Annotated in this window: 175 protein-coding genes, 5 tRNA genes, 2 other RNA genes and 2 pseudogenes; 122 read left to right on the plus strand and 62 right to left on the minus strand. The window is 53.9% G+C overall.

The genetic code is table 11. The annotated features are described in order from the left end of the window. Positions 1–267, plus strand: a 267-nt coding sequence (locus tag B1757_RS11560) for a BrnA antitoxin family protein (protein ID WP_216360874.1), incomplete at its 5' end; no start/stop codon positions are given. Positions 268–299: 32 nt separating this feature from the next. Here the strand turns inward: B1757_RS11560 and B1757_RS11565 are convergent. The 7 genes from B1757_RS11565 to B1757_RS11595 form a co-directional block, all read right to left on the minus strand. After that, the gene (locus B1757_RS11565) at positions 300–578 is read right to left on the minus strand and encodes a DUF4351 domain-containing protein (protein ID WP_101538453.1); all 279 of its coding nucleotides are present in this window, start codon (positions 576–578) and stop codon (positions 300–302) included. 91 nt (positions 579–669) lie between these two features. Then, on the minus strand, positions 670–4,140 hold the full coding sequence (locus B1757_RS11570) for a pilus assembly protein (protein WP_253253831.1): 3,471 nt from the start codon (positions 4,138–4,140) through the stop codon (positions 670–672). A 75-nt stretch (positions 4,141–4,215) separates the two neighbouring features. Next, complete coding sequence (locus B1757_RS11575) at positions 4,216–4,863, minus strand: pilus assembly PilX family protein (RefSeq protein ID WP_101538455.1); 648 nt, start codon at positions 4,861–4,863, stop codon at positions 4,216–4,218. After that, positions 4,860–6,065 carry a PilW family protein gene (locus tag B1757_RS11580; RefSeq protein ID WP_101538456.1) on the minus strand — a complete coding sequence of 402 codons (1,206 nt, stop codon included), beginning with the start codon at positions 6,063–6,065 and terminating at the stop codon, positions 4,860–4,862. The genes B1757_RS11575 and B1757_RS11580 overlap by 4 nt, the downstream gene beginning before the upstream one ends. Before the next feature lies 1 nt (position 6,066). Continuing rightward, on the minus strand, positions 6,067–6,498 hold the full coding sequence (locus B1757_RS11585; RefSeq protein WP_101538457.1) for a type IV pilus modification PilV family protein: 432 nt from the start codon (positions 6,496–6,498) through the stop codon (positions 6,067–6,069). Between the two features lie 2 nt (positions 6,499–6,500). Next, positions 6,501–7,031, minus strand: a complete 531-nt coding sequence (locus B1757_RS11590; RefSeq protein WP_253253832.1) for a pilus assembly FimT family protein — start codon at positions 7,029–7,031, stop codon at positions 6,501–6,503. A gap of 106 nt (positions 7,032–7,137) precedes the next feature. Beyond that, a complete protein-coding gene (locus B1757_RS11595; protein WP_101538458.1) occupies positions 7,138–8,391 on the minus strand; it encodes a type II secretion system F family protein in 1,254 nt (417 codons plus the stop codon). 178 nt (positions 8,392–8,569) lie between these two features. Here B1757_RS11595 and B1757_RS11600 point away from each other — a divergent pair, with 178 nt between their 5' ends. The 3 genes from B1757_RS11600 to B1757_RS11610 all read left to right on the plus strand — a co-directional run bounded on the left by B1757_RS11600 (position 8,570) and on the right by B1757_RS11610 (position 10,132). Further along, positions 8,570–8,842, plus strand: coding sequence for a CopG family ribbon-helix-helix protein (locus B1757_RS11600; protein ID WP_101538459.1), 273 nt, complete (start codon positions 8,570–8,572; stop codon positions 8,840–8,842). Next, positions 8,830–9,129 carry a type II toxin-antitoxin system RelE/ParE family toxin gene (locus B1757_RS11605; protein WP_101538460.1) on the plus strand — a complete coding sequence of 100 codons (300 nt, stop codon included), beginning with the start codon at positions 8,830–8,832 and terminating at the stop codon, positions 9,127–9,129. The genes B1757_RS11600 and B1757_RS11605 overlap by 13 nt, the downstream gene beginning before the upstream one ends. Before the next feature lie 127 nt (positions 9,130–9,256). Then, the gene (locus B1757_RS11610) at positions 9,257–10,132 is read left to right on the plus strand and encodes a crotonase/enoyl-CoA hydratase family protein (protein WP_101538461.1); all 876 of its coding nucleotides are present in this window, start codon (positions 9,257–9,259) and stop codon (positions 10,130–10,132) included. Positions 10,133–10,146: 14 nt separating this feature from the next. Here B1757_RS11610 and B1757_RS11615 read toward each other — a convergent pair whose 3' ends face one another. From B1757_RS11615 to B1757_RS15940, 6 genes are all read right to left on the minus strand, one after another. Further along, the gene (locus B1757_RS11615) at positions 10,147–12,663 is read right to left on the minus strand and encodes an ATP-binding protein (protein WP_101538462.1); all 2,517 of its coding nucleotides are present in this window, start codon (positions 12,661–12,663) and stop codon (positions 10,147–10,149) included. Continuing rightward, positions 12,639–13,730 (minus strand): response regulator, encoded by a 1,092-nt coding sequence (locus B1757_RS11620; RefSeq protein ID WP_101538463.1) that lies wholly within the window; start codon positions 13,728–13,730, stop codon positions 12,639–12,641. Before B1757_RS11620 ends, B1757_RS11615 begins: the two co-directional genes overlap by 25 nt. Beyond that, positions 13,720–15,315 carry a sensor domain-containing diguanylate cyclase gene (locus B1757_RS11625; RefSeq protein ID WP_101538464.1) on the minus strand — a complete coding sequence of 532 codons (1,596 nt, stop codon included), beginning with the start codon at positions 15,313–15,315 and terminating at the stop codon, positions 13,720–13,722. The genes B1757_RS11620 and B1757_RS11625 overlap by 11 nt, the downstream gene beginning before the upstream one ends. Positions 15,316–15,393: 78 nt before the next feature. After that, positions 15,394–15,606: a hypothetical protein gene (locus B1757_RS11630; protein ID WP_101538465.1), complete on the minus strand. Its 213-nt coding sequence runs from the start codon at positions 15,604–15,606 to the stop codon at positions 15,394–15,396. 19 nt (positions 15,607–15,625) lie between these two features. Further along, a complete protein-coding gene (locus B1757_RS11635) occupies positions 15,626–16,141 on the minus strand; it encodes a prepilin-type N-terminal cleavage/methylation domain-containing protein (RefSeq protein WP_101538466.1) in 516 nt (171 codons plus the stop codon). Positions 16,142–16,248: 107 nt separating this feature from the next. Continuing rightward, complete coding sequence (locus B1757_RS15940) at positions 16,249–16,719, minus strand: prepilin-type N-terminal cleavage/methylation domain-containing protein (protein WP_101538467.1); 471 nt, start codon at positions 16,717–16,719, stop codon at positions 16,249–16,251. A 452-nt stretch (positions 16,720–17,171) separates the two neighbouring features. On the opposite strand from B1757_RS15940, the gene vapB reads away from it, so the two are divergent. Further along, positions 17,172–17,402 carry a type II toxin-antitoxin system VapB family antitoxin gene (gene vapB, locus B1757_RS11645; protein WP_101538468.1) on the plus strand — a complete coding sequence of 77 codons (231 nt, stop codon included), beginning with the start codon at positions 17,172–17,174 and terminating at the stop codon, positions 17,400–17,402. A 139-nt stretch (positions 17,403–17,541) separates the two neighbouring features. Here the strand turns inward: vapB and B1757_RS11650 are convergent, their stop codons facing one another. Together B1757_RS11650 and B1757_RS11655 are read right to left on the minus strand one after the other, a co-directional pair. Continuing rightward, the gene (locus B1757_RS11650; protein ID WP_172437695.1) at positions 17,542–17,946 is read right to left on the minus strand and encodes a type II toxin-antitoxin system MqsA family antitoxin; all 405 of its coding nucleotides are present in this window, start codon (positions 17,944–17,946) and stop codon (positions 17,542–17,544) included. Positions 17,947–17,948: 2 nt separating this feature from the next. Continuing rightward, positions 17,949–18,257, minus strand: a complete 309-nt coding sequence (locus B1757_RS11655) for a type II toxin-antitoxin system MqsR family toxin (RefSeq protein ID WP_101538470.1) — start codon at positions 18,255–18,257, stop codon at positions 17,949–17,951. A 488-nt stretch (positions 18,258–18,745) separates the two neighbouring features. Here B1757_RS11655 and B1757_RS11660 point away from each other — a divergent pair, with 488 nt between their 5' ends. From B1757_RS11660 to B1757_RS15195, 3 genes are read left to right on the plus strand one after another with little or no spacing between them, the layout of a single operon-like run. Beyond that, complete coding sequence (locus tag B1757_RS11660) at positions 18,746–19,117, plus strand: helix-turn-helix domain-containing protein (protein WP_101538471.1); 372 nt, start codon at positions 18,746–18,748, stop codon at positions 19,115–19,117. Beyond that, positions 19,114–19,527, plus strand: a complete 414-nt coding sequence (gene vapC, locus B1757_RS11665; RefSeq protein WP_101538472.1) for a type II toxin-antitoxin system tRNA(fMet)-specific endonuclease VapC — start codon at positions 19,114–19,116, stop codon at positions 19,525–19,527. The genes B1757_RS11660 and vapC overlap by 4 nt, the downstream gene beginning before the upstream one ends. Positions 19,528–19,585: 58 nt before the next feature. Further along, entirely contained in the window at positions 19,586–19,744 is a 159-nt protein-coding gene (locus B1757_RS15195; protein WP_143484257.1) for a RagB/SusD family nutrient uptake outer membrane protein, read from the plus strand. Positions 19,745–19,860: 116 nt separating this feature from the next. Here the strand turns inward: B1757_RS15195 and B1757_RS11670 are convergent, their stop codons facing one another. Genes B1757_RS11670 through B1757_RS11680 form a run of 3 tightly spaced genes read right to left on the minus strand, consistent with a single transcriptional unit; the run spans position 19,861 to position 20,884 of the window. After that, a complete protein-coding gene (locus B1757_RS11670; RefSeq protein ID WP_216360876.1) occupies positions 19,861–20,229 on the minus strand; it encodes a Fic family protein in 369 nt (122 codons plus the stop codon). Further along, the gene (locus B1757_RS11675) at positions 20,226–20,645 is read right to left on the minus strand and encodes a putative toxin-antitoxin system toxin component, PIN family (RefSeq protein WP_101538473.1); all 420 of its coding nucleotides are present in this window, start codon (positions 20,643–20,645) and stop codon (positions 20,226–20,228) included. Before B1757_RS11675 ends, B1757_RS11670 begins: the two co-directional genes overlap by 4 nt. Further along, a complete protein-coding gene (locus B1757_RS11680; RefSeq protein WP_101538474.1) occupies positions 20,645–20,884 on the minus strand; it encodes a ribbon-helix-helix domain-containing protein in 240 nt (79 codons plus the stop codon). The genes B1757_RS11675 and B1757_RS11680 overlap by 1 nt, the downstream gene beginning before the upstream one ends. Before the next feature lie 138 nt (positions 20,885–21,022). Between B1757_RS11680 and B1757_RS11685 the strand changes: the two genes are divergently transcribed. The 4 genes from B1757_RS11685 (at position 21,023) to pepN (ending at position 25,967) form a co-directional block, all read left to right on the plus strand. Then, complete coding sequence (locus B1757_RS11685) at positions 21,023–21,616, plus strand: tetratricopeptide repeat protein (RefSeq protein ID WP_253253833.1); 594 nt, start codon at positions 21,023–21,025, stop codon at positions 21,614–21,616. A gap of 55 nt (positions 21,617–21,671) precedes the next feature. Next, a complete protein-coding gene (gene lexA, locus B1757_RS11690) occupies positions 21,672–22,307 on the plus strand; it encodes a transcriptional repressor LexA (protein WP_101538475.1) in 636 nt (211 codons plus the stop codon). A 175-nt stretch (positions 22,308–22,482) separates the two neighbouring features. Continuing rightward, a complete protein-coding gene (gene dsbG, locus B1757_RS11695; RefSeq protein ID WP_101538476.1) occupies positions 22,483–23,337 on the plus strand; it encodes a thiol:disulfide interchange protein DsbG in 855 nt (284 codons plus the stop codon). Then, positions 23,334–25,967: an aminopeptidase N gene (gene pepN / locus B1757_RS11700; RefSeq protein ID WP_253253834.1), complete on the plus strand. Its 2,634-nt coding sequence runs from the start codon at positions 23,334–23,336 to the stop codon at positions 25,965–25,967. The genes dsbG and pepN overlap by 4 nt, the downstream gene beginning before the upstream one ends. Before the next feature lie 14 nt (positions 25,968–25,981). Here the strand turns inward: pepN and B1757_RS11705 are convergent, their stop codons facing one another. From B1757_RS11705 to B1757_RS11735, 7 genes are all read right to left on the minus strand, one after another. Further along, positions 25,982–27,457, minus strand: a complete 1,476-nt coding sequence (locus B1757_RS11705) for a CYTH and CHAD domain-containing protein (RefSeq protein WP_172437696.1) — start codon at positions 27,455–27,457, stop codon at positions 25,982–25,984. Next, entirely contained in the window at positions 27,435–28,073 is a 639-nt protein-coding gene (locus B1757_RS11710) for a nucleotide-binding protein (RefSeq protein WP_101538477.1), read from the minus strand. The genes B1757_RS11705 and B1757_RS11710 overlap by 23 nt, the downstream gene beginning before the upstream one ends. A gap of 15 nt (positions 28,074–28,088) precedes the next feature. Further along, on the minus strand, positions 28,089–30,194 hold the full coding sequence (gene ppk1, locus B1757_RS11715) for a polyphosphate kinase 1 (RefSeq protein WP_101538478.1): 2,106 nt from the start codon (positions 30,192–30,194) through the stop codon (positions 28,089–28,091). Next, positions 30,187–31,047, minus strand: a complete 861-nt coding sequence (folD, locus tag B1757_RS11720) for a bifunctional methylenetetrahydrofolate dehydrogenase/methenyltetrahydrofolate cyclohydrolase FolD (protein WP_101538479.1) — start codon at positions 31,045–31,047, stop codon at positions 30,187–30,189. Before folD ends, ppk1 begins: the two co-directional genes overlap by 8 nt. 191 nt (positions 31,048–31,238) lie before the next feature. Then, positions 31,239–34,325, minus strand: coding sequence for an efflux RND transporter permease subunit (locus tag B1757_RS11725; protein WP_101538480.1), 3,087 nt, complete (start codon positions 34,323–34,325; stop codon positions 31,239–31,241). Between the two features lie 9 nt (positions 34,326–34,334). Then, positions 34,335–35,420, minus strand: a complete 1,086-nt coding sequence (locus B1757_RS11730; protein WP_101538481.1) for an efflux RND transporter periplasmic adaptor subunit — start codon at positions 35,418–35,420, stop codon at positions 34,335–34,337. 42 nt (positions 35,421–35,462) lie between these two features. Further along, positions 35,463–36,968: an efflux transporter outer membrane subunit gene (locus B1757_RS11735; protein WP_101538609.1), complete on the minus strand. Its 1,506-nt coding sequence runs from the start codon at positions 36,966–36,968 to the stop codon at positions 35,463–35,465. A gap of 208 nt (positions 36,969–37,176) precedes the next feature. On the opposite strand from B1757_RS11735, the gene B1757_RS11740 reads away from it, so the two are divergent. Beyond that, complete coding sequence (locus B1757_RS11740) at positions 37,177–37,989, plus strand: tetratricopeptide repeat protein (RefSeq protein ID WP_101538482.1); 813 nt, start codon at positions 37,177–37,179, stop codon at positions 37,987–37,989. Between the two features lie 81 nt (positions 37,990–38,070). On the opposite strand, the gene B1757_RS11745 is transcribed toward B1757_RS11740, so the two are convergent. Next, positions 38,071–38,649 (minus strand): Maf family protein, encoded by a 579-nt coding sequence (locus B1757_RS11745; RefSeq protein WP_101538483.1) that lies wholly within the window; start codon positions 38,647–38,649, stop codon positions 38,071–38,073. Positions 38,650–38,657: 8 nt separating this feature from the next. Continuing rightward, positions 38,658–41,447, minus strand: coding sequence for a phosphoenolpyruvate carboxylase (ppc, locus tag B1757_RS11750; RefSeq protein ID WP_101538484.1), 2,790 nt, complete (start codon positions 41,445–41,447; stop codon positions 38,658–38,660). A gap of 382 nt (positions 41,448–41,829) precedes the next feature. On the opposite strand from ppc, the gene hfq reads away from it, so the two are divergent. Genes hfq through B1757_RS11780 form a run of 6 tightly spaced genes read left to right on the plus strand, consistent with a single transcriptional unit; the run spans position 41,830 to position 48,045 of the window. Continuing rightward, a complete protein-coding gene (gene hfq / locus B1757_RS11755) occupies positions 41,830–42,102 on the plus strand; it encodes an RNA chaperone Hfq (RefSeq protein WP_101538485.1) in 273 nt (90 codons plus the stop codon). A gap of 29 nt (positions 42,103–42,131) precedes the next feature. After that, positions 42,132–43,451 carry a ribosome rescue GTPase HflX gene (gene hflX, locus B1757_RS11760; RefSeq protein ID WP_253253835.1) on the plus strand — a complete coding sequence of 440 codons (1,320 nt, stop codon included), beginning with the start codon at positions 42,132–42,134 and terminating at the stop codon, positions 43,449–43,451. Then, positions 43,438–44,646 carry an FtsH protease activity modulator HflK gene (gene hflK, locus B1757_RS11765; RefSeq protein ID WP_101538487.1) on the plus strand — a complete coding sequence of 403 codons (1,209 nt, stop codon included), beginning with the start codon at positions 43,438–43,440 and terminating at the stop codon, positions 44,644–44,646. The genes hflX and hflK overlap by 14 nt, the downstream gene beginning before the upstream one ends. Beyond that, complete coding sequence (gene hflC, locus B1757_RS11770; RefSeq protein WP_101538488.1) at positions 44,643–45,515, plus strand: protease modulator HflC; 873 nt, start codon at positions 44,643–44,645, stop codon at positions 45,513–45,515. Before hflK ends, hflC begins: the two co-directional genes overlap by 4 nt. Next, positions 45,515–46,717: an ATP phosphoribosyltransferase regulatory subunit gene (locus tag B1757_RS11775; RefSeq protein WP_172437697.1), complete on the plus strand. Its 1,203-nt coding sequence runs from the start codon at positions 45,515–45,517 to the stop codon at positions 46,715–46,717. The genes hflC and B1757_RS11775 overlap by 1 nt, the downstream gene beginning before the upstream one ends. Before the next feature lie 32 nt (positions 46,718–46,749). Beyond that, positions 46,750–48,045: an adenylosuccinate synthase gene (locus tag B1757_RS11780; protein ID WP_101538490.1), complete on the plus strand. Its 1,296-nt coding sequence runs from the start codon at positions 46,750–46,752 to the stop codon at positions 48,043–48,045. Between the two features lie 47 nt (positions 48,046–48,092). On the opposite strand, the gene B1757_RS11785 is transcribed toward B1757_RS11780, so the two are convergent. Beyond that, positions 48,093–48,179: transfer RNA gene (locus B1757_RS11785), tRNA-Leu, on the minus strand. Between the two features lie 37 nt (positions 48,180–48,216). On the opposite strand from B1757_RS11785, the gene rnr reads away from it, so the two are divergent. Beyond that, a complete protein-coding gene (gene rnr, locus B1757_RS11790; protein WP_101538491.1) occupies positions 48,217–50,460 on the plus strand; it encodes a ribonuclease R in 2,244 nt (747 codons plus the stop codon). Between the two features lie 76 nt (positions 50,461–50,536). Here the strand turns inward: rnr and B1757_RS11795 are convergent, their stop codons facing one another. The 7 genes from B1757_RS11795 to sohB all read right to left on the minus strand — a co-directional run bounded on the left by B1757_RS11795 (position 50,537) and on the right by sohB (position 62,661). After that, positions 50,537–52,081 carry an MFS transporter gene (locus tag B1757_RS11795; protein ID WP_101538492.1) on the minus strand — a complete coding sequence of 515 codons (1,545 nt, stop codon included), beginning with the start codon at positions 52,079–52,081 and terminating at the stop codon, positions 50,537–50,539. Further along, the gene (locus B1757_RS11800) at positions 52,078–52,659 is read right to left on the minus strand and encodes a PqiC family protein (RefSeq protein WP_253253836.1); all 582 of its coding nucleotides are present in this window, start codon (positions 52,657–52,659) and stop codon (positions 52,078–52,080) included. The genes B1757_RS11795 and B1757_RS11800 overlap by 4 nt, the downstream gene beginning before the upstream one ends. Continuing rightward, positions 52,656–54,317 carry a PqiB family protein gene (locus B1757_RS11805; protein ID WP_101538493.1) on the minus strand — a complete coding sequence of 554 codons (1,662 nt, stop codon included), beginning with the start codon at positions 54,315–54,317 and terminating at the stop codon, positions 52,656–52,658. The genes B1757_RS11800 and B1757_RS11805 overlap by 4 nt, the downstream gene beginning before the upstream one ends. Next, entirely contained in the window at positions 54,310–55,578 is a 1,269-nt protein-coding gene (locus tag B1757_RS11810; protein ID WP_101538494.1) for a paraquat-inducible protein A, read from the minus strand. The genes B1757_RS11805 and B1757_RS11810 overlap by 8 nt, the downstream gene beginning before the upstream one ends. 159 nt (positions 55,579–55,737) lie before the next feature. After that, on the minus strand, positions 55,738–59,466 hold the full coding sequence (locus B1757_RS11815; RefSeq protein WP_101538495.1) for a bifunctional diguanylate cyclase/phosphodiesterase: 3,729 nt from the start codon (positions 59,464–59,466) through the stop codon (positions 55,738–55,740). Next, positions 59,463–61,574, minus strand: coding sequence for a putative bifunctional diguanylate cyclase/phosphodiesterase (locus B1757_RS11820; RefSeq protein ID WP_143484258.1), 2,112 nt, complete (start codon positions 61,572–61,574; stop codon positions 59,463–59,465). The genes B1757_RS11815 and B1757_RS11820 overlap by 4 nt, the downstream gene beginning before the upstream one ends. 109 nt (positions 61,575–61,683) lie before the next feature. Continuing rightward, positions 61,684–62,661 (minus strand): protease SohB, encoded by a 978-nt coding sequence (gene sohB, locus B1757_RS11825; protein WP_253253837.1) that lies wholly within the window; start codon positions 62,659–62,661, stop codon positions 61,684–61,686. Positions 62,662–62,826: 165 nt separating this feature from the next. On the opposite strand from sohB, the gene B1757_RS11830 reads away from it, so the two are divergent. The 10 genes from B1757_RS11830 to B1757_RS11875 are packed head-to-tail and all read left to right on the plus strand — an operon-like array spanning position 62,827 to position 72,469. Beyond that, positions 62,827–63,069 (plus strand): MoaD/ThiS family protein, encoded by a 243-nt coding sequence (locus B1757_RS11830; protein ID WP_101538497.1) that lies wholly within the window; start codon positions 62,827–62,829, stop codon positions 63,067–63,069. A gap of 2 nt (positions 63,070–63,071) precedes the next feature. After that, positions 63,072–63,560 carry a molybdenum cofactor biosynthesis protein MoaE gene (locus B1757_RS11835; RefSeq protein WP_101538498.1) on the plus strand — a complete coding sequence of 163 codons (489 nt, stop codon included), beginning with the start codon at positions 63,072–63,074 and terminating at the stop codon, positions 63,558–63,560. A gap of 36 nt (positions 63,561–63,596) precedes the next feature. Next, positions 63,597–64,082: a YajQ family cyclic di-GMP-binding protein gene (locus B1757_RS11840; protein ID WP_101538499.1), complete on the plus strand. Its 486-nt coding sequence runs from the start codon at positions 63,597–63,599 to the stop codon at positions 64,080–64,082. A gap of 12 nt (positions 64,083–64,094) precedes the next feature. Beyond that, positions 64,095–65,204 carry a glycine cleavage system aminomethyltransferase GcvT gene (gene gcvT / locus B1757_RS11845; RefSeq protein ID WP_101538500.1) on the plus strand — a complete coding sequence of 370 codons (1,110 nt, stop codon included), beginning with the start codon at positions 64,095–64,097 and terminating at the stop codon, positions 65,202–65,204. A gap of 4 nt (positions 65,205–65,208) precedes the next feature. Next, complete coding sequence (gcvH, locus tag B1757_RS11850) at positions 65,209–65,592, plus strand: glycine cleavage system protein GcvH (RefSeq protein ID WP_101538501.1); 384 nt, start codon at positions 65,209–65,211, stop codon at positions 65,590–65,592. Positions 65,593–65,597: 5 nt separating this feature from the next. Beyond that, positions 65,598–66,941, plus strand: coding sequence for an aminomethyl-transferring glycine dehydrogenase subunit GcvPA (gene gcvPA / locus B1757_RS11855; RefSeq protein ID WP_101538502.1), 1,344 nt, complete (start codon positions 65,598–65,600; stop codon positions 66,939–66,941). Beyond that, a complete protein-coding gene (gcvPB, locus tag B1757_RS11860) occupies positions 66,938–68,407 on the plus strand; it encodes an aminomethyl-transferring glycine dehydrogenase subunit GcvPB (RefSeq protein WP_253253838.1) in 1,470 nt (489 codons plus the stop codon). The genes gcvPA and gcvPB overlap by 4 nt, the downstream gene beginning before the upstream one ends. Next, positions 68,404–69,378 carry an AAA family ATPase gene (locus B1757_RS11865; RefSeq protein WP_253253839.1) on the plus strand — a complete coding sequence of 325 codons (975 nt, stop codon included), beginning with the start codon at positions 68,404–68,406 and terminating at the stop codon, positions 69,376–69,378. Before gcvPB ends, B1757_RS11865 begins: the two co-directional genes overlap by 4 nt. A gap of 35 nt (positions 69,379–69,413) precedes the next feature. Beyond that, positions 69,414–70,418: a hypothetical protein gene (locus tag B1757_RS11870; RefSeq protein WP_216360877.1), complete on the plus strand. Its 1,005-nt coding sequence runs from the start codon at positions 69,414–69,416 to the stop codon at positions 70,416–70,418. Continuing rightward, a complete protein-coding gene (locus tag B1757_RS11875; RefSeq protein ID WP_101538503.1) occupies positions 70,418–72,469 on the plus strand; it encodes a transglutaminase TgpA family protein in 2,052 nt (683 codons plus the stop codon). Before B1757_RS11870 ends, B1757_RS11875 begins: the two co-directional genes overlap by 1 nt. Positions 72,470–72,497: 28 nt before the next feature. Here the strand turns inward: B1757_RS11875 and B1757_RS11880 are convergent, their stop codons facing one another. Then, a complete protein-coding gene (locus B1757_RS11880; protein ID WP_101538504.1) occupies positions 72,498–74,165 on the minus strand; it encodes an ABC transporter ATP-binding protein in 1,668 nt (555 codons plus the stop codon). Then, positions 74,162–74,485, minus strand: coding sequence for a ferredoxin FdxA (gene fdxA / locus B1757_RS11885; protein WP_101538505.1), 324 nt, complete (start codon positions 74,483–74,485; stop codon positions 74,162–74,164). Before fdxA ends, B1757_RS11880 begins: the two co-directional genes overlap by 4 nt. A 252-nt stretch (positions 74,486–74,737) precedes the next feature. Between fdxA and B1757_RS11890 the strand changes: the two genes are divergently transcribed. Then, a complete protein-coding gene (locus B1757_RS11890) occupies positions 74,738–75,340 on the plus strand; it encodes a peroxiredoxin (protein WP_101538506.1) in 603 nt (200 codons plus the stop codon). A 66-nt stretch (positions 75,341–75,406) separates the two neighbouring features. Here B1757_RS11890 and B1757_RS11895 read toward each other — a convergent pair whose 3' ends face one another. Continuing rightward, a complete protein-coding gene (locus tag B1757_RS11895; RefSeq protein WP_101538507.1) occupies positions 75,407–76,132 on the minus strand; it encodes a hypothetical protein in 726 nt (241 codons plus the stop codon). Positions 76,133–76,235: 103 nt separating this feature from the next. On the opposite strand from B1757_RS11895, the gene B1757_RS11900 reads away from it, so the two are divergent. The 11 genes from B1757_RS11900 (at position 76,236) to cydC (ending at position 86,377) form a co-directional block, all read left to right on the plus strand. Continuing rightward, positions 76,236–77,093, plus strand: a complete 858-nt coding sequence (locus B1757_RS11900) for a PHP domain-containing protein (protein ID WP_253253840.1) — start codon at positions 76,236–76,238, stop codon at positions 77,091–77,093. A 36-nt stretch (positions 77,094–77,129) separates the two neighbouring features. Next, positions 77,130–78,167: an AI-2E family transporter gene (locus tag B1757_RS11905; RefSeq protein WP_101538509.1), complete on the plus strand. Its 1,038-nt coding sequence runs from the start codon at positions 77,130–77,132 to the stop codon at positions 78,165–78,167. Positions 78,168–78,257: 90 nt separating this feature from the next. Then, on the plus strand, positions 78,258–78,677 hold the full coding sequence (locus tag B1757_RS11910) for a hypothetical protein (RefSeq protein ID WP_172437698.1): 420 nt from the start codon (positions 78,258–78,260) through the stop codon (positions 78,675–78,677). A gap of 7 nt (positions 78,678–78,684) precedes the next feature. After that, entirely contained in the window at positions 78,685–79,155 is a 471-nt protein-coding gene (locus B1757_RS11915) for a hypothetical protein (protein WP_253253841.1), read from the plus strand. Next, positions 79,148–79,936 (plus strand): 23S rRNA (guanosine(2251)-2'-O)-methyltransferase RlmB, encoded by a 789-nt coding sequence (gene rlmB, locus B1757_RS11920; RefSeq protein WP_101538511.1) that lies wholly within the window; start codon positions 79,148–79,150, stop codon positions 79,934–79,936. Before B1757_RS11915 ends, rlmB begins: the two co-directional genes overlap by 8 nt. Further along, positions 79,936–80,709 carry a TatD family hydrolase gene (locus B1757_RS11925; RefSeq protein WP_101538512.1) on the plus strand — a complete coding sequence of 258 codons (774 nt, stop codon included), beginning with the start codon at positions 79,936–79,938 and terminating at the stop codon, positions 80,707–80,709. The genes rlmB and B1757_RS11925 overlap by 1 nt, the downstream gene beginning before the upstream one ends. Continuing rightward, positions 80,706–81,464: an MBL fold metallo-hydrolase gene (locus B1757_RS11930; RefSeq protein WP_101538513.1), complete on the plus strand. Its 759-nt coding sequence runs from the start codon at positions 80,706–80,708 to the stop codon at positions 81,462–81,464. Before B1757_RS11925 ends, B1757_RS11930 begins: the two co-directional genes overlap by 4 nt. 46 nt (positions 81,465–81,510) lie before the next feature. Next, positions 81,511–81,586 (plus strand) — tRNA-Ala (locus B1757_RS11935). A gap of 76 nt (positions 81,587–81,662) precedes the next feature. Next, positions 81,663–82,790: an FIST signal transduction protein gene (locus B1757_RS11940; protein WP_253253842.1), complete on the plus strand. Its 1,128-nt coding sequence runs from the start codon at positions 81,663–81,665 to the stop codon at positions 82,788–82,790. 76 nt (positions 82,791–82,866) lie between these two features. Beyond that, on the plus strand, positions 82,867–84,621 hold the full coding sequence (cydD, locus tag B1757_RS11945) for a thiol reductant ABC exporter subunit CydD (protein ID WP_101538514.1): 1,755 nt from the start codon (positions 82,867–82,869) through the stop codon (positions 84,619–84,621). Next, the gene (cydC, locus tag B1757_RS11950; RefSeq protein WP_101538515.1) at positions 84,614–86,377 is read left to right on the plus strand and encodes a thiol reductant ABC exporter subunit CydC; all 1,764 of its coding nucleotides are present in this window, start codon (positions 84,614–84,616) and stop codon (positions 86,375–86,377) included. Before cydD ends, cydC begins: the two co-directional genes overlap by 8 nt. A gap of 110 nt (positions 86,378–86,487) precedes the next feature. Here cydC and B1757_RS11955 read toward each other — a convergent pair whose 3' ends face one another. From B1757_RS11955 to nadB, 4 genes are all read right to left on the minus strand, one after another. Then, complete coding sequence (locus tag B1757_RS11955; RefSeq protein WP_101538516.1) at positions 86,488–86,838, minus strand: hypothetical protein; 351 nt, start codon at positions 86,836–86,838, stop codon at positions 86,488–86,490. 2 nt (positions 86,839–86,840) lie between these two features. Then, on the minus strand, positions 86,841–87,809 hold the full coding sequence (gene ygfZ / locus B1757_RS11960) for a CAF17-like 4Fe-4S cluster assembly/insertion protein YgfZ (protein WP_101538517.1): 969 nt from the start codon (positions 87,807–87,809) through the stop codon (positions 86,841–86,843). Positions 87,810–88,042: 233 nt separating this feature from the next. After that, entirely contained in the window at positions 88,043–88,201 is a 159-nt protein-coding gene (locus tag B1757_RS15470) for a hypothetical protein (protein ID WP_172437699.1), read from the minus strand. Between the two features lie 34 nt (positions 88,202–88,235). Further along, positions 88,236–89,867, minus strand: coding sequence for an L-aspartate oxidase (nadB, locus tag B1757_RS11970; RefSeq protein WP_101538519.1), 1,632 nt, complete (start codon positions 89,865–89,867; stop codon positions 88,236–88,238). Between the two features lie 113 nt (positions 89,868–89,980). Between nadB and rpoE the strand changes: the two genes are divergently transcribed. From rpoE to B1757_RS12060, 18 genes are all read left to right on the plus strand, one after another. Next, complete coding sequence (gene rpoE, locus B1757_RS11975) at positions 89,981–90,607, plus strand: RNA polymerase sigma factor RpoE (RefSeq protein ID WP_101538520.1); 627 nt, start codon at positions 89,981–89,983, stop codon at positions 90,605–90,607. Then, the gene (locus B1757_RS11980; protein WP_101538521.1) at positions 90,604–91,269 is read left to right on the plus strand and encodes a sigma-E factor negative regulatory protein; all 666 of its coding nucleotides are present in this window, start codon (positions 90,604–90,606) and stop codon (positions 91,267–91,269) included. Before rpoE ends, B1757_RS11980 begins: the two co-directional genes overlap by 4 nt. Positions 91,270–91,432: 163 nt before the next feature. Next, positions 91,433–92,845 (plus strand): DegQ family serine endoprotease, encoded by a 1,413-nt coding sequence (locus tag B1757_RS11985; RefSeq protein ID WP_253253852.1) that lies wholly within the window; start codon positions 91,433–91,435, stop codon positions 92,843–92,845. Positions 92,846–92,948: 103 nt separating this feature from the next. Continuing rightward, complete coding sequence (gene lepA / locus B1757_RS11990) at positions 92,949–94,751, plus strand: translation elongation factor 4 (RefSeq protein WP_101538523.1); 1,803 nt, start codon at positions 92,949–92,951, stop codon at positions 94,749–94,751. Positions 94,752–94,770: 19 nt separating this feature from the next. Beyond that, entirely contained in the window at positions 94,771–95,562 is a 792-nt protein-coding gene (lepB, locus tag B1757_RS11995) for a signal peptidase I (protein ID WP_101538524.1), read from the plus strand. Positions 95,563–95,646: 84 nt separating this feature from the next. Then, complete coding sequence (locus B1757_RS12000; RefSeq protein ID WP_253253843.1) at positions 95,647–96,063, plus strand: DUF4845 domain-containing protein; 417 nt, start codon at positions 95,647–95,649, stop codon at positions 96,061–96,063. A 158-nt stretch (positions 96,064–96,221) separates the two neighbouring features. Beyond that, a complete protein-coding gene (gene rnc / locus B1757_RS12005) occupies positions 96,222–96,902 on the plus strand; it encodes a ribonuclease III (RefSeq protein WP_101538525.1) in 681 nt (226 codons plus the stop codon). Next, on the plus strand, positions 96,895–97,809 hold the full coding sequence (gene era, locus B1757_RS12010) for a GTPase Era (protein WP_101538526.1): 915 nt from the start codon (positions 96,895–96,897) through the stop codon (positions 97,807–97,809). The genes rnc and era overlap by 8 nt, the downstream gene beginning before the upstream one ends. After that, positions 97,799–98,530: a DNA repair protein RecO gene (recO, locus tag B1757_RS12015; RefSeq protein ID WP_101538527.1), complete on the plus strand. Its 732-nt coding sequence runs from the start codon at positions 97,799–97,801 to the stop codon at positions 98,528–98,530. Before era ends, recO begins: the two co-directional genes overlap by 11 nt. A gap of 29 nt (positions 98,531–98,559) precedes the next feature. Further along, positions 98,560–99,285, plus strand: coding sequence for a pyridoxine 5'-phosphate synthase (gene pdxJ / locus B1757_RS12020; protein WP_101538528.1), 726 nt, complete (start codon positions 98,560–98,562; stop codon positions 99,283–99,285). After that, on the plus strand, positions 99,282–99,671 hold the full coding sequence (gene acpS / locus B1757_RS12025; RefSeq protein ID WP_101538529.1) for a holo-ACP synthase: 390 nt from the start codon (positions 99,282–99,284) through the stop codon (positions 99,669–99,671). The genes pdxJ and acpS overlap by 4 nt, the downstream gene beginning before the upstream one ends. 3 nt (positions 99,672–99,674) lie before the next feature. Further along, the gene (locus B1757_RS12030) at positions 99,675–100,997 is read left to right on the plus strand and encodes a UDP-glucose dehydrogenase family protein (protein ID WP_101538530.1); all 1,323 of its coding nucleotides are present in this window, start codon (positions 99,675–99,677) and stop codon (positions 100,995–100,997) included. 12 nt (positions 100,998–101,009) lie between these two features. Continuing rightward, positions 101,010–101,939, plus strand: coding sequence for a D-glycero-beta-D-manno-heptose-7-phosphate kinase (gene rfaE1, locus B1757_RS12035; RefSeq protein ID WP_253253844.1), 930 nt, complete (start codon positions 101,010–101,012; stop codon positions 101,937–101,939). Continuing rightward, on the plus strand, positions 101,936–102,721 hold the full coding sequence (locus tag B1757_RS12040) for a PP-loop family protein (RefSeq protein WP_101538532.1): 786 nt from the start codon (positions 101,936–101,938) through the stop codon (positions 102,719–102,721). Before rfaE1 ends, B1757_RS12040 begins: the two co-directional genes overlap by 4 nt. Next, the gene (gene hslO, locus B1757_RS12045) at positions 102,714–103,556 is read left to right on the plus strand and encodes an Hsp33 family molecular chaperone HslO (protein ID WP_101538533.1); all 843 of its coding nucleotides are present in this window, start codon (positions 102,714–102,716) and stop codon (positions 103,554–103,556) included. The genes B1757_RS12040 and hslO overlap by 8 nt, the downstream gene beginning before the upstream one ends. Before the next feature lie 124 nt (positions 103,557–103,680). After that, positions 103,681–104,044: a transfer-messenger RNA gene (ssrA, locus tag B1757_RS12050) on the plus strand. A gap of 306 nt (positions 104,045–104,350) precedes the next feature. Continuing rightward, the gene (locus B1757_RS12055) at positions 104,351–104,644 is read left to right on the plus strand and encodes a type II toxin-antitoxin system TacA family antitoxin (RefSeq protein WP_101538534.1); all 294 of its coding nucleotides are present in this window, start codon (positions 104,351–104,353) and stop codon (positions 104,642–104,644) included. Further along, positions 104,641–105,141, plus strand: coding sequence for a GNAT family N-acetyltransferase (locus B1757_RS12060; RefSeq protein WP_101538535.1), 501 nt, complete (start codon positions 104,641–104,643; stop codon positions 105,139–105,141). Before B1757_RS12055 ends, B1757_RS12060 begins: the two co-directional genes overlap by 4 nt. Positions 105,142–105,288: 147 nt before the next feature. On the opposite strand, the pseudogene B1757_RS12065 reads toward B1757_RS12060, so the two are convergent. Both B1757_RS12065 and B1757_RS12070 read right to left on the minus strand, forming a co-directional pair. Further along, positions 105,289–105,429: pseudogene (locus B1757_RS12065) on the minus strand (sigma factor-like helix-turn-helix DNA-binding protein); the annotation flags it as partial. Between the two features lie 286 nt (positions 105,430–105,715). Continuing rightward, complete coding sequence (locus tag B1757_RS12070; protein WP_101538537.1) at positions 105,716–106,564, minus strand: mechanosensitive ion channel family protein; 849 nt, start codon at positions 106,562–106,564, stop codon at positions 105,716–105,718. A 261-nt stretch (positions 106,565–106,825) separates the two neighbouring features. On the opposite strand from B1757_RS12070, the gene B1757_RS12075 reads away from it, so the two are divergent. The 16 genes from B1757_RS12075 to B1757_RS12150 all read left to right on the plus strand — a co-directional run bounded on the left by B1757_RS12075 (position 106,826) and on the right by B1757_RS12150 (position 119,782). Beyond that, positions 106,826–107,287, plus strand: coding sequence for a YceD family protein (locus B1757_RS12075; RefSeq protein ID WP_101538538.1), 462 nt, complete (start codon positions 106,826–106,828; stop codon positions 107,285–107,287). Positions 107,288–107,303: 16 nt separating this feature from the next. Beyond that, a complete protein-coding gene (rpmF, locus tag B1757_RS12080; protein ID WP_101538539.1) occupies positions 107,304–107,489 on the plus strand; it encodes a 50S ribosomal protein L32 in 186 nt (61 codons plus the stop codon). Between the two features lie 37 nt (positions 107,490–107,526). Further along, the gene (gene plsX, locus B1757_RS12085; protein WP_101538540.1) at positions 107,527–108,552 is read left to right on the plus strand and encodes a phosphate acyltransferase PlsX; all 1,026 of its coding nucleotides are present in this window, start codon (positions 107,527–107,529) and stop codon (positions 108,550–108,552) included. Beyond that, positions 108,549–109,493, plus strand: a complete 945-nt coding sequence (locus tag B1757_RS12090; RefSeq protein ID WP_101538541.1) for a beta-ketoacyl-ACP synthase III — start codon at positions 108,549–108,551, stop codon at positions 109,491–109,493. Before plsX ends, B1757_RS12090 begins: the two co-directional genes overlap by 4 nt. A gap of 54 nt (positions 109,494–109,547) precedes the next feature. Continuing rightward, entirely contained in the window at positions 109,548–110,483 is a 936-nt protein-coding gene (fabD, locus tag B1757_RS12095; RefSeq protein WP_101538542.1) for an ACP S-malonyltransferase, read from the plus strand. After that, entirely contained in the window at positions 110,483–111,232 is a 750-nt protein-coding gene (fabG, locus tag B1757_RS12100; protein WP_101538543.1) for a 3-oxoacyl-ACP reductase FabG, read from the plus strand. Before fabD ends, fabG begins: the two co-directional genes overlap by 1 nt. A gap of 84 nt (positions 111,233–111,316) precedes the next feature. Next, positions 111,317–111,565: an acyl carrier protein gene (gene acpP, locus B1757_RS12105; protein WP_101538544.1), complete on the plus strand. Its 249-nt coding sequence runs from the start codon at positions 111,317–111,319 to the stop codon at positions 111,563–111,565. Between the two features lie 38 nt (positions 111,566–111,603). Continuing rightward, the gene (fabF, locus tag B1757_RS12110) at positions 111,604–112,845 is read left to right on the plus strand and encodes a beta-ketoacyl-ACP synthase II (RefSeq protein ID WP_101538545.1); all 1,242 of its coding nucleotides are present in this window, start codon (positions 111,604–111,606) and stop codon (positions 112,843–112,845) included. 8 nt (positions 112,846–112,853) lie between these two features. Then, complete coding sequence (gene pabC / locus B1757_RS12115) at positions 112,854–113,705, plus strand: aminodeoxychorismate lyase (RefSeq protein ID WP_253253845.1); 852 nt, start codon at positions 112,854–112,856, stop codon at positions 113,703–113,705. Further along, a complete protein-coding gene (mltG, locus tag B1757_RS12120) occupies positions 113,705–114,712 on the plus strand; it encodes an endolytic transglycosylase MltG (RefSeq protein WP_101538546.1) in 1,008 nt (335 codons plus the stop codon). The genes pabC and mltG overlap by 1 nt, the downstream gene beginning before the upstream one ends. Further along, the gene (tmk, locus tag B1757_RS12125) at positions 114,709–115,359 is read left to right on the plus strand and encodes a dTMP kinase (RefSeq protein WP_101538547.1); all 651 of its coding nucleotides are present in this window, start codon (positions 114,709–114,711) and stop codon (positions 115,357–115,359) included. The genes mltG and tmk overlap by 4 nt, the downstream gene beginning before the upstream one ends. Beyond that, the gene (locus B1757_RS12130) at positions 115,356–116,357 is read left to right on the plus strand and encodes a DNA polymerase III delta subunit-related protein (protein ID WP_101538548.1); all 1,002 of its coding nucleotides are present in this window, start codon (positions 115,356–115,358) and stop codon (positions 116,355–116,357) included. The genes tmk and B1757_RS12130 overlap by 4 nt, the downstream gene beginning before the upstream one ends. Continuing rightward, a complete protein-coding gene (locus B1757_RS12135) occupies positions 116,341–116,703 on the plus strand; it encodes a PilZ domain-containing protein (RefSeq protein WP_101538549.1) in 363 nt (120 codons plus the stop codon). Before B1757_RS12130 ends, B1757_RS12135 begins: the two co-directional genes overlap by 17 nt. Before the next feature lie 124 nt (positions 116,704–116,827). Continuing rightward, positions 116,828–116,918, plus strand: a tRNA-Ser gene (locus B1757_RS12140). Positions 116,919–117,209: 291 nt separating this feature from the next. Then, positions 117,210–118,433 (plus strand): Fic family protein, encoded by a 1,224-nt coding sequence (locus B1757_RS12145; RefSeq protein WP_253253846.1) that lies wholly within the window; start codon positions 117,210–117,212, stop codon positions 118,431–118,433. Positions 118,434–119,035: 602 nt separating this feature from the next. Then, on the plus strand, positions 119,036–119,782 hold the full coding sequence (locus B1757_RS12150) for an HD-GYP domain-containing protein (protein ID WP_368233486.1): 747 nt from the start codon (positions 119,036–119,038) through the stop codon (positions 119,780–119,782). Positions 119,783–120,070: 288 nt separating this feature from the next. Here the strand turns inward: B1757_RS12150 and B1757_RS15200 are convergent, their stop codons facing one another. Further along, on the minus strand, positions 120,071–120,643 hold the full coding sequence (locus B1757_RS15200; RefSeq protein ID WP_143484259.1) for a hypothetical protein: 573 nt from the start codon (positions 120,641–120,643) through the stop codon (positions 120,071–120,073). 722 nt (positions 120,644–121,365) lie between these two features. Between B1757_RS15200 and B1757_RS12160 the strand changes: the two genes are divergently transcribed. From B1757_RS12160 to pstA, 27 genes are all read left to right on the plus strand, one after another. After that, complete coding sequence (locus B1757_RS12160) at positions 121,366–122,376, plus strand: tellurite resistance/C4-dicarboxylate transporter family protein (RefSeq protein ID WP_253253847.1); 1,011 nt, start codon at positions 121,366–121,368, stop codon at positions 122,374–122,376. A gap of 182 nt (positions 122,377–122,558) precedes the next feature. Further along, an RNA gene (ffs, locus tag B1757_RS12165) (signal recognition particle sRNA small type) lies at positions 122,559–122,655 on the plus strand. A 26-nt stretch (positions 122,656–122,681) separates the two neighbouring features. Beyond that, positions 122,682–124,361 (plus strand): DNA polymerase III subunit gamma/tau, encoded by a 1,680-nt coding sequence (gene dnaX / locus B1757_RS12170; RefSeq protein ID WP_101538620.1) that lies wholly within the window; start codon positions 122,682–122,684, stop codon positions 124,359–124,361. 26 nt (positions 124,362–124,387) lie between these two features. Beyond that, positions 124,388–124,711, plus strand: a complete 324-nt coding sequence (locus B1757_RS12175; protein ID WP_101538552.1) for a YbaB/EbfC family nucleoid-associated protein — start codon at positions 124,388–124,390, stop codon at positions 124,709–124,711. Position 124,712: 1 nt separating this feature from the next. Further along, complete coding sequence (recR, locus tag B1757_RS12180; protein WP_101538553.1) at positions 124,713–125,312, plus strand: recombination mediator RecR; 600 nt, start codon at positions 124,713–124,715, stop codon at positions 125,310–125,312. A gap of 33 nt (positions 125,313–125,345) precedes the next feature. After that, complete coding sequence (locus B1757_RS12185) at positions 125,346–126,563, plus strand: ammonium transporter (protein WP_101538554.1); 1,218 nt, start codon at positions 125,346–125,348, stop codon at positions 126,561–126,563. Positions 126,564–126,565: 2 nt separating this feature from the next. After that, positions 126,566–127,414, plus strand: coding sequence for an NAD(P)H-hydrate dehydratase (locus tag B1757_RS12190; RefSeq protein ID WP_101538555.1), 849 nt, complete (start codon positions 126,566–126,568; stop codon positions 127,412–127,414). After that, positions 127,407–128,759 (plus strand): adenosylmethionine--8-amino-7-oxononanoate transaminase, encoded by a 1,353-nt coding sequence (gene bioA, locus B1757_RS12195; RefSeq protein WP_101538556.1) that lies wholly within the window; start codon positions 127,407–127,409, stop codon positions 128,757–128,759. Before B1757_RS12190 ends, bioA begins: the two co-directional genes overlap by 8 nt. Continuing rightward, positions 128,756–129,211, plus strand: a complete 456-nt coding sequence (locus B1757_RS12200; RefSeq protein WP_101538557.1) for a CBS domain-containing protein — start codon at positions 128,756–128,758, stop codon at positions 129,209–129,211. The genes bioA and B1757_RS12200 overlap by 4 nt, the downstream gene beginning before the upstream one ends. A 15-nt stretch (positions 129,212–129,226) precedes the next feature. Continuing rightward, entirely contained in the window at positions 129,227–129,700 is a 474-nt protein-coding gene (tsaE, locus tag B1757_RS12205) for a tRNA (adenosine(37)-N6)-threonylcarbamoyltransferase complex ATPase subunit type 1 TsaE (RefSeq protein WP_101538558.1), read from the plus strand. Then, complete coding sequence (gene mutL / locus B1757_RS12210; RefSeq protein ID WP_101538559.1) at positions 129,697–131,541, plus strand: DNA mismatch repair endonuclease MutL; 1,845 nt, start codon at positions 129,697–129,699, stop codon at positions 131,539–131,541. Before tsaE ends, mutL begins: the two co-directional genes overlap by 4 nt. 17 nt (positions 131,542–131,558) lie before the next feature. Beyond that, a complete protein-coding gene (gene miaA, locus B1757_RS12215; protein ID WP_253253854.1) occupies positions 131,559–132,476 on the plus strand; it encodes a tRNA (adenosine(37)-N6)-dimethylallyltransferase MiaA in 918 nt (305 codons plus the stop codon). 126 nt (positions 132,477–132,602) lie between these two features. After that, positions 132,603–133,028, plus strand: a complete 426-nt coding sequence (gene ndk, locus B1757_RS12220) for a nucleoside-diphosphate kinase (RefSeq protein WP_101538561.1) — start codon at positions 132,603–132,605, stop codon at positions 133,026–133,028. Next, positions 133,029–134,120: a dual-specificity RNA methyltransferase RlmN gene (rlmN, locus tag B1757_RS12225; RefSeq protein ID WP_101538562.1), complete on the plus strand. Its 1,092-nt coding sequence runs from the start codon at positions 133,029–133,031 to the stop codon at positions 134,118–134,120. Then, positions 134,117–134,986: a type IV pilus biogenesis/stability protein PilW gene (gene pilW / locus B1757_RS12230; RefSeq protein ID WP_101538563.1), complete on the plus strand. Its 870-nt coding sequence runs from the start codon at positions 134,117–134,119 to the stop codon at positions 134,984–134,986. Before rlmN ends, pilW begins: the two co-directional genes overlap by 4 nt. Before the next feature lie 7 nt (positions 134,987–134,993). After that, a complete protein-coding gene (locus tag B1757_RS12235) occupies positions 134,994–136,013 on the plus strand; it encodes a helix-turn-helix domain-containing protein (protein WP_253253848.1) in 1,020 nt (339 codons plus the stop codon). Next, the gene (ispG, locus tag B1757_RS12240) at positions 136,003–137,103 is read left to right on the plus strand and encodes a flavodoxin-dependent (E)-4-hydroxy-3-methylbut-2-enyl-diphosphate synthase (RefSeq protein WP_101538564.1); all 1,101 of its coding nucleotides are present in this window, start codon (positions 136,003–136,005) and stop codon (positions 137,101–137,103) included. Before B1757_RS12235 ends, ispG begins: the two co-directional genes overlap by 11 nt. 41 nt (positions 137,104–137,144) lie before the next feature. Continuing rightward, positions 137,145–138,464, plus strand: a complete 1,320-nt coding sequence (gene hisS, locus B1757_RS12245) for a histidine--tRNA ligase (RefSeq protein ID WP_101538565.1) — start codon at positions 137,145–137,147, stop codon at positions 138,462–138,464. Further along, positions 138,461–139,072: a YfgM family protein gene (locus tag B1757_RS12250; protein ID WP_101538566.1), complete on the plus strand. Its 612-nt coding sequence runs from the start codon at positions 138,461–138,463 to the stop codon at positions 139,070–139,072. The genes hisS and B1757_RS12250 overlap by 4 nt, the downstream gene beginning before the upstream one ends. Further along, a complete protein-coding gene (gene bamB, locus B1757_RS12255) occupies positions 139,072–140,256 on the plus strand; it encodes an outer membrane protein assembly factor BamB (RefSeq protein WP_101538567.1) in 1,185 nt (394 codons plus the stop codon). Before B1757_RS12250 ends, bamB begins: the two co-directional genes overlap by 1 nt. A gap of 9 nt (positions 140,257–140,265) precedes the next feature. Beyond that, positions 140,266–141,609 carry a ribosome biogenesis GTPase Der gene (gene der, locus B1757_RS12260; protein WP_101538568.1) on the plus strand — a complete coding sequence of 448 codons (1,344 nt, stop codon included), beginning with the start codon at positions 140,266–140,268 and terminating at the stop codon, positions 141,607–141,609. After that, on the plus strand, positions 141,610–142,026 hold the full coding sequence (locus B1757_RS12265) for a hypothetical protein (protein ID WP_101538569.1): 417 nt from the start codon (positions 141,610–141,612) through the stop codon (positions 142,024–142,026). After that, positions 141,998–142,489 (plus strand): SixA phosphatase family protein, encoded by a 492-nt coding sequence (locus tag B1757_RS12270; RefSeq protein WP_101538570.1) that lies wholly within the window; start codon positions 141,998–142,000, stop codon positions 142,487–142,489. Before B1757_RS12265 ends, B1757_RS12270 begins: the two co-directional genes overlap by 29 nt. Positions 142,490–142,567: 78 nt before the next feature. After that, positions 142,568–142,939, plus strand: a complete 372-nt coding sequence (locus B1757_RS12275; RefSeq protein ID WP_010640087.1) for a DsrE family protein — start codon at positions 142,568–142,570, stop codon at positions 142,937–142,939. Positions 142,940–143,146: 207 nt separating this feature from the next. Beyond that, the gene (gene pstS / locus B1757_RS12280) at positions 143,147–144,232 is read left to right on the plus strand and encodes a phosphate ABC transporter substrate-binding protein PstS (RefSeq protein WP_101538571.1); all 1,086 of its coding nucleotides are present in this window, start codon (positions 143,147–143,149) and stop codon (positions 144,230–144,232) included. 103 nt (positions 144,233–144,335) lie between these two features. Beyond that, positions 144,336–145,292, plus strand: coding sequence for a phosphate ABC transporter permease subunit PstC (pstC, locus tag B1757_RS12285; RefSeq protein ID WP_101538572.1), 957 nt, complete (start codon positions 144,336–144,338; stop codon positions 145,290–145,292). Continuing rightward, positions 145,292–146,206, plus strand: coding sequence for a phosphate ABC transporter permease PstA (gene pstA, locus B1757_RS12290; protein ID WP_172437700.1), 915 nt, complete (start codon positions 145,292–145,294; stop codon positions 146,204–146,206). Before pstC ends, pstA begins: the two co-directional genes overlap by 1 nt. A gap of 1 nt (position 146,207) precedes the next feature. Here the strand turns inward: pstA and B1757_RS12295 are convergent, their stop codons facing one another. Continuing rightward, entirely contained in the window at positions 146,208–146,960 is a 753-nt protein-coding gene (locus tag B1757_RS12295) for a hemerythrin domain-containing protein (protein WP_101538573.1), read from the minus strand. Between the two features lie 21 nt (positions 146,961–146,981). Next, positions 146,982–147,066: transfer RNA gene (locus B1757_RS12300), tRNA-Leu, on the minus strand. Positions 147,067–147,369: 303 nt separating this feature from the next. Here B1757_RS12300 and B1757_RS12305 point away from each other — a divergent pair. After that, complete coding sequence (locus B1757_RS12305) at positions 147,370–148,440, plus strand: alkene reductase (RefSeq protein WP_101538574.1); 1,071 nt, start codon at positions 147,370–147,372, stop codon at positions 148,438–148,440. Positions 148,441–148,532: 92 nt separating this feature from the next. On the opposite strand, the gene B1757_RS12310 is transcribed toward B1757_RS12305, so the two are convergent. From B1757_RS12310 to B1757_RS12345, 8 genes are all read right to left on the minus strand, one after another. Next, positions 148,533–148,754 (minus strand): hypothetical protein, encoded by a 222-nt coding sequence (locus B1757_RS12310; protein WP_101538575.1) that lies wholly within the window; start codon positions 148,752–148,754, stop codon positions 148,533–148,535. Continuing rightward, positions 148,744–148,956 (minus strand): hypothetical protein, encoded by a 213-nt coding sequence (locus tag B1757_RS12315; RefSeq protein ID WP_101538576.1) that lies wholly within the window; start codon positions 148,954–148,956, stop codon positions 148,744–148,746. Before B1757_RS12315 ends, B1757_RS12310 begins: the two co-directional genes overlap by 11 nt. Before the next feature lie 206 nt (positions 148,957–149,162). Continuing rightward, complete coding sequence (gene mctP, locus B1757_RS12320; protein ID WP_101538577.1) at positions 149,163–150,701, minus strand: monocarboxylate uptake permease MctP; 1,539 nt, start codon at positions 150,699–150,701, stop codon at positions 149,163–149,165. After that, on the minus strand, positions 150,698–150,931 hold the full coding sequence (locus tag B1757_RS12325; protein ID WP_101538578.1) for a DUF3311 domain-containing protein: 234 nt from the start codon (positions 150,929–150,931) through the stop codon (positions 150,698–150,700). The genes mctP and B1757_RS12325 overlap by 4 nt, the downstream gene beginning before the upstream one ends. Before the next feature lie 171 nt (positions 150,932–151,102). Next, positions 151,103–153,289: a catalase/peroxidase HPI gene (katG, locus tag B1757_RS12330; protein WP_101538579.1), complete on the minus strand. Its 2,187-nt coding sequence runs from the start codon at positions 153,287–153,289 to the stop codon at positions 151,103–151,105. A gap of 300 nt (positions 153,290–153,589) precedes the next feature. After that, a complete protein-coding gene (locus tag B1757_RS12335; RefSeq protein ID WP_172437701.1) occupies positions 153,590–154,477 on the minus strand; it encodes a phospholipase D-like domain-containing protein in 888 nt (295 codons plus the stop codon). Further along, positions 154,474–155,766 carry a DUF2130 domain-containing protein gene (locus B1757_RS12340; RefSeq protein ID WP_101538581.1) on the minus strand — a complete coding sequence of 431 codons (1,293 nt, stop codon included), beginning with the start codon at positions 155,764–155,766 and terminating at the stop codon, positions 154,474–154,476. Before B1757_RS12340 ends, B1757_RS12335 begins: the two co-directional genes overlap by 4 nt. A 56-nt stretch (positions 155,767–155,822) precedes the next feature. After that, a complete protein-coding gene (locus B1757_RS12345) occupies positions 155,823–156,074 on the minus strand; it encodes a hypothetical protein (RefSeq protein WP_101538582.1) in 252 nt (83 codons plus the stop codon). Between the two features lie 604 nt (positions 156,075–156,678). Here B1757_RS12345 and B1757_RS12350 point away from each other — a divergent pair. The 11 genes from B1757_RS12350 to B1757_RS12400 all read left to right on the plus strand — a co-directional run bounded on the left by B1757_RS12350 (position 156,679) and on the right by B1757_RS12400 (position 164,561). Next, positions 156,679–157,890 (plus strand): tyrosine-type recombinase/integrase, encoded by a 1,212-nt coding sequence (locus B1757_RS12350; RefSeq protein ID WP_101538583.1) that lies wholly within the window; start codon positions 156,679–156,681, stop codon positions 157,888–157,890. A 57-nt stretch (positions 157,891–157,947) separates the two neighbouring features. Next, positions 157,948–158,202 carry a DUF2442 domain-containing protein gene (locus B1757_RS12355; protein ID WP_101538584.1) on the plus strand — a complete coding sequence of 85 codons (255 nt, stop codon included), beginning with the start codon at positions 157,948–157,950 and terminating at the stop codon, positions 158,200–158,202. Continuing rightward, the gene (locus B1757_RS12360; RefSeq protein WP_101538585.1) at positions 158,199–158,387 is read left to right on the plus strand and encodes a DUF2283 domain-containing protein; all 189 of its coding nucleotides are present in this window, start codon (positions 158,199–158,201) and stop codon (positions 158,385–158,387) included. The genes B1757_RS12355 and B1757_RS12360 overlap by 4 nt, the downstream gene beginning before the upstream one ends. Positions 158,388–158,485: 98 nt before the next feature. Then, positions 158,486–159,526, plus strand: coding sequence for a hypothetical protein (locus B1757_RS12365; RefSeq protein WP_143484260.1), 1,041 nt, complete (start codon positions 158,486–158,488; stop codon positions 159,524–159,526). Positions 159,527–159,632: 106 nt separating this feature from the next. Then, positions 159,633–159,896 carry a helix-turn-helix domain-containing protein gene (locus tag B1757_RS12370; protein WP_101538587.1) on the plus strand — a complete coding sequence of 88 codons (264 nt, stop codon included), beginning with the start codon at positions 159,633–159,635 and terminating at the stop codon, positions 159,894–159,896. A gap of 3 nt (positions 159,897–159,899) precedes the next feature. Then, a complete protein-coding gene (locus B1757_RS12375) occupies positions 159,900–160,871 on the plus strand; it encodes a hypothetical protein (protein ID WP_101538588.1) in 972 nt (323 codons plus the stop codon). Continuing rightward, positions 160,868–162,589 (plus strand): YfjI family protein, encoded by a 1,722-nt coding sequence (locus tag B1757_RS12380; protein WP_101538589.1) that lies wholly within the window; start codon positions 160,868–160,870, stop codon positions 162,587–162,589. The genes B1757_RS12375 and B1757_RS12380 overlap by 4 nt, the downstream gene beginning before the upstream one ends. After that, on the plus strand, positions 162,586–163,047 hold the full coding sequence (locus B1757_RS12385; RefSeq protein ID WP_101538590.1) for a hypothetical protein: 462 nt from the start codon (positions 162,586–162,588) through the stop codon (positions 163,045–163,047). The genes B1757_RS12380 and B1757_RS12385 overlap by 4 nt, the downstream gene beginning before the upstream one ends. 181 nt (positions 163,048–163,228) lie before the next feature. Next, positions 163,229–163,507: a hypothetical protein gene (locus B1757_RS15475; protein ID WP_101538591.1), complete on the plus strand. Its 279-nt coding sequence runs from the start codon at positions 163,229–163,231 to the stop codon at positions 163,505–163,507. Next, positions 163,504–163,905, plus strand: a complete 402-nt coding sequence (locus B1757_RS15480; protein ID WP_101538592.1) for a single stranded DNA-binding domain-containing protein — start codon at positions 163,504–163,506, stop codon at positions 163,903–163,905. The genes B1757_RS15475 and B1757_RS15480 overlap by 4 nt, the downstream gene beginning before the upstream one ends. A 221-nt stretch (positions 163,906–164,126) precedes the next feature. Next, positions 164,127–164,561, plus strand: a complete 435-nt coding sequence (locus B1757_RS12400) for a hypothetical protein (RefSeq protein ID WP_253253850.1) — start codon at positions 164,127–164,129, stop codon at positions 164,559–164,561. A 435-nt stretch (positions 164,562–164,996) separates the two neighbouring features. Here the strand turns inward: B1757_RS12400 and B1757_RS12405 are convergent. From B1757_RS12405 to B1757_RS12435, 7 genes are all read right to left on the minus strand, one after another. Continuing rightward, positions 164,997–165,072, minus strand: a tRNA-Lys gene (locus B1757_RS12405). Positions 165,073–165,166: 94 nt separating this feature from the next. Next, positions 165,167–165,592 carry a Fur family transcriptional regulator gene (locus tag B1757_RS12410; RefSeq protein ID WP_101538594.1) on the minus strand — a complete coding sequence of 142 codons (426 nt, stop codon included), beginning with the start codon at positions 165,590–165,592 and terminating at the stop codon, positions 165,167–165,169. A 46-nt stretch (positions 165,593–165,638) separates the two neighbouring features. Continuing rightward, the gene (locus B1757_RS12415) at positions 165,639–166,751 is read right to left on the minus strand and encodes an NAD(P)/FAD-dependent oxidoreductase (protein WP_101538595.1); all 1,113 of its coding nucleotides are present in this window, start codon (positions 166,749–166,751) and stop codon (positions 165,639–165,641) included. A gap of 18 nt (positions 166,752–166,769) precedes the next feature. Then, complete coding sequence (locus B1757_RS12420) at positions 166,770–170,324, minus strand: translocation/assembly module TamB domain-containing protein (RefSeq protein WP_101538596.1); 3,555 nt, start codon at positions 170,322–170,324, stop codon at positions 166,770–166,772. Next, complete coding sequence (locus tag B1757_RS12425; RefSeq protein ID WP_368233482.1) at positions 170,321–172,027, minus strand: autotransporter assembly complex protein TamA; 1,707 nt, start codon at positions 172,025–172,027, stop codon at positions 170,321–170,323. Before B1757_RS12425 ends, B1757_RS12420 begins: the two co-directional genes overlap by 4 nt. A 209-nt stretch (positions 172,028–172,236) precedes the next feature. Beyond that, on the minus strand, positions 172,237–172,503 hold the full coding sequence (locus tag B1757_RS12430) for a hypothetical protein (protein WP_101538597.1): 267 nt from the start codon (positions 172,501–172,503) through the stop codon (positions 172,237–172,239). Positions 172,504–172,561: 58 nt separating this feature from the next. Continuing rightward, a complete protein-coding gene (locus B1757_RS12435; RefSeq protein ID WP_101538598.1) occupies positions 172,562–172,936 on the minus strand; it encodes a helix-turn-helix transcriptional regulator in 375 nt (124 codons plus the stop codon). 178 nt (positions 172,937–173,114) lie between these two features. Here B1757_RS12435 and B1757_RS12440 point away from each other — a divergent pair, with 178 nt between their 5' ends. The 7 genes and pseudogenes from B1757_RS12440 to B1757_RS12465 all read left to right on the plus strand — a co-directional run. Next, entirely contained in the window at positions 173,115–173,438 is a 324-nt protein-coding gene (locus B1757_RS12440; RefSeq protein ID WP_101538599.1) for a hypothetical protein, read from the plus strand. Between the two features lie 132 nt (positions 173,439–173,570). Next, positions 173,571–173,750 (plus strand): hypothetical protein, encoded by a 180-nt coding sequence (locus B1757_RS15210; RefSeq protein WP_143484262.1) that lies wholly within the window; start codon positions 173,571–173,573, stop codon positions 173,748–173,750. Further along, positions 173,743–175,014: a phage/plasmid replication protein, II/X family gene (locus B1757_RS12445; RefSeq protein ID WP_101538600.1), complete on the plus strand. Its 1,272-nt coding sequence runs from the start codon at positions 173,743–173,745 to the stop codon at positions 175,012–175,014. The genes B1757_RS15210 and B1757_RS12445 overlap by 8 nt, the downstream gene beginning before the upstream one ends. A 156-nt stretch (positions 175,015–175,170) precedes the next feature. Next, positions 175,171–175,752 (plus strand): hypothetical protein, encoded by a 582-nt coding sequence (locus B1757_RS12450; RefSeq protein ID WP_101538601.1) that lies wholly within the window; start codon positions 175,171–175,173, stop codon positions 175,750–175,752. Positions 175,753–175,756: 4 nt separating this feature from the next. After that, entirely contained in the window at positions 175,757–176,686 is a 930-nt protein-coding gene (locus B1757_RS12455) for a hypothetical protein (protein WP_101538602.1), read from the plus strand. A gap of 289 nt (positions 176,687–176,975) precedes the next feature. Continuing rightward, a complete protein-coding gene (locus tag B1757_RS12460; RefSeq protein ID WP_101538603.1) occupies positions 176,976–177,257 on the plus strand; it encodes a major capsid protein in 282 nt (93 codons plus the stop codon). Between the two features lie 308 nt (positions 177,258–177,565). After that, positions 177,566–177,772, plus strand: a pseudogene (locus B1757_RS12465) (ISL3 family transposase); the annotation flags it as partial.

Genomic DNA, 177,772 nt, shown 5'->3' on the forward strand with positions numbered 1-177,772 from the left:
GAGGAACCGTTTCAACTGCCTACGGCAACGGAAGACGCTGCCATACAAGATGGGATTTCTCGGGATATTGATACCTACGAGTTGCCGCTAGCCGAATTTGAAACGCTCAAGCGCATGGGACGACCGCCAGCTGCCGTGACCAAAGAGCGCGTCTCCATACGGCTTTCCCGTGAGGTGGTAAGCCGTTTCCGCGCATCTGGCCCTGGTTGGCAAACCCGACTTGACGCGGCACTCAAGGAATGGCTGGAAGCCCATCCTCAGCTATGAATGCGTCGATGATGATGTTCTGAAAGCAGCAATCAGGCGTCAGGAAACATCTGCTCCAGATTCAGCCCATCCAGTATCTGCTCGGCCCAGGCTTCCAGTTCTGGGATGCTGGCAGCCTCCAGGCGGGCCTGAATCCGGGGCGGCAGGGGGCCGTAACGCTTTTGCAGCAGGCGGAACAGTATTTGCTGCTTGCCGCGCGCTCCATTTTCCACGATCTCGGCCTGCTCCACCTCCAGACCCAGGAGAATGCGGGCAATATCCAGGGTGATACGCTTGAACAAGTCCTTGGATACGACATCCTTTTCCTGCATCGTCTGCTCCCCTTAATTTTTCGGCTAAGTGCAGAATAAGCCGTCCCCCGGCCTGCGGCCAGGGGATACCGATGCCAAGGGCGCGCAACCGTTACTGCGTTAGATCCAGACGCCAAGCCACCGGGCCACCCAGCGGGAGGCCAGCACCTATAGCCGCTGGAAAGTTGGAGGTACCACCCGTAGTATTCTTGTTGGCTGCACCTTGCAATAACTGGCGGCCATTGAACATGGTTACCGTGGGCGTGAATGCAGTTCCCTTACCAATTATATATCCTTGGGTTATTGTACCGTCTGATGGTGAAGTATAGGCCCCGGATGGGAATATTCCGTTCCCCAATGCGTAGATGTAATATGCTGCCGTATTGGTGCCACAAGTATTAGAGCCGGGAGGAATGGTAACCGGTACGATGACATTGCCCGCATCGATGAGCGCCTGGTCAGATATGGCAGAGCCACCAGGTAACGGGGTGATGCTGGTACTGGTGGAGCTGTTACCAGAGCTGCTTGACGATGTATAAGCTGTTCCACCACTCCATGTACCCGCACCACCCGCATAGGTCGTCCATACGGGTGACCAGGTACCGTTCATCTGGCTGAAAATGGTAATGCCACTGGGCCCCTGCACACGCAGATAGTTTTTCCCTTGGTAAAAGGTTCCGCCGATGAACTGCACATTTTTTGCCAGACTCGTGCTGGACCAGGCAGAAGAAAAGTTATTAGGGATCTTATCAAAATCAGTAAGACTAATAGTGCTAGCACTGGAATTATTACCTTTTGGATTCAACAAGGAGTCAAGATTCGTTGCGCTCATCTCATACACATTACCGCTACCATCCCCCAAAAAGAGATTACCGTTACTGTCTATATAGGGCGTGGCTGTGTTAGTGAATGGTAAGGTATCCAGAAACTCAACTCCACTGGTTACATTGAGAATTCCCAGATAGGAAGTGGAGTTCGAGTTGATAGCAGAGATTGCCCAGGTTTCCCCAAAATTATTCGCACCGGGTGTGTTCACCTGATAAAACACCGGCGCACTGGGTTGGGGTTGGGAGTCTCCAGTTAACTGATACTGCGCAATGACCGATTTAAGTGTTGGACCGCTACTGCCAGTGCTGGTGAGTTGCAAATCGTAATAGATGCTGCCGCCTCCAGCCACACCTACCACATAGGTATGCCAAGTGCTGCCACCGTCCGGGCTAGCATCTATACTTGCAAAGTTACCCATATTACTCCCTTGCCAGAAGAACGAATAATTCTGCAGTGAAGGCAGCAACGCGCCGGGCATCCAGCCCCAAAGTAAGGTGGGGCTACCAGTGTTATTGTATCCAAGCGCGTAGAGAAAGCCATCATTGTCAGAAAAGAGCACCGCATTCTGCCGATTGGCGTGGCTTGAAGCAAAGCTCAGATATCCAGAATTACTGAGCAGATTGGCGTTATTGGGTGGAGTGAGCACCTCGGCCGGCGCGGAGCTGGGCAGCCCCACATACCACCCAGAGGCTCTTCCGCCGAGGTAAGCACCATTATCATAGGACGGATCAATGGTGTAGTTGGCAATATCGCTTGCCGTCAAACCAGTCGGTAGAGTACCAAAAGCTGCGGAATCGGTGGAGGCAACTTTCGAAAAAGTCTGCGGCGAACCTCCCCCATTGGTTGCGCTCGTGGGGGTTGTATACAAGGCAGTAGATCGTGTGGCGGCAGTCATGATCCCATTGGCAGTCCAACTGGCTGTGCTGCTGACACTGCCATTGCTGGTGACAGGGTATGCGTATAAATCACCCTGGCCATTTATTGGATTGACATTCTTGAGGAGAAATTCCAAGGATCCCGTTGTGACTGTCGGTGGTGCCGCATAGGAAGACACTACGCTTTTTCCCAGGATATTAGCAACAATATTATTTAAGGCAGCGCGCACATCGCTTTGAGTCAGTGCAGAGTAATAACTGGTTGTACCACCCGCCTGTGCCATTGCTGTAAGTACTGCCTGACCTTGCTTTGCTACCGCTTGCTGCGCACTTGTTGTTCCAGCAGTGGCGGGTGCAACAGCAGAACCTACGCCAAGGACATAAGTTTTGATACCATTATTCGCAAGCAGCTGGATTTTCTGAATGGCTTCAACTACCGCTTCGTTATTAGTTGAACTCCAGGTACTGGCCGTGATGGACGTAACCCCTAGCGTTTGTGCAGACAAGCTCCCGAGTGGAGGATAAACATGTCCACCAGTACCCATGGTTGGTTGACCGTCTGTAATGAAAATGACATATTTCTGTCCGCAGGTCTTTGGCGTAGAGCTGGCTGTGAGGTAGGAGAGTGCTTTGGTAAAAGCGCCAGCAACTGGCGAATACCCGGCAGATGCGGTAATCGTATTTCCGGCGGGAAAGGTTTCTGGCCCGATATCTTTTAAGATACTATTTACACTGTTTTGATTATTATAAGACGAAGACAATGGAACAAGTATTTTTCCGCTATTACTTGTAACTGAAGCGTTATAACCATATCCTCTCAAAGAATACCAGACTTCAGGGCTACTTGGTGTGAAACCAGCACTTGTCGGTCCAGCTCCTGCGGCTATATTATTTGAATGCTTGCTATAGTATATAACTATTGATTTATTCTCATAATCGGATAGAGAAAAATCCGATAATTTTTCTTCTGGCCCAGATCCAACTGCATTTGCTGTATCACTTGTATCATATAGTACATCGTTGATAATTGGGTCATCGCTCGTATCATTTATATACAGAGTTGGACTATTAAAAAGTGAATTTGTACCTATTGGTTGGGGGTTATTTGTTGAATAGAATTCATTGTTAATGGCCTTGCATGAATTGCTTTGATTGTTGTAGCAAGGATTGGCAACTGGAATAGTTGCACCATTACTGCTACTTGAGTTGAATGAGAATCCTCCCTTACCGCTCATGTAATAAACCCAGGTACGGTAAAGACTCGGGGTCCCGGTTTTGTAGGTTTCCAATGCAAACTGAAGATTATTTTCATAAGTCGGGTTGCTTAAAACACTGGCTAATGACACCTCAATCCCATTTAACATGGATGGGGAATTATCAACATATCCGTTGTTATGTATACTGCTACAGGCAGATTGTGCTGCCGCAGTAAGCCCTGAAGCCCCACATGACAGGGTATAGGGAACTACTGTGCTTGCTGAACCATATGCAGGTGGAATAAAGTTGTTTGTTTGATAATAAGGAGGTGAACTAGAGGTGTTGTTTTGCGCAGCTATCCCAGAACCGGTCATAATTGCTCCGGAAAGCTGGGTAGACAGAACAGGTGCTGTAGCTGTTTGAGTGCTATAACTGTTTGTAGACTGAAGTACTCCGGCCATGCCTTGGGAGTTGTCCAGGAGAATCAATACTTGAGGTTGATCCTGTGGGGGAGTGTTCAGGCCACCATTGCTGGCTTCTGCCGAGGGAATGAAGCCTTGCAGCGGCAGGAGGTTGATTCCCAGGACAAGTAGAAGGGACAGCCCTTTCCGGAGTCGGTGTTTTTTTCGGGAAACCATATTACCTCCTTTGCTGATGCCGACCTTCGCCGCATCCTTTTTCACAGAAATTTTCCGCCAGCATTATGTTCAGCTTCGCTCCACGAAACTCCGTTCTGCAGAAATTCACTACGTTACTTTTCATGGTGCCATCACCTTGCGTAACACGGCCTGTACTGTCACCCCCAGTCCTCCGCCATTACTGCGCTGGGCGTGAACAAAAACCACATAATAACGCGACTGGATAGCGCCATTGCCGTTACCCGCCTGGCTCTGCTCGTTGCCTCCCAGTTGGGTGGACATGCCCCCGGATGGGAAAATGACGTACTCGATCTGAAAACTTTGGGAGGCAAAAGTGACCGAACTTGCGATCTCATGACAGGTGTTTACTGTCGTTGTGGCGCAACTATTCCAAAAAGTGGGGTCCGAAGGCACCTGAATGGGTGTACTGCTTGTCACTGCTGCAGTTGCGTAACCAGTAGTGGGCATACTCATGAGAAAGTAGGGCGCCAGTGCGGTGCTATTGCCTGCTGCCATCACTTCTGGCCAGTTAGGTTGATCATTCAGCCACGCTGCGGCATGATGCAAGCCAAAATCCGTCGCTTCCTGGGCGGCATTCTGCACCGCCAGATTACTTGCAATGAGGGTGTTGTTCTTGTTGAGGTAGAGGTAGGCCAAGACTGCCAGGGTCACGGCAAAAATCAGCACCAGCACGACCAGCAGAATGGCACCGCGCTCCGCCTGCTCGGGGGCGGAACCGTCTCGGTCATGGGTAGGACAGGTATTCATTTACTCCCCCAAATCCCGTTGCGCACGGGGATAACCGTCTGGAACAAGTGGTATTCATAGTGTCGGCAGTTGCCCTGCAGACATCCCGGCCCGCCGCTGGTTGGTACAGTGTATGTCTGCCCGAGTATGGAGAAACTCGCCGGACTGAGGCTGTTGGGCAGATAGCGAGTACTGCGGATGAGCATGGCAAGTTGCACGGCGACGATGCTTTGGGTGGCGCTTGGGGTATAGGCTTCTGGGGGCACCCAGCTCTGGACACTGCCGTTGCTGCCAATGCCATACTGCATCTGGATATCCACCACACCAGTGGCCAGCGCCTGGGGTGTCGGCGGCGAGGCCTGCAAACCCGTGTATTGGGTCATGTAGAGCGTAGGCGTACTACCCGCTGGAGTTTCCTGAATGGCGAATTGTTCAAAGAGAAAGCTTTGCGAACCCAAATCATAGAGATTGGCGCCGCTGAGGGATGGGGTGCCTGCTGTGCCGGTCAAGAGGGAAAATATCTGTGTTGGGTTTGCCTGAAAACAGCTTCCATGTTTTCCGGAATTGAATTCAATATGACCAGCTGTCTTAAGAGCACCATTCCCTGTATAACCATTATTGCAATCGGAATTCACAGTCCCTTTTCCTACGACATTGGTAATTTGCCCTAATAGGCAGGTTCCGCCTCCTTGGGGTGCGATCAGCGCCAAATCACCGGGGTCTAAGGGGGCTGTATTGCTCACAAACAGTCCTGCGCTATTTCCTGGATGATTTTGCACCGTCGTTGCGGGAGCGCCGCCAAAACTGCCGCCACCAACGACCGTCTGAAACTGGTAGGTGGAGATCCCGCCCGGAGCGCTATAACCACTTCCAGTGCTTTGTGCTGAGGCCGTGATGGCCACCAGTGCCCCGCCTTGTGCGCTGGCATTGTTGATGCCAACAACTCCATTGGGACACTGGCTGTAATTGGGCAACCCATACCCCGCCGACTCAATGGCCTGGCGCATGATGGCCAGGGCATTGCGGCCCCGCTGCCACATTTCGCCGTTGGCGGACTGCTGGCTCACGCTCTGGCTGGTATTGAGGAAAAAGCTGAATACTGCTATTGACAGCAGGCCGACCACCACCAGGGAAACCAGCAACTCCACCAGAGTGAGGCCCAGTTCTGGATTGGTGCTCTGATCTCTGTGGGTAGCATGGGCGGAGGGGGAGATGTGTTGCATGTCAGTAGCCCACGATGGTTTGCGTAGTGTAGGTTTGAGCGCCATTGCCCCAGGAAACGGAAACCGTCGCCGTGCAGGGGCACTGACCATTGTTATTGTGCGAGGTAACGGCAAGGCTGACCTGGCTTTGGGCTGGCATTCCGTAGGCGCTCATGACCTGCGAAACAGGACTCAGCAGGGAATTGCTGGCCTGTTTGGCGCTCACTTTTGCCCCATTCAGGCTCAAGGCATTGGCCCCATTGGCCCGCAGCACGCCGACGGCGCTCTGGGCGATTTCATAGCCCGAGGTCAGGTTCTGGTTTTGGGCGGACATGGAAAAACTGCCCAGAAACAGGCTCAGGATACCCAGGGAGCCGATGGCGAAAATAGCCAGGGCGGCCATCGCCTCGATCAGTGTCAGTCCGTCCTCGCGAGGATTTATCGGTTTACGCATCGTCATTGCAGGTTACACACGCTGCTGGTGGAGCCACTGGTGGCGCAGTTGCGGACGTTGCCCGCACCGCTGAGCAGGGTCAGCCAGTAGCCATAGGTGGCGGCATTGGGGCCGGCATTGCCAAAGGTAACCGCCGCGCCACCAACGGTATTGCCCAAATGATAGACCATGCCGGTTGGCGTGATGCTGACGGTGGAGCCCGTAACCACATTGCAGACCGTATTGGGATAACGGCTGGTAAATTCGCTGGCTGTCATCTGCGGCACCTGTTGCTGAACATTGGCTGCCTGGGGGCTGATGGTCCATGAGCAGGGATTGCCCCCGGTGATGGAAACCTGCACCGGATACCCGCTGCGGATGGCATAACCCTCGGCCCAGGCCATGTCCTGCTGCAAGCGCCCGGAAGCGCTCTGAATGTTGGCGCGAATCATCCAGATGTTGAACTGGGGAATGGCTACAGCGGCAATGATAGCCATGACGGCGATGATCACCATCAATTCGATCAGAGTGAAACCCGTTCCGCCCTGTTGCACCAGTCCAACCCGGGCAGCATTTGGATCAGCCTCAGTGAACCGGATGCATCCAGGATCATAGCGCTTTGTCTTCCATTGAAGGAAAGAGCAGGGCGGCAGCAAGCCCTCACCCCCCATGCGTCACCACCGCGCCCATCTTGAAGATGGGCATGTACATGGCGACCACCAGGGTGCCGACGATGACGCCTAGCACTACCATGATCATGGGTTCCATGAGGGTGCTGAGGCGGTTGACGGATTCTTCCACGTCGCTCTCGTAAAAGTCGGCGACCTTGCCGGACATGGTTTCGATGGCGCCGGTTTCTTCGCCGATGGCGAGCATCTGGGTGGCCATGATGGGAAAAACGCCATCAGTCTTGAGACGGGTACTGATGCGCCCACCAGCGGCGACATCATCCCGGGAGCGCAACACGCTTTGTTCAATGATGACATTGCCGGACACCTTGGATAGGGTTTCCAGCGCCTCCAAAATGGGTACGCCCGCCGCCTGCATGGTGGACAGGGTGCGCATGAAGCGGGCGACGGCGCCCTTAAGGAGAATATCACCCAGCACCGGAATCTTCAGGGCAAAGCGGTCAATGACGGTCTTGAAAGGCAGGCTGCGCTTGTAGGCAAACACAAACAGCCAGACCGCCGCAATGGGCAGGAGTACCACAATATACCAGTGACTTTTCATCCAGTTGGAAATGTTGATGACAATCTGGGTGAGCAGGGGCAGGGTGGCCCCAAAGCTGCTGAACAGTTGCGAAAACACCGGAATCACGAAAATCATCAGAATGACCACCACCACAATCATCACCGTGATGATAGCCGCCGGGTAGAACATGGCGGACTTGACCTTTTTGTTGAGGGCCAGGGTTTTTTCGCGGTACTCCGCCAGACGCAGGAGGATGGTATCGAGAATACCGCCCTGTTCACCGGCGGCAATCAAGGACACAAACAGGCGATCAAAATATTTGGGGAAATGCGCCATGGACTGAGACAGAGATTCCCCTTCTTTAAGGTTTTTGAGAATACCCTTGAGAAGTTTTTTCATGGGTGCGCCCTGGGTAGCGGTAATCAGCAGTTCAAAAGCCTGCACCAAAGGCACCCCGGCATTGATCATGGTGGACAGCTGGCGGACCATGACCACCAGCTGCGCTTCCTTGACCTTTTTTTCGCCAAAAAGGGGCTGCGGCACCTTGCGGATGGTGACGGGCACCAATCCTTGTTTGCGCAAAGCAACCCGCACGACATTGGGGCTGGCAGCGTTCATCTCGCCTTTTTTCTTACCCTTGCTGCCGGGCATGGTGGCTTCCCAGACAAAGTCATAGGTTTTCGCCTCTTTTACCGCGCCCTTTTTGCCTAGTGCTGTTGCCATTATAAAAAGTCCTCCAGATATGCCGTGGTAAATAGGCTGTATGTCCAGAATTGCAAGGTCAACGACAATGCCCGATAAAATGGGCTGCGCAGAGCGCTCGACTATCGTGCAGGCTGGACTTCAGCATGGCAAAGAACCATATTATGCTTAAGTATCACCAGGTGATAAGAGGTTTGCCATGGCCACATCGCTCAAAATTGATGACAACCTGAAAGGGCGCGTTCAGCACCTTGCCAGCCAGCGCCGCCGCTCACCACACTGGATTATGCTCGAAGCCATCCAGCAATATGTTGAGCGTGAGGAAGCCCGCGAGCGTTTCACGCAGGAAGCCTTGGCATCCTGGGCAGCCTATCAGCAAACCGGACGTCACCTGACCGGTCAAGAAGTTCGGACCTGGTTGAACACTTGGGGCTCCAGTGACGAAAGGGCTGTGCCGGAGTGCCACGATTAATCATCACCGAAGGCGCGGCGGAAGGATTGGAGCGTTGTCGTCAGTTTCTGTCTGGCAAGGCTCCGGATGCCGCCAGACGAGCTGGCCAAGTCATCGAGCGGCATTTTCAGTTACTGGAAACGGCTCCGGACATAGGCAGACCCTTCACTGAAATGCTGTCATTGCGTGAACTGCTCATTGTCTTCGGAAATTTGGGCTATGTGGCTCTTTACCGCCATGATCCTGCGGATAACGTCGTATATGTGCTGGCCTTCCGCCATCAGAAAGAAGCGGGCTATGTACTGTAACTCACGGTCTGCATAACATCCCCACCATTTTGCAAGGACTCCGGCTGAAAAACATTGCTAAGCGCTGAAAAATTCGCCACATTGAGAGCGTCGTCCAGCCCATAAACTTGCTTAATTGGAGCCGAGAATGAACAGCATACCCCAGCCCTTGCCAAACTGGATTGCTCAAGGCGATCCGCAATATCAACAGTTGCGCACGTATTACGATGGTACTTATCAGACCATGTGGTATTACCTGAAAGGCCACCCACGGCCCTGTTTTACACCGACTCTTCTGGAAGAAATCCAGGATTTCTATACGCAAATTCGTGTGGAAACGACAATGACTGAAGCGCGTGAGATCCGTTTTTTGGTGGCTTCTTCTGATGTTCCCGGGGTTTTCAATCTGGGTGGTGATCTGCATTTGTTTCGGCAACTCATCGCTCGGCAGGATAGGGCAGGCTTGCTCAGCTATGGCGTAGCCTGTATTGACGCACTACACACCAATATCACCCATTTGCATGAAGAATTGACCACGATTTCCCTGGTGCAGGGCGACGCTCTGGGTGGGGGCTTTGAAAGCGCACTTTCCAGTAATGTGTTGATTGCCGAGCGCAGTGCCAAAATGGGTATGCCCGAAATATTGTTTAATCTTTTTCCCGGGATGGGAGCCTATAGTCTTTTGCATCGTAAGATCGGCATGGCCGCTACTGAAAAATTGATTTTGAGCGGGCGAATTTACACGGCTCAAGAACTTTATGAAATGGGGATTGTAGATATTCTGGCTGAAGACGGAGCAGGGGAGCGTGCTGTTTATGCTTATATCAAAAAACATTTGCAGGCGGCTAATGGTTATGCAGCGATCCGACGCGTGCGTGACCTCTGTGCACCGATCAGTTATGAGGAACTGTATGCGACGGTAGAAATCTGGGTAGATGCCGCCTTGCGACTTTCCAGTAAGGACTTGCGAATGATGGAAAGACTGGTGTCCAGGCAATCTGCACGTCATGCAGAGATGGCCTGAATGCACATCGCGTTTCATCGTATCTGTCGCTGACCTTCGAGATAAGTGGTCAGCGCCTGGCAGGTTTTGTGAAAATGGCGGCGCAGCGCAGCGCCGCTTGACTGTATTTCGGGACCGGTCATGGCATAGGGTTTGAGGGCCTCGGCTTGCAGGCAGTTTTCCAGCAGCTGCTGGGCACCCATTTGCAGGCTGCTGCCTTTCAGGGCGTGGACAGCATCCTGATAAGCAGGGTAGTCCTCCTGCTGCATGGCCGTTTGCATCGCCTCCAGTAACTGCGCCCCATCGTGGGCAAAATCCTGTATGATTTCCGCCAGAAAATCAGTGCCTCCCAAATTCACAATGCCCTGTAACACCTGCGGATCTATCAGCGCAGCAGATGCCGGGGTGGCCGCTTCGTCACGGCCTTTTTCTGACGCGCCATGCAGGACATTTTGCGTGCGGCAAAGACTGGCAATGCTATCCAGCAGCTGCCGCGCATTGATGGGTTTGGTCAGGTAAGCACTGGCCCCCGCTTCCAGACAGGCCTGCATAGATTCCGGGGTGGCGTCAGCGGTCAGCATGATGACAGGTACCGGCTGGGCGGTTTCCATCATGCGATAGCATTTCAATACTTCCAGCCCGCCCTTGCCGGGCATGTTGCGGTCGAGAATCAGCAGGTCCAGATGAAAACTGCTTTCGGCCAGAATATCGAGGGTTTCTTCGCTATCGCTGGACACGCGCACCTCATGACCCGCCTGGCGCAGCAGTCCCTGTACCACTTTCTGATTGATGCGGTTATCTTCCGCCACCAATATGGAGAGCCCTTTTTGTCCCTGACTTTGCTGATAATGGTCATGCAGGGACACGATATTGCTACTGCCCTTTGTGTCGGCAACATCCAAAGAATGCACCAGATGAAACAGCACTTTTTTATCGATGGGTATCTTTAGTGACGCGCTAAAACCCATATCCTGAAAATAGCGGTCAAAAATAAGGCTCTGGTCATGAATCAGAATCCAGGGAGTTTGGCCTATTAATTGCTGATCACGGGCCAGTCGGGCAAAATGATCGGGAGCCATATCCATCAGGTGCTGATCCACAAATACCTGGCTGAAAGGCTGCCCCTGATTTTTGGCGCTGCGCAGCAATTCCAGCGCCCGATAGGCACTTTCGGCATGAACGCCGGGGATATTCCAGGTTTTCAAGATATCCTGGAGATCACGCCCCGACGCTGACGGTGCAATGATTAAAGCCGCTCTGGGAGTATCTGATCCGGCGAGCGGACTCTGCAACTTTTCCGGATGCTCTGCGGCTTGCAGGGGCAGCTCAAACCAGAAGCGACTGCCTTTGTGGAGGATGCTTTCCACGCCCATCTGCCCACCCATTTTTTCCACCAGCTCCTTGGCGATGGTGGTGCCTAATCCCGTGCCTTCCTGCTGGGCATGGTGGGTATCTGCAGACTGGGTAAACGCCTCGAAAATATGCTCCTGGGCTTCTTCGCTGAGCCCGCAACCCGTGTCGATCACCTCAAAACGCAGCCGAACCTCGCGATGGGTCACGGGTAGTCTGCGCACCCGGATCTCTACCCCGCCTTTTTCCGTGAATTTGATGGCGTTTCCGATGAGATTATAGAGCACCTGCCGCACGCGGCGGGTATCGCTTCGCAGCAAATCAGGAACGGATTCAGAAACCTCCCAAACCAGATAAAGGCCTTTTTTTTGGGCCAGTATCAATAGTGCCGAACAGGATTGATCCAGCAACTGGCGCAGGCTGAAATCCACCGGCTGCAAGAGCATTTTTCCCGCTTCGATTTTAGAGATATCCAGTATATTCTCAATGAGTTCCAGCAAGGTCTGGGAAGAGTTCTGAATTAAATGGGTAATTTCGACTTGTTCCGCAGACAGCGAAGTTTCCTGCAGTAACTCACTCATACCCATAACCCCATTCAAGGGCGTGCGTAATTCATGGCTCATTTTCGCCAGAAACTGGGACTTGATGAGACTGGCTTTGCGGGCATCTTCAATCGCCTGATTCAGACGGGAAATGAGCTTGCTCATATACAAAAACAACACCCCGAAAATAATCAGGGTGGCGACCAGTGCATGACTATTACCAGTCCAGAGATGCCGGGGATCGAGAATGACCAGAATACCCCCCATGCTGATAACCGTGGCGGCGACAGCATAACGGGTCCCGAAGCGGAAACCATTGCCGATGATGACCCAGGGATAAATCCCCAGCAGGGGCAATCCGGCAATGCCTGCGCTGGCCTGAATCAAATAGGTCACAATGCCTACATCTATACACATGCCGATAGTACGGCGAAGCGGAGATTTTTGTGGCCAGATCCAGATGGTGACGAGGAGTAGACTCGCTGCCGCAAAAAAGACCAGAGCCGCCTGATTCAGAATTTGCCAGCCACCCGCCTGATTAAACCAGGTCCCATAGGGGTAGGTGTAAATATAGAGATATAATACCCCTCCCATCAGCAGACGGATACTGGCCTGCTCCTGCTCGTTGCCGGGATTCAGTCCGGGTCGTGGTGAGCGCATAGCATCCTCTGAAAGTGCAGAATCTGATCATACTGCGCAAAAAAAGCCTGCATACAGCGGGGGTCAAAATGCTGGCCTGTTTGCTCCTGAAAATAGCTGCGAATGGCCTCCTGACTCCAAGCCTTTTTGTACGGGCGTTCTGAAGCTAGCGCATCAAATACATCGGCAATGGCCACTATCCGCGCCACTAATGGAATATCCTCGCCCTGTAGCCCGAGGGGATAACCGCTACCATCATATTTTTCATGATGTCCACCGGCAATTTGCGCCCCTAATTGGGTATAGGGGGAATGACTGCCGGTCAGAATATTCTGGCCGATCTGGGCATGGGTTTTCATGATGTCAAATTCAGCCGGGGTCAGCTTGCCGGGTTTCAACAGAATGGCATCGGGAATAGCGATTTTGCCGATGTCATGCAGGGGTGCCGCCAGCTCGATGCGGGCGCATTCATCGGCGGGAAGCTCTAATCCTTCGGCAATCATCCGCGCGTACCTACCCATGCGCATGATATGACAGCTGGTTTCGTTGTCACGGTATTCGGCAACCCGGGCCAGCAGGGAAAGGGTTTCCTGCTCGCGCTGACGAATTTCGGTAGTGGCCATGGCTACCTGGTTTTCCAGCCAGTAGGAACGGTCCCTCAGCAATTTTTGCTGGGTCCGCAAATGCAGCAGGTTGCGACAGCGGGCCTGACATTCCACCGCATCCAGAGGTCGGGTCAAAAAATCTGTCGCGCCCGCCTCCAGTGCCTGATAACGCACGACCGTATCTTGTATGACCGTGACAATCACCAAAGGCACATCCTGGCAACCTGCTGTGCGACGCACCTTTCGGGTAAACTCCAAGCCATCCATGCCGGGCATTTTATAATCCACCAGAATCAGGTCGGGAATGTACTGCTGGATGCTGTCCAGGGCTTCCCGGGGGTCTGCAAAGCAGTCCACGCATAAATGGGGAGAGACATCCTGAATGATTTTTTCAAGAATCTTGCGCCCGGTGGACTGATCATCCACGATCAGAATGCGGGTTTGCAGAGTCGAATTCTGCTCATGATTCCGCTCAATTTTCATCTGCATCACTCCCTGATAGCGATGTTCGGATTGTTCTGGGCCTGTCTGCGTTTCCCGCCTCAGCAGGACGATCTTCCACGGTAAACAGTTCCCAGTAGCGACTGCGCTGGCGTTTGTTGGCCTTGGCGCGGTACAGCGCCTGGTCCGCATAACGCAGCAGGGTGTCAAAATCACCGGAAAAATCGGGTGAGTACAAACAGATCCCCATACTCAGTCGCACCCCTACCACCTTGCCGCTTTGCAGATGGATGGGTTCATTGACGGCCAACTCGATTTTGATCAGGAGCATTTCCAGGTCTTCCAGACTGTGGAAACCCTCGATGAGCAGCACAAATTCATCACCACCCAGGCGCGCCACGTAATCACTGCGGCGCAAGGTACTGTGCAGGCGGCGACCAATGACCCGCAGCACATGATCTCCGGCCTCATGGCCATAGAGATCATTGATGGGTTTGAAATAATCCAGATCAATCATGCAAACCGCCAGTGACCCGGTATGGCGCTGCACCCGGGGCAGGGTGATGGCTACCTGGTCCATGAGCGCGCGGCGGTTGCCGAGTCCGGTCAGGCGGTCGTGGCTGGCTTCGTATTCCAGTTGTTCCCGGGCCAGCCATTCATGGGTCACATCGCGCTGTATGCCCACATAATGACTGATTTCGCCGTCGCGCTGATAAATGGGGATGATGCTCAAGTGATTCCAGAAAGTCTGCCCGTCCCGGCGGTAATTGAGCAGACGGCCATTGAAAAAGCCCTGCCCGCAGAGCGCCCCGTCAATTTCCGCCAGAGTGCGCGGATCAGTGCGCGGCCCTTGCAGATGATGCAATCCATACTGGCTGATTTCCGCCAGGGTATAGCCGGTCATGCGGGTAAAGCTCGCATTCACATACAAAATCCGCCGTTCGGCATCGGTCAGGACTACCCCGTCCTCGGCGGATTGCAGGGCGGCCCCCAGCAGCAACTGGTGTTCCCGCTCCACCCGTTCGCGAAGAATGTCCACCCAGTCTTCCAGGGCCTCGCTGACCTGGCGGACCACGCTTTCCAGCACCAGCTGGCAGTCCCGGGGAAAAGCCTGACGATCGCGATCATAGAGCACCAGCAAGGCCCAGGGTTGATGATCGCGATGGATGGGTAATACCGCCATGGAACGCAGTTGAAAAGGCCGGAGATTATGCCGCCATGCTTCACGCAAGGGGCCGTCCTGAAAAGGCTCGTTGTACAGCGCCACCTGTTCCTGCCAGGCTTTGATCAACGGGCCGTGATCAACCGGAAGCCCTGTTCGTCTTTCTACAAAGCTGTCGAGATAGGCGGTATCACCCGCATCGGCCAGAGTATGTAGGCTTTGGTCTGGCTCTATCCGGCAGACCCAGGCTAACTTGACCGGGCTGCATTCGACAGCCAGGCTGCAGAGGGACTCCAGCAGGATGTGTTCCTCTCGGGTATGGGCCATGATTTCGGTAACGGCCTTGCGAAAGGCCAGATACTGCCCGAGCCGGGAGTGGGGATCGGCTTTGTCTTTTTCCAGGCGTGACCATATTCGCCGCCAGGGGGAGCGGGGTGGACGCGGACTTTTCGGGTCTCGAGACATGATTCAGCGCGGGCGGGGTACTGGTGGGCAGGGTCGCCAACCCGCACGACGCTGTCCCGCTGCCCAAGCGCAGCGCCTTCAGGCGTGCCGAACCGCGTGATGCGGGCTGTTGGCTGCGGGCTGGGCCTGACTGCGGCGCAGGGCATAAATGGCCTGTAACTCGCTGCGCACCACGTTCAGTTCCATATCGATGCTGGCCACCGGCGCGCCCCGTTCTTCGCGACGATGGAGCAGGTGATGGCGGAGCTTCTGGAGGGACTGGATGCGTTCTTGCCGTTCGGTTTCGTTCATGGTCGTTCTCCTTGTGTATCTAGGGAGTCACTTTCCCGTTTTGGGTGATGAGGACACCGCTGCCTGTGGCGGCGGATGGAAAACCTGCGGCGCTGCAGGCTCTGGCGATGACCGTGCCGAGATTGCCACTGCAACCCGTGGTCTTGACCATCACCGATACTTGCTGGGGGGCTGACTGGCTGATGGTGCTGGCACTGATGGCCACTTGTCCGCAGGCTGAAGCTGTGCCGCCGGTCACAAAAGCCGGAGTACCGGTGCCATACACCGGATCCGCCACATCATGGGCCGATTGGCCATTGAGGGTGCTGTATATATCGGTTTTGTCGCCGTTGTTACTTGCGGCAAAAGCATTGGTCACCGCATCCACCGCCATTTTGAGATTGCCTGCCACCGTTTGCGCCTTGGCGGTTTCGATGTAGGCAAAATATTGCGGGATGGCAATGGCCGCCAGAATACCGATGATGGCAATGACGATCATGAGCTCGATCAGGGTGAATCCGCTGTTTCTCTGAATGATTATTGTTGAGTTGGGCATGGTTTGACCTTTTCGAGAGAGTTCTGAAATTGTTGTTGATATGTGCATTAGAGCGCTGTCAGAAAGGTGCAGCCCCAAGGGGCTGCTTTGTTTGTAAGTTACTAACTTCAGTTGGCTTTGTAAGAGATGCCACCGTTGGCAGTGACGGTTGCCGTTGAGCCGCTTGAACTGGCACTAATATTAGCGGCAGTAAGAGCGTTTGATACCGCTGTGGCTGTCGTCGTTGATGTGGTGCCAGGATCAAGGTCAATAGTAACATCTCCAGTACCTGAACTAATTCCAGTACTAGTAACCGAAGTTGGTGCGTAGGTAATTTGTGCGCCGTTAGGCATATTAGGGAAAGTTGGGGCGGACGTTACTTGTCCAGCCGCAGCCGCTGCTTGGGCCGCTGCAACTTGTGTTACTGCTTGGTGAAAGTCTTGGGTAATTGTGGTTGCTTTTGCAGTCTCCACATACTTCTCATACTTCGGAATAGCGATGGCCGCCAAGATGCCGATGATGGCAATGACGATCATCAGTTCGATGAGGGTAAAACCGGCTTCTGCCGCGCGCTTGGCTTGCTGTACTTTCATGCTCATGAGTAGGCTCCTTGTGAGTTAAACTGTTCGGACAGCGCTGTGGGCGCCGTACGTTTTCTATTAAGCATGATTCGTGCCTGATTTTGGATCTCCGGGTTTATTATTCGATAACTTATTGTTAATATGATGATTCCATAAGATAGACACGACGTTTCCAAAGCTTTCCCATTCCCTGACAGCGAGGGTTCACCCATTGTTTCAGAAGCTTTGCGCGTGTTTCACAGCGCCAAAACCGATTTGAGCTAAAAATGTCGCGTCATTTACAACGCCATGCCCTTTTCGCCCGGAAAATGTCGCCGTTTTTACCGCGCCATTGCGGAATGAAGGGGTGTCGCCATGCCATGATGGACACCCGGTCTCAGGGCCTGCGCTGCCTCAGCCGCAAAATTTCCTGATTGACAGCAGGAGCTTGTATGGATATCCTGCCGCCATATACCATTTGAGGAGCTTCGATGGAGCAAGCCACCGTTTTTCAGATCAACCGCAGCCAAGCGGTACGCCTACCCAAGTCAATAGCCTTCCCGGCAGACGTGAAGCGCGTGGATGTGGTCGCCCTGGGCCGTGTGCGGATTCTCATTCCTGCCGGAGAGTCCTGGGAGAGCTGGTTTGACAGAGAAGGGGTCAGCGCCGACTTCATGGAAAGTCGAGAGCAACCCGCCCACCAGATCCGGGAACCGTTGTGATCAAATACCTGCTGGATACCAACATCTGCCGATAAACTGATCGAGCGCATCGAGCGCTGATTGGAATTATCCTGAGTGCTTCTTTTGCAGGTCCTTGTTCGATAATATCTGTACTAATACCATTCAGTTGACCCCACCTTCACCCACGTTCGATCTCCTGCAACAACTCGGGATGCCTGTCCAGCAGATGCAAAAGATGCAGGACCGCAGGCATGGGTGACACCTCACCGCGTTCATACCGCGAAAACGCATTGCGACCCCCCCCCGTAAGTTTCGCCGCTTCGGATTGTGTGAGCCGCAACTTCTTGCGGATGCGCCGAATCTCTTCCCTTTGCCGGGCACGAGCACGATGTATCAGGTCATCCTGAACCGTAGCAAATCGGACGCTACTTTCCGGATCCAGTTCGCCATCACCGCAAACCGGACAAAACCAACCCGTAAGGCCAGTCAGAACCACCGACTCACCGTTAAAGCGCAAATGCTCCTGATGATCTTCATCGCGCACCATTCCATGATGCCCACAACTCATGCATTGCCGTGTCATGGTCATTTCTCCTTGAACTGAATGACAGGCGGACGCCCATCAATAAAGGCCGTTACCTTGATGTAGGCCACCTTGCCGCCTGGAACCGTGGCGTGATACACATCTTGCCACAGTCGGGGATCTGCATGGGTGGTCATGCTTTTGAAAAAACACCCCTGAGTAAGCGCACCAACCACATCCACCATCTCTGAAGTAGTCAGACCCATGGCTAACCCGTTCTTTCTCGCCGTTATGGTAAAGGCCGCAACACCCACCGTGCGCACATGGCTTTGTATCTCGACAAGGCAGTAGTGGGGTTTCCTTTTCTCCATGACTGAAAGATTACCCTTTAAGGGTAATTTCAGCAACAGAAAACCATGGCACCTTCTGGCGGTTGGATTCGATCATGGCCCTGACTACCGCAGCACCCCGCCCAGTCTGAGCCAGATGATGGGCAATGGCGGGACAGGTTTGTTGGATGCGCTCCGTTCTCCGTTCACCTGTTCCAGCGTCTGCCCCATCACAACATCATCAGTTTGATACTCAGCCACTTCGTAGTGAAGTTGGAAATATGGATTTGTGTCGCGTATAAAGTCTGATACACTGATGTTAATGATGGTTAAGGGCGGTATGCGCGAGAAACCCATTGACTAGCGAGGATCTGCTCTGCGAGACATAAAGGATGACGGCATCTTCACCCTTCAGGCGCGCAAGGAAGCGGGACACCAGTTGAGTCGGGTTCAGGCAGGGCTGGAACCGGATGACTGGAAATCCTTTGATGTGGTTGGTGCAGGTTGGTTATCCAGGAAAGGAGTAAGCCATGACTATCGAGACCCAATCCATGCATATTACCCCCGTAGGTGGCAACGTGTTCGCGGACCTGGGGTTTGCGCCGGAAGAAGCGGCCACCCTGAAGGCCGAATCGCAACGGATTATCTCTGAAAAGTTGAGTATCAAATATTCCCTGATGACTGATCTGGCAGAATGGATTGCAGAGAAGAATCTGAAGCAAGCCGATGCAGCGGAAATTCTGGGTGTGACACGCCCGCGTGTTTCTGACGTGATCCACAAGAAGGCGATTAAGTTCACCATTGACGCATTGGTGGACATGTTGGCCAGAACCGGTAAACACGTCCAGTTGACTGTTCGGTGTCGAGAGCAACCCGCCCACCAGATCCGGGAACCGTTGTGATCAAATACCTGCTGGATACCAACATCTGCATCTATACCATCAAAAACAAAGCACCGGAGATCCGCGAACAGTTCCGTCGCCACCACGGGCAAATGGCCATCAGCACCGTCACCTTGATGGAGTTGGTCTATGGCGCGGAGAAGTCACAGGCACCGGAACGCAACCTGACCGAAATCGAAGGTTTCTCCGCCCGCCTCGAAGTACTCGAATACGGGAGCGAAGCCGCTAGGCATACCGGACAGCTCCGCGCTGAATTGGCCAGGATCGGCAAGTCCATCGGGCCTTATGACCAGATGATCGCAGGCCACGCCAGAAGCCTGGGATTGATCATCGTGACCAACAACCTGCGGGAGTTCGAGCGCGTTCCGGGATTGCGTGTCGTGGATTGGGTGGAACAGCACTTATCATAAACCGGACGTTTTTCCTGAATGGCAGAATCAATCTACGAGAAGAGGAGGGCGCAGGACGATGAGCGATGAAATCGATAGTTTGGTGCTGGAACAATCCATGAACCTAGTGAAACGTGAGATCAACCTGAGCGAAGAAACCGATGCCAGGCAACAGATCACCCTCGATAAACTGATCGAGCGCATCCAGCGCATCGAGCGCCGACTGGAACTATCCTGAGCACTTCTTTTGCCGATCCTTGTTCGATAATGGCTGTACTAATACCATTCAGTTGACCGTGAGATTTCCGTGATTGAAACGAGTTCATAGCTCCCCGTTCTCGATCCAGTCCATGATTACGTCTCCATTCCGCTGTCGTGGCTTCGCTCTTCCTCGGGGGGCGGGAGAATGGCTTCTGCATCCGGGTGGCAGCCGGCGAGGAAATCCATCATCTCCGTGGCGTTCTTCGAGAGATAGAAGCGCAGCATTTTTTCGTTGAACTCCTGCGCCTTGGCAGCGGGCACGCTGATGGCGTCGATGCCGTGAGACATGAGGACGCCGTTCATCATGAAGCGAGAGCTGCGCTTGTTGCCGTCGAAGAAGAATTGCTGCAACGCACCGAACAGAAAGAAAGCCGTTGCACGTTCAAAGGAAAATCTGGATAAGCATGACCAAGGCCGTTGAGTAACGTGGTGGGCAAGCAGCGGACCGACGCAGGGCGTCAAAGCGCCTCGGCGCAGAAGGTGGCCGGTGTGACGATGCGTGTGCGGCCGATGCTGCCACGTTGCAGTAGTCCGGCGCGACGGTCGCCAGTCACCAGATAATCGGCTTCGCCGGCCAGTGACATTGCCAACAGGAAGGTATCGTTCGGATCGTCGGCAGCGACGCCGTCCGGTAACGGGGGAAGCGTGTTCAGCACGATGGCGCGCTGAATGTGGTTGATCATTGTGCCGACGCGATGTGCGGGCAAAATGGCCTTGAGTTTCGGGTAACGGCTCACGCGGCGCAGTTCGTCGAGCTGCGCCACCCCTGTCACCAGGTCAAAACGCGCCGCAAGCCAGGCGCGATAGAGTATGTCGGGGGGACTGTGTGATGCAATCAGCGCGGCGAGCAGCACATTAGTGTCGAGAACGACCCGCATCAATGCTCACGCGCCCACTGCACAGCCTCGTCGATGAGATCGTTCAGTTCGGCCTCGCTCATACCGGCCGTTGCGGCCTTGGCTTGCTCGACAGCCTGCTCAAACAGGTAGACGCGCACCGCCTCTTCGATGAAGCGCGACAGGTCGCCCTTGCGCCCGCCACCTTGTGCGGCGATGAACATGCGTACGGACTGATCCACCTCCGGCGATACGGCGATATTCCAGCGCACGGTATTCATGATGCCCTCCAAAACCTGTGTTTGTGTGCATGGGTGTTTATACGCCTTATCATTTGCGCTTGCAAACGGCCAGCTCAAGAGTAATCGTAAACAACTTTCTTGCGAAACATTACTTATCCGGGTGCGGTAACGGTCAATATGGTCATAGTGCTATGCTACTTACCGACGCTGAAACGCAGGAAGGATGGCGCTTCCGGGCAGTTTGGTTATACTGTGGAAACCATTGGACCCAACAATAATGGACAAGACATTATGCGGCACCTGATCAGCACCCAGACAGCGGCCCTGTTGACGGGCAAGGCCATGCGCACTGTGCAGCACTGGGTGGCCGACGGGGGCGTGAAAAATGTGACGGTGGAGCGGCGCCGGGCCGGTATCGAGCGCGACCGTTCCCTGGTGTCGCTGGAAGATCTGGCTACCCGTATTCCGATTACGCTGAATCCTGAACGCATAGAGGCCATCATGCAGGCTAACGCTGGGGACGTGGACGCCATGCTCCAGGTGGGGCTGGAGTTTTTTGCCGAAGAGGAGCAGAAAATTGCGGCGGAGTGGTTGCATCTGGCGGCCAAAAAGGGCCAGGTGGATGCCATGGAATGGTTGTCCATCTGCTACCTGAACGGCTTGGGTTTTACCCGGGACCCGGCCGAAGGGCTACAGTGGTTGAGCAAGGCTGCTTCCTTGGGACATCCGGTGGCCCGGGTCAAGCTCCAGGCGATGGGGTTTGCGTTGTAAAACACTTTCTGTATAAAATTACAGGAATGAAATGCCACCATCCCGGAGATATGCTGTGGAAGCACTGACCCCGCGACAGGCTGAAATTCTCGCCTGGATTCGTCACCGGGTAGCGGAAGATAACCTGCCCCCAACCCGGGCGGAACTGATGAAAGCTTTTGCCTTTCGTTCTCCCAACGCCGCCGAGACCCATTTGCGCATGCTCGCCCGCAAGGGCTATCTGGAGTTGCAACAGGGGACAGCGCGGGGAATTCGCCTGTCTGACTATGGCACGGAAAGTGGCGACTTACCTCAAGTCGGATTGCCCTTGGTGGGGCGCGTGGCGGCGGGTTATCCCATGCTTGCCGAGGAGTTTCGTGAGGGACAATTGCCGGTGGACCCCGTTCTGTTTGCGCCGGGAGCGGACTATCTGTTGCGGGTGCAGGGCATGAGCATGCGCGATGCCGCTATTCTCGATGGCGATATTCTTGCAGTACGCCAGGAGCCTGGCTTTACTCCCCAGAATGGTCAGATGGTGGTGGTTCGGGTGAATGGCGAAGTCACGGTCAAGCGCTGGCAGCGCGAGGGTACCCAAGTGCGGCTCCTGCCCGAAAATCCGGATTATTCTCCCATTGAGGTCGATCTGTCCCGCGATGATTTGCACATTGAGGGTAAAGTGGTGGGACTGCTGCGCCTGGGTCAGAATCTGTAAGTCCAGGTAACTCCCCCATCTTCGGTACCAGACTCTGAATGAAAACAAGCCGGCTAAGGCAGCTGATCAGCGTCTGACTGCTGCGTGGCTTGGCCTGGTCACGCTGGCCTTGGTGATTACAGCGGTTTACAATCACTGGCTATTACTCACGGAACACACAGGATCCCTTTCATTCATGGATAAATCTTCGATTGCGCTGGCGGTGGGACTGTTGATTATTGGTGGTTTGACAGGGGCGGTCATTGAGCGTTTTGCTACCGGCCCCGACACTGCCATGGGTCAGACTCTGAGCCTGCAGGGGGCCAAACAGCTGCTCAATGAAGTGACCCACGGTCAGGCCAACGCTGAAAAGGTGTTTCCCGGTCCCGGCGGTTTGACGGGTATCGAAGTTTCCATGCAAGGGCACCCCACCATTGCCTATGCCACCGGTGATGGTCAGTATCTGGTGGCGGGTCCGGTGCTGAACCGGCAGGGTCAGGATGCTGCCCATGCGGATATGATCAAGCTGGGGCTCATCTCCAAGCCGGCTACGGCCGCCACTCTCGCAGAAAAGGCTGCCCATGCCGACAGTTTTGTGCTGGGCAGTAAAGGTCCGGAGCTCACCGCCTTTGTGGATCCGAACTGTATTTATTGCCACAAATTTTATGAGCAAGCCCAACCCCTCATCGCGGCGGGCAAACTGCGGGTCCGCTATGTGGTGGTGGCTTTCCTGAAACCCAGCAGTGCCGGTAAAGCCGCCGCAATTCTGGGGGCCAGTAACCCGGCAGCGGCCATGGCGGCTAATGAAAAGGGCTTTGACGAGGCGACGGAAGAGGGCGGTATTACCCCGGCGCAGCATCCCGACCAGGCTACTTTGGCGGCGGTAGAAAACAATACCAAGCTGCTCAGCGACAGTGGCGAGGTCGCTACGCCTACCCTGATTTATTGTAATGCCCAGCATCAGACTGTTCTGGCACACGGCCTGGATAGTTCAAGTCTGGCGGATTTTGTTCAACATATTGGTAGTTTGGAAAATGGAGCCTGTCAATGATGATCACCTCAGAAAATACCCCGCTGATTCATCGGAGCGATTATCAGCCATTGGCGTATCTCATTACGGACATCGTCCTGGATGTTCATCTGGATCCTGATAATACCGAAGTGTCAGCCCGCTTGCATTTTCAGCGTCAGAGTCCGGAGCCGGTAGAGGAGCTTCACCTGGATGGTGAAGGGCTCGAGTTGCTGGAGATTCGGCAGGATGGTCAGACATTGCCGGAAAGTGCCTATCGGGTGGATGATTCGGGGCTGACTTTGTTCCAACCAGCAGTGGAATTTATTCTGGAAACCCGGGTGCGCATTCATCCTGCTGCCAATTCGGCGCTGTCGGGTTTATACCATGCCGGAGGGCAGTTTCTGACGCAATGTGAGGCGGAGGGGTTTCGGCGCATTACTTATTATCTGGACCGTCCGGATTGTCTGGCGAAATTTACGGTTACCCTGCATGGGCCCCAGCAAACCTGTCCGGTCTTGTTGGCCAATGGTAATTGTGTGGCCCAAGGAGAAGAGGCCGGGGGGTTGCATTGGGCACGTTGGGAAGATCCTTATCCCAAGCCGGCTTATTTGTTTGCCATGGTGGGCGGAGATCTCGCCGCCATGCGGGATACGTTCACCACCCAGTCCGGACGGCAGGTGGCCCTGGAAATTTATGTGGCCGAACGGGATCTGAATGCCTGCGGCCAGGCCATGGAAAGCCTGAAGCGGGCCATGCGCTGGGATGAAGAAGTGTATGGACGCGAATATGATCTGGACCGCTACATGATTGTGGCGACTGACAGCTTCAATATGGGGGCCATGGAAAACAAGGGGCTTAACATATTCAATTCCAAATATGTACTTGCCAGCCCCGAAACCGCAACCGATACCGATTACCTGGGCATTGAGTCGGTGATTGCCCATGAGTATTTTCACAACTGGACCGGCAACCGGGTGACTCTGCGCGACTGGTTTCAACTCAGCCTCAAGGAAGGCCTGACGGTCTTTCGCGATCAGGAATTCAGCGCGGACATGAATTCCCGGGGAGTACAGCGGATTGGCGATGTGCGCCGCCTGCGTGCCGCCCAGTTTCCCGAAGATGCCGGGCCTCTGGCCCATCCGGTGCGTCCCGATGCCTACTCCGAAATCAATAACTTCTACACCGCCACCGTCTATGAAAAAGGGGCGGAACTGGTGCGGATGCTCCATACCTTGCTGGGTAAGGAAGGTTTTCGGCGCGGTACCGATCTGTATTTTGAACGCCACGACGGGCATGCGGTGACCATTGAGGATTTTGTAGAAGCCCTGGAAGACGCCAACCACGCGGACCTGTCGCGCTTTCGGACTTGGTATGCCCAGGCGGGCACGCCGCTGGTCAAGGCCCAGGGTATTTATGATCCCAAAGCACAGACCTATACGCTGACCTTGTCACAAAGCACACCGCCCACTCCCGGACAATCCCGGAAAGAGCCGGTACCCATTCCTGTACGCATGGCCCTGATCAATACCCAAGGCGCAAAGACCGCGCTGGATGGCTGTGGTGACCATGAGAAGGTGCTGGTACTGGAGGAAGCCACCCAAACCTGGACGTTTACCGAGCAATCCGATCCGGTGATACCGTCATTGTTACGGGGTTTTTCCGCACCGGTGCGGCTGGAAAATGCGCTGGATGACCAATCCCGCAGTTTTCTGGCCTGTGTGGATGATGACCCTTTCAATCGCTGGGAAAGCACCCAGGAGTTGGCCCTGCAAGCTCTCCTGGCCGGAGTGCAGAACCCCGGCACCGTACAGCAGCTGCCCGACGCGCTGGAACGGGCTTTGGCGGCCACCTTGCAGGACGGCACCATGGACCCGGCTTTTCGGGCCGAATTGCTGTCTTTACCCAGCGAAGACTACATCGGCGAACAAATGCCGGTGATTGCGGTAGATGCCATTCATCAGGCGCGGGATGCCCTGCTCAGCCATATTGGCCATCATTTCCACGACGCATGGTTGCATCTGTATCATGATCTGGTAGGAGCATATGCGCGGGATGGACTGTCCATTGGACGCCGCCGCCTGCGTAATGTGGCCTTGAGTTATTTGGTGTTCAGTGATCGCCATCGCGAAGACGATATGACCCTGCATGCCCGTCAGCAATATGTGCAGGCCGATAACATGACTGATCGTCTGGCGGCATTCCAGTTGCTGGTCCAGCATCCTCTTCATGATGCCGAAGATATCCTGATGGATTTCTACCAGAAATGGCAGGATTATCCGCTGGTGATCGATAAGTGGTTTGCGATTCAGGCCATGGCTCCCCGCGCCGATACCCTGCGTCAGGTGCAACACCTGTTGGTGCATCCGGCCTTTGACTGGAAGGTACCTAATCGGGTACGTGCCGTGCTCGGGGCTTTTACGGTGAATCCTACGGTTTTTCATGCCGCCGATGGCTCAGGCTATGCTTTTTTTGCAGAGCAGATTCGCCGTCTGGATGACATCAATCCCCAGACCGCTGCACGCCTGGCTACGCCTCTCAGTCGCTGGCAGCGTTATGATGACGTCCGCCAGAAAGCCATGATTCAGGCACTGCAACTGCTGGCCGCCAAGCCGCATCTATCCCGGGATTTGGCCGAAGTCATCCAGCGTGCGTATCCGGGTGCTGCTTGAAGCAGCACGCAACGTCAAATATCCCAGGGTCTGGGTGTGGATTCGAGACGTAACCAGAACTTGAGAAACTTTTTGCGTTGCCGGGCTTCCCGCCCCATCAGGAAGCCTAATAGTGCCCCGGCCTGAAAGGCGACGCCCGATTTACGCTGGCTGGTTAACGGTTTGAGGTATTGGCCAGCCATGTCGGCATCGTGGATTTCACCGGCAATGCCTTGCAGGGTGGTCAGTAATTTCAGCAGCGCCTTACTGTCCTTGCCTGGCCATAAGGGGGCCAGGGTCATCAGTACGTAACGGAAATTCTTGATGCGGATGCGCAGGGGATGGAGAGCCTCCGGGTGCTCGGCTAATAGCTTGCCCGCCGCCATGAGTTTGCGGTATTCCCGCTGGAGTTGCGCTTCGCTGAAATCCTGGAGGCTTTGCTCCCGGTGTAACGGTTGACGTAACAAAAGCGCCCATATTTTCAGTAAGATGGACACAAGTTGTGACAATGATCCGGATGTCTGGGGGATCTGGGCCTGCAAGACCTCCTGGAGATGCTTCGGCTCCAGGTCGAGGATGGTAGCGATTTCCGTCCAATAGCCCAGTAAGGCTTCATAATCGCGCTGGGAGTTTTGCTGATGAAACCACTCCTGAAGCGGTATGCGAAAAAGCTGCAGGGGGTCGGCGGGATCGAGAGACCGACAGAAACGCAGGCTGGCCCGAAAACTGCGCACGCTTTTGCGCAATTCGTGAAAGCTCTCGGCATCGGGTTTGGCCCAATGCTTGCGAACGTCATGAATGATCTGCTGGAGCTGCCAGATGAACATTTGGCTGAAAGCGTCTCCGGCATTTTCCCGACGCCGCAGGGGGAGGGCATTATCGCGAGGTTTTTCTTCGGGCAGCAGTCCGGCGAGCCGTAATCCACGAAAAAGTTTGCTTTCCTGGTCGGGAATCAGGGGCAGGTCCTGGCAGAGCGCTGCGCCCATTTCGAGTACCGCCGCCGCATCACCGTGGGCGAGTTCGAGTTCCACTTCGCGGATAGCTTCGCGCTGGCCCCGGGCCAGAATTTCTCCATGATCCAGCGCCACAATGATTTCACTGCCATCACGGTGGGTAACCCGGCTTTCATGACGTTCAAAGCGTGTTTCCAGAATCACCTGCAGGGATAGTTCCCGATAAGGTGCCAGTAGGGTCGCTGCCTCGCTGTCCTGAAAAACATTCAGGTCAGGGGTATTACTGTCCACCGGCACATTCCATTCCGGCCGCTGATGCAGCCCTCCCGCTGACTGACCACTGGCCTTGAGGGTAGCTACCCAGGCATCGTCTTCGCGGCGGATTCGATAGGCCAGACGCGCGCGCTGCAGGGCATTATCCCGACTATCATAATAAAAGGCATGGAGTTGCAGAGGAGGGGCTTGGGTGATGGCCAGCAGAGGGTGGGCGACGATGTTTTTCCAGACCTGGGGGGTATCGTCCATGATTTGTAATTTAAGTTCCTCTTCCACCACCATCCTCCCTCACAAACTGTAATATCCGTGCCCATTGCGGCAATTCAAGGCGATTTTCTGTTGAGCGCAGGTCGGCAATCCCTACTCCGGATTGGGCCGCGCGGACATACATCTGACTGTCCCGCAGAGTGGCCACCACCGGTAGATTCCATTCGGCCAGTACTGACTGTAGATGCTGAGCGCCGCGCGTCCGGGCATTGACCCGGTTGGCGATGACCCCCATCCGTACTTTGCCCTTGCGATAGCGTTTGATTTCTTGCAGTTTTTTGAGAAACAACTGACTGGCGTCCAGATCGAATACTGAAGGCCCAATGGGCACCAGCAGGACTTCCACTTCGCCCAGCATGTCTTCAAGGCGCTTTTTTTTGAGTCCGGCGGGAGCATCCATCACCACATAATCACTGGGCGGGTAATCGCGGAAGTCGCGTTCGGCATCTTCCAGAACCTGCAGTTTCGGCAACTGAGCGGAGCGACGCCGGGCCCAGTGGACAGAAGATTGTTGCGGATCCAGATCGGCGATGAGTACTGAACCATGCAGGGCCAGAAGACTGGCCAGATTGGTGGCCACGGTGGTTTTTCCCGCACCGCCCTTGCTGTTCAATACCAGGGTCCGGATCATGGCCTGGGTTTCCCTTCAGGCATGATGGCTACTGCGATCATAATGCTTGAGGAGGATTTCCTGGGCAGCGTGACAGTCTTCGCTGGGGTTTTGCCGCAGGCTGGTGTAGCTGCCGTCGCTGTTCATCTGCCAGGCATTGCAATCATCCTGCAGATAAAGCTGCAAGGTTTCTTCCAGGACCCTGGCACGAAGTTCCGGCTCATTGATGGGGGCAGCCACTTCCAAACGGCGAAACAAATTACGCCCCATCCAGTCGGCGCTGGAAATCCATAACTTGGGATGGCGACCATTGCCGAAATAATACACCCGGCTGTGCTCAAGAAAACGGCCGACAATGGAGCGCACCCGGATATTTTCGGAAACACCGGGGATGCCGGGGCGCAGCGCACAGGCTCCGCGCACAATCAGATCAATTTTGACACCTGCCTGAGAGGCCCGATACAGGGCGCGAATGAGTTCCGGCTCCACCAGGGCGTTCACCCTGGCCAGAATATGCCCATCACTGCCCCTGCGCGCTTCTGCTGCAATGGCCTGTATGAGTCCGTCGAAAAGGGTAAACGGACTTTGCAGAAGACGGCGCAATTGCGGCACCTTACCCATGCCGGTGATGTGCATGAACAAGTCATTCATATCGGCAGTAATGTCCGGATCGGCGGTCAGCAGACTCAAGTCGGTATAAATCCGGGCGTTGCGGGGATGGTAATTGCCGGTTCCCAAATGGGCATAGAGGCGAATGCCTTCTTCTTCGCGGCGCAACACCAGAATCATTTTGGCGTGGACCTTGTGGTTGACCACTCCGTACACCACTTGCACGCCGACTTCTTCCAGGCGCTCTGCCAGGCGGATGTTATTGGCTTCATCAAAGCGCGCCTTGAGCTCGACCACCGCCGTGACCTGCTTGCCCGCCAGGGCCGCCTCGATCAAGGCATCAATCAGGGGGGAGTCGGGGGTAGTGCGGTACAGAGTCTGCTTGATACCGATGACCTGAGGATCAGCCGCTGCCTGACGCACAAAGTCCAGGACCGGGGTAAAACTTTGATAGGGATGATGCAGCAAAATGGGGGCTTCACTCAGATGCGCGAAGATGTTTTCCGGGCGTGAGCAGGTACTGGGGAGGCCAGGTACAAAAGGCGGAAAAAGCAGGTCCTGGCGCGGCACCATGTCAATAATGGCCGCCAGGCGTGACAGGTTCACTGGGCCTGGGAGTGAATAGAGGTTGTCGTCTGCCAGTTCGAAATGCTTGAGCAGATAATCCACCACTTCCCGGGGACAGTTGCTGGCGACTTCCAGGCGCACAGCCTCACCGAAAGGGCGCATGGGTAATTCGTCCACCAGGGCATCGAGGAGGTTGTCCACTTCTTCCTCATCTACAAACAACTCGCTGTTGCGGGTGACCCGAAACTGATAAAAGCCCTGGATTTTCAGGCCTGGAAACAGCGCGGTCACATGCTCGTGGATGACTGAGGAGAGAAAGACGAAATCACTGGGTCCAGCCAACTGCTCCGGAATCTGGATGATGCGTGGCAAAATCCGGGGAGCCTGGACGATGGCGATGGGGCTACGCCGACCATAGGCATCCTGTCCTTCCAGAACAATGGCAAAATTCAGTCCCTTGTTCTGCACTTTGGGAAAGGGGTGAGCGGGATCCAGGCTGAGGGGAGTCAGCAGCGGCATGACTTCGGTCTGAAAATAATTACTGATCCAGCGTTTTTGTGCGGCCCGCCATTCTTTCCGGCGCAGCAGGCGGATGCCTTCCTTGGTCAGCGCCGGCAGCAGACGCTGATTCAGGCAAAGATATTGCTCGTGGATGATCTCATGGGCCATTTGCGCCACAGCGGTAATTTCTCGATGCGGTCCCAGCATGTCTGGACCCAGTGGACCTGCACCAAACTTCCGCCTTTGCAGAAGTCCGGCCATACGGACTTCAAAAAATTCATCCAGATTGCTGGAAACAATGGTCAGAAAACGCAGACGTTCGAGAAGAGGAACACGGGGATCATCGGCCAGAGCCAGAACCCGCTGATTGAAGGCAAGGATGCTTAGGTCCCGATTGAAATACAGGTCGGGATTATCGAGGGAGAGGGGATTTTCCTCGGTGTTGCTTTGAAGGGTTTCAGTCATGGGCTTGACGTTGCTCTGCAGCCAGCAGCGTGTTCTGCAGGAGAGTTGCCACGGTCATGGGACCCACTCCGCCGGGGACCGGGGTAATCCAGGATGCGCGCTTTTCGGCTTCGGCAAATTCCACATCGCCGGTCAGGCGGCCATTGGCGAGGCGGTTGATGCCGACGTCAATGACCACCGCGCCCTCGCGTACCCAGTGCCCCGGAATCAGCCCGGGTTTGCCGGCTGCAGCAATCAGGATTTCCGCGCGCTCGACATGAGCCTGCAAATCACGGGTAAAACGATGACAAACGGTGACCGTAGCCCCGGCCAGTAACAACTCCAGAGCCATGGGGCGGCCGACAATATTGGAGGCACCCACAATGACGGTTTCTTTCCCCCGAATATCCGTGCCGATGTCTTCCAGCAGGGTCATGATGCCGGCTGGTGTACAGGAGCGCAGCAGCGGCGCCCGCAGGGCTAGCCTGCCGATGTTGTAGGGATGAAAGCCATCCACATCTTTCTCGACGGCAATCGCCTCGATGATGACTTCCGGATCAAACTGGGGGGGTAGGGGTAACTGCACGAGAATACCATCAATACTCTCTTCGGCATTCAACTCGGCAATTTTATGGAGCAATGCGTCGGGGCTGGTATCGTTGGATAAATTAATAGCCAAGGAATGGATACCCACGCTTTTACAGGTATCGCGTTTTTTCTGGACATAGACTTCCGAGGCAGGATTATTCCCTACCAGCACAACGGCGAGTCCAGGTGGACGTCCGTGGATCTGGAGAAAATTCTGACATTTCAGGGCGATTTCAGCCTGCATTTTTTTGGCTATCGCTTTACCGTCAATGCGTCGGGCAGTCATTGCTTCCCCTGCGTCAGATGAGCACTGCGGGGGGAACACTTCTTCACCATGAAAATAACCTTATGAATGATCTGTGCCGTTTCAAATGCACTAATATCCCAACATTCTTCTGTTCGCCCGTTTTTTTGTCAAGTAAAAAAGGCTGGATGCTTTTATGGAGCATCCAGCCTTGGATCATCTGCCTAACTGCTTCAGGAGGCTTCGGGAGTCGTTTCCGTCTTATCCCGGACATCCTTGGCGAGCACCATATACATGGCGGGCACCACAAACAGCGAGAACAACGCACCAATGGACAGCCCGGTAAAAATCACCAGTCCCATCTGGAAACGGCTGACGGCGCCGGGACCATGCATCAGGAGCAGGGGAGTGACCCCAAGTACCATAGCCCCGGTGGTCATCAGAATCGGCCGCAAGCGGATGCTGGAGGCTTTTTCCACGGCTTCGCGTTTGGCGAGCCCCTCATGGCGCTGAATCTCATTGGCAAACTGCACAATCAGAATACCCTGCTTGGCAATCAGACCGATCAGGGTGATCAGTCCTACCTCCGTATATATATTGATGGAGGCGAGCCCCAGGCTGACAAATATCAGTGCGCCACTGATGGACATGGGGACGGTAATCAACACGATCAGTGGATCCCGGAAGCTTTCAAACTGCGCTGCCAGCAGCAGATAAATCAGGATGATGGCGAGGACGAAGGTCGTCAGCAGACCGCCACTTTCCTGCATATACTGACGGGACTGACTGGCGTAGTTGACCGAAAAGTCCTTGGGCATGATTTTTTCAGCAGTGGTCCGGAAGAAGGTGAGCGCCTGGCCCATGGTGACTCCCGGCTTGGGCACAGCCTGGATAGTGGCCGAGTTGAGCTGCTGAAACTGAGGCAAAAACTGAGGTTCAACCCTGGTTTCAATGGATACCACTGTCGACAATGGCACCATTTGTCCGGTGGCCGTGGCAATATAGTAGTTTTTGAGAGCTTCCGGGTCGCTGCGGAACTTGTCCGGAACTTGCGGGATCACTTTGTAACTCCGCCCTTCCATGGCAAAGCGGTTGACGTAATTGCCCCCCAGAAGAGGCTGCAGATCCTGGGCGATTTCCGCCATGGTCAGCCCCAGGTTGGCGGCTATGTTGCGATGGATTTTCAGGACCAGCTCCGGATTGTCGATGCGCAAATCCTTGGTCACGTAAAAGAACATACCGCTTTGGTAGGCCTTGGCGATGACCGCGTCTGCCACCTGATTGATTTTTTCATAGCTGCCCGGACTTTGCAGCACGAATTGAATGGGCAGGCCTCCCGAGGAACCGGGTAAAGGCGGAGGCAGAAAAGAAGCTACCTGCAAACCCGGAACACTCTGTAATTGCTGCTGCAATTTCGGCTGGATCTGCATGGCGGTGACTGATCGATCAGACCAGTTGGTTAAACGTATGCCAGCAAAAAGACTGTTGGTACCGGCACCACCTCCGACGGAAATGCCGGTCACCATGAACGTCGCCTTTTTTTGCGGATACTGATCAAAGACCTTGACGATTTGCTTGCCGTAATGGGCCAGTCGATCTGGAGTGATGGTCGGTCCACCGGTTCCTGCATTGAAAATAATCCCCTGGTCTTCCTGGGGAGCAAGCTCCGATTGGGAAGTGGAGAACAGAAAGTAAATGCTCGCAAATACTACGACGGCAAAGAGCATGACCACCGGCACATAATTCAGAACACCGTGCAGCAGGCGATCGTAAAAGCGCTGTAACCCCACAAAACGTCGGTCAATGAAATGTTCAAAGCCATGTTCGCTGGTGGGCCTTAACACCTTACTGGAGAGCATAGGTGAGAGCGTCAGTGCCACAACCATGGAAATGAGGACGGCAGCCACCAAGGTAAAAGCAAATTCACCAAACAGACTGCCGGTAAGTCCGCCCATGAACCCGATCGGCGCAAATACCGCAATCAGGGTGGTGGACATGACGACAATGGGGCCGCCCAGTTCGCGCCCAGTAAGCAGCGCGGCGTCAAAGGGACTTTTGCCTTCATCAATATGGCGATGGACGTTTTCCACAACAATGATGGCATCGTCCACCACCAGCCCGATGGCGAGTACTACCGCCAGCAGGGTCAGCAGATTGACGGTAAAGCCCAAAGACCACATGAGCAGACCCGCACCGACAATGGATAAGGGAATGGCCACAGCTGGGATGATCACGGCCCGGAAGGATCCGAGGAAGAGGAATATCACCAGCACCACCACGGCCAGGGTGATGCCGATGGTCATCATCACCTCATCAATGGAGGCCTGAATGAAGGCGCTGGCATCATAAGGAATTGCTACATGCATGCCCGGAGGAAGCGCTTTTTCCAGTTGTGCCAGAGATTTTTTAACCCCTGCGGCCACATCCAGGGAGTTGGCAGACGGAGACTCCTGAATGCCTATAAAAGCTGCGGACTTACCGTCAAAAAAAGCCTGTGAATTGTAGGACTGTGCGCCGAGCTCTACATGAGCCACATCTTTCAAACGAATCAGGGTGTTACCGGATTGCTTGATGACCATGTTGCGGAATTCACTGACATTGTGCAGATTGGTAGTAGCGACAATGGTATTTTGAACGGTTTTACCCCGGGTCTGGCCGACGGCAGAAATGAAATCGTTGGCGGTCAATGCCTGGGAAACCTGGGCTGCAGTAATATTCAGCGCCGCCATTTTCTGGGGATTCAACCAGATGCGCATGGCATAGGTATTCCCATTGCCGGCGCCGGGAGGCAGAATTTGGGCTTGTCCCACGCCGTGTATCGATGCCAGACGCGGCTGAGCCACCCGCAGCAAATAGTCGGTAATCTGCTGCTGGGATAACTGATCACCATAAAAGGCGATATACATCAAGTCGGTCGTGTCACCAACAGTGACATTGATTACCGGTAGTTGGCTGCCCTTAGGCAACTGGTCAGTCACCTGCTGCACCTTGGACTGGATATTGGCCACCGCTGCACTGGGGCTGTAATTCAGCTTCATGTACACCGTGATGGTCGAGGTGCCCTCCGCGCTGTTGGAGGTCATATAGTTGATGTCGGGCGCGCTGGCGATGACCTTTTCCAGACGCGCGGTAATGAAGCCCTGCACGGTGCTGGGGTTGGCGCCGGGATAGGCGGTAGTGACTGTCACCACGGTATTGACCAGGGCGGGATATTCCCGCACGGTCATCATGGTGTAGGCATGCAGGCCCAGCAGAAAAATGACCAGACTCAGTGCGGTGGCAAGTACCGGACGGCGAACAAAAATATCAGTAAATTTCATGAGCTAGCCTTACTTGTCGGTACTGATGGTAACCAGACTGCCATTCACCAGCTTGACCTGTCCGGCCGTGACTACCTGATCGCCTTGCTTCAGTCCGGAAAGGATTTCGACCATACCGTCACGCTGTTTGCCGGGCTTGACCACCTGTTGAACAGCAACCTCATGACTTTTGCCATCCTTTTTTTCTTTTTTGATGAGATAGACATAATCTCCAGAGGTGTTGTAGGACATGGCCGATACGGGTATGACGAGGACCTTTTCTTCCTGCTTGCGGACTACCGTCAGTTCTCCAAAGAGGCCGGGACGCAGCTGGGATTTGGGATTGTCGATGGTCGCCTGTACGTCAATTTGCCGGGTGCTGCTGTTGACAGAAGAACCCAGTGCGGTGATCTTGCCTGAAAATGTATGGCCTGGGAGCGCATCCGTAGTGACCTGCACCGGAGTCCCTACCTGAATATTCTGCAGATCACTCTGGGGCAGGGTGAAATTGGCATACAGAGGACTCCAGGATTGCAGGTCGACAATTTTGGTACCTGGTGTCAGATATTGGCCGATATTTACTTGACGGATGCCCAGATAGCCACTGAAAGGGGCGCGGATGGCCAGTTTGTTCAGGGTGGCCTGAATGTTTTTGATAGCAGCCTGATCGGTCTGATAACTGGCCTGGTCGGAATCCAGCTGAGATTGACTGGCAGCCTTGATGGCCATCAACTGCTTGGTGCGATGCAGATTGCTGGCGGCGAGCCGCAGTTGGGCCTGATCACTGGCCAACTCCGCCAACTGATTGGAGTCATCAATTTGAACCAGGAGCGTTCCTGCTTTCACATATTGACCGGAATGGAAGTGTATGGCGGTCACGTTGCCGGCAATTTGCGGTGTCACATCCACCCCTTGTATGGCTGTCAACGAGGCGACAGCGCTGAGCTGTGGATGCCAGTGGGCTATTTCAGCCCGGGCCGCACTGACAGTGACCACTGGCGGCGGCATGTGCGCCATGGCCGCAGCAATTTTACTGTTGACGAAAGCCTTGAATCCAAAAATTCCGCCAAAAACAATCAGCAGGCCAATGATGACAATCACAAATGCTTTTTTCATATTCCGTCTCCGCAGAGGATGGCTGCGCTCAGTCAAAAATGGTTAAGAATGTTTGGGGTCTGGCTTGCTTGCTGTCTTGACATCCGGATGATTCCACCAGCCACCGCCCAGGGCTACCAGCAACGCTGCTGTATCCTGATAGCGTTGTGATTGCGCTTTGATCTCGGCGATTTTGGCGGTGTTGTATTGCACTTCGGCGGTCAACAGACTCAGATAATCCGTGGCACCCACGCGGTAGCTGGCTTGTGCCAGTTTGAGAGCCTCTTGGGAGGCCTGCAGCGCTTCACGTTCAGCAGCAAGGGTTTGGGCATCATGATCAACTGCCCGTAACCCGTTGGCGACTTGATCAAACGCATTAAGGACCGTGCTTCGATAGTTGGCGTAGGTCACGTCATAAGCGGCACGAGCCTCTGCTTCCTGAGCCTCGAGCTTGCCGCCCTGGAAAATTGGTTGGGACAGAGCGCCTACCAGACTCCAGATGCTGCTCACAGGATCAAAAAATATCCCGGGGTGGCTGGCAGCATCACCGAATGAGGCGCTGAGTTGGACAGTCGGATAAAACTGGGCGCGGGCTTCACCGATCTGGGCGTTTGCCGCTTTCATCTGGGCCATGACCGCACGAATATCCGGTCTTTGCTGCAAGAGTTTTGAAGGCAGGCTGACCGGAATTTTTTCCGGCAGTTTTAATGCGCTCAGGGTAAAATTCTGGTGTTTGACATTGGCCGGAAATGCCCCGACCAGAATGGCCAGTTCATGACGGTACACAGTCAGTTGTTGTTCCAGCGGTGGGAGGGTCGCCAACTCACTGGCCATTTGGCCTTTTTGAGTCATCACGGTGCTGTAGTCGATGGCACCCACCCGATACTGGTTTTCCGTCAGTTTCAGCAGTTGTTTTTCTTTGGCAATAATGGCTTTGGTAGCCTGGATTTGCTCTTCGGTGGCGGCTTCGTCCACAGCCGTGGTGACGATGTTGCCGGTCAGAGTCAGTTTGGCAGCTTCCAACTCCCATCGTTGATATTTGACCAGTTCTTCGCTGTTGCGATAGACCAGACGATTGACGCCGAAAATATCCGGGTAATAAGAGACGCCGATGGATCCGTTGATCAAGGAGTAATGAATACCCCCACTACCACCAAAAGTAGCCCCTGTGACCTTGCTGCGGTTGGCCTGTAGATTGCCGGTAATTTGCGGGTAAAAAATACTGGCATTGGCGCGGGCAGTGGCCTGGGCCTCCCGCATTTGTGCCTGGGCAGCAGCGATGGTCGGGCTATTTTTGAGTCCGGTCGTAATGAGCGTATCCAGGGCTTTGGAGTGGAAGAGTTTCCACCATTCTTCATGGAGTTCCGCGCCATACTGAAAGGACTGAGCTTTGCCTGCAGTTCCTCCAGGAGCCACGGTTTTTTGCGGCGATTTGCCGGCCGTGTATGGTGTCTTGTCAGACGGTGCCGGAGGTACCCGAAGCTTTGGTTCAAAGCTGCAGGCAGCCAGACTACTACCAAGTATCAAGGCCACAATGGTGGCTATGGTTTTGGGAAGTGGTTTGTGCACGTAAAATAACCCTCTCAGAGGTCTGAACCGACCGGTCAGTATAATGGCGACAAATGTACTAGCTGTCAAATAGGGCATGCAGGTGGGTGGGCCCGAGTTTTATGGAAGCATCCGGAGGCCTGATTTTGTGACGCCTGGGTAACGCTTGATTCTCGCAAAATTTAAACCCATATTATGTTGCGTAACATTTTATCTTGTGGGGGAGCGAATGCCTAACAAATTGATGGGGTTAGTAATGGTGCTGTTTGGCTTGATCGTGGCACCGGTAGCCTGGGCTGAGCCTTCGGTCACCCAGGTGACCCAGGCTATACAAAGTGGTCGCCTGGATCAGGCGCAAAATATGATGCAGGAAGTATTGAAAGCCCATCCTCATTCTGCCGAAGCGCAATATCTGGAAGCTCAGGTTTTGGCGCGTCAAGGCCAATGGTCAGGAGCGGCGGCAGCCTTGCAAAAGGCCGAACAACTGGCGCCAGGTATGCCTTTTGTCAAGCCTCAGATTTTACAGAAGTTTCAGAAAGAGGTGAAAAGTCACCAGAGCGGGGCGCAGCAGACTGCTGCCGCGAAAAAAGGAACCTGGGGCTCTGCCTTGGTGTTCTTCATCGGGCTGATTTTGCTGATTGCGGTCATCGCCATGTTTCTGCGGCGGCGGCGTCAGAATGCCCAGCTGATGTATCGGGGTGGTCCAGTGCAGGGGCCTTTTGCCGGTATGAATGGTGGCTACGGGCCTGGGGGGCCAGGTTCAGGCTATCCGCACGGACCCATGGGTGGAATGCCCCAACAGGGCGGTGGATTGGGTTCCAGTCTCGCTTCAGGAATAGCCACTGGAGTAGGGGTGGGTGCTGGGCTGGCTGCTGGACAAGCGCTTGCCGGTAGTCTTTTCGGTGATCATGGTGCGGCTGGAAGTCAAGGTAATACCGGTGATAACGACAGCCTGGGCTTGACCAATAATTCCTGGGACGATGACCAGCTGGCCAGCAATGATGATTTTGGTATGGATGATGGAGGCGATGGCTGGGGCTAGCCCATCAGTCAATTGCTGAAATCAAAACATAACAACCCGGCTTCGGCCGGGTTGTTTTTTTCTGTGCCGTAAATCGGCGGCTTAAGGCAGGTGATAACCCCGTCGCCGCAAGGCCTCGGCAATGGCGATCAAGGGCATGCCCATCAGGGCATGGGGGTCTGCCCCTTCCATGCTTTCCACTAGGGCTATTCCCAGCCCCTCGGAGCGGAAACTGCCTGCACAATCCAGGGGCTGATCTTTTTCCACGTAACGGTGGATGGCCTCGGGGCTCAAGCTGCGCAGCCGCACATAATAAGGAATACAAAATTGTTCTACAGTGTGGGCATCCACCAGGGCAATACCGTTCAGATATTCCACCTGACGACCTTGCATCCATTGCAGTTGGGCTTCTGCGCGGGTGCTGGATCCGGGTTTTCCCAGAATTCTTCCAGCACAACAAGCCATTTGATCAGCACCAATCACCAAGGCCTGGGGATAGCGCGCTAAAACGGCCCGGGCCTTGGCCAGGGCCAGACGCTCGACCAGTTCTTGTGGCGATTCCCCCGCACCGGGGCTTTCATCCACATCCGGGGCCACAGAGCGAAAGGGGATCTGCAAGCGTTGCAGCAAGTCCCGGCGGTAAGGGCTGGTTGAGGCCAGAATCAGTTCTGGTAGGGCCATGCGTTTACTCAGCCGGTATTGCGTTGCCCGGCGGCAATGGCGTTGATGGTGCGCAGCAAGGGATCCAGCCAGATTTCGCGAAACTCGGGAGGCGCATCTTCATTGCGATAACGCCGAAGCAGGGCCAACTGAATGTGATTGAGGGGTTCCATGTACACATTGCGGCGCTGTAAGGAAAAAGCCAGGCCGGGATTGTCGGACAGCAATTGCTCGGTGCCAGCCATGGCCAGCATTTCTGCAAGACTGAGTTCGAATTCCCGGCGGATTTTCTCGAAAACGGAGCTGGCAAGCTTCTGATCGAGAGGTAAGCCCGCATATTCTCCGGCCAGAGCCATATCGGTTTTAGCCATGGCCATGCTGATATTGCCCATCAACGCCCGGAAGAAGGGCCATCGTTGGTACATATCCTGCAGAATTTCCAGACGCTCGGGTTTGTCCGCCCGCCACTGGGCAACAGCGGATCCCAGGCCAAACCAGGCGGGGAGAATATGGCGAGACTGGGCCCAGGCAAATATCCAGGGAATGGCGCGAATGGAAGCCATGGAACGGTCGCTGCGCTGGCGGTGGGAGGGGCGCGAGCCAATGTTCATGTGGGCAATTTCATTGAGCGGGGTGGCTTCGTAAAAATAATCCAGAAAACCGGGGGTATTTTCGGTCAGATCCCGATAGGTTTGCTCACCCAGATGGGTGAGTTCGGCCATCACTTTAAGATAGGCCGGATTATCTGCCGCTACGGGTCGCACCAGACCAATGCTGGCCTTGATGAGGCCGGCAGTGCCGACCGTCAGTTCATAGACGGCCGTTTCCAGATTGGCATACTTGAATGACAGCACTTCGCCTTGTTCGGTGATTTTGATTTGCCCGCGCACGGTGTCCGGGGGCTGGGCGAGAATGGCCTCGTAAGTAGGACCGCCGCCGCGCCCGACGCTGCCGCCGCGCCCATGAAATACGCGAATTTGAATGTGGCGTTTGTCGGCGATGGCGGCCAGGCGCAGCTGCGCCTGATACAGGGACCAGCTGGACGATAAAATACCGCCATCCTTGCAGGAATCAGAGTATCCTAGCATGATTTCCTGGGTATCTTCCTGACTTTTGATGATTTCCATGTACACCGGATTATCCAGGAGGGTGCTGATGACGGCATCCATCCGTTCCAGATCGTGGATGGTTTCAAACAGGGGCGTTACCGCAATTTCACTGTAGAGCCCCTGCCTTGACCAGCCCGCCAGCCCGAACTCTTTGGCCAGTACCAGTACTTCGAGAATGTGGCTGGCTTCGTGCGTCATGGAAATCACGTAGTTGCCGAATCCTGAAGCACTGACTTCGCGACGCAGCTGGGCAATGCAGCGAAACATGGCACAGGTTTCCGCTGCCAGCGGCGATAATTCCGGATGTTTCTCGACCAGAGGACCGGGACGGCGCAGCGCATCGGTCAGGGCCAGCAGTCGCGCTTCTTCGGAAAGTTCAGAATAGTCGGCGAAACCGGGCACTTCGGCATAGAGCTCGGCCAAGGTCTGGGAATGTACGGTGGATTCCTGGCGGATATCGAGGTTGGCCAGATGAAAACCAAAGGTCTGGACCAGCCAAACAATATCCTGAATGTCATGGTCGGCGATGAAATCATCATTGTGCCCACGCAGGGAATCGCGAACGAGGAGCAGATCATCCAGAAAGTCCTCGGCCGAAGCATAAGCAGGGCCCGCAGATTCATTCATGATCTGACCGTTTTCCAGTTGGCGCAGGCGCAGGTCCAGGCGGGTCATCATGTAACGGAGTTTGCGGCGATAGGGTTCACTGGGAAAACGCTGATCTACCCATTCCGCCAGCTCCGGAAAATCATCGGCGTCGCGTTCCAGTGAGGCCAGCAGGACGGGGGAAATTCCACAAAAGCGACTGGAATGTCCCAGCAGTTGATACAACCCGCTCAGGCGCTGCTGGTATTCCTTGAGAACCTCGACGCTTTGCGTGCGTAGCGCCCAGCTGGTAATGGCGGCGGTAACATTGGGATTGCCGTCGCGATCGCCGCCAATCCAGGAGCCGAAACGAATGAAGGCAGGGATATCGATGTCATCATTGGCAAATACCCGCCGCGCAGCGCGGCGAGCAGCCCGATAAGTCATGGGTACGGCCTTGAACAGGCTGTCCCTGAAGAAAAACAAGCCGTTTTCCACCTCATCCTGAACCTGTGGCTTATTGGTGCGGACTTCTTCGGTTTCCCAGAGAATCTGGATTTGTGCCCGTAAATTATCGGTGACTTCTTTTACTTCTTCGTCGCTCAGCGTGGGATCATCGAGTTTTTTGCTGACGACGAAAATCCGCCGCAGGCCATGCAGGACTGTACGCCTTTTGGATTCCGTGGGGTGCGCCGTAAATACGGGCAAATAGCGCGTCTGATCAAGCAGATACTGAATCTGACCGGAAGTGACGCCTTGTTGCTGTAATGCCCGGAAAGTTTCTTCAAAAGAACCCGTCCAGAGTCCGTCACGTTTTTGCAGCTGGCGACGGCGCTGAATATGCTGGGATTCCTCTTCAGCAATATTGGCCAGACTGAAATAGGTATTGAAGGCGCGGATAACCAGTACCAGATCGTCCTGGGGAAGGGCATCAATGAAGCGTGCCAGACGTTCCCGCAAACGAGCGTCTTCTTTTTTATGCAGGCGGATGTAACCCTGACGAAGTTGCTCGACAGCGTTGAATACGCGGGTGCCGGCCTGTTCACGCAATACCTCGCCGAGCAGATTGCCGAGTAGTTTCACACGGCTACGCAGCGCCTTGTCATTGATGGCCGTTTTTTCCACTCATCCGTCTCCTTGAGTTTATGACTTCCCCTCTGTCGAAGATCACCAGGACGACAGGGAGAGATAGGGTTGTTTCGGGAAATCTGGTTACTTTTGTTTTCTAAGCTAATGGCAAGCGGGCTGCAGGTCAATCATCCTGATAGTCATTTCTCCGCGTCACTCCCTGCAACCGAGTTGGGCGCTTTTTGCAGAAGCTTTGTGAGACGCCGTGCCGGGGAGCTTTGGCAAAGGCTGGCTTTGGAATAAATATGTCGTTGTTGGCTTGTCAAGCATGGCTTTCCCGGCTTTTTTGAGCTAGTCTAAGTTGCATGTAGTGGAAAGCATCACTACCAGCTTTTCACTTCCTTAGAAGCGCCATGAAGCATAGTCAAGGAGATAAAAAATGGCCGGTCAACAAAAAGGACAGATCCTTCAGGATCCTTTTCTCAATTTGCTGCGCAAGGAACACGTTCCCGTGGCCATCTATCTGGTCAACGGCATTAAACTGCAAGGATTCGTCGAATCCTTTGATCAATTTGTGGTCTTGCTGCGCAATAATGTCAGCCAGATGATTTACAAACATGCTATTTCTACCGTGGTTCCGGGTCGCGATGTCCGTCTGCCTTTGCCCGAAGGAGAAGGCGAAACAGCTAGCGTGACCGAAGAAGAGGCCTGATTCTGTCCCATAATGCCGTTGTGGTGGATGTGCCCCGTGAGAGGGTTCTGCTGGTTCATGTCACATTGCATGGCGAGGTGGATCTTGATGACGGGGCTGAATTTTATGATCTGGCCACCGACAGTGATGCGGATGTGCTGGAGCTCATACCCGTAACCCGCAGTCGCCCTGATCCTGCAACCTTCATCGGCAGTGGCAAGGTTCAGGAACTGGCAGAAAAAGTTAGAGAAACAACGGCGGATCTGGTGCTGTTCGATCGGACTCTGAGTCCGATTCAGGAGCGTAACCTGGAACGGGCTCTGCAGTGCCGGGTCATTGATCGGGTGGGCCTGATTCTCGATATTTTCGCCCGTCGTGCCCGCACCCATGAAGGCCAATTGCAGGTGGAGCTCGCCCAACTGACCCGCTTGCGCACCCGACTGATCCGGGGCTGGACCCATCTGGAACGGCAGCGGGGGGGAATTGGCTTACGGGGCCCCGGCGAAACTCAACTGGAAACCGACCGTCGCCTCATTGGTGACCGGATTCAGTCGCTGCGCCATAAGCTGCAAAAGGTGGCCGCGCACCGGCGGACCCAGCGTCGCGCTCGGCAACGTGCGCCATTACCGACGGTGGCTTTGGTTGGTTACACCAACGCGGGAAAATCCACGCTTTTCAATGCCCTGACTCAACGCGATAATTATGCGGCGGATCGCCTCTTCGCCACTCTCGATCCGGCCATTGGCCGTTTGCAAATTGCCGGGCAGGATGCGGTATTACTGGCCGACACCGTGGGTTTTATGCGAGATTTGCCCACGGATTTGATTGCTGCTTTTCGGGCGACCCTCGAAGAAGTCAATCAGGCACAATTGCTTTTGCATGTGGTAGATGGCAGTGCCCTCGACCGGGATACGCAAATGGCTGCGGTGGAATCGGTTCTCCGGGAAATCGGCGCTGATCACTTGCCGGTATTGCTGGTCTTTAATAAGACAGATCAGACGGATGAACCCAGCGGCTGCATTTTTGATGCTTTAGGAGCGTTGCAGGCGATCAATATCAGTGCCCGGAGCGGAGCGGGTCTGGATGTATTACTGCAGACTATTCTGGAAAGAGTGGGCAGGGCCATATTGCGAATTGAATTGACGCTGAATCCTGAAGAGGGTGCCTGGCGGGCATCTCTGCATCGAGTGGCTACAGTCCTTGCAGAGGATTTTGATGAAGAAGGAAAAATCCGCATGGTGTTTGACATAGACGACCTGGCCTGGCGTCGCCTGCGCGCCCAAATGCATGCGCATGGTTGTCAGGCGCCAGAAGCCACCTCTACAATACCCGAATTCATCAAGGAAGGAGATTGGTATGCCGTGGAGTGATCCGGGCGGAAACGGAAACAACAACAATAACCCCTGGGGACGGCGTCCCAATGAACAAAAGCCAGCCTTTGATATTCAGAAAATCACCCAGGAGTTAAAAAAACTGGGTGGTAGTCTGTTGGGCTCCGGGAAAGGTCGCGGTTCGGGTGGGCCGAAGTTTGACCCGCGCTGGTTGCATCGCCTGCCCATCATCATCATCGCCATTTTGGTGTTATTCTGGTTGGGATCAGGTATCTATGTAGTCGGTCCCAATGAAGAGGGCGTGCTATTGCGCTTCGGTAGGGAGGTGGATATCACCCAGCCGGGTATTCATTACCATTGGCCGTTTCCTTTTGAAACCGTGATGTTGACCAAAACTGCCGAAAATCATCGCCTGGTTCTGGGTTACAGCGGTGCGGTGGATACCCTGAACCCGGGTATGATGCTGACCGCCAATGGGGATGTGATCGATGTGCACTTCGCTGTGAATTACAAGATTAACAACCCCAGCCACTATCTGTTCAGCTCCAGTAATCCGGAACAATTGATTCGTCACAGCGCCTTGTCGGCTATGCGTGATCTGGTAGGTAACAGTACGATGAAGCATTTGCTCCATGGTGTTCAGGACAATATGGGCCAGCAAATTCAGCAGAATACTCAGAATCTACTCAATACATTTCATGCGGGCGTGACCATTCGTTCAGTTCAGATCATAAGTATTCACATTCCTAAAGCCGTCGAGTCGGCCAACACCAAAGTGATGACGGCCCAGGAGGATATGGCCCGTATCCGACGTGAAGCAGAAGCCTATGCCAGTAGCATTATTCCCAAGGCCAAGGGAGAGGCAGCAACCATGCTGACGGCCGCACAAGCTTACAAAATGCAGGTGATAGACCATGCTAAGGGCGATGCCGCGCGTTTTAACGAATTGCTGCAGGCCTATCAGAAAAATCCCGAGGTGGTGAGTGAACGGATGTATTTACATACGATGCAGGAGATTCTTGGCAATGCGCCCAAAGTAATCATGGATAGTCATGGGAAAGCCGTGATTAATTTACACATGCCTGATTCATCGATCGTTCAGCCCAGCGCGACAACGAAGTCTGGCGCAGCAGTCAGCGCTACCACTGCAGCCACCCGCAGCACAGCGCCAGTGGCTACCACCGATAGCGCCTCCAGTCAGCCGATACTGCCCGTTTCAGGAGATCAGTCATGAAAAACTGGATATGGGCAGTGATCATTGTTTTACTGGGCGTGATCCTGTTGCTTTCTGCAAGTTTTTACATTGTAGATCAGTCTCAGAACGCCTTGTTGATGCAATTTGGCAAGGAGCTGCGGGTGGAAAAGTCGCCAGGTCTTTATTTGAAATGGCCAGTTTTCCAGCATGTGATATACATAGACAAGCGTTTGCAAAGCTATAGTCCTCAGCCGGAAACTTTTTTGACGGAAGACAAGAAACCGGTATTGGTGGATTTTTTTGCGGAATGGCAGGTGACTGATCCTGGGGTCTATGTTGCTCATCTTCATGATCAGGCGAATGCCCAGGCCCAGATTGGTGAAGCCCTGCGTACTGCGCTGAAAAACCGTGTTGGAAGCCTGTCTATGCAGTCGCTTATTACCGCCAGTCAGCAGACTGTATCTGCGCCGGTTTTGACTGCAGTGAATCAGCATTTACGCAGCCTGGGTATTGACGTGCTGGATTTGCGCATTATGCAGGTGGGTTTGCCTCCTCAAGTACTTCAGGCCACCTACAAGCGCATGGAGGCAGAGCAAATCCAAAAAGCCGATGCTTATCGCGCCCAGGGGAAAAGTGCTGCAGATGCTATTCGTGCCAATGCCGAAAAGGAAAAAACCACTATTTTGGCCGATGCCTATCGACAACAGCAAGAAATTGAGGGTCAGGGTGACGCCCAAGCCGCTTCCATTTATGGAAATGCCTATGGCAAGGATCCGCAATTTTATGCTTTTTACCGGAGCCTGAAGGCCTATCGTCACGCTTTGAGTCATAAAACCGTGCTGGTACTTAATCCCGATTCGCCGTTTTTCAAATATTTTCGGCATTCCTTGAATGAGGCAGGAAAATAATGCGCACCGAAAATCATCCCGCCTGGCTGTTGCCCAGCGGTTTCGAGGATATGCTGCCTGCTCGTACCGAAGCCCTGGAGCATTGCCGCCGCAGCCTGCTGGATCGTTATGCGCTTTGGGGCTATCGCCAGGTTACTCCACCGTTGGTGGAGCATCTGGAAAGCCTGCTGACCGGCAGTGCTGCAGACCTGGACCTGCAGACCTGGAAGCTTCTCGATCAGGACAGTGGTCGGCTGGTGGGGCTGCGTTCGGATATGACTCCGCAGATGGCCCGTATTGATGCCCAGACCTCTGCTTCTGGTGAAGTCCGTCGTCTCTCCTATGCGGGAACCGTATTGCGGGCACGTCCTGATTTGCTAGGGGGGAGCCGGGCTCCTTTTCAGGTGGGGGCCGAATTGTTTGGAGTAGGCGGTCCCGAAGGGGACCTGGAAGTGCTCTCTCTGATGGTGGAAAGCCTGCGTGCCTGTGGGGTTCCTCATTTGTTGCTGGACATCGGTCATGTCAGCATTCCCCAAGCGTTGGCGGATTCTGCCGGACTATCCGCCGCACAACGGAGTGACTTGCTGCGTCTGGTGGAACGCAAGGCCTGGCCGGATGTACGAACCTGGCTGAAAGCGCATGGTTGTGGTCAGGCGGTGACTGCGGATTTTACTGCCCTGTCACATTTGCAGGGAGAACATACTGTCCTGGATCGGGCGCGCCAGCAATTGGGCCAACACCCAGCCATTGTTGAAGCTCTGGATGACCTGGGTTTTGTCTGGGAATCCTTGCGCACGCGTTACCCGGACCTGGCCATTCAATGTGATCTTGCGGAAATTCGGGGCCATCAGTATCACACTGGCCTGCTGTTTTCGGTGTATGGACCACAACGGGGCGAGGCCTTGGCGCGGGGCGGACGCTATGATGAGATTGGTGCGGCCTTTGGTCGGCGGCGTCCAGCCACCGGTTTCAGCCTCGATTTGAAACCCTTGCTCCGCGACTTGCCGGAATATGGTAAAAGCCAAAGGATATGGGCACCTGCCGGTAGTGATCCAGACTTATGGAAGAGCATTACTGCAGAACGCCATAAAGGGCATATCGTCATACAGGATTTTCAGTCAGAATCTGTACCCGACGCTGCGCAGTTGCAAGTTCGGGGTTTTGATGCGCGCCTGGAACAGACTCTCGGTGGTTGGGTATCCAAGCCTGTGCCAGCGCGCTGAATCCATTTTTCATACTATTGGCGGAGTGCTCCGTGTCAGATAAGTCAAATGTGGTAATCATCGGAACCCAGTGGGGTGATGAGGGTAAAGGCAAGATTGTGGATTGGCTGACGGAACGCTGTCAGGCTGTGGTGCGTTTTCAGGGAGGGCACAATGCCGGACATACCCTGGTCATCGGTGCCCGCAAGACTGTGCTGCATCTCATTCCCTCCGGTATTTTGCGGGACGGCGTCTTTTGTTTTATCGGTAACGGGGTGGTGCTGGACCCGCTGGCACTTTTTGCCGAGCTGGATGAGCTGCAGACGGCGGTCCCTGATGCCCATGAACGGCTGTTTGTATCGGACGCCTGCCCGCTGATCATGCCCTATCACAAGAGCCTCGACCTGGCCCGCGAACATGCCAAGGGTGCCGCCAAAATCGGCACGACCGGACGCGGAATTGGTCCCGCCTATGAAGACAAGGTAGCGCGTCGCGCCTTGCGGGTGGGGGATCTTTTTCATCGCGAGCGTTTTGCCGCGAAGCTGGGCGAAGCTCTGGATTACCATAATTTTGTGTTGCAGCATTACTTCAAGCAAAAAGCCGAAGATTTTGATGCTATTCTCGATCAATATCTGGATTTGGCCGAGCGCCTGGCGCCCATGGTAGTGGATGTTTCCGTGCGTCTTGCCCGTCTCCAGGCAGAGGGTGCCCGTATTCTCTTTGAAGGGGCACAGGGCACACTTCTGGATGTGGATCACGGGACTTACCCTTATGTGACTTCCTCCAATACTGTAGCTGGCGGGGCATCCGCCGGGAGTGGGGTGGGTCCGGCTGAGCTGGGTTATGTGCTGGGTATCACCAAAGCCTATACCACCCGGGTCGGCGCGGGTCCCTTTCCTACGGAACTATTTGATGAAACAGGGGTGTTTCTGGCAGAAAGGGGTGCGGAAGTAGGCGCAACCACTGGTCGGGCAAGGCGTTGCGGCTGGTTCGATGCAGTCGCCTTGCGGGCCGCCTGCCGGGTAAACGGCGTGACAGGTTTATGCATGACCAAGCTGGATGTACTGGATGGTCTCGCGGAAATTCGCGTAGCCGTAGGTTATCGGGTGCAGGGAGTCATCCAGGATGAGCTGCCTTCCGGAGCCGAGGCGCTGGCGGCCTGCGAGCCTGTGTATGAGACTTTTTCGGGCTGGGAGGAATCCACCGCCGGTGTCCGCCGTTGGGAGGATCTGCCTCAGGCAGCCCGTCATTATCTGGAAGCCATTGCCGAACGTGCTGGCCGGCCTCTGGCCATCATTTCCACGGGTCCAGACCGGGAAGATACCATTCTTCTCGCTGAACAGCTGTGAACAATGCATATAAAAAAGGGCAGACCCTAAAGTCTGCCCTTTGCTTTTGGTACCGGGGACTGGATTCGAACCAGCACAAGCTTTCGCTCACTAGGACCTGAACCTAGCGCGTCTACCAATTCCGCCACCTCGGCGTGAACGGAATGATCTTTGATTAAGGAGTAGTTGTCAATGCCTGAAAACCAGGAGCCCGCCGCACTGAGTGAACGTGATCCCATGTTTGAGCGGGAGAAAGAAAAATACGAACGTCCCATCGTCAGTCGGGAATATATTCTCCAGTATCTGGAAGAAGCCGGCCAACCCCTGACCCTGGAAGACTTTTTTGCCGAACTGGAAATTGCCGAAGAAGACCAGGAAGCTCTGCGCAGACGTCTGCGGGCGATGGAAAGAGATGGTCAGCTGGTGCGTAATCGGCGTGGTGCCTATGGCATTATCGAGGCCATGGAGCTGATTCGGGGAAGTGTTAGTGCCCACCCCGACGGTTTCGGTTTTTTGATTCCCGAAGCGGGGGGCAAAGACCTGTTTTTATCACCCCGGGAAATGCGCAAGGTTTTTCATGGCGATATCATCCTGGGGCGGGCAGTGGGCGAAGATCGGCGCGGGCGCATCGAGGGTACCGTCGTGCGCATCCTGGAGCGCGCCCTGAAACAGATTGTAGGACGCTATTTCGCGGATGGCGGCAGTCATTATGTGGTACCCGAAGACCGCCGCATTTCCCATGAATTTGGCGTCGTGGAGGGGGCTGAGCTGGCCCCGGTCCATGGTCAGATAGTGACCCTGGAAATTACTCAGTACCCCGATGGGCGGAACATGCCCCAGGGCACTGTCGTCGAGATTCTCGGCGAGCATATGGCGCCGGGTATGGAAGTCGAAATTGCCGTTCGTAATTATGGTCTTCCCTACCAATGGCCCGAAGCCGTGCTTGCAGAAGCCGCGAATTTTTCCGAAGTCGTGCCCGAAGAGATGAAAGTCGATCGCCGGGATTTGCGCGACCTGCCCCTGGTCACCATCGACGGCGCCGATGCCAAGGATTTTGACGATGCGGTGTTTGCCGAGGATATTCCCGGCGGCTTTCGTCTGATTGTCGCCATTGCCGATGTGGCCAGTTATGTGCAGTCAGGCTCAGCCCTGGACAAAGAAGCAGTTGCCCGGGGAAATTCGGTGTATTTCCCGCGACGGGTTATCCCCATGTTGCCGGAAGTGCTTTCCAATGGCCTCTGTTCCCTGAATCCCCATGTGGACCGTCTGTGTATGCTCTGCGAAATGGAGATGAACAGCGCCGGTGAAGTCCAGCGTTTTCGTTTTGCCCGGGGAGTCATGCGTTCCCAGCGTCGCTTTACCTATGATGAGGTGGCTGCCATTCTCGATGGGGATGAGGCCCTGCGTGCTCAGGATGCAGCCATGGTGCCGCATCTGGAAGCATTGCATCGCCTCTACCAGAGTTTTGCCGGTGCCCGGGAAAGACGGGGTACCATCGAATTTGATTCCCAGGAAAGCCGCATCATTTACAATGACCAGTTGCGCATTGAAAAAATTGTCGCGGTGACCCGTAACGTCGCTCACCGCATCATTGAGGAGTGCATGCTGGCGGCCAATGTGTGTGCTGCCCAATATTTCCGGATTCACGAACTGCCCATGTTGTATCGGGTGCATCCGGAGCCCAATGCGGATAAACTGGAAGACTTGCGACGTTTTCTGGGAGAACTGGGCGTTCCCTTGCGACTACCGGAGCATCCGCGTAGTGCCGATCTTGCCAAGGTTATTGAAGAAACCCGCGAGCGCAGTGATGCCAGTCTGATTCAGACCGTGATTTTGCGCAGTCTGTCCCAGGCTTTTTATACCGTCGATACGGGTATGCATTTTGGTCTGGCTTTTCCCGCCTATACTCATTTCACCTCGCCCATCCGCCGTTATCCGGATCTGGTGGTGCATCGCGGTATTCAGGCGCTACTGGATGCCGGTAACCGTGAGCCACGCTGGCTGACCAAAAAAGAGCTGCAGGATTTGGGACAACATTGTTCCATGACCGAGCGGCGAGCTGATGAGGCCAGCCGTGAAGCGGTCAACTGGCTCAAATGTGAATTCATGATGGATAAAATCGGTGAATGTTATACGGGTATCATCACCGGCGTAACGGGGTTTGGTCTGTTTGTGGCCTTGCGGGATGTTTATGTGGAGGGCCTCATTCATATCAGTACCTTGGGAGAAGATTATTTCCATTTTGATGCCCAGCACTATCGCATTATCGGTGACCGTAGCAAGGAAACCTTCCAGTTGGGGGATGCCATTGAGGTTCGGGTGATGAATGTCAATCTCGATGATCGCAAAATCGACTTTGAAAGGGTGCAGCCTGAGGGCCAGGCGTCTGGGGGTAAATCCCGGCGTTCGCGCCGACCCAGAAAAGAGACTTCCTGATGCATGGGTCATTCTGAATAGGCACTTGATGGCGGGGCGTGTTTACGCGCGCAACGGCGCCAGGCAGATTGCGCTCTCAGCCATCGCTTTGCAAGTCATTTGGTGACTTCTGGACTTGCTGTGAAAACAGGGCTGTCGCTACATCACGGGGGTAGGTGAAAATGGCGGATAGCATGAGCAGGGTGGCCACGAAAAGAACAACTGTAAAAATTTCAAAGCTGACCTTAAGACCATAGCCGTCACTGCAATGCTGGAGATGACAATAGCTTTGTGAAAAGTGGGTGGAAACCCAGCCAAAGGCAAAGGGTGCTGCTGCTTCGAGGATGTAACGCAGGGAAATACGGATGCCTTCCGCCCGTCCCCACAGACGGGAGTGCATGATATCCAGGCGGGCCGCGTCGAGGGTAGGATTGGTGGCGCCCAATGCCGCTGATCCCATAAACAGCCAGATGAATTCCAGCACTTGTTGATTGGTGTGTAAGGCCAACAGGAAAAAGGGAATGGTGAGCAGGAAGGCAATTCCTGTGACCCATATTCTTGCGGTAATCAGTCCCTTGCGTAACAGAAAGTCAGCTATCCAGCCGCTGGCGACTACGCCACCGATGCCCCCTAATCCCGCGCCGACAAAAAGTGTGCTGGCGGCCATAGTGTTGATATGAAACCTTTGCGTCAGATATAAAATGCCAAAGGCCAACAGCCCGGTAAAATAAAAATAGCCTGCTGATGAGGCGGTAATCAATATCAGATTACTGGGAATGCCAAGAATGGTCCGGGCCGCTCGAAACCAGTGCCATCGGGTCGGATCTTCTGGCAGAATGCGTTTTTGCACAGGTTTGATAGATTTTTTTCTTATATCATCAACAAGATAGCGTTTTGTTTTGGGGTTGGGTCCGGAAGTGGCTGAAGCGTTTTTTGTGGATTTCCGGGTGAGTTCGGCGGCAAGCTTATTCATGTTGTCGCGTTCTGGTTCACGCATGCCTTTCCATAAAAAATAAGCCAGCAGAATGGCCATGGCGGCCAGAACCACAAAAACCATTCGCCAATTAGCCAAGGTATTGACGGTGCCAGCCAGGATCATTCCGATGCCAGCCCCCAGTAATTCCCCTCCGACAATCAGGCCGAAAGCTCGTCCACGCCAGGAAGGAGGAAATAAATCCCCGGAAATCGAAGCGATGATCGGGCCTACGGAGACGCCGGCTGCTCCCGCCAGCATTTGGGTAATCAGGAACCAGTCAAATCCGGGACTGATGCCACTGAAGAGCATGGCCAACGCCCATAACAAGATCAGTTTCGTCAGTAGCGGTACACGCTGGTGGCGGTCTCCGAGAATGCCTACAGGAAGGGCTGCGGCTGCCCCGGTGAGTATGGATGCTGTCGAAAGCAGACCATAGGCAATGTTACCAATGTGCAAGCTGCTTTCGAGCGATGGCGCTACAGTGCCCAGGGCGGCGAGATTCAAACTGGCCAGACCTTGAGTGAGCGCCAACAAAATGATGGCACGGGGTCTGGGGATGGTATTGAGCCAGTGTTTTTCCTGGTGGAGCAGAGTATGGATGAGTCGTAGAGGATTCAAATGCACATGATGGTGCGGCGAGCCGTCACTCCTAGGCACATCTTTCATGACAAATGCTGGGCCACGACATGGCTGAGTCGCGTCAGTAGCCGACTCATCGCCGCCGCTTGGGCCTCGGGACTTTTGGCAATATGATGTTGTTCAAACTGATTGCGTCCCTGCTTTTGAATATGGCCATCGGGCATGTGTTGAATGAACCAGTCAGCACGCAGGAGCACCTGGCCATCATTGCTGGGCAGGAAAGACTGGATATTGACGGTGACCAGCAGGTAAGGACCATGGGGCAGAGGATCCCCGGGCATAAGGACGTTTTTTTCCGGCAATTCACTCGCGAGATCCTGGGCCAATACTTTTTGTGCCATACCGCCCAAAGGGGCTGCCCAGCGAACATGATTCGCCACATCCAGGCGATGTTGGCCCTGTAGAGTGGTAAAATACATTCGATCAAGATCGGCAGGCATTTGCACATGCGCCACTAATATCGGTAATCCCTGCGCTTGCAATGTTTGTGGGACTGGTGCCGATGTTTGTGCGGACAGGGTCAAGTACTGGGTTGGGGTGGATGCGCAACCCGCTAAGGCAAGAATGCATCCCAGCAAGAGGATTTTTTTCTGCAAGTTCATCATGGTCTTTTCCCGAAAATCAGGGCATTGGGGTGACTGTTCAGATAATCGGTCAATTCCCGCAATGATTGGGCGGTACGTGATAATTCATAGAGAGCGCGGGGCAGGGTAGTGGACTCCGGATTATTGGCGGCGGCTCCGCGGTTTTGTAAGAGAGCGTTGCCAGATTTTAGAGCAGCATCAGCCTCCTTGCTGGCACTTTGCAGGGATTTCAGAATAGCGGGCAGATCATTATTGGCCGTCTTGCTCAACTGGTCCAGATGCGCCATGGTCTGCTGCACATGCTGCAAGGTTTTGCGGGTTTCCGGAGAACTACTCAAGGCCGACAAATTGTGGGTAAGCATATCCAGGTTGCCCGCAATCTGTTGGAGAGGCAGCGCATTGATTTTCTTTAAAATACCATTTATCTGATGGATGGTATCCTGAATTCCTGCGGATTCGACCATGGGAATCTGCGGAGGATGTCCCGGCATTAAATGCGCAGCTTTAGCCTGGGGAACCATATTGAGATCAATGACCTTGGCACCGAGCAATGGCACATTACTGCCCAGTTGGGCACGGAGACCCTGCGCAATCAGGTGGCTTAATAGGCCATTCATCTGCGCTTCGGGGTGAGCCATGTTCCAGTGTTGACCATGACTGAGAGGGATAGCCTCTGGATTGATTTGAATCTGGATGTTGGTCAATAGTGCCTGTCTATCCGCATCAAAGAACATATGAACGGCGCTGACGCTACCGATTCGAGCGCCTTCCAGCATGACTGCAGCGCCGGTTTTGAGCCCCTGTGGGCCGCCAGGCATCTGCATCTGATAGGTGACGGCATTCTCCAGAGGCGCATTTTTTGCGTCGCTGGCACTGGGATACAAGGGAAAAGTTTCATTATCCTGCAACTTGGCGCCATTTTTAGGCGTGGAAAAGCTGATCGCGCCACTCAGCAAGGCCGGAATGGCAGGGACATGCACCCCGGGATGGGCCCCGAAAAGACTGATAGCAATATTACCCGAGCTCCAGAAGCGGCTATGGGAGTTGGCCAGATGCAGAGACTGCTCGGGGAGAAAGGCATAAATATCGAAACCTTCCCCATTTTTTTGCAGGGTTTCGCCACGGACTTCACCCACCTGTTCGCCTTTGTAGAGAATGGGTGCTCCACGAGAAATGTTCCCTTTTTCCGGGGCATGCAAAATGAGCGTAACGCCTTTGGATTCACTTTTCAGTACGGGTTCCTGATGCAAGCCCATGACATGATGCACCGTGCGGCCAGGATGAGGATCAATGCCAATATAGGGACCTGCGATGAGGGATTTCAGGGAGCTCAAATTGGTGAAGCTGACTTTTTCACCGGCAATCCAGTACCGAGTGCCTTTACCCAAATGGTGGGCCATATAGTTATCAAAACGAATGGTCACCGAAATTTGACCTAAGGACTGGGAGAGCTTGACCGCAGTCACATGCCCGACTGTGACCCCACGATATTTCACGACGGTATGATCGGCCTTGATACCCCCCATAGTGGGAAACTGCACGGTCACCGAAGGACCTTGGTTCACGTAGGTTTTTAATGCCAACCAGGCGACAATGGCGAGAGCGGCAACCGGTACTGCCCAGATCAGTCCGGGCCAGCGAGAGCGACGTATTTGCGCTGTCGGCAAAGGATTATTCATGGGACTCCTGAAGAGATGCGGCCCAAAGTGCGCGTGGATCAAATATTTCTGTCGCAATCATGGTCAGAACGACCACCGCCAGAAAGGCCGGAAGGGCGTCTCCGACATAGACGGCAAGCAGTCCGGATAAATGCATCAAAGGTAAAAATACGGTTACCGTGAATACGTCCACATGGGACCAGCGCCCGATGGTTTTGATGAGACGATAGATTTGCGTTTTCAGGCGCAGACGTTTCACAGAATGAATGTGCACAGAAATGAAAAACCAGCTCAGAGAAAAAAGTTTCAGGAATGGTATCACAATGCTGGCCATGAAAATGATGCCGGCAAAGAGGAGAAAATGCGCATCAACGAGTTTCATGACGCCCGTCATGATGGTATATCCTTCCATTTTGCCAATCTGATAGTTGTATTCCATGGGAAAAAGATAAGCAAAGGGATAACAAAAAAAGCCGGCGAGTGCAAAAGCGAGAGTCCGCATCGTGGCCTGGGGCTTATAGCGCCAGATTTTAGCCGCACATCGAGGACAGCTTTGGCCTTCCCGGTGCGCATGAACGGGCATTCCGCAATGGCCGCAACCAATGTACTTCTGGTCGGGATCCAGCGATTCCATGTTGGGGCCAATCCGGCGCCATATTTCCCGTCTCTCCAAAGTGGCTCTGGTCAACATGCTGAGAAAAGCCAGTCCGACCACGCACCAGCCCCCGATACCTACCTCAATAGGCAAGAAGGGGGCAACCCGCTCGTAGCCGATACCAAAACCGATCAGAAATACATCCAGCATGGCCCATTGATCAAGCCACTCTGACCAGCGAAACATTCTGCCCAGCCAGTGCGGATGATGCCCGGTATCCAGCTCAAGCAATACCACAGCCAGGGTGGTGAAACGAAAAAAGGGAAGAATCAGTAACTCCAATGCCAGAATGATGGCCACCAGAGGCCAGCCTTGGGCCGCAACCCCCCAGATGCCGGAAGCGAGTATGCTTTGATGGTGGACACCAAAAATATCCACCGACAGTAAGGGCAGAAAATTGGCGGGTATCAGCAAAAAAAGCGCCGATAAAGTCATGGCCAGAGCCGCATTGATGCTGCGTCCGGAGGTGCGTTCTAGGACATGACCACAGCGCGGACAGGCAAGCTTGCCATGATGGTGTAACGACGGTAACTGCTGGATAAGACCACAATCCGGACAGACCTCAACCCCGTGAGGAGGGTCTTTCGCGGCATCAGGGACCCCAATCAGCGTGGTATCCAGTGACATGTATAATAGATCTCTCTTTCATCCGGGAAAGCCGGGTAGATTGGCTTCCGTATTTCAAGCTGTTTTTATGAGTCTAGCAGAAAAATGGCCCAGTGGGACTGCTGACGCGGTATCGTTCTGGTGAATACTGACAGCCTATCGGGTTATCGCAACAACTTTTCAGCTGTCCGGATAACGGCGCATGGCAGAGCTAATTGCCTGCAGAACGATCTCGCCTTGACATTGTAATGGATACAGATCTATCAATGGCTTGCTGCTCAGCAACTGTGTCAGTTCTTCAAGCATTTCATGATAATGGTGATGGGCTGCCGCAAACTCGCTGAGATCCATGTGCTTCAAGTGATGGAGGCTTTGCTGAATGGGGCAATGCGCATTATCCCAGGGGGCGAGCTGCACAAACCAATGTGGATTGTTTATCAATAAGGTGCTGATGGTTTTTTGATGATCAATGACTTGGGCATATAATTGCAGCAGATCAAATCTTCTCGCTATGGGTTCTGGCACAAAAAGTGGGCAACGGGCCATCCAGTCCGGTAAATCGCTGGCCCACATGGGGAGGGCTACGGCATAGCCTTGCAGCATGGGCGCTTGCATCAGTCGCAATACATTGAGAATACTCTGATTTTCGACGCCTTCGACAATGATTTCTACTCCCTGCGAATTGCCGATATCAAGCATCGCCCGAAGAAAATGGAGATCATTGGGGTTTTTACCCAGATTACGCACAAATGCCTGATCAATTTTGATTTCGTCGACAGGTAATTCTTTGAGATACAATAAAGAAGCGTAGCCAGCGCCGACATCATCCAGACCAATACGATAACCCTGCTTTTGTAAGCTACGGATAGATTCTGCGCTGAACTCCAGTGACCGGAGTTCTTCACTCTCGAGAATTTCCAGAATCAGACTTTGCGGTGGTACAGCACAGGCTGCCAATAGTTTCTGCAGGCGTTCCAGTGCCAGTGAATGCGTTAGAAAACTGGGCAGAATATTCAGGGATACCCAAAGATCAATGCCATTTTTCTTCCAGGATTGCCAGTCTTCGGCAATCTGGGTGAGTACCAGTTGGGTCAGTCGCCATTGATCCTCAGGCTCAAGAAATGGCAAAAACTCTCCCGGAGAAATCGCTTCAGCTTTGCTGTTAAGTCTTGCCAGCGCTTCAACACCGACAATGCGCTCCTGTCGCAAATCATGGACGGGCTGGTATTGAAGGACCATTTTCCCTTCATGCAGCAGGGTTTGAATGCGTAGATGTTCAGCTTTTTGCGATTCTGCAAAAGCACACCAAAACTGGTCGCGACGGGATTTGTTTTGTTTGCTCTGGTAAAGCGCGTGATCCGCTTTTCGCAGCAGCAGGTCGGCATCGCTATCATCGTATTCGGAAAGGGGATAAAAGGTTATACCAGCACTGATCCCGACATGAATACCGGGTAAGTCACCGAGAAAATAAGGCGCTGCGAGTTTTTCCCGGATTTTTTCCATAATCGGAGATATTTGCTCTGGCTTTTGCAGGTTGTCCCAAACCAAGACAAATTCATCCCCGCCCAGACGGGCCAGATAGTCACTCTGCCGCAGTCCTTGTTGCAAGCGCTTGGCCACGGCTTGTAAAAGGAGATCTCCGCTGGCATGACCAAACTGATCGTTGATGGGCTTGAAATCATCCAGATCCAGCATGGCTACTGCCAGCATCCGGTCATTTCGCCGTGCTCTGGTCATGGCAGGATGTAAAAACTCCGTAAAGCCCCTTCGGTTGGCGAGTCCTGTCAGTGCGTCATGACGGGCGAGATGGCTTTGTCGCAGCCTTTCATCCATCAGTTCTCCTTTCAGGTGAATTTCATCAAGACCATGACCTACAAGCAGAGCGATCTGTTGCAGTACCTCGATGATTTCGCTATTGAACAGATCGGGGCGAGGGCCGATGACGTTGAGCATGGCCCAGCAGTTTTGCTGATGGTAGATAGGAAAAGTGGCTGCAGAGCGCCACTGATGCTCCTCGGCTTCCTGGTACCAGTCGGCATGAGGGCCAAGCACTTTGAGGTAATCCTGAATAACCCGATGCTCCCGCATGCGCCAGGCCTGGGATGTCAGAGACTGACCGTCGGGGATGTCTTCCGGATGAATGGTCCAGCGTCTTTTCAATATCCAGTCGACATGGTGCCCCGCAAGTGCCAAGGCCTGGAATACCCCCTCTGTATTGGGACGTATGATAAAAGCGGCATTGAAAAGACCACTTTGGATGAGTGCATCACAAATTTGTTGCAACATTTGTGATGCATCCCGCGCCTGCAGGGCAATATCTCCGCTGACCAGCATGGTTTTCTGCAATATCCGGGCGTCTTCCAGTTGGCGGACGACCTGACGCTGGCGCAGAAATGCCGCTAAATCTTCACTCAAGCGTTCCAGAAGTTCGATAATGGCGGTGGGGAAAACCATATCATCATAACGGTACAAAGCGATGACTCCGCGTCGCCCATCAGCCCATGAAAAGGGGGTGTAAATGCTTCCGCCCATCCGATGCTTTTTGATGAGCTCCTGCCAGGGAGTAAAAAGGGGGTCATTCGCGCCAAAAAGTAGGGTGCGGTTTTCCATGATGGCGCGACCCGAAGGCGATTGAGGTATCTCATCGCTGGGCCAACAATACAGCTGCAGTTGGCTGAGTGGCCCGGCCAGTTCTCCAGCCTTTGCCGCCAATTCAATACGTCCGCTTTGTTCGTCTACAACGCCAATCCAGGCGGCGGCCAGGCGCATTCTTTCTACCAGTATGTTACAGAAGCGGTCCAGCACCCTGGGAAGTTCTTGTGTTTCTATGGCTGCGAAAAGACGGTTCACTTCGGTGACCGACTGCAGAAAAGCGTCTCTGACTTGTAATTCGCGATTACGTGTCTGGAGGTCCTGGGAGCGACTGAACACTCTTTGTTCTAGATTACGATTGGCTATTTCCAGTGCTTGAGTGGCATGACTGCGTTCATACATCATGGCAGCAGCAATCAGGCCGATGCTTTCCAGCAGGAGGCCAACTATTTGCGCCATGGTTTCGGGATAAAGCATCCGACTATGCTCATAAGGTCCATAACCCATACTGGTACCCAGCAGGGCCAGCAGGTAGGCTAAACTAGCCAAGGGATATACCAGTTTTGCCGGATAATTGGCCAGTAACCACAGGAAAGGCAGGATCAGCAGGAAAACGGCGCCCATCGCCAGGTTTCCTGTTGAATAGTTCATAAAAAACAGCAGTACAATGGCAGTGAGCGCTGCCGATGCCAGTAGCAGAAAACGGTAGTCCAAGGTGCTTCTTTGCAGGCGATTCCCGTGCAGCAATATCAAGAGTAAAGCGGTTACGTTAAGAATGGCTCCCGCGTTGGCCATGGCCCAGAATAGAATGAGATGAGGTATGCTGGCGCTGACCACGCTGGCCGCGTTGGTCAATAACCAGCCGCCTGCTCCGGTCAGGACAGCAGTCAGCAGGGAGGGTATTGCCACAAAAAGGAGAAGATAAGCGATAGTCTGTCGAATACTTTGTAAGCCGGCCCAGTCCGGGCTGAAACGCCGGAGCAGCACACGGCCCAGCCAGGCGCCGAGAACCTCGCTGCAGGCAAACCAGGTGGCTACATCTGCATGAAGATGGGTAAATAAATAGCCGCCCAGCCATGCCGCAATCCAAAGACCCGGTATGACCCGTGGTCCCCAGACCAGCAATCCGTAGGCGGTGACACCGGCAGCCGGCCAGATCGGCCAGAAAGGTCCTGCCAGGGAATGCCTGAAAAGCAGGTCCGCGAAAATCGTGAACAGGACATGCCCGAGTAAAAGCCCAATATTGAGGCCAATAATTTGTCGAAGGCTTAAACTGATGCCTCGGGGAGGGAGCTGAATGGCTGCAAAATATTTCACATCGTTGCCGTGATGTGGCTGGCCATTAGGCTGAGGATATCGGCGGTCAGATGGTCGTAGAATTCCAGATTGTATTCGTGGGAGAGTTGTCTTTCACTGATGTCGGTAATGACTTGTTGTAATTGTTCGCGCTTGCCACGCAGGCTAGGTATGGTATCCAGTAATGGATAAAGGGGACAAGACAGGTTATCACAAGTCATCTGTACATTAATGCTTTGTGGCATGCTTTGCAGAACAGCACGCAATCCTTTGGCGAGCACAAGAAAGCGCGCAAAGGCCACCAGCAGGCTGCTTTCATTAGACTGAATAGGTAATTTCTGACTCAGGAATCGTTGGCTGATATCGTGGGCGGTAATGGGACGACTGAGGACGTAGCCCTGGACATAACGAATCCCCAAGGCCGATACCGCAGCCAGAACTTCGTTGTTTTCGATACCTTCTACTATTAGCTCTACACCCAGGCCATTGGCCATTTCCAGCATACTGGCCAGAAAATGCAGATCTCGAGGACGGCTTTCCAGGTGGCGACTGAAGGCCTGGTCCAACTTGACAGCATCAAAAGGATAGTCCTTGAGGCGTAGAAGGCTAGCGTAGGCCGTGCCCAGGTCATCCAGAGAAATCCTCACGCCCAAGGCCTTGAGGCGACCCAGTTGCACTTTGGCAGAGGCATAATCCAGAAATTCATCCCCTTCCAGTACTTCGATAAATAGTTGTTCTGGAGCCATCTGGTAGCGATTTAATATGTTTTCAATAAACAGGATGACTTCTTCGAGCAACAGGTCCTGAGGCTCAAAATTGACGGCAATAGCTACGGTCTGACCACTATCCTGCCATAGACGCCATTGTAGGGCTGCCTGTTCCAGCACCTGACAACTGAGGGCGCGGCGGTCTTCCGCGTTGAGCCATGGAAGAAATTCTCCAGTTTCAAGAATTTTGCCATTTTCTACCAGACGGGCCAGCGCCTCCACTTTAAAGATGCGGCCGCTGGGGATATGGATGATCGGCTGATAAAAGGTAATGACATGCTGGTCGAGTAGTGCATGATAATGCTGGCGTCGGGCGATGAGTTGCGGTGTATTGGGGTCATAAATGGAAGAAGGATCATATAAGGTGTAAAACTGCGCTTTTTGGTCTTTTTGGCGCTTGGCCTGATGCAGGGCCAGGTCGGCATGATGAATGATTTCCCGGGGCTTGACATCGTCCAGAGGATAAACGGTCACGCCGATACTGACCTGAATCGTTAAATTTTGTTGATTGATGCTGAAGCTCTGGTCTAAGGACTGACGAATGCGTTCCATGATCACTTCCAGATCGGCCCAACGCTCCATGTCTTCAAAAAGCAAGACAAACTCATCACTACTCATGCGCAGCAGCATGTCTTCCTTGCGCAAGTTTTTTTGGAGACGTTGGCTGAATTCCACCAGGACCTGATCACCACCCAGCCTGCCAAGCTGACCATTAATGTCCTTGAAATTGTCGATATCCAGCATGGCGACGCCCAATAGTCGCTGATGATGATCGGCATGATCCAGGGCACGCTCCAGGCGCTCATCCAACTCCATGCGGTTATACAATCCGGTCAGAGGATCGCGTCGTGACTGGCGCTGCAGGCTCATGATCATATCGCCCATATAGGCGAATGCCGAAAAAAAATCGGTGCCAACGCGCGCAAAATAACCGGGCTCACTGCTGCCGACTACACCCAGGGCCTTTTGTTCTTCAATCCCAAAAGGCACGATAATGATTTCTGCCAGTTGCGGGCGCAAAGCTTGAAGCCACTCGGGACAATCTGGATTATCCAGAGCATAGGTGAGCGTTGTATTATTGTTCAGTGCCTGATAACAAGGGTCTTGAGGCTCTTCGGTGATGTAGGGACGTTGTTGAATCCCGAATTCCTGATAAGGGAGTAGAGGTCGTCCGTTGATCGGGAAGGCATACCAGGCCCATTGCAGATTGAGGTTGTGATCGAGAAGGCTCTGGCAGAGGGCATTGAGAAAGCCGTAAGCGCCGGCATCAGCAGGTACGGCACTCAAAGCCTGCAGCATAGAAGAGAATAGTGTGGCTCTGTCACGCTCTATGACGGAATTATTTTCTTTTTGATGAGACACGATTGGCTTCTGCCGTGATGAATTAATATAATTTATATAGGATAACTTGCCAGGAAGGCAAGGTCTTCACGTCGTATTATTACATAAGTAAAGTCTTAATTTAAGCTGTTCATCTGAACCAGAGGCTATCCCAGCCACGCTGGGCAGCAAGGCCTATTTTTTGTGTGAGATTTTTGGGTCGTTGATAGCTGATCTGCAGCAGTTTCCCATCTTGCGCTGCATCCACAATGATCTCGTCGCTGGTGGCCAATTGATCTACCAAACCTAATTGCAAGGCCTTGCTACCCAGCCAGGCTTCGCCGGTAGCAACCTTCTCCAGATCCAGCTGTGGCCGATATTGTTCCACAAATTCACGGAACAGGGCATGAGTTTCTTCCAGTTCCTCACGCAACTTGGCGCGGCCGCTGTCGGTGTTTTCGCCAAACAGTGTTACCGTACGCTTGAATTTACCTGCAGTGAACTGCTCAAAATCAATATTGCGCTCCTGCAGCCAGCGATGAAAATTAGGAATCTGCGCCACCACGCCTATAGAGCCCAGCAGGGCAAAAGGGCTGGCCACAATCCGGTCTGCGGTGACGGCCATCATGTACCCACCACTGGCAGCGACAGCATCCACCAGCACCGTACAATGTATTTTGGCGGCACGCAGGCGCAGCAGTTGGGCTGCCGCCAGGCCGTAGGTGTTGACCATGCCCCCGCCACTTTCAAGGCGGATCAGCACCGCATCACCAGGTTGGGCGGCTTGAAGGATGGCGGTGATTTCCTCACGCAGAGTACTCACCGCCGAGGCCCGGATATCTCCCTTGAAGTCCAACAGATAGGTGCATTTTTCAGTTTCTTTATTCTGGGCTTTGTGCGCTTTTTTGAGCGCCTTTTGCTGCGCTTTGCGGGCTTTTTTATCGAGGCGCAGGGCTTCAATGTGTGCGCCTGACTGTTCGATCTGGCGGCGCAGATCAGTCACCTGTACCTGGCCTGCTGGCGTAGGTTTGCGCTTGCTGAGGGCAATGGCGGCAATGCCTCCGGCGACGATCAGGATAGCGACCACAATGGTGGCGGTTTCGGCGAGAAAGGTCAGGTAGTGACTCAAGAAATTTTCCATGGGCAGACTATATACCAGATGGATGCAGGTCCAAAAGGCGGCGAGATGTCCCCCATGAAATAATTTGTCGGGTACTGGCATGCGGATGCTTTCGGTTGAAGCCCAGGGCCTGCGGGCGTTATCATTTGCAATCTACGCTAATGGAATTCTCGAATGATTCATGTGAAATTTTTTGCCAGCGTCCGCGAGCGCGTCGGGATGGCGGAAATGCAGTTGCCCTGTCCGCCCGGGGATTTTTCGGTGGAAGAGGTGTTGACTATGGTGGAGGGGCAGGCTGGAACGGAGTTGCGTGACGTGCACTTACTGGCTTCTCTCAATCAGCAGCATGTGCCTTTTACCGCTCCCGTTCAGGATGATGACGAAGTGGCATTTTTCCCTCCAGTAACAGGAGGTTGAGAGTGATTGTTAAAGTTCAGGAAGAAGATTTTGATGTTTCGGCCGAGTGCGCCGGAATGACTGAATCGAAGGGGGCCGGAGCGCTGGTGACTTTTATCGGTACAGTGCGGGATTACAGTGATGCCAGCGACATTCTCTCTCTGGATATTGAGCACTATCCGGGGATGACGGAAAAAGAACTGGAGCGGGTCAGCCGCGAAGCTGCGCAACAGTATGACATTCTCGATAGTTTGATTATTCATCGTTACGGCGTATTGCAGCCGGAGGATAAGATTGTGCTGGTGGCAGTCTGGTCCCGGCATCGTGCTACCGCCTTTGATGCCTGTCGTTTTTTGATTGATGTGCTCAAAAGCAGTGCGCCGTTCTGGAAAAAGGAAATTACGCCCCAGGGATCGCGCTGGGTGACGGATTGTCCGGGTTGCCGGGCGGGAAGTCGCGAGGGGCACAGCCATGCGCCTCATGCCGCTCCGCACCTACTCCATTCGCGTTGAATTTATCCAGAAGCAGATCAGTAAAGGAACTCTTTTATGCCAAGTTTTGATGTGGTTTCTGAAGTGGATATGCAGGAAGTGGACAATGCCTTGCATACTACCCAGAAAGAAATTACCACCCGCTATGATTTCAAGGGCAGCAAGGCGTCTATTGAACGAAAAGACAAAGAAATCATTCTGATCGCCGAAGATGAATATAAACTGGGGCAGATGATTGATCTGTTTTCAGCCCGGCTGGTCAAACGTGGTGTGGATCTGAAAGCCCTGGATGTCGGTAAATGTGCTGCCGCAGCAGGGGGCATGGAACGTCAGGTGCTCACCCTGAAAGTGGGGCTGGAAACGGAAGTTTCCAAACGCATGATCAAGCATCTCAAGGATGGCAAATTCAAGGCCCAGGGTAGTATCCAGGGTGACCAGCTCCGAGTTTCCGGAAAAAGTCGCGACGAATTGCAGGCGGCTATTGCCGCTTTGCGCGCCAAGGATTTTGGTCTACCCCTGCAATTCAATAATTTTCGCGACTGAAGGCAGATACCCATGAGCAAACAGACTGCGCTCTACCTGTGGCATCTGGCCCACGGTGCCCGTATGGTGGATTTCGCCGGATGGCAAATGCCGTTGCAATACGCGTCCCAACTGGCGGAACATAAAGCTGTTCGTGAGACTGCCGGTTTTTTTGATGTTTCCCACATGCGGCCATTGGATATCGAAGGTGAAGATGCCCGCCGCCTGCTGCGTTATGCCCTGGCCAACGATGTGGCCAAACTCGACGCGCATCCGGGGAAAGCCCTGTACAGCACCTTGTTACAGGCGGACGGCGGCATCCTCGATGATTTGATTATTTATCATTGGGCTGCGAATGCCTACCGGATTGTCCTCAATGCGGCGGGAGCCGAAGCCGATACAGCACATTTTCAGCGACTGATAGACCAGCATGCCTGGCAGGTGACGCTGCAAAAACGCCCTGATCTGGGTATTCTCGCCGTGCAGGGCCCCAAAGCGCGGTCAATAGTGGCTGACCTGCTGCAACTCCCAGACCTGCAGAGCATGAAAACCTTCACGGCGCTGGAAGCAAATGATTATTTCATTGGTCGTACCGGTTATACCGGTGAAGACGGGGTAGAGATCATCACCGCCAATACCCTGATGCCTGCCTTGGCGGAGCGTCTGCTCGCGGCCGGAATAATCCCGGCGGGCCTCGCCGCCAGAGACAGCCTGCGCCTGGAAGCGGGCCTGGATTTATATGGTCAGGATATGGATACCCAGGTCTCCCCCTACGCCAGCAATCTTGCCTGGACGGTGGATTTGCGGGATCCGGAACGGAATTTTCTCGGCCGCAGCGCACTGGAAGCTGAAACCGCACGCGGCGATGGTCCACGGCTGATCGGCATAGCCTTGCCCGCTGGTATTCCCCGCCATGGCTACGGGCTGGAAGATGGGGCCGGAGAGCCTTGCGGGGAAGTCACCAGTGGCATCTTTTCGCCGAGTTTGCAGTGCGGTATTGCCCTGGCGCGGGTCAATGCGCCGATAGAACCGGGAAGTATCCTGCAGTTAGTCATTCGTGGCGCTCGCAAGCCAGCCTTGGTGGTCAAGCCGCCTTTCTGGCGTCAGGGCGCCGCTACTTTTTCCTTTGCTGAGGAGTGTTGAGGGCATGAGTAAAATTCCGGAATCATTACGTTATAGCGACACCCACGAGTGGGTCGAAGATTTGGGCGGGGGACGTTACCGGATGGGCATTACCGATCATGCCCAGGAGTTGCTGGGTGATCTGGTCTATGCCGAGGTGCCCGAAATCGGTAAAACCGTCAAGGCCGGGACGGTTTGCGGCGTGCTGGAATCAGTCAAGGCCGCAGCCGACTTGTATTCACCCATTGACGGCAAGGTGCTGGAACGCAATGAAGGGCTCAGTGACAATCCTCAGTGGCTCAATGAGGATCCCTATGGGCAAGGCTGGATCATGGTGGTCAGTGCCGATGCGGCTGCTTTTGACAAATTATTGGATGCGGCGGCTTACAGCGCTATCGAGGGAGCTTAAGCTAAATGCCCTATATACCTCATGATGCGGAGGAGACGGCGGCCATGCTCGCGGCCGTCGGCCTAAGCAGTCTGGATGCGCTATTTGATGAAATTCCCTCCAGTCTGCAAGTGCATGACATGGCATTACCCGAAGGGCTGTCCGAGCGGGTACTGCGTCGGGAGCTGGAAGGCCGGGCACTGAGTAATTCCCCTTTGCTGTGTTTTGCCGGTGGTGGTGCCTATGCCCACCACATTCCCGCTATCGTTTGGGAAATTGCCGCCCGGGGAGAATTTTATTCTGCTTACACCCCCTATCAGCCCGAAGCCAGTCAGGGTACTTTGCAGGTACTGTATGAGTATCAGAGCTTCATCACGCGTCTGACAGGGCTGGAAGTTAGTAATGCCTCACTCTACGATGGCGCCTCGGGGCTGGCGGAAGCCTGTCTGATGGCCTTGCGCATTCAGGGCAGCGAAAAAAGCATTCTCGTCCCCGAAAATCTCCTGCCCAGCTGGCGGAAGGTACTGGATACGGTATTGGGTATGCAGCAGATTCGTCTCATACCGGTGCCTTATGATGCCCGAACCGGCTTGTTACAGTTGCCCACAGAAGCCGGCGACGCAGCGGCCATGATTATCCCTCAGATCAATGCCTTCGGCCTGCTGGAAGCGGTAGACAGTCTCACCGACTGGGCCCATGCCCATGGCTTGTTGAGCATTGCGGTAGTGAACCCCCTGGCCTTGGCCATGCTCAAGGCTCCCGGTGACTGGGGCGAACAGGGCGCCGATATCGCCGTGGGGGAGGGCCAGCCTATGGGGATCCCCCTGACCGGCGGTGGCCCCTATTTTGGTTTTCTCGCCTGTCGCAAGGCCTATGTTCGGCAACTGCCCGGAAGACTGGTAGCCAAAACGGTTGATGCCCGGGGCCGGGAAGCTTACTGCCTGACCCTGCAGGCCCGGGAACAGCATATCCGGCGCGGCAAGGCGACCAGTAATATCTGCACCAATCAGGGCTTGATGGTGACTGCTGCCACCATTCACATGGCGACCCTCGGCAGTCATGGCCTCCAGGAAACCGCCCAAATCTGTCATACCCGCGCTCAGCAATTGCGGGAATGGCTGAAAGAGCTGCCGGGAGTCAGCTTTCCCCATGCTGGTCCATTTTTCCATGAATGGGTGCTGCGTCTGCCCGTTTCTGCGGTCAAAGTGCGCGATGCCTTGCTGGGGCACGGCCTGCTGGCCGGCATTCCCCTGCAGGAGTGGCATATGGGAGAAGCCGGAGACCTGCTGGTCTGTACGACGGAACTGCTGGAAGAATCCGACCTGCTGACCTATCGCGACGCCCTGCACAGCGTTTTGGAGGCCCAATGAACTATCCCCAGGAAAACAGCAGGCAAAATGCCGTGACGGATAGTATTTTCGATCATGATCATGCTTTACCAGCGCCGGAAAGTCCCGGAGATATTCCCGCTGAATTGCTGCGCAAGACCCCGTTAAATCTCCCCAATGCCTCTGAACTGGATGTATTGCGGCATTATACGCGCTTGTCACAAAAGAATTTTTCCATTGATACCCAGTTTTATCCACTGGGATCCTGCACCATGAAATATAACCCGCGCATTGCCCATGCCATGGCATCCTTGCCGGGTTTTGCCCGACTGCATCCGGATACCCCGGCGCCGGCCATGCAAGGCCTGCTGCAGGTGCTCTGGGAGCTCCAGGAATGGCTGGCTGCGGCGACGGGCATGGCTGCCGTCAGCCTGACCCCGGCAGCGGGGGCACAGGGCGAGCTGGCCGGGGTAGCGATGATCCGCGCCTATCATCACGCCCGGGGAGATACGGCCCGCAACAAAATGCTGATCCCCACGGCGGCCCACGGTACCAATCCGGCCAGCGCGCAAATGGCCGGATTTGAGGTCATCGAAATTCCCAATCTGCCCGATGGCGATCTGGATATGGAAGCTTTGGATGCCCATCTGGGTCCGGATGTGGCTGGCATCATGCTCACCAATCCCTCGACCCTGGGAGTTTTTGAAAGACGTATCGCGGAAATCGCCCGGCACGTTCATGCGGCCGGGGGGCTGCTCTACTATGATGGAGCCAATCTCAATGCCATCCTCGGGCGCGTTCAGCCCGGGCAAATGGGTTTTGATGTGATGCACCTGAATTTGCATAAGACCTTTGCAACACCCCATGGCGGTGGCGGACCCGGTGCCGGTGCCGTGGCCGTTCAGGAGCGTCTCAAGCCCTTTTTACCTCTGCCCACCGTCACCAAAGCAGAGAGTGGCGCCCTGCGCTGGATGACGGCAGAAGATGCACCCCAGAGTATCGGTCAACTCAGCGCCCACGGCGGTAATATCGGTGTGTTGTTGCGCGCCCATGCCTATATCCGCCGTCTGGGTCGGATGGGTGTCGGTCGGGTTTCGGCTTACGCCGCGCTCAATGCCAATTATCTGCTCAAGGAATTGCAGAAACTGGGTTACCAGGTCGCTTTTCCGGAACGCCGGGCCAGTCATGAATTCATTCTTTCGGTCAGTGATCTGCAGCAGGCCAGTGGGATTCGCGCCCTGGATGTGGCTAAACGCCTGCTCGATTTCGGTATTCATGCGCCGACCATTTACTTTCCGCAACTGGTGCCCGAGTGCCTTTTGATTGAGCCGACGGAAACCGAAAGCAAGGCGACCCTGGATCGTTTTGTGGCGGTCATGGCGCAAATTCGTGAAGAGGCCCTGGCGCATCCGGAACTATTGCGGGAAGCTCCACACCATCTGCCCGTAGGCCGACTGGATGAAGCCCTGGCCGCGCGCAAGCTGGACGTGGCGGCCGCTCTTTCATGATGTCAGGTGCGCCGGAAACCCATGCCGCATCTTTAACCCCGGACGTTCCGGCGCAGTCTGATCCCCGTCCCGAGCAGTTACTGGTAGCCCTGGCGGAAGTCCTGCTCGGCAAGGAAAGAGCTATCCGTCTGGCCCTGACCGGTTTTCTCGCGGGCGGCCATATCCTCGTGGAAGATGTTCCCGGAGTGGGTAAAACTACCTTGGCCCTGGGCTTGGCCCGTTTGTTGGGACTGGATTTTGCCCGTGTGCAGATGACTGCCGACCTCCTGCCGGGAGATATTCTTGGCAGCAGTGTTTTTGATCCGCGTAGTCAACGCTTTGTATTTCATCCCGGTCCGGTGTTTCACGGAGTGGTCCTCATGGATGAAATCAACCGGGCCTCGCCCCGCAGTCAGTCAGCTCTGCTGGAAGCCATGGCCGAAGGTCAGGTTTCTGCAGATGGGCAGAGCATGCCCCTGCCGGATCCTTTTTTTGTGATTGCCACCCAGAATCCCCAGGAACATGCCGGGGTTTTTCCGCTGCCCGAAAGCCAGCTGGACCGTTTTATCCTGCGTTTTTCCCTCGGCTATCCCGGTCGCGAAGCAGAACGCCTGCTGATCCAGGGTAAAAACCAGCATCCTGCCGATTTGTCTGCCCTGGCGCATCAGGACTTGTTGCAAAAATGGCGGCAGCAGGTCACGGCGGTATTTCTGGGCACGGAAATGGAAGACATGCTTCTGCAGATAGTGCAGCGGTCCCGAATGGATGCCCGTATCCGTATGGGCTTATCCCCTCGCGCTTTGCTGGCCCTGAAATCTGCCGCCCAGGCCTGGGCGTTTCTGGCGGGCCGGGATTTTGTCATCCCTGATGATTTGTGTGCGGTGGCGGTTCCGGTACTGGCGCATCGCCTGCTGTCCACAGCCAGTTTGTCCGGCGAAAATCTGACGCTGCTGCTGGGTCAGGAGGCCTGGGGCCTGGATATTCATCCCTGAGCCGTGCGGATGTTCTGCCAGCAGGAGCATCCATCATGAAACGTCAAAAACGTGAGGTGAGACTTTCCCGTCCCGGCAAGGTCTTTGTCGGGTTAACCCTGGCGCTGGGCTTTGCCGCCGTCAATACGGGTAATAATGTGCTTTTTCTGCTGGTATCCATGATGTTGTCTCTGATGGTGCTATCGGGTTTTGTGGCCCTGGCCAATATCTGGCGGGTAGAAGTTCGCCTGCAGCCGGGTCAGATTTTGAGTGCGGAAGAAACTGGTGATCTGTTGCTGCGAATCCATAATAACAAGCCCTGGCCCTTATGGTTAATGGAGCTGCAACTCGGCGCATCCCGCCAGGCCGTGACGCGCATCGCCGCGCGCCAGGAAGCCGTGCTTACCCTGCGCTGGTGTCCACCCCGACGCGGGCAACCCCCTCTGCCGGCATTAAAGATGGGTTCGGCGTTCCCCTTTTCTTTCGTCTGGAGAGGGCAGCAGATTCCTGTGAGCGTGGCCGATATGCCCTGGGTTGCTCCGGCTGTGGGATTGGCGGTGCCTGCTCTCCGTGATCCGGGCGAGCAGCATGAGGCTACGGACAAAGCGGGCGGGCAGGGTGATTTCCTCTGGATTCGTGACTGGCGTCCCGGAGAAAGCTTGCATCAGATTGTCTGGCGACGGGTGGATTGGTCGCAAAATTTTTCAGGGAACATGACCTTTCCCGGTCGGGAGCAGGAAAAATCCGGACAAGCAGCGTTGTTGCTGGATTGGGAGGCCCCGCAATGGCAGGATTATGGAAGGGAACAACGCTTGCAGATTTTTCGGGCAGCACTGGAAAAGGCCTGGTCCCAGGGCTGGTTCTGGCAGTTGCAAATGCCCACGGGTACTTTGAATGGGCAGGGGCGGGTGCATTCCGATCAGGCTTTGCTGTTGCTCGCACAACTGCCGCCCTTTCCACCGGAATCTGATTCTGACATGGAAGCCGCAGCCCTGAGTATTACCCAGAAGTTCCGGCAATGGGGCCAGCGCTTCGCCGGGTTACCCCGGAAGGTGCTTTGATGGCCCGAAGCAGCTCCCACATTCCCGTACACATGATCGGACCATTACTGGCAGCGATGATGGGCGCGCTGGTTGTGCTGGCATTGGGCAGGGAAGTGGCATTCTGGGCGTTGGGACTCTGGCTGCTGGCCACCCTGCTGGGCTTGTACGGAGCCTGGCGGCGGCAGCCTGTGTGGTTTACGGCACCCTTGCGCTTGTCCGGGGGGCTGCTGTTTCTGCTGCTGGCTTTTGTCCTTTCAGGCTGGGGTAACTGGCTGGCCATTGCCAGCCAGTCGGTATTAATTCTGCTGGCCGTCAAAGCCCTGGAAATGCGCTCCCAGCGGGATTTTTATCAGGTGGCTGCCCTGGTACTGCTGGGTATGGGGCTGGCTGCCTGGTTGCGGGTTGATCTCCTGCTCGGCATTTATCTGCTGGTGACTTTATATCTGGCGCTGCTGGGTTTGCTCTGGCAGCCCCTGGCAGATGCCGCCCGGGAACGGGGGAGTAATGTCCTGCAGGGACGTGATTTTCGCTATATGCTGTTTTTCAGCGTACTGTTCATGTGCCTGCTGCTGCCCATGACGGGTGTGTTTTTTCTGCTCCTGCCACGCACTCCGACCCCACTCTGGGCCTGGGGGCCACCCCAAGCTTCCGCGCGCTCAGGATTCAGCGCCGACTTGTCGCCTGATCAGATCACCCGTCTGGCTCTGGACCCGGCCGTTGCGTTTCGCGCCCAGATCCAGCCGCAGCCCCGCAATCCGCAACAGCTCTACTGGGTGGGCGCCATTTTGTGGCGGGACCAAGGCAACACCTGGGTACCGGGCCCGCCCTCTCCACAAAGCTCTCCAGCCGCGCCACAAAAATCAGTACCTGGAATCCCGCGGAATGCCGCACTCACCCATCAGGAAATTGTCCTCAGTCCCGCTGACAGCCGCTATCTATTTGCCTTGTCTTACCCCCGACGCTGGCAAATTCCCGAGACATTTCAGGTACAGTTGGATGGCGTCCTGCAACTGCAAAAAGCGCCGTCCCTGCCGTTGCGCTACGCAGTCTGGTCGGGGAGTCCGCCCTCTTTGTTCCTGAGTCAGGCAGAACGCCATGCCGCCCTGCAGGTGCCGGAGAACACCTCGCCTGCGGTTCGGGTGCTGGCCAAAAGTCTGGCCGGGGATTCCCCCGCGCAAACCGTCAGCCGCCTGACGCGCTGGTTTCATGGCCCGTCCTTTCACTACAGCCTGAAAGCACCGGCGGCCTATCCCCACGGCCAGAGCATGGCGGATTTTCTCCTGCATTCCCATACCGGATTTTGCGAATATTATGCTGGCGGACTGGCACTCCTGCTGCGCCTGGACGGGGTACCGGCGCGGGTAGTGACCGGTTATCACGGCGGAGAATACAATCCCGTCGGTAATTACTGGTTGATTCGTCAACGTATGGCCCATGCCTGGGTGCAGGCCTGGTTACCGGGAGCGGGTTGGGTGCGTCTGGATGCCACCCCGGCAAGCCTTGGCCCTGAGGGACAAAATGCCGGGAATAATGGCGCCATGACCCAGGATCAGGTGCCCGTCTCGCAGCGCTTCTGGGATTGGTTGCAGTGGGAATGGGTGAATACGGTCATTGATCTGACACCCGCCAAACAAAGGGCTCTGTGGACGGCGGCAGGCTTGCAGTTCCTGCATTTCTTCCAGCATGGGGCAGCGGCACAAAAACCGCTACAGGGGCCGCTTCACCACACCCGTTTCCAGTTCGCCCAACCGGCCTGGAAAGTGCTACTGGGTATATCGGCCTTGCTGCTGTTGCTGCTTGGTATCCGCTTGCGGCAGCGGCGCGGGGACAACAGCAGTGATCCGGCGCTTTATTGGCGGGAACGGGCCATTCAGGCACTGCGGCAACTGGGTCTGAAAGATTCCCGACCCGGGCAGGAAAAGGCTTTTTGTGCGGCATTGGCCGGTCCGCCCGAGATCCGTCAGCAGCTCCTGCAGCAGTATCAGATCCAGCGTTATGGTTCCCATCCCGATGCCCGGGGTGATGCGCTATTGCGCGAACTGATGGGACAATTGCGCAATGAGCAATAGCACATGCTCCATGCCGGGCCTTTTTCGGTCAGCCCTGAAGGCGTTTTCCCCGCTCCAGACGGATGACCTGATCGGCAAGGCGGGTGGTGCGGGGGCGATGGGCGACGATCAGGATGGTTTTCAGACCATGTAATTCCGCTAGGGTTTCGGCAATGCGTTCTTCGCTTTCGCTGTCGAGATTGCTGGTGGCCTCGTCAAGGACCAGCACCGGGCGATCCAGATACAGGGCCCGGGCAATGGCGAGGCGCTGGCGTTGCCCGCCTGAAAAGTTTGCACCATTGCCCTGGATCATGCTGTCCAGCCCACCACTGCGCGCCAGAAAGTCCCAGGCATGGGCTTGTCGCGCCGCTATTTCGGCGCGCTGGCGATCCGGCTGGCTTTCGCCATAGGCAATATTGCTGAGGACGCTTCCCGTAAACAACACCGGTTCCTGGGCCACAAAACTGAAATAGCGGCGATAATCGCCATCGGGTATCCGCGATTTATCGGTACCGGCGACGCTGATGCTGCCTGCACTGGCCGGGAGCAAACCCAGAATGACCCGCACCAGGCTGGTTTTTCCGCTGCCGCTGGGACCAACGATGGCCGTGGTGCTCAGGGGCGGGATGGAGATATCCAATCCCTGGAGAATTTGCTCCACACCCAGTTGCAGGCGCAGACCATGACATTGCCAGGTTCCCCAGGGCTGGGGGCTGGGTGAAGTATCGCTATGTTCTGCAGGTTGATCCAGCCAGGCAAACAAACGATCAGCTGCCGAAAGTCCCTGCTGTAATTGATTGTTTGCGGAGGACAGCTGTCGTAAGGGTTCATAAATTAAGCCCAGTGCTGTAAAAAAACTGAAAAAAGCGCCGGTACTCATGTTACCACTGACTACCTGGCTACCACCGAGGTAAATAATGGCGGCGATACCCAGTGCCGCGATCATTTCCATGACCGGCACGGTGGCTTTCTGAATCCGGGCAATTTGCATCATCAAGTTAAAGTAATGCTGGGCCTGGCGGGCAAAGCGGTTCGCTTCGAAGGGTTCCCCGCCCTGGCTTTTGATGACTTCCACGCCGCGCAGACTCTGGGAGAACTGATCCATGATTTCCCCCATTTGCTCCTGTTGTGTATTCCCTCTGTGGCGGAGTTTCTGACCAAAACGAATCAGAGGATAAAAAGCAATGGGCAGGGTGATGAGGCTGATCAGCGCCAGTTGCCAGCTCATGTAAAACACCACGAAAAGCAGGCCAAATATCTGAAAACTGGATAAAAAAAAGCGTGCCATCACCGACAGTCCCTGTTGCAGCAAGGTCAGGTCCAGGCTCATGCGTGACAGGGTACTGCCATGACTATGATCAATCAGTACTTGCAGGGGCAGGCGCAGGGTATGAGCAAAGAGTTTTTCGCGTAAACCGCGCAGGACTTCTTCCTCCACTCTGGCGAGGTTGATGGCCTGGAGGTAATCGGCAGAACCTTTGACCGCATAAATGAGAATGACGCCCAAGGGTAACCAAACCAGCATGTTAGCCTGATGGTCGATGAATATTTTATCCAGAACGGGCTTGATGATGTAAGCCATGGCCGCCATGGCCGCAGCGGAAATCACCATGAACAACATCGCTACGGCAATGCGCCCCCGATAGGGACGCACCAGAGCCAGGAGGCGCTGAAAACTCCGGGAGCTTAGCGCGGCGGGGGCGCCAGGGGTGCTCACTCTTCGAGCAGGCCGCGTTTATCCTTGACTTCCAGCCAGGCGTCCGCGTCTTCCGGCGCGGCTTTTTTCTGGATGATGGCTGGCCAGACCTTGGCCAGACGGGCATTGATTTCCTCGAATGCTTCCTGTCCCTCAGGCATGTCATCGTCCCGGAAAATGGCCCCGGCAGGACATTCTGGCTCGCAAAGGGTGCAGTCAATGCATTCGTCGGGGTCAATCACCAGAAAATTGGGACCTTCGCGAAAACAGTCCACCGGACAGACATCCACACAGTCCGTATATTTGCATTTGATACATGATTCAGTCACCACGTAGGTCATGGGGGCCGGCTCCTTGGCTTTTTCTCTATTCGGTTGAAGGGTGGCCGGGCTGTCCCGGCAATCTGGGCGCCTATTCTAGCCCAAGGCCGCACGCCTGCCCACTATTTCGGTGCGATGGTCAATGACGACTGATGAACGATGCAATGACCAGCGAGCGCACTGGCCAAACAGGCCCGAATAGCAAGGCTTCAGAGAATTCGCTATAGTTCAAATCTGGACTTTATCCCAGCAACGGACAAGGAGGAAATTCCCATGGCAGTATTGGTAGGTAAAAACGCCCCTGACTTTGTGGCTCCGGCAGTCATGCCGGACAACAGCATCAATGAGAAATTCCAGTTTTCCCAGCATATCAAAGGCAAGTATGCGGTACTTTTCTTTTACCCCCTGGACTTCACCTTTGTGTGTCCTTCGGAAATCCTGGCCTTCAATCATCGCTTGCAAGAATTCAAAAGTCGCAACACCGAAGTGATCGCCTGCAGCGTCGATTCTCATTTCACCCATCTGGCCTGGAAGAATACCCCCGAAGAAAAAGGCGGTATCGGCCAGATCCAGTTGCCCATGGTCGCCGACTTATCCAAAAGTATTGCCCGCAATTATGACGTGCTGCTCAATGATGAGGTGGCGCTGCGTGGCTCCTTCCTGATCGACCGTCAGGGTGTGGTTCGCCATGAGGTCGTCAATGACCTTCCCCTGGGCCGCAATATTGATGAAATGATTCGCATGGTTGATGCCTTGCAGTTTTCCGAAGAGCATGGCGAAGTCTGTCCGGCTCAGTGGGAAAAAGGTAAAGCCGGGATGACCCCCACCGGCGCTGGTGTGGCAGATTTTCTGGCCAAGCACGGCAAAGATCTGTAACGCCTTTACACTGCGTTGAAAAAGGCCCGGAGCACCCTGCTACCGGGCCTTTTGCGTGAATCTGGATCAATGCAAGCTATGTCCTGCCTTGCTAGCTGCTTCGGCCATCACCGTTTTGACCTCATCGGGGAAATCGCCTCGACTGACCTGCTGCATGCCTTCCTGAAAAAACGTGTTGGCGTCGACGGGGAGATGGTGGGTAAGGGCGGCAAAAGCTTTGCGCATTTCGCCAGTGTCCTGGGCGCGGGTGGCCGTAATCCCCCAGTTCAGCAACAAGATGCGCCAGGGACGTTGGGGGTCGGCGCTGTCCAGGTCTGCAGCATAGTCCGCTGAGGCGGCGCTCACTACTTCACCCATCAAATGCGCCAGTGGTTTTAGCGCATCCGGCTCGTTGTTACTATTTGCCAGTACCGCAAGACCATTGACCACCGGTTCGAGGGTGTGCAAAGCGCCGTGCTGGGAGCAGAGCCAGGCTGCAATGCTGACGGTGATCATTTCCAGGGCGATTTTGGCCTGTTTTTCACCTAGACGATCTGCCCAGGTGGCCAGATCCATGAGCAAGCCAATGGTCAGATCAGCAATGCGTTCGGGCTCATCTTCGGGCAGGCTGGGATCCCATTCAGCCACATCATTCTTTAACACGGTAAACAACTGCCGCAAGGCATCCACAATCATAGGCGGCGTGATTTGTTCGCCTGTGGCGATGCCACTGCTGGCAAAAGCAGCCAGAACGGACTGGGTATATTGTTCAAAGCGCTTTTGCGCTTCGGCGATGTCAAGTATCAGCGCCACGGTTATCTCCTGATATGCCCAAAGAAGTACTGCGTGATATGCTAGCATGGAATCGTCAGGATGCAGCAGCAAAGGGTATCCGCCAAGCTCAGGAATGAATTTTATGCAAGCGAAAATGTTTTCCCCCATTGACTTACACATGCACTCCCTCGCCTCTGATGGCACCATGACCCCCCATGATCTGGTCCAGCGGGTCCATGATTCGGGGGTGCAGGTCATGGCCCTGACGGATCATGACAATACGGCCGGTCTCGCGGAAGCGGGCGAAAAGGCCGCCGAACTGGGCGTACAGTTGATACCCGGAGTTGAAGTATCCAGTGAATGGGAAACCCAGGGCATTCATATTGTTGGCCTTTTTGTGGATCCAGAGAATGCCGTTTTGCAAGAGGGGTTGGCAAAAATCATGGCATTCCGTGACTGGCGCGCCACCGAAATCAGCCGTCTGCTGGAAGTTGCCGGTGTTTCCGGGGCCGAAGCGGGTGCCCGCGCTATGGCGGGAAGCCGTATGGTCGGGCGCAGTCATTTTGGTCGCTGGCTGGTTCGTGCGGGCCATTGCGCGGATGCCAGTGAGGCTTTTGGCAAATATCTTGGGAGGGGCTGTCCGGCCTATGTGCCCAGTGACTGGATTCCCATGACCGAAGCTGTGCACTGGATTAACAGCGCCGGCGGTTCTGCCATCCTCGCCCACCCCGGACGTTACAAGCTCAGTGCCAGCCGCTTGCGTACCTTGTTGACGTCTTTCCGTGAGGCGGGTGGTGTGGGCCTGGAAGTCTGTTCCGGCAGTCAGGCCGCCGGTGATCGGGAGCACCTTGGACGTTTGGCCAGGGAGCTGGGTTTATTAGGCTCGGTTGGCTCCGATTTTCACGGCCCAGATATAGGCCATGCAGCTATCGGTCAATTGCTGCCTTTACCTGATGGGGTCGAGCCGGTCTGGGCCCGGGCTGGTATCCAGCTTCACTGATCACCTGATATCAGGTAATTGCCCCGAGGGAAACCGGTGCCCAAAGAACAGGAAAATTCACGCTATGGCCTATGGGGCTTGGGTTTGCTACTGCTTATTTACGCGGGAGCAGCCTACACTCTGAGTCCATTTACCGGCCCTTTGCTGATGGGGGCGGTGCTGACTACCGTCGGTTGGCCCTGGCAACTGCGCCTGGAAAAAGCTTTTCACCTGCCGCGTTGGTTGGGTTCATTGATCCATGCCATCGCCTGGATAGCCATTATCATCATTCCGGCAGTGATTATTGTCGATACCATTCTGCCCAAGGTGGCCCTGCTGATTGCCCGCTGGCAGTCGGGAAACTCTTTGCTGATGGTGCCTCCCGAGGTGATGCAGATCCCTTATATTGGGCATTGGTTACGCTACCATTTGAGTACCCTGAATGGCGCGTATATGTCCTCCTTCATCAGTAGCCATGCCAGCATCATTACCGACTCACTGAGCCAGCTCTGGATTTTTACCCTGCATACTTTTTTTGCGGCCCTCACGGTATTTGCTTTAGCGCTGCATGGCGAGCGCATTACCGAGGCTCTGCGTCTGGGCACCACGCAACTCTGGGGGCGGGATCGGGGAGATCGCTTTTTGACCGCCTGTCGGGATGCCGCCCGCTCAGTATTGATTGGCCTGATTGGTGTGGGTGTCATCGAAGGCATGTTTATAGGTATTGCCTATGCTCTGGCTGGCCTGGCTCTTTGGCCACTCTGGCTGGTGGCTACGGCCCTTATTTCGCCCCTACCTTTTGGTGCGACGGCGGTGGTGGGAGCGGCCACCATCTGGCTGGCCTTCACCGGGCATTGGATAGCCGGCCTGGCGGTATTGGGCTGGGGCTTTTTTGTGATCATCGTGGCCGATCTGGTGGTCCGTCCGCTACTCACCGGATCACAAACCCAAGCGCCGTTTTTTCTAGTGTTTTTCAGTATCCTCGGAGGTGCGGAAGCTTTTGGCTTGATCGGACTGATTATCGGCCCTATTCTGGTTCTGCTGGCGCGGGGCGTCTGGCGGGCCTGGGAACGCCGTATTCGTTTACAGGAATGATTTTTGAGATTATGTCCTGGTACATATCAGGAACGTAAGTCGCTTTTAATGATCTAATGACCAGGTTTTTTCGTGAAGCAGGAGCGTATCATGGACTACACAATGTTGGATCAGCAGTACAACCAATTACAGCAACAGACCCAGAATAATCTGCAGGCTCTGCAACAGGTGGCCGGGCGGGTGAACAGCCTGGCTCCGGATAACATGACCGCCCGTGAAATCAATATGGAGTTGCGCGGTCTGGCCATGAATCTACAGCAACAGCAGCAGAATATCGGGATGATGATGCAGCAGATGGCCCAACGCATTCAGCAACTGGAAATGCAGATGCAGGGCATGAACCAGCAGGGTATGAACCCTAACATGCAGCAGCGTCCCTGGAATGCTCCCATGCAGGGCCAGCCAGGTATGGGCAGTGGTTTTTTGGGTAATGTGATGACAGGGCTGGGTCTCGGTGCCGGATTTGCAGTCGCCGATAACATTGTCGATGATATTTTCGACAGTTTCTAGGTAAAGCGTGTCAGAGCAAGCACGCCAGGACGGGTTGGCATTTGAAAAAGCCGTACTGCTATGGGCGGAAGGTATGGGCTGGCGTCTCGAACGCACCGGCCCCCTGCGGCGGGGTATCTGGCCAGTTGCTCGCCTGGAATTTTTGCGCGAAGGCGTTTTGACGCCAGAAAACTGGGATCATTTTTTAAGTTCCTGCTCGCTGTTTGAATCCTTTGTGCCTGGTCGCCGTGAGGCCAGCAGTCACAAAGGCATAGCGGTGAAGTTTTATCAGGTGGAAAAACCAGCCTGGGGATTTGCTCAAATAGCCCATACCGGTCCTCATGAATGGGTGGCGTATTGCCGGAGCAGGGCTGGTTGGGATCAGCTTCCCGCAGAAAGTGAGCAGGCAGCCTTTGCCCGTATCGGTTTGGAATTTCTTCCGCCCGAAGAACGATGTATGCATGACATGAACAAACCAGACGGTGGGTCACATGCCTGAAGAGCAGCTGTATGGTGTCCATGCCATTGAGGCTGCCTTGGATGCGGGTGAATTGTGCGCCATGTGGGTGGCTACGGAACGCAGAAGCGATGCGCGTTTGAAGCCGTTACTGGAGAAAGCGCAAGCCCAGAATCTGGTGATACATGAATTGCGGCATACTGCACTGGCACGCAAGTTCAATACAGAAAAGCATCAAGGCATAGCGGGCATTTTGCTGCAGCAAGCGGCGCCTGAGTTTTCGGATATTTTGGCTGAGCTGCAAGGACAGGGATTTATTCTGGTGCTTGACGGGGTACTGGATCCCCATAATCTCGGCGCCTGCTTGCGCAGTGCCGAGGCAGCAGGCGTCGACGCTATTATATTGCCCAAGGATAATGCCTGTCCGGTAAATGCCACAGCGCGTAAGGCTGCGGCCGGTGCTGCGTCACGCCTGCCAGTCTGTACGGTGACTAATCTTGCCAGAGCTTTAAGTGCTTTACAGGAAAATGGTTTCTGGCTGGTCGGGATGGCTGGTGATGGATCCCAAAGTCTCTATACGCTGGATTTGAAAATACCCCTGGTGATGATCATGGGCGGAGAAGGTAAAGGATTGCGGCGCCTGACGCGCGAACATTGTGATTATCTGGCCCACATTCCCATGGCAGGAGCCATGGAGAGCCTCAATGTGTCGGTGGCTACCGGCATCTGCCTTTTTGAAGCTGCTCGCCAACGTCAGGTGCTTGGGTTACAGTCTGAAACAGTCGAGAATATGTCCGGTCTTTCACTCCCACAGGTTACCTAATGCTGGTAGATTCCCATTGTCATCTGGATTTTGAAGATTTTGCCGAAGATCGGGAAGCCATTCTGGAGCGCGCCCGTGCTGCAGGAGTCGATGAAATCCTCATTGCTGCCGTGGTTCAGCAGCACTGGGCACGGGTTCAGACCCTTGCCGCAGAAAATGATGGCATCTGGGCAGCTGCCGGGGTACATCCCAACGAGCCGGAAGATGAAACGCCGAGTATGGAGAGTCTGCTTGCAGCGCTTTCTGCCGAAAAAGTGGTGGCAGTCGGGGAAACCGGGCTGGATTATTTTCGCAGTGAAGGCGATTTACGCTGGCAACAGGAGCGCTTTGCCCGTCATATTGCCGCATCCAAGGCCACTGGCAAACCGGTGATTGTGCACACCCGTGCCGCTGCTGCCGATACTCTGGCCCTGATGCGCAGCGAAGATGCCCGGGCTGGCGGGGGGGTTATCCATTGTTTCACAGAAGATTGGGATTTTGCCCGCGCTGCCCTGGATATGGGGTTTTATATTTCCCTTTCGGGGATCGTGACTTTCAAGAAGTCGCTGGATCTGCAAGCTGTAGCCCGCAAGTTGCCGATGGATCGCCTGCTGGTGGAAACTGATGCGCCTTATCTGGCTCCCACACCCATGCGCGGCAAGCGTAATGAACCGGCTTATGTACTTCATGTCGCAGAATTTCTGGCTGATTTGCGCGGCGAATCTTTGGTCGAGCTGGCCCAGCAAACAACCGCCAACTTTCATCGACTATTCATCCCGACGGTGCCTGCATGAAAATCACTTTTCTGGGAACCGGATCCAGCGCCGGCACACCAGTCATTGCCTGTCCTTGTCCTGTTTGTCATAGTCCTGATCCACGCAACCGCCGGCGCCGCGCCAGCATTCTGATAGAACAGGATGATACAGTCTTGCTGATAGATACCGGTCCCGACCTGCGTCAGCAAATGCTGGATGCTCAGGTACAGCAACTGAGTGCCGTCCTCTATACCCATTTTCATGCAGATCACATCAACGGCATTGACGACCTGCGCGCCTTCAACTTTGCCCAGAAAGTCGTCATTCCCTGTTATGCCGATGAAAAAACGGCCACAGAACTGGAAACCCGCTTTCGCTATTGTTTTCTGCCCCCCGATGCCGCCTGGGCAAAACCCTCCCTCTCCATGCAGCGTTTCGAGGGTCCTAGGGCTTTTGGCAAGTTACTGGTTACGCCTATTCCTATTATGCATGGCAAACTCGCTATTCTTGGTTTCCGTTTTGGGGATGTGGCCTATTTGACGGATCTCAAAAGTATTCCCGATGAAAGCTTGCTGTTACTGCAAAATTTGGACTTGCTGATCCTCGACTGCCTGCGCTATGAAGCCCATCCCACCCATCTGAATGTGGAAGAAGCTCTGTATTGGACCCGCCGCATTGCCGCCAGGCAGACTATTTTTACGCACATGACCCACGATCTTGATTATGCGCAGTTTGCCGCAGAACTTCCGGCCAACATTTTCCCCGCTTATGACGGATTGGTGCTTGAGCAGTAAATAGTGTTTGACAGTTCAGGGGTAAATCCCTATATTACGCGACATCGGGGCCATAGCTCAGCTGGGAGAGCGCTTGAATGGCATTCAAGAGGTCAGCGGTTCGATCCCGCTTGGCTCCACCAGATACGCGAAAAGAGTCAGAGTTCAGCTCTGGCTCTTTTCGCGTTTTAGCCCTTCACCATTTCAGGAGGAAGAATAGTGCACGCCTTCAAGCCACCGTTTGCTTATGGACACGCTTCTGATCCTGATTGGCGCGTAGCCTTGGCGGACGCCCTGGCGATGGCTGGCAGCCAGGCGCTTACCGGCACCTTGGGATTTCTATACCTATCGGATGAATTTGAGAATGATCTCCCGGATTTGCTGGCGGAGTTGAAACTCAGGGTGGATGTTCAACACTGGACGGGTTGCGTGGGCATTGGCATATGTGCCACCGCACAGGAATATCTTGATCAACCCGCTCTGGCGTTGATGGTTACGGATTTTCCGGAATCGGATTTTACAGTTTTTTCAGGAATGACGACGGTGCTCAGTACCCAGCCCCCCCTGCTCAACGGAGTTCCCCCTTATTTTGCGATAGTTCACGGTGACCCGGCCACCAGTGCCTTGCCTGAATTGGTGCAGCATTGTGCTGGCATGACGCAAAGCGGCTTTATCACCGGCGGTCTCAGCAGTAGCCGGGGTAAAGGTGCACAAATTGCTGACAAAACCCTGCATGGCGGAGTGAGCGGAGTGTTTTTTACCGACCAGGTGGCTATTGCCACCCGTCTTTCCCAGGGCTGCAGTCCTATTGGACCGGTACACATCATTGGCGAAGCACACAGTAATGTGGTGGGAACCCTTGACGATCGACCTGCCCTGGATGTCTTGTACGAAGAAATTGGTGAAGTGCTTGCGCGTGATCTGCAAAGAGCGGCAGGTTACATATTCGCTGCCTTGCCGGTCCAGAATGATGACCGGGGCGATTACACCGTGCGCAATCTGATTGGTGTGGGCACAGATCAAAAAGTGGTGGCCATAGGTGAATATATTGAGCCTGGACAGGCATTGATGTTCTGCAAGCGTGACGGTGGTTCTGCCCGGGAAGATATGTTGAGAATGCTGGACGAACTGGAAAAACTGGTTGCCGGAAGATCTATTCGCGGAGGCCTGTATTTTTCCTGTCTGGGAAGAGGTGAGGGATTGTTTGGCCCGGATTCTGCGGAACTGCGTTTGATTGAATCCCGGCTGGGCCATTTTCCCCTCGTCGGATTTTTCGCTAATGGGGAAATATCCCACGACAAAATATATGGTTATACCGGAGTGCTGACCCTTTTTCTGGGTGATTGAGCAGGGGATCTTAGCTTATAGGGTGAGTTAAACGCGGGCCTGTGCTATATTTGTATCAGTATATTAGAGGTTGATAATGTCTAAACCGGTACGCATAGATCAACGCTTGATGCAGGAAGGGCGACGGACCCGGGGTACCTTGTACTTCGGGATTGGCTTGGGTCTGGCCGCCGGACTGCTGATTATTCTCCAGGCTTTTATTCTCGCCCATATTGTCAACGGCGTCTCTTTTGAAGGACTGGGCCTGGCTGCCGTTATGCCTTTGCTCTGGGCCATGCTGGCATTGTTCGTTGTGCGGGCCGGTCTGTCCTGGGCCGGGGAGCTGGTGGCGTTTCGGGCCAGCGCCAGTATCAAAAGCTATCTGCGGGAACAACTGTTGAAGCATTTGCTGCAACTGGGGCCTGTCGCGATTGCCGGGGAGCGTAGTGCGGATATTGCCAGCACCATGATTGAGGGTGTCGAGGCACTGGAGCCTTATTTTTCCCGCTATTTGCCGCAAATGGCCCTGGTCAGCCTGATTCCTCTGGCCATTCTGGTGGTGGTCTTTCCCGAAGACTGGATCAGTGGTCTGATCTTGTTGATTACCGGGCCTCTGGTGCCTTTTTTCATGGTGCTGGTCGGTTATGCGGCCGAAGCGGTCAATCAGCGCCAGTGGCGCAAAATGCTGTTGATGAGCGCACACTTTCTGGACGTGGTGCAGGGCCTGACGACCCTCAAGATTTTCGGCCGTGCCAAGGATGAAATTGAAATTGTGGCCCGCATATCCGATGATTACCGGCGCAGCACCATGGCAGGTTTACGGGTAGCTTTTTTGACCTCAGCCGTACTGGAGTTTTTTGCCAGCCTGTCCATCGCCCTGGTGGCTGTTTCACTGGGTGCCCGCTTGCTGCAGGTGCACGCCGCCGTTACTTTTTACACCGCATTTTTCGTCTTGCTATTGGCCCCCGAGTATTTTAATCCGCTGCGCGGCCTTTCCACCCATTATCATGCCCGCATGAGCGCCATTGCTGCCGCCAAGCGCATTTTCGAAATACTGGATATGCCTCTGCCGGAAAAACCTCAGCCTGCCGAAGATTATGTGCATTCCCAAGAAATCAGTCTGGTCATTCGCGATCTGTGTTTTGCTTATGAACCCGGTCGTATGGCGCTGGATGGGGTTACGGCTGAATTCCCTGCGGGCAAGGTAACGGCCCTGGTAGGTTCCAGCGGTGCCGGCAAAAGTACTCTGGCCAATGCCATTCTCGGGTTTGTCCATGCCGATAAGGGTGAGATTCTCGTCAATGGGCAGATGCCCTTGAATGCCATCGACCCGCAACTGTGGTGGCGGCAACTCGCCTGGGTCCCACAAAATCCCCGTCTATTTCATGGCAGCATTGCCGACAATATCCGTATGGGTCAAGCCGATGCTGATCTCGCAGCACTCCGCGAAGCAGCCAAAAATGCCCATGCCCTGGAATTTATTGAAGCGCTGCCGCAAGGTTTTGACAGCATGATCGGGGATCTCGGTCAGGGGCTTTCCGGTGGACAAATTCAGCGCATTGCCCTGGCCCGGGCATTTCTCAAAAATCCGCCACTGTTTATTCTCGATGAGGCAACCGCCAACCTCGACATGGAAAACGAGGCCTTGGTGCTGGATGCCATGCAGCGTTTAATTCAGGGTCGTACAGCCATAGTCATCGCTCACCGACTGGCTACCGCAGAACGCGCCGATCATATTGTTGTGCTGGAGGCAGGCCGGGTCGCTGAAAGCGGAAGCCACCAGGAATTGTTGGCGGCTGGTGGTGTTTATGCCCGCATGGTGGCGGCTTATCGGGGAGAAATCCATGTCTGATTACTGGCGCCTTTTAAAACTGTTTTTTCCCTATAAATTCTGGATGTTGGGCGGTGCCCTCCTGGCGCTGCTGACCATATTGTCCAATTTTGGTCTGCTGGCACTATCCGGCTGGTTTCTGGCCAGTGCTGCACTGGCGGGCCTGGGCGGGTATGCCACCCTCAATTTATATAATTTTTTCTTGCCGGCCGCCGGAGTCAGAGCCTTTGCCACGACCCGGGTGATTTCCCGCTGGCTGGAACGGGTGATCACGCACGAGGCCACTTTTCGTTTGCTCGCCCAGCTACGCAGCTGGTTTTACAGTCGGCTGGAGCCACTGGCTCCGGCAGGACTGCAGGGGTATCGCTCGGGCGATATTTTATCCCGCCTGGTAGCGGATATAGACACCCTCAATAATTTTTATCTGCGCGTATTCACCCCTTTCCTGGTCGCGGGTCTGGCCACGCTGCTGATGTCCGGGTTTTTTGCATTTTTTGCCTGGCGCCTGGCCATTGCCTTGTTTTTGTTTCTGGCTGCTTCCGGACTGGCCTTGCCCCTGCTCGCAGAGCGTCTGGGCGCGCGCAGCGGCGCCGAAATGACCAACTTGCAGTCCGAATATCGGGTGCAGTTGGTGGATGGAATGCAAGGCATGGGAGAATTGCTCACTTATGGAGCTGGGCCGGAAATACTGCACCGGAGTAACCGTCTTAATGATGCCATCTTGCAGCGGCAGGCCAAAATGGCCCAGATCAGCGGTCTCAGTACCGCCGGGATGAGCTTCATGGGCAATCTGGCTGTCTGGGTGATTTTGATACTGGCTATTCCCCTGATTCATGGCGGGCATCTCGGACCTTCGGATTTGCCCATGTTTGCCTTGGGGGTGATGGGATCTTTTGAAGCCATTGTCGCCTTACCGCTGGCTTTTCAGTTTCTCGGCCAGACCCGCCAGGCGGCCCGGCGTATATTCTCCGTGGCAGACAGCGCCTTGCCTTTTCCCGATGCCAGTGGCCCGGCCCCGGATGTGCAGAAACCGGATCTCTTGCTGGAGAATGTGCATTTACGTTATCCCGGAAGCCAGCAGGATGCCCTGGCTGGGGTGAATCTTCAGATCAAGGCAGGGAGTAAAGTGGCGGTACTGGGCGCAACAGGTGCCGGTAAAAGCAGTCTGGCCAATTTGTTGTTGCGCTTTTATGACTATCAGTCCGGCACTGCGCAATTTGGCGGGCATGAACTCAAAAGTTTTCCGGCTGATCAATTGCGGGAATTTTTTGCCGTCGTTTCCCAGCGTTCTTACCTGTTTCATACCACCATCCGTGACAATTTGCTGGTGGCCAAAGGCGATGCGGAAGAAGAGGAACTCTGGAAAGCGCTGGCAGCAGCACAACTGGAAAGCTTTGTGCGCAGTCAACCCGACGGACTGGATACCATTGTTGGTGAGGGTGGCGTAAAGCTATCGGGTGGTCAGAGTCGGCGGGTGGCTATTGCCAGAGCCATCCTCAAAAATGCGCCCTGGCTGGTTCTGGACGAACCATCGGAAGGCCTGGATCCCATTACGGAAATGGAATTTCTCCGGGATTTGCAGCCCCTCATGGCTGGGCGCACAGTGTTGTATATTACTCACCGCCTGCTGGGCCTGGAGCAGATGGATCAGGTGTTTATTCTGGATGAAGGCCGCGTGGTTGAATCAGGAACCTATGCCGAGCTGCTGAAAAAAGGCGGGCATCTCAGCCATTTTGCGACCTTCCGGAACGGTGTTGTCGGAGAAAAAATTTCCTGAAAAACCCGGTACCGGGTCGGGGTGCTTTGTAAGCATGTAGATCAGAACCATGTGATCCATGACGATATGACATCTGGCAGATTTACGTTGGGAATGTGTGTGAGATAACGCTATTGTTGGCCGCTGCCCGCACCAAGACTCCCCAGCAACTTGTTTTCCAGCGCCTTGCTCTGCTCGGCGGCCGACTGGCAGGCCGGACTGGACGGGTTCTGCAGACAGTGAAGTTCCTTGCCAAGAATGACCGTACTCTTTTTTTCCAGGGCGGCCTGGGTACTTTGGGTATGGGCCGGGGTGGTCAGCCAGGATACGCCATAGCCCAATGCCGACGAGAGTATGGTGGCTACCAGGAATACCAGGAGCATCCGGGTGAATCCCGATTCCAGCCCCTGATCATCCAGAAAACGCTTGCTGTACCAGGAAAATACCGGATAACTGACCAGTCCTGCGACAATCCCCCACATTTTCAGGCCTCTTTGGGCATATCCAGGGGCAGGGTATAAGGTAATGGCTGTATTTGTATTTCTGCACCGTCCACCGCCCCTACCCGGAGAGGCTCGCCGACATTGGCAGCACGTAGAACCGCCAAGGCCGCATACTGCCCAGGGCTGGATTCGGCACTATTGATGATCAGGCCGATACTTTGCTCACCCATACTTTCGGCAAAAACTTCAGCGCCCACCGCCAGCGGATGCCCGGCGCTGACCGCATACATCTGATTTTTAAGCTTGCCCAGGTAGTGGGAGCGTGCAACGATTTCCTGACCGGGATAGCAGCCTTTTTTGAAATTGATGCCGCCCAATACCTCCAGATTGAGTTCCTGAGGGATGACTTTCTCGCTGGTAGTCTGACTGATGTAAGCCACTCCCGCATGGATGGCTGCCAAGCGCCATTGTTCCACGGAGGCTTCTTCTACACCCGATGACCTCAGTGCATTACTCAGCGTAGCCAGTTTATCCGACGGTGCGATCAGTTGGTAGATTTCCTGTCCAGTCCATGGCAGGCGGGTCACCATCCAGTCATCCTGAACGACACCGCTGTTTTCAAGCGCGGGCATGGTGCAGCCTAACACCTGCGCCAGATTTTTTCCGGCACCTGTTCCGTAAACAGCCAGTAGTCCATGCGCGGGTTCCGCATTTTCAATGTCCAGTTTGGCCATCATCCGGAATTTGCGCAGACGTTCTGCAACCAGCTCTACCAAACTGGAGGAAAGACTCAACCAGAAGTGATCTTCCGTACGTTGTACATAAAAATTGGTAATCATCCGCCCTTTGGCGGTGCTGTAGCTGCTCCATTGTCCCTGGCCGCCACTGGTCAAGCTGCGCAAATCATTGGAGAATTGACCCTGTAGAAATTTTTCGGCGTCTGCGCCATGGGCGTGGATGAGTCCCAGTTCGCTGCTGAGGAGGGAAAACTGGATGGCGGCTGATGTCATGAATATACTCCCGGTCGAGCTGATGCACAGTTCTTTATCATAGCGCGATGAATGACGGTGACAAAGCACTGCCGCCACTTTTCTGCGGTTCGCTCCGGCACCAGGCACTGCTGCACAGTCTACCCTGTATGCTGGCGGGGCTCTCGGCACTCCTGGCTATGTTTGACCATTTTCGCTGTGGCCTGCTGCTGTTTATGGGTGTGGCTGTCTGGGTGGTCTGGCGCTGCCCCTGGTCAGTCCGGCGCTAGTTGCGGCTGCCCGTTGCCCTGCTGACAGGACCCGAAAATCAGCTGCTGTTGCAGCTCGGCAGTGGGGAACAAGTAGCGGTTCAGTTGCCGGCGCAACCATTCCTCCATCCGCGACTGGGCGTTATACAGCTGCGCAGTGGACACCGGAGAAAATATACCCTGATTGGCATTTTCCCACTCAGGGGCGGGACCTGGCGTCTCTGGCGCCTGTATCTGCGCCAGCTATGGGACGCGCGTAAGGATGTTCCTGATCGCGTTGGGTAATGACATCGAAAGCTTCTTCAGCACAATCCGGATGATCTATATTGAAATGACAGCCCCGGGATTCACGGCGAAACAGGGCCGAACGCAGCAGGATTTCGGCGTTCTGACGCAAGTTGCGCAATTCCTGATAGCTCCGTGATACGCCGGAACTATCCCCGATTCGTTCAGCCATGGCTGCAAGTTGCTGCACAGCCTTGCTCATGTCCTGATCATTGCGAATAATGCCTCCTGACTGCCACATCACGTGCTGTATCGTGTGGTGCATCTCCATCATGCTATGTGGATCCGGGAGCACACCCTGCTGTTTTGATGCCGCCAGGGCAGGAACGGTAGCATGATAGATTGGCGGCTCCGGAAGCCGGGCTTTGCCTTCCAGGGCTTCAACAATACTAGCTGCTCCGACCACACATTCGAGCAGGGAATTGCTGGCCAGGCGATTGGCCCCATGCAGGCCGGTCGCACTGACTTCTCCGACGGCATAGAGACCGGGCAATGAGCTGTGTCCATGAGCATCTACCACCACACCGCCGCAGGTATAATGGGCGGCGGGCACTACCGGAATCGCTTCCCGGGTAAGATCGTAGCCGCGTTCCAGACAATGGCGGTATATAGCAGGGAAATGCTGGCGAACGGCATCTGCTGATTCTGCACTGATATCCAAAGTGACGTGGGAAAGTTGATGCTTTTTCATTTCTGTATCGATAGCGCGTGCGACAATATCCCGAGGTGCAAGCTCCGCACGCGGATCATAATGGTCCAGAAAGTGGCGACCATCGGGAAGGCGCAGTACTGCACCTTCACCGCGCAGTGCTTCCGTAAGTAAAAAAGGGGCATGACCCGGATCATAGAGAGTAGTGGGATGGAATTGGATAAACTCCATATTGGCAATTTCGGCACCGGCCCGATAGGCCAGAGCGATGCCATCCCCGGTAGCCACCATGGGATTGCTGCTGTGTAAATACATTTGACCGGCTCCACCACTCGCCAGAATAATGGCTCTGGCAGTCCATAATTCCGGGGTATCATGTTTGGCATCCATGACCCAGACACCCTGACAGCGTCCCTCCTGCGTCCATAATTCACAGGCCAAATGGTTTTCGAAGAGACTGATCCGGGTTTGCTGGCGTACGCGCTCAAGTAAGGTATGTTCGATGGCGTTTCCAGTGGTATCGGCACGATGCAGAACCCGGCGGACCCGATGCCCACCTTCCCGAGTCAAGTGCCAAGCACCATCACTTTGGCGATCAAAAGGTACTCCCCAGTCGATCAGTTGCCGGGCTGCGTCAGGACCTGCCTGAATAATCCGGGTAACAGCGTCGGGATGGCAAAGTCCCGCACCGGCCCCCAGGGTATCCTCAATGTGCATGGCGATACTGTCCTCGGTGAAATCCATGACCGCAGCCATGCCTCCCTGAGCCCAGTTGCTGGCCGTGAGTTCGGCCTGATCCTTGCTCAGAATACCCACAGTTCCCAGGCGGGCGAGTCCCAGGGCAGTGCTGAGACCGGCAACACCGGAACCAATAATTATGAAGTCAAAAACGGGCATTCAGTGTCCTGGAAATAGTCGTAGGAATGTTGTTGCAAGAAAACCTGCGGGTCATGATACGATGATGGGCTAACAAGGTGAAGAACGGCACCAGAACCATAAAGGAAGGCCGAATGAGTAAAACAAGTGGACGCGGCAGCAGTGGCGCGCCGGAAAGCGGCGCGACCACTGACTTGTTACTCGTTCAGCGGGTACAAAAAGGAGAAAAAAAGGCTTTTGATCTGCTGGTACGCAAATATCAGCACAAGGTAGTGGCTCTGGTTGGTCGCTTTGTGCGCACGCCGGAAGAAGCCGAAGATGTCGCCCAGGAAGCTTTTGTCAAAGCCTATCGAGCCCTGAAAAATTTTCGCGGGGATAGCGCCTTTTATACCTGGCTGTATCGCATTGCCGTCAATACGGCCAAAAACCACCTGGTCGCCCAGGGGCGGCAGGTAGCCATTGTCGATGCCGAAACCGAAGATGCGGAACAATTTGCCGGTGCTGATGGACTAAGAGAATATGATACGCCTGAGGGCGTGTTGCTCAGCAAGGAATTGGCAGAGCATATTGATGGGGCCTTGTCAGCGTTGCCGGAAGATTTGCGAACAGCGGTAACACTTAGGGAGTTTGAGGGACTCAGTTATGACGAGATTGCGCAAGTGATGGAATGTCCAGTGGGAACAGTGAGATCGCGGATTTTCAGAGCGCGCGAAGCCATTGCCAAAGTGTTGGCACCATTGTTAAATCAGGAACAGCCATGAATAATCAAAACAGAGAAGATCTGATGGCCTTCATGGAAGGCGAATTAGGACCCTTGCAAGCCAATCGTATGGCTGCTCGCTTACAAAGCGAACGAAGTCTGCGGGATGCCTGGGAAAATCAGTACCGGATTTCTTTTTTGTTGCAAAACGACCGCAGGGGTGCCCAGTGGGCATCGTCGGGGTTTGCTGATCGCATAGCTGCGCAAATTGCCGATGAACCTGCTATTCTGGCACCTCGTTTGTCTGGGACTCGCCGTGTTTCCCCTTCGTTCTGGATGAAGGCCGGGTCAGTAGCTGCAGTACTGGCAGTGTCAGTCACCTTGGTGGGTTTGCTTCCTCGGCATACTCTTTCCGATGGACAAACGGTTTCTGTTCAAGGAAATCACCTCACTCAGACAGCACTTTCGAATAGTGCACAAGGGACACGGGAGGTATTTCATCTTCGCCCGGTTGACGATTTCAATGTCCAGCCTGCTGGCCCTGACCTGATGATACAGCAGGACATCAAGCGGCTCTGGATTCCCGGTCAGAGTAATTATCTTCCCGTTTCCGCGTCTGCCGTTTACGGTCATGTTGGCGGAGGCCTACAGAACACGGTATATAGTTCCACAGCGGGAATCAGTAATATCTCCATTGATCGTTCTGCCGGCGGCTATCCTTAAAACGCCTTATTGCCAATAAGCCCGGATACCGAGATGATAAGCAGGGCCATTTGATAAAGTAACTATCGTAGTCGGGAGGGAGTGTACTTTGAATAAAGATCTGCGGCGTAAACAGCGCCCATTTGTGGCGCTTTGTGTCAGTTTTTCCTTGGGTTTTGCTGGGATGCTCCCAGCCTTGGCGGATGCTGGATCTGCTCCCGCGACCATGGTCGCGCTTCCGGATTTCACTCCCATTGTTAAACAATATGGGCCTGCCGTGGTCAACATCAGTACTACGGAAACCAAAACGGCGCGTGGGGTTGGATCACCTTTTCCCCCGGATTCCCCTCTGAACCAGTTTTTTGCGCCTTTTTTTGGCGCCCCAGGACAACCGAGAGCCGGTCAGGGCGGAGCGACTCCTCCAGGCCATAAATATGAAGTCCAGTCTTTGGGCTCAGGCTTTATTGTGAGTTCTGACGGTTATATTGTCACGGCCGCGCATGTAGTCAAGGGTGCTCAGAAAATCATTGTTAGCTTGACCAATCATCATCAATATACGGCCCATTTGGTAGGCTTATCCACACGTATTGATGTGGCATTGCTCAAAATAGATGCCAAAAATCTGCCCACAGTGCAAATCGGAGACTCAGGCAAGCTGGAAGTAGGGCAGTGGGTGCTGGCTGTAGGTTCTCCCTTCGGATTTGAAAACAGCGTTACCCAGGGAGTGGTCAGCGCCACCTCCCGCCCTCTGCCCGATGATCCCTATATTCCCTTTATTCAGACCGATGTGCCCATTAATCCCGGCAACTCCGGGGGGCCACTGTTTAATATGCGGGGTCAGGTAGTCGGTATCAATGACCAGATATACACCAACAGTGGCGGCTATATGGGATTGTCTTTTTCCATCCCCATTAATGTGGCCATGGATGCGGTCAAACAGCTGAAATTACATCAGAAAGTGCATTTTGGCTGGCTGGGCGTCATGATTCAGGATGTCAGCATGGATCTGGCCAAATCCTTCCACATGAAAGAACCTATCGGCGCCCTGGTATCCCAGGTGGTTCCCGATGGTCCCGCAGCCAAGGCGGGTTTGCGTCCTGGGGATGTGATTGTGTCCTTTGACGGACATGCCATTTATAACTCTGGACAGCTACCGCCCATGGTCGGAGCTCTGCCAGCCGGATACAAGGCCAAGCTGGGTATTATTCGGGATGGCAAACCCATGACCTTGACTATCGTCGTGGAGAGCTTGCCGGGTGATATGGATAAAACGGCGGATACTGCCGGGGCTTCAGGTGGACAAACGCTGAAAGGTGAAATCAAGCGGTTGCATATCGAAGTTGGTCCACTTACTGCCGAAGCCCGGAAGCAGCTCAACGTGAATACCGGAGTGTTGGTTTTGGGGGTGGCTCCGGGTATTGCCTCTGAAGCCGGCATTCGTCCCGGTGATGTTATTCTCCAGGTGGCCCAGCAGCCCATCAATAACGTGACTGCGCTGCAGAAACTAGTCGCGTCACTGCCCGCCGGCCAGCCTGTTCCGGTGCTGGTCCGTCGCGGAGATGGTAGCTTCTATCTGGTACTCTCACTGCCTCGCTGAAATCCAAGATAGAGGGCAGGGGCTGGGTGTAACTCCCGGCCCTTTTTGTTAAGGTGTCGAGCAAGACAGGAAAACTGTCCAGCTCTTTGGGATTTAAGGATATATGACTGAGCAGCAACATATTCGCAATTTTTCCATCATTGCCCATGTGGATCACGGCAAATCCACCCTTGCTGACCAGTTCATCCGTTTGTGTGGGGCTCTCACCGAACGGGAAATGTCCAGTCAGGTACTCGATACCATGGATATTGAAAAAGAGCGGGGAATCACCATCAAGGCGCAAAGTGTGCGCCTGCAATTCAAGGCCAAAGATGGCCAGGAATACCAGTTCAATCTGATAGACACGCCTGGTCATGTCGATTTTTCCTATGAAGTCAGCCGCTCTCTGGCGGCCTGTGAGGGTGCCTTGCTGGTGGTGGATGCTTCCCAGGGCGTGGAAGCCCAAAGTGTTGCCAACTGCTACACGGCCCTGGAACATGATCTGGAAATCGTCCCGGTTCTCAATAAAATTGATCTACCAGCAGCGGATCCCGCCCGGGTGCGCACGGAAATTGAAGAAATTGTCGGCCTTCCTGCCGATGACGCCATCGAAGCCAGCGCCAAGGAAGGCATTGGCATCCGGGAGATTCTCGAAAGAGTGGTCGAACGGATTCCCGCCCCCAAAGGGGACAGTAATGCTCCTCTGCAAGCCCTCATCATTGACTCCTGGTTTGACAATTACCTGGGCACGGTGGTGCTGGTCCGCGTCATGAATGGATCTATCCGACCTGGTCAGCGGGTAGTGACCATGGTCGGTCAGAAAAATTATGTGGTTGAGAAGGTAGGCGTTTTTACTCCCAAGTCGTTGACGGTGCCGGCGCTGGAAACAGGCGCTGTGGGTTTTGTTATTGCTGGAGTCAAAAGTATTGAAGGGGCACGGGTCGGTGACACCCTGACTGAACAGGATCGCCCTGCCAGTCAGGCCTTGCCGGGTTTCCGGGAGGTACAGCCGCAAGTATTCACCGGTTTGTATCCGGTGGATTCCTCCGATTATGAAGATTTTCGTGAAGCGCTACAGAAGCTGCGCCTGAATGATGCGGCTTTGCAATTTGAACCGGAAACCTCCCAGGCCCTGGGCTTCGGGTTCCGTTGTGGTTTTCTGGGCTTATTGCACATGGAAATTGTGCAGGAACGATTAGAGCGAGAATATCGGCTGGAACTCATCAGCACCGCACCGACGGTGGTGTATCAGGTGATTACCTCCGATGGTCAAACCTTGAAAATTTCCAACCCGGCTGAACTGCCACCCGTTCAAAAGATCGCCGATTTTCAGGAACCGGTCATCAGCGCCAATATTCTGGTGCCGGAAACCTATCTGGGTCCGGTCATTGCCTTGTGTGAAGAACGCCGGGGCCGGCAGAAAAATATGCAGTTTACCGGTGGGCAGGTCATGCTCCGCTATGAATTACCCCATAACGAAGTCGTTCTGGACTTTTTTGACCGCCTGAAATCTGTCAGTCGGGGCTATGCCTCTATGGACTATGAATTTGCCCGCTTTGAGAGTGGCCCACTGGTAAAGATGGATATTCTGATCAATGGGGAAAAACTCGATGCCTTGTCCTGGATTGTGCATCGGGACGTTTCCGAACGGCGTGGTCGTGAACTGGTGACACGTTTACGTGAACTTATACCCCGGCAAATGTTCGAAGTGGCCATACAAGCAGCCATCGGGGCGCGCATCATTGCCCGTGAATCCGTCAAGGCCATGCGCAAGAATGTGCTGGCCAAATGTTATGGCGGTGATGTTTCCCGTAAACGTAAATTGCTGGAAAAACAGAAAGAGGGGAAAAAACGCATGAAACAGGTGGGGCATGTGGAAATTCCCCAGGAAGCATTTTTGGCGGTACTGAAGAGCGATAAACGCTAAACAGGAAGGAAATATATCAATGGATTTTACTTTGGGGTTGTTTCTCGCGGTGCTTGTATCTGGCCTGATCTGGCTGGTGGATGTCATATTTCTCCGGCGCAGACGGAATCAGGAAACCCGTGAATCCATTATTGTCGAATATGCCCGCAGTTTTTTTCCGGTTTTGCTGGTGGTTTTTTTGATTCGATCCTTTCTTTTTGAGCCCTTTCAGATTCCTTCCGGTTCCATGATTCCGACCCTGCGGGTCGGGGATTTTGTCCTCGTCAATAAATTCCAGTGGGGATTGCGACTGCCTCTGATCCATACTCCGATTACCCAGGGCAGCCCGGTGGAAGCAGGGGACATCATGGTATTTCGTTATCCGAAAAATCCCCGCATTGATTATATCAAGCGGGTCATTGGGTTGCCCGGCGATACCATCGAGGTCAAAGGCAATGATCTTTATATCAATGGCAAACTGATTCCCCAGAAATATATCGGCAATTTCAACTATCGCCCGGAAGGTCAGGGTGCTGAGGGTATGGTTATTCCCACGAAAGAATATGCTCAAGAACTGGGCGGTCATCATTTTCATATTATTGAGTTTGACACTCCAGAAGCGCAAATGGATTTTGGACCTTACAAGGTTCCTCCCCACACTTACTTCATGATGGGTGACGATCGGGACAACAGTAATGACAGCCGTTTCTGGGGAGTGGTTCCAGAACGCAACATTGTGGGTAAGGCCATGTTTGTCTGGTTTTCCTGGGATGCAGAAGATTGGTCCATTCGCTGGAATCAGGTTGGCCGTTCTCTCGATGGTCGGCAATAAAATCAGCGTGATATTCCTTGCATGAATGCTCATTGCCAACTAAATAGAAACTGATTTCATTTGCCGTGTACGGAGTATTGCTTCATGCCAGGTCCAGTTCAGTGGTTACGCAACAGAGAGAGACTGCCCATCAATCCTTCTGCCAATCCCTCGCCAGAAGCTGGAGTTGGTCTGATCGGGGTGATTTTCTGGATTTTCATACTGGTGCTGGTGGTTGCTTTTGTGGTCAAGGTCATGCCCAGTTATTACGATTACTGGTCCCTGCAAAATATTGTCAAACAACAGGCGCAGCAGGCTGGCCCGGAGGAGTCGGCGGGACAAATCCTCTATAACCTGAACGGGCGCCTGGGCGTGGCCATGATTCATATCCCGCAAAAAGACATCGTGATTGAAAAGGCCGGTAATGGTCCCGTGCTGATTACGGTGACTTACGACAAAATTGTTCCCCTAGCCGGAAATATGAGCCTGCTCCTGCATTTTCAGGCCAAAGGCGGGCACTGAGGAAGATGCGCTGCAGCGCATAAGGCAAAGCCCATTCCAGGATTCAACTCAAGGCCCTATTCAAGGACCGGCTCGCTCAAGGAGAGTATCCGCAAGCAGCTATTTCCGTGTATGCTTAAAGCCATTTTTGGTGTTTGAAAAAGATAGAGACTGAGGTTATGGCTTCGCTGGATATGCTGCAAAAAGCAGTCGGGTATCATTTTAGCGGGATGCACCTGCTCACGCAGGCACTCACGCACCGCAGTGCGGGAGCAGCGCACAATGAGCGTCTGGAGTTTTTGGGTGATGCGGCCTTGAACTTTGTGGTGGCAGCGCGCTTGTTTGCGCGTTTTCCCAAGGTGAGTGAAGGTGATTTATCGCGGATGCGGGCCCGGTTGGTGCGCGAAGAAACTCTGGCAGAAATTGCCGGTGAAATTGCCCTGGCTGATTACCTTATCCTGGGGCCGGGCGAAGTGCGTAGCGGTGGCTCCAGAAGGGACTCCATTCGCGCCGATGCCTTGGAAGCTGTTATTGGCGCCGCCTTTCTGGATGGTGGTTTTGCAGCTGCCGAGGGGATAGTCCTGAAGCTGATGGAACCACGCATTACCGATCAGTTGGGGGATGCAGAATTACGCGATCCGAAAACCCGGCTGCAGGAATTTTTGCAGGGCAAAGGGCGGCCCTTGCCGGTTTATACGCTGGTCGAAGAAAAGGGTCAGGCCCATGAAAGACGCTTTGTGGCGCGTTGCAGCGTGCCCGAAGTAGCTTCCACGGAAGCAGAAGACGGCAGTCGTCGTAAAGCGGAACAACAAGCGGCAGCCCTGATGCTTGCGCAACTACAGAATTTGTCGCGTGGCTGAAAACGAGGCTTTAGAAACCGCCCATCCTTACCGGAGTGGCTATGTGGCCCTGCTGGGGCGTCCCAATGTAGGTAAATCTACCCTGTTGAATCATCTGGTGGGGCAGAAAATCAGTATTACTGCCCCCCGTCCACAAACCACCCGCGACCAGATTCTCGGTATTTTAACCCGCCCGGATGGTCAGGCCCTGTTTCTGGATACTCCCGGTGTGCATGGTGGTTATCGCAGTCTTAACCGCCACCTGCTGAGAGCTACCCGGGGCGCTATGGAGTCTGCGGATCTGGGTGTGTTGGTAGTAGAGGCCATGCTCTGGATGGAAGATGATGCCGAAGCCTTGCGCTGGCTGCAACGCAGTGGCCTGCCGCTCCTAGCCGTGGTGAACAAAATTGATAAAATCAAGGCCAAGGAACGTCTGTTTCCTTATTTGCAGAATTTGACCGAGCGTGCCAATTTTGTGGCAGTGGTGCCCGTATCTGCGCGCAAAACCAGCGATATGGAAAAGTTGGCAGATATACTCATTCCGCTGTTGCCGACTGCGCCCGCCATTTTCCCCGAAGATCAGGTCACGGATCGAAATCTGCGCTTCATGGCCGCCGAGATTATTCGCGAGCAGATTTTCCGGCAACTGGGGGCAGAGTTGCCCTATGATACTGCCGTAGCCATTGAAAGTTATCAGGTGGAAAACGGGCAGCAGCGTATTGAAGCCACTATCTACTGTCGCAGGCCAGGGCAGAAAGCCATTATTCTCGGCGAAGGAGGCAGTCGTTTGCGGGTGATTGGCAGCCGGGCCCGTGAAGCGCTGCAACAGTTAACCGAAGAGCGGGTCTGGCTCGGCCTCTGGGTAAAGCAAAAAGAACAGTGGACCGAGGATACGCATATTCTGCGCGAGCTGGGGTATGACGACTGACGCGGGTGATCGCGCCTGGGTACTGCATCGCCATGCTTACGGGGATTCCAGTCTGATTGTGGAGTTTTTCACTCAGCAGTATGGCCGTCTGGGGGTGCTGGCCAAAGGCGCGCGCCGCCCGCGCTCAGCTTTTGCCAGCATTGAGGCGGGGCGACCTCTGTGGATTCGCTGGCTGGGAAAAGGCGAGCTTCCCCTGCTCGTGCAGGCCGAGGAGCAGGGTACCCTCCCGCCTTTGAGCACCCTGCAAAATCTGAGCTTGTTTTACATAAATGAGTTGTTGTTGCGGCTCACCCAGCGTGGGGATCCCTTTCCTGAGTTTTTTGAGGAATATGAAAACACGATCAAGGCGTTGAGCGATGTAGCCAATATCGCCTGGAATCTTCGCCGCTATGAGCGCCATTTGCTGGAAGCCTTGGGCTGGGCAGCAGATCTGGGACAATGTGGGCACTGTGGAATTCCCTTGGCCCCGGGTGCTACCTGGTTTTATGCGATCCAGACAGGAATTTTCTGTCCACGACATGCTCCTGGAGAGGCATCTGTGGCCATACCCGCAGAAGTGCTGGAATGGCTCAGCGGTCCGATGAATTCTCCCCCGGCTTCCGGTTATAATACGCACATGCGGCAGTATCTGGAGCGCGAATTGCAAGTGCATCTCGGCAGTCGGGCACTGGAGAGCCGCCGCCTGCTTGCCGCATACTTGCAGCGCAGCAAACGGGGATAACATCAACCTGATGATAAGGAGCAACTGGCATGATTGCCTTGGGCGTGAATATTGATCATGTGGCCACTTTGCGTCAGGCCCGTGGTACTCGTTATCCGGATCCTATCGAAGCTGCCTTTGTGGCTGAACGTGCCGGAGCTGACGCCATTACCGCGCATCTTCGCGAGGATCGTCGGCATATCCAGGATCGGGACATTGAAATCCTCATCCAAACCTTGCAAACCCGACTCAATCTGGAAATGGCGGTGGAGGAGGGAGTGCTGCGCATTGCCGAACGTCTGGCGCCCAGCGATTGCTGCCTGGTCCCCGAGCGTCGCGCTGAACTGACTACGGAAGGTGGGCTGGATGTCGCCGGACAAATGCCGCGCATCAGGGAAGCCTGCCAGCGTCTGGCTACTGCGGGTGTGCGTGTTTCCCTGTTTGTCGATCCTGATCCCTTTCAACTAGAGGCCGCTGCTGAAGCCGGTGCACCTGTCATCGAGCTGCATACCGGCCGCTACGCGAATGCTCGTTATGCAGCCAAACGCCAGGAAGAACTGGAGCTGATCATCAGCGCTGTCAGTTTTGCCGGGAGTCTGGGCTTGCAGGTGAATGCCGGTCATGGACTGGATTACCACAATGTCCAGGCCATTGCTGCTATCCCCGGCATTCTGGAGTTGAATATTGGCCATGCTATTGTGTCCTACGCCGTATTTTCCGGATTGGCTGCGGCCGTGACAGAAATGAAGCGCCTGATGCTTGAGGCGCGGGGATGATTGTGGGGGTAGGCACGGATATTGTGGCTATAGAGCGGATGGCCCGTTTGTATGCTCGCTATGGTCGCCGTTTCGCGGAGCGAGTGCTCGGTTCTCTGGAGTGCGCCGATTTGCCAGCAGACAGTACGGCTGTTGCAGCCTTTCTGGCCCGGCGCTTTGCTGCCAAGGAAGCCACCTACAAGGCGCTGGGCAGTGGCCTGGGTGCAGGCATGCGCTGGTCGGATGTGCAGGTGACCCACGATGCTGCCGGTCGTCCCCAGCTGCTGATGGAGGGTAAATCTGCCGAGTTGCTGAGACAACGGGGCAGGGAAATGCGTACCTGGGTTTCCATCAGTGACGAGCGCCGCTATGCCACTGCTGTGGTTATTCTGGAGTCAGGAGTGTAAATCATGAAAATAACGGTGGTGGGAACCGGCTATGTGGGATTGGTCACCGGTGCTTGTCTCGCCCAGGTCGGCAATCAGGTGCTTTGCGTCGATATTGATGCCGAAAAAGTTGCGCGCCTGCGCGAGGCGGAAGTGCCCATCTATGAACCGGACCTGCCGGGGATTGTTCAGGAGGGCGTCAAAAGCGGGAGGCTGCAGTTTACGACGGAAATTGCTGCTGGAGTGGCCCACGGGGATTTTATTTTCATTGCCGTAGGCACACCTCCTGAAGAGGATGGATCGGCCGACTTGCGCCATGTGCTGGCGGTTGCCGATGAAATCGGCGCGCATCTCCAAAATCCAGTCATCGTCATCAACAAATCGACGGTTCCCGTAGGTACGGCCCGCAAGGTCCAGGACCATATCGCGGCTGCTCTGCTCAAGCGTAAGGTAGAGATTCCCTTTGTCGTCGTTTCCAATCCCGAGTTTCTCAAGGAAGGTGCTGCCGTAGCCGACTTCATGAAACCCGACCGGATTGTGATCGGAACCAACGATGCAGCGGCGGCAGAGAAAATGCGCGCCCTTTATGCGCCTTTCAATCGCAATCATGATCGTCTTATCGTCATGGACCCGCCCTCAGCCGAACTGACCAAATACGCCGCCAATGTCATGCTGGCCACCAAGATTTCCCTGATGAATGAACTGGCCGGACTGGCGGAGTGCGTGGGAGCGGATATTGAACAGGTGCGGCGCGGTATAGGGGCGGATCCGCGCATTGGTTATTCCTTCATTTATCCCGGTTGTGGTTATGGCGGGTCCTGTTTTCCCAAGGATGTTCGTGCCCTCGAATATAGTGCCCGGCAGCATGATTTTGCGGCGCCGCTGCTGTCCGCTGTGGAAGCCGTCAATAATCGTCAGAAACAGATTCTCGAACAAAAACTGGTGGCAGTTCTGGGCGAAAATCTGGCCGGAAAAAATATTGCTGTTTGGGGATTAGCCTTCAAGCCCAATACCGATGACTTGCGTGAAGCACCCAGCCGGACATTGATGGCGGGTATCTGGAGACGCGGCGGCACTGTGCAGGCTTATGATCCGGTAGCGATGAATGAGGCCAGACGTCTGTATGGAGATCAACAGCACTTGACCTTTTGCGAAGACCCTTATGCGGCCTGCGATGGAGCGGATGCCTTGATTATTTGTACAGAATGGCAGGAATTTCGCAGCCCGGACTTCCGTAAAATGCGGCGCTTGTTACGCCAGAGCATTATTGTCGATGGCCGCAATATTTACGAACCCGCGATCATGCGTTCGGAAGGTTTCTTGTATTCTGCCATTGGACGTCCTTGAATGTGCCCGTCTTTGAATAGTCTCGATCAGGCCGAGGTAGCTATCATCGGTGACGTGATGCTGGACCGTTACTGGTTCGGCAAAGTAGAGCGGATTTCTCCGGAAGCGCCTGTACCTGTCGTCCAGGTCCGGCGGGAAGAAGAACGGCCGGGTGGAGCGGCCAATGTGGCACTCAATGTGGTGTCTTTAGGGGCGAAAGCTCATTTGCTGGCTCCAGTGGGTCAGGATGCGGCTGGCACCCAACTTTCTGTCCTACTGGAAAAGGCCGGCGTGCAGACCCGGTTGATTGCGGATGCCGCTTATCCAACCACCGTCAAACTGCGGGTCATCGGCCATCAGCAACAGTTGTTGCGCATGGATTTCGAATCTCAGCCCAGTCCCGAGCATGCTGCCATGATGCGCGCCGAGGCCCAGACCATATTGACGAATGCCGGAGCCTTGCTGCTCTCTGATTACGGGAAGGGTGCCTTGCGTGATGTGGAAATCCTCATTGCCGCAGGGCGGGCAGCAGATCTGCCGGTGTTGATTGATCCCAAGGGGCGGGATTATGGACCCTATACCGGAGCCACCATCATCACTCCCAATTTGAGCGAATTTCAGGCGGTGGCAGGGACCTGGAGCAATGAGACGGCATTTTTGTCCTTGGGAAAGGAATGGCGGCAAAAATTGCAGTTGGAAGCCCTATTGGTGACCCGGGGAGAAGAAGGGATGACCCTTTTTACTGAAAATGCCATCCACCATCACCCCGCCCAGGCGCGTGAGGTGTTTGATGTGACCGGCGCCGGTGATACGGTCATTGCTACCCTGGCGACGGCTCTGGCAGCGGGTTGGCCCATGGACCAAGCTGTAGAGCTGGCTAATCGCGCAGCGGGCATCGTGGTGGGTAAACTGGGCGCTGCGGTGGTCAGTCCTGAGGAACTCAGCACAGCGAGTGCGGGATGAACCCGGCTTTGCAACCTGTGGTGGCACCGCGCCTGCCCGTACCCAAACTCCTGCAGCGGCGGATTGGCCGGGCCGTAGCGGATTTTCGCATGATCCAGCCCGGCGACCGTATTTTGCTGGCTTTGTCCGGAGGCAAGGATTCCCTGACTTTGCTGCATATGTTGCGGGCCATGCAGCGCCAATTTTCGGTGCCCTTCGAATTGGGAGTAGCGACGGTGGATCCCATGAGTCCGGATTATGATCCCCAAGTGCTGGTTCCCTATATGGCGTCTTTGGAAATCCCCTATTTTCTTGAACGTCAGGATATTTATGAACGGGCCAAAAAACATCTGCTACGTCCGTCCTATTGCAGTTTTTGTGCGCGGATGCGACGGGGGGTGCTGTATCGCTGCGCCCGCCGCGAGGGCTACAATGTGCTGGCGCTGGGGCAACACCTCGATGATTTTGCCGAGAGTTTCTTCATGTCCATGTTTTACAATGGAGAAATGCGGACCATGAAAGCCCATTATCGGGTACGTGAAGGGGATTTACGGGTGATTCGCCCCTTGGTGTATTGCCGCGAACGGCAGATGCGCCAGCACGCCGAAGAACAGCAGCTTCCGGTGATTTATGAAAACTGCCCTGCCTGTTTTGGTAAACCCACGGAGCGCCAGCATATGAAAGAATTGCTGGCCCAACAGGAAATCCGTGATCCGCGTTTGTTCAAGCAGTTGCAGCGGGCCATGTTGCCGTTAATGCGCAAGGGCTTGGAAGATTTGAATTTTGAGGATGACCATGACTGATTTTTCGCAGAGCTTTTATTGGGAAACCCTGCCTTTGCGGGGCGCGCGCTGCCGTCTGGATGCCATCTATGCGCGGGTATTGCGGGATTTTCAGGGCCAGGCCGAAGTCGCCCAGTTGCTGGGTGAAGTCCTGGTTGGGCTGGCCTTACTGGCCACTACCCAGAAAAATTATGAACGCTTGATTATTCAGGCGCAGAGCAAGGGCCCATTGAAACTGCTGGTGGCGGAAATGACCGCTGCGGGCGGGATGCGCGCTTATGGAAGCTGGGAAGAGGGCGTATCGGTCGATTTATCGCAATTACCCGATGCCCTGTTGGCCATTACGATCGATATGGGCATGGATCGGGACCGCTATCAGGGTTTAGTCGAGCTCCGCGACAGTCTGACCCTGTCTCTGAATGCCTATTTTGCCGAATCGGTACAGTCACCTGCCTACTTCCGGCTCGTAGCAGACCCTTCGCTACAGCAGGCCGGGGGATACTTTCTGCAACGCCTGCCCGGCGTACTGGCGGAGGAAGATTGGGAATTGGCCACGCAATTTATCGCTGTTGGTTCAGATCAGTCTTTGCTGAAAGCGCATCCTCAGCAGTTCCTGCCGGAAATTTTTCCTGATTCCGCTGTGCGTTTGCATGAGCCCCAGGCGCTGAGTTTTGCCTGTTCCTGTTCCCGGGAAAAGGTAGAACGCATGCTGATTTCCCTGGGATCCGCAGAAGCCGAAGACACCCTGCGCAGTGAGGGGGCCATTGTGGTCACCTGCGAATATTGTCAGGAAGTCTATCGCTTTGATGAAGCGGATGTGGCGCTGCTCTTTGCCCCGGAACATGCTTTGCATTGATTTTGCAGTGGATCAAAAGCGCTGTGGCGTGGATACGGCTTCTAGGCTATTATACCGACTTGGGTCGACGATTGCTCAGGTTCAGCAACTTTTTTGGGACTGAATAGTCTAACCGTCAGTAAAAGGGGGCGACCGGCTTCGACGCAGGTCGCGAAGCCTTCGGTGCATGCAGAGCTGCGGTTTGCTCTTAAAACTGGTCGCAGATTCATAATTGCCAACGACAGCAATTACGCCCTCGCTGCTTAATCAGTGAGCCCTCTGCCCGGATTTGTCCGTGGATCCGGAGCCGAAAGGCGCGCGGAGGGTCATGAAACACGGGATCGGGTCTGTTCTAGTCTGTGGAGCTGATCCTAAATAAAAGCAGAATCGCCGTAGCATCATCCTGTTTGTCGGAGGGTGGCGCGGTTAAAGCCAATAGACAAACTACGCATGTAGATCCGGTGGTCTAGGTCTTGCGGACGCGGGTTCAATTCCCGCCGCCTCCACCATATACAAGGGTTCGGATAGTCTCCGGGCCCTTTTTCTTGCCTGAAATCCCCGCGCCGTGCGGGGGTGCGGCTACCTGAGCTGTGGGTGGTCATCAGCCGAAACGCCCGAAATTGATCACTTTCTCGGCCAGAGCCGTCTCTATCCTCTGTTTGGCCTGCGGGCAGGCGCAGATGAGTCTATATAAATCAACAAGTTACGTGTTCCTGTTCACCGTCAACCAAGGCCGGCAGTCACCAATACAACTAGACGATGTGCGTCACTTGTACTAACATGACAACAGTTGATCTAACAAAAGAGGTGCTGCCATGACTGCTGTTGCATCGTCGCCTTCCGCCCGCTCTGCCCGACTTGGGTTGCGTGCCACCTCCGAACAGGAGGCAGTGCTGCGTCGTGCCGCTGAGGTAGCCCACAAGTCGTTGACCGACTTTATCCTCGACAGCGCGTGCCTGGCCGCCGAGCAGACGCTGTTGGACCAACGATTGTTCATGGTCTCGGGCAGCCAGTATCAGGCCCTGATGGATCTGCTGGATCGCCCCGAACAGGCCAACGAGGGGTTGCGTGACCTGTTCGCTCGTAAGGCGCCTTGGTACGCGAAGTGACGTTGCGCGCCCTGGAGCCTCTGGCCGCGCCGCATCTGCTAGAGGGTTTTGATTGCGGCAAGCCCGCGCTGAATGACTGGCTGTTGCGCCACGCCCGCCAGGCGCAGGGTAGTGGCTCGGCCAAGACCTTTGTCGTTGCCGAGGAGGATGGCCGCGTGGCGGGCTACTTCAGCCTGACCGTGGGGCAGGTCGACACGCTGGAAGCGCCGGAGCGCATTCGCAAAGGGGTGGGGCAATACCCGTTGCCGGTGGTGATTCTGGCGAGGCTCGCTGTCTCGGTGGTGGACCAGGGGCGAGGGATAGGCTTTGGCCTGCTGCAGGACGCGATTCGTCGCACGATGCTAATTGCCGAGCAGGCCGGAATCCGTGCCATGCTGACCCATCCCATCGATGAAGAAGCGGCGAGGTTCTACACCAGATTCGGGTTCATTGCATCGCCGCTGCGCGAACAGCAACTTCTTTTGCTGCTCAAGGATGCAAGGAAGGTCGTCCAATGACGCAATCGACTGAGTTGACCAGCACGAGATGGCGGCTCCTGCGCGTGAGTCCATAGAGCGGGCGTTTGTCGACTGGTCGGGACGCCGGGAGCGGCCGACTGCGCGGGTTCAGCCGCTGCTCTACCTCCATGACCGTCAGCCCTCCGCCAGAGGCCCGCCGATCTGAGCTTCCGTCGCCCGTTGCAGATACTTGCCCACGGACCCCTTGGACAGCCCGCAGGCCCGGGCTATTTGCCGCTGGCTACAGCCGGCGGCATGTAATCGCAGGATCTTGATAATCGTTTTCATGGTCATCCTCGGTGTGGGCATGCTGGATCTCCTCTAAAAAAGACCCAGAATGCCGCTCAAGCCAATGAATGACCAATATGTTTTTTACTCTACAGACGAATTTCCGTAAGCCATTCTGGCATCGTGGGCACCGATTCTGGAAAATCGCGCAAACTGGCCCACGATCCGCCAGAATCACTGCCCACCATCGCCCAGAATCACCGCCCACGATGGGCCAGAATACGCAGTCTGATCACGCCGGTTCCCGCGATTGCCATTTCGGGAAATTGTCAGGACACCTCAGATCTCAGCCAGCGTGAGGGTGTTGATCTATCGAGGAGATGGCCAACGATTGTCGGGAAGCCAGGCGGATTTCCTGTTCGTCCAGAGCAATACGAATATTTTCCAGAAGCGTGCAGCGCGTTGCCCAGAAATCGCTGGCCTGCACCCAGGGCCGGGCAAATATTTGCACACCCGTATCCGTCAGCTCCAAGACTCCGACACTGAGAGCTGGATCGGTCAGGACGCGCTCTTCCTTTTGCAGAAGCGCGGTGACGAGCTCCAGGGTTCGCCGCAGATCGGCATCCAGGGCAATGCTGAAAACCAGATCAATTCGACGCTGCTCCAGTACCGAATAGTTGGTGATCACTCCACTAATAACCTTGCCATTGGGAACGGCAAGCAGACGGTTATCAGCACTGCGCAATCGGGTCTGAAAGAGATGCACCCGCTCAACCGTCCCGCTGACGCCAGCCACCTCCACGAAATCGTCCACCTTGTATGGACGAATGATCAACAAGAGTACCCCTGCGGCAAAATCCGCCAGCGATTTTTGCAGAGCCAGACCAACCGCCAGACCAGCCGCGCCCAACATGGCCAGCAAGGAGGTAGTTTGCACCCCCAGCTGGCCCAGTGCGGCAATGAGCACGACCAGATAAAGCCCTATCTTGATGATGGACTCCAAAAAACGTGCCACGGTCAGATCATGATGCACCCGTTCCAGCGCCCGTGCGGCAAAGCGGCCAATGCGCCGCGCCACCCAGAAACCCACGATCAGAATCAGCAGAGCTGCCAGCACGTGCAGTCCCCATGACCACAACTGTTTTTGTACAACAGCCAGGGAAGCAGCCGAAAAATGAGATTGTAGATCTGACATCAAATAGCTCCCGGTAAATGAAATATCTGTAGCCTATGGCCCAGAGCCCCGCCTGGCAAGACGGATTGAATGGTTGCAGAATGAACTTAAAGTATGTTGCGAATCCACAGCGCCGGGCGCTTTGCTATCGAGAATACTGAGCGCATGAGCACCTGCACGATCGATGCCTTGACGGCATTCCTGACAATGTTTCTTTTTTGCGCGAATATTCGTCATGAAATACTTTACTTAACCCCCAGTCATCGCTAACATGCCGCGCTTATGTTTTCCGCAAAAGCTCATAGCCTGCATATTGCCAAGGTGGCTGAAGTGGGGGATACCCTCGCTGGTGCTGTGGACCTTGTGCTTTGGACGCGCTTGGCGGCGGCCCTGAACCGGCTGGATGCCGTCCATGCGCATTTGGAGCTGCGCCGGACTGGCTCGGTGGTACAGGCAGAGGGCGTGCTGGAAGTGGAGGGCGAAATTCGCTGTGAGCGATGTCTGGGAAGTATGCCCCTGGCTTTGCAAGTCCCTGTACGTAGCGGTCTGGCAGAGTCTGAAGCGGCGGTTGTTGCCCTGAATCCGGATCTGGATGTGGTTTTGACCGAGAAGGGAGCAGTGGCACTACAGACCTGGTTGGAAGATGAAGTGTTGCTGGCCTTGCCGATGGTTCCGCGCTGTACGGAATGGCAATCCGGTATTTGTCCGGTATCCGGACTGGAAGCATTTGTTACTGTTCATTAATTGGAGAAAGTGAGACATGGCCGTTCCACAAAGTAAAACATCCCACTCGCGTCGCAATATGCGTCGCGCCCATGATTTTCTGGTGACCGTCAATCGTTCGGTGTGTGCCAATTGCGGCGCTGCCAAATTGCCCCATCACGTCTGCCCTGAGTGCGGATTCTACAAAGGCCGGGAAATGGTCAAGAAGTCTGGGGAAGCCTGAAAAACTTGCTGAGCGGGTTTGAATCGAGGTTGCCCCCATGCCGCATATAGCGGTAGATGCCATGAGTGGAGATAGTGGTCCATCGACGGTGATTCCTGCCATCAAGGATCTGGTGGCGCATCATCCTGAGGTCACTTTCCATCTGGTCGGCGACAGCAGCACACTCCAGGCTGAATTGCAGCGTCTGCATCTTCAGGATCATGAACGCATTCAGTTGCATCATGCCAGTCAAGTGGTCGGGATGGACGAGGCGCCTTCTCAGGCCCTGCGTGGCAAGCGGGATTCCTCCATGCATGTGGCCATTGCTCTGCTCCGGGACGGTCATGCCGATGCCGTGGTCAGCGCCGGAAACACAGGCGCCCTGATGGCCATGGGCAAGGTTTTTCTGCGCACCATCCCCGGCATTGACCGACCGGCTATTGCTGCTTTTCTGCCGACCACTACCGGACGTTTTCTGGCACTGGACCTGGGGGCCAATGTGGATTGTCATCCGGAGCATCTGCTGCAATTTGCCGTGATGGGTTCCATTCTGGCCGAGCGGGTGATGGGTGTTCCCAAGCCCCGGGTTGGGCTGCTCAATATTGGTTCCGAAGAAATCAAAGGCAATGAACAGGTCAAAGAGGCATCCCTACTGCTGCGGGCGGCGCGACTCAACTTTATAGGCAATGTGGAAGGGTCCGACATTTATCGCGGCGTAGCAGATGTGGTGGTCTGTGACGGTTTTGTCGGTAATGTGGCGTTAAAAACCTCCGAGGGCTTAGCCACCATGATCAGCCATGAAATGCGGGCCAGCTATACCCAGGGGCTGTACGGAAAACTGGCTTATCTGGTGAATCGCCCCATCTTGCAACGTTTGAGAAAGCGTCTAGACTCTCGGCAATATAACGGAGCAACCCTCCTGGGTCTCAATGGTATTGTCATCAAAAGTCATGGTAATGCCGATCGCTATGCGTTTGCCCGGGCAGTAGAAGTGGCCATTGCCGAGGCCAAGCATCGCCTGACCCTGCACATTGCCGAAGTCATTCAGGATAACCTTGATCCCGTGGTGCGAAACAGCGCGTGAATTCCATCTATAGTCGTATTGTCGCCACCGGCGGCTATCTGCCCGAGCGGGTCATGCATAATGCGGAGCTGGAGCAGATGGTCGATACCAGTGATGCCTGGATTTTTGAACGCACCGGCATCCGTTCCCGCCATATCGCCGCAGAAAATGAAAAAACCGTGGACATGGCGGAACAGGCCGCGCGGCAGGCCTTGCAGGATGCTGGAATGCAGCCCGAAGAACTGGATCTTATCATTGTCGCGACCACCACCCCGGATCAGATTTTTCCCAGTACCGCCTGTCTCTTGCAAGCCCGTTTGGGCAATCGCGGCGCTCCGGCTTTTGACGTGCAGGCGGTGTGTACAGGTTTTATTTACGCCCTGGCAACGGCCGACCAGTTCATGCGCAGCGGTACCGTCAAAAACGCGCTGGTAGTGGGGGTGGAAAGCATGTCCCGGATTGTGGACTGGTCTGATCGCTCCACCTGCATTTTGTTCGGGGATGGCGCGGGTGCGGTCGTGTTACGGGCGGACGCGCAGCCGGGCATCATCTCTACCCACCTGCATGCCGATGGTGCCTACGCCGAGTTATTGCAGGTTCCTGAAGGTCGGGAGCAACTGACCATGCAGGGGAATGCCGTGTTTCGCATGGCGGTGCGGACCCTGGGTGACATCGTCCAGGAAACCCTGACAAAAAATAACCTGAAACCTGAAGATATTGATTGGCTGGTACCCCATCAGGCAAACATCCGCATCATCCAGGCGACCGCCGACAAATTGCAGCTCCCCATGGATCGGGTAGTGACGACTGTGGAACATCATGGTAATACTTCTGCAGCATCGGTGCCTTTGGCGCTGGATGACGCTGCCAGGAGAGGATGTTTCAAAGCGGGACAGAATATTCTGCTGGAAGCTTTCGGCGGCGGTTTTACTTGGGGTTCAGCTTTATTGCGTTGGTCTTGAAGTTTTCGGTGGCAGCTCGCGTCGGCTGACAGTTTGCTTTTGGAGGAGGTTCGTTTGCACGGCTCTATCGCCTTTGTGTTTCCCGGACAAGGTTCCCAGTCCATTCAAATGCTCGCCGATCTGGCGTCTACTCATCCTTTGGTGCAGGAAGTGTTTGCCGAGGCTTCCGAAGTACTGGGAGAAGATCTCTGGGCACTCAGTCAGCAGGGCCCTGTGGAAAAGCTCAACCAGACCCGCTGGACCCAGCCGCTGATGCTGGCGGCCGGGTACGCCGTATATCGGGTTTGGGAAGAGGAGGGCGGCGCTTATCCGGATTTTGTCGCCGGTCATTCCCTCGGCGAATATACCGCCCTGGTGGTTGCTGAAGCCCTGGATTACAAGGATGCCGTGCGCCTGGTCGCAGAACGTGGTCGCTTGATGCAGGAAGCCGTGCCCGAAGGTGTCGGCGCCATGGCGGCGGTCATTGGTCTGGCGGATGATGATCTCAAACGCTTATGTACCCAGGAGGCCCAGGGCAACGTCCTGGCTGCTGCCAACTTTAATGCCCCGGGGCAGGTGGTGGTGGCGGGTGAGGCGGTAGCTGTGGAAAGGTTGGTGGAAGCCGCTCGCAATGCCGGTGCCAAGCGGGTCGTCATGCTTCCGGTCAGTGTCCCCAGCCATTGCAGTTTGATGACGGAAGCAGCCGGGCAATTTGCTGAGATCCTGGAGTCCGTGTCCTTTCGCGCTCCCAAAGCCATGCTGATCCATAATGCCGATGTGCAGACGCATACCACCCCCGAAAGCATCCGGGCGGCACTCGCCAAGCAGTTGTACAGCCCGGTGCGCTGGACGGATAGTATTCGCCATCTGGCGCGTCAGGGCGCCCTGACTTTTGTGGAGATGGGGCCCGGGCGGGTTTTGTCCGGTCTGGGTAAACGCATCGAGCCCTCCCTGACCATGCTGCATGTGGAAGATGGCAAAAGCCTCAAGGCCACGTTGGAGCTGGTCTGATGGAAGCGCGTACTGATAAAACCGTGGCGCTGGTGACCGGCGGCAGTCGTGGTATTGGCCAGGAAGTCGCCCGGGTGCTCGGCCGGGATGGAAATTTTGTGATTGCCACCGCAACGAGCAGCAAGGGTGCCGAAGCGATTACGGCAGATTTTGCGGCGATAGGCATTCAAGGGCTGGGAGTGGTTCTGGATGTGACCGATGATGTGGCGATGGATGACTGTCTGAAGCAGATCCAGAGTCAGTACGGGGCTCCCGCCATTCTCGTCAATAATGCCGGCATTACCCGTGACCAGCTGCTCCTGCGCATGAAGGATGAAGACTGGGACGCGGTCATGGCCACCAATTTGCGCGCCGTCTATCGCCTCAGCAAAATCTGTGTGCGCGATATGCTTAAGGCGCGTTTTGGACGTATAATCAATATCACCTCGGTAGTGGGTAGTATGGGCAATGCCGGACAGAGTAATTATGCCGCTGCCAAGGCCGGAGTGGCGGGATTCACCCGAGCCATGGCGCGGGAAGTGGCCGCTCGCCAGGTGACGGTCAACTGTGTGGCTCCCGGTTTTATTACCACCGATATGACAGAAGGTCTGTCCGAGGCGCACAAGGAAGCATTGCTGCAGCAGATTCCGGCAGGCCGCCTGGGTGCTGTGGCCGACGTAGCGGGGGCCGTGGCGTATCTGGCCAGTCCCCAGGCAGGCTACGTCACTGGACAGATTCTGCATGTCAATGGTGGTATGTGGATGGGATAGGACGGTGTTGGCTTTACAGGACTGCACCCCTGTGGTCCAATCTCGCCGACAATAATTTTTAACCAGCAAAGGAGTTTCTCCCAAATGGAAAATGTGGCTGAACGCGTAAAGAAAGTGGTAGTCGAGCAGTTGGGTGTGAATGAAGATGAAGTGACCAATGAAGCTTCCTTTGTGGATGATCTGGGCGCTGATTCTCTGGATACCGTAGAACTGGTCATGGCCCTCGAAGAAGAATTTGACTGCGAAATTCCCGATGAAGAAGCCGAAAAAATTGCTACGGTACAGCAGGCTATTGATTATGTGACTGCCCACATGCCCGCCAAGGATGCCTGAACAGCGATTCGTTTAAGGTTCATGAGGAGAACTGAGCTTTGAAGAAGCGCGTAGTCATTACGGGACTGGGTATTGTCTCGCCGGTTGGCATCGGCATTCCGGCTGCATGGGATGCCATTGTCCAGGGACGCAGTGGTATCGGCCGCGTTACGCGTATTGATCCCGGTCCCTACAGCTCGCAAATTGCCGGAGAAGTACGTGATTTTGATATCACCCAGTACATTTCCGGCAAGGATGCCAAAAAAATGGATTTATTTATCCATTACGGTATCGTCGCGGCGATGGAAGCCATTGAAGATGCGGGTCTGAAAATCAGTCCGGACATTGCCGAACGGGTGGGCGTATCCATCGGCAGCGGTATTGGTGGTTTGCCCGGCATCGAATCGGAGCATCAGATTGTGACCGAAAGCGGTCCTCGCCGTATTTCTCCGTTTTTCATTCCGCGTTGTATTGTGAACATGGTCGCCGGGCATATTTCCATCATGTATGGCGCCAAGGGTCCCAATATTGCCATGGCGACGGCCTGCTCCACAGGCACCCATTCCATTGGTGATGCGGCGCGCCTCATTGAGTACGGAGATGCCGATGTCATGATTGCCGGCGGTGCCGAAGCCGCCATCAGTCCCCTGGGACTGGGTGGTTTCTCGGCGGCGCGGGCGCTCTCCACCCGCAATGATGCCCCGGAAAAGGCCAGTCGCCCTTGGGACAAGGACCGTGATGGTTTTGTGCTGGGAGAAGGTGCCGGTGTTTTGGTGCTGGAAGAATATGAATTCGCCAGACGCCGTGGCGCCCGGATTTACGGTGAACTGGCGGGTTACGGTATGAGTTCTGACGCCTATCATATGACCCAACCCGCTGCCGGAGGGGAGGGTGCCGCCCGCTGTATGCGGGTAGCGCTGCACAATGCCGGTATTGCCCCCGAACAGGTGAGCTATATCAATGCCCACGGTACTTCCACTCCCTTGGGTGACCGGGCGGAGACGGAAGCCGTTCATGCGGTATTTGGTGACCATGCCCGCTCTCTGGCCATGAGCTCCACCAAGTCCATGACCGGTCATCTGCTGGGCGCGGCGGGTGGCGTGGAAGCGGTGTTTACCACCCTGGCCCTGCATCACGGAATATTGCCGCCGACTATCAACCTCGAAGCGGCAGATGAAGGCTGCGATCTGGATTATGTGCCATTACAGGCGCGCAAGCAGACGGTTGATGTGGCTCTGAGTAATTCCTTCGGTTTTGGTGGGACCAACAGCACCCTCGTATTTCGCCGCCATAGCGACTGATTCCTGCCGTGAGCGTGCAGGCCGTTTTGATGGATGGGCACCCGCCAGTAAAGGGGGCTTGTCCGGCGGCACTGGATCGTGCTTTTCATTACGGGGATGGTCTTTTTGAGACTATCCCGGTCATTCATGGCAATCCCCTGTTCTGGGACGCACATCTCCAGCGACTCCAGTCCGGTGCTGACATATTGCACATGACTGCGCCGCACCCGGAGCAGTGGCAGGATGATCTACAGCAATTGCAAAAGAAGATGGTCGGTTGCGAGCGTTATGTGCTCAAGCTGGTTTTGAGTCGGGGGCCGGGTTGGGGATATGGTATTCCTCAGCACAGTTCGCCTTCACGGACATTGTTTGCGTCTGATTGGCCTCTGCGCAGCGCGGATCATTGGCAACCGGGTATTCACACCGATATATGCAGCGTTCCCCTACTCACTGGAGCACCCTATCTGCAAGCCAAAACCCTCAATCGTTTGAATCAGATCATGGCGAGGGCGGCACTGCCGCCGGTCTACGCAGAGGGTATTCTTCTCGATCAGCAGGGGTTTCTGCGCGAGGGTATCATGTCCAATATTTTCTGGGTTTCTGCAGGCAGGGTACATACCCCCTCTCTGGATAATGGTGGTATTGCCGGGATTCAGCGTCAGGCCATCCTGAACTGTTTGCAGGAATGGGGGACTCCCGCAGTGATGGGGGATTATTCTGCGGAATTTCTCGATGATGCCGACGAGATTTTTTTCAGCAACAGCCTGATCGGTATCTGGCCGGTCAAATTGTTTCAGGGACGTGATTTGCCTGGTAATCGGGGAGCCATCAGTGCGCGCATACTGGCCTGGCAAGTTGAACAGGGTCTGAGGTATTGCTGATGCGGCGGATTCTGTTGTCGTTTTTGCTGGTCATTATCCTGGTCCCCTCGGGATATTTTGGTTATACCATGTACTGGCCCCAGACCTTACTCAAAGCAGGAAAGCAGGTGCCCATCCGTCTGGGCAGCGGGGCGCTGGAAAGCATCCAGACTCTGCACCGGGCCGGAATACTCCCTTATCCACAAATGTTCCGACTGGCCTGGATGCTGATGGGGCGCCCCATTCTGCAGGCAGGTTTGTATGATTTTCAGGGCCGGGTTTCGCAGGAGCAAGTCCTGCGCCGTTTGAGGAATGGGCAATCCACGCCTTTGAATCTGGTGATTATTCCAGGATGGAGTCTGGCGATGGTGCTTCATGAGTTGCACAGCAAGTCTCCTTATCTGAACCTTCACGCACTGCCACTGGGTGAACAGGCAGGCCAGCAACTGGCGGATATGGGGGTGGGCGCCAATGGTAGCGCCGAGGGTTGGCTGTTCCCCGATAGTTATCGCTATGTGCCTGGCACTACGGCCCTGAGTCTCCTTCAACGGGCCTATCAGCGGATGGAGGGTAACCTCAGACATTTGTGGTCGCAACGTGCCTCCGGACTCCCATTGCATAATCCTTATCAGGCCCTCATTCTGGCCTCCATTGTTCAGAAGGAGGGCGCTCCTCCGGCGCAGCAGGCGCATATTGCCGCTGTTTTCCTGAACCGCTTGCGCAAGGGGATGCCCCTGCAGTCGGACCCCACGGTGATTTATGCCCTGGGCAAGCAGTATCACGGTCATTTGACATCCCAGGATATGCAGGTCTCCAGCCCCTTTAATACCTATCTGCATGCGGGCTTACCGCCAACACCCATCTCCATGCCCGGAATGAGCAGCTTGCAGGCAGTATTGCATCCCAGTGACAGTCAGGATCTCTATTTTATCGCCCAAGGGAATGCCTATCATTATTCCAGCACGTATGCGCAACATATCCAGCAGATAAAGCAGTATCTGCAAACTACGGCAAGGACGGCTTCATGACAGTACAGGAATCCACCATCCGGCGGGGGATGTTTATTACTCTGGAAGGTATTGAAGGTGCGGGTAAAAGCTCTGCAATACCTATTCTCGCAGCCTTTTGCGAGGCCAGGGGCTTTGCGGTTATCCGTACCAGGGAACCGGGAGGCGGGCTTCTGGGGGAAGCGTTGCGCAGCATTTTTTTGAATCCGGAACTGACCCTGGATGCGCAAGCCGAACTGCTCCTCCTCTATGCCGGGCGGCGCGATCACTGGTTAAACCGGATTCAACCCGCCCTCGCGGAAGGGAAAATTGTGCTCTGTGACCGCTATGAGGATTCCACGTATGCCTATCAGAGCGGCGGCCGGGGCTTTCCCCGCGAACGCATTGCCGAACTGGCCCGCTGGGCTGGAATTACACAGGCTCCGGATCTGACTTTCTGGTTTGATCTAAGTCCCGAATTGGGTGCTGCCCGGATTCGTGCCCGTAAAGCCGATCGTCTGGAGCAGGAGCATACGGCATTTTTCACCCGGGCCCGCACGGTTTTTGCCGAGCGTCAGGCTGCCGAGCCTGAGCGTATTTTGCGGATTGATGCGGCAGTGCCCATCGATGAGGTGCATGTGGCACTTTTGGAAGCCTTGGCGCCCCGACTCCAGCGGCATTATGCATGAAAATATTCCGCCCCGACCCAAAGGCCTGGCAACCCATCCGGACGCTGCTGCAATCCGGTTTACCTCAGGCCATGCTGGCTACTGGCGAGTCGGGCTCGCTGCTGGGCGGGTATCTGGATCTCCTGCAGGCAGCACAGTTGTGTTTTGCACCGACCGAAGCGGGCTTTGCCTGTGGCGATTGCCGCTCTTGCAAACTGCTCGCCGAAGCGGCTCATCCGGACCTCTGGGTGGTCAGTGCTGAACCGGGCAAGGCTATCGCTATTGATACCCTGCGTCAGGGCATGGAGTGGATTCAATACACTCCCCAGGTCAGTAGCACCCGCTGGCTTCGTATCGACCATGCGGAAGACATGACGCTGGCCGCCGCCAATGCCATTCTGAAAACCCTGGAAGAACCACCTGCCCGTGCTCATGTGCTCCTGTACAGTGAACAGGCGTCGCGCTTGTTGCCCACCATTCGTTCCCGCCTGCAGCGTATTCCTCTGCCCGTCATGGAGATGGCTGAATCCCGGCAATGGCTGCAACAGCAGGGGATAGATGCTGACCATAGTGCGGCTTTATTGCGTCAGTTGGGTAATCGTCCGGCACGGGCCTTGGAGCTTTGGGAAGCAGGCTGGGTCGAACAACGCCGGGAATGGCTGCGCAGCCTGCTGGATTTGCCGGGGCAGGGGGTGGTGGCAGCGCTCAAGCTGGCGGAACAATGGAGCAAAACTAAGGATCTGCTCCTGATTCGGGAGCTGGTTCTGGGGCTTATCGCCGATTGTATGCGTTTGCAACAGGGCTTGCTGGACAGAATCACCGACCTGGACTATCTAAATGAACTGCAACGCATGGCCCCGGATGTTTCTGCCGAAGCCTTGCAGGCGGCCCTGGATGACTGGTTGCAGTTGCCAGTGGCCCTGGCCCAGAACAGTAACGGCGTCATGGTGATGGAAAAACTGCTTTTGGACTGGCTGACATTGTGGCCAAGGAGGATAAGCCATGGAATTCAAAACTGAACCCAAACCGGGAGGCGCAGCTACCGCCTTGTCCGTGGTACTGCGCGATCCTCAGGCGGTGCAGCGTTGTTTTATGCCGGCTATCAAGGGTGGAGGTCTGCTGGTTGAAACGCCCAACATCCTGCCCATGGGTACGGAAGTATTGTTGATGATTACCCTGCCGGACAGTCAGCCGCGCGCCCCGGTAATGGGCAAGGTCATCTGGATCACTCCCCCGGAGAACCGGGATGGTCGTCCCTCTGCCATCGGCGTGCAATTTCAGAATGATCGCTCCGGCGTACTCACCCGTATTCAGAATGCCTTATCCGGATTACCTTCTTATCCCGATGTCATTCTGAGTTTTTGAGGGCAGCGCCAACATCTCTGGTTTTGCACCTGCCTGTAGCTTTGACCTGTTTTCCAGTCTTTGGCAATGTGCCTGTTCAATGATTGCTCTTTATGCAAGGTCTGAGTTACACTGCGCAGCCTCAGGAGAGGTGACCGAGCGGCCGAAGGTGCAGCACTGGAAATGCTGTGTACTCCAAAAGGGTACCGTGGGTTCGAATCCCACCCTCTCCGCCAATAAATACAATTCACTAAATGATATAGCGTATTTATTTTCTGTGTTTTCTCTGGTCTTGCATTTAGTCTTGCCAGCCCGCTTCTGAATCGGGCACTGCTTCTTCCTGACTGATTCCCATAACCCGCTAAAAACTGGGGCGAACCCGAATCTGGTATTCGGTTTGTTCGTCGCTGAGATCGTGCATTTGCTGCAGCCGCTCCAAAGATTCACGCAACCGGACAGGGAACCGGACTTTAGAGCGGCCTTTCAGTCAGATTGCTTTGAACCAATATATTGTTACATAATGAGATATGACCAATAAGAACGCGGACACTAAAGCGGCCAACTATCGTGGCGAGGCAATCTCGACCATGGAGCCGTTGCTGATCGGAGTTGGCTCCAGGCATCGGGCGGCACTGACCGATTTGGCGGTCGAACTGGCCGTTAGGAGTACCGGCTTTCGTCGCTCCCTACCCGATAGCCTGCTCGGTTCACTTGCTACCCTTGTGCGGGCAATGAATTGCTATTATAGCAACCTCATCGAGGGGCACGACACCCACCCGATCGACATCGAGCGCGCGCTCAAGGACGATTACAGTCAGGATGCCAAGAAGCGCGACCTCCAGCTTGAGGCCAAGGCACATATCGCTGTTCAGCACTGGCTCGACACCGGCGGGCTTAAGGCTCCTGCCACGACAACCCAGGCGATCGTCGAGATCCACAGGCGTTTTTGCGAACAGCTGCCCGAAGAACTGTTGTGGGTCGAAGACCCCCAAACCAAAGAGAAGATCAGGGTCATCCCAGGTGAACTGCGCCAGCGTGACGTGCAGGTTGGCCGACATATCCCGGTCAGCGCACCGGCCGTACCGCGTTTCCTCGAGCGCTACGAGGAGGTCTATGCGAAGCTCGGCAAGTCGGAGACCATTATCGCCACAGCAGCAGCGCACCATCGCCTAGTATGGATTCATCCATTCCTGGACGGCAACGGCCGCGTCGCACGCCTCGTTTCGCATGCCACGCTGTTGGATACGCTCAATACCGGCGCGGTCTGGTCGATTGCGCGGGGGCTTGCTCGCAACGTTAACGAATACAAAAGCCACCTCGCTGCCTGCGACGAAATGCGCCGTAACGCTCTCGACGGGCGGGGGAATCTCAGCGAAGAAAATCTCGCCGCCTTTACGGCATTCTTCCTGACCACCTGCATTGATCAGGTGAAATTTATGGAAAGACTGATGCAACCCGACCAGCTTCGCGCGCGCATCCTCACCTGGGCCGATGAGGAAATGCGCCTGAACAGGCTGCCGCCCAAGGCCAACAATATCCTCGAAGCGTTGCTCTATCGTGGCGAGCTGCCGCGCAGCGAGGTTGCCACCATCGTCGGGACCGGCGAGCGTCAGGCCCGCCGCATCGTTTCCGCCCTTATCGGCCGGGACGTAGTCACGTCCGAGAGTACGCGAGCACCACTGCACCTCGCCTTTCCTGCAACGCTCGCGTCACGCTGGATGCCCGGACTGTTTCCGGAGAGGACCGACTGAGACGAGAGAGGATGGTAGGTGTGTTTTACCGTCCAGATCGCTCATGCTCTGATTCCAGGTAGTGGGTAATTACAGCCCCTACCTCGACATCCGAGATAATATACACACAAGGAGCCGACCAACCGGCGGCGGGTACCATGGACAGTGTTGAGCTATATTGGGCTCAGCAGACACCAAGAGGTTGCTGGAACGGAATTAAGTAGGTCGGCACTCTGCTGTACCCCCCCAGTGATCTGGGCCACTAAAAAACTGTCTGCCTTGGAATCGACCTTAGCACAACGGGTGAATCGCCTTACTGCCGAGCTGAAAGCTCGGGACGGCCAGAATGTGCTGGAATCGGACGCAAGATTCAACTAGAATGTGCATTATAATCTTTGTGGTAGTGCGGAATGTGTGACACCATAACGCGTTCTGTCCCACAAAATCTATAAAAATATTTTTAGGAATTATGGCTACCAAATGAGTGAATCTATCAACGGTGTGATCGATATGGCCAACAGAATGGCCAAAGAGATACGCGAGTTATCCGCCGCAAATCAGTCGAAAATCGAGCGAATCCGGCAAGCCAAGGAAGGTGTAGAAGCCCTTGTTACTAATCTAATATTGTTACCGTCTTTAATCCTGAACTTGGCGGGCATGGGCGGCGTGTGGCCCTGCTCGCGGATGCGGTGGCTCTCCGTTTAGACCTTACGGTTAACGTCCGTAATGCTATCCATCATGCAGCCTTGTTTCATGACATCGGTATGCTGGGGATCGCACGAAAATCCTTATTTACGCCGTGGGAACATCTTTCCGAAACAGAACGAAACCTGATTCTTGGACATCCAGACATAGGGAAAGAATTGCTGAAATCTATGCCTTGGTATGAGGAAACTGCTGCTATCGTCGCCGCTCATCATGAGCATTGGGATGGATCAGGATTTCCTCTTCACCTTGGGAAAGAGAGCATCCCGCTTGAGGCTAGAATCATCACGGTTTGCGATGCCTTCGATGAAATGACTCACAAACCTCAGGACGCCACGCAGCATTTTTCCAAAGAGGAGGCGTTGGCCCACATTAAAAAACAACGAGGAGGTTTTTTCGATCCACGCATCGTCGACCTGTTTATTAATACCTACCTCTCCCAAGCGGGATTAGAAAACTCCTCGCTTCCTTCAGAAGTCGCTATCTCGCTGAGTCAGTTACGCAGCGGTATGTGCTTGACTCAAGATTTGTGCAACAGCCTCGGCAAACCTCTTCTGACAAAAGGGACAATTCTGCAAGAAGCTGTGATTCTGCGCTTGCTGGCCATGCGAGATCAATTTGGCGTGGCGGAGCCAATATTCGTAACCGCCGATCCACGTATGTAAGAAGATTGTCAAGGGCCTAGGTAACGCTTCACACCCCAGATGGTACACTGTAACGGATCGAACGTGGGTATTTTTGTCCAAGATCCAGTCTTAAGCAGCAATACCCTGAAAAACAAAGCAGCAGGGCACCCTTATAGGGTACCCTTAAGGCTTCGAAATGAGCGAAACGATGGATGGAAAGGAAAATAGAGTGCAAAGATATCAGTCCAGAAGATGCCTTTGTACTATCGCGTCATCAACTTGGATGGAAGGGTGATATGGCCATGCGCTCTGGTCTGAGTTACCGGTTTACTGGTTTGTTGAAAACGGATCAAAGGAGTCGACTACGGACACCTTTGAGCCAGTGCTTGCCAGTGACTTTCTGACATTGCCGAAGGTATCTTCGATAAACTGGGATGGAGAACCAAGTCCGACCGCTTTGGTGAATAACCCACCTAATTCCGCACCCAGCACATTAGGATTTGAGGAAAAACCGGATTGACTAGTGTAAGAGCCAACGGCATCGGCTTGGTATCCGCCTTTGTATGGGTAAAGACAAAATGTGTAAGACGCATTTTTGCCATACTTGGAATAGCTGTTATCCGCACCGCGCGCGACAACTGATGCGCCAGGACAACTTACAATAGTGGGTAGGACAGCCCCAGACATCGCTGCTATAGAAGCCAGTCCGCCCATGCCTGACATTTGAGACATCTGGCTATTTTGAAAACGACCGGGTTGATTGGGTAACGGATAGGGAGGGGGGTTCTCCTGAACGGCAGCTCCTGACAAATATTCCTTCGTGCCAGATACAAAAGCATTGACGATGTCTTGATATGAAACATTAGTTGGGGTTTTCACGTCATAGACGACATATGCCATTTTTGTGGTCGTGGTTGGCGTCGTGGTGGCACAGCCAGAAAGTAGGACAGTGGAAAATAGAGCTCCACAGCTTACGGACAGAACGATGTTTTGCCGATTTATGAACATAATTTTCCCTTTTTAAATATGATCAGCCAGATGGATACGACATGGTGGTTGTGTTTATGGTATGACGCTCTGTCAACGTGAACAGCACGTCATGGACTGCTTATATAGGCGGAAATGATGAGATTTCAAGATGACCAAACGCTCTTTTAGGAGTAGCCCATGAGAATTTGTCATAAAATCCTTGCCACCCTGATCCGGCAGGACGCCACCACATGGTTGCCTTGTTTTTCCTTGCCTTCAAAGACGAAGTCCTGACTATTCTCTCGGCAAATTTTCAAAGACCTCTGCTGCAGTGCCCGCTTTGCTAAGGATGCGCACCACCAGCTCACCGGGCATGCCTCCGCTGAGAAGAAGAGGATGTTCATCCCATTAATGACAGCCTCCACGCACCGGGCATGCTCGTTATTATCGGTAGGATGATCCTGCTTCCTTTGTTACTGTATCGCTGGCGTTGGCCGAAGTGGGTGCAAGCCCCATGAGTTTTGTTGCTGTTCGCCAAGACTGGGAAGAATCCTGACCACACAGATATACTGGCCGCAATGTTAGCTTTGAATAGCCCAAAAATGGATTGCTGAATAGTGTTTTATCAACAAATCAAAAGGATAGATCAGCGCTTGGCACATCTTTCACCAGCCTATTTCACGCTGGTGATGGGAACGGGCGTCATTTCCATATCTGCAGGGCTGCTCCATGTCATGCTTTTGGCAAAAATCCTGCTTTGGCTGAATGTCCTTTTTTACGCAGTGCTCTGGCTATTGAATTTCTGGCGTTTGTACCGTTACGCGCCGGAGTTTCTGGCGGATTTCTCGGCCATTCTCAAAGGCTCCGGATTTTTAACCATGGTTGCGGCTACGGCGGTGCTCGGTAGTCAACTGATTCTCCTGGAAAATGATCTTGTTCTGGCAACAATCCTTTTAGGAATGGCGACACTACTGTATCTGACCTTGAATTACGGACTGCTGGCCCGCTTTGTTACGCACCCCCGTAAGCCTGGATTGGCCGAAGGGATTTCCGGGGGTTGGCTGCTCCACATTATTGCGCCCCAATCCATTGCGGTTTTGATTTTGTTGCTGGATGCCCGCTGTGCTTTCCTGCCCCGGGCCGAATTTGATTTTATCGCTCTGAGTCTCTGGCTTTTGGGCGGAATGCTTTATATCTGGGTCATGACCCTGATTTTTTATCGGATGATTTTTATGGACTTTATACCTGAGCATCTGCATTCCTCCTACTGGAGCAATATGGGTGCCATGGCTATTTCCACCCTGGCAGGATCACTGTTGGTCCTCAATGGCGAGTCCGCCCCCTATTTACAGCCCTTGCTGCCTTTCATCAAAGGTTTCACCCTGTTTTACTGGGCAGGTGGAAGCTGGTGGATACCCTTGTTGCTGATCCTTGGCTTCTGGCGTTATGTCATCCGCAAATTTCCGCTGCGTTATGATGCTTCCTATTGGGCGATGGTGTTTCCCGTGGGTATGTATGGTCTGGCTACGCTGCATATGGCGCGAAGCATGCATCTGATTTTTCTGGATCCACTGGGCCGGGTTTTCTTTTTTCTGGCCCTGACCGCCTGGTCGCTGACCTTTCTCGCCATGCTGTACAGCATTCTCCAAGGATTCAGAAAATAGGCATTGGGATCTCGTGAGTGATGGTTATGGGGTGACCGATCAGAAGCGCAACGTCATGGTCCTTATTGATCCCCCGGCATGGTTCTGATACTTTCGCGACTTGTGGGTGCAAAGCGGAATGTTGCACTTTTTGTCTGTTCTCGTCCCTTACCGGACAATTTCAGGTTTTCTATGGCGACAACAATCGGTCCCCTCGCAGTGGTAGCTGGTGAACCCCGTCAGGCCCGGAAGGGAGCAGCGGCAGCCGGCAATCCAGGTGCCGGGGTGTGGCTGATTCGCGTCGCCTCCCAATTTTGTGTTTGTCCATGAGTGGATATTTAGCCCTCGCCCGACGCTGGCGACCCCAGCATTTTGAAGATTTTGTGGGGCAGGAAGCAGTGGTGTCCGCTTTACGACACGCCCTGGACTCGGGACGCATCCATCATGCGTTTTTGTTTACGGGTACCCGGGGGGTCGGCAAAACCACGCTGGCCAGACTGCTGGCCAAATGTCTGAACTGCGAACAGGGGGTCAGTAGCCAACCCTGTGGCGTTTGCAGCGCCTGCCAGAGTATCAGCGCCGGAAATTTTGTGGATCTGCTGGAAGTGGATGCCGCCAGCCGTACCCGGGTGGATGAAACCCGCGAATTGCTCGACAATGTGCAATATGCGCCGGTCGCCGGTCGCTACAAGATTTATCTCATCGATGAAGTGCATATGCTGTCTACCCACAGTTTCAATGCCCTTCTGAAAACCCTCGAAGAGCCTCCGGAGCATGTCAAATTTCTGCTGGCGACCACGGATCCCCAGAAACTGCCGGTGACCATTTTGTCCCGCTGTCTGCAGTTCAATTTACGTAGACTGGATATAACCCAGATTCAGGGGCGTTTGCAGCAAATCATGGCGGCGGAAAAAGTTCCGGCTGAAGATGCGGCCTTGCAGATTTTGGCAAGAGCTGCTGATGGCAGTTTGCGGGATGCCCTCAGCCTGCTCGATCAGGCCATTGTTCATGGTGGCGGAGCGGTGCGCCGCGAGGGTGTCTTGAACATGCTGGGGCGCAGTGGCGACGATACCATCATGCTCATCATTGCCGCCCTGATTGGCCAGGATGCAGGGCAGGTGTTTGCTCTGGTCGACGATCATCTGGCACGAGGTCTGGATGCCGCCGGACTTTTGGATCGCTTGATTGAAGGCGTCCATCGTTTGAGTCTGGCGCAGTTTGTCCCCCTCGCGACCGAGAGCGAAGATGCCGAACAGGTGGCACAGCTCCGTGATAAAATCCATCCGTTACTGTTGCAATCCTGGTATGCTCTGCTGCTTTCGGCACGCCGGGATTTTCAGCTTTACCCCGATCAGCGCATGGCGCTGGAAATGGCTTTTTTGCGGGTGCTGAGCTTTTCTTTAACGGGAGCAAAGGCTCCGACGCCGCAGTCCACCCCTGAACCGGAGTCCGCTCCAGAAAATGGCAGGGATTCCGATCAAGCCGCAGCAGAACAACAAGCGCAATCAACTCCAAAATTCCAGTCCGCAGCGCCGGAGCTTGTAGATCAGGTCCGCGAACCCGCCCCGGAAATGCGACACGAGGCGCTCTCCTCATCCGTCAGCCCGGCAGTTTCCTGGCGCGACATGATTCCCGCCTTGAAGCTGTCACCACTTCTGCAGGAACAACTGCGTCACGGCCAGGCGCTGCGCTGCGCTGCCGAGAAAGTGGATTTATTGATCGAGCCACGTTATTTGGCTTTTATCATTAAAGAGAAGGCACGCATTCTGCAGGCGTTGAGTGACTATTTTGGTCAGGCGCCGCAACTCAGCATTGCGGCTTTGACCGAGGAAAGCGGGGTGGGGAGCCTGATTGCCGAGGAAGAGGCCCGGATTGCGGCACGGATGCAGGAAGCACAGGCGAGGGTAGCCAATGATCCCCGCATTCGACAATTTACCGAAGTCCTGGGCGTTCAGGTAGAATCCATTACTTTCAGGGACCAGGATCAAGCGGTTTCTGAACATTGATACCATTTACAGGGAGGTAGTGCACGATGAAAGGTGGTTTGGGAAATATCATGAAGCAGGCGCAGCAACTTCAGGATCGTCTGCAGAAAACCCAGGAAGAGCTGGCCCATATTGAAGTACAGGGGCATGCAGGGGGCAATCTGGTCGAAGTGACCATGACCTGTCGCCATGATGTCCGCAAGGTCCGCATTGATCCTTCGTTGCTGGCCGACAATGATCAGGAAATGTTGGAGGATCTGGTGGCGGCAGCCGTCAACGATGCCGTGCGCAATGCCGAAAAAGTCAGTGCCGAGCGCATGTCGGAAGTGACCGGCGGGATGAGCATTCCGGGCATGAACCTGCCTTTCTGAGATGGCTGATGTTCCGAGTATGGAGGCTTTGGAGGCGCTGTTAAGGCGCCTTCCCGGTATCGGGCCGCGCTCTGCGCAGCGCATTTGCTATGACCTCCTGGTGCGCAAACGTAATCTACTGCCCCAACTGGCTGCAGCGCTGGAGCGCGCCCATGCGGCGGTGCGTTTTTGTGAGCGTTGCAATAACCTCAGTGAAGCGCCTTTATGCAGTATTTGCCGGGGTGAGCAACGCGATCATTCCGTGCTCTGTATCGTGGAGTCTCCGGCAGACCTGCGTGCCATAGAAGCTACCGGAGTGTTCAGCGGCGATTTTTTTGTGCTGATGGGGCATTTGTCGCCTCTGGATGGTGTCGGACCAGAAGCCCTGCACCTGGATCGTCTCAGCCAGCGTTTGGCGGAAACGGGCTTGCAGGAAGTGATATTTGCCACCAACCCCACCCTGGAAGGCGAAGCTACTGCTCAGTTTTTAGCGGAGCTGGTCCCCGCCGGCATCACCATCAGTCGGATTGCCCACGGCGTGCCGGTAGGTGGAGAACTGGAATATGTAGATCGCGGTACCCTCGGACGGGCGATGCATGGACGTCGCCTGCTGGATGAATAGTTAAAATAACCACTTGAGAGAGGAAGCTGTCAGATGCTGGCTACAGGAGTAACGCCTCCGGGCGGTAATGTGTTCTTTTTGCTGATGGGCGCCATTCTGGTGTTTGCCATGCATGGCGGTTTTGCTTTTCTGGAACTGGGAACCGTACGCCGCCGCAGTCAGGTCAATGCGTTGGTGAAAATTCTCAGTGATTTCGGCATCTCTACCATTGTCTATTTTTTTATCGGTTATCACATTGCCTACGGCATCAGCTTTTTCGGGAACGTCCAAACCCTGACAGCCGGTGATCATGGCTTTGAAATGGTGCGTTTTTTCTTTCTGCTGACCTTTGCGGCAGCGGTGCCGGCCATCATTTCCGGCGGTATTGCCGAACGTGCCCGTTTTTATCCGCAGTTGCTGGCAACGGCCTTTCTGGTGGGATTGGTATATCCCTTTTATGAAGGCATTGTCTGGGACAACAATTATGGGGTTCAGGCCTGGTTTACTCAGACTTTCGGGGCTCCCTTTCATGATTTTGCCGGCTCGGTGGTGGTCCATGCCATGGGCGGCTGGATGGCCCTGATGGCCGTGTGGTTGCTGGGGCCCCGGCGGGGCCGCTATGGCAAGGATGGAAGCATCCATGCCATGCCTCCCTCCAATATACCTTTTCTGGCGTTGGGATCGTGGATACTGATTATTGGCTGGTTTGGCTTTAACGTCATGAGCGCCCAGCAACTGGCCCAGGTGCAGGGGCTGGTGGCCCTGAACTCATTGATGGCTCTGGTGGGTGGTATGCTGGCGGCGCTCGCGGTCGGTAAGGGCGATCCCGGTTTTGTGCATAATGGCGCGTTGGCTGGGCTGGTGGCCATTTGTGCAGGGTCTGATGTGGTGCAGCCTATAGGCGCTTTGGCCATTGGCGCCATTGCCGGGATCATTTTTGTGTATTTATTCACTTTCGTACAACATCGTCTGCGTCTGGATGATGTCCTCGGGGTCTGGCCCCTGCATGGGGTTTGCGGCGTTTGGGGCGGTCTGGCCGTCGGCATTTTTGGTCTGAAAATGCTCGGTGGCGCCGGAGGGGTCAGTTTCTGGTCCCAACTTCTGGGGACCGGTCTGGGGGTGCTGATCGCCCTGGTTGGTAGTGCTGTTGTCTACGGCACCATCAAGGCGGTCATTGGCATTCGTCTCGATGCCGAAGCCGAGTATGCCGGTCCGGATTTGAGTATTCATCATGTCAGCGCGTATCCTGAGGAAGATATCGAGAGGGCCTGAACATGGATGATGCTTGTGCGGCATTAACGCTGGAGCAGTTGCCAGTCTTGCCCCGACGCTCTCCAGACGCGCACAAGGGCCAGTTTGGTCATGTTTTTGTGCTCGGTGGAGCACCGGGGATGGGAGGGGCCTTGGCCTTGGCCGCTACGGCGGCCTATCGAGTAGGCGCCGGACTGGTAACGGCTGTCGGACATCCTGCAGCTGTTCCCTATCTGGCTGCAGAACTGCCCGAGGCGACCTGGTGGGACTGGCCTGCCAGCTTTGCTGCTTTGCCGAATCATGCCACGCTTGCCGTAGGTCCAGGCTTGGGGCAGGGTTTGGCTGCCCATGACATGCTGCGCGAAATGGGTCAGCTCAGCTGTCCTCAGGTCTGGGATGCGGATGCTCTCAATATTCTCGCGCGCTTTGGTCCATCCCTATTGCGCAGTGAGGCCATTCGACTGTTTACGCCCCACCCGGGAGAGGCTGCCCGCTTGCTGGGGCTGGACAACAGCGCTGCGATTCAGGCAAATCGCCTGGGAGCCATTCAGGCTTTGCAATCCCGCTATGGCGGATACTGGGTATTGAAGGGGCAGCACAGTCTTTTGCGGGGAGAAGGGGGTTGCTGTTATTGTCCCTGGGGAAATCCGGGTATGGCCACCGGCGGCAGTGGCGATGTGCTGACTGGGCTGCTGGCAGGACTGCTGGCCCAAGGCTTGCCTCCTCATGAAGCTCTGCTGTTCGGCGTCTCTCTTCATGCCCTGGCAGGCGATCGCGCTGCCCGCCAATTAGGTCCCGAGAGCCTGCTGGCTGGCGATATTCTCAATGCCGTGCCTTATGTCCTACAGGAGTTGAAGTCCCTTGATGTCTGAAACAGAAATGCTGAAAGCCTGGGATCGCCGTTATTTCTGGCATCCCTTCACCCAGATGCAATGTTATGGCGATGATGATCCCTGGATCATTGACCGGGCCGAAGGGCATTATCTGTATAATGTGGATGGTGAGCGCTGTCTCGATGCGGTGGCGAGTCTCTGGTGCAATGTGCATGGTCATCGTCATCCGCGCCTGGATCGCGCCCTGCTGGAACAACTCGGCAAAGTGGCCCATAGCACCAGTCTGGGTGCCAGCAATCCCCCGGCCATTCGGCTCGCCAAAAAACTGGTGGACTGTTCCCCGGCATCACTGCAGCACTGCTTTTTTACGGAAGATGGGTCCGAAGCCGTGGAGGTGGCCATCAAAATGGCCGCTCAGTACTGGGTCAATATCGGGCAGCCCGAGAAGCATCTTTTTTTGACCCTGGATAATGCCTATCACGGCGACACGGTGGGTGCGGTTTCGGTGGGCGGGTTCCCGCTTTTTCATGAAGTGTATGGCAATTTACTGTTTCCGACCCGGCGGCTGCCCAGTCCCTATGTTTTACAATGGGAACAATGTCAGGGTGATGGTGAAGCCGCTGCGAAGCTCTGGCTGCAGACTCTGGAAGCACTTTTGCTCGCGGAAAAAGAGAAAATAGCCGCGCTGATTCTGGAAGGGGGGGTACAGGGGGCGGCGGGTATATTGCCTTTCCCTCCGGGAATCCTCCAAGGTGCGCAACAGTTGTGTAATGCCCATGACGTGTTGTTGATTGTAGATGAAGTGGCGACCGGGTTTGGGCGCAGTGGCAAACTGTTTTCCTGCGAAAGGGAAGGAGCTGAACCGGATCTGCTGGCATTGGGCAAGGGCTTGAGTGGGGGATACTTGCCCATTGCTGCGACCCTCGCCTCGGAAAAAATCTATCAGGCTTTTCTTGCGCCTTTTGGCGAGGCCCAGCAGTTTTATTACGGACATACTTTTACGGCCAATCCTTTGGCCTGTGCGGTGGCTCTCGAAAATCTCGACATTTTTGCCGAAGGCTCGCTACTCAGCGAGCTGCCGGAAAAAATCGCCAGACTACAGAAAGGACTGGAGCGCTTTCGAGGCCAAGTCTGGGCTGGCGACCCCCGTCAATTTGGTCTGATGGCGGCCATCCCTTTGCGCAATCCGGCTACGGGCGCTGCTTATCCCTATGGTGAGCGGGTAGAATACATGGTGTGCAAACGTGCTCGGGAAATGGGGGTCTATAGTCGCCCCTTGGGGGATTTGCTGACCATTGTTCCGCCTCTGTCGGTGACAGCAGCGGAAATAGACACTATTCTCCAAACATTATTTAACGCCATGGCGGAAGGAAGCAAACAATGACGACGGCCCAGGAAATCATGACCCGTGCGGCCACTACGGTGCAGGCGGAAGATTCCGTGAAAAATGTCGGTAAAATCCTCTTGCAGTCAGGGCATCACAGTATTCCGGTGGTGAATGCTGAAGGACATCTGGTCGGCATGATTGGTGAACGGGATCTGATTGATGCCAACCGCGAGGTGCATTTGCCCACCATGCTGACCATTCTTGATGGACTGATCCCCTTGGGTGGCATGCACGAGTATGAAGAAGAACTGCGTAAGGCGACGGCTGTCACCGCAGCACAACTGGCGACGACCAAGGTAGTCACGGCAGGACCGGATGAGTCCGTGGATGATGTCGCAGAAAAACTCTTGCGCAGGGAAGTACACGCCTTACCCATAGTGGATACCGAAGGTACATTGCTGGGCATCATCACCCGCTCCGACATTCTCCAACATCTGTTGAAATCCTGAGCCGTTGCTTCGCTGATGGATTGGATTTTTTCCAGCGCTCATATCTGTCAGGCCTGGGGGGCTGAGCTTGCCCGGCGTATTCAGGTCCCTGCCGTGATTTATCTGGAGGGTGATCTGGGAGTCGGAAAAACCACTCTGGCCCAGGGGATGCTCCGTGCCCTGGGAGTCACCCAGTCCATCAAAAGTCCGACCTATACCCTGCTCGAAAGCTATGACACGCACTCCGGGCTGGCCCACCACCTCGACCTGTATCGCCTGAATGATCCGGAAGAACTGGAATTTATCGGTATCCGTGATTATCTGGCGACTCCGGCCTTATGGCTGATCGAATGGCCGGAAAAAGGCAAGGGATATTTACCACCCCCGGATTTGCAGTTGACACTGGATATTCATGCCGATGCCGCGCATCGCCTGTCAGCCCAAGCGGGCAATCTCCGGGCTGCAGCCTGGTTGCAGGGTTTGCCTGATCCTGCTGGGCGTCAGACATGAGTGCTGAGGCACGTACTCCTGCCAGAGTTCAGCGCCTGGACGCTACCCTCGCCAACCAGATTGCTGCTGGCGAGGTTGTCGAAAGGCCCGCTTCCATTCTCAAAGAGCTTCTGGAAAACAGTCTGGATGCTCAGGCTGCCCGCATTACCATTCATCTTCAGGCGGGCGGTATGGACATGCTCAGCGTGGAAGATGATGGCACGGGCATTAACCCGGAAGATCTCCCTCTGGCTCTGGAGCGTCACGCCACCAGCAAGGTAGCCAGCTGGGAAGATTTACAGGCTATCCAGACCATGGGCTTTCGCGGCGAGGCTTTGCCCGCCATCGCTTCGGTAGCACGGGTAGAAATTCTGAGCCGAACCCATGACTCGGGACAAGGGGCGCGGATCGCGGTTCATGGCGGCGAGCAAATTCGTTTAGAGCCTGCAGCCCGGGCGCCTGGCACGACGGTACGGGTGGCTGATCTGTTTTATAACGTGCCCGCACGTCGCAAGTTCCTGCGTTCTCCTGCGGCTGAGTTGTCGCGAGTCCAGAAAGTACTTCGCCAGATTGCCCTTGCCAATTTCCCGATAGCTTTTCAACTCCTGCAAAATGATCGCAGCCTCGTGCAATTTCCCGCAGCCCATGACTCGGCTGCCTGCGCGGCGCGGGTAGCTGCCGTTCTGGGCGAGGGTTTCATGGCCAACGCCCTGCATCTGGAACAAAGCGATCGTGATCTGTCTTTGCGGGGCTGGCTGGGTTTGCCCACCTACAATCGGGCGCGGGGCGATGAACAGTACTTTTTCGTCAACGGCCGCCCGGTGCGTGACCCGGTGCTGACCCATGCCTTGCGGGCCGCTTATCAGGATGTGTTGTTTCAGGATCGACACCCCTTGTATGTCCTGTATCTTGAGCTGCCACCCGAACAGGTGGATGTCAACGTGCATCCGGCCAAGGCGGAAGTGCGCTTTCGGGATAGTCGTGCAGTCCATGATTTTCTGTTTCATACCTTGCGCAGGATTATTGCCGGGCAGGGTGGGGATTTGCCGCAGGTTACCGTCCCCATTCAGCCCAAGCTGCAAGCCGTGACGGCAAGTCAGGATTTTTCCGCCGCAGCAGTCCGGGCGCCGCTGCCTTATGCACCTTCTATCCAACAGCCTTTAAGCAGTGTGGGCGAGGCCCAAACCGCCGCTTACTGGGAACAGATAGTGGCTACCGGCACAACAACCGGGGCGGCCAGCCTGACTGCTGAAGCTCCACTGGAAGTTCAAGAGCAGCACCATTTGAGTCCGGAATATCCGTTGGGTCAGGCGTTGGCTCAGATTCATGCCCGTTTCATTGTGGCGCAAAATCACGAGGGCATGATCCTTGTGGATCAACATGCAGCCCATGAGCGCATCCTCTACGAGAAGATGAAAAAAGCCTGCCAACTTGATGATAAGCAGCAGTTTGCCATTCCCGAATATTTGCATGTGACGGCATCGCAACTGGCGCGTTTTGAAGTTAATCAGGAGGTTCTGAAAACAGCAGGTCTGGATATCAGCATCGCCGGACCGGGTACGCTGGCCATTCACGGCGCGCTGCGCTCACTGGACCCCCGCAGTTATGCGCAACTGGTCGCCGAGTTGCTGGATGCAGAAAAACCCTGGGGGCAGGGTGATGTTGAGGGCGACCCGGTGCTGGCTGAAATGGCCTGCCGGGCAGCCATCAAAACCAGCCGCCGCCTGACCCTGGATGAAATGAACAGTCTGCTCCGCCAACTCGAAGCCACCCCCCGATTTGGACAATGCAACCACGGCCGTCCCACCGTGGTGCAATTTTCCCTGGCGGACCTCGACCGCCTGTTTCTGCGCGGGCGATGATTCCCGCCTTGTTTCTGATGGGCCCGACGGCCAGCGGCAAGACTGATCTGGCCATGCGCATCGCCGACCGCTTTCCGGTAGACATCATCAGCGTCGATTCTCTATTGGTGTATCGCCACTTTGATATCGGCAGTGCCAAACCCGATGCAGCATTGCGACAGCAATATCCCCACGCTTTGGTGGATATCCGTGAGCCTGACGATCCCTATTCAGCCGGTTTGTTTCGGGAAGACGCCTTGAATTGTATTTCCGAAGCCCGCCGCAGGGGTCGTATTCCTGTGCTGGTGGGCGGTACGGGATTGTATTTCCGCGCCCTGGAGCGGGGCATTGATGCGTTGCCTCCTGCTGATCCGGAAATGCGCCAACAATTGCTGGCTGAGGCCGCACTGCGAGGCTGGCCAGCATTGCACCGGCGCCTGGCGGATCTTGATCCGCAGACCGCCGACGGCATCCAATCCAATGATCAACAACGCATTCAGCGTGCCCTGGAAATCATCCAGCACACCGGCGCACCACTAAGCGCCTCTCGACACTGGCAGGACGCTTTCCCTGGCCCGCTCCGGAAAATCGTCCTGCGTTCGCCCCGTTCCTGGCTGCATGGACGCATCCAGCAACGTCTGGATGCCATGCTGGCAACCGGTTTTGTCGATGAAGTAATCGCCTTGCAGCAACGTCATTATGCCCCTGATCTGCCCGCCTTGCGGGCTGTGGGTTACCGTCAGTATTTTGCCTGGCTGGAGGGCCAATACAGCGCTGAAGATGCCTATGCCGCAGCTCTCGCCGCAACACGGCAACTAGCCAAACGTCAGGATACCTGGTTCAAACGCGAAACTGCCGATATTCTGCTTGATCCTTCTGCGGCGGGGGTGACCGCGTATTTGCTGGACTGGATTTGCCAGCAAATTCCCCATGAGTTACGCACTTCATGCAGATGACGCTGATCAAATATGTCTCTGGAGTGCCTCCAGTGCTGATTTCCGGCGATGATTTCCGGAGATTGCCAGTAAACCAGTGTAATGCTAGCCTATGGCGACTTTTAATCTATCCCTATTGAGGAATTTATGGCTGTAGAGCGCACTTTGTCCATTATTAAACCCGATGCCGTCCAGAAAAATGCCATTGGTGCCATCCTGGGTCGTTTTGAAGCGGCTGGCCTGCGGGTCATTGCCACCAAAATGCTGTATCTCAGCCAGGAAGACGCCGGTGGATTTTATGCGGTCCATAAGGCCCGTCCTTTTTATGGTGAACTGTGTGCGTTCATGAGCAGCGGTCCAGTGCTGGTCAGTGTGCTGGAAGGTGAGGGTGCCATTCTCAAAAATCGTGATCTGATGGGAGCCACCAATCCCAAGGATGCCGCTCCGGGAACCATCCGAGCAGATTTTGCCGACAGCATTGATGCCAATGCCGTCCACGGTTCCGACAGCGCCGAAACGGCCGCTTGGGAAATCAGTTATTTCTTTAGCCAACGGGAGATTTTTTCGCGCTAAATGAGTGCCGAAGCCGCAGTCGTGATTCCGGCGCAAAAGCCGCATCTTCTGGGACTGAATCAGCAGTCCCTTGCGGCTTTATTGACCGAATGGGGAGAATCTCCCTTTCGCGCCAAACAGGTGCTGCAATGGATTCATGGGCGGCAGGTCGCGGATTTTGCGGAAATGAGCAATATCAGCAAGGGTCTCCGGGCGCGGCTGGCTGAACAAACTTTCTATGCTGAGCCGGAAATCCTGGCTGATCAACTTGCCGCAGACGGTACCCGCAAATGGTTGCTGGGCCTGCCGGACGGTAATGCGATTGAAACGGTATTTATTCCTGAAGAAGATCGGGGCACCTTGTGTATTTCTTCTCAGGTGGGTTGCTCTCTGGCCTGCAGTTTTTGTGCGACTGGCGCCCAGGGCCTCAGCCGCAATCTGGAAACCCACGAAATCATTGCCCAGATCCGGATTGCCCGGCAGAAGCTGGGCCTGGATGCCATCACCAATATTGTATTCATGGGGATGGGTGAACCTTTGCTGAACTTGCGGCATCTGTTTCCCGCTCTGGACTTGTTGCGCGACGACTTTGCCTACGGTTTTGGTCCCAAACGCATTACCGTCAGTACGGCAGGGGTCGTTCCTGGTCTGGACCGCCTTGGTGCGGAAAGCCCGGTGAATCTGGCTATCAGTCTGCATGCCAGTCGAGACGAGGTTCGGGATATTCTGGTTCCCATCAACCGGCATTATCCCCTCGCCGAATTGCTGGAAGCCTGTCGGCGTTATCCGCTGCTCCCGCGTCGTCGCATTACCTTTGAGTACGTCATGCTCGACGGAGTCAATGACAGTGACACCGATGCCCGGGCTTTATTGCGGATATTGTCGGGCATCCCGGCCATGGTCAATCTCATTCCTTTCAACCCATTCCCCGGATCTGATTATCAGCGTTCGCCGCAAAAGCGCATTGATGCTTTTCGCGATATTGTCATGCGTGGGGATATCATGACGGTTACGCGCCGGCCGCGCGGTGACGACATTGCCGCTGCCTGCGGTCAACTGGCTGGACAGGTGCGAGATGGTCGCCGCAGCATTCCCTTGAAGGTACAGGCATGAGCACGCGCAGAACCCCGTTAACCCTGAAAATAATCATTCCTGCTGTGCTGACCGCAACGGTATTAAGTGGCTGCGGGATCTTTGGCAGTAAGAACACTGCCATGACACCCGATCAGCAAATGGCGGCATTTATTGCCCACGAACATAAAACCCGCGCCCAGGATCAGGGTCTCCAGGCACCAGCCGACGACGGTAAAGCCAAGGCGGGTATTTACACTTCACTCGGTACTGCGTATCTGCAGGATGGTCATCCTAGGCAAGCCATTCGTGAGTTACAAAAAGCCACTCAGGTCGATAGCAACTATGCAAATGCCTACAATGTAATGGGGCTAGCCTATGAGCAGCTTGCGCAAAAAGCTTTGGCAAAGCAGGCTTTTGAGCAGGCGCTTTCGCTAGATGGCAAAAACCCAGAATACCATAATAATTTCGGGGCCTTTCTGGTCAATACCGACGACTACCAGCAAGCTGTCGCCCAGTTGAAGATGGCTACGGACGATCCTTTATACAGTACGCCGCAATTTGCCTGGACCAATCTGGCACAGGCTTATGCTGGGCTGAAAAACCTTTCTGCAGCCCGCGATGCGCTGAATCGTGCTCTCTATCTCGTGCCCAATTATCCACCCGCGCTGCAAATGCTGGCTGAAATGGATTTCCAAGAAGGTAACGCCACTGCTGCCTTCAGTCATCTCCAGGTCGTTTTGGCTCAGGAACCGAATAATCCTGATGCCTTACTGTTGGCGGGACAAATTGCCGCCCAGCAGGGTCACAGCACAGAAGCTACGTCATTATGGCAACGTTGTGTGAATGCTGCGCCTTATTCGACGGCGGGCAAAAAAGCCCAACAGCTGTTATTGCAGCAGAGTTGATTAAGCGATGGACGCCGTGGATGATAGCCAGAACCCTCCGGATTTACGCAGTGCCCGTGAGGCTCGGGGCTGGACTTTGCGTCAGGCCGCAGCACAACTGCATATAACCGAAATACAAGTACAGGGTCTGGAAGAGGGTAATTACAGCGTACTTCCCGGTGCCACCTTTGCCCGTGGGTTTCTCAAAAATTACGCCCGCATTCTGGGTCTGGATCCAGAACCCTTGTTGCGTAGCTATGATGCCAGCAATGCGAGTTCGGCACTTTCTCCCACTCGGCAGCTCTTACCCGATGGGGAAAGCCCCTTGCTTGATTACAGCAAGAGGACTCTGTTGATTTCTTTCCTGATTGTGGTTGCGGTGGTGGTCGCTGTGTGGTGGTTCTGGGGGCGTTCCGGATCCGCCGTGATGCCATCCTCCGTCACAGCTCCACCAGAGAAATCCCATCATCGTATTTCTAAACCCGTAACCCTGACTACACCCGCATTAACTGTGGCTTCGGGTCGAAGTGTAACCGCTGATCTGCAGAGCGGAGCTGCCGCCGCCATTCGTATTCCGTCAGCACCCACGCAATCTGTAGATGCCGCTCACGACGTAATGAATACCGGCATTGCTTTTCAGTTCAGTGCCAATTGCTGGGTACAGGTCAAGGATGCCGAAGGCAAGACTCTGCTGGCAGTGCTCGGGCGTCCAGGGGATCTTTTCAATGTGCACTCAGGTAAGCCCCCCTATCAGGTACTGTTAGGAAATGCTCGGGGGGTTAAAATCCAGTATCAGGGCAAACCTGTTACGCTTTCCGTAAACGCGCGGGGTGTGGACCGTCTGCAACTGGGTACGGCACCCACGACCAGTACGAGTTCGGCCGCTGTCACTGCAGCCCCACCACGCATTACGGCTCGCCACGCCCATGCAGTCCCTCGACATTCTGCTGTGTCCAGTACATCCTTAGCGGATATAGCAGCTCCATCAACACCTGCTGCGCTTGCTGCAAGCGCACCTGTCATTAGCGAGGCTTCCCATGCACCATGAATCTCCTATTCAGCGTCGTAAGACCCGGCAAATTCACGTTGGAAAAGTAGCCATCGGTGGAGATGCTCCCATCAGCGTCCAAAGCATGACCAATACCGAAACCCGGGATGTGGCTGCGACCGTGGCACAAATACGTCGCCTGGAGGCTGTTGGAGCAGATATTGTCCGGGTATCAGTTCCGAGCATGGATGCGGCAGAGGCTTTCAAAGCCATCCGCGCCCAGGTGGAGACGCCATTAGTGGCCGACATTCACTTCGATCACCGTATTGCCCTCCAGGTGATGGCTGATGGGGTCGATGGTTTACGCATCAATCCCGGCAATATCGGCTCGCTGGACAAAACCCGACTGGTGGTGGAAATGGCTAAGGACAAGGGCATTCCGATCCGGATTGGAGTCAATGCCGGTTCCCTGGAAAAGGATATTCAGGAAAAATACGGAGAACCCACCCCGGAGGCCTTGGTAGAATCAGCTTTGCGCCATGTCAGCATTCTTGATGAATTGAATTTTCATGATGTCAAAATCAGCGTGAAAGCCTCTGATGTGTTTTTGGCTGTGGGGGCCTATCGCTTGCTTTCGGAAAAGGTCGACTATCCTTTGCATCTGGGTATCACCGAAGCGGGCGGATTACGCTCGGGTACGGTCAAGTCCGCCATTGGTCTGGGTTTGCTGCTGCGGGATGGCATTGGCGATACCATCCGGATTTCCCTGGCAGCTGATCCAGTGGAAGAAATCCGGGTTGGTTTTGATATTCTCAAAAGCCTACATCTGCGCCAGAAAGGCATTAATCTGATTGCCTGTCCTTCCTGTTCACGACAGGAGTTTGACGTCATCAACACCATCAATGCCCTGGAAGCACGCCTCGAAGATATTCTGGAGCCCATGGACGTTTCGGTGATTGGTTGCGTGGTCAATGGGATTGGCGAGGCCAAGGAAGCGGATATCGGGCTGGCAGGCGGCGATAAGCGCAGTATTCTCTACTATCATGGCAAACAGGTTGACCGTGTTGAAAACGTCAACATTGTCGATGTGTTGGAAAAACGCATTCGTGCTGAAATTGCCGAGCGCCAGGCTGCGCGAAATGATGCCTGATACCTGCTGTTGTTCTGCCTTCATGCACCAGAGTGCCCTGTATGGCAACTAAGGAGCTGCAGGCGGTACGGGGAATGAATGATATTTTCCCGTCAGCTAGTGCTGGCTGGCAGACGCTGGAAGCCGATTTGCGGGATCTGCTCAGCCTCTATGATTACGGGGAAATACGTCTGCCACTGCTGGAATCGACAGAGCTCTTTGCCCGTGCTATTGGCGATGTCACGGATATTGTGCAAAAAGAGATGTATACCTTCGCTGATCGCAATGGTGACAGCCTCACCCTGCGTCCTGAAGGGACTGCGGGCTGCGTGCGAGCGGCCATCCAGCATCAGACCATGCGTGGGCAGACGCCAAGGTATTACTATATAGGTCCCATGTTTCGCCATGAACGTCCTCAGAAGGGTCGCTACCGGCAGTTCCATCAATTGGGTGTGGAAGTTTTTGGCCAGGCCGGAGCCGGAGCAGATGCAGAAGTGATTGCTCTTTCTGCGCGCATTCTTAAACGATCGGGTGTAGCCGCCGCTTTGCAGATCAACTCGTTGGGAAGTCCTGCAGCACGCGCGGCATACCGTGAGCGCTTGCTGTCCTATTTGCGCCCCCGGGAAGCTGCTTTGTGTGCGGACTGTCAAACCCGCATGGAACGTAACCCCCTCCGGGTTCTGGACTGTAAAGTGCCGGGTTGTCAGGAGATTGCCGCTGCGGCTCCGCATCTGGTCGATCATCTGGATGCGGAATCTGCTGCCCATTTTGCTTCTTTGCAGGATTTGTTAACGGCTCTGGATATTCCCTATGTGGTCAATCACAGCCTTGTACGGGGCCTGGATTATTATAACCGCACGGTTTTTGAATGGGTGACCGATGCTCTCGGGGCCCAGGGTACTGTGCTGGCGGGGGGACGTTATGATGGACTGATCAGCCAACTGGGGGGTCAGCAAACACCGGCTATCGGCTTCGCCGTAGGGTTGGAGCGCTTGCTGGCTTTGCAGGAAATTCAGGGAAAGCTCGCTACTGCGTCAAAACCCATACTATTTGTTGGCGCGCTGGATGACAGCAGTCTGGTTTCTGCCTGGCAGCTGGCTGAGCACTTGCGTGACCACGCGATCAGTGTGGTTAGTGGAGGACCAGCATCTTTCAAATCGCTGATGAAGCAGGCAGAGCGTTCCCAGGCGCAGTTTCAGGTCGTTATTGGTGCTGGACAGCTTCAGGATGAGCCTGTGATCATCAAGGAACAGCATGGAGAAGGGCGCTGGGAGGGCAGTCTGGATGCCGTGACCAGCGGTTTGCAAAGCCTTGGCGTTGATTTCCCCCAGCATGCACCCCATACTGAGCACAATTTTGCCACAACCAGAAGATTAAAGTGACCGGTCAAGAACTTTCTGCATTATTATCCCGCCATCGGGTTGCCCTGATTTTGGGTATTATTGTTATTCTACTCGGCGCCATGGGATTTTTTGGCTACGAAAAATATCAACGCCATCAAATTGAAAAGGCAGCCGTGTTGTACAATGAACTAGCGGATACCATGCTCCAAGGTCAAAACAGTACTGCCCGTGCCAGCGCTGAAACTTTGATTGATCACTACGCACATACGCCCTACGGAATCATGGCGCGTTTTTTTCTTGCTCGACTTGATGTGGAAAGCAAACAAATTCCTGCTGCCGAAAAAACGCTCAGTGCTGTCATGGAAAATGCTTCGGCTCCCCGTGGTATGCGCAGTCTGGCACGCATGTACCTTGCCCGGTTATATGTGGATCAGCATCAGCCTCAAAAGGCTTTGGGATTATTGCAAAAGACTGACCCCGCTTTTGCGAGTGTTGCGGACGAAATCAAGGGAGATGCTTATGCTTCTCTCAAGCAGGTGAGCAAGGCGGATCAAGCTTACCATACGGCCATGAAAGCCTTGCCTGAAACTGACCCTTATCGTACTTATCTGCAAATGAAAATTGCCAATATCGGAGTTGCGCCGTGATGCGAGATGTACTTTTCAAAAGCATATGGCGTTCAGCCGCTCTAGGATCCGTAGCTATCTTGCTGAATGGCTGCGGAATCATGTCCTGGTTTCATTCGTCACCGGGTCCCAAGACTCCTCCACCACTGAGCAAAGGGGAAAAACAAGTCTCCTTTTCTACCCAGTGGCAGGCACGACTTTATGGGTTGTGGCCCATTCATCCTTATCAGGGAACTGATATTGCCCACCAGGGTAGGCAAATTGTCGTGAGTGATGCTTCGGGACACTTGGTCAGCCTGAATGATGCCGGCAGACAGCAATGGATCCGCAGCCTCGTCGGTAAAAGTGCACGAGGTGCGACGATCGCCCATGGAGTGGTCTACACTGGAACCACTGCAGGAGAGGTTTTCGCTTTTGATGCTAAAAATGGGCACAAACTCTGGTCGGTGCAGTTGACTTCTGAAGTATTGACCCCAGTGGTTTTTGCCGATGATCATTTGTTGTTGCAAACAGTCAATGGTCATCTCTGGGCCCTGGATCCCAAGGACGGCAAGGTGCAATGGACGTTTTCCATGAATCAACCTTCCTTGATTCTGCGCGCAGTTTCCACCCCCACCGTACATGATGGGGTGGTTTATGCTGGATTTGCCGACGGTACCTTGGCCGCCTTGAGTCTCTCTACCGGTGCCGAATTGTGGCATGCGCGCGTGGCCATCGCCCATGGTAGCAATGAACTGGCGCGGATGGTGGATGTGGCTGCGCGTCCCATTGTGGCTGATGGTCAGGTGTTTGCAGCTGCTTATCAAGGCAATCTGGCTGCGTACACTCTACAGAGTGGCAGTCAGAACTGGAGCGTTCCCATGTCGGTCTATCTGACCCCGGTATGGTTCAAGAACCATTTGTTTGTGGCCGAAGCGGACGGCGTCATTGCCGAAATTGATCCCGGTTCCGGTAGCGTACTGTGGCGAAACACGCGCCTCAAAGGTCATGCCATGACCGGTTTGAGCAGCTGTGGGGATGACTTGCTGGCCACCGACAACGGGGGGTATCTCTATGCTTTCAATCCCAAATCCGGGCACAGGATCGGTCAGACCCGCCTTTCTTCCAGCGGTATTCAAAGCAGTCCTGTCTGTCTGGCCAATCACCAGATTCTTGCCCTCAGTGATGCGGGTACTTTGTATCGGATCAAGCTCGCAAAGCGCTAAGGTTGCGTCATGACTGCAGTAATTGCCCTGGTAGGGCGCCCCAATGTCGGCAAGTCCACTTTTTTCAATCGCCTGACACGCACCCGTGAGGCCCTGGTGGCAGACTTCCCGGGCTTGACCCGAGATCGTCACTACGGAACGGCACAATTTGAAGGACGTCGGTTTCTGGTGATTGATACGGGTGGTTTTGAGCCGGAGCAGCGCGAAGGGCTGATAGCCGCCATGGCTATCCAGACCCGGCTAGCCATTCAAGAGGCAGATGCTATCTGCTTTCTGGTGGATGCCAAAGAAGGCTTTTCGGCTCAGGATGAAGAAATAGCCAGCGAATTGCGGCGTGGCGGCAAGCCAATTTATCTGGTGGTGAATAAAATGGATGCCAAGGGCGCTGTCAGTGAGCTTCCGGAATTTCACCGTCTCGGATTGGGGATGCCCTACACGATTTCTGCCGCCCATGGGCATGGGGTGGAAACGCTTCTGGAAGCCGTTTTTTCCGATATTCCTAATGAGGAAATCATTCCGGAGGATGTGGCTAAAGGACCGCGTATTGCCATGCTGGGGCGTCCCAATGTGGGGAAATCCACGCTCGCAAATGCCATGCTGGGTGAAAAACGGGTGCTGGTATTTGACGAGCCCGGCACCACCCGGGACAGCATCCGGATACCCTATGAACGGGAAGGCAAGCCCTATGTCATGATCGATACGGCGGGCATGCGTCGCCGTGCCAGAGTGGGTGAAGGCCTGGAGAAACTCAGTGTTCTGAAAACTCTGGGCGCACTGCGGGAAGCGGATGTGGTGCTCCTGGTTTTGGATGCCCGGGTCGGCATTGCTGAACAGGACTCTCATCTGGTCGGCGTCGCCGTAGAGTTGGGACGGCCCATTATCGTGGTCATCAACAAGTGGGATGGAATGAGTCCTCACGACCGCAAGGCGGTCAAAGAGGAACTGGAGCGACGGCTGAGCTTTATTCAGTACGCACCGGTGTACACCATTTCTGCCCTGCATGGTACCGGCGTAGGTGATCTCTATAAAAGCATTGATCGCCTTTGGGAAAACTCCCGTAAACATTTTTCCACCGGCGAACTGAACCGCGCGTTGGCCGAGATTATAGAAACCCATCAGCCACCCATGGTGGGCGGACGGCGGATCAAGTTGCGCTATTGTCATCAGGGCGGCGAAAATCCAGTCACTCTGGTTTTTCACGGTAATCAGCTGACCCGCTTGCCCGGGAGTTACAAGCGTTACCTGGAAAGCGCTTTTCGTAAAACCCTGGGTCTGGATGCCATTCCGCTGCGGCTGATTTTTCGTCAGGGTGAAAATCCCTACGATCCGCAACCCAAGAGAGGAAAGCATTAAATGAAAGGCAGTCTGGCTGGATGGTGGCGCTGGGCCATCGTGGCCCTTTTGATTTACCTGGGTATTTTATGGAGCGGGCAGATACTTCCAGTGAATCCTCAGGGCTTGTGGATACGTGCAGGCGAGTACGCCCTCTGGGCTACGGTGACGCTGGGTGCCATCGCTCGCTTTTATCCGGTGTTGGGTCCCTATGGTTGGAGACCGGTGACCATTTTTCTGGGAGCGGTTTTATCCGGGCTGGAAGTATTTATCGGTGCTGGTCCCGATACCAAAACCCGCGTGGATGAGTGGATGACTGCTTTGATCGGTATTGCGGTGATAACCATTCTTGCCCGGGTATTGCCGAGGGCCATCACGATAATCTGGTTTGGACAGGAGGTGCAAAAGCGTGAACCTTTTACTCGTACGCCACGCTGAGGCAGAAGATGCCGCTGTATCCGGCGCCGATTTTACGCGCAAGCTCACGGCCCATGGTCAGCAAAGCGCCATGGATTTAGCCAGGGCTTTGCAACACTGCCTCAGTGGGTCGGTACAGATGTGGAGTAGCCCCTTGTTGCGCACCCGTGAAACTGCAGAATATATTGCCCAGGCTTTGGCGACGCCCGTGTCACAATATCATGATGCCATTCCTGCCGGGGATCTGAATGCCCTGAGCCAGGATTGGCAAGCGATGCCAGAACTACCGGACACTTTGATCGTGGTCGGTCATCAGCCTCATCTCGGCATCTGGACAACACGCATCACCCACATCAGTGTACCCATCAAGAAGGCCAGCGTGACCGGAATTCATCTGCCCAAGGCCGACCGGCTAGAAGGGGAGCTGCAGTGGTACGCCCTGCCGGAAATGATGTCCAGAATGGCGTCCGTCATCCAGGCGTGAGTCAGGTCATTTCAGTTGAGTTGGCAAATGGGTGTATACTGATCAAGTCACTTCACACGTTCATTCAGGAGGTGTTAGATGTCCGAAGCAGCAGATCTCGTCATTATTCTCATTACTGGCGCCGAAAATCCCAAGCGTCTTCCTTCCGCTTTTTTCCTGGCAGCCACTGCCGCAGCCGCCGAGCAGAAAGTCGTGATGTACTTCACAGGTCCTGCCACAGAATTACTGGCCAAGGGTAAGGCTGAAAGTATTTTCCCCATGGAAGGCGGTAAAAGCGTCGCCGACTTCATGAAACTGGCCGAAGATAACGAAGTGCAAATTATTGGCTGCCTCCAGTCGCTGGAGCTGAATGGCATGACCAAGGATGATCTGGCCAAACCCATCCCCATGATGAATCCCAGCGCAGCATTACCTTCGCTGGCAGCGGCCGGTCGCATTTTGACCTGGTAATCCTTTATTACAAAAGTGCCAGACTATTGCAGAGCTCGTCCTTAGGGACGGGCTCTCTTTGCAAGCATGGTTTTGTCATCAAACTGTCATATAACTGTGCTAGATTGAATTTGCGTCTCGTCAAGACTGCCCGCCGGGCATTGATGACGTACGGTGTGTTTTGTGAATAAGCCGTAAATCAACGTATTCGCCATCTTTGGAGGTCTTATGCTGTATCGCTTGAAGAAAGAACTTTCTCGCAGTGTGAAGGGTGCGGTTATGATTTCTGCGCTGGGTCTTGCCGGCATGTATGCCATGCCCGCCAGCGCCGCCACGATTTCCTTGCTGGAAACAGGCTCTACGCTGCTGTATCCGCTTTTCAACCTCTGGGTACCGGTCTACACCAAGATGAATCCCGGCGTACAGATCACCACCCAGGGAACTGGAAGTGGCACCGGTATTGCCGAAGCCATCTCCGGCGTAGCTCAGATCGGTGCCTCCGATGCTTATATGAGTAATGCCCAGATCAAAATGCACCCCAACATTTTGAATATTCCTATGGCCATCTCCATTCAGATGATCAACTACAACCTGCCTGGTCTGAACAATAAGCACCTGAAACTTTCCGGTCCGGTGCTGGCGGGTATTTACTCCGGCAAAATTACCAACTGGGACGATGCTGCCATTGCCAAGATGAACCCTGGTGTGAAGCTGCCTAACCACAAGATCGTTCCGATCCATCGTACCGACGGTTCCGGCGATACTTTCATTTTCACGACGTATTTGTCAGACACTTCTCCGATGTGGAGTAAGGATGTAGGCTACAGCACCACTGTGAGCTGGCCTGCTGTTCCCGGTGGCATTGGTGCGGAAGGTAACCCGGGCATGGTTCAGGCCCTGAAAACCACCCCTTATGGTGTGGCGTACATTGGTATCAGCTGGAAGAAGCCAGTGGAAGAAGCCAAGCTGGGTCTGGCCATGCTGAAAAATCGTGCCGGCAACTTCGTTCTGCCGACGGTTGAAAATGCCAAGGCGGCTGCGGGTGAAATGGTCAGCAAGACCCCTGCTGATGAACGTATCAGCCTGGTCTATGCGCCTGGTGCCAAGTCCTACCCCATCATCAACTATGAGTATGCCATTGTCAGCAAGACTCAGCCCAAGCCGGAAGTGGCGGCGGCTCTGAAGAAGTTCCTGAACTGGGCGATTGATCCCAAGGGCGGCAATGCCCCGCATTTCATCACGGCTGTGAACTTCGTGCCGTTGCCTGAAAGTGCTGCTGAGTTGTCCCGTAAACAGATCGCAGAAATTCGCTGAGGTCTGAAGAATGCCGGAAAAAATTTCCGGCATTCTCATTTTAAAGTTTAACTATTGATATGCGATTTTATTTGAATACACTTAAAATTATGGATAAAGCGTAATGAAATTTCCTGTATTCAGAATATCATTGATAGCTACGGCGAGCATGCTGCCTATCTCATTAATTTTATTAATAATATTTTTGGTAATTTACTCTTGGCCCGCTATTGAATATAACCAGTTTCATTTCTTGTGGACCAACGACTGGAATCTGGGTAATTTATATGGGAATCCCGTTGAAGTAGACGGTCATCAGGTCATGCCTGGTGCCAAATATGGCATCTGGTTTTTGGTGGTAGGCACTTTGGCCAGTTCAGTACTGGCAATGCTGATGGCCATGCCTATTGCCATTGGTGCTGCTTATTTTTTAAGTGAAGGTATTCGCAAATCCTGGTCCGGACCATTATCCTTGTTCGTGGATTTACTCGCAGCAGTTCCCAGTGTAGTGTACGGGCTTTGGGGCTATGCTCTGCTGGTTCCCCTCTTTGGTAAAACCATTTTTCCGTTTTTGGCCAATACCTTTTCATTTATTCCCTTTATAAATGGCAGCCCAGGCAGTGGTTACGGATTGCTGACTTCGGCTTTTGTGCTGGCGGTCATGATTATTCCTCTTATTTCAGCGACGTTGCGTGAATCCATTCAGATGATTGAACCTGCTTTGAAGGAAGCCGGATTAAGCCTGGGTTTGAATCGTCTTGAGGTATTTTGGCACATCATTTTGCCAAAACTGAAAAAGGTATTGATCGGGGTAGGGATTCTGGCTTTGGGTCGGGCCTTGGGAGAAACCATGGCTGTTCTCATGGTCAGTGGAAACGCCTTGAACTACCTGCCAGGTAATATTTATGCACCCATTTCGACCATGGCCGCTTTTATTGCTTCACAATTGGATAGCGCTCTGCAGGATCCAACCAATATGGCAGTCGAAGCTTTGTCGGAAATAGCATTGGTGTTGTTATTGATTACCGTATTGGTCAATATTTCAGCACGATTTATCTTGTGGATGGAAAAGGTGCGCTAATGGCTGCCAACAAAATGATGGAAAAACAGCTTTCGACAAATATAAAACCACCAAGAATATTTAAAATGTCTTTATGGCGTAAATTGATGACAGCCTTCGCTTCTGCTGCTGTTTTCGCTTCATTTGCGTTTCTCGCGATTATGTTTTTGTCTATTATTGGCGATGTATTTATTCATGCCTGGCCTGCGCTGAATGTCAAGTTGTTGACAGAAATCACTAATGGTATCGGTGGCGGTCTTAAGAATGCCATTGAGGGGTCCATTGTGATTTCCTTTGGGAGCATACTTCTGGCGGCGCCCATAGGTATTTCGGCAGGGATTTATTTGAGTGAGCATGGACAGGGAATGGCTGGCAAGACCTTGCGCTTCCTATCTGATGTTTTGGTGGGCGTACCTTCTATTGTTCTCGGGTACGTTGGCTACATAACCATGGTCATTTATTTGGGTTGGCAATTCTCCGTGGCGGCGGGCATTATCACCTTAACCATTATGTTGTTACCCTACATTGCGCGTTCCACTGAGCTTGCGGTCAGCAACATACCATTGGCGGTTCGAGAAGCCGGTTATGGTCTAGGAGCAGGGGAGGGGCGCATTGTTTTCAAGATTCTCTTGCCCGGCGCCGCACCTGCCATCATGACGGGTTTATTTTACGCTGTGGCATTGTCTATGGGGGAAACGGCACCACTCCTTTACACGGCAGGTTGGTCAAATTACATGTGGTCGGGCAATTTGACTAAGGAGCCCATTGGCTATCTCACTTACGTTATTTGGACGTTTATTAACGAACCTTTTGCTGAATCGCATATGTTGGCATTTGCTGCCGCATTTCTGATTACTTCAGGTGTATTATTGCTCATATTGTTGGGACGTTGGTATATGGTGCGGGCTCAGAAACGCATGGGTTCTTATCGCTAGTTCAATGTGAGAAGACCTCCATGACTTTTTGGTCTTCTGAACCTGCCAGTAGTTCTTTGGCTCTGGCCAAATGTTCTGCAGCGCGTCCTCGATCACTATTGTCTGCCGTGAGCCAGATAGGAAATAAAGTAGTTTCTTCACGATTTTCATGCTTGGCCAGGGAACCAGACAACATGGCACAGATGGCAGGTAACATGTCATAGTCTTTTTCATCGAAGGTTTCTTCAACCAATCGGGATTGCACAATAATACTGTCATGTTCAAAAAGCATATCGGCCAGCGGTCCTTTTTCCTCACCGCCCCCCAGTACCGGACCCAGTAAATTGTTTTCCAGATGGACGTGGCGACGTAATCCCAACCAATAGTCCTGGAAAATACGTTCTGCCTCAACAATACGATTTTCGTTGGCTGCAGCCAGAACCTGAGCGAATTGATGGTCCAGACGGTAATGGTCCCAGGTCAATAAATCGACAACATCCTTGGCTTCTGCTTCAGCGCGGGGCTGAACTACGATTTGCCAGAGGGCACCGTCACTTTCCATGCTCCAGGAGATGGCATCGCGCAACTGAAAAGCCACGGCACGCATCATGGCAGTGGGATCTGAATCACTCAGCACTTGCAGTCGTTGCCCGACGGACAAACGAATGGCTGCGGCGTATACCAGAGGCTGCGCTTCGGTATAGCTCATTCCCCGGACATCCAGCGCATTTTTCACGGACACATCATGAGCGGAGGAGGTTACATCAATTGCCATGAGAAATATCCTTTTTCAGAATGGTGCCCAGGGCCGGACTCGAACCGGCACGGCATAAGCCGAGGGATTTTAAGTCCCTTGCGTCTACCGATTTCGCCACCTGGGCGTGTAAATGTTGTTCTGTATTACCTGGCTCGGGTGAAGCAGCCAAAGCGGACCAACAATGTCTGCATCATAACAAGATCATTCTTCTCAGACCAGACAGATTGATCTCCTGTAAGGGTTGGCGTGTGAATTTTGCGCAGAAGTTCTGGTGAATGGCGGCGAAACAAGTCAAGGCTGCCCGTAGACAGAAGTTCGTCTAGCGGCTTGTTCATATCTTTTCAGCAGTTAAGTTGCAAAGCTTGCAAACAGACTGACCGGTCGGTATTATAGTGAAAGCATTTAGGATACTTATCACGGAGGCATCATGACCGATCTGTTTTCACCATTATCGCTGGGAAGTATCACCGCTGCCAATCGTATCCTGATGGCACCACTCACCCGTTGCCGGGCAGAAGGGGATCATGTTCCTACAGCGCTTATGGCTGAATATTATGCGCAGCGTGCGAGTGCCGGGCTGATTATCGCCGAAGCAACGATGATTCTTCCTGGAAATTCGGCATTCTGGCATGAGCCAGGCATTTATTCTGACGAACAAATCCAGGGATGGCGGCTGGTGACAGATGCGGTTCATCAGGCTGGCGGTAAAATAGCCTTGCAAATTTGGCATGGAGGTAGAGCCTGCCATCCTGATCTGAACGAAGGCGCTATTCCTGTTGCGCCGAGTGCGCTGGCCATCCGTAATGAGGAAGTACACACCCCTAAAGGCAAACAAGCTTATACCCTCCCGCGCGCCCTACGGGACGATGAAATTCCCGCCATTGTCGAAGGCTTTGCCCAGGCTGCCCGCAATGCCATGGCTGCAGGATTTGATCTGGTTGAGATCCATGGCGCCAATGGTTATTTACTGGATGAGTTTTTACGGGATGGGAGTAATTTACGCACCGGTCCATACGGTGGCTCGGTGGAAAACCGGTCACGTTTACTGCTCGAAACACTGACGGCTGTTGGGGAGGCCATTGGCATCGACAAAACCGGAGTCCGTTTATCACCTCTCAATAGCTTTAATGATATGCAAGATAGTGACCCGATTCACATGCTGGATTGGCTTACTACCCGCTTGAATGATTATGGATTGGCTTTCCTGCATCTGATGCGCAGTGATTTTTATGGCCGTCAGACGGGCGATACTGTGTCAGTAGCTCGGCAAAATTTTCGAGGGCCTTTAATTGTGAATATGGGTTACACGCCGGAAGAGGCCAAAGATGCTGTTGCATCAGACCAGGTAGATGCTGTTGCTTTTGGTACCGCATTTCTGGCTAATCCTGATTTACCAGAAAGAATTCATCAGCAGCACGGGCTGAATGAACCCGATCCAGCGACTTTCTATACCCCTGGTGCAAAAGGATATACGGATTATCCAACTATGGATGCATGATCATTCTTTAAGCGTTGATCCGTGAGAAATTTTTGCCGCCAGGCTACACCGGCCGGCGGCAAAAATGTTAATCACTTCGTTTTGCGGATGATTTACGCAGGACCAATATCTGGATCTATATCCAACGGATCACCCCACTCATGCCGCAGCTCTCCACGTCTTGCGTCAGGAACTTCGATTTCACCGAACAAGGCATGAAAATCTTTAAGATCCCCCGGCACTGTTGTCAGGGCTTGCAGGGATTCTCTGATTTTTCCTGCTTCTCTCGCGCTCAACGATACTGCCACGTTTTTATCTTCAATATTAACTTGCATGAGATTCTCCGTGATAAAAAGATTCCGGTTGACGAAAGTTATTATCCATGGAAAGTACAGCCTCGGCCGCCAGATAGGCAAAGTCTAAAGTGGATCTGTTTAATTCTCCGGCTTTTTTCAGCAGCGCATCAGAAACCTTATCCGCCTCTGCTTTGCTCATCATCAAGCGAAATTGACCATCTGCACTTTTTTCAAACTTCATGGTAACCTCCCAGTGTAGAAATAAGCATCGTTCATACGAACACCTCCTACGGTAGACCATCAAAGTAGAATAATGTTCCACGACATTTTCAGTATAGACCAGAAAAATCACAATGATTGTTCGCGATATCTGGAATATCAGTGAATTTCTATAAGTGCGCGATAATAAACAGCACCATTTGGTGATCCATATAGTCTAGCAGTCCATTACTCGCTGTAGGCTTCGCTTCTGGTAAGATCTCTATTTTGATGGATTTGCGCACTGCGCAGCAGGATGGTCAAACCTGTAGCAAGTAAGAAGTTGAGGATAAGAGCATAAAATCCAATATATCCAGGAATCAATAGTGATCCGATATGCAGGGTATATGCGGATTTCTGGAATCCGCTCTGAGCGGCTGCCCATACGCCCCAGACGAGGGCTCCAGCCCAGGCGACAAGGAGCGCCCGGGGATCAAACCAGCGTGTATAAATACCCGCCACCACCGCTGGCAGTGTTTGCAGAATCAGGATGCCACCCAGTAATTGAAGCTGAATAGCAAATTGGGTCGGCAAAAAGAGGATAAAAAGTAACGCGCCAAATTTTACCAGCAACGATATTTGCTTGGCCATACGGGTTTCCTGTTGAGCACTGCACTGCCGATGCAGGTAACTGCGGTAGATGTTGCGGGTAAAGAGGTTGGCGGCGGCAATGGACATGATGGAAGCTGGCACCAGGGCGCCGATGGCAATGGCCGCGAGACCTATCCCGACCATGTAGGGAGGAAAATAAGCAAGTAACAGTCCGGGAATGGCAAATTGTGGCCCATAGTCACGAAAATAAGGCGCGAGAGCGGGGAGGGAGGGAAGATGCGCGGCGTAGGCCATGTAACCGAGCAGAGCAATCAGCCCCAGGACAAAGGAGTAGGCGGGTAACAGGACCCAGTTACGCCGCAAGGTGTCAGTTCCCTTGGCAGCGAGAACCGCTGTACTGGCATGGGGATAGAGCATGAGACCCAAAGCCGATCCCAAAGCCAATGTCAGATAAAAGGACTGCAGGCCCCAATCATGCGGGGTGATGGGCGGTAGCAGCAAATGCTGCGCGGGAACGGCATGGAAAATGACAGCAAGCCCTCCCAGTTTCCAGGGTACGACAATGATCAGCGCCAAAACCGCCAAGTAAACCAGCAAGTCCTTGACCACCGCTATGCTCGCTGGCGCGCGGAGCCCACTTACATAGGTAAAGGCCGCCAGGATAACAAAGGCTATCACCAGCGGCGCTTCACTCCAGGGACCATGGGTGTTGAAACCCAACGCGGCGATGACAACTTCTATGCCGACTAACTGCAATGCTATGTAGGGCATGGTCGCGACGATGCCGGTTATAGCCACCGCCAAGGCTAGAAGCGGGCTGTCATAACGAGCTGCAACAAAATCGGCCACAGTGACAAATCCATGTTCTCTAGCCACGCGCCAAAGTCGAGGTAATATTGCAAAAACCAAAGGATAGACCAGAACCGTGTAAGGAAGGGCGAAAAATCCCAACGCTCCAGCACCAAAAACCAGGGCGGGTACAGCCACAAATGTATAGGCTGTGTACAGATCGCCGCCAATGAGAAACCAGGTGATCCAGGTTCCGAAGCGACGGCCCCCAAGCCCCCATTCTTCCAGGTGGTGCATGTTACCCCGCTGCCAGCGAGCGGAAGCAAAACCCAGAACAACAATGACCAGAAAGAGGATGGCAAAAACAGCGAGAGTGACCGGGTTCATTGGCATGACCCCAGACGTCTATAGGCTAAATAGAGGAAAACGCTGGAGAGAGGTACCCAAAGAATCTGCCACCAGTAAAAAAAGGGAATGCCCAAAAGCTCCGGGTGAATACGATTGTAGAAAGGTACTGCCAATACTGCCACACAGGGTACTGCTAAGAGGGCAACGCCCTGCCATCCCAATCTTTTTTTTGCCACCGACTGTTCCTCATTATTTGGACGGAGCAGCATAACAAAAAGTGCTGGATGAACAAATACCTAAACCGGCAAAGCTGGGCTTGGCAGGACCAGCAGAACTACAACTAAAAGATACCCAAAATCGAAGCGCATTAATGCAGCAGAGGCCGACTGCAATCACCCCTATCAGGTAACACAGCCAGCCCCTCTGATTCCATCAAGTCATCAAGCCAAATCAAAGCGATCCAGATTCATCACCTTGGTCCAAGCCGACACGAAATCCTGGACAAACTTAGCTTCTGCATCCGCACTGGCATATACCTCGGCAATAGCCCGCAATTCGGAGTTGGAGCCAAAAATAAGATCCACCCGTGTCGCTTTCCACTGCTGCATCCCGGTTTTACGGTCATAGCCTGAAAAAGTGTCTCCTGTCTCCGAGTCCGCTTTCCACTCCGTAGCCATATCCAGAAGATGAATGAAAAAGTCATTACTGAGCACTCCTGGCCGATCCGTAAACACCCCTTCCTGGGACTGCGCATAGTTGGTTCCCAAAACCCGCAGACCGCCAATCAACACCGTCATTTCCGGGGCGGTCAGCTGCAATAGCTGGGCTTTGTCCACCAGCAGAACCTCTCCGCGTACCTTTGCAGCCCTAGCGCTACGATAATTGCGAAAGCCATCGGCGATCGGCTCCAGAGGCTCAAAAGAGACGACATCTGTCTGCTCTTGAGTCGCGTCCATACGTCCCGCACAGAAAGGAACCGTAATACAATGACCACCCTTGCTGGCAGCCGCTTCAATGGCCGCAGCACCTCCAAGAACGATGAGATCTGCCAAAGAAACCCGTTTATCCCCGCGCTGTTGTCCATTGAAATCAGCACGAATGCTTTCCAGAACCTCCAACACCTTTGCCAGTTGCTGAGGCTGGTTGACTTCCCAATCCTTTTGCGGCGCCAAACGGATTCGCGCCCCATTGGCCCCACCACGCTTGTCTGATCCCCGAAAAGATGCTGCCGCTGCCCAGCTGGTTGCAACCAGTTCAGAGACGGTCAAACCTGCATCCAGAATTTTGGTCTTGAGAAAGGCTATATCCTGTCCGTTGATAAGGGGATGGTTCCGTTTCGGGATGGGATCCTGCCAGATCAAATCTTCCGCCGGTACTTCCTTGCCCAAATAACGGGTTTTGGGGCCCATGTCCCGATGGGTCAACTTGAACCAGGCACGCGCAAAAGCATCTTCAAAGGCTGCCGGATGGGTGTAAAAGTGATGGGCTATCGGCTCATAGATTGGATCAAAACGCAGCGCCAGATCCGTCGTGAGCATGGTCGGGCGATGATGTTTGGCGGAATCGTGGGCATCCGGAACCTCATGGGGTGCATCTTTAGCCACCCACTGGTGCGCGCCCGCCGGGCTTTTGGTTAGTTCCCATTCATAGCCGAACAGGGTTTCAAAAAAACTGTTGTCCCATTGGGTCGGCGTTTTGGTCCAGGTGACCTCAAGACCACTGCCAATCGTGTCCCCGCCCTTGCCACTACGAAAACTGCTTTTCCAGCCTAATCCCTGATCTTCAATCGGCGCGCCTTCTGGCTCAGGACCAACATGACTTGCAGGACCAGCACCATGGGTTTTCCCGAAGGTGTGCCCTCCGGCAATCAATGCCACAGTTTCTTCATCATTCATGGCCATGCGTCCGAAAGATTCCCGTATATCCACAGCAGCGGCGAGAGGATCGGGATTTCCTCCGGGACCTTCCGGGTTGACATAAATCAAACCCATCTGCACTGCTGCCAGGGGATTTTCAAGGTCACGCTTCCCCGAATAGCGGTCGGCATCACTCAGCCATGTTTTTTCCGATCCCCAATAAACGGATTCGTCAGGTTCCCAGACATCCCTGCGTCCACCGCCATAGCCGAAGGTTTTGAAGCCCATGGATTCCAAGGCCACATTTCCGGCAAGGACCATCAGATCGCCCCATGAGATACTCTGGCCATATTTCTGTTTAATCGGCCATATTAAGCGCCTTGCCTTATCCAGGAGAACGTTATCCGGCCAACTGTTGATCGGCGCAAACCGCTGTTGTGCTGCACCCGCACCACCCCGGCCATCACCCGTGCGATAGGTTCCGGCCGCATGCCACGCCATTCGAATCCACAAAGGACCATAGTTTCCAAAATCGGCTGGCCACCAATCCTGAGAGTCGGTCATCAATGTGCGCAGATCGGCTTTAACGGCATCTAAGTCCAGTTCATTGAAAGCCTTTGCGTAATCAAAATCTGCATCCAAGGGATCTGACAAGGAAGAGTTTTGGCGTAATAGGCCAATATGGAGACGTTCTGGCCACCAATCGCGATTGGACTGCACTTCTCCAGCAGCAGCGGTATTATGAAATGGGCAATGCATTTCTGTTGACATGATACATCCTCCTTCAAGCGAAACTTCATCAAGAATGGATAGTTGCTCAGCAAGCAATAGCGAAGTGCAACAGCTGTTGTTAATATACTAAATATATATATTATATGTTTAAATATAGACTTGGTATAATATCTTGTCAAACCTCTTGGGCGGTGCAAAAACTTTTACAAATCTATGCTACGGAAATCCACAGTAGACGCTTATCATCGCATCTTTTATGTTGCCGTGATCCGCGCGGTGGAGCAGTTAGATATGGATAGAATGAAGCCCACTAAGGCCGCGCATGTCAGCTCTACTACTTTATCGCAGCGCCGCCCAATCCCGGTCAAACTGCTTTCTGAGCTGGGTGACTGCCTGACCATTCAATAGCAGACCCATTTCCCGATTCTTTTCCAAGCTGGTTTCCGTGAAATTCTCCGAACCCAAAAAAGCCAGCTTTTCGCCGGTAACTGCCTTGGCGTGCATGTATCGGGGCTTCACCGGCAACAACCGCACCTGCACCCCATGTTGCTCCAGAAACGCCACGTCCTGTTTGTCCTGGGTGTTGATGCTGGCCGGCAGGATGACCCGCGCCAGGCGTCCCTTGGCGGCGATGGCGTCCAAAGTCGGTTTGTATGGCCCCATTTCTTCAGATTCTATGTCTATCGGCCCCGGTTGACGGATGACGCTGATGATTTGGGCTGCAGAAGTGCCAGGCGAAAGGACGAGAACGTGATGGGCATAGGCCGGAGCGCGATGATTGTGCCAGTCGGCATTGAAAACAGCGTTTGCTGCCTTCACTACAGTGGGGTTTTGGGTGACATACAGATACTCCCGGTTACGATGGAAAGCAGACCAGTCGAAGTTGGCCGTCCCGATTTCCGCCTCGTGGCCGGTCACCACATACTTGGCATGGAGAAAAGCATAGTGATCCCCATGGCTGGTAAAACGATAAGGAGCGAGCTTCAGGGTGGCTCCGGTTGCCTCGATTTCTTTTTCTTCCTTGCGGACTTCCCAGGGCTTCATGCCGTAGGGCTTGCCCTCGATGATGACGCGCACCTCCACACCGCGCGCATGGGCGGCTTTCAAGGCTTTGAGAATGGGGCGATCGGAAAGATAATACACCCCCACGCTGACCTCGTGGCGGGCGTGGTTGATCAGGTGAATGATGGGGAATACCCCCGCATGAGGTTCGATATAAAGCATCATGCTTCTCCCGGATTCTCCAGCTCTGCAAATTTTGCCGCCATGGTGGGGTTCTTTTTGGTCAGCTTCTTGATGGTCACGCCCTGGGCCTTGTCGTTGGCCAGGCGCAGGTTCCGATCAGCGCCCAGCAGGGCATCCTTGGTTTTCTGCAGGTGATCTATGGACTTGTCGATCTCGTCAATGGCGGTCTGGAAGCGCCGCGAGGCCAAGTCATAGTTCTTGCCGAAGGCCTCCTTGAAACTTTCCAGATCTTCCTCGAAGTGGGTGATGTCGATGTTCTGCGCGCGCACCAGCGCCAGTTCCGCCTTGTACTCGGCAGCGTTCATCGCCGCATTGCGCAGCAAGGAGATCATGGGGATGAAAAATTGGGGGCGAATGACGTACATTTTGGGATAGCGATGGGACACGTCCACAATGCCGTTATTATAGAGGGCATTGTCGGCTTCCAGCAGGGAAACCAGGACGGCGTACTCGCAGTCTTTTTCCGTTCTGTCACGGTCCAGCTCCTTCAAAAAGTCCTCATTCCGCTTTTTGGTGGCGGTTTCGTCCATTTCGTTCTTCATCTCGAACATGATGGAGATGATTTCCGTCTGATTTTCGTCGTAGTCGCGGTAGATATAATCGCCCTTGCTGCCGCTACGCGCATTGTTATCCTTCTCGAAATAAGCCTTGGCAAAGGCCGTGGGCCGGAGTCGATTGAACTCGATCTCGCAATGCTGTTCCAGGCTTTCCCCGACCATCTTGGTGGAAAGCCGGGCCTTCATGTCGCGCAGACGCTCGATGGCCGCATCCCGGTCCTTGAGTTGATCTTCGTAGCGTTCCTTGAGGGATTTCTCCGACAGGTGCTTCTCCAGCTCTGTCTGTTTCAGCGCGTGGCGGGCTTCGTCGCGCTCGATCTCGATCTGCCGTATCGCCTCAGAGACGGCGAGCTTCTGTTCAGTGTTGAGGGACGCCAGTTGCGCGCGCAGGGCTTGAATTTCCGCATCCTTGGTCATTTGCAACGCCTGGATTTCCTGCTGTTTACTGGCCGCTTCCAGTTTGGCCATGGACGTCAGCTGTTCCCGTAGCTTGGAGATTTCGGCATCTTTCTCTGCGGCCTTTTTTTGCTCCTGAGCCAGTATTTCGGCTTTGACCTGCCCCAAAGCACTTTGTTTCTCGCGTTCGGCAAGTGCCAGGCGGTCGTGGATCTGCTTTTCAAAGTCCTTATCGCGGACCTGTTTCAGGATATCGGCATAGCCAGCATCATCCAGCTTGAATTCTTTATGACAGTGGGGGCAGATGATTTCCTGCATGGAACACGTCTCCTGTATAGCGCGAACAACTCCGGATAGTTCTGGACGTTACCGCTTCACAACCCGCCCCGATACTTGAACGACAGCTCATGACATTGCGGGCAGACAAACACCTGCACCTTGAGCTTCTTTTCAAAGGCTTCTTCGCCGTCGTCGGCCATCTGTCCGGCAATCATACCCAGAGCCGCGCCGCCCAATCCGGTTAATCCGCCCATGCGGATACCATGAGCGCCCATGTCCTGCATCTGCGTCTGACAGCAGGGGCAGGTGGCGGTGATGTTGTCCTGATGTTCGCCGAATCCAAACATGGTTTTTCTCCTTTACAGGTAATCGTAATATGGATTGTGCCACATATTTCAAAGCGATGAATGCGAATGTTGATAATCATTCATCACTTTCTTAATGCGGGCGGTGAACATTCCGATGCCACAGGCTCCAATGATCAGTCGATGGATCGCTCGCGTGGCTCCTACGTAGAACAGCCGCGCTTCTGACATACGCCTCGATTCATTATATCCAATCGGGAATATCCAGAAGATTCAGAGTAGCTCAAGAGAGCACAGGATCAGATTTCGGACTTGCCACGCTCAAAAAGCCAGTTGCGAGGGTGGGTAATTTTGGTTTTGTTACCCAGAACGTTACCCAAAAAAGAAAATCGGCCAAGAGGAAACTCTTAAGCCTTTGTTTTATTTGGTGGGTTGTGAGGGGATCGAACCCACGACCCGCTGATTAAGAGTCTCAAAGTCCAGCATTTATCACGTTTTATCTACCCCCCTGTATCTTGACATATCATGCACTTAGCTGGATACTACCTTTACCGACATTGACCGATTTACCGCTAAAAGGTTAGCCTGAGGTTAGCCCACGGTTAGCCCGGCTAACTGGAGTCTCAAGGTCCAAAGGGAGCACGTCATGGCCGAGAAGATGCAATTTACCAAGGCCCGCATTGCGGCGGTGGAGCCGGTCCCCGGCAAACGGATCACCGTCTATGACGAAACACAGAAGGGGCTCTGTATCCGCGTTACACCAGCCGGAGCCAAGGCGTTTTATTGCGTTCGCAAGGTGGAGGGAAAAGTGGAGTGGGTACGCATTGGCGATGCCGCCGCCGTGACCATTGAGACGGCCCGCACCACCACCGCCGAGATCATCAACGACATTGCCAGAGGAACCAACCCCGCCGAACAGAAGCGCATCAAGAAAGCGGAGATGACATTCTCTGACCTGTTTGCGGAGTGGGTGAAGGAGTGCAAGGCCAAGGGTAAAAAGAGCCTGGGCAACGATGAGCGCAACTATCGTCTGCACCTGCAAGGCATCGCCAAGAAGAAGTTGTCAGAGATCGAGCGCACCCATATCCGCACGTTACACAGGAAGGTCACCACCGGAGCCGGTATCTATCAGGCAAACCGAGTCCTAGCCCTCACCCGCGCCGTGTTTAACTTCGGTATCAAGACGCTGGATATACCCAACCTGACCAACCCCGCAGCCGGGCTAAAGATGAATCGGGAGGAAAGCCGGGATCGTCGTCTGCACCTCGACGAAATGCCCAAGTTCTTCGAGGCGCTGGCGACCGAACCCAACCGAGATATGCGGGATTACTTCATGCTCTCGCTGCTGACCGGAGCGCGTCGCTCCAATGTGCTGGCGATGACCTGGGCAGAAATCAATCTGGATCGCAGAACGTGGACCATCCCCGGCTCCAAGGCGAAGGCTAAGGACAATATCGTTGTGCCCCTCACCGATGCCGCTATTGACGTGCTCAAGGCCCGCGCAGAGGCCAGCGGAGCACAAGGATGGGTATTCCCCGGCTCTGGAGCTACAGGGCATCTTGTGGAGCCTAAGAAGGCATGGAAAGGGCTACTGCAACGCGCAGGCATTGAGGACTTGCGCTTGCATGACTTGCGGCGTTCCCTGGCATCCTTCCAGATCGACGCGGGGGTGTCTCTGGCCGTCATAGGTAAGGGACTAGGCCACCACTCGCAGCAAACGACCGCCGTCTATGCAAGGTTGGCTCAAGACCCTGTAGCAGACGCCTGGCAGAAAGGCACCGATGCCATTCTGGTGGCTGCTGGCGTCAAGAAAACTGCCGAGGTTGTGCCTTTGAAGAAGGGGCGTAAACATGCCTGAGATCAGCCGCTTTTACGGTATCGTTTTAGCGATGTTCTGGCGTGTGGAGTAATCGCCATGCTACATATCACCGAAGCAAAAGCCCTCCCCGGCTATCGCCTGCACGTCCAATTCAGCAACGGACAGGAGGGCGATGTGGACCTATCCCAAGAACTGACCGGCCCGGTATTCGACGCATTACGGGATGATGACCTGTTCAGCCGGGTAGAGGTCCACAGCCTGTTCCATACAGTGACATGGCCCAACGGCGCAGACCTTGCACCCGAATACCTGCTGGACCTGTTACAGCACCAGCAAGGGCACGCGGCATGAAAACCGACTATGACGCCACCGACGATATTCTGGTGCTCCACTTCACCGACAAGCCGGTCAGCCGCGAGGTGTCGCAAGACTGGAACCTGAATATTGCCTATGCCGATGACGGAAGCATTGTGGAGATCGTCATACTCGACGCCAAAGCGTCCGGCGCTTGGCCTGTACCGCAGCACGCGGCTTAAGTTTCACCGCCGATTCATAGCTCGACGGAGCGAAAACGGGAAACCTTCACCCGCTGGAATCGGCACCTATTCCCGAAGGAAGCGCAGAGAAGGAGCGCATGATGGATGCCGAATACCGACAGTGGCGCAGTGCCCTTGCCGCTGAGTTGCGACCATGCATGGAAGGGCTGCCGGATGATTTGGCGCAGCTTATTATTGCCGCAACCTTAACGAACAACGCTTATGAACACGCATCCTACTGGGATGCAATGCGCGAGGTCTTTACCGATACCGGCCAATCATACGACGCCATAAAATCTCAGGCAGAAATATCAGCGGGACTTTTCCGGCGCGTCCTGGATGATTATGAAGGCAGGAGCGTTTATGACGCCACACTAAATCTGCCACCTACGAATAACGGAACCTTTCACATTATAGCCAGATCGTTTGTATCGCCTGTGTTTTGTACTCACATAAACCTAATTGGCGAACCCCTACACAAATCGACTTTTTTCTACACCCTAGTTACCGGCTGTAGTTGGGCATGGGACGACGCAAAAAATGTGCATAGTTCAATGGAAGCAAAGGCCGAATATGCCGCAGGAGTAGAGCAGGTTTTTATTTCAATACAAAATCTTATAGAGAGCATGGAAAAACACTTGCCATATATAGGCGAACAGACACCCATGCTGATTAGGTATGCAGACTGGGATAGCCGAAAAATAGAGGCTGAGATATTCCGCACCGATTTGGTAGATATGGAAACCGGGATGCACCTTAAAAGAACTGATTTTACAGAGCCGCCACCATGCCCAAGCGTTGAGGCCGCGACAGAATCGGGCGAGCCAACACTAAACCAACTACTTGGAATGGTTCGCAGTAGGATTCTTAACACTTTTGAAGATTTAGCCATGCCCTCATTGGGCAACGCTGCCGAGGAGGTAATCGGACAGAGTCGAAAAAAGAAAGGCGAGATCGTCCAATTATACTTGCGTTCAATCTTTGAAAAACTACGCCAGATGAGTTTTCCGATAGAGGGGCACATCGAAAACCACATTTTACCCATTGCCCGGATCGTATCTGGTTTAGAGATGGAACCGCACCATATCCGGCAAGCATGGAAGAAGTGGAGCGAATACAGGGGTTACTTCCGAATGTAGCCCGCTGAGACATTCGCGCATTTCCAGACCCGCGAATCTCGCAGGAGAAAGACCACCGCTTCACCCAACATAAGCGCCATCACCCATAACCGATAGGCGCTTTCCCATGCAAACCGAACCCGATTTACTCCACCGCGAGATCGTCAAAGAAATAGCGGGTACCCTCGGTTTTACCGAGAAGAACGTACCCACACAGATCAACGAAGGGCAGGCATCCATTGTTCTGGACGTGAAGCCCGCAACACTCTGTAACTGGCGCTGTACTGGCCGCTATAACCTGCCCTATGTGAAGACTGGCCGCCTTGTCCGTTACCGCGTCGCTGACCTGGCCGAATGGATCGCCAAGCGTCGCACTGGCATGGAGGGGTAAGCCATGCAGACACAAAAAAGCCGCCCGGCAAGGACGGCATACGCAACATCGAACGACGCCCATTTTATCAGCATCAGTATAGGAATGGTACGCAATGCACACGATCCCCGGATTACCCCCCGCGCTTTGTCGTGGAGCGAGTTCTGCAATGACCTGATGCAGTCAGAGGTGCGAGAGGTGAAAGACGGCACAGGCTTTGTGCTGGCGCGATTCAGCACTCCTCACCGCGCAGGCAAGAATGTTGTCGCCATTACTGCACTGGGCTTTGACGTGGACGGCAAGGATCAGGCACCGCTGCCACCGATCGCCGCGCATGAGGAGCTATCACGCCTGGGCTGGCTGCATTTGATTTATACCACCTGGAGCCATAGCGCCACGGCCCCCCGGTATCGGATCATCATTGCCCTGGACGCACCCCTGCACCCCGACGCGCTGAGGGACGCGCAATCCTATGTGGTGGACCAGTTGCCTGGGGGTGTTGCACAGGCTATTGACCGCGCCTGCATAGGAGACCGCGCTAGGCTTTACTACGCACCAGCAACGCCGCCGGATCGCGCAGATGGATATGAGTTCTACGCCGGGGGGTTAGCCCCGCTGAGTGCCAAGACGCTGACATTGATAGCCGCTGCCATTCAGCACCAAAGAGAGACGAAGAAGGAACACAGCAAAGCGATGACGGCACGAATCGCATCGCGCGGTGGCGTCTCGGTTATCGAGCAGTTTAACGAGCAGCACACTGTCGATGAGGTTTTGGAACACGCAGGCTACACCCGAAAGGGCAAACGCTGGGTATCCCCGCATAGTCATAGCGGGACGCCTGGGATCGTGGAGATCGAGGGGCGCATATTTTGTCATCATGCTGATGACCCGCTGCATAACGGGCACGCACTGGATGCCTTTGACGCCTTTGCAGCCATATACCACAACGGCGATTTGCGCACCGCTGCTGCTGCTGTTCGTGGAGGTGTCGCATGATCGACCTGACGGCCGTTATCGACCCACGGGAAGCATTGGAAGCCGTCGCGGTTGCCTCTGCCGAATGGCCTAACCTCGAGCGGATCGGTTCAGACCTGCCGCCTGTCCCGCAGATGGATGTGGAGGCGCTGCTGCCCGCGCCCTTGGCCGGGTATGTCCTGGATGCCGCGCGTAGGAAGGTGGCACCGCCTGAGTTTGTGGCTGTCAGCTTGCTGGTTAGCCTGGGCGCTTTGATCGGGGCAAGGTGTGGAGTCAGGCCCAAGCTGCGGGACGACTGGATCGTGGTCGCGAACTTATGGGGCGCAGTGATCGCGCCACCGAGTAAAAAGAAATCGCCCTCTATGGCCGATGGTGTGAAGCCATTGAAGTGGCTTTCAGCAAACGCCCGCGCCAAACACGCCAAGGCGATGGAAGCCTACCGGGAAGAAGTTGAGCAGCATGACGTGATGATGGCCGCAGCAAAAAAAGCATTATCTAAAGCTGCCGACGCAGACGATGCCGAAAAGCTGCAAGCAGCCAAGGTCCGCATAGCGGCACTGAAAGAATCAAAGCCACAGCCGCCTGTCATGAAGCGATACACGACCAACGACGCCACCATCGAAAAGCTGGGCGACCTGCTGGTGGAGAATCCCCAAGGACTGCTGACCGAGAGGGACGAGCTTGCCGGGTTGCTGTTGTCTTTCGAGAAATCCGGGCACGAATCAGATAGAGCTTTCTACCTGGAGGCATGGAACGGCACAGACGGGCACGAGGTTGACCGCATTGGTCGCGGTTCCCTGTATATCCCCAACCTGGCGTTATCGGTTCTCGGCGGTATCCAACCCGAACGATTAGAGAAGTACCTGGACAGTGCCGCCAAGGACACAGGCAACGATGGATTACTGGCGCGTTTTCAGTTGATAGTATGGCCCGACTCCATGAGGTTCGAGTGGAGGGATGCCGCGCCCGATAAGGTCTTGCGCGATGCCGTGTACAAGATATTCGAGACGCTGGACGACGACGACTTTATCGGGGCCTGGGGCGCTGAACCTGCCGATCAATTCCGTAGAATCCCGTCATTTAAGTTGTCCAAAGAGGCCGCACAAGCCTTTATTGCATGGGATACCAATCTACAAACCCGCGTCATGCCCTCTTGTGCCCCGGTATTACAGGAGCATTTCGGGAAGTATGAAAAACTGGTCGCCGGCCTTGCCTTAATTCTGGACATGGCCGAACGCGCAGACGTGAGTGGGATGATCGGGCCGGTCCGCGAAAAACCCATGTTGCGAGCAATAGCCTGGGCGGATTTTCTCGGTGAACATGCCCGTCGCGTTTACCACCTATGGATGCACCCGGAGGTCAGAGCCGCGCAGAAGTTGAGCGATGCACTATTACAACGCAAGTTGCCCGATCCTTTCAGTACCGCTGACATTCAGCGCAAGGGATGGGCGGGCCTAGGCTCACCGAAAGAGATTACCGCCGCCTTGGAGTTTCTGGAGTCAACCGGATGGGTGCGAGCAACACCAAAGCCGGAGACGCCGACCGCTGGGCGACCGTCCAAGACATACGCCGTCAATCCAAAAATTCACCGCGCAAACGCAAAACAGGAACCTATTAAACCTACTAAACCCCCCAAGGATGAATTAAATAGGTTAAATAGTGTGTCATCTAGCGTTTGTGAAGATAATTTTTCAGATGACCCTGACGATGAAATTCTCGACTTCGGGGGTGATGAGTGAAGCCCGCGCAGATCGTGGTGGATATTGTGGACGCTGGGGGTGCTGTCTGGGTTGAAGCCGGGCACCTGAAGGCAAAACGCATCCCCGCGCACCTGATCCCGCATATCCGCGAAAACAAGGCCAGTCTGCTGGCGCTGTTATCGCCACAGCCATTTGTGGCCCCGCTCCCGTCTGAGCAATGCGCTGATGACTACGCAATGGCTGAACGCTTGGCTATTCAGGCTGAGAGCATGGATTACACCACCGCACCCGCTCCGATGCAGCACAGCGCAGCAATGGCCCCGCAACGGGTGTCTTGTGGGCAATGCTGCCGCTTTCAACCTGGACCGCAGCCGCTATCCATTGGCGTCTGTTTAGCGACTAGTCACGGATTACCACCGGAAGGCGGATCAGGTTACAAGGCCGCTTATCCAATGGCTGTCAGATCGTGCCCTGAGTATGCGGGGGTGGCGTCATGATTACACGTCCGAGAATTACGCTTGCTTACGTCCGAGAGCTACGATCCGGCCGCCTATCCCGTAGGGTGTCCATTCTGGATAGGCTGGTTGATGAGCCAGCCCTACGCACCGAGCTGGTGGATGCTGCATTGCGAGCTGATCGGGGCAAGCGGCACACCGTGTTTACATGGAGAGGGCACACATGGCGTCTGGGATACACGAATTTCCGGGCCTTGGTATGGATCAAGTTCCGTGGCCGCTGGTGTCCTGCTGTTTGCAGGTGGCACTAGCCATGACCCGGCATATCCGCACCCTGGAGAAACAATTCCCCGGTATCCAGATCAGCCGTACACGCGGAGGACATCTGGTCGCCACCGTAGGCACCAGCCGCATTTATATGGCCGCTACACCATCCGACCATCGAGCCATTCACAACATCGCCGCCATGATCCGGCGAGCAGAAAGAGGATTGAACCCATGACCATCATCGCAGCTTGCGTAATCACGTTGAAAAAAGCCCCGACCTACCGCCTGGCGAAAGATGGCACGATGCCCGTCTGGTCAGCGTTTGGAGTCTCTGGTAACGATGCCATCCAGATCACAGCCTTCCGGGAATTGGCCGAGCAGATCAATTTCGGGATGCTTGGGGAAGGCGATGCAATAAGCGTTACCGGCACCCTCTCACTGAGCACCTGGGAGGATAAGGGCGGGGTAGAGCGTTCAGGATTGAAGTTGATTGCATCCAAGGCCGAGCCAGTCACACCACCGGCACCCAAGCGCAGGGCATCCAGTCCACGGCGCAGCAATGCCAGTGCGCCACCCACACCACCGACGGCTGCACACGATGATTTTGACGACTATGGGAGGTTCCAGGCATGACCACGAAATCGAAACCAAAGGCACCAGCACCAGCAACCGACGTTGTTATCATTGAAGGCGACCCGGACACCCCGGAGAAGGACGCCGCGAGAGCCGCAGCCCTACCCACAGTGCAAGCCGCGTTCACTATGGGAAAATACACATGGGCCGGGGTTAAGGCCGAGCCTGGCCCGCTAATCGCTGAATTGAGTTCACAGGCCCGTCGAGTCATAGGCGGCGACATGACGCGCATCGAGGGTATGCTGGTCAGCCAGATGCACACGCTGGACGCCATGTTCAACAGCCTTGCCCGGCGAGCAATGGACACCGAAAACGCGGATCACGTCAAAATGTGGCTGACCGCATCGCTCAAGGCACAACGGCAATGCGTCCATGCTGCCGAGGCGCTGGCGACCCTCAAAAATCCCGCCGTGTTCGTGGGCAAGCAACAGATCAATCAGGCCACCGGACCCATGCAGATCAACAATGGGACACCCGCGCCCGTCCCTGTAAAATCAGATCAGGACACCGAACTAAAGGGGATTACCCATGAGCATATCGAACGGCTGGACACCGGAGCGCCGAGCAAGGCAGGCCGAGATGATCCGGCAATGGCGACCGTGGGAACAGTCGACCGGACCAGTAACAGAAGTGGGAAAAGCCAAGGCCGCAGCTAATGCCAAGAGCAGCGGAGTGCGTGCTGCCCGGCGAGAGGTGCGGGCAGTCATGGCGTTGATTCGTGAGTATGACCGGCAAGAACGCGAAATCAGGAAGCTGATAAGGCCGTAATCGTGACCGCATGGTGAGCGGCAATGGTCAGCACTGATAAGGCGTTGCGGCCCATCGTGAACGCATTGTGACCGCATTGTGACCGCATTGTGACCACCCGCATGAATTACGCTCATGAGCGCGGCCTGTCCAAATCGAAACCAACCCCATGAATGACGTGTCTACGCTCAAATCGAATTAACCCCATGATTGGAGCACCGTCTGCCTGGATCACTGCTGGACGGAATAGGCCCGGCTAACCCGTTTTTCCTCCTGAGGTTAGCCCTGGGTTAGCCCGCAAAAATAAAGGCACCTAGCAAGTTGCGCTAAGTGCCTGTTTTATTTGGTGGGTTGTGAGGGGATCGAACCCACGACCCGCTGATTAAGAGTCAGCTGCTCTACCAACTGAGCTAACAACCCAAGAACCAAGCATTATAAAGATTTATGTAGAGAAGGCAAGAGCTGAAAACTCTCTTGAATTCCAAGGGTCTTCCCATGCTGCCTTCCCGAAAATTTAATGCATGACCTTTTGCCGCAGGCGGATAACGACCTCAACATTTTCAACTTCAGTTTCTGCAGGGATGTCCGGAAGCTTATTGATTTGCAGGGCACTGGCAGGAATATCTTGCAATTCTCCAGTATCTACATGATAGAAGTGGTGGTGCATAGAAACATTGGGGTCATAAAAAACTTTACCAGGCTCGACAATAACCTCACGTACCAGAGAATGATCGGCAAACAAACCCAGTGTATTATAAACAGTGGCTTTGGAAACCACTGGATAATCCGCATTGACACGTTGCATGATTTCTTCTGCCGAAAGATGGGCGCAAGACGAAAACAAAGCGTAACCAATTTCCACACGCTGGCTGGTGGGGTTCACACCCGCATCCCGCAGAATCTCTAAAACGCGCTGCTTATTCCAATCCTGATGATCCATGAATGGCCTCACTATAATTCTAAACAAAGTATAATTGTACCGCTAACTAATCCGCAGGGGAAGAGTTTGGATCTTTTTGAAAATGCGTAGCTGGCAGATAAGGCTTGATATCCACGGGTGGGGCTTGATCCGTCAGCGTAGATACGAGTATTTCTGCAGTTGCCGGAGCATTGGTGAGGCCATAGCGAAAGTGCCCGGCAGCTACATACAATCCTTTCCAGCCGGGAAGGGCGCCGATATAAGGCACGCTCTCCTGACTTCCGGGACGGAGCCCCGACCATTGTCTGATAATATGGTCACTGGTCAGCTCAGGCAGGAAATCATGAGCAAAATCCCAGAGCGTCTCGCGTGCCTCAGCTGTAACCGATTTATCAAATTGTACATTTTCACTGGTGCTACCCGCCAGAATCAGGCCGTCCTGTCGAGGAACCAGGTAATGCTGGTCACGCATGATCATGGAGTTGAGCATACCAGCTTGCCCTTGCAACAATAGCATTTGCCCCCTTACTGGATATATTTCCAGATGCAGCCTCGCACTTTCCAGCAACTTACCTGTCCAGGCACCCGCAGTGATGATGGCGTGGTTGGTTGGCCAGAACCCTCGCGTTGTTTCTAGTCCACAGAGTTGTCCATTATGAAACCGTCTAAATCCGGAAACTTCGGTATGTTCGATGATTTTAACACCCAGTTGACGACAGCGAAGCAAGAGTGCAGATAAAAGTCGAGGATTTCGTACTTGAGCCACTTCTGGACACCAAAGTGAAGGATGCAAACCATCTTCCTTACCCATTAACTGCCAGTTCAGCTGCCAGCGCTGAGCCCAATTGATAATATCAGCGGGAATCGTTTCGCGCTTCCCCGCCATGATGCGGAGTCCTGACAGATTCCACTGTGGATCGATGCCCGTCAGATTTTCTAATTCCCGGGCAAGCGCCTGATGCAGCGACATGCTGTAAAAACTTAGGCGCAGCAATTCCGGTGGATAATGCCAGGGATAGAGAGGGCTGAGAATACCGCCACCTGCCCATGAGGCCTCTTGAGCCGCTTGTCCCCGGTCCACAACGCAAACGTCAAAGCCGGCTTCAGCCAGCCGCATTGCAGCAATTAAGCCGATGACACCAGCACCGACCAGGATGACGCTTTCTCGCTTTTTTAGCACGTAGTATTTCCGTAACCTTTAAAAATCAATCCGATAAAATATATTGGCACCGTTTTGGGTACCACTTTCTGTTTGTAATTCAATATGTTTACTGACCCGATAACGCAGTCGAGCAACTGTGCCGTTACCCATTACTGATTGTCCGACACTGAGATATAAATCCGGCGTCAGATAATGCCCCAAGGTGACCATGGCTCCGGATATACCCTCCTGACCATTGGAAGTGACTCCCACATCAATTCCTGAATGGCTAAGGCTGTTTCCAAAAAGTGCTGCGCGGCTAGCGGAAAAGAGAGTACCTGCTGCCGCAGAGAGTAATTCATCCTGATTACTCAAGCTGCTGGAAGGCGTACCGAGCACCAGATAAGACAAAATATCCGCTTGGGACATCGATGGGCTGGAATAGAGATTCACCTGCGGAGCTTGCAACGTGCCGGTAACCTGAACTCCAGCTTTTACAGGCGTATTATCGACCGCGAAACTATCTGAATTTTTGATGGTTCTGACTGCCAGGACATCCAGGTTGGCCTGACTTGCCTCGCCATGAAAATTAATGGAACCTCTCTCAAAATCCAGGCTATGTCCGTAAATATCATAATGTCCATCCACCATGCGCAAAATTCCTCGCACAGTAGGACTATTGCCATTATCCATGACCACATCCAAACTTCCGACAAGATTGGCGCGTAATCCACTGATCAACACTTTGGCATCATTTCCCAGGGTGATCTTCAAATTTACCCCCAGAGCGGGACCTGCAGAACTCTTTTTGATATTTTTTACAAAAACTACGTCACTGGAGGGTTTTGGTCCATTAAAATCGGTACCCAAAATACGTAACCGATTGGTATGAATAACTCCGCCAATATGTATTTTCTGTAATGTTCCGTTTATCTGTAAATCAGGGCTGACAGCCGCTTGTACCTGGGGAAGATTCAATGCAGTAAAGTCATGTCCATTCACTTGCAATGCAAAACGAGGTTCCGGTTGAAGATGAACAACGCCTTTCCCAGATATCTGACCGGTTCCAGAACTGGCATGAAGTGCATTGATCTGCATCTCCTGACCATTGGCGATAATGCTGGCACCCACATGCTGTAAATCAAGACCTGCTTGTGGCACGTATAAGCCCAGTCCATCTAACGCAGCAGTACCATGCCACTTGGGGTTCGCCCAAGTACCAGTGATATTTCCATCAATATTACCCTTACCCTGCGCCCGCATTTTCAGCGTGCCAAGGGGGAGGGCGGCAAAAAAGGGACCACCCAGTTCGGTTTTGAGTGTGGCATGAAGAGTGGCCTGGTTATCCCAGCGCCAAGGCAAGGCAAGGGTAACCGGGCTGAAAAGATGAAGCTGCGCTGATCCCCAGTTTGGGGGCAGCCTGAGATCAGCATTTACCGTCAGCTGCTGAGGGTCCCACTGTACGCGTCCGTTGAACTGCTGCACATTCACTGATTGATGAACGTCATTCGCGCGCCAATGTAATTGCGTCTTCGCAAAGTTCCAGTAACCATGGGCATGACAGACACCATGACATTGAGCCTTGACCTGCGCATTCACATAACCTTTCAGGGACATCTCATCGGTATGGTCATGAAAATCCAGTGGCAGCGCAAATAACTCCAGATTCAAATCTGCCAAATTGGCGGCAGGATTATATTGTCCCTGGGCACTGATTTTCGCACCATGGCTATCTTCAAAAAGCAGGGGACTGATTTCCATGGCGCCTGATTTCCAGGATAGCATGGCGGGATTGAGCTGATGCCAATCTCCCAGTTGGGGACTCTGCAAATGGGTTTCATCCAAGAGCAGATTCCATGTCTCTGAAGAGTGCTTCAGCAAGGCTTTCACAGCCAAATGATTTTCCTTGGATTGTGCCTGAACTTCCATATGTAGAGCGGTCAGGGGTCCTTGAGCCTGGGCTTCGAGATTGATCTGATGCTTTTTGTAGTTGGCGCCTTGTATATTCAGATTGGCTTGCACTTGCTTTCCTGCCTGCAACGTAGCCTGGGTTTTGAGTTTATCCACCGTGATCCCGGAATAGCTAAGGTCCAGTGCATGGGCTTGTATATGTCCCAACCAGGTCTGCTGATTCTGCGCAACCCAGCCCTCTAGACTGGATGAACCTCGGGCACCGGGTAATATGCCTTGCCAGCTGGTAACCTGGAAATTAAAAGATAAGCGATGCTGCAAGTTTCCAGAGGCCTTCAAGCGAATGCCCGATCCCTGAAAAACGGCGTCTCGTAAATCCCAGCGATTGCCAGAAAAACGCACATCGGCATTACCCTGCAGATTTTTTTTGTATATTTGACTGGGTAGCAGATCCAGTTGCAGCCCACCACTCATGATTTTTCCTGATTGTACGGCATTGACTGACAAATCGGCTGATAGATATCCTGGAATTTTTGGGGTAATATTCTTCATCGGTAAATCACGAAATCGTAATTTACCCTGAACTTTAATCTGTGGCTGCCAATCAATCAGAAATTGTGCAGGAAGCAGTTTTGCACCGAGAATTTTTCCATGATAATCATATATTAAGCCTCTTGAATTGCCGTTTATATTACCTTTAATATCACCAAATTTTGCGGCGCCTTGAACCGATAAAAAACCACGATAACGTTGTGAATTACCCTGCAAGTGCACAGCAAAAGAGAGCGCTCCGGCGGGCAAAGATGGCGGTAAATTTTTAAACAGTAAATGCTCTAGATTTCCCGCGATAGTAAAATTTCCGGACGTGCTTTCAGGAAGATCAATTTTCCAGTGTGCTTTTGCCACTCTCAGGAGTGACGGATTTTGAATGGTCATGGCATTAAAGGCAAGCTGATGGGCTTTGATCAGGGCTTGAAAGTTCAGCTTGGTCATCACATGGCCTTGATTCAGTGTCAGATGAACAGGCCCCCCTAAAGCATTTTTCCCTATACCATGCCAGAGAATATGCCAATCCAAATGCATCGGTGTGGCAGAATGCTGAATCCATTGCCCATCTGTTTCCACTGTCCGATTATCCAGGCCAATTTGAGCAGAAAGTGCAATATCTCCTGCAGAAATATTAGCTCTGAGCTGATGGACATGTAGAAGACCATATCGCCAGGAAAGGCTGTTGAGTTTGGCTTCTTTAATGATCAGGGATGATTTCCGGCCTTGCCAAACATGCAGGTGCGTTATCGCAACTGAAGAAAGGCGCAAGGAGCTGAATCTAGACCATAATGGCAATGCCGGCCATTGAAGGTTGATGCTGGATGGTTGTGAAGCAGGCTTTGGTAAATATAACTGACTATCGCTTATGATAAGGTGATCAATATCCAGATCACCCCATAATAAGTGGCTGGCGTGTAGTTTCCACTGCAAGTTCTTCGCATTAAAGCGGGTGTCAGTGCTGGCCCAGCGCAGTCCATGAATATTCAAACCTTGAGCAATAGTTCCTTGAACCTGCTGCACGCTTAAATGCGGAACCTGGGCCAGCAACCAACGTGCACCACTATTCGTATCCAGTAGCCAGATTAGTACAGCAAAGAAAATACCGACAACCAGAATAGATAGTAAAAACAAGGTATGACGTAGTTTTATCACAGACTGAACCCTACCGAAAAAGCAATGCGTACTGCTGGCGCTTGCGGATTTACCAGGGGGTGAGCCAGATCAAAACGAATAGGACCAACCGGAGAATACCAGCGAAACCCCAGGCCGACATCATCAAGTAATTTAAAATCGGAAAAACTGTTAAAGGCATTACCAGCATCATAAAAGGCTACTACCGCCCAGTTTTTACTCACAAAACGCTGGACATTTACGCCCGCAACAGCCAATAGTCGACCACCTTCCACGGCGCCTTCACTATCCACTGGACCTTGAGATTGAAAAGCATAACCAGGGAGGCTGTTTTGTCCACCAGCAAAAAAACGCAAATTAGGGGGTAACAGAGTAATGGGACCGTTAAGCCACATTGCCCCCAGTTTAGCCCGGGTCCCCAGCACCCACTGATTAGACAGGCGTACGCGCCAGGTAGCACGCGCACTAAAGCGCAAAAAATTGCTGCTGCTACCCCATATCTTACTGGCGCCTTCAACACGCGCAATCAGCGAATAACCGGATATAGGCCTTAATACATTGCGAAAATTTTGTGTCGTATATTGCAATGAAGGATAAATATAAAAACTGTTATTAACCTCGTCACCAACTGTATAATTCGCTTGCTCTACATTAAGTAGTGCTTCCAGCGTTCTGGTCTTGTTGCGACTATTATCATTGCGCAAAGTCCATTGCCGCCCAGCGCTGGCTAGGATCTCATTACTATCATATGCAGTCAGTGTTTGATTCTGATAGCTGGCTTGAGCAATATATTCAGAGCCAATATTTTTTCCTACCGGCCATTTATATAAAATACTGGCATTTTTATTTAATTGTGCAGCCAAAATGGAAACACGAACATGCTGAGCCTCATTAAAAGCATTGTAATTATCATAAATGAGTGCTGCATTGGGGCCAATGTCTGTGCTGTAACCGGCGCCCACCTTGATATGTTGTGCAGGCATGCTCTTCAGATCAATATTGACGGGGACTACGTTATTTTTTTCAGCACGGATATCTCCCTGCACAGAGATGTCTGAAAAACGATCTGCATTGCGAAGATTACTTTGCGTAACCGCCAATGCAGCTGGTGCATACCAGTCGCCGGGCTTAAATGACACATATCGTTTAATAAACCATTGTGGATAATGTTCGGCGCCATGTACTGTAATATTTCCAAAACGAAATCTAGGACCGGTATTTAACCATAGATAGATTTCAGACCATAATGCTTTTTTATCAATCAATATTTCATGACGAGTGTAATCAGCTTTGATATAGCCCTGCTTGTTTAGTATGGCTATTATTTTACCTTTCCATTCTTCGTAATTAATCTGATCTAATATAGAACCGTCTTTTAATGGAAAATTATTAAAAAGACCATTTATTACCGGAATATTGCTTCCGGCTCCAGTTTTCTGAAGATCTATTTTTCTGACCCGTACTGGTTGGCCTAATGTAATGGAAAATTGCAAAATATATTTTTTCTTGTCCGAAGTCTCCCGATGGACCTGCCATTTAGCATCGTAGTATCCGTATGCTTGCATTGCATCTCTAAGGCGCAGGCCAGCAGCCAACTCCGTTTCATCAAGGCGAGCCGCCTTATCGGCCACAGTGACAGTTGGAAAAGCCTTTTGTAATCTTTTCTGCAAAGACTGGGGAATACCCTGAAATACGTAATGAATTTCATCTGCGGAAGCTGACAAAGAATAACAGCTCATTAACAGTAAACAGCCATGCAAGAACCTGACTGACCGCCTTTTTGCAAGGTAACCATCTGTATTTGAATAGTTATTAACCAGAAGCCCTCCTGCAAACCGTGATCACTTGTCAATTTTCGACTTCTGACAAGATTCTAACACGATTTTTACAAAAAAAAGGTAGGAGGGTTACTGTATAGGGCTTTGCCTATAATTTAACGATCTCTATCACCAGGAGCTTGACTACGGTGGATTTCCCGATATTGGGTCACGATAAAGTCCTGGCTGCTGGAGGTCTTACGCATTTTACGTCTTTGCCACCAGAGAAAAAGCATACCGCTGGCACCCAGTATTGCCACAGCTATAAATGCAAAAACTGCAAAGAAGAATAACCCGACTAGCAAAACCATACCCACCATGATGGTTAACAAACGTACCCACCAGGGTGCTGAACGATTAGCGGTAAATGTGCTCCGTATCATTTTTCGCTCCCTCGTAAAAGTTGTATTGTTTTTTGGGACCACGGCAAGGACGGAAAGTTCATTTCATAATTTTACATAATAAACATTTGATAACATTGGTATTTTGGAAACTAGCAGCATGTGCTTGAATGTTCGGCACTATCAGTATTATGACTAAGAGTAGGGCAGCACTTTTGGGTAGTGTCCTTGCCAGGTGTGCCCAGATTTTTTGACCCTCTGGTCCCGCCTTCCTCATGTGCTTCTCGATGATGATCTCAGTTGGGTCTATCCCTGCCATTTTGGCTAGCTTTATATATGTCTCGTCAGACCCGTCGGTTTTTTCTTGTGCTAGGTTACTCAATGCTGCTGACGTAATCCCAAGTTCTTTAGCTACTTGGTTTTGTGACCATTCGTGCTTACTTTGCACCTTCTTGATTAACTCTTTCGCTTTCATTTGACCACCTCCTGCTTAGATACTAGTTGCTAACTTGTAGCTTGACAATGTTAGCAGATTGCGTTATCTACTAATCAGCAGTTAGTAGTTAGTGCCTAGTACCTCTTTGAAACGCTCCCCGGTAGCTCCGGGGTTTGGTATCCCCTCAAGGGGTACCCTTTTTACTGGAGACTATAAAATGATTATTAGATCAAGCGATAACAAATTTTCACCCGCTGATGATTACGCCGCTTTTTGGCGTGTCCCCGTTCCCCAGGTCAAATCCATTTGCATCTGTCGTGCTCTGCGCCTGCATCCATACCTTGAGAATCACGGCGATGCGTTCGCCAAACGCCAACGCCGCAACGCTGCTTTGTCCTTTTTCGCTCAGCGCCTCGTTGGCCTTGCATATGACCGCCGCTGGCAGGCTGCCACTGATGACTTTGATGCTTCCGTCAACGATTACTGGTTTCGTCAGCAATCTGAAGCTTTTGCCCTTGAATTGATGGAAGAGGGGGCCTAGTCATGGTTTATCTTTCTGATCCCTCTCAAGTTCATCTACTCATGTCCGTTTGCAGTGGTTTGATGGCTGCAGGTCTTACCGGGATCTTGTTCTACTCGGTCTTTATAGAAGACCTCAACAACAGGGGTGGCGATGATGATTAATCCCGCCCCTATCTCTTCTCTTTCTTTGGCTACCGCTCTGATGTGGGCGGTTTTTATCGGTTGCCTTGCCGCTCTGTTCACCTATGACACTATTGCCTGGGTATTTCGCTTTATTGCTGGCCTTTTAGACCGTAACAGTAGCGCCTCTGTCGGTGGTTCCAATGATTGACACCCTCCGCCTGACTATTCCTAGTGACTTTTTCCCCCCTGATGCCATCGGTTGGCTCATGGGCCTTCAACACAAGATCAGTAAAACCAACTTCACTGGTGATCTGGTGGATTGGTGCATTAGCTCAGGCGTGGAAATCCCGTCATGGTTTGACGGTTTTTCTTTGTCTATTGGTGGCCGCGTAACCCTCGAAGCTTCCCCCAAACTCTACCAGGGCCACAATGTCACGGGTTCTGATGATTTACTCTTTTCCGCTCGCCGCCTGGTAGATTATGTTTTCGGCACGATCTTTAATCTCACTACCTGGCCTGATGGCTCCCTTTGGTATGTCGCCCGCGTCGATGTGACCTATAACTATGATTTCCCCACGTTCCATGCTCTTGATGTTTGGTTAGATACCGTTTTAGGTGTTCAACGTGGTCAGCGTCGCGCTGGTGTTGAAGATCGAGCGGATGAAATCGAAAACCGTCCTTTGTCCTGTGATGCCATGCCTTCCGGTCGTACCGTCTACCTCGGTAAAGGTTCACGTTATCGCGTCGGAAAAATTTATTGCAAGGGCAGGGACCTAAAAGCACACCCCCCAAAGTGTCTGCAAGCCTTCCCAGAGATCATTCAAGAACTTTCGCAAGAATTCGCGTCTGTGGGCCGTTTTGAATTACAGATTCGCGCCCTGGCCATTTCCAGACACGCTGTAAAATATGGCCTTCTTCCTAAACACTTTGCCGATCTAGTGCCTGGTGTTTTTGCTGAAAACGCATCTAACTTTCTACGTGACATTGGCATTACGCCCCTGCATTCCAAAAACAAAAAGCAACCCATTATCTATTTCCCTGTTCATTACCTCGCTAAAAATCTACATCTGCCCGATCTATGGGATGCCGAATTCAGGCATTTATTTTCTACGGAGGCTGCGATGACTGACGATACTTTATTTTCTTCTTTGTTTTTACATGCTCCTACTCCTGCTCAAGCTCAACGTGTCTTTGATTTTTACCAACGTATCCGCGCGATTGGTTTTGTCCAGGCTCGCCGTTCTATTTCTCAGCCTACTTTTTCCAGGTATCGCCGCATCCTCAATTCTGCTGGTGTATCTGACGCTATGATGCAGGACGGTACGGCTCTAATTCGCGTCCCTGTTGATCCTGTGAAGGTTCGGCTATGGAACCCCAATTCTGACCGTTTGCGTCTCGTAGAGGCCACGCATGCCGCCTTGCAGGCTGGAAACATCGATCGTCTGCATGCGGAAGTTTTTAAGGCTGCCTGATTCATGCATAAGGGGAGCTACTAACAGCGCTCCCTTTATTCATGGGTGAATACTGTCCTTTTAATTGGTTGTTTTACTTGTGGAAATTTTAGGCTCGTTTTTCGTGCCAATGGGGAAGTCTTATTCTTTTTTTTACTCATTTTGGAGATTCTAATCATGCAACTTGATGCCTGTTACATTGCCTTTGACCCCGAACCTGTCAAAGAAGGTTCCAAAACCTTTAAGCAACGTGTATCTATTCGTTTTTTTGACCATCACACCTGTGATTTTGAGGTTGTCTCTTCTCGAAAAGATGATTTTTTTCAATCTACACGATCATTGCGTCGCATTCCTATGGATGTATCCGCCTTTGATCGTAAAATTTCTTTTCGTCCTGTTGGTAAAGCTTTTGATGCTGTTGATCCTCTTGAATTTACTTTACTTCAGGGTCAACCTATCCATGTTGTTTTGTCATGCGCTCCTATGGAAACTTACGTTCCTAAAGATAAATCAGAACCTACTCAGTACTATCATCCTTGCTCTGTTCTCGATCCCACTGATTTGAGTGACACTGGTATTACTGTTCGCTTTAATCTTGATAGTGATATTGTTGCTGTTGATCCTGGGCTGTACTTTGGTGTTATCAATTTTAAAACTAGCCACGATAAGAAATTTAATCAACCTATTCCCATTGCAGTATTATATAACAATGAGTTGGGTGATCTGATCTCTGATCCTAAACTCCTGATGTCTGCCTGATTCCATGCCTACCCCAACAGTCAACATCAGTCAGGTACTTGAATCCCAAGTATCCGGTATTGCCTCAAACTTTCTAAACGAAGGTCTCAAGGCTTTACCTGATATTGGTGTTGCACTGCTGTCTATCGCCGGGCTGTTCGTAGTCTCCTACTGGACCGCCCGCGCCTTTGGCTGGAAAGTCAAACTCCCCAAACGCCCCCCTTCTCAAGCTGGCATTTTTGGCAATCCCAAAAAAGTGCACCTTGAAAAGGACAGCGGAAACATCTGGACCTTTATTAGTCGTTTTGGACAGATCAAACCCTTCTCATTCGGTCGTAAGTCCCGATACATACCCGGTTCCGACACTGGCTTAGCCTCTGGCTTTGGTTCCACCTTCGACCTCGATGATGATCACGATATATTTACCTCGCATTTCGATGACGATTATTCCGACCTCGATGCTGAAGATGGACAAAACGGTTTCTATGCTGACCCCAGTTATAACGCTCCTTACACTTCTGACTCCGGACCCGACTCAAGACCGGGACTCCAGTCAGGCGCATTAGCTGGTGACCTCGAATTTTTCAACAAAGCATCAGATTTTTTCTATTACTACAGTCAAGACCTTGCTGATTCTTACAATTACGACGAGTTCAACGCCACGAAGGCGCGTGCACGCCTGTATGAGGATGAGCAAACTTATCACGATGCCTACGATAACCATGCTGCTACTACTGCTGCTAACTGGGCATATTTATTCCCCCATTTAGGCTCTATCGATGGCCTGGCCACTGCTCCTAATTTGTCTATGGCCGAATCCTCCGAATTACTTCGCCATGCCGCCCGTCTTAACTCACTCAAGCAGCAATCATTACCCGACCTACTGCCTGATATAACTTCCGACGATCTGGCCGACATGGACATTGACTATGACATGGGCGCTTATGACCACTAGCACCACTGGAACACCAGACGGTTCCCTAGTTCTGAACGTATGCACTGATGTTACTGCTACCACCGACTCCACTACTGGAAGCACAACCTATAGCTGTTCTTCCGCTGCATGGGTCCCGGTTTATGGCATCGGTGGCATAACGTCCAGTCAATTTGACATTGCAGCCCCTGCAATCATCACGGTTTTGATGCTCGCAGCCCTTTTTAGAATTGTGATCCGCTTCTTCTTGAATCGGTGACGATCTGGCCGGGCAGTTCCCCGGATAACCTTCCATCCAAGGAGAAACATCATGGAAGATCGTAATGCTGTAAAAACCGCGCGTAATCGCGCACTCGGGACCATCGCCCAGTTTGCAAGCCCCCGCCGCCTTGCGGTTGCTTCTGCTGTTGGTGGTCTGGTCATGGCTGGGACCGCTTTCGCGTCTGGTGGTGCGGGAACGGCTGCTACTACTGCTGCAGCCAGCTTCACAAGCAGTGGTGACACTGCGATTGGTGCCATTGGCGTGGCCTTAATCAGCCTGGCTGGTATCGCTGTTGTGTACAAGTGGGCCAAAGGTATGTTCTTCGGTTAAGCAGGAGAGGAGGGGGTGCGGGGGAAAGGACTTTAGTCCCCCCCCACCCCCGACTTTTTCTCCCTCTTCCTTTTTTTGGAGTTCTCAGGTGGATATATGGACTTTTTACCTTGTCACTTTACTTATCGCGCTCTGGTTGGTGCTTTCTGTTTAGTTTTTTCTTCCTTTTCTTTTTCTGCTGTTCTTGACGATCCTAATTATTCCTGGCGTCTTTCTTCTTCTGGTGATGTCTACCGGCTCTTCGTCAGATTGAGTGGGTAGGGGGTAGAATGCTGTGGAGCGGTCGTGCCCTGAATTGGAGTTAGCTGATGGTCCCTGAAGAGCTGTTTTCTCTCGCGTTAGGATTGGTTCCGCCGTGGTTGGTGGATCATGTGACTTTCACGGTGGAGGAGAAACGCCTGGATCTGCACATCAACTTTCCCAAGGGTAGTCGCTTTGCTTGCTCCGTCTGTGGTGAGGAGTGTCCGGTACATGATACCCGTGACCATACTTGGCGGCACATGGATTTCTTCCAG

Origin of the sequence: Acidithiobacillus marinus (genome assembly GCF_002847505.1) — a bacterium.
GTDB lineage: Bacteria > Pseudomonadota > Gammaproteobacteria > Acidithiobacillales > Acidithiobacillaceae > Acidithiobacillus > Acidithiobacillus marinus.

Bases quoted from the DNA above. Each gene is read 5' to 3' on its own strand.
- B1757_RS11565 (WP_101538453.1), bottom strand. From the start codon at position 578: ATGCAGGAAAAGGATGTCGTATCCAAGGACTTGTTCAAGCGTATCACC.
- B1757_RS11575 (WP_101538455.1), bottom strand. From the start codon at position 4,863: ATGAATACCTGTCCTACCCATGACCGAGACGGTTCCGCCCCCGAGCAG.
- B1757_RS11580 (WP_101538456.1), bottom strand. From the start codon at position 6,065: ATGCAACACATCTCCCCCTCCGCCCATGCTACCCACAGAGATCAGAGC.
- B1757_RS11585 (WP_101538457.1), bottom strand. From the start codon at position 6,498: ATGCGTAAACCGATAAATCCTCGCGAGGACGGACTGACACTGATCGAG.
- B1757_RS11595 (WP_101538458.1), bottom strand. From the start codon at position 8,391: ATGGCAACAGCACTAGGCAAAAAGGGCGCGGTAAAAGAGGCGAAAACC.
- B1757_RS11600 (WP_101538459.1), top strand. From the start codon at position 8,570: ATGGCCACATCGCTCAAAATTGATGACAACCTGAAAGGGCGCGTTCAG.
- B1757_RS11610 (WP_101538461.1), top strand. From the start codon at position 9,257: ATGAACAGCATACCCCAGCCCTTGCCAAACTGGATTGCTCAAGGCGAT.
- B1757_RS11615 (WP_101538462.1), bottom strand. From the start codon at position 12,663: ATGCGCTCACCACGACCCGGACTGAATCCCGGCAACGAGCAGGAGCAG.
- B1757_RS11620 (WP_101538463.1), bottom strand. From the start codon at position 13,730: ATGAAAATTGAGCGGAATCATGAGCAGAATTCGACTCTGCAAACCCGC.
- B1757_RS11625 (WP_101538464.1), bottom strand. From the start codon at position 15,315: ATGTCTCGAGACCCGAAAAGTCCGCGTCCACCCCGCTCCCCCTGGCGG.
- B1757_RS11630 (WP_101538465.1), bottom strand. From the start codon at position 15,606: ATGAACGAAACCGAACGGCAAGAACGCATCCAGTCCCTCCAGAAGCTC.
- B1757_RS11635 (WP_101538466.1), bottom strand. From the start codon at position 16,141: ATGCCCAACTCAACAATAATCATTCAGAGAAACAGCGGATTCACCCTG.
- B1757_RS15940 (WP_101538467.1), bottom strand. From the start codon at position 16,719: ATGAGCATGAAAGTACAGCAAGCCAAGCGCGCGGCAGAAGCCGGTTTT.
- vapB (WP_101538468.1), top strand. From the start codon at position 17,172: ATGGAGCAAGCCACCGTTTTTCAGATCAACCGCAGCCAAGCGGTACGC.
- B1757_RS11650 (WP_172437695.1), bottom strand. From the start codon at position 17,946: ATGACACGGCAATGCATGAGTTGTGGGCATCATGGAATGGTGCGCGAT.
- B1757_RS11655 (WP_101538470.1), bottom strand. From the start codon at position 18,257: ATGGAGAAAAGGAAACCCCACTACTGCCTTGTCGAGATACAAAGCCAT.
- B1757_RS11660 (WP_101538471.1), top strand. From the start codon at position 18,746: ATGACTATCGAGACCCAATCCATGCATATTACCCCCGTAGGTGGCAAC.
- B1757_RS15195 (WP_143484257.1), top strand. From the start codon at position 19,586: ATGAGCGATGAAATCGATAGTTTGGTGCTGGAACAATCCATGAACCTA.
- B1757_RS11675 (WP_101538473.1), bottom strand. From the start codon at position 20,645: ATGCGGGTCGTTCTCGACACTAATGTGCTGCTCGCCGCGCTGATTGCA.
- B1757_RS11680 (WP_101538474.1), bottom strand. From the start codon at position 20,884: ATGAATACCGTGCGCTGGAATATCGCCGTATCGCCGGAGGTGGATCAG.
- B1757_RS11685 (WP_253253833.1), top strand. From the start codon at position 21,023: ATGGTCATAGTGCTATGCTACTTACCGACGCTGAAACGCAGGAAGGAT.
- dsbG (WP_101538476.1), top strand. From the start codon at position 22,483: ATGGATAAATCTTCGATTGCGCTGGCGGTGGGACTGTTGATTATTGGT.
- pepN (WP_253253834.1), top strand. From the start codon at position 23,334: ATGATGATCACCTCAGAAAATACCCCGCTGATTCATCGGAGCGATTAT.
- B1757_RS11705 (WP_172437696.1), bottom strand. From the start codon at position 27,457: ATGGTGGTGGAAGAGGAACTTAAATTACAAATCATGGACGATACCCCC.
- B1757_RS11710 (WP_101538477.1), bottom strand. From the start codon at position 28,073: ATGATCCGGACCCTGGTATTGAACAGCAAGGGCGGTGCGGGAAAAACC.
- ppk1 (WP_101538478.1), bottom strand. From the start codon at position 30,194: ATGACTGAAACCCTTCAAAGCAACACCGAGGAAAATCCCCTCTCCCTC.
- folD (WP_101538479.1), bottom strand. From the start codon at position 31,047: ATGACTGCCCGACGCATTGACGGTAAAGCGATAGCCAAAAAAATGCAG.
- B1757_RS11725 (WP_101538480.1), bottom strand. From the start codon at position 34,325: ATGAAATTTACTGATATTTTTGTTCGCCGTCCGGTACTTGCCACCGCA.
- B1757_RS11730 (WP_101538481.1), bottom strand. From the start codon at position 35,420: ATGAAAAAAGCATTTGTGATTGTCATCATTGGCCTGCTGATTGTTTTT.
- B1757_RS11740 (WP_101538482.1), top strand. From the start codon at position 37,177: ATGCCTAACAAATTGATGGGGTTAGTAATGGTGCTGTTTGGCTTGATC.
- B1757_RS11745 (WP_101538483.1), bottom strand. From the start codon at position 38,649: ATGGCCCTACCAGAACTGATTCTGGCCTCAACCAGCCCTTACCGCCGG.
- hfq (WP_101538485.1), top strand. From the start codon at position 41,830: ATGGCCGGTCAACAAAAAGGACAGATCCTTCAGGATCCTTTTCTCAAT.
- hflK (WP_101538487.1), top strand. From the start codon at position 43,438: ATGCCGTGGAGTGATCCGGGCGGAAACGGAAACAACAACAATAACCCC.
- hflC (WP_101538488.1), top strand. From the start codon at position 44,643: ATGAAAAACTGGATATGGGCAGTGATCATTGTTTTACTGGGCGTGATC.
- B1757_RS11775 (WP_172437697.1), top strand. From the start codon at position 45,515: ATGCGCACCGAAAATCATCCCGCCTGGCTGTTGCCCAGCGGTTTCGAG.
- rnr (WP_101538491.1), top strand. From the start codon at position 48,217: ATGCCTGAAAACCAGGAGCCCGCCGCACTGAGTGAACGTGATCCCATG.
- B1757_RS11795 (WP_101538492.1), bottom strand. From the start codon at position 52,081: ATGAAAGATGTGCCTAGGAGTGACGGCTCGCCGCACCATCATGTGCAT.
- B1757_RS11800 (WP_253253836.1), bottom strand. From the start codon at position 52,659: ATGATGAACTTGCAGAAAAAAATCCTCTTGCTGGGATGCATTCTTGCC.
- B1757_RS11805 (WP_101538493.1), bottom strand. From the start codon at position 54,317: ATGAATAATCCTTTGCCGACAGCGCAAATACGTCGCTCTCGCTGGCCC.
- B1757_RS11810 (WP_101538494.1), bottom strand. From the start codon at position 55,578: ATGTCACTGGATACCACGCTGATTGGGGTCCCTGATGCCGCGAAAGAC.
- B1757_RS11830 (WP_101538497.1), top strand. From the start codon at position 62,827: ATGATTCATGTGAAATTTTTTGCCAGCGTCCGCGAGCGCGTCGGGATG.
- B1757_RS11840 (WP_101538499.1), top strand. From the start codon at position 63,597: ATGCCAAGTTTTGATGTGGTTTCTGAAGTGGATATGCAGGAAGTGGAC.
- gcvT (WP_101538500.1), top strand. From the start codon at position 64,095: ATGAGCAAACAGACTGCGCTCTACCTGTGGCATCTGGCCCACGGTGCC.
- gcvH (WP_101538501.1), top strand. From the start codon at position 65,209: ATGAGTAAAATTCCGGAATCATTACGTTATAGCGACACCCACGAGTGG.
- gcvPA (WP_101538502.1), top strand. From the start codon at position 65,598: ATGCCCTATATACCTCATGATGCGGAGGAGACGGCGGCCATGCTCGCG.
- gcvPB (WP_253253838.1), top strand. From the start codon at position 66,938: ATGAACTATCCCCAGGAAAACAGCAGGCAAAATGCCGTGACGGATAGT.
- B1757_RS11865 (WP_253253839.1), top strand. From the start codon at position 68,404: ATGATGTCAGGTGCGCCGGAAACCCATGCCGCATCTTTAACCCCGGAC.
- B1757_RS11870 (WP_216360877.1), top strand. From the start codon at position 69,414: ATGAAACGTCAAAAACGTGAGGTGAGACTTTCCCGTCCCGGCAAGGTC.
- B1757_RS11875 (WP_101538503.1), top strand. From the start codon at position 70,418: ATGGCCCGAAGCAGCTCCCACATTCCCGTACACATGATCGGACCATTA.
- fdxA (WP_101538505.1), bottom strand. From the start codon at position 74,485: ATGACCTACGTGGTGACTGAATCATGTATCAAATGCAAATATACGGAC.
- B1757_RS11890 (WP_101538506.1), top strand. From the start codon at position 74,738: ATGGCAGTATTGGTAGGTAAAAACGCCCCTGACTTTGTGGCTCCGGCA.
- B1757_RS11900 (WP_253253840.1), top strand. From the start codon at position 76,236: ATGCAAGCGAAAATGTTTTCCCCCATTGACTTACACATGCACTCCCTC.
- B1757_RS11910 (WP_172437698.1), top strand. From the start codon at position 78,258: ATGGACTACACAATGTTGGATCAGCAGTACAACCAATTACAGCAACAG.
- rlmB (WP_101538511.1), top strand. From the start codon at position 79,148: ATGCCTGAAGAGCAGCTGTATGGTGTCCATGCCATTGAGGCTGCCTTG.
- B1757_RS11925 (WP_101538512.1), top strand. From the start codon at position 79,936: ATGCTGGTAGATTCCCATTGTCATCTGGATTTTGAAGATTTTGCCGAA.
- B1757_RS11930 (WP_101538513.1), top strand. From the start codon at position 80,706: ATGAAAATCACTTTTCTGGGAACCGGATCCAGCGCCGGCACACCAGTC.
- cydD (WP_101538514.1), top strand. From the start codon at position 82,867: ATGTCTAAACCGGTACGCATAGATCAACGCTTGATGCAGGAAGGGCGA.
- cydC (WP_101538515.1), top strand. From the start codon at position 84,614: ATGTCTGATTACTGGCGCCTTTTAAAACTGTTTTTTCCCTATAAATTC.
- B1757_RS11955 (WP_101538516.1), bottom strand. From the start codon at position 86,838: ATGTGGGGGATTGTCGCAGGACTGGTCAGTTATCCGGTATTTTCCTGG.
- ygfZ (WP_101538517.1), bottom strand. From the start codon at position 87,809: ATGACATCAGCCGCCATCCAGTTTTCCCTCCTCAGCAGCGAACTGGGA.
- nadB (WP_101538519.1), bottom strand. From the start codon at position 89,867: ATGCCCGTTTTTGACTTCATAATTATTGGTTCCGGTGTTGCCGGTCTC.
- rpoE (WP_101538520.1), top strand. From the start codon at position 89,981: ATGAGTAAAACAAGTGGACGCGGCAGCAGTGGCGCGCCGGAAAGCGGC.
- B1757_RS11980 (WP_101538521.1), top strand. From the start codon at position 90,604: ATGAATAATCAAAACAGAGAAGATCTGATGGCCTTCATGGAAGGCGAA.
- B1757_RS11985 (WP_253253852.1), top strand. From the start codon at position 91,433: ATGCTCCCAGCCTTGGCGGATGCTGGATCTGCTCCCGCGACCATGGTC.
- lepA (WP_101538523.1), top strand. From the start codon at position 92,949: ATGACTGAGCAGCAACATATTCGCAATTTTTCCATCATTGCCCATGTG.
- lepB (WP_101538524.1), top strand. From the start codon at position 94,771: ATGGATTTTACTTTGGGGTTGTTTCTCGCGGTGCTTGTATCTGGCCTG.
- B1757_RS12000 (WP_253253843.1), top strand. From the start codon at position 95,647: ATGCCAGGTCCAGTTCAGTGGTTACGCAACAGAGAGAGACTGCCCATC.
- rnc (WP_101538525.1), top strand. From the start codon at position 96,222: ATGGCTTCGCTGGATATGCTGCAAAAAGCAGTCGGGTATCATTTTAGC.
- recO (WP_101538527.1), top strand. From the start codon at position 97,799: ATGACGACTGACGCGGGTGATCGCGCCTGGGTACTGCATCGCCATGCT.
- pdxJ (WP_101538528.1), top strand. From the start codon at position 98,560: ATGATTGCCTTGGGCGTGAATATTGATCATGTGGCCACTTTGCGTCAG.
- acpS (WP_101538529.1), top strand. From the start codon at position 99,282: ATGATTGTGGGGGTAGGCACGGATATTGTGGCTATAGAGCGGATGGCC.
- B1757_RS12030 (WP_101538530.1), top strand. From the start codon at position 99,675: ATGAAAATAACGGTGGTGGGAACCGGCTATGTGGGATTGGTCACCGGT.
- B1757_RS12040 (WP_101538532.1), top strand. From the start codon at position 101,936: ATGAACCCGGCTTTGCAACCTGTGGTGGCACCGCGCCTGCCCGTACCC.
- hslO (WP_101538533.1), top strand. From the start codon at position 102,714: ATGACTGATTTTTCGCAGAGCTTTTATTGGGAAACCCTGCCTTTGCGG.
- B1757_RS12055 (WP_101538534.1), top strand. From the start codon at position 104,351: ATGACTGCTGTTGCATCGTCGCCTTCCGCCCGCTCTGCCCGACTTGGG.
- B1757_RS12070 (WP_101538537.1), bottom strand. From the start codon at position 106,564: ATGTCAGATCTACAATCTCATTTTTCGGCTGCTTCCCTGGCTGTTGTA.
- B1757_RS12075 (WP_101538538.1), top strand. From the start codon at position 106,826: ATGTTTTCCGCAAAAGCTCATAGCCTGCATATTGCCAAGGTGGCTGAA.
- rpmF (WP_101538539.1), top strand. From the start codon at position 107,304: ATGGCCGTTCCACAAAGTAAAACATCCCACTCGCGTCGCAATATGCGT.
- plsX (WP_101538540.1), top strand. From the start codon at position 107,527: ATGCCGCATATAGCGGTAGATGCCATGAGTGGAGATAGTGGTCCATCG.
- fabG (WP_101538543.1), top strand. From the start codon at position 110,483: ATGGAAGCGCGTACTGATAAAACCGTGGCGCTGGTGACCGGCGGCAGT.
- acpP (WP_101538544.1), top strand. From the start codon at position 111,317: ATGGAAAATGTGGCTGAACGCGTAAAGAAAGTGGTAGTCGAGCAGTTG.
- mltG (WP_101538546.1), top strand. From the start codon at position 113,705: ATGCGGCGGATTCTGTTGTCGTTTTTGCTGGTCATTATCCTGGTCCCC.
- tmk (WP_101538547.1), top strand. From the start codon at position 114,709: ATGACAGTACAGGAATCCACCATCCGGCGGGGGATGTTTATTACTCTG.
- B1757_RS12130 (WP_101538548.1), top strand. From the start codon at position 115,356: ATGAAAATATTCCGCCCCGACCCAAAGGCCTGGCAACCCATCCGGACG.
- B1757_RS12135 (WP_101538549.1), top strand. From the start codon at position 116,341: ATGGAATTCAAAACTGAACCCAAACCGGGAGGCGCAGCTACCGCCTTG.
- B1757_RS12145 (WP_253253846.1), top strand. From the start codon at position 117,210: ATGACCAATAAGAACGCGGACACTAAAGCGGCCAACTATCGTGGCGAG.
- B1757_RS15200 (WP_143484259.1), bottom strand. From the start codon at position 120,643: ATGGCATATGTCGTCTATGACGTGAAAACCCCAACTAATGTTTCATAT.
- dnaX (WP_101538620.1), top strand. From the start codon at position 122,682: ATGAGTGGATATTTAGCCCTCGCCCGACGCTGGCGACCCCAGCATTTT.
- B1757_RS12175 (WP_101538552.1), top strand. From the start codon at position 124,388: ATGAAAGGTGGTTTGGGAAATATCATGAAGCAGGCGCAGCAACTTCAG.
- recR (WP_101538553.1), top strand. From the start codon at position 124,713: ATGGCTGATGTTCCGAGTATGGAGGCTTTGGAGGCGCTGTTAAGGCGC.
- B1757_RS12185 (WP_101538554.1), top strand. From the start codon at position 125,346: ATGCTGGCTACAGGAGTAACGCCTCCGGGCGGTAATGTGTTCTTTTTG.
- B1757_RS12190 (WP_101538555.1), top strand. From the start codon at position 126,566: ATGGATGATGCTTGTGCGGCATTAACGCTGGAGCAGTTGCCAGTCTTG.
- bioA (WP_101538556.1), top strand. From the start codon at position 127,407: ATGTCTGAAACAGAAATGCTGAAAGCCTGGGATCGCCGTTATTTCTGG.
- B1757_RS12200 (WP_101538557.1), top strand. From the start codon at position 128,756: ATGACGACGGCCCAGGAAATCATGACCCGTGCGGCCACTACGGTGCAG.
- tsaE (WP_101538558.1), top strand. From the start codon at position 129,227: ATGGATTGGATTTTTTCCAGCGCTCATATCTGTCAGGCCTGGGGGGCT.
- mutL (WP_101538559.1), top strand. From the start codon at position 129,697: ATGAGTGCTGAGGCACGTACTCCTGCCAGAGTTCAGCGCCTGGACGCT.
- miaA (WP_253253854.1), top strand. From the start codon at position 131,559: ATGGGCCCGACGGCCAGCGGCAAGACTGATCTGGCCATGCGCATCGCC.
- ndk (WP_101538561.1), top strand. From the start codon at position 132,603: ATGGCTGTAGAGCGCACTTTGTCCATTATTAAACCCGATGCCGTCCAG.
- rlmN (WP_101538562.1), top strand. From the start codon at position 133,029: ATGAGTGCCGAAGCCGCAGTCGTGATTCCGGCGCAAAAGCCGCATCTT.
- pilW (WP_101538563.1), top strand. From the start codon at position 134,117: ATGAGCACGCGCAGAACCCCGTTAACCCTGAAAATAATCATTCCTGCT.
- B1757_RS12235 (WP_253253848.1), top strand. From the start codon at position 134,994: ATGGACGCCGTGGATGATAGCCAGAACCCTCCGGATTTACGCAGTGCC.
- ispG (WP_101538564.1), top strand. From the start codon at position 136,003: ATGCACCATGAATCTCCTATTCAGCGTCGTAAGACCCGGCAAATTCAC.
- hisS (WP_101538565.1), top strand. From the start codon at position 137,145: ATGGCAACTAAGGAGCTGCAGGCGGTACGGGGAATGAATGATATTTTC.
- bamB (WP_101538567.1), top strand. From the start codon at position 139,072: ATGCGAGATGTACTTTTCAAAAGCATATGGCGTTCAGCCGCTCTAGGA.
- der (WP_101538568.1), top strand. From the start codon at position 140,266: ATGACTGCAGTAATTGCCCTGGTAGGGCGCCCCAATGTCGGCAAGTCC.
- B1757_RS12265 (WP_101538569.1), top strand. From the start codon at position 141,610: ATGAAAGGCAGTCTGGCTGGATGGTGGCGCTGGGCCATCGTGGCCCTT.
- B1757_RS12275 (WP_010640087.1), top strand. From the start codon at position 142,568: ATGTCCGAAGCAGCAGATCTCGTCATTATTCTCATTACTGGCGCCGAA.
- pstS (WP_101538571.1), top strand. From the start codon at position 143,147: ATGCTGTATCGCTTGAAGAAAGAACTTTCTCGCAGTGTGAAGGGTGCG.
- pstC (WP_101538572.1), top strand. From the start codon at position 144,336: ATGAAATTTCCTGTATTCAGAATATCATTGATAGCTACGGCGAGCATG.
- pstA (WP_172437700.1), top strand. From the start codon at position 145,292: ATGGCTGCCAACAAAATGATGGAAAAACAGCTTTCGACAAATATAAAA.
- B1757_RS12295 (WP_101538573.1), bottom strand. From the start codon at position 146,960: ATGGCAATTGATGTAACCTCCTCCGCTCATGATGTGTCCGTGAAAAAT.
- B1757_RS12305 (WP_101538574.1), top strand. From the start codon at position 147,370: ATGACCGATCTGTTTTCACCATTATCGCTGGGAAGTATCACCGCTGCC.
- B1757_RS12310 (WP_101538575.1), bottom strand. From the start codon at position 148,754: ATGCAAGTTAATATTGAAGATAAAAACGTGGCAGTATCGTTGAGCGCG.
- B1757_RS12315 (WP_101538576.1), bottom strand. From the start codon at position 148,956: ATGAAGTTTGAAAAAAGTGCAGATGGTCAATTTCGCTTGATGATGAGC.
- mctP (WP_101538577.1), bottom strand. From the start codon at position 150,701: ATGAACCCGGTCACTCTCGCTGTTTTTGCCATCCTCTTTCTGGTCATT.
- B1757_RS12325 (WP_101538578.1), bottom strand. From the start codon at position 150,931: ATGCTGCTCCGTCCAAATAATGAGGAACAGTCGGTGGCAAAAAAAAGA.
- katG (WP_101538579.1), bottom strand. From the start codon at position 153,289: ATGTCAACAGAAATGCATTGCCCATTTCATAATACCGCTGCTGCTGGA.
- B1757_RS12335 (WP_172437701.1), bottom strand. From the start codon at position 154,477: ATGATGCTTTATATCGAACCTCATGCGGGGGTATTCCCCATCATTCAC.
- B1757_RS12340 (WP_101538581.1), bottom strand. From the start codon at position 155,766: ATGCAGGAAATCATCTGCCCCCACTGTCATAAAGAATTCAAGCTGGAT.
- B1757_RS12345 (WP_101538582.1), bottom strand. From the start codon at position 156,074: ATGTTTGGATTCGGCGAACATCAGGACAACATCACCGCCACCTGCCCC.
- B1757_RS12350 (WP_101538583.1), top strand. From the start codon at position 156,679: ATGGCCGAGAAGATGCAATTTACCAAGGCCCGCATTGCGGCGGTGGAG.
- B1757_RS12355 (WP_101538584.1), top strand. From the start codon at position 157,948: ATGCTACATATCACCGAAGCAAAAGCCCTCCCCGGCTATCGCCTGCAC.
- B1757_RS12360 (WP_101538585.1), top strand. From the start codon at position 158,199: ATGAAAACCGACTATGACGCCACCGACGATATTCTGGTGCTCCACTTC.
- B1757_RS12365 (WP_143484260.1), top strand. From the start codon at position 158,486: ATGATGGATGCCGAATACCGACAGTGGCGCAGTGCCCTTGCCGCTGAG.
- B1757_RS12370 (WP_101538587.1), top strand. From the start codon at position 159,633: ATGCAAACCGAACCCGATTTACTCCACCGCGAGATCGTCAAAGAAATA.
- B1757_RS12375 (WP_101538588.1), top strand. From the start codon at position 159,900: ATGCAGACACAAAAAAGCCGCCCGGCAAGGACGGCATACGCAACATCG.
- B1757_RS12380 (WP_101538589.1), top strand. From the start codon at position 160,868: ATGATCGACCTGACGGCCGTTATCGACCCACGGGAAGCATTGGAAGCC.
- B1757_RS15475 (WP_101538591.1), top strand. From the start codon at position 163,229: ATGGCGTCTGGGATACACGAATTTCCGGGCCTTGGTATGGATCAAGTT.
- B1757_RS15480 (WP_101538592.1), top strand. From the start codon at position 163,504: ATGACCATCATCGCAGCTTGCGTAATCACGTTGAAAAAAGCCCCGACC.
- B1757_RS12400 (WP_253253850.1), top strand. From the start codon at position 164,127: ATGACGCGCATCGAGGGTATGCTGGTCAGCCAGATGCACACGCTGGAC.
- B1757_RS12410 (WP_101538594.1), bottom strand. From the start codon at position 165,592: ATGGATCATCAGGATTGGAATAAGCAGCGCGTTTTAGAGATTCTGCGG.
- B1757_RS12430 (WP_101538597.1), bottom strand. From the start codon at position 172,503: ATGATACGGAGCACATTTACCGCTAATCGTTCAGCACCCTGGTGGGTA.
- B1757_RS12435 (WP_101538598.1), bottom strand. From the start codon at position 172,936: ATGAAAGCGAAAGAGTTAATCAAGAAGGTGCAAAGTAAGCACGAATGG.
- B1757_RS12440 (WP_101538599.1), top strand. From the start codon at position 173,115: ATGATTATTAGATCAAGCGATAACAAATTTTCACCCGCTGATGATTAC.
- B1757_RS15210 (WP_143484262.1), top strand. From the start codon at position 173,571: ATGATGATTAATCCCGCCCCTATCTCTTCTCTTTCTTTGGCTACCGCT.
- B1757_RS12445 (WP_101538600.1), top strand. From the start codon at position 173,743: ATGATTGACACCCTCCGCCTGACTATTCCTAGTGACTTTTTCCCCCCT.
- B1757_RS12450 (WP_101538601.1), top strand. From the start codon at position 175,171: ATGCAACTTGATGCCTGTTACATTGCCTTTGACCCCGAACCTGTCAAA.
- B1757_RS12455 (WP_101538602.1), top strand. From the start codon at position 175,757: ATGCCTACCCCAACAGTCAACATCAGTCAGGTACTTGAATCCCAAGTA.
- B1757_RS12460 (WP_101538603.1), top strand. From the start codon at position 176,976: ATGGAAGATCGTAATGCTGTAAAAACCGCGCGTAATCGCGCACTCGGG.